At 71.9% G+C, this 228,192-nt stretch carries 217 protein-coding genes, 3 tRNA genes, 1 pseudogene and 2 riboswitches; of the genes and pseudogenes, 109 read left to right on the forward strand and 112 right to left on the reverse strand.

All coding sequences use genetic code 11. From position 1 onward, the window contains the following. Positions 1-413 precede the first annotated feature (413 nt). From fdh to BMY89_RS04830, 8 genes are all read left to right on the forward strand, one after another. Entirely contained in the window at positions 414-3,704 is a 3,291-nt protein-coding gene (gene fdh, locus BMY89_RS04795) for a formate dehydrogenase (RefSeq protein ID WP_269766844.1), read from the forward strand. Between the two features lie 116 nt (positions 3,705-3,820). Further along, positions 3,821-4,663: a 4Fe-4S dicluster domain-containing protein gene (locus BMY89_RS04800; RefSeq protein WP_092377352.1), complete on the forward strand. Its 843-nt coding sequence runs from the start codon at positions 3,821-3,823 to the stop codon at positions 4,661-4,663. 167 nt (positions 4,664-4,830) lie between these two features. Then, a complete protein-coding gene (gene nrfD, locus BMY89_RS04805; protein WP_372433264.1) occupies positions 4,831-5,775 on the forward strand; it encodes an NrfD/PsrC family molybdoenzyme membrane anchor subunit in 945 nt (314 codons plus the stop codon). Between the two features lie 75 nt (positions 5,776-5,850). Continuing rightward, positions 5,851-5,946: transfer RNA gene (locus BMY89_RS04810), tRNA-Sec, on the forward strand. 20 nt (positions 5,947-5,966) lie between these two features. Next, positions 5,967-7,268, forward strand: coding sequence for an L-seryl-tRNA(Sec) selenium transferase (selA, locus tag BMY89_RS04815; RefSeq protein WP_092375638.1), 1,302 nt, complete (start codon positions 5,967-5,969; stop codon positions 7,266-7,268). 2 nt (positions 7,269-7,270) lie between these two features. Then, the gene (selB, locus tag BMY89_RS04820; RefSeq protein ID WP_092375641.1) at positions 7,271-9,028 is read left to right on the forward strand and encodes a selenocysteine-specific translation elongation factor; all 1,758 of its coding nucleotides are present in this window, start codon (positions 7,271-7,273) and stop codon (positions 9,026-9,028) included. 91 nt (positions 9,029-9,119) lie between these two features. Then, positions 9,120-9,317, forward strand: coding sequence for a hypothetical protein (locus BMY89_RS04825; protein ID WP_092377355.1), 198 nt, complete (start codon positions 9,120-9,122; stop codon positions 9,315-9,317). Between the two features lie 71 nt (positions 9,318-9,388). Next, positions 9,389-9,577: a hypothetical protein gene (locus BMY89_RS04830; protein WP_092375644.1), complete on the forward strand. Its 189-nt coding sequence runs from the start codon at positions 9,389-9,391 to the stop codon at positions 9,575-9,577. A 6-nt stretch (positions 9,578-9,583) separates the two neighbouring features. Here BMY89_RS04830 and BMY89_RS04835 read toward each other — a convergent pair whose 3' ends face one another. Next, complete coding sequence (locus BMY89_RS04835) at positions 9,584-10,231, reverse strand: hypothetical protein (protein WP_092375646.1); 648 nt, start codon at positions 10,229-10,231, stop codon at positions 9,584-9,586. 126 nt (positions 10,232-10,357) lie between these two features. On the opposite strand from BMY89_RS04835, the gene BMY89_RS04840 reads away from it, so the two are divergent. After that, positions 10,358-10,564 (forward strand): hypothetical protein, encoded by a 207-nt coding sequence (locus BMY89_RS04840; RefSeq protein WP_092375649.1) that lies wholly within the window; start codon positions 10,358-10,360, stop codon positions 10,562-10,564. 3 nt (positions 10,565-10,567) lie between these two features. Here the strand turns inward: BMY89_RS04840 and BMY89_RS04845 are convergent, their stop codons facing one another. Genes BMY89_RS04845 through BMY89_RS04855 form a run of 3 tightly spaced genes read right to left on the reverse strand, consistent with a single transcriptional unit; the run spans position 10,568 to position 12,216 of the window. Continuing rightward, positions 10,568-11,044 carry a hypothetical protein gene (locus BMY89_RS04845; RefSeq protein WP_092375652.1) on the reverse strand — a complete coding sequence of 159 codons (477 nt, stop codon included), beginning with the start codon at positions 11,042-11,044 and terminating at the stop codon, positions 10,568-10,570. After that, the gene (locus BMY89_RS04850; RefSeq protein WP_092375655.1) at positions 11,041-11,256 is read right to left on the reverse strand and encodes a phosphatidylethanolamine-binding protein; all 216 of its coding nucleotides are present in this window, start codon (positions 11,254-11,256) and stop codon (positions 11,041-11,043) included. Before BMY89_RS04850 ends, BMY89_RS04845 begins: the two co-directional genes overlap by 4 nt. Positions 11,257-11,298: 42 nt before the next feature. Beyond that, positions 11,299-12,216, reverse strand: a complete 918-nt coding sequence (locus tag BMY89_RS04855) for a universal stress protein (RefSeq protein ID WP_092375658.1) — start codon at positions 12,214-12,216, stop codon at positions 11,299-11,301. Between the two features lie 136 nt (positions 12,217-12,352). Between BMY89_RS04855 and BMY89_RS04860 the strand changes: the two genes are divergently transcribed. The 17 genes from BMY89_RS04860 (at position 12,353) to gcvP (ending at position 28,067) form a co-directional block, all read left to right on the forward strand. After that, a complete protein-coding gene (locus BMY89_RS04860) occupies positions 12,353-13,099 on the forward strand; it encodes an SAM-dependent methyltransferase (protein ID WP_092377358.1) in 747 nt (248 codons plus the stop codon). 62 nt (positions 13,100-13,161) lie between these two features. After that, positions 13,162-14,340 carry a PP2C family protein-serine/threonine phosphatase gene (locus BMY89_RS04865; RefSeq protein WP_092377361.1) on the forward strand — a complete coding sequence of 393 codons (1,179 nt, stop codon included), beginning with the start codon at positions 13,162-13,164 and terminating at the stop codon, positions 14,338-14,340. A 56-nt stretch (positions 14,341-14,396) separates the two neighbouring features. Beyond that, positions 14,397-14,855 (forward strand): MarR family winged helix-turn-helix transcriptional regulator, encoded by a 459-nt coding sequence (locus BMY89_RS04870; RefSeq protein WP_092375661.1) that lies wholly within the window; start codon positions 14,397-14,399, stop codon positions 14,853-14,855. 324 nt (positions 14,856-15,179) lie between these two features. Then, positions 15,180-15,773, forward strand: a complete 594-nt coding sequence (locus BMY89_RS04875; RefSeq protein WP_092375664.1) for a cardiolipin synthase ClsA — start codon at positions 15,180-15,182, stop codon at positions 15,771-15,773. Further along, positions 15,770-16,687 carry a DUF881 domain-containing protein gene (locus BMY89_RS04880; protein WP_092375667.1) on the forward strand — a complete coding sequence of 306 codons (918 nt, stop codon included), beginning with the start codon at positions 15,770-15,772 and terminating at the stop codon, positions 16,685-16,687. The genes BMY89_RS04875 and BMY89_RS04880 overlap by 4 nt, the downstream gene beginning before the upstream one ends. Further along, positions 16,687-17,019, forward strand: coding sequence for a small basic family protein (locus BMY89_RS04885; protein ID WP_092375669.1), 333 nt, complete (start codon positions 16,687-16,689; stop codon positions 17,017-17,019). Before BMY89_RS04880 ends, BMY89_RS04885 begins: the two co-directional genes overlap by 1 nt. A 9-nt stretch (positions 17,020-17,028) precedes the next feature. Beyond that, a complete protein-coding gene (locus BMY89_RS04890; protein ID WP_092375672.1) occupies positions 17,029-17,979 on the forward strand; it encodes a DUF881 domain-containing protein in 951 nt (316 codons plus the stop codon). 56 nt (positions 17,980-18,035) lie between these two features. After that, entirely contained in the window at positions 18,036-18,416 is a 381-nt protein-coding gene (gcvH, locus tag BMY89_RS04895) for a glycine cleavage system protein GcvH (RefSeq protein WP_092377364.1), read from the forward strand. Between the two features lie 218 nt (positions 18,417-18,634). Beyond that, on the forward strand, positions 18,635-19,087 hold the full coding sequence (gene odhI / locus BMY89_RS04900; protein WP_013733916.1) for an oxoglutarate dehydrogenase inhibitor Odhl: 453 nt from the start codon (positions 18,635-18,637) through the stop codon (positions 19,085-19,087). A gap of 50 nt (positions 19,088-19,137) precedes the next feature. Further along, positions 19,138-19,836 carry a transcriptional regulator FtsR gene (gene ftsR / locus BMY89_RS04905; RefSeq protein ID WP_175510299.1) on the forward strand — a complete coding sequence of 233 codons (699 nt, stop codon included), beginning with the start codon at positions 19,138-19,140 and terminating at the stop codon, positions 19,834-19,836. Positions 19,837-20,012: 176 nt separating this feature from the next. Next, positions 20,013-20,477, forward strand: coding sequence for a bifunctional nuclease family protein (locus BMY89_RS04910; protein ID WP_092375678.1), 465 nt, complete (start codon positions 20,013-20,015; stop codon positions 20,475-20,477). 177 nt (positions 20,478-20,654) lie between these two features. Next, positions 20,655-21,239: a MerR family transcriptional regulator gene (locus tag BMY89_RS04915; RefSeq protein ID WP_092375680.1), complete on the forward strand. Its 585-nt coding sequence runs from the start codon at positions 20,655-20,657 to the stop codon at positions 21,237-21,239. 427 nt (positions 21,240-21,666) lie between these two features. Next, positions 21,667-22,065 carry a group I truncated hemoglobin gene (locus BMY89_RS04920; protein WP_092375683.1) on the forward strand — a complete coding sequence of 133 codons (399 nt, stop codon included), beginning with the start codon at positions 21,667-21,669 and terminating at the stop codon, positions 22,063-22,065. A gap of 2 nt (positions 22,066-22,067) precedes the next feature. Continuing rightward, the gene (locus BMY89_RS04925) at positions 22,068-23,246 is read left to right on the forward strand and encodes a globin domain-containing protein (protein WP_092375686.1); all 1,179 of its coding nucleotides are present in this window, start codon (positions 22,068-22,070) and stop codon (positions 23,244-23,246) included. Then, positions 23,243-23,968 (forward strand): DivIVA domain-containing protein, encoded by a 726-nt coding sequence (locus BMY89_RS04930; RefSeq protein ID WP_232521071.1) that lies wholly within the window; start codon positions 23,243-23,245, stop codon positions 23,966-23,968. The genes BMY89_RS04925 and BMY89_RS04930 overlap by 4 nt, the downstream gene beginning before the upstream one ends. A 125-nt stretch (positions 23,969-24,093) precedes the next feature. After that, on the forward strand, positions 24,094-25,008 hold the full coding sequence (locus BMY89_RS04935) for an NAD-dependent protein deacetylase (protein WP_092375689.1): 915 nt from the start codon (positions 24,094-24,096) through the stop codon (positions 25,006-25,008). 62 nt (positions 25,009-25,070) lie between these two features. Then, positions 25,071-25,168, forward strand: a riboswitch (glycine riboswitch). A gap of 76 nt (positions 25,169-25,244) precedes the next feature. Next, positions 25,245-28,067 carry an aminomethyl-transferring glycine dehydrogenase gene (gcvP, locus tag BMY89_RS04940; RefSeq protein WP_092375691.1) on the forward strand — a complete coding sequence of 941 codons (2,823 nt, stop codon included), beginning with the start codon at positions 25,245-25,247 and terminating at the stop codon, positions 28,065-28,067. Between the two features lie 117 nt (positions 28,068-28,184). Here the strand turns inward: gcvP and BMY89_RS04945 are convergent, their stop codons facing one another. Then, entirely contained in the window at positions 28,185-28,385 is a 201-nt protein-coding gene (locus BMY89_RS04945) for a DUF5999 family protein (protein ID WP_092375694.1), read from the reverse strand. Positions 28,386-28,507: 122 nt separating this feature from the next. On the opposite strand from BMY89_RS04945, the gene BMY89_RS04950 reads away from it, so the two are divergent. Beyond that, a complete protein-coding gene (locus tag BMY89_RS04950) occupies positions 28,508-29,749 on the forward strand; it encodes a chorismate-binding protein (protein WP_092375697.1) in 1,242 nt (413 codons plus the stop codon). Beyond that, a complete protein-coding gene (gene def, locus BMY89_RS04955) occupies positions 29,746-30,252 on the forward strand; it encodes a peptide deformylase (RefSeq protein WP_092375699.1) in 507 nt (168 codons plus the stop codon). Before BMY89_RS04950 ends, def begins: the two co-directional genes overlap by 4 nt. A 127-nt stretch (positions 30,253-30,379) precedes the next feature. Here def and BMY89_RS04960 read toward each other — a convergent pair whose 3' ends face one another. Next, the gene (locus tag BMY89_RS04960; protein WP_092375701.1) at positions 30,380-31,156 is read right to left on the reverse strand and encodes a GNAT family N-acetyltransferase; all 777 of its coding nucleotides are present in this window, start codon (positions 31,154-31,156) and stop codon (positions 30,380-30,382) included. 33 nt (positions 31,157-31,189) lie between these two features. Continuing rightward, positions 31,190-31,969, reverse strand: a complete 780-nt coding sequence (locus tag BMY89_RS04965) for a TSUP family transporter (protein WP_198413961.1) — start codon at positions 31,967-31,969, stop codon at positions 31,190-31,192. A 177-nt stretch (positions 31,970-32,146) separates the two neighbouring features. Here BMY89_RS04965 and BMY89_RS04970 point away from each other — a divergent pair, with 177 nt between their 5' ends. Continuing rightward, positions 32,147-32,926: an endonuclease/exonuclease/phosphatase family protein gene (locus tag BMY89_RS04970; RefSeq protein WP_092375703.1), complete on the forward strand. Its 780-nt coding sequence runs from the start codon at positions 32,147-32,149 to the stop codon at positions 32,924-32,926. 28 nt (positions 32,927-32,954) lie between these two features. Here BMY89_RS04970 and BMY89_RS04975 read toward each other — a convergent pair whose 3' ends face one another. Genes BMY89_RS04975 through BMY89_RS04985 form a run of 3 tightly spaced genes read right to left on the reverse strand, consistent with a single transcriptional unit; the run spans position 32,955 to position 35,571 of the window. Then, complete coding sequence (locus BMY89_RS04975; protein ID WP_092375705.1) at positions 32,955-33,776, reverse strand: ABC transporter permease; 822 nt, start codon at positions 33,774-33,776, stop codon at positions 32,955-32,957. Beyond that, positions 33,773-34,777, reverse strand: a complete 1,005-nt coding sequence (locus tag BMY89_RS04980) for an ABC transporter ATP-binding protein (protein WP_092375707.1) — start codon at positions 34,775-34,777, stop codon at positions 33,773-33,775. The genes BMY89_RS04975 and BMY89_RS04980 overlap by 4 nt, the downstream gene beginning before the upstream one ends. Continuing rightward, entirely contained in the window at positions 34,774-35,571 is a 798-nt protein-coding gene (locus BMY89_RS04985) for an ABC transporter permease (RefSeq protein ID WP_092375709.1), read from the reverse strand. Before BMY89_RS04985 ends, BMY89_RS04980 begins: the two co-directional genes overlap by 4 nt. Before the next feature lie 100 nt (positions 35,572-35,671). On the opposite strand from BMY89_RS04985, the gene BMY89_RS04990 reads away from it, so the two are divergent. Further along, positions 35,672-36,547 (forward strand): winged helix-turn-helix transcriptional regulator, encoded by an 876-nt coding sequence (locus BMY89_RS04990; protein WP_092375712.1) that lies wholly within the window; start codon positions 35,672-35,674, stop codon positions 36,545-36,547. On the opposite strand, the gene BMY89_RS04995 is transcribed toward BMY89_RS04990, so the two are convergent. Further along, positions 36,518-37,399: a bifunctional 5,10-methylenetetrahydrofolate dehydrogenase/5,10-methenyltetrahydrofolate cyclohydrolase gene (locus BMY89_RS04995; protein ID WP_175510320.1), complete on the reverse strand. Its 882-nt coding sequence runs from the start codon at positions 37,397-37,399 to the stop codon at positions 36,518-36,520. The two genes, BMY89_RS04990 and BMY89_RS04995, sit on opposite strands and share 30 nt — an antisense overlap. A gap of 19 nt (positions 37,400-37,418) precedes the next feature. After that, a riboswitch (ZMP/ZTP riboswitch) is annotated at positions 37,419-37,504 on the reverse strand. Between the two features lie 113 nt (positions 37,505-37,617). On the opposite strand from BMY89_RS04995, the gene BMY89_RS05000 reads away from it, so the two are divergent. Further along, positions 37,618-38,073: a DUF1801 domain-containing protein gene (locus tag BMY89_RS05000; protein ID WP_092375714.1), complete on the forward strand. Its 456-nt coding sequence runs from the start codon at positions 37,618-37,620 to the stop codon at positions 38,071-38,073. A 10-nt stretch (positions 38,074-38,083) separates the two neighbouring features. On the opposite strand, the gene BMY89_RS05005 is transcribed toward BMY89_RS05000, so the two are convergent. Beyond that, the gene (locus BMY89_RS05005) at positions 38,084-39,145 is read right to left on the reverse strand and encodes an FAD-dependent monooxygenase (RefSeq protein ID WP_092375716.1); all 1,062 of its coding nucleotides are present in this window, start codon (positions 39,143-39,145) and stop codon (positions 38,084-38,086) included. A 55-nt stretch (positions 39,146-39,200) separates the two neighbouring features. Here BMY89_RS05005 and BMY89_RS05010 point away from each other — a divergent pair, with 55 nt between their 5' ends. Further along, on the forward strand, positions 39,201-39,767 hold the full coding sequence (locus tag BMY89_RS05010; protein ID WP_092375719.1) for a TetR/AcrR family transcriptional regulator: 567 nt from the start codon (positions 39,201-39,203) through the stop codon (positions 39,765-39,767). Here BMY89_RS05010 and BMY89_RS05015 read toward each other — a convergent pair. The 5 genes from BMY89_RS05015 to BMY89_RS05035 form a co-directional block, all read right to left on the reverse strand. Beyond that, positions 39,755-40,735, reverse strand: coding sequence for a tyrosine-type recombinase/integrase (locus BMY89_RS05015; protein WP_372433263.1), 981 nt, complete (start codon positions 40,733-40,735; stop codon positions 39,755-39,757). The two genes, BMY89_RS05010 and BMY89_RS05015, sit on opposite strands and share 13 nt — an antisense overlap. Positions 40,736-41,065: 330 nt before the next feature. After that, entirely contained in the window at positions 41,066-41,845 is a 780-nt protein-coding gene (locus tag BMY89_RS05020) for an SDR family NAD(P)-dependent oxidoreductase (protein ID WP_092375725.1), read from the reverse strand. Beyond that, positions 41,842-43,692, reverse strand: coding sequence for a glycoside hydrolase family 15 protein (locus BMY89_RS05025; protein WP_092375728.1), 1,851 nt, complete (start codon positions 43,690-43,692; stop codon positions 41,842-41,844). Before BMY89_RS05025 ends, BMY89_RS05020 begins: the two co-directional genes overlap by 4 nt. A gap of 53 nt (positions 43,693-43,745) precedes the next feature. Further along, on the reverse strand, positions 43,746-44,342 hold the full coding sequence (locus tag BMY89_RS05030) for a TetR/AcrR family transcriptional regulator (RefSeq protein WP_092375730.1): 597 nt from the start codon (positions 44,340-44,342) through the stop codon (positions 43,746-43,748). Between the two features lie 13 nt (positions 44,343-44,355). After that, the gene (locus tag BMY89_RS05035; RefSeq protein ID WP_092375732.1) at positions 44,356-46,815 is read right to left on the reverse strand and encodes a PEP/pyruvate-binding domain-containing protein; all 2,460 of its coding nucleotides are present in this window, start codon (positions 46,813-46,815) and stop codon (positions 44,356-44,358) included. Between the two features lie 136 nt (positions 46,816-46,951). Between BMY89_RS05035 and BMY89_RS05040 the strand changes: the two genes are divergently transcribed. Next, positions 46,952-47,911, forward strand: a complete 960-nt coding sequence (locus tag BMY89_RS05040; RefSeq protein ID WP_170147659.1) for an ADP-ribosylglycohydrolase family protein — start codon at positions 46,952-46,954, stop codon at positions 47,909-47,911. Between the two features lie 44 nt (positions 47,912-47,955). On the opposite strand, the gene BMY89_RS05045 is transcribed toward BMY89_RS05040, so the two are convergent. Both BMY89_RS05045 and BMY89_RS05050 read right to left on the reverse strand, forming a co-directional pair. Beyond that, positions 47,956-48,384 (reverse strand): GNAT family N-acetyltransferase, encoded by a 429-nt coding sequence (locus BMY89_RS05045; protein ID WP_092375737.1) that lies wholly within the window; start codon positions 48,382-48,384, stop codon positions 47,956-47,958. Positions 48,385-48,402: 18 nt separating this feature from the next. Beyond that, positions 48,403-49,131 carry an SDR family NAD(P)-dependent oxidoreductase gene (locus tag BMY89_RS05050; RefSeq protein WP_092375740.1) on the reverse strand — a complete coding sequence of 243 codons (729 nt, stop codon included), beginning with the start codon at positions 49,129-49,131 and terminating at the stop codon, positions 48,403-48,405. Between the two features lie 146 nt (positions 49,132-49,277). Between BMY89_RS05050 and BMY89_RS05055 the strand changes: the two genes are divergently transcribed. Together BMY89_RS05055 and BMY89_RS05060 are read left to right on the forward strand one after the other, a co-directional pair. Further along, positions 49,278-49,739: a peroxiredoxin gene (locus BMY89_RS05055; protein ID WP_092377375.1), complete on the forward strand. Its 462-nt coding sequence runs from the start codon at positions 49,278-49,280 to the stop codon at positions 49,737-49,739. 72 nt (positions 49,740-49,811) lie between these two features. Further along, the gene (locus BMY89_RS05060; protein ID WP_092375742.1) at positions 49,812-50,513 is read left to right on the forward strand and encodes a hypothetical protein; all 702 of its coding nucleotides are present in this window, start codon (positions 49,812-49,814) and stop codon (positions 50,511-50,513) included. 65 nt (positions 50,514-50,578) lie between these two features. Here BMY89_RS05060 and BMY89_RS05065 read toward each other — a convergent pair whose 3' ends face one another. The 3 genes from BMY89_RS05065 to BMY89_RS05075 are packed head-to-tail and all read right to left on the reverse strand — an operon-like array spanning position 50,579 to position 52,730. Continuing rightward, positions 50,579-51,745: a GNAT family N-acetyltransferase gene (locus BMY89_RS05065; protein ID WP_092375745.1), complete on the reverse strand. Its 1,167-nt coding sequence runs from the start codon at positions 51,743-51,745 to the stop codon at positions 50,579-50,581. 54 nt (positions 51,746-51,799) lie between these two features. Further along, entirely contained in the window at positions 51,800-52,267 is a 468-nt protein-coding gene (locus BMY89_RS05070) for an OsmC family protein (protein WP_092375747.1), read from the reverse strand. Positions 52,268-52,271: 4 nt separating this feature from the next. Next, positions 52,272-52,730 (reverse strand): MarR family winged helix-turn-helix transcriptional regulator, encoded by a 459-nt coding sequence (locus BMY89_RS05075; protein ID WP_092375749.1) that lies wholly within the window; start codon positions 52,728-52,730, stop codon positions 52,272-52,274. A gap of 92 nt (positions 52,731-52,822) precedes the next feature. On the opposite strand from BMY89_RS05075, the gene BMY89_RS05080 reads away from it, so the two are divergent. After that, positions 52,823-53,263 carry a hypothetical protein gene (locus tag BMY89_RS05080; protein WP_092375750.1) on the forward strand — a complete coding sequence of 147 codons (441 nt, stop codon included), beginning with the start codon at positions 52,823-52,825 and terminating at the stop codon, positions 53,261-53,263. A 33-nt stretch (positions 53,264-53,296) separates the two neighbouring features. Here the strand turns inward: BMY89_RS05080 and cydB are convergent, their stop codons facing one another. Together cydB and BMY89_RS05090 are read right to left on the reverse strand one after the other, a co-directional pair. Continuing rightward, positions 53,297-54,295: a cytochrome d ubiquinol oxidase subunit II gene (cydB, locus tag BMY89_RS05085; RefSeq protein WP_092375752.1), complete on the reverse strand. Its 999-nt coding sequence runs from the start codon at positions 54,293-54,295 to the stop codon at positions 53,297-53,299. Positions 54,296-54,310: 15 nt separating this feature from the next. Continuing rightward, positions 54,311-55,723, reverse strand: coding sequence for a cytochrome ubiquinol oxidase subunit I (locus BMY89_RS05090; RefSeq protein ID WP_175510300.1), 1,413 nt, complete (start codon positions 55,721-55,723; stop codon positions 54,311-54,313). Between the two features lie 176 nt (positions 55,724-55,899). Here BMY89_RS05090 and BMY89_RS05095 point away from each other — a divergent pair, with 176 nt between their 5' ends. Then, positions 55,900-56,679 (forward strand): lysophospholipid acyltransferase family protein, encoded by a 780-nt coding sequence (locus BMY89_RS05095; RefSeq protein WP_092375757.1) that lies wholly within the window; start codon positions 55,900-55,902, stop codon positions 56,677-56,679. Between the two features lie 15 nt (positions 56,680-56,694). On the opposite strand, the gene BMY89_RS05100 is transcribed toward BMY89_RS05095, so the two are convergent. From BMY89_RS05100 to BMY89_RS05110, 3 genes are read right to left on the reverse strand one after another with little or no spacing between them, the layout of a single operon-like run. After that, positions 56,695-57,054: a hypothetical protein gene (locus tag BMY89_RS05100; protein WP_092375758.1), complete on the reverse strand. Its 360-nt coding sequence runs from the start codon at positions 57,052-57,054 to the stop codon at positions 56,695-56,697. Positions 57,055-57,072: 18 nt separating this feature from the next. Next, the gene (locus BMY89_RS05105; RefSeq protein ID WP_139217902.1) at positions 57,073-58,740 is read right to left on the reverse strand and encodes a hypothetical protein; all 1,668 of its coding nucleotides are present in this window, start codon (positions 58,738-58,740) and stop codon (positions 57,073-57,075) included. Further along, positions 58,737-59,420, reverse strand: coding sequence for a hypothetical protein (locus tag BMY89_RS05110; protein ID WP_139217903.1), 684 nt, complete (start codon positions 59,418-59,420; stop codon positions 58,737-58,739). The genes BMY89_RS05105 and BMY89_RS05110 overlap by 4 nt, the downstream gene beginning before the upstream one ends. Before the next feature lie 138 nt (positions 59,421-59,558). Here BMY89_RS05110 and BMY89_RS05115 point away from each other — a divergent pair, with 138 nt between their 5' ends. From BMY89_RS05115 to BMY89_RS05145, 7 genes are all read left to right on the forward strand, one after another. Next, positions 59,559-60,329 carry a glycerophosphodiester phosphodiesterase family protein gene (locus BMY89_RS05115; RefSeq protein WP_232521072.1) on the forward strand — a complete coding sequence of 257 codons (771 nt, stop codon included), beginning with the start codon at positions 59,559-59,561 and terminating at the stop codon, positions 60,327-60,329. 24 nt (positions 60,330-60,353) lie between these two features. Next, positions 60,354-61,748, forward strand: coding sequence for an MFS transporter (locus BMY89_RS05120; RefSeq protein WP_092375767.1), 1,395 nt, complete (start codon positions 60,354-60,356; stop codon positions 61,746-61,748). 124 nt (positions 61,749-61,872) lie between these two features. Next, positions 61,873-62,583, forward strand: coding sequence for a thymidine kinase (locus BMY89_RS05125; protein ID WP_372433267.1), 711 nt, complete (start codon positions 61,873-61,875; stop codon positions 62,581-62,583). Positions 62,584-62,714: 131 nt separating this feature from the next. After that, on the forward strand, positions 62,715-65,936 hold the full coding sequence (locus BMY89_RS05130) for an ABC transporter permease (RefSeq protein ID WP_092375772.1): 3,222 nt from the start codon (positions 62,715-62,717) through the stop codon (positions 65,934-65,936). 52 nt (positions 65,937-65,988) lie between these two features. Then, the gene (locus BMY89_RS05135) at positions 65,989-68,667 is read left to right on the forward strand and encodes an FtsX-like permease family protein (RefSeq protein ID WP_139217904.1); all 2,679 of its coding nucleotides are present in this window, start codon (positions 65,989-65,991) and stop codon (positions 68,665-68,667) included. Between the two features lie 22 nt (positions 68,668-68,689). Beyond that, positions 68,690-69,655: an ABC transporter ATP-binding protein gene (locus BMY89_RS05140; protein WP_092375778.1), complete on the forward strand. Its 966-nt coding sequence runs from the start codon at positions 68,690-68,692 to the stop codon at positions 69,653-69,655. Then, the gene (locus BMY89_RS05145) at positions 69,652-70,347 is read left to right on the forward strand and encodes an ABC transporter ATP-binding protein (protein ID WP_092375781.1); all 696 of its coding nucleotides are present in this window, start codon (positions 69,652-69,654) and stop codon (positions 70,345-70,347) included. The genes BMY89_RS05140 and BMY89_RS05145 overlap by 4 nt, the downstream gene beginning before the upstream one ends. Here the strand turns inward: BMY89_RS05145 and BMY89_RS05150 are convergent, their stop codons facing one another. From BMY89_RS05150 to BMY89_RS05160, 3 genes are all read right to left on the reverse strand, one after another. Further along, positions 70,348-70,806, reverse strand: coding sequence for an Rv0361 family membrane protein (locus BMY89_RS05150; protein WP_092375785.1), 459 nt, complete (start codon positions 70,804-70,806; stop codon positions 70,348-70,350). Positions 70,807-70,914: 108 nt separating this feature from the next. Next, positions 70,915-71,331 carry a DUF6069 family protein gene (locus BMY89_RS05155; protein ID WP_139217905.1) on the reverse strand — a complete coding sequence of 139 codons (417 nt, stop codon included), beginning with the start codon at positions 71,329-71,331 and terminating at the stop codon, positions 70,915-70,917. 108 nt (positions 71,332-71,439) lie between these two features. Next, positions 71,440-71,910, reverse strand: a complete 471-nt coding sequence (locus BMY89_RS05160; RefSeq protein ID WP_111313811.1) for a MarR family winged helix-turn-helix transcriptional regulator — start codon at positions 71,908-71,910, stop codon at positions 71,440-71,442. Positions 71,911-72,073: 163 nt separating this feature from the next. On the opposite strand from BMY89_RS05160, the gene BMY89_RS05165 reads away from it, so the two are divergent. Next, entirely contained in the window at positions 72,074-72,853 is a 780-nt protein-coding gene (locus tag BMY89_RS05165; RefSeq protein WP_092375791.1) for an FkbM family methyltransferase, read from the forward strand. Between the two features lie 41 nt (positions 72,854-72,894). On the opposite strand, the gene BMY89_RS05170 is transcribed toward BMY89_RS05165, so the two are convergent. Together BMY89_RS05170 and BMY89_RS05175 are read right to left on the reverse strand one after the other, a co-directional pair. Then, positions 72,895-73,320 carry an Hsp20/alpha crystallin family protein gene (locus tag BMY89_RS05170; protein ID WP_092375793.1) on the reverse strand — a complete coding sequence of 142 codons (426 nt, stop codon included), beginning with the start codon at positions 73,318-73,320 and terminating at the stop codon, positions 72,895-72,897. Positions 73,321-73,487: 167 nt separating this feature from the next. Further along, a complete protein-coding gene (locus tag BMY89_RS05175; protein ID WP_092375796.1) occupies positions 73,488-74,486 on the reverse strand; it encodes a tyrosine-type recombinase/integrase in 999 nt (332 codons plus the stop codon). Positions 74,487-74,577: 91 nt separating this feature from the next. Here BMY89_RS05175 and BMY89_RS05180 point away from each other — a divergent pair, with 91 nt between their 5' ends. Together BMY89_RS05180 and BMY89_RS05185 are read left to right on the forward strand one after the other, a co-directional pair. Continuing rightward, positions 74,578-75,432, forward strand: a complete 855-nt coding sequence (locus BMY89_RS05180) for an alpha/beta fold hydrolase (RefSeq protein ID WP_092377379.1) — start codon at positions 74,578-74,580, stop codon at positions 75,430-75,432. Positions 75,433-75,436: 4 nt separating this feature from the next. Further along, entirely contained in the window at positions 75,437-75,904 is a 468-nt protein-coding gene (locus BMY89_RS05185; protein WP_092375798.1) for an HNH endonuclease, read from the forward strand. 273 nt (positions 75,905-76,177) lie between these two features. On the opposite strand, the gene BMY89_RS05190 is transcribed toward BMY89_RS05185, so the two are convergent. Continuing rightward, on the reverse strand, positions 76,178-78,985 hold the full coding sequence (locus BMY89_RS05190; protein ID WP_092375801.1) for an AfsR/SARP family transcriptional regulator: 2,808 nt from the start codon (positions 78,983-78,985) through the stop codon (positions 76,178-76,180). Positions 78,986-79,633: 648 nt separating this feature from the next. On the opposite strand from BMY89_RS05190, the gene BMY89_RS05195 reads away from it, so the two are divergent. Further along, positions 79,634-80,386, forward strand: a complete 753-nt coding sequence (locus BMY89_RS05195; protein WP_170147660.1) for a right-handed parallel beta-helix repeat-containing protein — start codon at positions 79,634-79,636, stop codon at positions 80,384-80,386. Between the two features lie 129 nt (positions 80,387-80,515). On the opposite strand, the gene BMY89_RS05200 is transcribed toward BMY89_RS05195, so the two are convergent. Continuing rightward, positions 80,516-81,355, reverse strand: coding sequence for an NAD(P)H-binding protein (locus tag BMY89_RS05200; RefSeq protein WP_092375807.1), 840 nt, complete (start codon positions 81,353-81,355; stop codon positions 80,516-80,518). A gap of 210 nt (positions 81,356-81,565) precedes the next feature. On the opposite strand from BMY89_RS05200, the gene BMY89_RS05205 reads away from it, so the two are divergent. Beyond that, positions 81,566-81,934, forward strand: a complete 369-nt coding sequence (locus BMY89_RS05205) for a winged helix-turn-helix transcriptional regulator (RefSeq protein ID WP_232521073.1) — start codon at positions 81,566-81,568, stop codon at positions 81,932-81,934. A gap of 180 nt (positions 81,935-82,114) precedes the next feature. Here the strand turns inward: BMY89_RS05205 and BMY89_RS05210 are convergent, their stop codons facing one another. Both BMY89_RS05210 and BMY89_RS05215 read right to left on the reverse strand, forming a co-directional pair. Then, positions 82,115-83,155: a nitroreductase/quinone reductase family protein gene (locus BMY89_RS05210; RefSeq protein ID WP_198413963.1), complete on the reverse strand. Its 1,041-nt coding sequence runs from the start codon at positions 83,153-83,155 to the stop codon at positions 82,115-82,117. 93 nt (positions 83,156-83,248) lie between these two features. Next, positions 83,249-83,725, reverse strand: coding sequence for a DnaJ family domain-containing protein (locus BMY89_RS05215; RefSeq protein WP_092375816.1), 477 nt, complete (start codon positions 83,723-83,725; stop codon positions 83,249-83,251). A 124-nt stretch (positions 83,726-83,849) separates the two neighbouring features. On the opposite strand from BMY89_RS05215, the gene BMY89_RS05220 reads away from it, so the two are divergent. Continuing rightward, the gene (locus tag BMY89_RS05220) at positions 83,850-84,500 is read left to right on the forward strand and encodes a LysE family translocator (protein WP_092375818.1); all 651 of its coding nucleotides are present in this window, start codon (positions 83,850-83,852) and stop codon (positions 84,498-84,500) included. A gap of 9 nt (positions 84,501-84,509) precedes the next feature. On the opposite strand, the gene BMY89_RS05225 is transcribed toward BMY89_RS05220, so the two are convergent. Beyond that, the gene (locus BMY89_RS05225; RefSeq protein WP_092377383.1) at positions 84,510-86,543 is read right to left on the reverse strand and encodes a beta-galactosidase; all 2,034 of its coding nucleotides are present in this window, start codon (positions 86,541-86,543) and stop codon (positions 84,510-84,512) included. A 163-nt stretch (positions 86,544-86,706) separates the two neighbouring features. Here BMY89_RS05225 and BMY89_RS05230 point away from each other — a divergent pair, with 163 nt between their 5' ends. Beyond that, positions 86,707-89,055, forward strand: a complete 2,349-nt coding sequence (locus tag BMY89_RS05230) for a TIM-barrel domain-containing protein (RefSeq protein ID WP_092375821.1) — start codon at positions 86,707-86,709, stop codon at positions 89,053-89,055. Between the two features lie 62 nt (positions 89,056-89,117). On the opposite strand, the gene BMY89_RS05235 is transcribed toward BMY89_RS05230, so the two are convergent. From BMY89_RS05235 to BMY89_RS05245, 3 genes are read right to left on the reverse strand one after another with little or no spacing between them, the layout of a single operon-like run. Then, positions 89,118-90,101, reverse strand: coding sequence for a carbohydrate ABC transporter permease (locus BMY89_RS05235; protein ID WP_092375824.1), 984 nt, complete (start codon positions 90,099-90,101; stop codon positions 89,118-89,120). Next, positions 90,098-91,108, reverse strand: a complete 1,011-nt coding sequence (locus BMY89_RS05240) for an ABC transporter permease (protein ID WP_092375827.1) — start codon at positions 91,106-91,108, stop codon at positions 90,098-90,100. Before BMY89_RS05240 ends, BMY89_RS05235 begins: the two co-directional genes overlap by 4 nt. Before the next feature lie 31 nt (positions 91,109-91,139). Continuing rightward, positions 91,140-92,807: an extracellular solute-binding protein gene (locus BMY89_RS05245; RefSeq protein WP_175510301.1), complete on the reverse strand. Its 1,668-nt coding sequence runs from the start codon at positions 92,805-92,807 to the stop codon at positions 91,140-91,142. 194 nt (positions 92,808-93,001) lie between these two features. Between BMY89_RS05245 and BMY89_RS05250 the strand changes: the two genes are divergently transcribed. From BMY89_RS05250 to BMY89_RS05285, 8 genes are all read left to right on the forward strand, one after another. Next, positions 93,002-94,219, forward strand: a complete 1,218-nt coding sequence (locus BMY89_RS05250; protein WP_092377384.1) for an ROK family transcriptional regulator — start codon at positions 93,002-93,004, stop codon at positions 94,217-94,219. Between the two features lie 242 nt (positions 94,220-94,461). Further along, on the forward strand, positions 94,462-96,909 hold the full coding sequence (locus BMY89_RS05255) for a beta-glucosidase family protein (RefSeq protein ID WP_092375835.1): 2,448 nt from the start codon (positions 94,462-94,464) through the stop codon (positions 96,907-96,909). 14 nt (positions 96,910-96,923) lie between these two features. After that, a complete protein-coding gene (locus BMY89_RS05260) occupies positions 96,924-98,009 on the forward strand; it encodes a LacI family DNA-binding transcriptional regulator (RefSeq protein ID WP_092375838.1) in 1,086 nt (361 codons plus the stop codon). Next, positions 98,006-100,261 carry a glycosyl hydrolase family 95 catalytic domain-containing protein gene (locus BMY89_RS05265; protein ID WP_092375841.1) on the forward strand — a complete coding sequence of 752 codons (2,256 nt, stop codon included), beginning with the start codon at positions 98,006-98,008 and terminating at the stop codon, positions 100,259-100,261. Before BMY89_RS05260 ends, BMY89_RS05265 begins: the two co-directional genes overlap by 4 nt. Before the next feature lie 12 nt (positions 100,262-100,273). Continuing rightward, positions 100,274-101,431, forward strand: a complete 1,158-nt coding sequence (locus tag BMY89_RS05270; protein WP_092375844.1) for a coiled-coil domain-containing protein — start codon at positions 100,274-100,276, stop codon at positions 101,429-101,431. Between the two features lie 128 nt (positions 101,432-101,559). Continuing rightward, positions 101,560-102,834 (forward strand): sensor histidine kinase, encoded by a 1,275-nt coding sequence (locus tag BMY89_RS05275; RefSeq protein WP_092375847.1) that lies wholly within the window; start codon positions 101,560-101,562, stop codon positions 102,832-102,834. After that, positions 102,831-103,502 (forward strand): response regulator, encoded by a 672-nt coding sequence (locus BMY89_RS05280; RefSeq protein WP_232521074.1) that lies wholly within the window; start codon positions 102,831-102,833, stop codon positions 103,500-103,502. Before BMY89_RS05275 ends, BMY89_RS05280 begins: the two co-directional genes overlap by 4 nt. Positions 103,503-103,762: 260 nt before the next feature. Further along, complete coding sequence (locus BMY89_RS05285; RefSeq protein ID WP_092375853.1) at positions 103,763-104,104, forward strand: RNA polymerase-binding protein RbpA; 342 nt, start codon at positions 103,763-103,765, stop codon at positions 104,102-104,104. A gap of 66 nt (positions 104,105-104,170) precedes the next feature. On the opposite strand, the gene BMY89_RS05290 is transcribed toward BMY89_RS05285, so the two are convergent. The 4 genes from BMY89_RS05290 to BMY89_RS05305 all read right to left on the reverse strand — a co-directional run bounded on the left by BMY89_RS05290 (position 104,171) and on the right by BMY89_RS05305 (position 108,949). Further along, the gene (locus BMY89_RS05290; protein WP_092375856.1) at positions 104,171-104,737 is read right to left on the reverse strand and encodes an FxsA family protein; all 567 of its coding nucleotides are present in this window, start codon (positions 104,735-104,737) and stop codon (positions 104,171-104,173) included. Between the two features lie 88 nt (positions 104,738-104,825). Next, positions 104,826-105,635, reverse strand: a complete 810-nt coding sequence (locus tag BMY89_RS05295) for a polyprenol monophosphomannose synthase (RefSeq protein WP_232521075.1) — start codon at positions 105,633-105,635, stop codon at positions 104,826-104,828. Positions 105,636-105,645: 10 nt separating this feature from the next. Beyond that, complete coding sequence (lnt, locus tag BMY89_RS05300) at positions 105,646-107,271, reverse strand: apolipoprotein N-acyltransferase (protein ID WP_372433266.1); 1,626 nt, start codon at positions 107,269-107,271, stop codon at positions 105,646-105,648. Positions 107,272-107,368: 97 nt separating this feature from the next. Next, entirely contained in the window at positions 107,369-108,949 is a 1,581-nt protein-coding gene (locus BMY89_RS05305; RefSeq protein WP_092375859.1) for an FAD-dependent oxidoreductase, read from the reverse strand. Positions 108,950-109,022: 73 nt separating this feature from the next. Between BMY89_RS05305 and BMY89_RS05310 the strand changes: the two genes are divergently transcribed. After that, positions 109,023-109,616, forward strand: coding sequence for a helix-turn-helix domain-containing protein (locus tag BMY89_RS05310; RefSeq protein WP_092375861.1), 594 nt, complete (start codon positions 109,023-109,025; stop codon positions 109,614-109,616). Positions 109,617-110,028: 412 nt separating this feature from the next. Here BMY89_RS05310 and BMY89_RS05315 read toward each other — a convergent pair whose 3' ends face one another. The 6 genes from BMY89_RS05315 to kdd all read right to left on the reverse strand — a co-directional run bounded on the left by BMY89_RS05315 (position 110,029) and on the right by kdd (position 116,759). Next, on the reverse strand, positions 110,029-111,360 hold the full coding sequence (locus tag BMY89_RS05315; protein ID WP_092375864.1) for a glutamate mutase L: 1,332 nt from the start codon (positions 111,358-111,360) through the stop codon (positions 110,029-110,031). Then, positions 111,357-111,752, reverse strand: coding sequence for a 3-aminobutyryl-CoA ammonia lyase (kal, locus tag BMY89_RS05320; protein ID WP_092375869.1), 396 nt, complete (start codon positions 111,750-111,752; stop codon positions 111,357-111,359). Before kal ends, BMY89_RS05315 begins: the two co-directional genes overlap by 4 nt. Beyond that, positions 111,749-112,498, reverse strand: a complete 750-nt coding sequence (gene kamE / locus BMY89_RS05325; protein ID WP_092375873.1) for a lysine 5,6-aminomutase subunit beta — start codon at positions 112,496-112,498, stop codon at positions 111,749-111,751. Before kamE ends, kal begins: the two co-directional genes overlap by 4 nt. Then, a complete protein-coding gene (kamD, locus tag BMY89_RS05330; protein WP_092375876.1) occupies positions 112,495-114,054 on the reverse strand; it encodes a lysine 5,6-aminomutase subunit alpha in 1,560 nt (519 codons plus the stop codon). The genes kamE and kamD overlap by 4 nt, the downstream gene beginning before the upstream one ends. A 70-nt stretch (positions 114,055-114,124) precedes the next feature. Further along, positions 114,125-115,693 (reverse strand): amidohydrolase, encoded by a 1,569-nt coding sequence (locus BMY89_RS05335; RefSeq protein WP_092377392.1) that lies wholly within the window; start codon positions 115,691-115,693, stop codon positions 114,125-114,127. Between the two features lie 4 nt (positions 115,694-115,697). Next, positions 115,698-116,759, reverse strand: coding sequence for an L-erythro-3,5-diaminohexanoate dehydrogenase (gene kdd, locus BMY89_RS05340; protein ID WP_092375879.1), 1,062 nt, complete (start codon positions 116,757-116,759; stop codon positions 115,698-115,700). A 142-nt stretch (positions 116,760-116,901) separates the two neighbouring features. Here kdd and BMY89_RS05345 point away from each other — a divergent pair, with 142 nt between their 5' ends. Then, positions 116,902-118,308 (forward strand): KamA family radical SAM protein, encoded by a 1,407-nt coding sequence (locus tag BMY89_RS05345; protein ID WP_092375882.1) that lies wholly within the window; start codon positions 116,902-116,904, stop codon positions 118,306-118,308. Between the two features lie 62 nt (positions 118,309-118,370). Here the strand turns inward: BMY89_RS05345 and BMY89_RS05350 are convergent, their stop codons facing one another. Next, positions 118,371-118,565 (reverse strand): CsbD family protein, encoded by a 195-nt coding sequence (locus tag BMY89_RS05350; RefSeq protein ID WP_092375886.1) that lies wholly within the window; start codon positions 118,563-118,565, stop codon positions 118,371-118,373. Positions 118,566-118,767: 202 nt separating this feature from the next. Between BMY89_RS05350 and BMY89_RS31275 the strand changes: the two genes are divergently transcribed. Together BMY89_RS31275 and BMY89_RS05360 are read left to right on the forward strand one after the other, a co-directional pair. Next, positions 118,768-119,538, forward strand: a complete 771-nt coding sequence (locus BMY89_RS31275) for an arsenate reductase/protein-tyrosine-phosphatase family protein (RefSeq protein ID WP_092375889.1) — start codon at positions 118,768-118,770, stop codon at positions 119,536-119,538. Beyond that, positions 119,535-119,939, forward strand: a complete 405-nt coding sequence (locus tag BMY89_RS05360; protein ID WP_092375893.1) for a VOC family protein — start codon at positions 119,535-119,537, stop codon at positions 119,937-119,939. The genes BMY89_RS31275 and BMY89_RS05360 overlap by 4 nt, the downstream gene beginning before the upstream one ends. Positions 119,940-120,035: 96 nt before the next feature. On the opposite strand, the gene BMY89_RS05365 is transcribed toward BMY89_RS05360, so the two are convergent. Further along, positions 120,036-121,670, reverse strand: coding sequence for an ABC-F family ATP-binding cassette domain-containing protein (locus tag BMY89_RS05365; RefSeq protein WP_232521076.1), 1,635 nt, complete (start codon positions 121,668-121,670; stop codon positions 120,036-120,038). Between the two features lie 385 nt (positions 121,671-122,055). Between BMY89_RS05365 and BMY89_RS05370 the strand changes: the two genes are divergently transcribed. Beyond that, complete coding sequence (locus tag BMY89_RS05370; protein WP_092375898.1) at positions 122,056-122,682, forward strand: histidine phosphatase family protein; 627 nt, start codon at positions 122,056-122,058, stop codon at positions 122,680-122,682. Between the two features lie 117 nt (positions 122,683-122,799). Here BMY89_RS05370 and BMY89_RS05375 read toward each other — a convergent pair whose 3' ends face one another. The 5 genes from BMY89_RS05375 to BMY89_RS05395 form a co-directional block, all read right to left on the reverse strand. Beyond that, on the reverse strand, positions 122,800-124,503 hold the full coding sequence (locus tag BMY89_RS05375) for a CDP-glycerol glycerophosphotransferase family protein (protein ID WP_092375901.1): 1,704 nt from the start codon (positions 124,501-124,503) through the stop codon (positions 122,800-122,802). A gap of 2 nt (positions 124,504-124,505) precedes the next feature. Beyond that, entirely contained in the window at positions 124,506-125,960 is a 1,455-nt protein-coding gene (locus BMY89_RS05380) for a polysaccharide pyruvyl transferase family protein (RefSeq protein ID WP_092375904.1), read from the reverse strand. Between the two features lie 213 nt (positions 125,961-126,173). Next, positions 126,174-126,683, reverse strand: a complete 510-nt coding sequence (locus tag BMY89_RS05385) for an Lrp/AsnC family transcriptional regulator (RefSeq protein ID WP_092375908.1) — start codon at positions 126,681-126,683, stop codon at positions 126,174-126,176. An 86-nt stretch (positions 126,684-126,769) separates the two neighbouring features. After that, entirely contained in the window at positions 126,770-127,912 is a 1,143-nt protein-coding gene (locus BMY89_RS05390) for an acyl-CoA dehydrogenase family protein (protein ID WP_092375911.1), read from the reverse strand. Next, positions 127,909-129,024 (reverse strand): M24 family metallopeptidase, encoded by a 1,116-nt coding sequence (locus BMY89_RS05395; RefSeq protein ID WP_092375916.1) that lies wholly within the window; start codon positions 129,022-129,024, stop codon positions 127,909-127,911. The genes BMY89_RS05390 and BMY89_RS05395 overlap by 4 nt, the downstream gene beginning before the upstream one ends. A gap of 92 nt (positions 129,025-129,116) precedes the next feature. On the opposite strand from BMY89_RS05395, the gene BMY89_RS05400 reads away from it, so the two are divergent. The 5 genes from BMY89_RS05400 (at position 129,117) to BMY89_RS31280 (ending at position 132,066) form a co-directional block, all read left to right on the forward strand. Next, positions 129,117-129,722 carry a helix-turn-helix domain-containing protein gene (locus BMY89_RS05400; RefSeq protein ID WP_092375922.1) on the forward strand — a complete coding sequence of 202 codons (606 nt, stop codon included), beginning with the start codon at positions 129,117-129,119 and terminating at the stop codon, positions 129,720-129,722. A gap of 3 nt (positions 129,723-129,725) precedes the next feature. Next, positions 129,726-130,097 (forward strand): hypothetical protein, encoded by a 372-nt coding sequence (locus BMY89_RS05405; protein ID WP_092375925.1) that lies wholly within the window; start codon positions 129,726-129,728, stop codon positions 130,095-130,097. Beyond that, positions 130,094-131,032, forward strand: a complete 939-nt coding sequence (locus BMY89_RS05410; RefSeq protein WP_092375928.1) for an ABC transporter ATP-binding protein — start codon at positions 130,094-130,096, stop codon at positions 131,030-131,032. The genes BMY89_RS05405 and BMY89_RS05410 overlap by 4 nt, the downstream gene beginning before the upstream one ends. An 8-nt stretch (positions 131,033-131,040) precedes the next feature. Continuing rightward, positions 131,041-131,826 (forward strand): ABC transporter permease, encoded by a 786-nt coding sequence (locus tag BMY89_RS05415; RefSeq protein WP_232521077.1) that lies wholly within the window; start codon positions 131,041-131,043, stop codon positions 131,824-131,826. A 108-nt stretch (positions 131,827-131,934) separates the two neighbouring features. Next, positions 131,935-132,066: a hypothetical protein gene (locus BMY89_RS31280; RefSeq protein ID WP_269766845.1), complete on the forward strand. Its 132-nt coding sequence runs from the start codon at positions 131,935-131,937 to the stop codon at positions 132,064-132,066. 13 nt (positions 132,067-132,079) lie between these two features. Here the strand turns inward: BMY89_RS31280 and BMY89_RS05420 are convergent, their stop codons facing one another. Beyond that, entirely contained in the window at positions 132,080-132,460 is a 381-nt protein-coding gene (locus BMY89_RS05420; protein ID WP_092375934.1) for a VOC family protein, read from the reverse strand. A gap of 109 nt (positions 132,461-132,569) precedes the next feature. On the opposite strand from BMY89_RS05420, the gene BMY89_RS05425 reads away from it, so the two are divergent. Next, the gene (locus BMY89_RS05425; RefSeq protein ID WP_092377396.1) at positions 132,570-133,466 is read left to right on the forward strand and encodes a 5'-3' exonuclease; all 897 of its coding nucleotides are present in this window, start codon (positions 132,570-132,572) and stop codon (positions 133,464-133,466) included. Between the two features lie 75 nt (positions 133,467-133,541). On the opposite strand, the gene BMY89_RS05430 is transcribed toward BMY89_RS05425, so the two are convergent. The 3 genes from BMY89_RS05430 to BMY89_RS05440 are packed head-to-tail and all read right to left on the reverse strand — an operon-like array spanning position 133,542 to position 136,659. Beyond that, positions 133,542-134,360 carry a sugar phosphate isomerase/epimerase family protein gene (locus BMY89_RS05430; protein ID WP_092375937.1) on the reverse strand — a complete coding sequence of 273 codons (819 nt, stop codon included), beginning with the start codon at positions 134,358-134,360 and terminating at the stop codon, positions 133,542-133,544. Beyond that, complete coding sequence (locus BMY89_RS05435) at positions 134,357-135,511, reverse strand: dihydrodipicolinate synthase family protein (protein WP_092375939.1); 1,155 nt, start codon at positions 135,509-135,511, stop codon at positions 134,357-134,359. The genes BMY89_RS05430 and BMY89_RS05435 overlap by 4 nt, the downstream gene beginning before the upstream one ends. Then, positions 135,508-136,659 (reverse strand): Gfo/Idh/MocA family protein, encoded by a 1,152-nt coding sequence (locus tag BMY89_RS05440; RefSeq protein WP_092375942.1) that lies wholly within the window; start codon positions 136,657-136,659, stop codon positions 135,508-135,510. The genes BMY89_RS05435 and BMY89_RS05440 overlap by 4 nt, the downstream gene beginning before the upstream one ends. A 285-nt stretch (positions 136,660-136,944) precedes the next feature. Between BMY89_RS05440 and BMY89_RS05445 the strand changes: the two genes are divergently transcribed. Together BMY89_RS05445 and BMY89_RS05450 are read left to right on the forward strand one after the other, a co-directional pair. Then, the gene (locus tag BMY89_RS05445; RefSeq protein WP_092375945.1) at positions 136,945-137,961 is read left to right on the forward strand and encodes a LacI family DNA-binding transcriptional regulator; all 1,017 of its coding nucleotides are present in this window, start codon (positions 136,945-136,947) and stop codon (positions 137,959-137,961) included. A gap of 92 nt (positions 137,962-138,053) precedes the next feature. Continuing rightward, positions 138,054-140,756, forward strand: coding sequence for a hypothetical protein (locus BMY89_RS05450; protein ID WP_092375948.1), 2,703 nt, complete (start codon positions 138,054-138,056; stop codon positions 140,754-140,756). A 48-nt stretch (positions 140,757-140,804) separates the two neighbouring features. On the opposite strand, the gene BMY89_RS05455 is transcribed toward BMY89_RS05450, so the two are convergent. Next, the gene (locus BMY89_RS05455; RefSeq protein WP_092375950.1) at positions 140,805-141,239 is read right to left on the reverse strand and encodes a VOC family protein; all 435 of its coding nucleotides are present in this window, start codon (positions 141,237-141,239) and stop codon (positions 140,805-140,807) included. Positions 141,240-141,388: 149 nt separating this feature from the next. Here BMY89_RS05455 and arfA point away from each other — a divergent pair, with 149 nt between their 5' ends. The 3 genes from arfA to BMY89_RS05465 all read left to right on the forward strand — a co-directional run bounded on the left by arfA (position 141,389) and on the right by BMY89_RS05465 (position 144,851). Further along, positions 141,389-142,915 (forward strand): arabinosylfuranosidase ArfA, encoded by a 1,527-nt coding sequence (arfA, locus tag BMY89_RS05460; protein WP_092375953.1) that lies wholly within the window; start codon positions 141,389-141,391, stop codon positions 142,913-142,915. Between the two features lie 34 nt (positions 142,916-142,949). After that, a complete protein-coding gene (locus tag BMY89_RS31285) occupies positions 142,950-143,078 on the forward strand; it encodes a hypothetical protein (RefSeq protein WP_269766846.1) in 129 nt (42 codons plus the stop codon). Positions 143,079-143,195: 117 nt separating this feature from the next. Then, complete coding sequence (locus tag BMY89_RS05465; protein WP_408631990.1) at positions 143,196-144,851, forward strand: aminoglycoside phosphotransferase family protein; 1,656 nt, start codon at positions 143,196-143,198, stop codon at positions 144,849-144,851. A 158-nt stretch (positions 144,852-145,009) separates the two neighbouring features. Here BMY89_RS05465 and BMY89_RS30240 read toward each other — a convergent pair whose 3' ends face one another. From BMY89_RS30240 to BMY89_RS05490, 6 genes are all read right to left on the reverse strand, one after another. Beyond that, the gene (locus BMY89_RS30240) at positions 145,010-145,165 is read right to left on the reverse strand and encodes a hypothetical protein (protein WP_170147661.1); all 156 of its coding nucleotides are present in this window, start codon (positions 145,163-145,165) and stop codon (positions 145,010-145,012) included. An 80-nt stretch (positions 145,166-145,245) separates the two neighbouring features. Continuing rightward, positions 145,246-147,045: an IucA/IucC family protein gene (locus BMY89_RS05470; RefSeq protein WP_092375958.1), complete on the reverse strand. Its 1,800-nt coding sequence runs from the start codon at positions 147,043-147,045 to the stop codon at positions 145,246-145,248. Next, positions 147,032-147,631: a GNAT family N-acetyltransferase gene (locus BMY89_RS05475; RefSeq protein WP_092375961.1), complete on the reverse strand. Its 600-nt coding sequence runs from the start codon at positions 147,629-147,631 to the stop codon at positions 147,032-147,034. The genes BMY89_RS05470 and BMY89_RS05475 overlap by 14 nt, the downstream gene beginning before the upstream one ends. Then, positions 147,628-148,908: a lysine N(6)-hydroxylase/L-ornithine N(5)-oxygenase family protein gene (locus BMY89_RS05480; protein WP_092377399.1), complete on the reverse strand. Its 1,281-nt coding sequence runs from the start codon at positions 148,906-148,908 to the stop codon at positions 147,628-147,630. Before BMY89_RS05480 ends, BMY89_RS05475 begins: the two co-directional genes overlap by 4 nt. Before the next feature lie 35 nt (positions 148,909-148,943). Continuing rightward, the gene (locus tag BMY89_RS05485) at positions 148,944-150,494 is read right to left on the reverse strand and encodes a pyridoxal phosphate-dependent decarboxylase family protein (RefSeq protein ID WP_092375964.1); all 1,551 of its coding nucleotides are present in this window, start codon (positions 150,492-150,494) and stop codon (positions 148,944-148,946) included. A 143-nt stretch (positions 150,495-150,637) separates the two neighbouring features. Further along, complete coding sequence (locus BMY89_RS05490; RefSeq protein ID WP_092375967.1) at positions 150,638-151,669, reverse strand: ABC transporter substrate-binding protein; 1,032 nt, start codon at positions 151,667-151,669, stop codon at positions 150,638-150,640. Positions 151,670-151,889: 220 nt separating this feature from the next. On the opposite strand from BMY89_RS05490, the gene BMY89_RS05495 reads away from it, so the two are divergent. The 5 genes from BMY89_RS05495 to BMY89_RS05515 all read left to right on the forward strand — a co-directional run bounded on the left by BMY89_RS05495 (position 151,890) and on the right by BMY89_RS05515 (position 157,364). Next, entirely contained in the window at positions 151,890-152,837 is a 948-nt protein-coding gene (locus BMY89_RS05495) for a FecCD family ABC transporter permease (protein WP_372433265.1), read from the forward strand. Then, positions 152,834-153,856 (forward strand): FecCD family ABC transporter permease, encoded by a 1,023-nt coding sequence (locus tag BMY89_RS05500; RefSeq protein WP_092375973.1) that lies wholly within the window; start codon positions 152,834-152,836, stop codon positions 153,854-153,856. Before BMY89_RS05495 ends, BMY89_RS05500 begins: the two co-directional genes overlap by 4 nt. Positions 153,857-153,947: 91 nt before the next feature. Continuing rightward, positions 153,948-154,757, forward strand: coding sequence for an ABC transporter ATP-binding protein (locus tag BMY89_RS05505; RefSeq protein WP_092375975.1), 810 nt, complete (start codon positions 153,948-153,950; stop codon positions 154,755-154,757). Then, positions 154,754-156,796 (forward strand): penicillin acylase family protein, encoded by a 2,043-nt coding sequence (locus BMY89_RS05510; protein ID WP_092375978.1) that lies wholly within the window; start codon positions 154,754-154,756, stop codon positions 156,794-156,796. The genes BMY89_RS05505 and BMY89_RS05510 overlap by 4 nt, the downstream gene beginning before the upstream one ends. Continuing rightward, a complete protein-coding gene (locus tag BMY89_RS05515) occupies positions 156,789-157,364 on the forward strand; it encodes a GNAT family N-acetyltransferase (RefSeq protein ID WP_092375981.1) in 576 nt (191 codons plus the stop codon). The genes BMY89_RS05510 and BMY89_RS05515 overlap by 8 nt, the downstream gene beginning before the upstream one ends. On the opposite strand, the gene BMY89_RS05520 is transcribed toward BMY89_RS05515, so the two are convergent. From BMY89_RS05520 to BMY89_RS05550, 7 genes are all read right to left on the reverse strand, one after another. Continuing rightward, entirely contained in the window at positions 157,331-158,038 is a 708-nt protein-coding gene (locus BMY89_RS05520; RefSeq protein ID WP_092375984.1) for a RibD family protein, read from the reverse strand. The two genes, BMY89_RS05515 and BMY89_RS05520, sit on opposite strands and share 34 nt — an antisense overlap. Next, positions 158,035-158,679: a GTP cyclohydrolase II gene (locus BMY89_RS05525; RefSeq protein ID WP_092375986.1), complete on the reverse strand. Its 645-nt coding sequence runs from the start codon at positions 158,677-158,679 to the stop codon at positions 158,035-158,037. The genes BMY89_RS05520 and BMY89_RS05525 overlap by 4 nt, the downstream gene beginning before the upstream one ends. 11 nt (positions 158,680-158,690) lie before the next feature. Further along, the gene (locus BMY89_RS05530) at positions 158,691-159,653 is read right to left on the reverse strand and encodes a lysylphosphatidylglycerol synthase domain-containing protein (RefSeq protein ID WP_092375989.1); all 963 of its coding nucleotides are present in this window, start codon (positions 159,651-159,653) and stop codon (positions 158,691-158,693) included. A 62-nt stretch (positions 159,654-159,715) separates the two neighbouring features. Continuing rightward, positions 159,716-160,540 (reverse strand): class I SAM-dependent methyltransferase, encoded by an 825-nt coding sequence (locus tag BMY89_RS05535; protein ID WP_092375992.1) that lies wholly within the window; start codon positions 160,538-160,540, stop codon positions 159,716-159,718. Next, positions 160,537-161,589 (reverse strand): glycosyltransferase family 4 protein, encoded by a 1,053-nt coding sequence (locus BMY89_RS05540; RefSeq protein WP_092375996.1) that lies wholly within the window; start codon positions 161,587-161,589, stop codon positions 160,537-160,539. The genes BMY89_RS05535 and BMY89_RS05540 overlap by 4 nt, the downstream gene beginning before the upstream one ends. Further along, positions 161,573-162,001 (reverse strand): 6-pyruvoyl trahydropterin synthase family protein, encoded by a 429-nt coding sequence (locus BMY89_RS05545; RefSeq protein WP_092375999.1) that lies wholly within the window; start codon positions 161,999-162,001, stop codon positions 161,573-161,575. Before BMY89_RS05545 ends, BMY89_RS05540 begins: the two co-directional genes overlap by 17 nt. Positions 162,002-162,004: 3 nt before the next feature. Continuing rightward, positions 162,005-162,985 carry a zinc-dependent alcohol dehydrogenase gene (locus BMY89_RS05550; RefSeq protein WP_092376002.1) on the reverse strand — a complete coding sequence of 327 codons (981 nt, stop codon included), beginning with the start codon at positions 162,983-162,985 and terminating at the stop codon, positions 162,005-162,007. 95 nt (positions 162,986-163,080) lie between these two features. Between BMY89_RS05550 and BMY89_RS05555 the strand changes: the two are divergent. Further along, positions 163,081-163,791 (forward strand): annotated as a pseudogene (locus tag BMY89_RS05555) (CDP-alcohol phosphatidyltransferase family protein); the annotation flags it as partial. Between the two features lie 113 nt (positions 163,792-163,904). Next, positions 163,905-165,752, forward strand: a complete 1,848-nt coding sequence (locus BMY89_RS05560; protein ID WP_092376007.1) for a sulfatase-like hydrolase/transferase — start codon at positions 163,905-163,907, stop codon at positions 165,750-165,752. 96 nt (positions 165,753-165,848) lie between these two features. On the opposite strand, the gene BMY89_RS05565 is transcribed toward BMY89_RS05560, so the two are convergent. Further along, complete coding sequence (locus BMY89_RS05565; RefSeq protein ID WP_092377401.1) at positions 165,849-166,892, reverse strand: TRM11 family SAM-dependent methyltransferase; 1,044 nt, start codon at positions 166,890-166,892, stop codon at positions 165,849-165,851. A 127-nt stretch (positions 166,893-167,019) separates the two neighbouring features. Here BMY89_RS05565 and BMY89_RS30245 point away from each other — a divergent pair. After that, positions 167,020-167,082, forward strand: a tRNA-OTHER gene (locus tag BMY89_RS30245). Positions 167,083-167,344: 262 nt separating this feature from the next. Continuing rightward, positions 167,345-168,895 (forward strand): TROVE domain-containing protein, encoded by a 1,551-nt coding sequence (locus BMY89_RS05570; protein WP_092376010.1) that lies wholly within the window; start codon positions 167,345-167,347, stop codon positions 168,893-168,895. Between the two features lie 116 nt (positions 168,896-169,011). Here BMY89_RS05570 and BMY89_RS05575 read toward each other — a convergent pair whose 3' ends face one another. Further along, positions 169,012-170,199, reverse strand: coding sequence for a snapalysin family zinc-dependent metalloprotease (locus BMY89_RS05575; RefSeq protein WP_092376013.1), 1,188 nt, complete (start codon positions 170,197-170,199; stop codon positions 169,012-169,014). A gap of 228 nt (positions 170,200-170,427) precedes the next feature. On the opposite strand from BMY89_RS05575, the gene BMY89_RS30250 reads away from it, so the two are divergent. The 4 genes from BMY89_RS30250 (at position 170,428) to BMY89_RS05595 (ending at position 174,101) form a co-directional block, all read left to right on the forward strand. Then, positions 170,428-171,018: an AMIN-like domain-containing (lipo)protein gene (locus tag BMY89_RS30250; protein WP_092376015.1), complete on the forward strand. Its 591-nt coding sequence runs from the start codon at positions 170,428-170,430 to the stop codon at positions 171,016-171,018. Positions 171,019-171,110: 92 nt separating this feature from the next. Continuing rightward, positions 171,111-171,791 carry a response regulator transcription factor gene (locus BMY89_RS05585; protein WP_092376018.1) on the forward strand — a complete coding sequence of 227 codons (681 nt, stop codon included), beginning with the start codon at positions 171,111-171,113 and terminating at the stop codon, positions 171,789-171,791. A 13-nt stretch (positions 171,792-171,804) separates the two neighbouring features. Continuing rightward, on the forward strand, positions 171,805-173,226 hold the full coding sequence (locus tag BMY89_RS05590) for a sensor histidine kinase (RefSeq protein ID WP_092376021.1): 1,422 nt from the start codon (positions 171,805-171,807) through the stop codon (positions 173,224-173,226). After that, positions 173,223-174,101 (forward strand): Gmad2 immunoglobulin-like domain-containing protein, encoded by an 879-nt coding sequence (locus tag BMY89_RS05595; RefSeq protein WP_092376024.1) that lies wholly within the window; start codon positions 173,223-173,225, stop codon positions 174,099-174,101. Before BMY89_RS05590 ends, BMY89_RS05595 begins: the two co-directional genes overlap by 4 nt. A gap of 11 nt (positions 174,102-174,112) precedes the next feature. Here the strand turns inward: BMY89_RS05595 and BMY89_RS05600 are convergent, their stop codons facing one another. After that, on the reverse strand, positions 174,113-175,018 hold the full coding sequence (locus BMY89_RS05600; protein WP_092376027.1) for an alpha/beta fold hydrolase: 906 nt from the start codon (positions 175,016-175,018) through the stop codon (positions 174,113-174,115). 266 nt (positions 175,019-175,284) lie between these two features. Between BMY89_RS05600 and BMY89_RS05605 the strand changes: the two genes are divergently transcribed. Further along, positions 175,285-176,127 (forward strand): NPP1 family protein, encoded by an 843-nt coding sequence (locus BMY89_RS05605; protein ID WP_092376030.1) that lies wholly within the window; start codon positions 175,285-175,287, stop codon positions 176,125-176,127. Positions 176,128-176,168: 41 nt separating this feature from the next. Here BMY89_RS05605 and BMY89_RS05610 read toward each other — a convergent pair. The 9 genes from BMY89_RS05610 to BMY89_RS05650 form a co-directional block, all read right to left on the reverse strand. Then, positions 176,169-176,241 (reverse strand) — tRNA-Arg (locus BMY89_RS05610). Between the two features lie 43 nt (positions 176,242-176,284). Continuing rightward, positions 176,285-177,484: an RtcB family protein gene (locus BMY89_RS05615; protein ID WP_092376033.1), complete on the reverse strand. Its 1,200-nt coding sequence runs from the start codon at positions 177,482-177,484 to the stop codon at positions 176,285-176,287. Positions 177,485-177,899: 415 nt separating this feature from the next. Next, the gene (mnhG, locus tag BMY89_RS05620; protein ID WP_092376036.1) at positions 177,900-178,277 is read right to left on the reverse strand and encodes a monovalent cation/H(+) antiporter subunit G; all 378 of its coding nucleotides are present in this window, start codon (positions 178,275-178,277) and stop codon (positions 177,900-177,902) included. Then, positions 178,274-178,537 carry a monovalent cation/H+ antiporter complex subunit F gene (locus BMY89_RS05625; RefSeq protein WP_092376038.1) on the reverse strand — a complete coding sequence of 88 codons (264 nt, stop codon included), beginning with the start codon at positions 178,535-178,537 and terminating at the stop codon, positions 178,274-178,276. The genes mnhG and BMY89_RS05625 overlap by 4 nt, the downstream gene beginning before the upstream one ends. Further along, a complete protein-coding gene (locus BMY89_RS05630; RefSeq protein ID WP_232521078.1) occupies positions 178,534-179,163 on the reverse strand; it encodes a Na+/H+ antiporter subunit E in 630 nt (209 codons plus the stop codon). The genes BMY89_RS05625 and BMY89_RS05630 overlap by 4 nt, the downstream gene beginning before the upstream one ends. Further along, positions 179,160-180,734 carry a Na+/H+ antiporter subunit D gene (locus tag BMY89_RS05635; protein ID WP_092376041.1) on the reverse strand — a complete coding sequence of 525 codons (1,575 nt, stop codon included), beginning with the start codon at positions 180,732-180,734 and terminating at the stop codon, positions 179,160-179,162. The genes BMY89_RS05630 and BMY89_RS05635 overlap by 4 nt, the downstream gene beginning before the upstream one ends. After that, positions 180,731-181,201: a Na(+)/H(+) antiporter subunit C gene (locus BMY89_RS05640; RefSeq protein WP_092376046.1), complete on the reverse strand. Its 471-nt coding sequence runs from the start codon at positions 181,199-181,201 to the stop codon at positions 180,731-180,733. Before BMY89_RS05640 ends, BMY89_RS05635 begins: the two co-directional genes overlap by 4 nt. Continuing rightward, entirely contained in the window at positions 181,198-184,023 is a 2,826-nt protein-coding gene (locus tag BMY89_RS05645; RefSeq protein ID WP_092376049.1) for a Na+/H+ antiporter subunit A, read from the reverse strand. The genes BMY89_RS05640 and BMY89_RS05645 overlap by 4 nt, the downstream gene beginning before the upstream one ends. A gap of 132 nt (positions 184,024-184,155) precedes the next feature. Then, complete coding sequence (locus BMY89_RS05650; RefSeq protein ID WP_232521079.1) at positions 184,156-185,133, reverse strand: ion transporter; 978 nt, start codon at positions 185,131-185,133, stop codon at positions 184,156-184,158. Between the two features lie 135 nt (positions 185,134-185,268). Between BMY89_RS05650 and BMY89_RS05655 the strand changes: the two genes are divergently transcribed. Beyond that, positions 185,269-185,640 (forward strand): hypothetical protein, encoded by a 372-nt coding sequence (locus BMY89_RS05655; protein ID WP_175510304.1) that lies wholly within the window; start codon positions 185,269-185,271, stop codon positions 185,638-185,640. A gap of 26 nt (positions 185,641-185,666) precedes the next feature. On the opposite strand, the gene BMY89_RS05660 is transcribed toward BMY89_RS05655, so the two are convergent. The 3 genes from BMY89_RS05660 to BMY89_RS05670 form a co-directional block, all read right to left on the reverse strand. Continuing rightward, on the reverse strand, positions 185,667-186,464 hold the full coding sequence (locus tag BMY89_RS05660; protein ID WP_232521080.1) for a M15 family metallopeptidase: 798 nt from the start codon (positions 186,462-186,464) through the stop codon (positions 185,667-185,669). A 41-nt stretch (positions 186,465-186,505) separates the two neighbouring features. Continuing rightward, complete coding sequence (locus tag BMY89_RS05665; protein WP_092377416.1) at positions 186,506-187,747, reverse strand: D-alanyl-D-alanine carboxypeptidase family protein; 1,242 nt, start codon at positions 187,745-187,747, stop codon at positions 186,506-186,508. 69 nt (positions 187,748-187,816) lie between these two features. Further along, positions 187,817-189,061: a D-alanyl-D-alanine carboxypeptidase family protein gene (locus tag BMY89_RS05670; RefSeq protein WP_092377418.1), complete on the reverse strand. Its 1,245-nt coding sequence runs from the start codon at positions 189,059-189,061 to the stop codon at positions 187,817-187,819. A gap of 320 nt (positions 189,062-189,381) precedes the next feature. Here BMY89_RS05670 and BMY89_RS05675 point away from each other — a divergent pair, with 320 nt between their 5' ends. Further along, positions 189,382-190,314 carry a hypothetical protein gene (locus BMY89_RS05675; RefSeq protein WP_092376051.1) on the forward strand — a complete coding sequence of 311 codons (933 nt, stop codon included), beginning with the start codon at positions 189,382-189,384 and terminating at the stop codon, positions 190,312-190,314. Between the two features lie 156 nt (positions 190,315-190,470). Next, positions 190,471-191,199 (forward strand): class I SAM-dependent methyltransferase, encoded by a 729-nt coding sequence (locus tag BMY89_RS05680; protein WP_092377421.1) that lies wholly within the window; start codon positions 190,471-190,473, stop codon positions 191,197-191,199. Between the two features lie 47 nt (positions 191,200-191,246). Here BMY89_RS05680 and BMY89_RS05685 read toward each other — a convergent pair whose 3' ends face one another. After that, a complete protein-coding gene (locus BMY89_RS05685) occupies positions 191,247-191,969 on the reverse strand; it encodes a MerR family transcriptional regulator (RefSeq protein ID WP_092376054.1) in 723 nt (240 codons plus the stop codon). 176 nt (positions 191,970-192,145) lie between these two features. Here BMY89_RS05685 and BMY89_RS05690 point away from each other — a divergent pair, with 176 nt between their 5' ends. Further along, positions 192,146-194,419 carry an ATP-binding cassette domain-containing protein gene (locus BMY89_RS05690; RefSeq protein ID WP_092376057.1) on the forward strand — a complete coding sequence of 758 codons (2,274 nt, stop codon included), beginning with the start codon at positions 192,146-192,148 and terminating at the stop codon, positions 194,417-194,419. 13 nt (positions 194,420-194,432) lie between these two features. On the opposite strand, the gene BMY89_RS05695 is transcribed toward BMY89_RS05690, so the two are convergent. Both BMY89_RS05695 and BMY89_RS05700 read right to left on the reverse strand, forming a co-directional pair. Further along, positions 194,433-194,852 (reverse strand): protein-tyrosine phosphatase family protein, encoded by a 420-nt coding sequence (locus BMY89_RS05695; RefSeq protein ID WP_092377424.1) that lies wholly within the window; start codon positions 194,850-194,852, stop codon positions 194,433-194,435. 82 nt (positions 194,853-194,934) lie between these two features. Further along, positions 194,935-195,732, reverse strand: a complete 798-nt coding sequence (locus tag BMY89_RS05700) for a DedA family protein (protein WP_092376059.1) — start codon at positions 195,730-195,732, stop codon at positions 194,935-194,937. Between the two features lie 108 nt (positions 195,733-195,840). Between BMY89_RS05700 and BMY89_RS05705 the strand changes: the two genes are divergently transcribed. Beyond that, entirely contained in the window at positions 195,841-196,557 is a 717-nt protein-coding gene (locus tag BMY89_RS05705) for a carbon-nitrogen hydrolase family protein (RefSeq protein ID WP_232521081.1), read from the forward strand. Positions 196,558-196,598: 41 nt separating this feature from the next. Here the strand turns inward: BMY89_RS05705 and BMY89_RS05710 are convergent, their stop codons facing one another. From BMY89_RS05710 to BMY89_RS05730, 5 genes are all read right to left on the reverse strand, one after another. Next, positions 196,599-198,131 carry a serine/threonine-protein kinase gene (locus BMY89_RS05710; protein ID WP_092376062.1) on the reverse strand — a complete coding sequence of 511 codons (1,533 nt, stop codon included), beginning with the start codon at positions 198,129-198,131 and terminating at the stop codon, positions 196,599-196,601. A gap of 78 nt (positions 198,132-198,209) precedes the next feature. Further along, positions 198,210-198,416, reverse strand: a complete 207-nt coding sequence (locus BMY89_RS05715; RefSeq protein WP_092376065.1) for a hypothetical protein — start codon at positions 198,414-198,416, stop codon at positions 198,210-198,212. A 2-nt stretch (positions 198,417-198,418) separates the two neighbouring features. Then, entirely contained in the window at positions 198,419-199,474 is a 1,056-nt protein-coding gene (locus BMY89_RS05720) for a LacI family DNA-binding transcriptional regulator (protein ID WP_092376068.1), read from the reverse strand. A 133-nt stretch (positions 199,475-199,607) separates the two neighbouring features. Continuing rightward, positions 199,608-200,495, reverse strand: a complete 888-nt coding sequence (locus tag BMY89_RS05725; protein WP_372433260.1) for a helix-turn-helix domain-containing protein — start codon at positions 200,493-200,495, stop codon at positions 199,608-199,610. 131 nt (positions 200,496-200,626) lie between these two features. Continuing rightward, positions 200,627-200,872, reverse strand: a complete 246-nt coding sequence (locus tag BMY89_RS05730; protein ID WP_092376070.1) for a DUF397 domain-containing protein — start codon at positions 200,870-200,872, stop codon at positions 200,627-200,629. A 253-nt stretch (positions 200,873-201,125) separates the two neighbouring features. Here BMY89_RS05730 and BMY89_RS05735 point away from each other — a divergent pair, with 253 nt between their 5' ends. Next, positions 201,126-201,773, forward strand: coding sequence for a GGDEF domain-containing protein (locus BMY89_RS05735; RefSeq protein ID WP_092377433.1), 648 nt, complete (start codon positions 201,126-201,128; stop codon positions 201,771-201,773). Positions 201,774-201,792: 19 nt separating this feature from the next. On the opposite strand, the gene BMY89_RS05740 is transcribed toward BMY89_RS05735, so the two are convergent. Together BMY89_RS05740 and BMY89_RS05745 are read right to left on the reverse strand one after the other, a co-directional pair. After that, the gene (locus BMY89_RS05740; protein ID WP_092376073.1) at positions 201,793-202,275 is read right to left on the reverse strand and encodes a type II toxin-antitoxin system PemK/MazF family toxin; all 483 of its coding nucleotides are present in this window, start codon (positions 202,273-202,275) and stop codon (positions 201,793-201,795) included. Positions 202,276-202,348: 73 nt separating this feature from the next. Beyond that, positions 202,349-202,735: a DUF2267 domain-containing protein gene (locus BMY89_RS05745; RefSeq protein WP_092376076.1), complete on the reverse strand. Its 387-nt coding sequence runs from the start codon at positions 202,733-202,735 to the stop codon at positions 202,349-202,351. Between the two features lie 245 nt (positions 202,736-202,980). On the opposite strand from BMY89_RS05745, the gene BMY89_RS05750 reads away from it, so the two are divergent. Then, on the forward strand, positions 202,981-203,583 hold the full coding sequence (locus BMY89_RS05750; protein WP_092376079.1) for a phosphatase PAP2 family protein: 603 nt from the start codon (positions 202,981-202,983) through the stop codon (positions 203,581-203,583). On the opposite strand, the gene BMY89_RS05755 is transcribed toward BMY89_RS05750, so the two are convergent. The 8 genes from BMY89_RS05755 to BMY89_RS05790 all read right to left on the reverse strand — a co-directional run bounded on the left by BMY89_RS05755 (position 203,485) and on the right by BMY89_RS05790 (position 211,199). Continuing rightward, on the reverse strand, positions 203,485-204,159 hold the full coding sequence (locus BMY89_RS05755; RefSeq protein ID WP_175510305.1) for a hypothetical protein: 675 nt from the start codon (positions 204,157-204,159) through the stop codon (positions 203,485-203,487). The genes BMY89_RS05750 and BMY89_RS05755 overlap by 99 nt on opposite strands. Next, positions 204,156-204,905 (reverse strand): response regulator transcription factor, encoded by a 750-nt coding sequence (locus tag BMY89_RS05760; protein WP_092376081.1) that lies wholly within the window; start codon positions 204,903-204,905, stop codon positions 204,156-204,158. Before BMY89_RS05760 ends, BMY89_RS05755 begins: the two co-directional genes overlap by 4 nt. A 78-nt stretch (positions 204,906-204,983) precedes the next feature. Next, entirely contained in the window at positions 204,984-205,847 is an 864-nt protein-coding gene (gene pstB / locus BMY89_RS05765) for a phosphate ABC transporter ATP-binding protein PstB (RefSeq protein WP_092376083.1), read from the reverse strand. A gap of 1 nt (position 205,848) precedes the next feature. Next, positions 205,849-206,763: a phosphate ABC transporter permease PstA gene (gene pstA / locus BMY89_RS05770; RefSeq protein WP_092376086.1), complete on the reverse strand. Its 915-nt coding sequence runs from the start codon at positions 206,761-206,763 to the stop codon at positions 205,849-205,851. Next, positions 206,760-207,752, reverse strand: coding sequence for a phosphate ABC transporter permease subunit PstC (gene pstC / locus BMY89_RS05775; RefSeq protein WP_232521082.1), 993 nt, complete (start codon positions 207,750-207,752; stop codon positions 206,760-206,762). Before pstC ends, pstA begins: the two co-directional genes overlap by 4 nt. An 85-nt stretch (positions 207,753-207,837) precedes the next feature. Continuing rightward, positions 207,838-208,914: a phosphate ABC transporter substrate-binding protein PstS gene (gene pstS, locus BMY89_RS05780; RefSeq protein ID WP_092376092.1), complete on the reverse strand. Its 1,077-nt coding sequence runs from the start codon at positions 208,912-208,914 to the stop codon at positions 207,838-207,840. Between the two features lie 212 nt (positions 208,915-209,126). Beyond that, positions 209,127-209,771 (reverse strand): phosphate signaling complex PhoU family protein, encoded by a 645-nt coding sequence (locus BMY89_RS05785; protein WP_092376095.1) that lies wholly within the window; start codon positions 209,769-209,771, stop codon positions 209,127-209,129. Between the two features lie 57 nt (positions 209,772-209,828). Next, entirely contained in the window at positions 209,829-211,199 is a 1,371-nt protein-coding gene (locus BMY89_RS05790; RefSeq protein ID WP_232521083.1) for an MGH1-like glycoside hydrolase domain-containing protein, read from the reverse strand. Between the two features lie 114 nt (positions 211,200-211,313). Between BMY89_RS05790 and BMY89_RS05795 the strand changes: the two genes are divergently transcribed. From BMY89_RS05795 to BMY89_RS05840, 10 genes are all read left to right on the forward strand, one after another. Beyond that, positions 211,314-211,925 carry a class I SAM-dependent methyltransferase gene (locus BMY89_RS05795; RefSeq protein ID WP_092376098.1) on the forward strand — a complete coding sequence of 204 codons (612 nt, stop codon included), beginning with the start codon at positions 211,314-211,316 and terminating at the stop codon, positions 211,923-211,925. Positions 211,926-211,948: 23 nt separating this feature from the next. Continuing rightward, entirely contained in the window at positions 211,949-212,548 is a 600-nt protein-coding gene (locus BMY89_RS05800; RefSeq protein ID WP_092376101.1) for a class I SAM-dependent methyltransferase, read from the forward strand. 16 nt (positions 212,549-212,564) lie between these two features. Further along, a complete protein-coding gene (locus tag BMY89_RS05805; protein WP_092376106.1) occupies positions 212,565-214,316 on the forward strand; it encodes an ABC transporter ATP-binding protein in 1,752 nt (583 codons plus the stop codon). Continuing rightward, on the forward strand, positions 214,313-216,076 hold the full coding sequence (locus BMY89_RS05810; protein ID WP_092376109.1) for an ABC transporter ATP-binding protein: 1,764 nt from the start codon (positions 214,313-214,315) through the stop codon (positions 216,074-216,076). Before BMY89_RS05805 ends, BMY89_RS05810 begins: the two co-directional genes overlap by 4 nt. Positions 216,077-216,319: 243 nt before the next feature. Further along, positions 216,320-216,583, forward strand: coding sequence for a hypothetical protein (locus tag BMY89_RS05815; RefSeq protein ID WP_092377439.1), 264 nt, complete (start codon positions 216,320-216,322; stop codon positions 216,581-216,583). Positions 216,584-216,586: 3 nt separating this feature from the next. Further along, positions 216,587-216,847, forward strand: coding sequence for a hypothetical protein (locus BMY89_RS05820; protein ID WP_092376112.1), 261 nt, complete (start codon positions 216,587-216,589; stop codon positions 216,845-216,847). Then, the gene (locus BMY89_RS05825; protein ID WP_092376115.1) at positions 216,844-217,500 is read left to right on the forward strand and encodes a hypothetical protein; all 657 of its coding nucleotides are present in this window, start codon (positions 216,844-216,846) and stop codon (positions 217,498-217,500) included. Before BMY89_RS05820 ends, BMY89_RS05825 begins: the two co-directional genes overlap by 4 nt. Beyond that, the gene (locus BMY89_RS05830; protein WP_092376118.1) at positions 217,497-217,925 is read left to right on the forward strand and encodes a hypothetical protein; all 429 of its coding nucleotides are present in this window, start codon (positions 217,497-217,499) and stop codon (positions 217,923-217,925) included. Before BMY89_RS05825 ends, BMY89_RS05830 begins: the two co-directional genes overlap by 4 nt. Before the next feature lie 210 nt (positions 217,926-218,135). After that, a complete protein-coding gene (locus BMY89_RS05835; RefSeq protein ID WP_139217908.1) occupies positions 218,136-218,948 on the forward strand; it encodes a GntR family transcriptional regulator in 813 nt (270 codons plus the stop codon). 213 nt (positions 218,949-219,161) lie between these two features. Beyond that, entirely contained in the window at positions 219,162-220,313 is a 1,152-nt protein-coding gene (locus BMY89_RS05840) for a helix-turn-helix domain-containing protein (RefSeq protein WP_232521084.1), read from the forward strand. Between the two features lie 5 nt (positions 220,314-220,318). Here the strand turns inward: BMY89_RS05840 and eccB are convergent, their stop codons facing one another. Beyond that, a complete protein-coding gene (gene eccB, locus BMY89_RS05845; protein WP_092376124.1) occupies positions 220,319-221,704 on the reverse strand; it encodes a type VII secretion protein EccB in 1,386 nt (461 codons plus the stop codon). Between the two features lie 111 nt (positions 221,705-221,815). Between eccB and BMY89_RS05850 the strand changes: the two genes are divergently transcribed. Both BMY89_RS05850 and BMY89_RS30255 read left to right on the forward strand, forming a co-directional pair. After that, positions 221,816-222,535 carry a polyamine aminopropyltransferase gene (locus BMY89_RS05850; RefSeq protein ID WP_092377445.1) on the forward strand — a complete coding sequence of 240 codons (720 nt, stop codon included), beginning with the start codon at positions 221,816-221,818 and terminating at the stop codon, positions 222,533-222,535. Positions 222,536-222,634: 99 nt separating this feature from the next. Then, positions 222,635-222,811, forward strand: a complete 177-nt coding sequence (locus tag BMY89_RS30255) for a hypothetical protein (protein ID WP_170147662.1) — start codon at positions 222,635-222,637, stop codon at positions 222,809-222,811. A 39-nt stretch (positions 222,812-222,850) separates the two neighbouring features. On the opposite strand, the gene BMY89_RS05860 is transcribed toward BMY89_RS30255, so the two are convergent. Both BMY89_RS05860 and BMY89_RS05865 read right to left on the reverse strand, forming a co-directional pair. Next, complete coding sequence (locus BMY89_RS05860; protein WP_092376130.1) at positions 222,851-224,014, reverse strand: fatty acid desaturase family protein; 1,164 nt, start codon at positions 224,012-224,014, stop codon at positions 222,851-222,853. Between the two features lie 15 nt (positions 224,015-224,029). Next, positions 224,030-225,121, reverse strand: coding sequence for a ferredoxin reductase (locus BMY89_RS05865; RefSeq protein WP_092376133.1), 1,092 nt, complete (start codon positions 225,119-225,121; stop codon positions 224,030-224,032). An 84-nt stretch (positions 225,122-225,205) separates the two neighbouring features. On the opposite strand from BMY89_RS05865, the gene BMY89_RS05870 reads away from it, so the two are divergent. Next, on the forward strand, positions 225,206-226,468 hold the full coding sequence (locus tag BMY89_RS05870) for a PucR family transcriptional regulator (protein ID WP_092376137.1): 1,263 nt from the start codon (positions 225,206-225,208) through the stop codon (positions 226,466-226,468). A 113-nt stretch (positions 226,469-226,581) separates the two neighbouring features. Here BMY89_RS05870 and BMY89_RS05875 read toward each other — a convergent pair whose 3' ends face one another. Continuing rightward, entirely contained in the window at positions 226,582-228,153 is a 1,572-nt protein-coding gene (locus BMY89_RS05875) for a Na+/H+ antiporter (RefSeq protein ID WP_175510306.1), read from the reverse strand. Positions 228,154-228,192: the final 39 nt, after the last annotated feature.

The raw sequence follows: 228,192 nt of genomic DNA on the forward strand, positions 1-228,192 counted from the left end.
CCGGCCAGCGGCGTCTCCCCGTACACCAGGATGCTCGACCAGCGGCGGCCGTAGCTGGCTGGCCTTGTTAAGAGGGGGCCCTTCCTATACACCAGACGTTAACAAGGGGCCCCTCCTTACACCTGAGCCGTGTGACGGCGATCACCGCAGGGGTAGGAAGAGACGAACCGGGTAACCTGTTGACTCGGATGTCGGTGTGATCCAGTGTCCCCGGGCCTCACCTAAATTGCCGTCGCGGAATACCGTCCGGCTGGAGCCGCGTCGCGCCACTCGCCGAGAGGCGACCTGCGCACCGACATCCACCGTCGCCCCCGGCCCGATTCGGGCCGGGGGCGACGTCTTGTGCAGGTTCGACCGAGGTGGGTCGCCGACCGGGTCCGACTGTCCTAAGGTCGAGACCGGAGGTGTCGAGCGTGGGGCTGCGGGATGTGTTGCTGGGCTGGCCGGTCTACCGGCAGCTCACCGGCGGCGACCCGCTGGGCCGGGGCGCGGCGGCGCAGTCCGCCCGCACGGCGGGGCTCACCGCCCGTACCGAGGATGCCGACCGGGTGGCCCGTTCGGTCTGCCCGTACTGTGCCGTCGGCTGCGGTCAGCGGGTTTTCGTAACCGACAACCAGGTCACCCAGATCGAGGGCGACCCGGACAGTCCGATCTCCCGGGGCCGGCTCTGCCCGAAGGGGTCGGCCAGCAAGAGCCTGGTCACCAGCCCGTTGCGGCAGACCACGGTGCGCTACCGGCGGCCGTACGGCACCGAGTGGGAGGACCTGGATCTCGACACCGCGCTCGACATGATCGCCGACCGGGTGCTGGCCGCACGGGCGCAGACCTGGGAGGACGTCGACGCGCAGGGGCGGCCGCTCAACCGGACGATGGGCATCTCCAGTCTGGGCGGGGCCACGTTGGACAACGAGGAGAATTACCTCATCAAGAAGTTGTTCACCGCGATGGGGGCGCTCCAGATCGAGAACCAGGCCCGTATTTGACACTCCGCCACCGTCCCCGGTCTGGGGGCCAGCTTCGGTCGCGGTGGCGCGACGGACTTCCAGCAGGACGTGGCGAACGCCGACGTCATCGTCATCCAGGGCTCGAACATGGCCGAGGCCCATCCGGTGGGCTTCGGCTGGGTGATGGAGGCGAAGCGGCGGGGGGCCAAGGTCTTCCACGTCGACCCGCGGTTCACCCGCACCAGCGCGGTGGCTGACGCGTACCTGCCGATTCGCGCGGGCACCGACATCGCGCTGCTCGGCGGGGTGGTGAACCACATCCTCGCCAACGAGTTGGACTTCCGGGAGTACGTGCTGGCGTACACCAACGCGGCCACGATCGTCAGCGACGATTTCGTCGACGCCGAGGACGCCGATGGTCTCTTCTCCGGGTTCGACGCGGCGACCGGCAGCTACGTGCAGGACAGCTGGCAGTACGCCGGCCACGAGCGGGATTCCGGCAGCGGTCACACGGCCGACGAGCGGGACACCGCCGCCGGACTGCGCCACGAGTCGCACGGTGCGCCGGTGGCCGGCCAGACGGACCGGGACGAGACTCTGCGGCATCCGCGCTGCGTCTACCAGATCCTCAAGCGGCACTTCGCCCGCTACACCCCGGAGATGGTGGAACGGGTCTGTGGGCTGCCGCGGGAGAAGTTCCTGGAGCTGGCCCGGGCCTGGACGGAGAACTCCGGCCGGGAGCGCACCGGCTGCCTGATCTACTCGGTGGGCTGGACGCAGCACACGGTCGGGGTGCAGTACATCCGAACCGGGGCGATCATCCAGCTGCTGCTGGGCAACGTGGGTCGGCCGGGTGGTGGGGTGCTGGCGTTGCGCGGACACGCCAGCATCCAGGGGTCGACGGACATCCCGACCCTGTTCAACCTGCTGCCCGGCTACCTGCCGATGCCGCATCACGCCCAGCATCCCGACTTCGACGCCTGGGTGGACAGCATCCGGCACCCGGGCCAGAAGGGCTTCTGGGGCAATGCCCGCGCCTACGCCGTGAGCCTGCTGAAGGCGTACTGGGGGGATGCGGCCACGCCGGACAACGATTTCTGCTACGGCTATCTGCCCCGGCTCACCGGCGATCACGGTACCTACCAGCAGGTCCTCGACATGATCGACGGCAAGATCAAGGGCTATTTCCTGCTCGGCCAGAATCCGGCGGTCGGTTCGGCCCACGGTCGCGCGCAGCGGCTGGGCATGGCCAACCTGGACTGGTTGGTGGTCCGCGACCTTTTCATGATCGAGAGCGCGACGTTCTGGCAGCGTGGCCCCGAGGTGGCCACCGGTGAGATCGTCCCGGAGCAGTGCCGCACCGAGATCTTCTTCCTGCCGGCCGCGTCCCACGTGGAGAAGGAGGGCACGTTCACCCAGACCCAGCGGCTGTTGCAGTGGCGTGAGAAGGCGGTCGACCCGCCCGGCGACGCCCGCTCCGAGCTGTGGTTCTTCTACCACCTGGGGCACAGGCTGCGGGAGAAGCTGGCCGGCTCGGCGCTGCGCCGCGACCGGGCGCTGCTGGAGCTGACCTGGGACTACCCCACGCACGGTCCGCACGCCGAGCCGGACGCCGAGGCGGTGCTGCGTGAGATCAACGGGTACGACACCAGCACCGGCCGCCCGCTGTCCGCGTTCACCGAGGCCCGTGACGACGGTACGACCGCCGTGGGCTGCTGGATCTACACCGGCGTGTACGCCGACGGGGTCAACCAGGCGGCCCGGCGTCGACCCGGGCACGAGCAGGACTGGGTGGCCGCCGAGTGGGGCTGGGCGTGGCCGGCGAACCGCCGCCTGCTCTACAACCGCGCCTCCGCCGACCCGCAGGGCCGCCCGTGGAGCGAGCGCAAGCGTTACGTGTGGTGGGACGAGCAGGCCGGGCGGTGGACCGGTCACGACGTGCCGGACTTCGAGGTGACGAAACCGCCGTCGTACCGGCCTGCGGCGGGCGCGACGGGCCCGGCCGCGCTGGCCGGTGACGACCCGTTCATCATGCAGTCCGACGGCAAGGGCTGGCTGTACGCGCCCAGCGGCGTGCTGGACGGACCGCTGCCCACCCACTACGAGCCGGCCGAGTCACCGGTACGCAATCCGCTCTACGGTCAGCAGGCCAACCCGACCCGCAAGATGTACCCGCACCCGGTGAACTCGACGAACCCGAGTCCGCCGCAGGAGAACAGTCAGGTCTTCCCGTACGTGTTCACGGTCAGCCGGCTCACCGAGCACCACACCGCCGGCGGGATGAGCCGGACGGTGGCCCCGTTGGCGGAGCTGCAACCGGAGATGTTCGTCGAGGTGTCCCCGGAGTTGGCCGCGCTGGCCGGGTTGACCCAGTTGGGCTGGGCGCACCTGGTCAGCGCCCGAGCGGTGATCGAGGCGAGGGTGCTGGTCACCGACCGGCTCACGCCGCTGCGGGTGGACGGGCGGGTGATCCACCAGCTGTGGCTGCCGTACCACTTCGGGTTCGAGGGGCTGGTCACCGGCGACTCGGCCAACGACCTGTTCGGCATCACCCTCGACCCGAACGTGCTGATCCAGGAAAGCAAGATCGGCACCTGTGACGTCCGGCCGGGTCGCCGGCCCACCGGCGGCGCCCTGCGCGATCTGGTGGAGGATTACCGCACCCGGGCCGGCGTCGTGCCCGGCACCACGCCGCCGGCGGTCACTCCCGGTGGGCCGGAGGCTGCCGCCGAACCCGGCGACGGAGAGGGGAACCGGTGACGGTCGATCCGCAGGACCGCGTGACGCCGGCGTCCACCGCCCCGGCCGGGAGTGCTGACCGGGCATCAGGGGGCGACCCGGTGTCGGCCGCCGGCTGGGTCGACGCGCCGCCGAGGATGGGCTTCTTCACCGACACCAGCGTCTGCATCGGCTGCAAGGCGTGCGAGGTGGCCTGCAAGGAGTGGAACGGGGTGCCCACCTCCGGCCTGGACCTGCTCGGCATGTCGTACGACAACACCGGTGCGCTGACCGCGGACTCCTGGCGGCACGTCGCGTTCGTCGAGCAGCCCCGCCCCGCCGGCCAGCATCCGGCGTCCGCTGGCTCGGCGGAGTTCCTCGGCATGCCGGCGGCCGGACCGCCCGGGCGCACCGGCAGCGCGCAGGGCCGCAGCGACTTCCGCTGGCTGATGATGTCCGACGTGTGCAAGCACTGCACCCGAGCCGGCTGCCTCGACGTCTGCCCGACGGGCGCGTTGTTCCGCACCGAGTTCGGCACCGTCGTGGTGCAGGAGGACATCTGCAACGGCTGCGGCTACTGCGTGTCGGCCTGCCCGTACGGGGTGATCGACCGGCGGGCCGGTGACGGGCGGGTGTGGAAGTGCACGCTCTGCTACGACCGCATCGGCGCCGGAGGCACCCCGGCGTGCGCGCAGGCCTGCCCGACCGAGTCCATCCAGTACGGTCCGCTGGACGAGTTGCGGGAACGGGCCGCCACCCGGGTCGCCACGCTGCATGAGCGGGGGGAGTCACAGGCGCGGCTCTACGGCCACGATCCGGACGACGGCGTCGGTGGTGACGGCGCGTTCTTCCTGCTCCTCGACGAGCCCGAGGTGTACGGCCTGCCACCGGATCCGCAGGTCAGCACCCGCGATCTGCCGAGAATGTGGCGACGTGCCGGGCTGGCCGCGCTGGCCATGACGGCCGCGGCCGTCGGCGCCTTCCTCGGCGGCCGGCGGTGAACCCGGATCGGCCGGCCGTCGGCGACCAGTTCCGCCGATTCCGTGACCGCCTGCGGGCCGCCGGGACGACCTCACCGGCTGGGCTGGGCGCAGCGTCGCGTCCCGGCGGGGCGACGACACCGACGGTCCGGCGTGGGCGCGGTGGGAGTGGCGGCGAGGAGTTGGCGGTGCCTCGGGCGGAGTTCTCCTCCTACTACGGCCGGCCCATCCTCAAGCCGCCGGTGTGGACCTGGGAGATCGCCGCGTACCTGTTCACCGGTGGACTCGCCGCCGGCTCGTCGCTGCTCGCGGCGGGTGGGCAGCTCACCGGGCGACCCGAGGTACGCCGCGCAGGTCGGGTGGTCGCGCTGGCCGCCGTCACCGCCAGCGCCGCGCTGCTGGTGAAGGACCTGGGTCGGCCGGAGCGGTTCCACCACATGCTGCGGGTGGCGAAGCCGACGTCGCCGATGTCGGTGGGCACCTGGATTCTCGGCGCCTACGGGCCGGCCGCCGGGCTCGCCGCCGTCGCCGAGGTGGCACCGCTGCTGCCCGATCGGGGTCCACTCGGGCTGGCTCGCCGGGTGTTGCCGCCGGTGGGGCGGGCCGCCGGGTTGGCCGCCGCGGCGAGCGCACCGGCGCTAGGCACCTACACGGCGGTGCTGCTGGCGGACACGGCCGTGCCGTCGTGGCACGAGGCGTACCCCCACCTGCCGTTCGTCTTCGCGGGCAGCGCCCTGGCCAGCGGCGCGGGGGTGGGGCTGCTGGCCGTGCCGCCGGCGCAGGCCGGCCCGGCCCGCCGGATGGCGGTCCTCGGCGCCGGCCTGGAGCTGTTCGGCGCGCATCGGGTGGAGACTCGCCTGGGCCTGCTCGGTGAGCCGTACCGGATCGGTCGGCCCGGCCGCCTGCTGCGCGCCGGCCGGGCGCTGACCGTCGCCGGGGTGGCCGGCGCTGTGCTGGGCGGGCGCAGCCGGGTCGTCTCGGCGCTCTCCGGTGTCGCGTTGCTGGCCGCGTCGGTGGCTACCCGGTTCGGTGTCTTCCAGGCCGGCGTCGCCTCGGCGCGGGACCCGAAGTACACGGTGCTGCCGCAGCGGGAACGTCTCGACCGGCGGCGGGCGGCCGAAGGGGACCGGTAGGCGCGATCCGACGACGGGTAGGCGCGATCCGACTCGGCCGCGCAGCCGCCGCCGAGCTGTGATCCAATGCTCGGTGGAGGCGTTCAGGCGGCTGGTGCCCCTCCCGGTCTTCAAAACCGGTGTGGCCCGGGACCCGGGCCAGGCGGGTTCGATTCCCGTCCGTCTCCGCCAGGCTGCGAGGAGATGACGCGATGAGCGACGGCGTCGACCCGCGGCGTCGGGTGCCGCGTACCGACGCGCTGTTGGCGCAGCCGCGGCTGGTCGCCGCCGCCGCCAACCTGGGCCGCGACCTCGTCAAGACCGCCGTTCGGCAGGCCCAGGACCGGGCCCGCCGTGGTGAGATCACCCCCGACGAGGTACCCGACGTGGCGTTGGCCGCGCTGCCGTCGACCGGGCCGCGGGCCGTGCTCAACGCCACCGGCGTGGTGCTGCACACGAATCTCGGCCGGGCCGCGCTCTCCGACGCGGCGATGGTGGCGATGACCGCCGCCGCCGGGCACACCGACGTCGAACTGGACCTGAGCACCGGGCGGCGGGCCCGACGCGGTCGGGACACCATGGCCGCCCTCGCCGCCGCCGTACCGGCCGCCGAGGCGGTGCACGTGGTCAACAACGGTGCCGCCGCCCTGGTCCTCGCGGCCACCGCGCTCGCCGCCGACGCGGAGATCGTGGTCAGTCGGGGTGAGCTGGTGGAGATCGGCGACGGTTTCCGGCTGCCCGATCTGCTGACCAGCACCGGCGCGCGGCTGCGGGAGGTCGGTACCACCAACCGGACCACCGTGGCCGACTACGCCGCCGCCGTCGGTCCCCGCACCGGTTTCGTCCTCAAGGTGCACCCGTCCAACTTCCGGGTCACCGGGTTCACCTCCGCGGTGCCGGTGCGGCGGCTCGCCGCCCTCGGTGTGCCGGTGGTCGCCGACATCGGCTCCGGGCTGCTCGCCCCCGACCCGCTGCTGCCCGACGAGCCGGACGCCGCGAGCACCCTGCGCGACGGGGCGGCCCTGGTCACCGCCAGCGGCGACAAGCTGCTCGGCGGTCCGCAGGCCGGGTTGCTGCTGGGCACCGCCGAGATGGTCGAGCGGCTGCGCCGGCATCCGCTGGCCCGGGCGTTGCGGGTGGACAAGCTGACCCTGGCCGCCCTGGCCGGCACCCTCGGCGACCGGGCCACCCCGACCCGCGGCGCCCTGCACGCCGACGCGGCGGCGCTGCGCGAGCGCACCGAACGGCTGCGCGACGCGCTCGCCGGCGACGGTCGAAAGGTCGAGGTGGTGCCGTCCGTCGCGGTGGTCGGTGGCGGCGGTGCCCCCGGCGTCGAGCTGGACTCGTGGGCGTTGAGCCTGCCCGAGCGGTACGCCGCGCCGCTGCGTACGGGAGATCCGCCGGTGCTCGGCAGGGTGGCTCGTGGTCGCCTGTTGCTGGACCTGCGCTGCGTGCCCGAGCACGCCGACGCAGGTGTGCGCGCCGCCGTGCTGGCCGTGCCGGGAGACGACTGAGGATGCTGGTGGTGGCGACCGCCGGGCATGTCGACCACGGCAAGTCCACGCTGGTGCGGGCGCTGACCGGGATGGAACCGGACCGGTGGGCGGAGGAACGGCGTCGGGGCATGACCATCGACCTGGGGTTCGCCTGGACGGTGCTGCCCTCGGGTGGCACCGTGGCGTTCGTCGACGTGCCGGGGCACGAGCGGTTCGTGCCGAACATGCTCGCCGGCGTGGGTCCGGTGCCCGCCGCCGTGGTGGTGGTGGCGGCCGACGAGGGGTGGATGCCGCAGTCGGCCGAGCACGTGGCGGCGTTGGACGCGCTCGGCGTCGGGTACGGACTGCTGGTGGTGACCCGCGCGGACCTGGCCGATCCGGGGCCGGCGCTGGCCCGGGCCCGGGCGGAGCTCGCGGTGACCTCGCTGGGCACGGTGGAGGCCGTCGCGGTCAGCGCGGTCACCGGCGTCGGCCTGCCCGAGCTGCGCGACGCGCTCGACCGGCTGGCCGTCCGGCTGCCGGCGCCGGCTCTCGACGGGCCGGTCCGGCTCTGGGTCGACCGCAGCTTCACCGTTCGCGGCAGCGGCACGGTGGTCACCGGCACCCTGGGCGCCGGTCGGCTGCGGGTCGGTGACGAGCTGGAGCTGGCCGGCACCGGCGAACCGGTCCGGGTGCGGGGCCTGCATCGGCTCGGTGCGCCCTGCGCCGAGGCTGGGCCGGTCGCCCGGGTGGCGGTCAACCTGCGCGGCGTGCCCCGCGATCGGTTCGCCCGCGGCGACGCACTGCTGAGCCCCGGCCGGTTCCGCGCGACCGACCTGGTCGACGTGCGCCTGGCCGGCGACCCGGTGGCCGACCTGCCGGCGACGCTCACCCTGCACGTGGGCTCCGCCGCCGTGTCGGCCCGGGTACGTCCGCTGGGCGGGGACACCGCCCGACTGCGCCTCGGTCGCCCGCTGCCGCTGCTGGTGGGGGATCGGGCGCTGCTGCGTGACCCGGGTCGCCGTCATGTCGTCGGCGGGATCACCGTGTTGGACGTGCTGCCGCCGCCGCTGGGCAGGCGGGGCGCCGCGGCGGCCCGGGCGAGGGTCCTGGCCGGCCTGGACGGCCGCCCCGACCTGAGCGGCGAGCTGCGCCGCCGGGGCCTGGTCCGGGCCGGTGACCTGGTTCGCGCCGGCGTGCCGGTGACCCTCGCTCCGGTGGTGGGGGACTGGCTGGCGGATCCGGGGCACTGGCGGATGCTGGCCGACCGGCTCGCCGCCACCGTCGCCGACCATGCCCGCCGGCATCCGCTGGAACCGGGCATCCCGGTCGAGGTGCTGCGCCAGCACCTGGACCTGCCCGCGCGGGCACTGGTCGAGGCGCTGGTGCGGCCGCCGCTGCGGCTGGTCTCCGGTCGGGTGGTGGCCCCCGGGTCGGATCCCTTGCCCGAGCCGGTGATCCGCGCGCTCGCCCTGGTCGGTGAGGACTACGCGGCACACCCGTTCCGTGCCCCGGACACCGACCGGCTCACCGCCGTCGGGTTGGGTACCCGGGAGATCGGTGCGGCGGTACGCGCCGGTGTGCTGTTGCGGCTGACCGGCAACGTGCTGCTGCTGCCCGGCGCACCGCGGCAGGCGGCGCGGGTGCTGGCCGATCTGCCGCAACCGTTCACGCTCAGCGCCGCGCGGCAGGCCCTGGACACCACCCGCCGGGTGGCGGTTCCGCTGTTGGAGCTGCTGGACCGGCAGGGGCTGACCCGCCGGCTGCCCGACGACGCCCGGGTGGTGGTCACGGATTGAGCGCGTCCGGGAGGAGCGCGTCCGGGAGGAGCGCGTCCCGGATTGAGCACATCGCAGGTGGGGATCGGGGGTGGACGCCTACCGTGACCTGATGGACCCTTCCGCCGTCTGGCGGGACAAGCAGCACCGATGGCGGATCGAGGCGTACCGGGCGCCGGACCTGCGGTTCGCCATCTTCGCCACCAACGGCACCACCGAGTCGGTGCCGCTGTGGCTGTTCGGCATGTCGGCGTTGGCCCGCTGGCTGATGAGCCACAAGATCTCGCTGGACGACCTGGAGGTCGACTGAGGTGTCGCCCGGACGGGGGACATTCCCGCTGGTAGCCGACATGACGGCGCTGCCGCCCTACGGTACGAGCTGTGAAGGACCAAGGCATCCGGAAATTCGTCGCGGTGCTGGCCGGCCTCGCCGTGATCTACTTCGGCACCACCGGCCGCTCGCCGGAAGAAGAGGGCAGCGGAATCTCCGGCGGGCTGGTGGTGTTGGCGCTGCTCGCCGCCCTGCTGGTCTGGCACCTGACCAGGCCGGGTGGCAACGCGGCCAAGTGACGACGTTCAGCGGGCCGTCCCGGCGCGGCTGAGCTGCCCCGCCGACTCCTCGCCGAGCGCCACCCGGACCAGCGCCGAGGCGAGCCGACCGAAGTCGACCTCGTCGACCAGTCCGGCCAGCCGGTCGGTGGCGGCGGGCAGGCCCAGCCGCTTGGCCCCGGCGACCGCCCGCCGGTCCACGTACGGGCGCAGTTGCGGCCAGACCGTCTGCACCTCGCGCAGGAAGATGTCCGCGCCGGTGGGCCCGATGCCGGGGAACTCCGTCAGCAGGCGACGCAGCATCGGCGGCTGCCCCCCTGCCTCCCGGTGCAGCCGTCGCAGGTCACCTCGCCAGCGGTCCAGGCACAGCCGGGCACCGGTGCCGAGCATCGTGGCGGTCCGCTCGTCGTAGCGGCGGTAGTGTCCGCGCCCCAGCGCGTCGACCCGCTCCTGCCAACTCGCCGCCTCCATGGCCTGCGGGGTGCGGTAGCCGGCCGCGAAGAGTTCCCGCGCCGCCGCCACCCCCACCTGCGCCCGGATCCGGGTGCTGAGCAGGGTGACGAGGACCAGCAGCTGGTACAGCGGTGCGGGCCGGTCGGCGAGCGCGATGCCCGCCTCCTCGGCGTACGTGGGGCGGGTGAGCAGAGTTCGCGCCACCGCCTGTTGGTCGCCCATCCTGGGGGTGTACCCGCACCGGGCCCAGCTATGACCGTCGCCGCGGAATGCCACCGTCGGCGGCGGGTAAGCCGCCGGTGGACGCGGCAGGCGCCGCGTCGCCGTACCCCGCGAAGGGAGACGACCGTGACGAACCCGCAGCAGCAGGAGCTTCGGCGCAACGCCCTGGGCGCCACGAGCCAGGACAGCAAGGGGCCCGGGCCCACGGGCCATCCCCGCAACCGCGGTACCTCGTCCGGGGACACCGGTCGCCCGGTACCCCGCGGGCAGGTGTCGCCGTTCGGCCCGGCTGCCCCGCAGGTGGCCGAGGACGACAGCGAGCGCCGCCGCTAGTCCCTAGTGACGTGTCGTCCCTGACGGCCGCAGCCGGTTCCAGGTGGCTGCGGCCGTCAGGCCGTACGCGAGGTGCGGGACCAGGTCGGCGACCCAGTCGATCCGCCGCCACGTCCGGGGGTCGGCGACACCGAGCAGCGCCAGCGAGCCGTCGGTCATGGTCATCACGCCGCCGCCGAGCAGTGCGGCGGCCCGCAGCAGCGGCTGCCGCCGGCCCCGGGCCAGCATCGCGAAACCGACCGTCGCGGCCATGCCCAGGCCGTAGCCCAGCAGGGCGCCGAGGCCGGAACGACGGTTGGCCGCCTGTTCCTTCGACCCCAGGTTCAGGTGTGCCGCGCCGGCCAGCTTGCCGGCACTCTCGTCCGGGGTCTGGCTGGCCGGCCGCGCCCGGGCCGTCATGTCGAGGTAGGTCACGATGTTGAGGGCCGTGGTGCCCACCGCCCCGGCGATCAGGCTGTCGGCCAGGTCGGTGCCTTTCACTTCTTCGGATCTCCCGGTTCGCGGTTGCCCTTGGGGCCGTAGGTGCGCTCACCTCGCACGATGCCGCGCTGCCCCCGATCTCCCTGCAGGATCCGGTTGGCGGCCTCGTCGGCCTTCTGGTCCGGCATGCGCCGACCGGAGCCGTCGATCGCGTTGCGGAGTCGGGCCCGCTGCTTGTCGTAGGCGTTGCTGCCCGGCCGAGGTCCTGGCATCGCTGTCTCCCCTGGTCGTCGCCGGTATCGTCCGCGGCCCGTCTACCCGCCTGCGCCGTCGCCAACCCCGCCGGCCGCCGCGCGAGGTGGGCGCACCACCGCGACCGGACAGCGGCTGTGGTGCAGCAACGACTGGCTCACCGACCCCAGCAGCAAACCGGTCAGCTCGCCGCGCCCCTGACCCCCCACCACCAGCAGTTGCGCCCGCTGGGATGCCTCGGTGAGCACCTTCGCGGCGCGACCGCGCACCGACTGCCGGGTGATCGGCACCTCCGGGTACCGTTCGGTCAGCCCGGCGATGGCCTCGGCTACCGTCCGGTCCTCCTCGGCCCGCAGCTCCGACTCGTCGTACACCAGCGGCTGCATGTCGCCCGGTCCGTTGGAGACCGGATGCCGGTAGGCGTGCAGCGCGGTCACCCCGGCACCGCGCAGGGCCGCGGTCCGCACGGCGAACTCGACGGCGTGCCGGGACAGCTCGGAACCGTCCACACCGACCACGACCGGGCCGTCGGGTCGCTGCGCGCCGCGGGCCACCAGCACCGGGCAGTCGGCGTACGCGGCCAGCTTCACCGCGACCGAGCCGACCACCAGCGCGGTGAATCCGCCCAGACCGCGATCACCGATCACGATCAACTCCGCGCTGGGCGCCTCGTCGAGCAGGAGCGCGGTGGGTTCACCGTCGATGATCTCGCCGGTGACCCGCAGCCCCGGCGCGATCGTCTCGGCCTCGTCCACCGCGTCGGCGACCAGCTGTTCGGCCTGCGTGCGCAGCCCGCCGCCGGGTGCGCCCTCGGTGGTCGGCCGGATCGGCGAGTGCACCAGGGGCCAGATGAACGCGTGCACCACGCGCAGCGGCCGTTGCCGCCGGGCCGCTTCCGCGGCGGCGAGCCGGACCGCGGCGAGCGCCGGCTCGGAGCCGTCCACGCCGACCACCACCGCTGTGCCGCTGGCCGAGTTCACCGCCACCTCCCGCTGTGGGCCGACGTCGAGACCGGTTTGGGCCAGTATCGCGGCCGGTCGTGGTCAGCGGGGCGATACCGGCAACCGGCGCGATGTCGGTACGCTGGCGGCGACCGCCTGGGAGGGAGCGTCGTCGATGGTGGAGCCCGACCAGCCGAGTACCGCCCGGATGATCGATTTCTGGCTCGGTGGGGCGCACCACTACCCGGTCGACGTGGCCGCCGCCCGCGCCTTCGAGCAGGCGTACGGGCCGTGTGCCCCGGTCTTCCGGGCGCTGCGCGCCTTCCTGCGCCGCGCGGTGCGCGCGATAGCCGCCACCGGGGTGGACAGTTTCCTGGTCTTCGGTGCCGGGGTGCCGACCATGGGCAATGTGCACGAGGCGGCGCCGGACGCGACGGTGCTCTACTCCGACGTGGACCCGGTCACCATCCGTCTCGGGCAACGTGTCCTGGCCGGCAGCGACCGGGCGGGCTACGGCTTCGGGGACGCCACGGACATCGGCACCGTCGACCCGGTGCTGCTGCACCGGTTCGTGCCGGGTTGGGGCCGGCGCCCGGTGGGGGTGGTGTTCCTCGGGCTCGCCGCCTTCCTCGACGACGAGACGCTGGCGCGCACCCTCGACGAGCTGTACGTGGCGGCGGCGCCGGGCAGTCAGCTGGCGATCGACTTCGACACCGAGGAGCTTGCCGGCCACCCCGAGGCGCTGGCCCTGATGGGGCCGGAGTTCCGGATGCGCCCACCGGCCGCGTTCGGCCCGTTGCTGGGCCGTTGGGAGCCGACCGCGGACGGCATCGTGCCGATCTCCCGATGGCGGCCGGAGGGTGGTGCGGAGGACGTGCCGGAAGCCTTCTACGGCGCTGTGGCGGTGCGGTCGGCCGGGTGACCATGGGCGGTAGCGCCTCCGTATGATGCTTGCCCCAGGGCAAGTATTTTCGGAGGATGGTCATGGCGGATGCGCCCACCGGGGTTTCCCGCGCCTTGCGCGAGGCCCCGCCCGACCGTGTGGTCGAGGCCGCCGACCTGGCCATCCGGTCGATCCTCGGTGCGTCGGGCACCGCCGTGTTCATCGCCGACTATCGGATCAGCGGGCTGTGGCCGGTGCTCGACTCGCGACAGCCGGGCATGGCCGGGCAGGCGCTCCAGGGTACGGTGCAGCGCTGCTTCAGCAGCCAGCAGCCGGTTCGCACGGCCGGCGACGACGGCCGGAGCCGGCTCTACGTCCCCCTGTCGGTGTGGGGCGAACGACTGGGTGTGCTCATGGTCGAGCTGCCCGGGGAGCCGCCGGAGACGGTGGTGCGCCGGGCGGTGGACATCGCCGGCGAGGTGGCACTGGCGCTGCGTGCGGCGGACCGCAAGACCGACCGTTATCGGCGGGCCTGCCGGCAGGAGCGGCTGAGCATGGCCGCCGAGCTGCAGTGGGAGCTGCTGCCCGGGCGTAGCGTGAGCCACGGCTCGTTTCACCTGGCGGGGCAGCTCGAACCGGCGTACACGGTCGGCGGCGATCACTTCGACTGGTCGCTGGACGACGGGCGGCTCACCGTCACCGTGCTCAACGGTGACGGCATCGGGCTCACCGCGACCCTGCTGACCGTGGTGACGGTCAACGCGATGCGCAACGCCCGCCGCTCCGGTGGCGGTCTGGTGGAGCAGGCCGAGCTGGCCTCCGACACGGTCTTCTACCAGCACCAGGGTCACCGGCACGTGGCCACCGTGCTGCTCGAACTGGACAGTGCGACCGGACGGGTACGGGCGGTGGACGCCGGCTCTCCGCACCTGCTGCGGTTACGGGGCGGCAGCGTCTCGCGGGTCGCGTTGGAGCAGCAACTGCCGCTCGGCATGTTCGCCGAGACCCGCTACGACCTGCAGGAGTTCGATCTCGACCCGGGCGACCGGCTGTTCGTCGTCTCCGACGGGGTGTGGGCAGCCGATCCGAGCGGCCGGGAGACGTACGGCGAGCGGGCGATGGCCCGGTCGATGCGGGCCACACGGTTGCAGCCGCCGACCGACGCGGTTGGTACGGTGATGCGCGAGTTGCAGGCCTTTCACGCGGAGGCCGATCTGCGTGACGACGCGGTCGTCGTCTGTCTGGACTGGCGGGGTCTCGCCGGCCGGGAGCACGGTTGACGAGCGGCGTCGGAGCGGTCGGACAGGACCAGCGGGACAATCGCAGGGGACATCGGGTGGAGCGACCGGATCTGGCCGCGTCGATCGACGCGGCCGCCGAGGTGCTGGTGGGTGTACTCGACACCGCTGTCTCCCGGCACCGGCTCTCGGTTTCGCCGACCCAGCTCCGGGTGTTGTCTCTGCTCAGCGACCGGCCGGAGATCAACGTCAATGGACTGGCGGAGCTGCTGGACGTGGTCCCCTCCTCGGCCAGCCGGCTGTGTGACCGCCTGGAGGCGATCGGTCTGGTGCGCCGGATGGCCGACCCGAGGGATCGCCGGGAGGTGCGTCTGATTCCGACCGCGGCGGCGGAGTCGCTGCTGGGGGAGGTGCGGTCGCGCCGGCACGAGGCGGTGCAGGCCGTGTTGGACCGAATGCCGGCGCGCATGCAGCAGGACCTGCTTCGGGCGTTGCTGGCGTTCGCGCAGGCGTCGGCGAGCACCGGAGCCCCGGACGCCTCGGCCCGGAGCGCCTGAGATCCTCCGTCCACTAGTGTCCTAGGATGCCGTACGGGCCGTGAAGCCCGTCACACCAGCCAGCCGGACAACCCGGCACGAACTCGCTGGGCACCAGAAACACGGACGCGGCCCGTATAGTGGCAGCGCATCCGGCGGCCCCGAGATCATCGACGGTGGACGGCGGGCCGGGGGAGGTCCCAGACCGGGATCGGGGGTTGTCGGCGTCAGCCGGCTGGACAGCGCGTACGACGCTCCATGGCGGACCAGGGCCGCGGTGGCCGAGCGTGTCGCGGAGGAGGTTCGGTGTCGCGTCGGGCGGAGCAACCGCAGGCCCGTGACGGCATGGCACAGCAGCCCGATGACCGGGTGCTCACCTGGCCCAATCTGATCAGCTTTCTCCGCCTGCTGGGCGTACCGCTCTTCCTCTACCTGTTCCTGGTGGCACGCGCCGACGTGGCCGCGGTGGTGGTGTTGGCCGTCGGTGGCACCAGCGACTGGGTGGACGGCTGGATCGCCCGCCGGCTGCGACAGGTCAGCCGCCTCGGCGAGCTGCTCGACCCGCTCGCTGACCGGCTCTACATCCTAGCCACCCTGATCGCGTTCACCGCCCGTGAGGTGGTGCCCTGGCAGTTCACCGCCGTGCTGCTGGCGCGGGAGCTGCTGTTGCTCGGATCGCTGGCCGTGCTGCGGCGGCACGGCTACGGGCCGCCGCCGGTGCACTACGTCGGTAAGACCGCCACGTTCCTGTTGCTGGCCGCGTTTCCGCTCCTGCTGCTCGCCGCTGCGGTGCCCGCCGCGGAGGCGGCCGCTGAGGCGGTGGGCTGGGCGCTGGCGTGGTGGGGTCTGGTGCTCTACTGGGTCGCCGGGGCGCTCTATGTGATCCAGGCGCGTCAGCTGGTGCGGGCGGTACGCGGTGGGGAAGGAGGCCCGGCATGAGTGACGGTTCGGGCGAGGGCCGGCGCTCCGCGCGGGCATTCACCCCCGATTTCCTCACCGAGTTGTTCCGTAACCCGTTGGATCCGGGCTACGCCGACGCCGCGGCCCAACGCGCGAAGACCGGGCGGCCGGCGCGGCCGGGCTGGTCGGTCGGTCCGGTCGGCCTCGCCGTGATCGTGCTGCTCGGTTTCCTGTGCGCGGTGGCCTACCGGCAGACGATGGCCGAGGAGCCGGGGCGTGCGCAGGCGCGCTCCGGTCTGGTGGCCCAGATCAAGCAGCGGCAGGACGAGACGGACGTGTTGTCGGCGCGCGCCGACGAGTTGCGAGCCGAGGTCAACCGGCAGCGGGAGGCGGCCCTGGGTGGTTCCCAGGCGGCGCGGCTGCGGGACCTGGAGGCGAGCACGGGTCTGGGGCGGGTGCGGGGCGACGGCGTGGTGGTGCGCCTGGCGGACGCCCCGAAGGGCCAGGATGTCATCAGTGGCGCCAACGTCGGTCCGCCGCAGGTGCTCTACCTCGATCTGCAGGCGGTGGCCAACGACCTGTGGAGTGTCGGAGCGGAGGCGATCGCGATCAACGGGCAGCGGCTGACGGCGACCTCGACGATCCGTAACGCCGGCGAGGCGATCCTGGTGGACTTCCGGCCGGTGACCGGGCCGTACGAGGTGTCGGCGATCGGCCCGGGTTCGATGCGCGAGCGGTTCGACACCAGCAACAGTGCGTTGACGATGCGCAAGGTTGCCCAGAACACCGGGATCTCGTTCGATGTGCGGGACGCCGACGACCTCACTCTGCCGGCGGCTCCGGAGCCGCGGCTACGCTACGCGGAGCCTGCGGTGAGTCCGAGTCTGTCGCCGTCGGCTGAAGTCGAGCCGTCCGGCTCGGGAACGTCTCCCAGCCCCTCCGGAGGTGGTTGATGATCGCGGTGCTGGCTCTGCTGGCCGGTGTGGCGCTCGGGCTGTGGCTTGATCCCACGGTGCCGGCGGCGTTGCAGCCGTACCTGCCGATCGCGGTGGTGGCCGCCCTGGACGCGGTCTTCGGTGGGGTTCGGGCGAAGCTGGACCGGATCTTCGACGACAAGCAGTTCGTGGTGTCGTTCATCTCGAACGTGCTGGTCGCGGCGCTGATCGTGTATCTGGGTGACCAGTTGGGAGTGGGCGGGCAGTTGTCCACCGGTGTGGTGGTCGTGCTGGGAGTTCGTATCTTCGGCAATGTGGCGGCGATCCGCCGGCACCTGTTCCGGGCGTAGGTTTGTGGCGTGAGTGACGAGCACACGGAGACGGGCACGGGGTGGCCGCAGCCGGCGGGACCGGATCGGCCGGATGGCCCGGCGGGGGAGCCGGATCCGCGTCCGGACGCGCCGGATCCGGACGAGTTGAGTCCGTTGTCGCCGCAGGAACGGCCGGCGGACGGCGACGGCGACGGGCCGTCGACCGGGCGCGGCGAGGGCGTACCGGCGTCGCCTGCCGATGGTGTGGCGGCGGTGCTCGGTGCGGCGGGGGCGCGGTTGCGGCGGTTCAGTTCGGCGGCGGTGATGATTGCCGTGTTGCTGGTGCTGTTGGGTTTCACCCTGGCGGTGCAGTTGAAGACGACATCGACGGATTCGGCGTTGGCGGCGGCGCGGCAGGAGGATCTGGTCCGGATCCTGTACGACCTGGAGGCGCGGGAGTTCCGGCTGAGGCAGGACATCGCCGCGTTGGAGGAGAGCCAGCGGCAGTTGCGTTCGGGTGAGCAGGGGCGTCAGGCGGCGCTGGAGGAGGCGACCCGGCGGGCGGACGAGTTGGGGATCCTGGCGGGTTCGTTGCCGGCGCGGGGGCCGGGTCTGGCGGTGCGGTTCCAGGCAGGTGCGGCCAAGCCGATCTCGGCGGTTCGGGTGCTCGACGCGGTGCAGGAGTTGCGGGGCGCTGGTGCGGAGGCGATGCAGATCTCCGGTGGTGACCGTGCGTCGGTGCGGATCGTGGCGTCGACGTTCTTCCTGAACGGGGAGAGCGGGTCGTTGATCGTGGACGGGCGGCGGTTGACGGGGCCGTTCGTGATCACGGTGATCGGGGATGCGTCGACGATGCGTACGGCGCTCAACATTCCTGGTGGGGTGGTCGCGCAGGTGGCGGGCGACGGCGGTAACGTGACCGTTGAGGATCGTGAGGTTGCTGAGGTTTCGGCGCTGCACGTGCCCCGCCCGCTGGAACACGCCCGTCCGGTCGCTTGAGGCCGGCGGGGCCGGCACCGGTCGGTCCGGTGTCGCGATGGATGAGGACGCTGCTGGTGATTCCTGAGGATCTGCGTTACACCGCCGAGCACGAGTGGGTGGCTGCCGCCGATGGCGGGGCCGTACGGGTCGGCATCACCCATTTCGCGCAGGATGCTCTTGGCGACATCGTGTATGTGCAGTTGCCGGAGGCCGGTGTGGTGGTGGCGGCCGGTGAGTCGTTGGGCGAGATCGAGTCGACCAAGAGTGTGTCGGAGATCTACGCCCCGCTGGCCGGTACGGTGTCGGGGCGCAACGAGGCGCTGGTCGACACGCCGGAGCTGATCAACTCGGATCCGTACCGTGCGGGTTGGTTGGTGGAGATCACTCCGGCGGACCCGGCGGTGGTTGACGGGCTGTTGAGCGCGGATGCGTATCGCGAGTTGACCGAGAGCTGAGCGTTTCCTCTGCCGGCGGGTCGGTATCTGTGCCGCGCGTCCGGTTGCCCTGATTTTCGGCGCTGGCTAGGCTCGCCCAGTCGACCGAGAACCCATTAGTTGAGCGTCGCGGACAGCCTTTCGGGGCATGGAGAGCCAGCCGCCGGGTGGATAAGAGCCCGGCGGCCAGACCCGCCGTCGTCCGACGCCGACCGAAACAGATCCGTGAGGTGGTCCCCATGACTCGCCCAGGCGACGAGTTCCCCCCGCTCGACGTCACGTCGACGCTCAATCTCGGTTCGCTCGAGGAAGCGCTGGAGGGGCCGGACACTGATGTGGTGCCGAGCCGGATGTCCGGTTCGTTGCCGCCGGGGATGGCGCTGCTGGTGGTCCGGCGTGGTCCGAATGCGGGCGCACGGTTCCTGTTGGATCATGATGTGACGACCAGCGGGCGGCATCCGGACAGTGACATTTTTCTCGATGATGTGACGGTGTCGCGTCGGCATGCGGAGTTCCACCGGGATGGTGGGACGTTCACGGTGCGGGACGTGGGCAGTTTGAACGGCACGTACGTGAACCGGGAGCGGGTCGAGGCGGCGACCTTGACCAACGGTGACGAGGTGCAGATCGGCAAGTTCCGGGTGGTGTTCATCGCCGGTCCGCGCCCGGAGGGGGAGGCCGGCCGGGGGTGAACGAGCCTGCGGCCTTCAGGTCGTCCGGGGTGGGTCGCGCTGAGTCGTTGATGAGCATCGGCGAGGTGTTGGCCCAGTTGCGGGCGGATTTTCCGGACGTGACGATTTCGAAGCTGCGGTTTCTTGAGGCTGAGGGTCTGGTGGAGCCGCAGCGGACGGCGGCGGGTTACCGGAAGTACGGCTGGGATGATGTGGCGCGGCTGCGGTTCGTGTTGACCGCGCAGCGCGATCAGTATCTGCCGTTGCGGGTGATCCGGGAGCAGTTGGCGCAGTGGGATGCCGATGGTGCGGCGGCGGAGCGGTCGCGGCCGGCGTTGGTCGCGGTGGGTCCCGATGGTGAGGTGCCGGGTCGTGCGGCTCAGCCGGTGGAGTCGGCGCAGGTGCGGCTGGACCGGACGGAGCTGGTGGCGCGCAGTGGGCTCGACGAGTCGACGTTGGGCGAGTTGGAGCGGCTCGGGCTGGTGGTGTCGGATCCGCCGGGTTGGTACGACGCTGACGCGTTGATCATCGCGGAGGCGGTGGCGGGTCTGGCGGCGTACGGGTTCCAGCCTCGGCATCTGCGTGGTTTTCGGACGGCGGCCGATCGTGAGGTCGGGTTGTTCGCGCAGTTGGTGGCGCCGTTGGCGCGGCAGAGTGATCCGGCGGCGCGGGCGCGGGCGGCGGAGACGGCGCGGGAGTTGGTGGCCCTGTCGCAGCAGTTGCATGCGGCGCTGGTTCGGGTGGGGTTGCGTTCGACGCTGGGGCGTTGAGGTGTGCGTGTGCGGTACCGGTGGTGGTGTCGGGGCGTGGCGTAGGCTTGCCGGGGTAACCCCTCTTCTGGCACGGACGTGGTGCGGGCAGCGCGTGGGATGGCCTTGTCGCGGTCCGTGTACCGTGCAGGGAAGGGCGCGGTGCGGGCGTAGGTGACAACGACACGGAGGCGGCGGTGCGCGAGCTGAGCGTGGTCGGGGTTCGGGTGGAGTTGCCCAGTAACCAGCCGATCGTCCTGCTCAGGGAGGTCGAGGGGGACCGCTATCTGCCGATCTGGATCGGCGCGGTCGAGGCGACGGCGATCGCTTACGAGCAGCAGGGTGTCAAGCCGGCGCGTCCGTTGACCCATGATCTTCTGCGGGATGTGTTGGCGGCGTTGAAGGCGCCGTTGCAGGCGGTGGAGATCACCGAGCTGAAAGAGAACGTGTTCTTCGCTGATCTGTTGATCGGTGACGGGGTGCGGGTGTCGGCTCGCCCGAGTGATTCGATCGCTCTGGCGTTGCGGGTCGGTGCGCCGATTCGTTGTGCGGAGCAGGTCCTCAGTGAGGCGGGGATCGTGATTCCCGACGAGCAGGAGGACGAGGTGGAGAAGTTCCGGGAGTTCCTGGAGCAGGTGCGTCCGGAGGACTTCGCGGGCTGAGTCTGGTCCCCGCCGGCGGCGTGACTGTCGGTGATGGTGATGGTCATCGCTGTCTATGCGCGGCGTGTCGCGTCGGTTTCTCCGTGGTAACCCCTGGCGGTCGCTATAGGGTTGCCGTGTCGAGGGGTGCGCGTCCCGGAAACGACGTGGCACCGCACTGACGGGGAGGTTGTCCGGATGCACGAGCCGCGAGATTCCGATCCGGGAACGGGACTGGACGAGCCGGGTGGGACGCCTGGTTCGGCAACTGACGGTGACGGTGCGGTGGGGTACCGGGGTGTGACGGCGTGCCAGGCGGTGGGGATCAGCTACCGCCAGTTGGACTACTGGGCGCGTACGTCGTTGGTGGTGCCGAGCGTGCGGGACGCGTCGGGTTCGGGTACGCAGCGGTTGTACTCGTTCCGCGACCTGGTGGTGTTGAAGGTCGTGAAGCGTCTGTTGGACGCCGGGGTGTCGTTGCAGAACATCCGTAAGGCGATCGATGCGTTGCGGTCGCGTGGGGTGGAGGATCTGGCGGGCATCACGTTGATCTCTGATGGGACGACGGTGTACGAGTGTCGTTCTCCGGAGGAGGTGGTCGATCTGTTGCAGGGCGGCCAAGGGGTGTTCGGCATCGCGATCGGTGGTGCCTTCAAGGAGATCCAGGGTTCGTTGTCGCATCTTCCGGCGGAGCCCGCGGCGGTGTCCGCGGTGCAGGAGCCGGAGGCGGCGCCCGTGGGCGACGAGTTGGCGGCGCGTCGGGCGCGGCGTCGGGCTGGCTGAGGCGTCTCGGGTTCACCGACGCGCCCGGGTGGGTGCGGGCCAGGTGGATCGTTCGGGCGGTGCTGTTGATGACGCAGCGTCTCGGGGTGCGGGTGGATTCCGGTGGGCGGTAGGTCCGTCGTGTGTGGCCGGTCGATGGTTGTCGGTGCTGGTTGGGTGGCGTGCGGGTTGCTGGGTGCCCGGTCGCGGTGACCGCAGCGCGTGACTGTCTGTTGGCGCTGAGCGAGGGTCGGGCCCGGTTTCGGTCACTGTTCGTGGTCGGTCGTTGTCGGGAACCTGATAGGTCGGCGGTGACGGGTCCGACGCGGCACGCTATCGTCCGACACGGTCTGCTGGTGTCGCTGCCGTCGCGCGGTCACCGGTGTGCCAGCGGTTCGTCGCTCTGCGCGCCGATGCCGCGTGTCCCCTCACGACGGAAGGAACGACCGTGACGGTTACCGAAGAGACCGCCCCTGCGTCGCATTACGAACGCATCGGTGGCGCCAGCTCGGTCAAGGCCGCGGTGGAGCTGTTCTACGAGCGGGTCCTCGCCGACCCGGAGCTTGCCGGCTACTTCGCCGATGTGGACATGGCTGGTCAGCGTCGGCATCTGGCGCTCATGCTGACGGTGGTGCTGGGCGGCCCGAACGAGTACACCGGCCGTGATCTGGCCTCGGCGCATCAGCCGTTGAACATTCCGGTGGCGCACTACGTCAAGGTCGGTGAGCACTTGACGGCGACGTTGGTGCAGCTGGGGGTGCCGGGCGACATCATCACCGACGTGCAGGCGGTGCTGGCGCAGGTGCAGGACCAGGTGGTGGCTTCCGGGGACCCGGCGGGCGCCTGAGCGTGGACGTCTCTCGTCTCAAGCAGAGCTGGTCCCTGGTCGCCGCGAACGGTGACCAGGTGCCGCTCTACTTCTACTCGACGCTGTTTCTGGCGTATCCGGAGACCCGGCAGATGTTCCCGACCAACATGGCGGGGCAGCGGGATCGGTTGGTCAACGCGCTCGGTCACATCGTGTCCCAGGTGGACCAGGTGGATCGGCTGGTCGGTTTTCTGCAGGATCTCGGCGCCGACCACCGCAAGTTCGCGGTGCGGGCGGAGCATTACCCGGCGGTGGGGGAGGCGTTGCTGGCGACGCTGCGGCATTTCCTCGGTGACCAGTGGACGGACGAGCTGGCGCAGGACTGGGCGGCGGCGTACGGGTTGGTGGCGAAGGTGATGACCGAGGCGGCGCAGGCCGCTGAGGCGACGAATCCACCGTGGTGGGTGGCGGAGATCGTCGGGCATGAGCGGCGGGCGTTCGACGTGGCTGTGTTGACGTTGCGCCCGCAGTATCTGTTGCCGTTCAACCCGGGCCAGTCGATCGGGGTGTCCCATCCGGCGGTGCGGTCGTGGCGGTACTACTCGCCGGCGAACGCGCCGCGTCCGGACGGCACGGTGGAGTTGCACGTGCGGGCGGCGCCTGGTGGTGCGGTGTCCTCGCGGTTGGTGTACGGGTGCGCGGTCGGTGACCAGCTGCATCTGGCCGCTCCGGTGGGGGATGGGTTGACGTTGCGGTCGGCCGGGTCGGACGATCTGCTGCTGTTGGCCGGTGGTACCGGTTGGGCGCCGTTGAAGGCGTTGGTGGAGCAGGTGGCCGCGGAGGGGTCCCGGCGCCGGGTCGATCTGTACGTGGGGGCCCGCTCGCGCAGCGAGTTCTACGACGCTGACGCCCTCGACAAGTTGACCGCCTCCTGTCCCTGGTTGACGGTGACGCAGGTGGTGGGGTTGGACCTGAACCGGCCGGGGGAGTTCGTGTATCCGGTGGACCGGGCGTTGGCCGACGGTGACTGGCGGTCCCGGCATGTGTACGTGTGTGGTTCCGACGACATGGTGTCGCAGGCGGTGGCCACTTTGATGCGGTCCGGGTTCCACGCCGGGCAGGTGCATCACGAGGGTCTGGGTCGGAACTGGTACGGCTCTGCGTGGCGGACGGCGATGCACCGTCCCGCCACTCCTGACGATTCCGGAGGTCCCCGGTGAGTGAGCCCCGCAGCCGCGAATGGCAGGCCGGTACGGTGAGCGCACCTGCGGTCGGCAGGTACGACGGCGCGCAGGTCGCCGGTGGTGTGCAGGTGCGGTTGACCGCCGACCGGGTGCGGCGGTGGGAGTTCGGGTCGTCGTCGTTCGGTCGGCGCGGCTATGACCACACCGACGTGGACCGGTTCCGGATGCAGGTGGCCGATGAGCTGGATCTGCTGTCGACGCAGGTGGCGAATCTGCGGGCGGAGAACGAGCGGCTCAATGATCACGTGGAGTTGCATCGGCACGGGGTGATCCCGAGTTCCGGTCCGGCACCGAAGGCACCGGCGGCCAAGGAGGTGAATCTGCTTTCGGCGGCGCAGCGGGAGGCCGAGCAGATCATCGCGCAGGCGCACGACTATGCCCGGCGGGTCGCCGAGTACGCCCGTACCCAGTACGAAAGCTATGTGCGGGCGGCGGTGGAGGAGGCCCGACAGGAGGCGGAGCGGGCGGTGCAGGACTACCACGTGGCGGCCGGGCCGACGTTCGACGACGGGGTGGCCGCTCGGGAGGCGCTGCGGATCTACGGCGAGATGATGATCTCGCACATGCAGGCGGCGGCGCGGCATCTCGACGACGGTAGCGAGCAGTTGGCCCGCACGATGGAGCGCATCGGGCAGCCCCAGTCGCCGGCGGTCGCCGCCGGTTCGGCGCGGTCCTTGCCGCGCCACCAGCAGCGCTGACGCGGTCGTGGTCGGCGTTGGCGGCAGCGCGGACGTGGTCTGCGGGTGGGCCGGCGCGGTGGGTGTCCGGCGGGGCGCGGTCGGTGCGAACCGGTGGTGGCGGGCCGCCGGCTGGTTCGTCGGGAATGCCCTGGCTGGGGCAACATGGTCGGGTGGACGATGTGATCGAGCCGGTGGCGGGTCTGGTGGCCGGCGGTCAGGTGGTGGTGCTCAGCGGGGCCGGCTTGTCCACCGACTCGGGCATTCCCGACTATCGGGGGCCCAGTGGCGTTTCCCGCCGGCACACCCCGATGACGTATCAGACGTTCACGGGGGACGCGGCGGCGCGGCGCCGGTACTGGGCCCGTAGTCATCTGGGGTGGCAGCTGATCGCGCGGGCGGCACCGAACGACGGGCATCGCGCGGTGGCCCGTCTGCAGCGCGGTGGCCTGGTGACGGGGATCATCACGCAGAACGTCGACGGCCTGCACACGGCCGCCGGCAGCCGTGACGTGCTGGAGTTGCACGGCCGGTTGGACGAGGTGATCTGTCTGGGCTGTGGGCAGGGTACGGCGCGGCTGGACCTGGATCGGCGGTTGCGGCTGGCCAACCCGGAGTTCGTGGCGCAGGCCGCCGCGATCAATCCCGATGGTGACGTGGATCTCGACGACGCCCAGGTGGCGCGGTTCCGTACGGTCGACTGCCTGAGCTGTGGTGGGTTGCTCAAGCCCGACGTGGTCTTCTTCGGTGAGACGGTGCCCGCCGTGCGGGTGCAGCGGTGTTTCGCGATGGTGGAGCGGGCACGGCTGCTGCTGGTGCTGGGTTCGTCGCTGACGGTGATGTCGGGCCGTCGGTTCGTGCTGCGGGCGGCGCAGCGGGGCGTGCCGGTGGTGATCGTCAACCAGGGGCCGACGCGCGGTGACGGGCACGCCGTGCTGCGGGTGGACGCGCCGCTGGGTCGGCTGCTGCCGGGGTTGGCCGATCGGCTGCTCGGCGGCGGGTCGCCGGTCGGCCCGAGCGCCACCACCGCGCCGGTGGCGCCGGCCTCCGTCGGGCTCTAGGCGGCGGGCCGGGGGGTTCGCTGCGGGCCAGCGGGCCCGCTGGTAGCGTTGATCGCGCCGGTAGCACCGACGCGGGAGAGACCGCCTGGCGGCAGCCGGGCGGCGCCGAAGGGGCAAATCCTCCCCGGAACCTCTCAGGCAGAAGGACCGCGTCGCGTCAGGCACTGTGGAGCGCCCGTGGGTGTGACAGAGGGGGAGGGCCGACCCGTCGACCCCCGCCCGCAGGAGCGCCGCCCATGACCGCAGAGCAGTTCGCCGACCGTCACATCGGTCCGGGCCCCGACGACGAGCGCCGGATGTTGGACGCCGTCGGGTACGCCTCGATCGACGAGCTGATGGACGCGGCGATTCCCGAGGTGATCCGCTGGCACGGCCGGCTGGACCTGCCGGAGCCGGCCAGCGAGCACGAGGCCCTGGCCGAGTTGCGGGAGTTGGCGGGCCGCAACACGGTCGCCGTGTCGATGATCGGGTTGGGGTATCACGGCACCCACACGCCGGCGGTGATCCGCCGTAACGTGCTGGAGAACCCGGCCTGGTACACGGCGTACACGCCGTATCAGCCGGAGATCAGCCAGGGCCGGCTGGAGGCGTTGCTGAACTTCCAGACGATGGTGTCCGACCTGACCGGGCTGGCGACGGCGAACGCGTCGATGCTCGACGAGGGCACGGCGGCGGCGGAGGCGATGACGCTGGCGCGGCGGGCGTCGAAGAGCCCGAGCCGGGTGTACGTGGTCGACGCGGACACCCTGCCGCAGACCATCGCGGTGATCGTCGGCCGGGCCGAGCCGCTCGGTATCGACGTGCGGGTGCTCGACCTGGACGTCGAGGTGCTGCCGGCGGAGTTCTTCGGTGTGCACCTGCAGTACCCGGGCGCGTCCGGGGCGGTGCGTGATCATTCCCCGCTGGTCGAGGCCGCGCACGCGGTCGGGGCGTTGGTGACGGTGGCGGCGGACCTGCTGGCTCTGACGCTGCTGCGCGCGCCGGGGGAGATCGAGGCCGACATCGCGGCCGGCACCACGCAGCGTTTCGGGGTGCCGATGGGCTTCGGTGGGCCGCACGCCGGCTACCTGGCGGTACGCGCCGGGTTGGAGCGGATGTTGCCGGGGCGGCTGGTCGGGGTGTCTCGTGACAGTGCCGGTGATCCGGCGTACCGGTTGGCGTTGCAGACCCGTGAGCAGCACATCCGCCGGGAGAAGGCGACCAGCAACATCTGCACCGCGCAGGTGCTGCTGGCGGTGATGGCCGGCATGTATGCGGTGTACCACGGCCCGGATGGGCTGCGGGCCATCGCGACGGGTACCCACGAGATGGCGGCCCGGCTGGCGGCGGGGCTGCGCGCCGGTGGCGTGGACGTCGCCGACGTGGCGTTCTTCGACACGGTGACGGCGACCGTGCCGGGGCGGGCCGCCGAGGTGGTCGCCGCGGCCGCGCTGGGTGGGGTGAACCTGCGGCTGGTCGACGCCGACCGGGTCGGGATCTCCTGCGACGAGACCACCACGATCGGGCACCTGGCGGCGGTGTGGGCGGCGTTCGACGTCGAGCCGGTCACCGGTGAGGTGGCTGCCGGGCTGCCGGCGGGGCTGGCCCGGACCAGTGACTTCCTCACCCATCCGGTGTTTCGTTCCCACCGGTCGGAGACGGCGATGTTGCGGTACCTGCGGCGGCTGGCCGATTTCGACTACGCGTTGGACCGGGGCATGATTCCGCTTGGTTCGTGCACGATGAAGCTCAACGCCACCACTGAGATGGAGCCGGTGAGCTGGGCCGAGTTCGCCCACCTGCACCCGTTCGCCCCGGCCGGGCAGACCGCCGGCTACCGGGAGCTGATCGGTCAGTTGGAGCGGTGGTTGGCGGAGGTGACCGGTTACGACGCCGTCAGCGTGCAGCCCAACGCCGGCTCGCAGGGTGAGCTGGCCGGGCTGCTGGCGATCCGCGCGTACCACCGTAGCCGCGGTGAGCTGCACCGTACCGTGTGCCTGATCCCGTCGTCGGCGCACGGCACGAACGCCGCCAGCGCGGTGATGGCCGGGATGCGGGTGGTGGTGGTCGGCTGCGACGACGACGGCAACGTCGACATGGTCGATCTCGACGCGAAGATCGCCGCCAACCGGGACAACCTGGCGGCGATCATGGTGACGTATCCGTCGACGCACGGCGTGTACGAGACGGGCATCGCGTCGCTGTGCGCGAAGGTCCACGACGCCGGTGGGCAGGTGTACGTGGACGGGGCGAACCTCAACGCGCTGGTCGGGTTCGCCAAGCCGGGGCAGTTCGGCGCGGACGTGTCGCACCTGAACCTGCACAAGACGTTCTGCATTCCCCACGGTGGTGGCGGGCCCGGTGTGGGTCCGGTGGCGGTGCGGGCGCACCTGGCGCCGTTCCTGCCGGGCGACCCGGCCGGTGCGCCGGTCGACGGTCGGCCGGCGATCTCGGCGGCCCGGTACGGGTCGGCGGGGATCCTGCCGATTCCGTGGGCGTACCTGCGGATGATGGGCGCCGACGGGCTGGCCCGGGCGACGGGGGTGGCGGTGCTGGCGGCCAACTATGTGGCGGCGCGGCTGCGTGGGCACTTCCCGGTGCTGTACGCGGGTAACAAGGGGCTCGTCGCCCACGAGTGCATCCTGGATCTGCGGCCGTTGACGAAGGCGACCGGGGTGAGCGTCGACGATGTGGCGAAGCGGCTGATCGACTACGGGTTCCACGCGCCGACGATGTCGTTCCCGGTGGCGGGGACGCTGATGGTGGAGCCGACCGAGAGTGAGGACCTGGCCGAGTTGGACCGGTTCTGTGACGCGATGATCGCGATCCGGGCGGAGATCGACAAGGTCGGTTCGGGTGAGTGGCCGGCCGGTGACAATCCGCTCGCCAACGCGCCGCACACGGCGACGATGCTCGCCGGGGACGAGTGGCCGCACCCGTACCCGAGGTCGGTGGGTGGCTGGCCGGCGGGGGTGGATCGGCTGGCGAAGTACTGGCCGCCGGTGCGCCGGGTCGACGGTGGCTACGGTGACCGGAACCTGGTCTGCTCGTGTCCGGCTCCGCAGGCGTACGAGGACTGACCGGCGGCCGGGGCGCTGCACGGCCGCCCCGGCACCGCGCCGACCTGGTCGTGGTGGTCCCTGACCGGGGGACTAGCCTGGGTCGGCGCGGGAGAGTGGCGTGACGGATCGTGATTGTCAGGCGGCGAGCGCGTGTCGGGCGGGGCCGCGGTGCGGAGCGATGCTGCTGCCGTCGGGAAGCAGTTCGCCGGTGTCCTCGAAAATGATGACGCCGTTGCAGAGCAGGCTCCAGCCCTGCTCACGGAAGCAGGCGATGACCTTGGCGGCTTCCCGGTCGGTGGCGTCGGCGGAGGGGCAGGTGGGTTGGTGCTGGCACATCGGGTTCTCCGGACTGTGGGGGCACTGTGTCATGGTTCACATGACCAGTGACGCACAGTACCAAGCGAAAGCACGCCACATCGAGCAGATGTGTGCGTGGTGCGCGGGAATCCGCTGAACGGATGACCAACAATCGTCCGGACGTCGTGGAAGCGCTCCCACTCATGGTTGCCGATCCGCCCGCGGTTCCCGAGGCGTGCCGGGGACGGCTCGTCGAACGCGCCCGCTGGCAGTGGCATCCGGCCGACGGCGGCGACCCGGCCGCGCGTACCGAGGATTTCCTCGCCGCCCACGGTCTGCGCCTGCACGACCTGGCCCGCCCGGCGACCCGCCACGACCCGGACGGCGTCTGCGGCGCCGCGCTCTACGTCTCCGCCGCCGCCGGCGCCCTGCTCGCCGGCGGCGCCCCCGGCGCGGCCAACCCGGCCGACCTGCCCGAGGTGGTGGCGGTGGTCTACGGCCACACCGCCGCCGCCCCGGCCCGCCCGTACCCGCCCGCACCCTGGTGGCGCGGCACCTGGACCGAGAGCTGGCAGCCCCGCCAGCACGCCGCCGCCGTCACCGCCGTCCGCGAGGCCATCGGCCGGGGCGAGGTCTACCAGGTCAACCTGGTCGGCCACGCCGCCGCCACCTACACCGGCGACCCACTGCCGGCCCTGGCCCGCCTCGGCCAGCTGCCCGGCGCCCGCTACGGCGGCGTGCTCACCGGCCCGGGCTGGGCCATCGGCTGCGCCAGCCCCGAAACCCTGATCGAGGTCCGCCACGGCACCCTGACCACCCGACCCATCAAAGGCACCCGCCCGGCCACCGTCGCCGGCCGCGTCGACCTGCTCGCCTCGGCCAAGGAACGCGCCGAACACATCATGATCGTCGACCTGGAACGCAACGACCTGGCCCGCGTCGCCCGCACCGGCAGCGTCCGCGTCGACGACCTGTTCGCGGTACGCCGCTGGTGCGACCTGTGGCAGGCGGAGTCGACCGTACGCGCCGACGTCGCCGACGGGCTCGGCCTGGCCGACCTGCTGCGCGCCGTCTGCCCCGGCGGCTCGGTCACCGGCGCGCCGAAGCTGGCCGCCCTGGACCGCATCGCCGACCTGGAGCCCGTCGGCCGTGGCGCCAGCATGGGCGCCCTCGGCTGGGTCGGCCACGACCACCTCGACCTGGGACTGACCATCCGCACGGCCGCCGTGGACGGCGACGCGGTGCACGTGTGGGCCGGCGGCGGCATCACCTGGGACAGCGACCCCGACGCCGAGGTCGCCGAGGCGGCGGCGAAAACCGCCCCGGTACGCGCCACCCTGGGCGGGGACCACGGCCGCCGGGACGCCGGACACCACCGACGACCGATAATCTTGCCCACATGACGATGCGCGACATCCGAATCATCGGCGACCCGGTGCTGCGCACCCCCAGCGAGCCGGTGACCCGCTTCGACGCCGAGCTGCGCACCCTGGTCACCGACCTGATGGACACGCTGCTCGGCGCGCCCGGCCGCGCCGGCGTCGCCGCACCGCAGATCGGCGTCAACGTCCAGGTCTTCGTTTACGACGCCGACGGACACCGCGGCCACATGATCAACCCGACCCTGGAGCTGTCCGAGGAGCTCCAGGACGACGACGAGGGCTGCCTGTCCATCCCCGGGCTCTACTTCCCGACCCCCCGCGCGCTGCACGCCACCGCGCACGGCCTGGACCAGCACGGCGAACCGTTGACCATCGCCGGCAGCGGCTTCCTCGCCCGCGCCCTGCAACACGAGACCGACCACCTCGCCGGCCGCCTCTACGTGGACACCCTGCGCGGCGACACCCGCCGTCGTGCCCTGCGGGAGATCCGCGCCGGCCGCTTCGACTCGTCCCGTCGCGGCTGAACCCGCCGACCACCGACCCCGGGTGATCTCGTACTCCACCTCACCCGGTGTCGACCGCCGTCGTCTCGGCGAAGATCCGCCGCAGCCCGAGGCCGGCGAAGCCGTGCCGGTGGTGTCGGCTGCCCGCTCAGCGACCTGTGGCGACGAGACCGACCTCGACGAAGTCGGCGACCCGGGTGAACCCCAGCCGCTCGTAGAGCCGCACCGCCGCCGTGTTGTCGGCCTTCACGTTCAACGTCACGTGGTCGATGTCGGCGGCCAGCAGCCCACACAGCCGGGCCACCGCCGCCGCTGCCAACCCACGCCCGCGCCAGCGCGGATGCGTGGTCACGTTGCCCAACGCCGCCACCCGGTAGGTGGGGGAGAAGACGTGCACGCCGGCCACCGCCACCAGCTGCCCGCCGTCACGGATGCCCACGTACCGGCCGGTGTCCACCATCCGCGGGTCGAACCAGTTACCCGGGTAGGCGGCGGCGTACAGCTCGTGCAGACCGGGCAGGTCCGCCCGGTCCAGCAGCACCCCGCCCGGCGCGACGGTCGTCAACCGCGACGGGTCCGTCAACGCCATCCGGTGGTGCGGCCCGTTCGACGTGACCCGGAAGGTGTCGCCCAGCGCCACCGCCAGGCCGGGGGACAGGTGCGCGTCCAACCGGGCGGGCAGCACCGGCGCCAGCTCACCCAACAGGGCGGCCAACTCGACCGCGCCCGCCGGCCGCGCCAACGCCAGTAGCGTCGGTGGCCGGGCGCCGTGGTACAGCAACGCGACTGCGTCCCCACGCCGATACCACGACGTGTACGGCCAGAAGAAGTCGTCCAGGTCGCCCAACTGGTAGGCGTTCAGCTCCGGGTCCCGGCTCAGCAGCCCCGCCAGGGCGACCCGGTCGTGTTCCGCGCGTACCGGCATCCGCCGATGATCACACGCGCGGCGCGGTGCCGGTCACCCGGCCAGCCACTGGTCATAGCCGAGCTTCGCCACCAGGGCGAGCACCACCACCAGCAGCACCACCCGCACGAACCCCGACCCGCGCCGCAACGCCATCCGCGCACCCACCGCCGCCCCGGCGATGTTGCACACCGCCATCGCCGCGCCCAGCAGCCACCACACGTGCCCGGTCGCCGCGAACACCACCAGCGCGCCGGCGTTGGTGCCCGCGTTGACCACCTTCGCCATCGCCGAGCCGTGCAGGAAGTCCGCACCCACCAGCACGGTGAACGCCACCACCAGGAACGTGCCGGTGCCCGGACCGATCAACCCGTCGTAGGTGGCGATACCCACCCCCGCCACCAGCACCGCCGCGACCACCCGCACCCGGGTCCGCCGCTGCGGCACCGCCCGCACCCCCAGCCGGGGGCGCAGCACCACGAACAACGCCACCGACACCAGCACCACCAGCACCACCGGCCGGTACGCCGACGGCGGCACCGCACCGGCCAACGCCGCGCCCAGCCCGGCGCAGAGCACCGCCAGTGCCGCCGCCGGCCCCGCCACCCGCCAGTCGATCGTGGTGCGGCGGGCGAACGTCACCGCCGCCGTCGACGTTCCCGCGATCGCCGCCAACTTGTTGGTGCCCAACGCGGTGGCCGGCGGCATCCCCGGCGCGGCCACCAGCAGCGCCGGCAACAACAGCAACCCGCCACCGCCGACCACGGCGTCCACCCAACCGGCCAGCGCGGCAACGGTCAGCAGCGTCGCGATCGTCCACGGCTCCAACTCCACGAGCCGCCATTCTTCCCACCAGGGCGTACGCCGCGCCGCCGGTTGTGGTCAGCCTCACCGGTCACGGCGGCGCCGCAACCAGATCCCCATCGCTGCGACGGCCACGAACACCAGCATCGAACAGAACAACGCCCGCACCATCGGGCAACTGTGCCACGGCGTCGCTAAGGTGACACGGTGCGCCTGGCCACGTTCAACCTGCTGCACGGCCGGTCCCTGCACGACGGCCTGGTCGACCCGGCCCGACTGGCCACCGCTGTCGCCGCCCTCGACGCCGACGTCCTCGCCCTGCAGGAAGTCGACCGCGACCAGTCCCGCAGCAATCATCTCGACCTGACCGCCGTCGCCGCGCAGGCCCTCGGCGCGGCCGAGCACCGGTTCGCCGCCGCCGTGGTCGGCACCCCCGGCGTGGCGTTTCGCCCCCTGACCCACGACGACGACGGCCACGGCGAACCCTGCTACGGCGTCGGCCTGGTCTCCCGCCATCCGGTCGTCAGCTGGCGGGTGACCCGGCTGCGCCCCGCGCCCGTACGCTCCCCGGTGTACGTGCCCGGCCCCGGCGGCGGACTGATCCTGCTGCACGACGAGCCCCGGGTGGTGCTCGCCGCCGTGCTGGACACCGCGCACGGCCCGCTCACCGTCGCCGCCACCCACCTGTCCTTCGTACCCGGCTGGAACGCCCGCCAGCTGCGCCAGGTCGTCCGGGCGCTCCGCGCCCTGCCCGCACCACGGATCCTGCTCGGCGACCTGAACATGCCCGCCTGGGCCGTCCGCGCCGTCTCCGGCTGGCACCTGCTGGGCCGCCGCCCCACCTACCCGGCCGGACAGCCGCGCGTCCAACTCGACCACGCCCTCGCCGACCGGCAGGGCTTCGACCAACTGCCACCGGTCACCGCCGTGCGGACCCCGTCGTCGACCATCTCCGACCACCGCCCCCTGCTGGTCGACCTCGGCTAGGCCAGACCGCCCGGTTGCCGGTACTGGCCTAGAACACCTGGAGTCCGCCGGTGCGCTGGGCCCGTGCCTCGCCCAGGCGCAGCAGCGCCGAGGCCGCGGCGAACAGGCCGACGGTCAGCGCCGCCAGCCACCCCAGCGGGGCCGCCAGGTCACCGAGGTCCGCGCGGTCCAGCAGCGCCCCACGCAGCACCACCAGGCTGCTGGTCAGCGGGAAAGCCAAGCCGACCGCCTTGACCCACACCGGCAGGGCGAACAGTGGCAGCCGCACCCCGGCGACGAACCACAGCGGGTCGTCCAGCAGCGTGTACAGGAACGCCGAGTCCCGAGAGAAGATCAACATGCTGTTGAGGAACGCGCCCCAGGCCACCGCGGGCACCAGCAGCGCCAGCGCGGCCACCGCGTACATGCCGGGGTGGGCGACGTGCAGCACGTCGGCGGCGGTCGCCGCGGCCACCGCGAAGCAGCCGAACAGCCAGGCGTTCTGCGTCAGCGCCGCAGCGCCGTTGCCGATCACCAACGCCATCCGGCTGGCGGGGGAGAGGAACAGCGCCTCCAGGGTGCCGCTGACCCGCTCGAAGGAGAAGTGCCAGGCCGACTGGACCAGGGAGAAGAAGAACGTGTACGCCAGCGCGCCGGCGGCGAGGAACGACAGCAGCCGGCGCGGGTCGCCGGCCACCGGCCACCGCTGCGGTGCCACCGCGGACTCCATCACCGGCAGCACGGTGTAGTACGTGGCGGCCAGCGTGAGCAGTGGCCACAGCAGCATGGAGAACAGCACCAGCGGCTGCCCGAACAGCCGCCGGTGCTGCTTGAGGGCCTCGGCCGCGACGACCCGCAGGGCGTGGCTCACCGCACCGCCACCGCCTGCGCGTCGGTGAGGGTGAGGATCGCGTCCTCCAGGGTCGGTGGGGTGACGGTCAGCCCGGCGACCGCCCCGCCCGCCTGGACCACCGCCGTGACCACCGCCCCCACCAGGTCCTGCGGGTGGCGCAGGGTGAACCGTGGCCGACCCTCGTCGTCCACGTCGACGGTCAGCTCCGCTCCGTGCCGCTCGGCCAACGCACGCAGCACCGCGGTGACCGCCGGGTCGGCCACGGCGAGCACGAGCCGCACGGTGTGCCGGCGCACCGTCTGGCCCGCCAACTGTGCCGGGCTGCCCTGGGCCACCAGTGACCCCCGGGCGATGAGGTACACGTGCCGACACAGCTGTTCCACCTCGGCCAGGTAGTGAGAGGTCAGCAGCACCCCGACGCCGTCGGCGGCCAGCTGGGCGATCAGGGCCCGCAGCTGGTGGGCGATCGGCGCGTCCAGACCGAGCGTCGGCTCGTCCAGCAGCAGGTACGCCGGATCGTTGATCAGGCCCCGGGCGATGACCAGCCGCTGGCGCATGCCCCGCGAAAATCTCTCCACCGGCACCTGCGCCGCCTCGGTCAGGCCCACGAGGTCGAGCAGTTCGTCGATGCGGGCACGCAACCGGGCGCGGGGAACGTCGTACAGCTGCCCGAAGTACCACAGGTTCTCCCGGGCGGTCAGCCGGTCGTACACCATCCGCTCACCACCGGAGATCACGTTGATTCGCCGGCGTACCTCGCGGGCATGCTCGACCACGTCCAACCCGTCCACGCTCACCGTGCCGCCGGTGGGACGCAGCAGGGTGGACAGGATCCGGATGGTGGTGGTCTTACCGGCGCCGTTGAGGCCCAGCAGTCCGGTGACCTGGCCGGGCGGGATGCGCAGCGACAGCCCGTCGACGGCCGCCACCGGCGCGGCGGCCGGCCGGCGGCGCCAGCCCTGCCAGCGGCGAACCGGGAACGTCTTGCGCAGGTCGGTGGTGACGATGCCAGTGCTCATGCACGCGCGCTCCGATGCAGGGCCCGCCGTTCGGCGGGATCGAGGATGGACAGTCCCAACAGCAGGTACGCCCCGCCCAGCACGACACAGACGGCGAACGCGGGCCAGGGATCGACGTCGGTGCCGGGCAGGGTGGCCGCCCGTAGCACCCGCAGCGCCCAGGTGACCGGCAACGCCTCGCCGAGCCAGCGCGCCGCGTCCGGCAGGTAGCTGGTGGGGAAGGTGAACCCGCACAGCAGCGCCATCGCGGTGAACAGGGTGTTCTGGGTGATGTGGGCTTCACCGGCGGCCAGCATGAGCGCGCTCAGCGGCACCGACATGCCCACCACCGCCACGGTCGCCGCCACCGTCGCGGCGAGCAGGGTCAGCGGGTCGGCCACGGTCAGCCGCACCCCCAGCGCGGTGGCCACGGCGACCAACACGGTGATCTCCACCGCGGTGGTGCTCAACGCCTGCGCGGTCACCCCCAACAGGTACGGCAGGCGCCGCGCCGGGGTGAGCAGCTGGCTCTCCAGGGTGCCCTCGCGGTACTCGGTGATCTGCGCCTTGGCCACCCACAGCACCATCCGGGTGGTGAAGGTCAGCGCGGCGGCGCCGACGGTGACGTAGCCGAGGTAGTCGGCGCTGCCGGTGGCGGCGGTGAAGCTCGCCCCGACCCGACCGCCCCCGATGGCCCGGTACGCCAGCATCGACACCCCGATGGTCAGCACGCCGGTGGCCAGGGTGCCGACGAAGTACGTCCACGGGTAGGCGCGCAACGTGATCCGCCAGTTGCGCACGAAGGTGGCCGCCATGACCGACACCGCCACACCTCCCGGTGAGTTCCCAAAGGGAACTTACTGTAGGAGTGTGGCCCCGTACACCCCCCGCCCACCACTACGGCAGGATCCGACCATGACCAACCGCCGCCGCGCCGACGACACCTGCGGCATCGCCCAGGCCGCCGCCGTGCTCGGCGACTGGTGGAACCTGCTCCTGCTGCGCGAGATCGCCCGCGGCCACCACCGCTTCGACGCCCTCGTCACCGAACTCGGCGTCTCCCGCAAAGTGCTCACCCAACGCCTGCACGACCTGGTCGACCACGACGTCCTCGCCCGCCGCCCCTACCAGCAGCACCCACCCCGCCACGAATACGTGCTCACCGACCGCGGCCACGCACTGCTGCCCACCCTCGTCGCCATGCAGGACTGGGCCGACCGATGGGTGCTCGGCGACGGCAACCTCACCGCCACCACCAACCCCGACGGCGCCGAGGCCACCCGCGTACAGACCCTCGTCGGCACCCGCATACCGGCCGACATCACCCTCACCGCCACCGACAGCACCCCCACCGACCCGGTCGCGGCCACCCCCACCACCGTGCTGTTCACCTATCCCGGCACCGGCGCACCAACCCCGCTGCCACCACAGTGGAAGGACATCCCCGGCGCCGCCGGATGCACCCTGGAAAACCGCCTCTTCCGCCAGCAGTGGGACGACTTCACCGCCGCCGGCGCCACCGTCCACGGCGTCAGCACCCAACGCCCCGACGAACAGGCCACCTTCGCCGCCGCCGAGACAATCCCGTTCGACCTGCTCTCGGACACCGACCTGCGGCTGACCGCCGCACTGCGCCTACCCACCTTCCGCGCCGGCCAGCAGACCCGCCTCAAACGGCTCATCCTCGTCGTCGACCACACCCGGACGATCACCGCCGCGATCTACCCGGTCACCGACATCCCCGCCGCCGTCACCGACGCCCTACACCTGGTCCGCCAGACCAACCACTGACCGCGCCGCCCGCAACGCGTTACGGAACAACATCGCCACCGTCACCGGACCCACCCCACCGACCCGCGGCGTGATCGCCCCCGCCACCCGCTCACACGACGGATCCACATCCGGCAACAACCGCCGCCCCGCGTACCGCACACCACCACCGACCACCACCGCACCCCGGCGCACATGCTCCGGCCGCACGATCCCCGGCACCCCGGCCGCCGCCACCAGGATCTCCGCCCGACGGGTGTACCGGGCCCAGTCCGCCACCCCGGTGTGCACCACCGTCACCGCCGCGTTCGCCGTCGGCCGCTTCTGCGCCAGCAGCATCGCCAACGGACGACCCAACGTCGCCCCACGCCCCAGCACCACCACCTCACGGCCCGCCACCGGCACACCGTGGTACGCCAACAACGCCTCGATCGCCGCCGGCGTACACGGCAACGCACCCGGCAACCCCAGCGCCAGCCGCCCCATGTTCACCGGATGCATCCCGTCGACGTCCGAATCCGGATCCAGGGTCTGCAACGCCCGGTCGTAGTCCAGGCCCCCGGGAATCGGATACTGCAGCAGCACACCGTGCACACCCGGATCCGCGTTGAAGTCAGCCAGCACCGCATGCAGATCGGCCTGCGACGCCGAGGCCGGCAACCGCACGTGCGGCGAGGCGAAACCCAACTCCGCCGCCTGCCGCTGCTTGATCCGGATGTAACCGGCACTGGCCTCGTCGTCACCCACCAGCACCGTCGCCAGCGCCGGAGTCACCCCCGCCGCCCGCAACCCCGCCACACCCTCGGCCACCTCGGCCAGAATCGCCTCCGCCACCGGCCCACCGGGCAGCAGCCGCGCCGTGCTCATCACCATCGACATGGTCCACCCCGCCCGTGCAGGCCCAGGCGGACGACCTCCACGACGAAAGCTCCCCGATGGTCCAACCCATCCCCGACGCCGCCAGTCGCATCACCGCCAGTCTGCGGGTCAGCAGGACCGGCGGGCAAGCATCGATCAGGAATCGAGAAGATCGAGGTCGCTGCGCACGTTAGCGTCAGCAGCAGCCCGATCACGACCAGGAGAGTGCAGCGATGAGCGCGACGAAGCGTGCGAAGAGCACCGACGGCTTCTCCGAGCAGGAACGTGCCGCCATGCAGCAACGTGCCGCCGAGTTGAAGAAGGAGACGAACCGCGGGCGTGGCAACAAGGCCGCCGCCGACGAACTCGACGTGCTGTCCAAGATCGCGGCGATGGAGACACCGGACCGCGCGATCGCCGAACGCATCCACGCCATCGTCACCACCAACGCCCCAGAGCTGTCGCCGAAGCTGTGGTACGGACAACCGGCCTACGCCAGGAAGGCGAAGGTGGTGTGCTTCTTCCGTAGCGGGCACGCCGACAAGGAGCGCTACTCGACCTTCGGCTTCACCACCGAAGCCCACCTCGACGAGGGCAGCGGCCTCTGGCCCACCTCATACGCCGTCACCGAGCTGACCGACGAGGCCGAACAGACGATCACCGCCCTGGTCCGGAAGGCAATCAGCTGACCGGCCACCGTCAGCCCGGCGGGCCGAACGCCAACGCCAACCGCAGCGCCGTGTCCCGCACCCCGACGAACCGCCGCACCTGCGCCAACCGACCCGCCCGCGTCGCCATCGCCGCCATCCGCTGCGTCGGCCCCCGCCGCAACCCGTCGTACCGCGCCAACGCCGAAGGCACATCCGGCGCCGCCGCCAACGCCTGCGACAACGCCACCGCGTCGATCAACGCCTGACAGGCACCCTGCCCCAGGTCAGGCGTCATCGCATGCGCGGCGTCACCCACCAACACCCAGCGCCCCCGCACGTACGACGGCAACGCCGGCAGGAAATGCACATCGTGGTGCAGCAACCCCGCCGGATCGATACGCCCCAGCACCGCCGGCACCGGATCGTGCCAATCACCGAACCACCGCCGCAACGCCGCCAGATCACCCTCCGAGGGCCGGTACCCCTGCGGCGCGGCCACCGCCGCGTACCAGTTCGTCACCCCCGGCGCCTGCGGCGTCATCCCGAACTTGCGACCCCGCCCCCACGTCTCACCGCCCGCCGGCACCTCCAACGACACCGTGCCCCGCCACGCCGTCATCCCCGAATAGCGCAACGGATAGCGATCACCGAACATCGCCGCCCGCGTCGCGCTGCGGATCCCATCCGCACCCACCACCACGTCGTACCCGTCGGCCAGCACCGCCGGATCCTCCACCGGCGAACCGAAACGCACCGTACCCGCCGGCAACGCCTCCGCCAGCAGCCCCAACAGCGCCGGCCGAGACAACAGCAGCACCCCCTCGCCGTGCCGCCGCCGGATCCGCCCCACGTCCAACGCGGCGATCAGCGAACCATCCGGCCGAAGCATCGCCCCATCTGGCTGCGCCCGCCCCCGCTCGCGCGCCACCGGACCCACCCCCAGGTCATCCAGCGCCCGCAACGCCGACGGCCAGATCCCCAGCCCCGTGCCGACATCGGGCAACCCATCGGCCCGCTCGAACACCGTCACCGTCCACCCGGCCCGCAGCAACCCGCCGGCCACCGCCAACCCGCCGACGCCGCCTCCGATGACAGCCGCTGAACCTCGCATCAACCGACCGTACTACAGATGTAGTTGTAGGCACTACTGCTGTAGTTTGGTCCTCGTGGACGCCCGCCAACAACAACTCCTCGACGCCGCCATCACCGTCCTCGGCACCCGCGGCGCCCGCCACCTCACCCACCGCGCCGTCGACGACCAGGCGGGCCTACCCACCGGCTCCACCTCCAACCGCTACCGCACCCGCGAAGCCCTCCTCGCCGGCGTCCTCACCCGCATCCTCCAACTCGAAACCGCCGGCTGGAACCACTTCGCCGGCACCCTCGCCCCCATCGCCCCCGACAGCTTCGCCACCCAACTCGGCACCCTCGTCCATCACCTCGCCACCACCGGCCGCGCCCTCACCCTCGCCCGACTCGCCATCTTCGCCGAGGCCGCCCACCAGCCAGCCCTGCAACAACAGATCGCCCGCGGCCGACACGACCTCGCCGCCTGGGCCACCCCACTACTGGCCGCCCTCGGCGCCGACCACCCGGCCACCGCCCTGCGCCTCCTGCTCGCCCTCGTCGACGGCCTGCTCAACAACCAACTCGCCAGCCCCGACCCGGCCTTCGACCCCACCGCCGCGGTCACCGCCCTCCTGCCGGCGATCCTCACCGCTCAACCGGCCTGAGGCCGCACCAACCCCACCAACGCCCGGTTCGTGCGATTCGCCCGCGCCGCCTCCCGCTGCTGACCCGCGGTCACCTCGATGTACGTCTGCGACGACGCCAACGACGCATGCCCCAACAACCGCATGATCTCCGCCGCACCCGCCCCGTCCTCCGCCAGCCGCGTCGCGAACGTGTGCCGCAACGCGTGCAACCGCGCCCCGCGCGGCACCCGGTCACCGATGCCGGCCCGCCGGAAGCAGGACTCCACCAGATACTGCAACCCACCCCGACGCAGCGGCTCACCCCGCCGATCCACCAGCAGCGGCGAATCCGGCCGCACCGTACGCGAACCGAACCGGCGCATCCGACTGTCCAGATAGCCCGCCAGCACCGCATCCAGGCCCGGCTCCACCGGCACCATCCGAGGCCGCCCGCCCTTACCGGACACCTCCAGCCGACGCTCGCCGGCCCGCCCGCCGAGCGAACCGACCCGCAACGCCAGCAACTCCGACAACCGCAACCCCGCACACAGCGCCACAGCCAGCACCGCCACGTCCCGTTCCGGCCACGGGTCACGCTGCCGGCCCTCGGCCTGCGCGGCCGAGGCGAGCAGGTGCTCCGGAGTGTCCTCGCCGCGCAACGGCTTGGGTTGGGGGAGCGGGGCCCGAGGACGCCCCACCGCCGGCATCGGATTGCCCGGCACCACCTGCTCGGCCACCAGGAAGGAGAAGAAACCGTTCCAGGTCGACCAGGCCCGCCCGACCGAGGTGGCGGCCCGGTCGGCGGCGAACCGGGCGAACGCGGCCCGGATGAGCCTGGGGGAGAGCGCGTCGACACCCAGGTGATCAAGGGGGAGGGGAGGGGTGGCGAGCTCCGCCGCGAGCACGGCCACGCTGGTCAGGTCGCGCCGGTACGCGTCCTGAGTGTGGGGGGAGGGCTTACGGGTGGCCCGCGCGGTCAGAAACTCCTCGATCAGCGTGACAACCATTTTATCCGTTTTGTCATGCATAACGCATATTATGCAGCTTTTTCGGATTGCATGGCAACAGAGGGGAGTGGCGGACACGTGCGCACGTCCACCCACCCACGACCCAATCGCGGGCCCACGCCCACCCCGCGCCGTAGCAGCGTGCAGAAGGTGTGCATCCCGGCGGCGCGTCCCGAGCTCGACGGTGTCCGCGGCGATCGGTGCTGTGCGGGCCCCGACGAGGCGTACCGCGAAGCGTGTGGTGAAGGGCTCCTGGACGGCTACCGCCGCTCGGGGCGGTAGCCGGAGCGTCTACTTTACATAATGTAGATTATCGAATCACGTCTGCGGTCAGGCGCCCTGGCCCTGGTTCTGCATCAGGCCGCCATCCACAAAGTACGTCGAACCCGTCACGTAGTCGGCATCGGCGCTGGCCAGGAAGACCGCCACCTTGGCGACCTCCACCGGCTCCGCCGCTCGCTTCCACGGGATGCTCTGCACCTGTTCCTCCAGGTACTTCGGATCATCGATCGCCCGCTGGTTGAACGGCGTGAGCACCATCCCCGGACCGACGTTGTTGACGTTCATGTGCATCGGGGCGACCTCCAGGGCGAGGCTCTTGGCGAACTCCAGCAACGCGCCCTTGGTGGTGTCGTAGTCCGCGCCGCCGGCCCGGGCGACCTCCTGGTGGATCGAGGTCGTGTTAATGATCTTTCCGTGTCCGCCCTGGTCGCGACGGTGCCGTACGAAGCGCCGGGAGCAGAAGAACGCGCCGTAGACGTTGATCCGCATGGCCCGGTCGAACGTCTCGGTGTCCAGGTCGGCGACCGGAATGCCGGAGGCGTCCACCCCGGCGTTGTTCATCAGGATGTCCAGCGTGCCGAACTCCGCGAGAGCCTCGTCGAACATCGCCTCCACCTGGTGCTCGACGCTGATGTCGCCCTGCACCACGACGGCCCGCCGGCCGGCCGCTTCAACCTCGGCCTTCGTGTGCTTGGCGCCGGCGTGGTCGTGCAGGTAGTGCACCACCACGTCGGCACCCTCCCGGCCGAACTCGATCGCCGTCGCCTGCCCGATCCCGGAGTCAGAGCCGGTGATCAGGGCGGTCTTTCCGTCCAGGCGTCCAGTCATCTGGGTGCTCCTTCCGTGCCTCCCGTGCCGGCCGGCACGGGGTGTCGTGGCTTGTCCGCGGCGTCGCGCCGATACACGGCCTCGGAGAGTCGGCCGGCGGCGTTGATCAGCCCGATGTGCGAGAAGGCCTGCGGAAAGTTGCCGAGATGCGCCCCGGTGGCAGGGTCGATCTGCTCCGCGAAGAGCCCCAGGTCGTTGGCCCGGCCGGCGAGTTGCCGGAACAAGCGCTCGGCGCGCTCCACCTCGCCGGCCAGGGCCAGGCAGGTGACCAGCCAGAAGGAGCAGATGACGAAGCCGGCCGGGTCGCCGTCCCACCGGCGTAGCAGCCCCTTGTGGGAGAGCTCGCGTTCGACCACCCGTACCGTGGACCGCATCCTCGGGTCGTCGGCCGGTAGGAAGCCGACCAGCGGCATGATCAGCACCGAGGCGTCCAGGTGGTCGGAGTCGAAGGCTCCGGTGAATGTGCCGAGTCGGTCGTTCCAGCCCCGGGTGAGTACGGCGTTGCGGATGTCGTCCCGGGCGGCGGCCCAGCGGGCCACATCGGACTGGTCGCCGAGCCGGCGACCGAAGCGGACCGCCCGGTCGAGCGCCGTCCAGCACTGCACCTTGGAGGAGACGTAGTGCCGCTCGGTGTCCCGGGACTCCCACATGCCGGAGTCGGGTCGGTGCCAGTCCAGCACGGCCTGGTCGGCGAGGTCGTGCAGCAGCTGCCGGACGTCGGGCGTCATCGGGTCGAGGTAGTGGCGCATCAGCCAGGCCGCGTCGAGGACCTCGCCGAGTACGTCGCTCTGCCGTTGCTTCCAGGCGTCGTTGCCGACGGTGACCGGCTGGCTGTGGGCGTACCCGGTGAGGTGGTCGAGGTGGTGCTCGGTGAGGTCCCGCTCCCCCTGCACGCCGTACATGATCGGTACCGGCGCGTCGCTGATGCGTCCGGTGGCGTGTGCGACCCAGGCGAAGTGCCGGTCGACCTCGTCGGGACAGGCGGCCCGCCAGAGCGCCTGGAGGGTGAGGCTGAAGTCGCGTAGCCAGACGAAGCGGTAGTCGTAGTTGCGGGCGCCTCCCGGTTGCTCGGGCAGTGAGGTGGTCGCCGCCGCGATGATCGCGCCGCTGGGTTGGTAGGTCATGCCCTGCAGGACGATGGCGCTGTGCCGCACCTGGTCGCCGAAGAGGCCGTCGTACTGGTCGTGGTGCAGGTCGGCCCAGGATCTCCAGCCGGCGACGGCGTTGGTGATCACCTGGTCCGCGTCCGGCAGGGCGGGTGGGCCGGAGTCGTAGGTCGGCGCGTGCCCGAGCGTGAAGCGGTAGGTCTCCCCCGCGCGGACGGTGAAGTTGGCGGTGGCGTCGCCCTGGTGGCAGCTCAGCGGGACGTCGCCGCGCAGGCTCAGCCGACAGGCACCGGCGCTCGCGTCGATGATGCCGTTGTGGTCGTTCAGGTAGGCGGTCACCCGCCCGTATTCGAACCGCGGTCGGTAGTGCAGGCGTACCGGCACTTCGCCGGCGAGGCCCTCGACGAACCGGGCCAGTACGTGTGGTGAGCGCAGGCCGATGTCGTGGCCGCGGGCGCCGGGTTCCAGGGCGAGGGCGTCGGTCAGTGCCATCCGTCCGTGCCCGGTGGCGAAGACGGTACGCAGCACGAGCGTGCCTTCGACGTAGGACCGTTCGGTGGTGAAGTGGCCGGCTGGTCGGATCGACCAGTGGCCGGCGTCGTCGTCGAGGAGCCGTGCGAAGACGGATGGCCCGTCGAAGCGTTGTGGGCACCACCAGTTCACTGAACCGGCGCGGTCCACCAGGACAGCGCTGCGCCCGTTGGCGAGGAAGCCGTGTTCACCGATGCGTCCGCTGTCCACGACGGTGGCTACCCGGCGGGATGGGGTGGCATGCCTGCGCTCGTTGGCTCCTTCTACGGACCCTGCTCTCCTGGGTAGCCGGACGGGGCGAAGATCAGGTCAAGGTGGTGGTCCAACGCGCGCAGTGCCCGTTCCGGCGGGTAGTGGCCGCCGAGGAGGTGGATGCCCAGACCTTCCATGAGCGCCAGGAGACCGGTGGCGGCGTCGTCGCCGTGTGGGCCGGGTAGAAGGCTGGTGATGTGGGCCGTCAGCTGTGTGGTGTCGTCGCGCAGGGCGGTGGCGGCTGCTGGCCGTACGGCGGTGTAGGCGAGGAACGCGAGTGCTACCCGTGCGTCGTCGCGGGACTGCTCATCCAGTGGCAGCAGTGCGGCGATCATGGTGCGGAGCAGTTGCCGCGGCGAGGGCTCCGTGCCGAGCGCGGTGACGGCGTCGGTGATGCGGGCCTGGGTGCGGTCGCGGACCACGGCCAGGGCGAAGGTCATCATCTCGTCCTTGGTGCGGAAGTAGTGCTGCACCATTCCGGCCGAGACACCGGCCGCCGTCGCGACGTGGCGCAGGCTGACGGCTTCCAGGCCCTGATCGGCAGCTACCCGCATGAGTGCGTCGGCGATGAGTGCGCGTCGCTGGCGGGGGTCCACCTTCTTGGGCATGGAGTCGATGCTTTCACAGTGCGGTCGTATCGCCGATGTCGGTACGCTGCGCCCTTTCCGCCTCCGTGCGGTGAGGGTCGTTAACCACGGTGACGGTGCCTGCGGCGCCGTCCACGGTGATGAGCTGTCCGGTGGTGATCGTGCTGGCGGCGGCGGGAACGCAGATGACGGCCGGGATGCCGTATTCGCGAGCCACGGTGGGGCCGTGGGCCATGACCGCGCCGGTTTCGGTGACCAGTCCACCGGCGGTGAGAAAGAGCGGGGTCCAGCCGGGGTCGGTGGTGGGTGCGACGATGATGTCGCCAGGGTCGATGCGGGCGGTGGCGGGGTCGTGGACGATCCGGGCGGGGCCGGTGATCCGACCGGGGGCGGCGCCGACGCCACGAAGTTGGCCGTCGGTGATGGGTGCGGCCGGCAGGATGGTCTCCAGGTCGGTGCCGTCGGAGAGCAGGGCAACCGGTACGGTCCGGCGGCGCAGCTCCTGCTGGTGGGTGGCCCGGCGCGAGGTGACCGTGGCGCGGTGGTCGGTGTGTTGATGTACGGCGGCGTGGACCTCGTCGAGGGTGAGGAACATGATGTCGTCGGGTTGGTTCAGCAGGGTTGCGGTGGCCAGGTCGGTGCCGATGAGCAACAGTTGCCGTCGCATCTCCCGCAGGCGGTAGAGGCCGGCGAATTTACCGGCCTCGCGGAGGCCGGCGAGGGCCCGGGCCCGGTGCAGCAGGAATATCGCGATCCGGCCGCGGATGGGCCGGCGGCGGGCGCGGATGGTGAGGTCGCGGAGGGTGGTTTCGGCGGTGGCGGCTGCGCGGGCGAACCGTCGGTCGGGTGCCTGGTCGGCGTCGGTGACTCGCAGGTAGTTGGCGATCATGGTGAAAACCGGGGTGGGGTCTTCCTCCCAGCGGGGTATGCCGAGGTCGACCTCTGCGGCTCCGCGGTGGCCGTAGGTGTCGAGGAACGCGGCCAGGCCGATGTCGGGCAGGGTGCCCTGCCGGTAGCGGGCCGCGAGTTCGGATGCGGGTGTGTCGAGAAGCAGTTGGCGGTGGTCGGTGGCGCGTTCGGTGAGTCGCCACAGCGCGAGATCCATTTCGATGGTGACGTTGTGCGGCATGCCGCCGAGGACGGTCTGGATCTCGTGTTGTTCGGCGATTCCCTTGAGTAGGTGTGGGGGTATCGCGGCGGCGAGCATGCCGGCGGCGATGGGCCAGGTGATCTCGTCGTAGCTTCCGGTCGTGTCCTGGTCGCGTACGAAGCGGAGCCGGTCGGCGGGGGTTTTCAGCTCGGCGGGCGCGGCGCAGGTGCGGCGGATTCGGTCGATGGCGTGGTGCAGGCGCGCGCGAGCGTGGTCGGGTCGGGCGAGGGCCCGCAGGATTGCGGTACCGGCGCGGCCTGCGGTGCGCAGGATGGTGCCGTCGGTCGCCCGGGTGCGCGGTGTGGTTCGGCGTTGCGGGGCGAAGCGGGGGTCGGCGAGGACGTGTCTCATCACCGCCTGGGCGCGGGGACCGAAGTCGACGGCCATGAGCTTGACGAGACGTTCGCGGGTGGCGGGATCGCGGGCGAGGTCGGTCAGGTCGCCGTAGAGGCGTCCGCCGATGTCGATGACGTCGGCTCGTACGCGCAGTGCGGCGAGCATTGCGGTGACGAGCGCGGCCAGGGAGGACATGCCCATCGGGGTGACTGGCTGGAGCATGCCTTGGACGTGGCCGAACTCGAGGTAGACGCGGGGCTGTGGTTTGTCGGTGGGTGGTGGAAGGGGGAACAGGGTGGTGATCGGCCGGGCCTGCAGCACCCAGAGAGTGCCGTCGTGGTCGATTGCCCATTCGATGTCCTGAGGACTGCCAAGGTGTTTCTGCAGGCGGGTGCCGAGGGTGTGCAGGTCGGCGAGTTGCGCCGGGGTGAGGTGGTCGGTGGCGGGGTGTACGGGGCCGTCCAGGAGACACTGATCTGTGTTGGTGACGCCGTCGACGAGGACGTCGCCGAGGCCCGGGACGGCCTCGACCATCATCTGGGTGCGTCGGCCGGTGACCGGATTGGCGGTGAAGAGCACGCCGGCGACCGCGGGTGTGACCATTCGTTGAATGACGACGGCCATCCGTACGTTGTCGTGTTCGATGTGGTGGGCGTCGCGGTATGCGGTCGCGCGGGGGCTGTGCAGGGAGGCTCGGCAGGCCGCGACGGCGGTGAGAAGGTCGGCGGTGCCGGTGACGTTGAGGATGGTGTCCTGTTGTCCGGCGAAGCTGGCGTCGGGTAGGTCTTCGGCGGTGGCGCTGGACCGCACGGCGACAGGGCCGCCGAGTTGTTGGTAAGCGTTGACGATCTCCGCGACCGGGAGTGCGTGGCCGTGGGTCTGCGTGGTGATGCAGAAGCCGGGTGGGACACGTTCGCCGTGCCTGATGAGCGCTGCCAGGCCGGCTGCCTTGCCCCCGACAGCGTCGGTCATGTCGGCAGTGATGCGGTCCAGCGGGATGACCTGCACGGGAACCCTCTTTGCAATTCGACTGCATTGTGTCCGACCGTACCCGGTTTGCAATGCAGTCGCAATGCTGTCAGTGGCTGGCGGGGAGGCTGACGCCTGCCTACGGCCTGTCCGGTCCGTCATTAGGCTGATGGTCGTGTGGACGCCTGGCGCCGAGGACATGCTGACGACGGTTGATCGGGTGGCCGGCGCGTTGATCGCCTACGCCTGTGGTGACGCGTTGGGTGTGCCGTACGAGGGTCGGCCGGCGACCGGTGATGGTGACGAGGAGATCGAGAGGCCGCGGGCCAGTGCACGGTGGGCGGCCGGTGCGACCTCCGACGACACGGCGTTGACCTTGCTGGCCGCGCGTTGCCTGGTGGATTCGGGTGGCAGCGCCGATGCGGCGATGTTCCTGTCCCGGTTGGTGGCCCACGATCCTCCGGTGCCGGGTATCGGCCCGTCGACGCGGGCGGCGTTGGCCTGCTTTCGGCGGACCGGCGAGGTGCCCGGCGATCGGGAGGGTGGCACGAACGGTGCGCCGATGCGGGCGTTGCCGGTGGGCTGGTCGGTGCCGCCTTCGCGGCCGGAGTTGCTGGTGGCCCGGACGGTCGAGTCGACCCGGGCGACGCACCGGGCGCCCGAGGCGTTGGTGGCGGCGTGTGTGATGGCGGCCTGCGCGTCCTGGTCGGTGGCGGGGGCGTCGGCGGCGGTGCTGCTCGACGTGGCGGTCGAGATGGTGGGGCCCGCGCAGCGGGTGTGCGGACAGGCGCCGCGGTTGACGGGGGTGCTGGCCGAGCTGCGCGCGGGCGGGTGGCGGCCGTCGGTGGCGGGGGTGGGCCTTGATCCCGGTGAGACGGTGGCCGCGGTGCTGCACTGCGTCCGGCAGGCGGAGTCGTTGCGGGGTGGCCTGCTGGCGGCGGTCCGGTTGGGTGGGGACGTCGATACGGTGGCGGCGCTGGTGGGTGGTCTGCTCGGTGCGCGGTTGACGGCGGCGCAGGTGCGGGCGCAGTTGCCGTGGAGTTCGCTGGTGGCGTTGCCGGACGCGGCGCAGGTGCGGCGGCTGGCGGCGGGGCTGGTCGACTTGCGGTTCTCGGCGGGTCGTGCGGTGGTCTGATCCGGTGGCGGGTGTGGGTGTGGCGGATCTGGCTGGGCGGTGGTTCAGGTGGGTGAGATCGGCGGGTCGGTGTCGAACGACCAGGTGGTGAGGGCGATGAGGGCGCGGGGTGCGACGTGGCGGCCCCGGGCGTGCGGTAGTACCCAGTAGGAGACCTCGGCGATGCCGTCGGTGAGGTCGAGTCGACGGGGGCTGATCTGACCGAGGACGCCGGTGGCGTCGGTGATGGCCCAGCCGGCGCCGGTCTCGGCCTGCCAGCGTTGTGGCCAGGAGGTGAGCCAGGCGTGGGCCTCGTCGTCGGTCATCGTGCGGCAGTGCCAGCGTTGGACGGCGGGGTCGGCGTAGCCGGCAAGGACGGCGGGTCGGTCGGCCGGCCGCCAGGGGCGCAGCTGCAGGCCGGGGGCGTCGAGCGCGGGTTGGGGGTGGCGGTTGAGGCTGCCCGGTGGCAGGGCTGGGGACGCGAGCAGCGGCATGGCGGCGGGGTCCTGTGGTCAGAGACCGCCGCCGACGCGGAGGATGGCGCCGGTGGTGTAGGAGGCGTCCGGGCCGAGTAGCCAGGCGACGGCGGCGGCGACCTCGTCGGGTTCGCCGGGTCGGCCGAGCGGGATACGGCTGGCGGCGCGTTCGGGTCGGTCGGGTTGGCCGGACAGGGCGTGGATCTCGGTGCGGATGATGCCGGGGGCGACGGCGTTGACCCGGATGCCGTGGGGGGCGAGCTCCTTGGCCAGGCCGATGGTGAGGGCGTCGGTGGCGGCTTTGACGGCGGCGTAGTGGATGTACTCCCCTGGGCCGCCGAGGGTGGCGGCGACGGAGGAGATGTTGACGATGGCGGCGCCGTCGGTCATCCGGTGGGCGGCCTGTTGGGCGCAGAGGATGTAGCCGACGAGGTTGACGTCGACTACGTCGCGCAGGTCGGCCAGGCGCAGCTCGGTGAAGGGTCCGATCTGGCTGGTGATGCCGGCGTTGTTGACCAGGCCGCTGATCGGGCCGAGTTCGGTGGCGGCGTCGAAGAGGGCGGCGACCTGGTCGGGGTCGCGGGTGTCGGCGGGTACGGCGATGGCGCGTACGCCGGTGGCGCGTAGCTCGGTCACGACGGTGTCGGCGGCGGCGTGGTCGCGGCGGTAGCCCAGTGCGATGTGATGGCCGGTGTGGGCGAGGCGGCGGGCGGTGGCGGCGCCGATGCCGCGGCTGCCGCCGGTGATGACGGTGACGGGTGTCATTGTCCTCCCCTGCCCGACTGGTGTCGGGGACGTTACCGTGGCGGTCGCGTGGCTGGGCGCAGGGTGTGGTCGAGCACACGGGTGGCGTGGTGCGCGATGGTGATCGGCTTCTGCGTGTTCGTGACGGTGTCGAGCGAGGAGTGTGCGTGGCGGGTGTGGGTGTCGGTGACCTGGTCGAGGACTTCGAGTTGCCGGATGAGACGGGTCGCCTCCGGCGATTGTCGGAGTTGCTGGTGGCGGGGCCGGTGGTGGTGTTCTTCTATCCGGCGGCGATGACGCGGGGATGCACGGCGCAGAGTTGCCATTTTCGGGACCTGGCGGCGGAGTTCGCGGCGGTCGGGGCCCAGCGGGTGGGGATCAGCCGGGATTCGGTGCAGCGTCAGGCGGAGTTCTCGCGGCTGCACGGGTTCGACTATCCGTTGCTGTCGGATCCCGACGGTGCGGTGGCGGACCGGTTCGGTGTGCGGCGGCGGCTGCCGTTGGGGCCGTTGAGTACGCGGCGGATGACCTTCGTGATCGGGGTCGATCGGCGGATCGTCGAGGTGGTGCACAGCGAGTTGGGTATGAACGAGCACGCGGACCGGGCGTTGCGGGCGTTGGGGGGCTGATCTTCGAGTTGTCGCCGGCGGCTGGTATCAAGGCAGGCGGCTGAACATGTGTACGAGGGAAGAGGTTGTGTGATGGGTGCCGCTGGCCAGGGTTTGTCCGATGACGAGGTACGCGGCATCCGGGAGGCGTTGAGCGCGGGCCGTAAGCCGAAGGTGGTGTTCACGGCTGCGGCCGGTCAGATCGCCGGCCAGCTGGGTCAGGTGGTGGAGTTGACCGATCCGGCGGTGTCCGACGAGTTCGTGGTGGTGCGGTTCGGGCGTGACGAGTTGCCGTTCTCCCCTGCCGATGTGGCGGTGGCACCGCGGGGTGCGGGGCGTCGACCGGTCGAGCCGAAGGTCGAGCCGAGGGTCGAGCCGGCGGTGGTGGAGCCGGAGTTCGTGTTGGATCGGGTGCCGCAGCCGCGCTGGGAGGAGCCGAAGGTGGAGGTAGTGGAGGCGAAGGTGGAGGCGGTGGAGTCGAAGCCGCCGGCGAGGCGGGCGGTGAAGGCGGCCAAGCCGAAGGGTCCGGCGGGGCTGACGGTGACGTTGGCGTACGCCGAGGGCGAGTGGACGGTCGCGGCGCAGCAGGGTGGGAAGGTGCTGGCCAAGCCGTACGTGTTGAAGCCGGCGGAGGCGCTGCGGATGGTGGCGTTGGTGGACGTGCCGGGGGTTCACGAGGCGGTCGAGCAGATCCTGTCCGCCGAGCGGTCGGAGGCGGAGCGGCAGGCGGAGAAGCTGCGGGCGGAGCTGGCGGAGATCGAGGCCCGGTTGGCGGAGTTGCGCGAGGCGAGCTGAGCGACCGCGGTGTTGGTGTGCCGAAGGCCCGGCTGTGGACGGTTCGCGGCCGGGTCTTCGGCTGGTCAGAAGTAGTCGATGAGCTGGGCGGGTGGGCCGGCGGCCAGTAGGTCCAGGGCGCTGGGGTCTGGTGTGGTGTGGCGCAGCAGCCCGTTTTCGGCGAGGGTGCGCGCGGTGGCGGTGCCGGTGTAGAGCAGAGCGAAGCCGCGTACGGTCAGGTGCAGGTCGGCGGCGGTGGTGACGCGGCGCAGTTCGGCGTCGCCGTCGGCGACGGCGAGGTGCCAGGTGCCGGTGTTCCAGTCGGCCAGGTCGTCGGTGAGGGTGAAGGTGACCTGGCCTCGGGTGTGGTTGGGCCAGCCGCGGGTCTGTACGGCGCGGACGACGTCGACGGGCCGGTGCATCCAGGGGTCGCGTTCGTGTTCGCGGGCGTATTCGAGGGGCAGTTGGGCGCTGACGGCGTCGCCGGGCAGCGGGGTCACCCGTAGCTTCGGGGTGACGCTGTGCCAGCTGGCCAGGACGCCGACGAGAGCGCGGGCGGCCTCGGCGGTGGTGGCCAGGATGTCCTGCACGGTGAGGATGGCGCCGGGGCCGTAGCCGCGGCCACGGTCCCAGCCGGCGTAGCCGACCAGGTCGTCGTCGTGCTCGACGAGGGTGAGTCCGTCGTAGGGCAGTTCGTCGCCGGGGGTGAACCGGGGGTGGGTTCGGGTGAGCAGGCCGTTGCGGTGCCGGGCGACGCGTCGGTAGAGGTCGGCGGCGGCGGTCAGGTCGGCGGGGGTGCCGGCGCGGACGGTCAGCGGCGCTTCGGGGCGGTGTCGGGGCAGCGCGGCGGTGGGTAGGTCGAGGGTGCGTAGCTGGCCGGTGATGTCCCAGCCGCAGGCCCGGTAGGGGGCGGGGGTGGTGGGATACAGCGCGCTGACGGCGGCGCCGCGGTCGTTGGCGCCGCGTAGCAGGGCCCGGAGCAGGGCTCGGGCGACTCCGGTGCCGCGGGCTTCGGCGGCGACGGCGACGCCGGCCACGTCGGCGGCGGGCACGGTGCGGGTGGTCCACCACTGCTCGTCGTGCAGGTCGACGGCTTTGCCGACGAGGCGGCCGGCGTGGTCGAAGGCGCCGTAGGTGGTGCGGGAGGTGGGCGCGGGGAGCGGTGGGGGTTGTGGGTCGGCGCCGAAGGCGAGTCGGCCGAGCTGCCAGGCGTCGGCCATTTCGTCGATGGTGAGTTCGCGGACGTCGGGCATTCGGTCGACGATAGCCGTCGTGGCGGTGGTGTCGAGTGGTTTGGGTCGCCGCGGTCAGGTGGCGGTGGTGGGTTCGTGGCGTACCGGGAAGTTGACGGAGTTGGCGATGAAGCAGGCGTGGTGGGCGTCGGCGTGCAGGGCGGTGGCGGTCTCGACGGTGTCGGGGTCGGCGACGGTGACCCGGGGATGCAGGACGACCTCGGTGAAGTGGCCGTTGCCGGCACGGTCGGTGGTCATGGTGCCGGTGGCGTGGTCGACGTAGTCGGTGACGGTGACGCCGTTGACGGCGCACAGGTGCAGGTAGGCGAGCATGTGGCATTGGGACAGCGCGGCGAGTAGCAGCTGTTCGGGGTTCCAGCGGGTGGGGTCGCCGCGGAAGGTGGGGTCGGAGCTGCCGGCGATCGGTGGGCGGCCGTCGGTGGTGACGTCGTGGTCGCGGCGGTAGTCGCGGTAGCCGCTGGTGCCGGTGCCGAGGTTGCCGGTCCAGGTGACGGTGGTGGCGTACTGGTGTGCGCGGGTCATCTGGTCAGCCCTTCGGTGCTTTGTGGTGGGTGAGGAGGATACCGAGCAGGCGGACGAGTTCGTGGCGTTGGGCGGTGTCGAGGGGGGCGAGCAGGGCTTCCTGGGCGGTGTCGAGGGCCTGTTGCAGGTGGGTGAGTTCGCGGCGGCCGGCGGTGGTGATGCTGACGAGGTTGCGGCGCCGGTCGTCGGGGTCGGGGTCGCGGCGGACGAGGTGGCGGTCGGCGAGGTCGTTGAGGGTGCTGACGATGTCGCTGCGGTCGATGCCGCTGTGCCGGCCGAGGTCGGCCTGGCTGGCGGGTCCGGTGTCGTCGAGGGCGGCGAGTAGCCGGTAGTGGTAGCCGCGGGCGTGGTGGCGGTCGAGTGCCGCGCTGACCAGGCGTCCGGCGTGGGCGGCGGTCTGGGTGAGCAGCCAGCTGGGGGTGCTGCGGAGGCGGTGGGGTTCGCTCGTGCCGGTGGGCTGCATGCTTCGGACTCTACGCCTCACTGTTGGTCGCACCCACAATCGGTGATACGTTGGTCGGGCCAACATTGGTGTAACCAACGGATGGAGTTCTGATGTCCGCCACCCTCAACGGGCAGCTGCTCGGTCGGACCCACTACGCCACCCGGGCCGTGCTGGAACGGGAGCTGACCCGCCTCGGACTCACTTTCGGCCAGTCACTGCTGCTCAACGTCCTGGCCGCCGCCGACGGTCCGCTCCCCCGCGTCGAGGCGGCCAGGAAGCTGACCGAAGCGCTGAAGCTCAGCGCGGAGGCCGCCCACGCCACCCTCGCCGAGCTGGTCGCGGCGACGCTGGTGGCGCCGCTGGCCGAGGACGCCTCCCAGGTCACGGTGACACCGGCCGGACGGCAGACGCAGCGACTGGTCGCCGCCGCGAGCGGTGAGATCGGTGAGCGGCTCTGGGCGGGCCTCCCGGCCGACGATCTGGCCGCCGCCGCGCGGGTGCTGGAAGTGGTGCGGCGCCGGGCCGAGGCCAGCCTGGCCTCGGCCGCCTGAGCGGTCCGGGCCGGCCCGCCGGCCCGGACCGGCTCAGTGCTGCGGGATGTGGGCCACCCCGATGCGCTTGCGGAACACCCAGTACGTCCAGCCCTGGTAGGCCAGCACGATCGGGGTGAAGAAGACCGCCACCCACGTCATGATCGTCAAGGTGTACGGGGTGGAGGCGGCGTTGGTGGCGGTCAGCGTACCGGCCGGGTCCAGCGTGGAGGGCAGCACGTTCGGGAACAACGCGGCGAACAGGGTCGCCACGGCCAGGGCGATCGCCACTGCCGTGCCGGTGAAGGCCCAGCCCTCCCGGCGTACCGCGGCGGCGGCGAGACCACCGAGCAGCGCGAGTGCGGCGCCGACGGCGAGCACGACGGCGGCGGCGCTGGACCGGATGGTCAGCGTCCAGCTCAGGAACGCCACCGCGAGGACGGCGGCGGCGACGCCGAGGCGGACCGCGAGGGCGGCGGCCCGGTCCCGGATGTCGCCGACGGTCTTGAGGGCGATGAAGACGGCGCCGTGGGTGAGGAACAGCGCCGCGGTGGTCGCGCCGCCGAGCAGGGCGTAGGGGTTCAGCAGGTTGAGCAGGCCGCCGACGTACTCGTGGTCGACGTCCAGCGGTACGCCGCGCAGGATGTTGGCGAAGGCCACGCCCCACAGCACTGCCGGGACCAGCGAGCCGAAGAAGATCGCGGCGTCCCAGCGGCGTTTCCAGGACGCCTCGGGCCGCTTGTGGCGGTACTCGAAGGCGACACCGCGGGCGATCAGGGCCAGCAGGATCAGCAGCAGGGGCAGGTAGAAGCCGGAGAAGAGGGTGGCGTACCACTCCGGGAAGGCGGCGAACATGGCACCGCCGGCGGTGATCAACCAGACTTCGTTGCCGTCCCAGACCGGCCCGATGGTGTTGATCATTACGCGGCGTTCCCGGTCGTCGCGGCCGAGCACGGGCAGCAGCATGCCGACGCCGAAGTCGAAACCCTCGAGGATGAAGTAGCCGGTGAAGAGCACGGCGACGAGGAGAAACCAGATGGTGGTCAGTTCCACGATGGGGCTCCGGAGTCAGTAGGCGAAGGCGAGCGGGCGGTCGGCGTCGTCGGTGTCGTCGGGTTCCGGGTCGGGTGTCACCTCGGGTACGCCGGCCCTGGCGTAGCGGACCAGCAACTTCACCTCGATGACGGCGAGGGTGGCGTAGATGAGGGTGAAGGCGGTGAAGCTGGTGAGCACCTCGGCGAGGGAGACGCTGCGGGAGACGCCGTCGCGGGTGAGCATCTCGCCGAAGACGATCCACGGCTGGCGGCCCATCTCGGTGAAGATCCAGCCGAAGGAGTTGGCCAGCAGCGGCAGGATCGGCATGGCCAGGCCGGCGCGCAGCAGCCACCTGCTGCTCGGGGTACGGCCCCGACGCTGGCTCCAGAGCACCAGTAGGGCGATGGCGGCGGCGGCGAGTCCAAATCCGATCATCAAGCGGAAGCTCCAGTAGGTGACCGGGATGATCGGGGTGTAGCTGCCCGGGCCGTACTGGGCGGTGTACGCGGCCTGCAGGTCGTTGATGCCCTGCACGGTGCCGTTGGGGTCGCCGGTGCCCAGGTAGGACAGCAGGTACGGGATCTTGATGGCGAACAGTTCCCGGGTGCCGTCGAGGCTGCCGACGGTCAGTACGGAGAACGACGCGGGGCTCTCGGTGTCGTAGAGGCCCTCGGCGGCGGCCATCTTCATCGGCTGCACCTGGGTCATGATCTTCCCCTGGATGTCGCCGGTGATCACGACGGCGGCGGCGGAGACCAGGGTGACCCAGGAGCCGAAGCGGGCCGCGAAGCGGTACGCCGGGGTGTCGGCGCTGTCGGGGTTGCGGATCAGGTGCCACAGGGCGACGGCCACCAGCAGCGACCCGGCGACCAGGAAGGCGCCGGCGATGGTGTGCGGGAAGGTGATCAGGGCGACCTTGTTGGTGAGCACCGCGACGAAGTCGGTGAGTTCGGCTCGACCGCTGTCCGGGTTGATCCGGTAGCCCACGGGGTTCTGCATGAACGAGTTCGCGGCGAGGATGAAGTACGCCGACAGGTTGGTGCCGATGGCCGCGGCCCAGATGCTGGCCAGGTGCAGGCGTGCGGGCAGCCGGTCCCAGCCGAAGATCCACAGGCCGATGAAGGTGGATTCGAGGAAGAAGGCGACCAGGGCCTCGATGGCCAGGGGCGCGCCGAAGATGTCGCCGACGAAGCGGGAGTAGTCACTCCAGTTCATGCCGAACTGGAATTCCTGCACGATGCCGGTGACCACGCCCATGGCGAAGTTGATCAGGAACAGCTTGCCGTAGAACTTGGTGAGCTTGAGGTACTTCTCGTCTCCGGTGCGGTGCCAGAGTGTCTGCAGGATGGCGACCAGGACGGAGAGTCCGATGGTCAGCGGCACGAAGAGAAAGTGGTAGACGGTGGTGACACCGAACTGCCAGCGGGCGACGTCCAACGCGTCCACCTGCAACCCCCAGCTGTTAATACTACGAGACGTAGTAAATACTACAACCCGTCGTAAGGCGATCGGCAGAGGCAGGCGGCCCGAACCGGGTCGGGACCAATGACCCTGCTCACCTCGGCCGTACGGCCCGCCCTGGACGTCGGCGCGGCCAGCCGCCGTGCGACCATTTCCTGCTGATGGACACGGCCCACTCCCCCTGGCAGCCGCCGCTGATCTGGCGTACCGCGCTGCTGCTCGCCCGCGTCCTCGTCGGGCTGCTGGCCCGGCTGGAGGTCACCGGAGACATCCCCGCCCGGCTGCGCGGCGGGCCACTCATCCTGGCCGCCAACCACATCAGCCCCTTCGACCCGGTCGTGCTCGCCGCCGCCTGCCGGGCCCGCCGGGTCGCGCCGCGAATCATGGCCACCGGCGGGCTGTTCCGCGCCCCGGTCATCGGCGCCGCGATGCGCAGCGCCGGGCACATCCGCGTGGACCGGGGCACCAGCGGCGTACACCAGGCACTGGACGACGCCGCCAGCGCGGTCGGTGCCGGCGCACCGATCCTGGTCTACCCGGAGGGGCGCATCGGTCTGGACCCTGGCATGTGGCCCGAACGCGGCAAGACCGGCGCCGCCCGGCTCGCCCTGACCTGCGGCGCTCCCGTCATTCCGGTGGCACAGTGGGGATCCCATGAGGTACTGCCCTACCAGGCCCCCAAAGGTCTGCTGCGCGGCGTCGCCCGCGCGCTGGTACGCCGCCCGACCGTACGGGTGCACTTCGGTGACCCGGTGGACCTCGACGACCTGACCCCCGGCGCGCCGGGCGCCGCCCGGCGCGCCACCGACCGGATCATCGACGCCCTGACCGACACCCTCGCCCCGCTACGGCCGGACGAACCCGACCGGCCACGGCACGTCGACCCCGGTCGGCCGGTCGACACCAGCCGCGCCCACCGGCGCCGCCCAGCCGCAGGCTGAGCCACCCCGCCCGGCTCAGGTCGCCTGCTGCACCGCCCGCAGCACCTCGGTCACGGCCGAGGCCACCGGCGCCACCGGCGCGGCCAACTCCGCCAGACGCCGCAGCAACGCCGTCACCCGCGCCGGTTCGGGATCCGGCCGGGCCAGCTGGGCACGCAGCTCCGCCGCCACCGCTCGAGCCTGCTCCGGCAGCTCGTCGCGGTGCTGATCGAGCGCCTCGACCAACTGGGCGACCAGGGCCGGCACGTCCACCCCCGGCGCGGTGGCCGACAACGCGCCGCCGACCGCGACCGCCCCGGGACCGACCGCCTGATTGCCGACCTGGCTCACCCCGCCGGACTGCTGGATGCCGTAGTTGATCGACGGCTCGGACATGTACTCCTCCTCCTGCTCTCACGCCGGTCGTGGTCTGTCGCCCGCCGGTGCCGGCGGCCCGTGCTGCTCGGCCCGGGCACCGGCGCCCACCGCCTGGTTGCCGACCACACTGAGCCCGCCGGTCTGGATGACTCCCTGGTTGAGGATCATCATCTGCCGGTTGCGAAACTCCGCGGTGTCGACGCCGCGGTCGTCGAGGAACTCCACGATCGCCGCGAGCACGTGCCGTTCCACCACCTTCAGGTGCTTCGCGGCGTCCAGCACCTGGAAATAGTTGTGGTAGTCCGAACTGGTCGCCATCTCCCGGGCCCCGGCGCGGGCACCGTAGTCGTAGCCGAGGTCCTCGCCGGCCAGCCGGCGCAGCCGCGCCTGCCGCCGCCGATGGCGCAGCGTGTGCACCAGTTCGTCGAGGAGCCGTCCCACCGCGGTGGCCGCCGTGTTGAGCAGGGCGTGGGAACCGGCGGCGAGCAACTGCACCAGCTGGCTCGCCGGCAGCCATTCGGTCAACCGGTCGACGTCGTGGTAGGCCAGCCGTGGGGGTTGCAGCACGGTCCGGGCGCACTCCAGGTAGAGCAGCCGGCCGTCGGTGGAGAAGTGCAGGAAGGTGCTGGCCACCACCTCACCACCCCAGGACGGCACCATGGCGCACAGGTAGTGCCGCACGGCGCCTTGCGGGTGGGCGGCGACCTGCCGCACCTGCTCGCTCGTCCAGTGCTGCCGCGGTAAACGGTTCCGCAGCGGAAGCAGCCGGTCGTCGTCGGTCAGCAGCCGGCCGACGACGAAGATGCGGTCCTGGAGTACCAGCCCCGACAGCCGATCCGTGCTCGGGTCGCTGTCCAACACCGCCAGCCGCTCCCGCACGTGGTCGATGAGCTGGTCGACGGTGAAGGGCGTCGGCACCTGGTCACCGGCGGCGGCGCGTCCACCGATGACGTGCTCCGCCGGCCGGATCGGCAGGGCGAACGACCAACCCGCCACCGGGGTACCGTGCCCGACGAAGGGGAGGTACCCGCTGTAGACGGTGGCGTTGCCCCGTTGCGCCTTGTCGACGGCGGCCAGCCGGGCGGCGTACCGGGACGGCACCGGGGCGTCGTCCGTCGCCGCTGCCGAAAACCGGTCACGGCGCAGCCGGGTCACGAGCAGCCACCGGGTGCCGTGCAGGTGGACCACGAGCGCCAGGAACGCGGCAATACCCGCCGGCAACGCCAACCACGGCCGGCCGATGAGCCAGTTGGTCCCCTCTTCGGCGGTCGTGGCGGTCAGCTGGACCAGCAGCACCATGGCCGCCAATGCGATCGAGACCATCCCCAGCAGCGGCCCGATCTGACTCTGCCGGGTCGGCCGAAACGGGGCCAGCGAGGTGCCGGCACGCATCGCCACGGCCACCGTCACCGTCCACAGCGGGGCGAGCAGCACGGCCAGAGCGCCGAAGAGGAGCAGCAGCAGATCGCGGCGGCGGCGTCGACGGCGGGCCGCCAGGCAGTGCCGCAGCACGGGCGAGAGATCGAAGTCCACGGACGGCGCGACGGCCCGCAGTTCGTCGCCGAACACCTCGTCGAGCAGCCGGTCGGCGAACCTCTCGTCGAGGTGCGCGGCGACGCAGAGGTACCGGGTGGCCTCGGTGTCGGCCAGAGGTTGCGGCGGCCGCTGCGGCGGCACCCTCGGAGTGCTGGATCGTGAGGTCAACTCAGCCACCCTCGTCGGGGACGATCGGCCGCGGCGGGCAGCGTCACGAGCCAGGCAAGCAGCAGGCCGTAGACCAGGCCGCCGGCGAGCGCACCCCAGGTGGCCATCTCCGTGTCGCTCCACGGGCTGCGGCGACCCCCCGGATCGCCGAGAAATCCGACGGACCTGATGAATGCGACACAGGCGATGGCGCCGAGGCCGGCCACCACGGCGCTGACCATCGTCGCTCCCAACACCGCCAGCGCCCGGTAGGCCCGGGCCGGCGAGGGCAGAGCGTTCAGTCGGCTCAGCAGCCACAGCGTGAGCACGACGAACAGCAGAGTGCGAAAGTCGTTCCACAGCCAGGACGAGGACGTCCGCGGGGTGTCCGGTGGCAGCTCCCACTGCGGCCACATCAATCCGGTCAGCACGAACCTGGCCAGCTGCACTCCCATGGCGGCGATCCCGTCGGCGCGGGGCAGGTCGCGGCTCATCCCGCTGAGCAGGTCGTGTCCCGACGGGCTGCCGGCGACCAGCACCAGCGGAACGAACACCCAGGTGCCCGCCGTCAGTCGCCGCACCGGTTGCGGCGGGGCGGGCGGCGTGAGCCGGGGTGGCAGCGGATCCACCGGCTGCGCGGTCAGCGCGCCCTGCGGCGCGGACGACTTTCCAGGCGGTTCCGACGACGGCCATGGCATCACTTCCACATGGTGCCGGCCACGGCGGGGATGGTGATCGTCACTGTCCGATATTCAGCAGTTGGTGCCGACCGACGGGTGGCTGCCCCCCGTCGCCGGCCGGTCGCCCGCAGGTCACCGGCGCCCGGCATACTGCCCGGCGTGGCACCGACCGCGCACCCGTACCTCGACGCTCCCGCTCCGCTGGCCTTCGCCCACCGCGGCGGCGCCGCCGACGGCGACGAGAACACCACCGCCGCCTTCGCCCGGGCGATCGACCTCGGCTACCGGTACGTGGAGACAGATGTGCACGGCACCGCCGACGGGGTGGCCGTGGTGTTCCACGACGACACCCTGGAACGGGTCACCGGGCAGCGCGGTCGGGTGGGCGGGCTGCGCTGGGTCGACCTGGCGTCGGTGCGGGTCGGTGGCTCTGCCGTGGTTCCCCGCCTCGACGAGGTGCTGGACGCGTGGCCGCAGGTGCGGTTCAACATCGACGTGAAGTCCGACCGGGGGGTGGCCCCGACGGTGGCCACGGTCGCCCGGGCCGGCGCCGGTGAGCGGGTGTTGCTGGCCTCGTTCAGTGACAAGCGGCTGGCCCGGATGCGGGCCCTCACCCACGGGCGGGTGGCCACCAGCCTCGGGGTCCGTGGGGTGGCCCGGCTGCGGTGGGCCTCGCTGACCGGCCGGCCGGTGCGGCTGCCGCCGTCGGTGGTGGCCGCCCAGGTGCCGGTGCGCTACGGCCGGGTGCCGCTGGTCGACCGCCGGTTCCTGCAGATGGCCCACCGGCTGGGGTTGCAGGTGCACGTCTGGACGATCGACGAACCTACCGAGATGCACGAGTTACTTGATCTTGGTGTTGATGGCATCATGACCGACCACGTCGGCGTGCTGCGCGACGTCTACCGCAGCCGCGGCCACTGGGCCGCCTGAACGACTGGGCAAAGGACCCCCACCATGGCCGAGACGGCGACGCCTACCGCGCAGGACAACCCGCCACCGATGAGCACCCGCCGGGAACGCACCGGCTGGTACTTCTACGACTGGGCCAACTCGGCCTTCCAGACCACCGTCATCACGGTCTTCCTCGGGCCGTTCCTGACCAGCGTGGCCAAGGTCGCCGCCGGGTGCGAACTCGGCGCGGACGAGTGCGTCGGGTACGTCTACCCGCTGGGCATCAAGGTGGCCGCCGGCTCCTACTACCCGTACCTGATCTCGCTGTCGGTGCTGCTGACGGTCTTCGTGCTGCCGGTGATCGGCGCCATCGCCGACCGGTCACTGCACAAGAAGCGGCTCCTGGCCGCCACGGCGTTCACGGGCGCCGCCGCGACCATCGGAATGCTCTTCGTCACCGGCGACCGGTACCTGCTCGGTGGCGCGCTGTTCATGATCGCCAACATCAGCTTCGGGGCGGCGATCGTGGTCTACAACTCGTTCCTGCCGCAACTCGGCGGGCCGGACGAACGCGACGCCATCTCCAGCCGCGGCTGGGCGCTGGGATACCTCGGTGGCGGCCTGCTGCTGGCGCTGAACCTCGTCGCGGTGCAGTCGTTCGACAACGGTACCGCCGAGCGGACCCTCGACCTGGCCCGCTGGTCCATCGTCTCGGCCGGCCTGTGGTGGGCGGCGTTCACCCTGGTGCCGCTGCGGTGGCTGCGCGAGCATCCGACCGCCGCCGCGCTCGCCGCCGGCGGTCGTGGCAACGTGCTCACCGACGGGTTCCGGCAGCTCGGCCGCACCCTGCGCGAGATCAAGGCGTACCCGCTGACGCTCTTCTTCCTGCTGGCGTTCCTGGTCTACAACGACGGCATCCAGACCGTCATCACGCTGGCCAGCCAGTACGGCACCGAGGAGCTGCGGCTGGACCAGAGCACCCTGATCGTGACGATCCTGCTGGTGCAGTTCCTGGCCTTCGGCGGCGCCCTGGGCCTGGGTGCACTGGCCGGGCGGATCGGGGCATGGAAGACCGTCCTACTGAGCCTGGTGCTGTGGACCGCGGTGATCATCGCCGCGTTCCGGCTGCCCGCCGAGGCGCCGCTGCCGTTCATGGTGCTCGGCGCGGGCATCGGTCTGGTCCTCGGTGGCAGCCAGGCGTTGAGCCGGTCCCTGTTCAGTCAGCTGATCCCCGCTGGCAAGGAGGGCGAGTACTACGGCTTCTACGAGATCAGCGACAAGGGCACCAGTTGGCTCGGGCCGCTCGCCTTCGGCCTGGTGTTCCAGCTGACCAACTCCTACCGGGTGGGTCTGGTCTCCCTGCTGATCTTCTTCGTGGTCGGTTTCCTGCTGCTGCTGGCTGTGCCGATCCGTCGGGCGATCGTCGCCGCCGGCAACACCCCACCCCGGGTGCTCTGAGCGGGCCGGTCCCGGCCGCCGGTGGTGCGATGATCGACACCACCGGCCGGCCACCCGCGCGAGACCGGTGCTCCTCGCACTAGGCTGCCGGTCCGTGACGACCGACGAGCCCGTACCGACCTGTCTGGCCCGGCCCGCGCTGCCCGGCGCGGGCGACAACCCGGCCGGGTGCCTCGCCGCCCGCGGTGTCAACGGGCGGCCGGCGCACGCCGCCGCGCTGCGGTTCTACTGGGGGCCGATGGACTGTGGCAAGTCCACGATGGCGTTGCAGATGAACTACAACCATTCCCGGCAGGGGCGCCGGGGCCTGGTAACCACCCGCATCGACCGCTCGCTGGGCCCGCAGGTCACCACCCGCATCGGCCTGGCCCACGAGGCGGTCGAGGTCACCGACTCGCTCGACCTGCGCACTCTGGTCCGCGACGCGTGGGCCGACGGGGTACGCGTGGACTACCTGATCTGCGACGAGGCCAGCTTCTACTCGGTCGAACACGTGGAGCAGATGGCCGAGCTGGTCGACAGCTACGACGTCGACGTGTACGCCTTCGGCCTGGCCACCGACTTCCGCTCCTGCCTGTTCCCGGCCGCCCAGCGGCTGTTCGAACTCGCCGACTCGGTGGCCCGCATCCAGGTCGAGGTGCTCTGCTGGTGTGGCCGCGAGGGCCTGCTCAACGCCCGGGTCGCCAACGGGCGGGTGGTCCGCGAGGGCGAGCAGGTCGTCATCGGTGACACCGCGGACACCGTGGGAACCGCCGATCTGCGCTACCAGGTGCTCTGCCGGCGGCACCACCGCGTTGGCGACCTCGGCCCCCGGGGCGGCACGCCCGCCGCCTGAGCGGCCCCCAACACCCCGGGATAACAAAACGATCACCGCTGCGAACCTTTTCCGGGGGCCCGCCCCTTCTGGTGTTGACGAGAAGGCAACCACGGGCCGCACCGGCCCGCGAACCGGCGGGGGTACACCGAATGAGGCTCGCGTTACGGCGTGCCCGTGCCACGAGGGGACTGCTGCTGGCCGCGGCCGGGGCGGCGCTGGTAGCGACCGTCGCGCTCACCGGACTGGCCGCGTACAACCGGGACGTCGTCGACTCCGGCACCCGCAACGTGCTCAGCGAGGCGACCGCCGGGGAACGCTCGATCCTGGTGCGCGCCGCCGCCGGACGCACCGGTGAGGCGTTGCGGGAACGCGACACCGCGCTACGCGAACGGGTCTCCGCCGACCTGGGCGGTCTACCCGCCCAGGTCACCACCGCCGGGTACGCGGCGGGCCGGCAGCTGCGCGGCGACACCGGCGACGCCGTCCCCGACCGCACCGGGACCACGTACGCGTCGGTGATGTTCCTCGACGACCTGCCCGAGCACGCTTCGCTGACCTCGGGCTCCTGGCCCGAGGCCGGGGCGAGCCCGGCGCAGACAGCCGTCGCCGAAGCGGCCGCGACGGTGCTGCGGGTGGGCGTCGGTGACCGCATCCCGATCACCGACGGGCTCAGCGGGCGAGTCACCGAGGTCACGGTGACAGGCCTGTTCACCCCCGTCGACCCCGACGGCACCTACTGGCGGCTCGCACCGGAGGCGGCGACCGGGTCGCAGCCGCAGACCGCCACCTACGGCCCACTGACGGTGCAGCGGGAGGACTTCGTCACCCACTTCCTGGCCAACGCCTCCGCCGGCTGGCTGGTCGAGCCCGACCTCGCCGGGGTCAGCAGCCCGGCCCTGGACCAGTTGGCCGACGCCGCGGCCCGGATCACCACCAGCACCCCCGCCGAGGCCGGACTCGGTGATTCCGCGGTGGCCACCAGCGACCTCGTCGCCCTGGTGCACCGGCTGCAGCAGGCCACCCTCGTCGGCCGCTCCGCACTGGTCACCCCGATGCTGCTGGTGGTGGTCCTCGGCGGGTACGCGCTGCTGCTCGTCGCGGTGCTGCTCACCGAGCACCGGCGCGGTGAGACCGGGCTGCTGCGGGCCCGGGGCGCGGCCCGCTGGCAGTTGGCCGGGCTGACCGCCCGCGAGGCCACCCTGGTCGTCCTGCCCGCCGCGCTGCTCGCCCCACCACTCGTCGCCGAACTGATGAAAGTCGCCGGCCGGCTACCCGGACTCGCCGCCGTCTCGCTGCATTCGAACGCCTCACCCGAGGCGATGCTGTGGCTGGTCGCCGCGGTGGCGGCGGCCGGTTGCGCGCTGGCGATGATCGGGCCGAGCCTGCGCCGGGGCGACAGCTACGTCGCGGACCTGGCCAGCCGCTCCCGCCCGAGCCGGCGGGGCATGGTGCAGCGGGCCGGGCTGGACGTCCTGCTGGTCGGTCTGGCCCTGATCAGCTGGTACCAGCTCAGCCGGTACTCGTCGCCGCTGTCCCGCTCGCGTGGCGGCGAGTTGGGCATCGACCCGATGTTGGCCGCCGCGCCCACGCTCGGCGTACTGGCCGGAGCGGTGCTCGCCCTGCGGCTGCTGCCCCCGCTGATCCGGCTCGCGGAACGCTGGCTGGACCGCAAACCGTGGACCGCCACCATCCTCGGCACCTGGCAGGCCGGCCGCCGCCCGCACGCCGGGCCGGTCCTGCTGCTCGCCCTCGCCGTGGCGGTCGGCACCCTCGCCTGGTCGCTGGCTGGCACCTCCCAACGTTCCCTGAACGATCAGGCTGCCCACCGGGTCGGCGCGGACCTGCGGCTGACCGAGACCAACGGCTCCGCCCCCGCGAACCGGGTCGACGAACTCGCCGACCTGCCGGGCACCGAGGCCGTGCTGGCGGCCTGGCGGGACAGTATGCGACTCGGGCCGGCCGCCGAGCCGGCCACCATGCTGGCGGTCGACGCCGATGTCGCCGGCCAGGTGGTACAGCTGCGTTCCGACCTGGCCGGCGGATCCACCGACCACCTGCTCGGCTCCCTGGCCGGCAAGCGGGTCGAGGCACCGGACACCCTGCTGCCGGCGGGCACCCGGCGGCTGACCGGCCAGCTACGCACCCAGATCAACGACGTGGGCACCGGCACCGGCACCGGCGCGACCATCAGCCACCACGCGGTGCTCGCCGACCCGCGAGGCGGCTACCGGCGGGTCGCGCTCGGCGCCACCAGCCGGGACGACGCACCGCTGCGGTTCTCCGTGGAGCTGCCGGCCGGCGACGGGCCGTGGCGGCTGGCCGGCTTCACCACCGACACCATCGGCGCGCCGAGCCTGACCTTCGACTGGCGGCTCTCCGGCCTGCGGGCCAGCCCGGACAGCTCCCCTGGTACGCCGGTCGACCTGGCCGGGGACGGGCCGTGGCAGCTGGTCGACCGCGCCGGCGAGGCCACCGCCTCGACCGCGGCCGGGGCCTCCCTGACCGCGCACTACAAACGTGACCTCCCGGGCGGCTGGTTCGCCCGCGGCACGCCCCTGCAACTGGCCGTGTCGCGGCCGGCAAGCGCGACGCGGGTGCCGGTGGTGGCGACCCCGCAGGCGCTCGACGCGCTGCACGTGGACGTCGGTGCGCAGACCCGGCTGTTCCTGGGCGGGGCCGAGGTCGACGTCCACGTCGTCCACGGTGTGGCGGCGCTGCCCGGCGACACCGAGGGCGCGGCGTTGCTGGTCGACCTGCCGTCGTTGAGCACCCGGCTCTTCCACGACCACGGCATCGTCCGTGCACCGCAGGAGTGGTGGCTGGCCGCCCGACCCGGCGAGGCGGACCAGGCGGCCACGGCGGCCGCCGCCCTCGCTGGACTGACCGTGTTGAGCCGCGCGGACGTCGCCGCCGACCTGGCCCGAGATCCGTTCGGGGTGGGCGCCCGGGGTGCGCTCTTCGCCGCCGCTCTCGCCGCGGTGCTGCTGGCCGCCGTGGGGGTGGCCGTGGACGTCAGCGCGACGGCGCGACGGCGGGCCACCGAGCTGGCCGTGCTGCACACCCTCGGCGCGGGGCATCGCCTGGTGGCCCGGTCGCTGCTGGCCGAGCAGTCGTTCCTCGCCGGCATGGGCGTGCTGGTCGGGCTGATCGTCGGGGTAGGCGTCGCCGCGACGATGGCACCCCTGGTCATCCTGACCCCGTCGGCGGACCGGCCCGATCCACCGCCGCTGCTGATCGTCGACTGGCCACCAGTGGTGGCCACCGGCGTGGGACTGCTGGCGCTGGCGTTGGCGTTCAGCGCGGCCGTGTCGGCGACCACGCGTCGGCGACTGACCACCACGCAACTCCGCGCCGAAGGGGTGGACCGGTGAGTGCGAGGAGTGAGCTCGCGAGCCCCGCAGTCACGAACGGAAGGGCGAACCGGTGAGCGCTAGGCGGATCAGGGCGTACGGCGCCCATGTGGCGCTGCTGGCGGCGCTGGGGTTGGTGGCGGCCCTGCTGGTGACCGCCGCGCCGCGGCTGTCCAACGGGTACGCCGACCGGGGGCTGCGCGCCGACGTGGCCCAGTTGCCGCACCTGGTGCGTGACGTGTCCCTCGCCGTCGAGCGGCCCGCGCCGGCCGCGGCCGGGCAGGCCGATCTGGACCGGTACGCCGCCGAGCTGCCGCAGCCGCTGCCCGGGCTGGTGGATCGCCGGTGGTACGCCGCCTCGCTGGACGAGCAGCGGCTGGTCGCCATCGGCGACGACCCGCCGATGGACGGTGGCGCCCGCAAGGAGTTCGGTCTGCGCGCGCAGACGGGCGTCCAGGACGCCGCGGAGCTGACCGCCGGGCGGTGGCCGCGTACCGGGGCGGACGGTCCGGCGGAGGTGACGGTGTCGGCGACGGTGGCCGAGACGCTGTCCCTGCGTCCCGGCCAGTCACTGCGGTTCATCGGCCAGGACGGTACGGCGCAGGCGCTCCTCGTCGGGGTGTTCGAGCCACGCGACGCCGCCGACCCGGTCTGGGACGACCTTCAGCAGGCCTTGAACCCGATCTTCCCGCTGCTGGACGGCGACCCGTACATCGTGGTGGGGATCACCGACTGGGCCGGGGTGGACGCCGTCTCGGCCGCCAGCGGCGTGCCGGCGGTGAGCGGTTGGCGGTATCGCCTCGGCGAGCAGCGGCTGGACACCGGGACGTTGCCGGCGGTCACCGCGGCGGTCGCCGAGACCCGCCGCATGCAGTGGGCGGGGGCGACGGTCCAGACGTCGCTGGACACCGCGCTGGCCCGCTTCGCCGAGCAGTTGTACGCCGTGCAGGCGCTGCTGGCGGTCGTGCAGGCGGGCCTGATCGCCAGCCTGCTCGGGTTGATCCTGCTGGCCGCGCGGCTGGCGGTGCTGCGCCGCCGCGACGAGTTCGCGCTGCTGCGGGCCCGAGGCGCGTCGCTGTCCGCGATCGGCTTGCGTACCCTCGCCGAGGCCGCGCCCGTGCAGCCGCTGGCGGTGCTGGTCGGCTGGCTGGCCGGCACCCGGGTGCCGGGCCGGGCCGACGGGGTGCCCTGGCTGGTGCTGCTGCTGGCGGTGCTCACCACCGCCGTGGTTCCGGTGCTGGCCATGCTCTCGCAGCGGCAGGTGGCGATGGTCGCCGGGCGGGCGGATGTGGCCCGGCAACGTCCGTCGGTGCGGCGACTCACCGTCGAGGCGGGCGTGCTGGTCCTGGCGGTTCTGGGTGTGGTGCTGCTGCGTCGCCGGGGACTCGATCCGGCCGAGGGCGTCGACGCGTATCTCAGCTCGGTGCCCGTGCTGGTCGCGGTCGCCGCCGCGCTGGTGGCGATGCGGTTGTTGCCGTGGCCGCTGCGACTGGCCGGCCGGCTGGCCGTGCGGGCCCGGGGGGCGTTGCTGTTCCTCGGTGTCGCCCGCGCCGGGCGGGGGGCGCCGGTGGCGCTGGGTCCGCTGGCGGTGCTGATCGTCGCGGTCAGCACGGGCGTCTTCGGTGGGGTGGTCGCGACCACCGTCAGCGCGGCCCGGGACCGGGCCGCGACCCTGACCGTGCCGGCCGATGCGTGGCTGACCGGGTACACCTTCTCCCCCGACGCCGCCGACGCGCTGACTCAGGTGCCCGGGGTGCAGGCGGTGGCCCGGGTGTGGGTGGACTCCAACCGGCGACTGCTGCCGGAGACCGGGGCGCCGGCGCGGCAGATCGGCACGGCCCGGGTCCTGGTGGTGGACGCGCCGGCCTTCGCCGAGGTGGTGGCGCGCAGCGGCGTCGAGGTGGATGTGCCGGCCGCGTTGCGTGCCGCCGCGCGGGGCGACGGGCCGGTGCCGGCGGTGGTGTCCCCGAAGGTGGCGACGGATGTCGGCGACCGGGCCGCGGTCGACGTGCAGGGCCGGCTGTACGAGTTCCAGGTCGCCGAGGTGGCCGACGCCTTCCCCGGGGTGGGGTTGGGCACGGAACGGTTCGTGGTGCTGCCGTGGCAGGCGATGCCCGAGTACGAGTACACGCCGATCATCCCGAACCGGTATCTGCTCGCCGGCGAGGACATCGACGAGGGGCGGTTGCTCGGGGTCGCTGACGAGACGCAGCGGCAGCGGCAGTCCGCCGTGCTCGGTGTGGCGGTGACCCGCACGCAGCAGCCGGCGGAGCTGCAGAGCCGGCAGGCGTACCGGGAGGGGTTGGATCGCACCGGAGCCAACGACGTGCTGACTCTGGCGTTCACCGCCGGTGCGGCCGGGGGCGCCGCGCTGGCGGTGCTGGCCGTCGGCTTCGCGGTGGTCGCCGACGCCGCCGGGCGGGGCCGGATGCTGTCCCGGCTGCGCACGCTGGGTCTGTCCGCCGGCAGTGGCCGGCGGCTGCTGGTGTACGAGCTGGTACCGCTGGTGGTGGTCGCGGCGGTGACCGGCGCGGTGGTGGGGGCGGCCCTGCCCCGGGTGCTGGGACCCACCCTGGGACTGTCCGCGTTCGTGCCCGACGTGCCGCTCGGCTATCACCTGAATCCGCTGGTCGCGGGCTCGGTGCTGGGGCTGGTGGTGCTTGGTCTGGCGACGGGCCTGGCGGTGGAGAACCTGTCGAACCGGCGGATGCGCCTCGGTGAGGTGCTGCGTCTGGGAGAGGAGAACGCATGACCGAGCGAAGCGGAGTGCCGTCATGACCGTCGTACAGGACGTACCGGACCTCGCGACGCTGCAACGGCGCGCGGCGGAACGGGCCGCCGCCCGCGCCGGTGGCGCCGACCGGCTGCGCGGGCACATCGTCTGCGACGGACTGGTCCGCATCTTCACCACCGAGGGCGTGGAGGTCGTCGCGTTGCAGGGCCTCGACCTGGTCGTCGACCGGGGTGAACTGCTGGCGATCGTGGGCGCGTCCGGGTCCGGCAAGTCCACCGTGCTGAACATCCTGTCCGGGCTGGACACCCCGACCGCGGGGATCGCCCGGGTGGCCGGCTACGACCTGCTGACCATGTCGGCGCGCAAGCGGCTGCGGTACCGGCGGCACACCGTCGGTTTCGTCTGGCAGCAGACCGGACGCAACCTGCTGCCGTACCTGTCCGCGCGGGAGAACGTAGAGCTGCCGATGCGGCTGTCTCGCCGGGGCCGGGCGGGCCGGCGGCGGGCGATGGAGCTGTTGGAAATGGTCGGCGTGGGCTACTGCGCGGACCGCCGGCCGGGGCAGATGAGCGGTGGCGAGCAGCAGCGGTGCGCCGTCGCGGTGGCGGTGGCCAACGACCCGGAGGTGCTCTTCGCCGACGAGCCGACCGGCGAGCTGGACGAGGCCACGGCCGCGGAGGTCTTCGCCGCGCTGCGCACCATCAATGCCGAGCTGGGGGTGACCGTCGTGGTGGTCACCCACGATTCGCAGGTGGCGTCCCAGGTCCGGCGGACGGTCGCGATCCGGGACGGCCGCACCGCCTCGGAGGTGCACCGCACCGCACGGGTCGGTGCCGACGGCGTCGAGGAGTTGGTCACCGAGGAGTACGCGGTGCTGGACCGGGCCGGGCGGATGCAGCTGCCGGCCGGTTTCGTCGACGCGCTGGCCCTGCGGGATCGGGTGAAGCTGACCCTGGAGCCGGACCACGTGCAGGTCCGCTCCGGCGACGAGGGGGGTACGCGGTGAGTGATCTGATCCGGGTCGAAGGGCTCAGCCGTGACTACGGCAGCGGTGACCGGGTGGTCCACGCGGTACGGGACGTGTCGTTGCGGGCCGGGCGGGGTGAGCTGGTCGCGGTGCGGGGCCGCTCCGGCGCGGGCAAGACCACCCTGCTCAACCTCGTCGGTGGTCTGGACCGGCCCACCTCCGGACGGGTGTGGGTGGCCGGCCACGAGGTGACCGCGGCCGGCGAGGGGGACCTGCTGCGGCTGCGTCGGGACACCATCGGGTTCGTGTTCCAGTCCTTCGGGCTGATCCCGATCCTGTCCGCGGCGGAGAACGTCGGGGTGCCGATGCGGCTGGCGAAGGTGCCGGCCGGGCAGCGCGAGGAGCGGGTGTCGGTGCTGCTGGAGATGGTCGGGCTGGGTGCTCACGCCGCGCAGCGGCCGTACGAGATGTCCGGTGGGCAGCAGCAGCGGGTGGCGATCGCGCGGGCGCTGGCCAACGATCCGGCGCTGCTGATCGCCGACGAGCCGACCGGCCAGCTGGATTCGGAGACCGGCCGCGCGGTGATGGACCTGCTGCGGGCGCTGGTGCACGCGCGGGGCATGACCGCCCTGGTGGCGACGCACGACCCGACGCTTGTCGAGTTGGCCGACCGGGTGCTGGTGCTGCGCGACGGCCGGCTGGTGGAGTCCACCGAGGCGGTCCCGGTGTGATCAGTACGGGTCGCCGCAGACCCGCCAGCCGGCATCTTCCCGCACCACCGACAGGTCGCGCTGCTCGGTGTCGCCGGTCTCGCGGGTCAGCCGTACTGTGACCGTGCCGTGCGGCCGGCCGCCGGTGGTGGCCACCGACACGTCCACGATCTCGTAGTCGCGCACCACCGGCGGGGTGCGTACCCAACTGGTGAAGCCGAGCTCGCTCCACCGGGTACGCGAATCGGCGCAGAGCCGCTCGTACGCGCCGTCGGTGTCGCCCGCGGTGACCTCTCGCAGGAATCCTTCTGCGGTCTCCCGGATCGGGCCGGCGGCCTGGGTGACGAGCTGCACGTTCCAGGCACCCAGCCCGGCGACCCCGATGCAGCACAGCGCCACCCCGGCCCCGGCGAAGACGAGCCCGGCGCGCACCGGGTGGCGTCGCCGGGCCGGTCTGCTCCACGACTGCGCAGCGCCCACACCACTCGACGGTAGAGAATCGGCCGCCCCGGCGGGGGTGAAAGCCGGACCGCCCGGCGCGACGAGGCCACGGCCGGGCGGTCCGGCTGGGCCAGCCGGGCGGCCGGGTCAGTCGCCGCGCCTGGGTAGCAGGGCGATCAGGGCGGCCGGCACCACCAGGTGCATCACGCCCAACGCGACCTTGGCTCCAACTGTGGCCTCGACCTGCAGAAGTGGCACGAACGACAGCAGCGTCACGGCCACCACGAGGCTGAGCCAGATGACGGTGGCCCGACGGCCGGCGATCCGTTCCAGGACGGCCAGTGTCGCCCAGCCCAACAGCGCAGCGCCGAGGGAGACCACGATCACCGGGATGAGGTTGACGACGGTTTCGGGCTCCCCTGGACTGAGCACCGCGTAGTTGACGCCGACCAGGGCGCCGACGAGCCAGGTCGCGACGCTGCCGGCGACGGCTGCGAGGACGCCGAGGGCGCGGCGACGCAGGGAACCGTTGGTGCTGACGGGGTTCAGGGTGGTGCCGGTCATGGCGCGCTCCTCCATCGGGGAAATCGACAACCACGACCGTATCAGATAGTCCCGAACAAAACCATCTTGCACGGGACGTCTTCCGGGCATATCTCCCGTCGAATCCGGCTAGTAGACCGAGCCGGGCGCCCCGCACGCACCGGCACCTGAGAGGCGCTCGTCGACGAGGCGCCGGATCGCCCGCAGGAACACCTCGCGTTCCTCGTCGGGCAGGGCGGCGAGCACGTTCTGATCGACGCGGGCGGAGATCTCCTGAGCCTGGCCGAGCACCTGCTCCCCCGCTGCGGTGACCTCGACCAGTCGGGCCCGCCGGTCGGTCGGTGACGGCACGCGTCGAGCCAACCCCGTGGCCTCCAACTGATCCAGGGTCACCACCATGGTGGTCTTGTCCACCCCGCACAGTTCGCCGATCTGTCGCTGGGTCAGTCCGCCGCCGCGGGCCCGTGCCAGCACGCAGTGCGCCCTGGGTGAGATGCCCAGCTCGGCCAGGTTGGCGGCATGCTCGGCGCGGAGCGCGTGGCTGGCCCAACTGAGCAGGAACATCAGGTCCGACGGGCGACCCGGCAACGGGATGGTCATGTAACGAGGCTAACAAGATGTTCCGGCCTGGGATCGTTGCCCGGTCAGCTAACAGCTGCGCTGCTGCTGGGTCGACGTCCGGCACGCCGAGCGCGTCACGCCGGGTGACCGGGGTACCCGGGGAACGCCACGGTCGCCGAACCGGGCGGGCTAAGGTGCTGCGATGGGTACCCACTCCGCCGCGGTCGAGGCACTCAAGGCCGACCCCGCCACCGCCTCGCTACGTCGGTCGCTGGAGGTGTACTACGGCGATCCCGGACGCGATGCGGCGATGGACGCCTTCTACTCCCGCTTCGTGCGCCCCGGTGACCTGGTCTTCGACATCGGCTCGCACGTGGGTGACCACATCGGCAGCTTCCGCCGGCTCGGCGCGCGGGTCGTCGCCGTGGAACCGCAACCGCTGTGCCTACGCGCGTTGCGGGCCATCTACGCCGAGGACGACCAGGTCACCCTGGTCGAGGCGGCCTGTGGCGCGCAGCCCGGCCGGATCGGGTTCCTGGTGAACTCCGCCAATCCGACCGTCTCCACCGCCTCGACCGACTTCGTGGCGGCGGCCGCCGGTGCCGGCGGCTGGGAGGGGCAGGTCTGGGACGGCCAGATCGAGGTGCCGGTCACCACCGTGGACACGCTGATCGCCGAGCACGGCCCGCCCGCCTTCGTCAAAATCGACGTCGAGGGCTTCGAGGACGCCGTGCTCGCCGGCCTCAGTGGGCCGGTGCCCGCGCTGTCGTTCGAGTTCACCACGATCGAGCGGGCGGTGGCGTTGCGGTGCCTGCGCCGGCTCGCCACGCTCGGCTTCGGCGGATTCGACGTGGCGCTCGGCGACCACAAGGCGTTGACCCTCGGGCGGTGGGTCTGCGCCGACGAGATGGCCGCCCACCTGCTCGACCTGCCGCACGAGGCCAACTCCGGCGACGTGTACTGCGTCAGCCCGCCCTCTTGACCCGGCCGGGCGGGACGCGCGTCCCGCCCGGCCGTGGCCGGTCAGCCCTTGATCTGCCTGGGGCCGTTGCCGGCGGCGCTGATGGTGACCCGGCGCGGCTTGGCACGTTCGGCGACCGGGATACGCAGCGTCAGCACCCCGTTGTCGTAGCCCGCTTCGAGCTTGTCGGTGTCGAGCGTGTCGCCGAGGAAGAGCTGCCGACTGAACACGCCCATCGGGCGCTCGGCGGCGACTAGCTCGACGGTGTCGCCGGCGGGCCGACGACGTTCGGCGCGGACGGTCAACACGTTGCGCTGCACCGTGCAGTCGATGCTGTCCGGGTCGACGCCGGGCAGATCGAAGGCGGCGTAGAAGTGGTCGCCGTCGCGGTAGGCGTCCATGTGCATGACCGCTGGGCGGCTGCTCGTGCCGAAGAACTGCTCGGTGAGCCGGTCGATCTCGCGGAAGGGGTCGGTACGCATCAGCATGGTGTGCCTCCTCGGTTCCTCTGGCCGAAGGTCTCCTCAAGTTGAGCCTTGCTGACTCAACTCTCACTACCTTATTTAGCGCGTCAGCGTCCGGTCGTCAACTCGGCAGGTCAACCGGACCGGCGGCACCGACTCGGCGCGGAGGCGATCGTGAGCCCTGGGCCGGGTCAGCTCCGGCGGCGGGCCCGGGCAGCCCAGATCGCGTACGCCGGGTCGCGGTCGAGGTTGTGTCGGTCCCGGTCGTACCGGCGGGTGGTGCGCGGGTCGGCGTGCCCCATCGCGTCCTGCACGTCCTCCAGCGGCACCCCCTCGGTGCGGGCCGTGGTGGCGAAGGCATGTCGCAGCGAGTGCGGTGACAACCGAGCCCACGCGGGTATCCCGGCGCTTCGCGCAAGCCGCCGGACCAATCGGAACACCGAGTGCCGGTCGAGGCGGGTACCGCTGGCGGTGACCAGCAGTGGCCCGGTGAGCTCGTGGACCGCCACGCCCTGCCCGGCGGCCCGCTCGGCCAGGTACGCGTCCACCGCGTACGCCGTGCCGGGAGTCAGCGCCCGGCGGCGCGGCCTGCCGCCCTTGCCGACGAAGCGCACGCTGCGGTGTCCCCGCTCCGCTCCGAGGTCGGTGACGTCCAGTGAGACCAACTCCCCGACCCGCAGACCGAGATCGGCCAGCAGGGTGACGGTGGCGCGGTTGCGCGCCGCGGTCGGCCCGGTCTCGGCATCGGCGGCGGCGAGCAGCGCGTCCACCTCGTCGGGGGCCAGGCCGACGGTGGCCGAGTGGTCGCGGTCGATCCGGGGCCGGTCGGCGTCGCCGACCGGGTTGGAGTCGACCGCCCGCAGTTTGACCAGAAAGTCGTACCAACTGGACAGCGCGGACAGCTTCCGGGCTACGGTCGCCGGGGTCATTGGCCGGCCGGTACGGGCGACCAGGGTGCTTTCCAGCGCCCGCCCGTACTCGTTGACGTGCAGGAAGTTCGCCCGCAGCGGGTCGAGTTGGCGGGCATCGCACCAGGTCAGCCAGGTGGCGACATCGCGGCGGTACGCGTCGCGGGTGTGCTCACTCAACCGTCGGTTGCGCAACCACGCGTCGGTGACGGCCATCGGCCCGTCGGGCAGGGCCGGGTGGGCCGGCGGGCGATACAGCACCGGAGTGTCGTGCGGACGCATGCGAAAAATGTTCTCAGTCCTACTTCGGGTTGCCGATCAGGCGCGCCGACGCATCATGATCGTGTTGCGGTGCCTGGCAGACTCGGTTGGCATGCAACGCTTTCCTTCCTGGGACGGCACGGTACTGGCCTATCGGCTGGTCGGCTCTGGCCCGCCGCTGGTCTGCGTTCCCGGCGGGCCAGGCCAGGCCGCCGAATACCTCGGTGAGCTGGGCGGTCTCAGCGACCATCGGACGTTGATCCTGTTGGAGAACCGCGGAACCGGCGTATCGCAGGTCCCGCAGGACCCTGCCACCTACCGGGTGGATCGGCTCGTGCAGGACGTCGAGGCGCTGCGCCGGCACCTCGGGCTGGAGCGGATGGACCTGCTCGGACACTCCGCCAGCGGCGGGACCTGTCTGCTGTACGCGGCCGAGCATCCGCACCGGCTCGACCACCTCGTCCTGGTGGACCCGTCCCTGCGCGTCACCGGCATCCCGTCCGACCTCGCCGTGGACGAGGTGCTGGCTCAGCGGGCACAGGAGCCCTGGTACGCCGACGCGGTCACCGCCCTGCGTGCCGAGGCCACGTCGCCGCAGGAGCTGGAGCGCTACCGCTGGCTGTCGGCCCCGCTGCTGTACGGACAGTGGAATGCCGCAGCCCAGGTGCAAGCAGCCGCCGAGCCCGCGCAGTTCGTCGCACAGGCGACGGACGGCTTCTACGCCGGCTTCGAACCAGACCCGCAACTGCCCAACCGGCTCGCGGCGCTCACTGCGCCGGTGCTGCTGGTGGTCGGTGAGTACGACATCTGGCCCACCCGCGCCGCCGTACGCGAGCTGGCGACCCTGCTCAACAACGCCGACCTGGCGGTGCTGCCGCGCGCCGGGCACTTCCCCTGGGTGGACACCCCAGCCGCCTTCACCGCCAGCGTGCAGGCATTTCTTGCCTCGCACCCGGCCGTACCCTGACGCGGTGCTGTCCCAGATCAACGGTCTGTCCCGACACTTCACCGAGGACACGCTCCGGGCGTACCTGCTGAGCCGCTCGGAGCGTGTCGACAGCGGATGCCTGATAGTGCGCGGCTACGGCCGCCAGCGTGGCGTCCACCAGAAGCTGGCCGGCCGGGCGTGGGCGCACATCGCGGCGTACGTGGTCTTCGTCGGCGGCTACGACCCTGCTCTCGAGATCCACCACGACTGTGGAGTGCCGGACTGCATCGAACCGGCCCATCTACGCCAGCTCAGCCACGCGGACAACTGCCGTGGACGGACCCAGCGTCCGCGTTGCCGTAACGGGCACGACCGGGAGTTCGAGCCGGCGACCGGCCGCCTCCGGAGGGTCTGCCGAATCTGCAACCGCGAGGCGCAGCAGCGCTGGCGCCAGCGTCAGGCCGCAGAGGTCGCCGAAGCACGGGCGGCGTACGGGCGGATGCCTTCCTGAGCACTGACCAGCTTGGGGTTCGGCCCGCATCGGTGAAGGCATACACCAACGCAAGTCCTTACGCACAATAACAGTCATTATGATGTACCTGTGATTTGTCCGGTTTGCCGGCTTAATTATTTGAATTGCGTAACCGGTAATTCGTTAATTGGCTCGGCCGAGGCAGCAAGGAGACGCCGGCGGCGATCGGCTACCGGAGCAGCGCGGGGGTGAGCATCTGTCCGGCCGCCGCCGCAGGCGATGCGCTGCCGTGCCCGCTGCTACTGGCTCGGGTCACGGTGCGGCAACGTGGCTCGCGGCCAGATCGTCCCGGAGCTGCTCGACCTCCGGATGCCCCACCTCCACGAGGATCTCCAGGGCACGCAGCCAGCAGTCGCGGGCGGCATCCAGATCGCCGAGGGCCTGCTGGGTGTCGCCGAGATGTCGGAGCGCCTGCGCCTCGTTGTAGCGGTGCCCGAGCTCACGGCTGAGGCTGAGCGCCTGCCGGTAGCAGCGGGCCGCCCGTCGGAAGTGACCAAGATGGTGGTGCGCGTAGCCGAGCGTGTCCCAACTGTTCGCCTCGCCGACGCGGTCGCCGAGCCGACGTTGCAGGGCTACTGCCCGCTGGCAGTAGGGAATCGTCTCCGCGTGCTCGCCGAGCATGGCATGGTCCCAGCCGACCGCGTTGAGTGCGCGGGCCTCCCCCGCCTGGTGTCCGTTGTCCCGGAACAGCCGTAGCGACCGCTCGTCGTGGCGTAACGCGGCGACCTGGTCGCCCTCTCGCTCGCTCAACCAGCTCAGCGTCAGCAGGGTGTGCGCCTGACCAACCTGGTCGTCAAGCTCGTCCAACAGCACCAGCGCCTGCTCAAGGTGGCCACGGGCCAACTCGAACCGGCCCGTCTCGCAATAGGCGGGAACGACGTCGCGGTGCGCCTGCGCCCGCGCCGCCCGGTCGCTGTGCCGCTCGGTGGCGGCCAACGCGTGGCGCTGCACGACGATCAGGTCCTCCCAGTGGCTGCGGCGGCTCAGGAAGGTGGTCAGCGTCCAGGCCAGCTGCCAGACGTGCTGGCCGAGTCCGTGTCGGGCGGCCAACTCGACCACCCGCATGAGCACCGCGTGCTCCTCGCCGAACCAGGCCAAAGCCTGCGCGTTGTCCGCTGGCTCCTCCGGCGCCACGCCCGCCTGGGCCGGTGGCGGCACGATCGGATCCCGCAGTGGCGACAGCCGCCCGTCGGCGCATCGGGCGCTTCGCAGATAGTGGTCCACGATCCGGTGCAGGGCGGCTCGGCGTAGCTCTGCCGGCTCCGACTCGACCATCTCCGCCGCGTACGCCCGCAGCAGGTCGTGGCAGGTATACCTGCCTGGCGCCCGCTCCACCAACAGCTGCGCCCGGCTCAGTTCGCTCAGAACGGGGCGCACCTGCCGGCCGGACAGCGCGGCGAGGCTGGCGGCGGCCGGCACCGAGATGTCCGGCCCCGGATGCAGCCCCAGTAGTCGGAACAGCCGGGCCGCCGGCTCGCCGAGCGCCCGGCAGGACCAGGAGAAGACCGACCGCAGGTCGGTGGCGGTGTCCCCGCTGCCCGCGAAGCCGTCGAGGCTGTCCTTCATCTGGGCCAGTTCCTGGTCCAACGCGGCGAGCGGGAATCCGGGGTGGGCCGCCGCGCGGGCCGCCACGATCGCCAGCGCCAGCGGCAGCCCGGAACACCGCTCGACGATCCCCTCCACCGCCCTCGGCTCGGCCGCCACCCGGTCGCCACCGAGTCGGCTCGCCAGCAACTCACGGGCCTCGGCCGCGGTGAGCAGGTCGAGGGTGACCGGGTCGGCACCCTCGGCCGCGACCAGACCGGACAGCTGTTGTCGGCTGGTCACCAGCACCGCGCATCCGGGGATGCCGGGCAGCAGCGGACGCACCTGCTCGGCATCGCGGGCGTTGTCGAGCACGATCAGCATCCGTCGGCCGGAGACTGTGCTGCGGTACAGGCCGATCTGCGCGTCCAGATCCAGCGGCACCGATCCGGGCGGCACACCGAGGGCATCGAGGAAACCTCGTAGCGCCATCTCCGGCGGCATTGCCGCCACCGAGGGCTCGAAGCCGCGCAGGTTGACGTACAGCTGTCCGTCGGGAAACCGGTCCAGGTTGTCGTGAGCCCACCGGAGTGCGAGCCAGGTCTTTCCGATCCCACCCATCCCCCCGACGGCCGAGATGGCGACCCCGCTGCCCGTGTCGGCCTGTCGGTCGACGGCGGCGGTCAGTGCCGCCAACTCCCGGACACGGCCGGCGAAGTTCGCTGGCGGCGGCGGTAGCTGCCGCGGTGTACCGGCAGCGGCCGGACCGGTGGGTGTCGACGTCACGGCCGAGGCGGCGACCTCGCGATCGCCATGGAGAATCCGCAGGTGCAGCTCCTGCAGGTCGGTTCCGGGGTCGACACCCAACTCGTCGGCCAGGCGGTGCCGGATCCGCTGATACCGGTCGAGGGCCTCGGCTTGCCTACCCGAGCGGGACAGCGCCAACATCAGTTGGCCGGCAAGACGCTCGTCCAACGGCTGTTCGGCAACACCGCGCGACAGCTCGGACAGCAGCGTCGAGTGCTGACCGCGGCGCAGTGCGATGTCGGTGCGGTCGCGCTCGGCCGTGAGCCTGGCCTGATGTAGCTCGGTGCGCAGGATGTTGAACCAGGGCGTGTCCAGGCGCGCGAATGGCTCGCCCCGCCACAGGTCGATCGCCTCATCGAAGTGCCGCAGCGCGTGCTCGTCGTCGGTGGTACGCCGGGCGCGCGACACCAACTCCTTGAAGCGATGCAGATCCACCGCCATGGGATCGACGTTCAGCAGGTAGCCGCCCTGCCGTCGGACGATGTCGACGTCCTCGGCACCGCTCAGACAGCGTCGCAGCCGAGACAGGTAGCTGTAGAGCGCACTGTGCGCCCGCTGCGGCGGCCCGTTCACCCACACGCGGTCGAGCAACTGGTCAACGTGCACGATCTTGTTCGCGTCGACCAGCAGCACCGCCAGCACGCATCGTTGGCGGACGTGACCGAGGTCAACCGCATTGCCGTCGACGAACGCCTCGACATCGCCCAGCAGCCTGAACACCGCAACCATGAGCCCTCGCTGTCCCCCGCCGCCAGCAGCGGATTCAAGTTTTCCACAAGGTCTCTTCCAGGGGTGCCCGGTAGCGACCCGTCCGCCACGGACCGGCGTATTCCGCATGGTCCGGCAGCTGTTTTCTGCACCCGCGCTGGTCTGGGAATTCAAGGTCTACCCAAGCTTCCCGAATGACCGGCCCCAGATGCTGATTTCACCGGGGCGAGACGAGCGCCCAGGAACAACCAGCTAGAGGAGAGTCATGTTGAGGACCACTCGTAACGCATCGACGGCAGCGACTGGTGTCGCGCTACTGGTCGGCGGCCTGCTTGCTCTGGTCGGCGGCCCTGCGGTGGCGTCTCCGCCCGCTGTCTCGGCCGCTTCTTCGGTAGCTGCGGCGGCGTGCACGGACTGGACGGACCGCGCCGGCAGTGGGGGTGCGGAACGCTACCACGTCCAGTGCCCGGGGTATTACGTGACGACGTGGGTCACCTGCACTTCGGGGTCACCCATCAACGGACCGAAGCGGTGGCAGTACCAGAAGGCAGAATGCCGAAACGGTGCCCGGATCACCAGTGGCGGCTTCCACGCCACCCGCACGTGATCGACCGCCAGGCCGTCCACATCCCGACTCGCCAACCAGGATCTCCTATGCTCATGCGTGGAATGACCGTGCTGGCCAGCAGCATCGCACTCGTCCTCGGACTCGCCGCGCCGGGGCAGGCCAGCGGCACACAGGCCCAGGCGCCGCCCAGCCTGGGCGTCGTCCCGTCGGGTTGGGTGACTGCCGCGAAATACCCCGGGCAGGTCAAGTGCCCAAAGGGTGACTATCAGCTCTGCATTGACGGCGGGCCGGGCGGGTTCACCATCAGTGGCAAGAAGTTCTCTGGCCACGCCAACGCCATTCTGCTCAGGAATGTCAAGAACATCACGATCAGCGGGAACGATTTCAGGAATCTCAGCGGTTCCACGGGATACGCCGCGATCCACGTCAAGAACTCGTCCCGAATCGTGATCAAGAAGAACACCTTCTCCCGGCTGAGGAACGGCGGGATGATGCACGGGGTCTACCTTGTCAAGACCTCGGGCAGCAGCATCACCGGGAACAAGTTCTCGTCGATCACCGGCGATCCCGTGCGGATCAGGGACGGGAGCAGCAACAACGTGGTGAGCGGGAACACCTTCACGAAATCCGGCCGGTACGCCATGTTCAGCGAGTGGGGCCGGCTGGAGCAGGGGGAAACCTGCGGACGAGGCAACACCTTCAAGAGCAACAGGTACGGTACCGGCTACTCCGGCAAGAAGATCTCGCTGATCAAGTGGGGTGGCCGTGGGGGCGGCAGCACCGGCCTTCCGCTCACCTGGGGCAAATGCAACAAGGCGAGCATCGTCAACCGGGGCGGCAACACCAGGATCTAGCCTGTGGCAGCCGTTCTCGATGACTTCGTCAGGCAATCCCGTTGACCCCAGCGGCGCTGCCGTCCGATGGCCGCGCAGCACACATCGACGAGGGCCTCGCCTCGCCACTCGGCGAGGCGGGGCCGGTGCTCACCGGAACGCGTGGATGTGGCGCAGTGCCCAGTCGTCGAAGGTGCGCGGGGTTCGGCCCAGGACCTGTGCTGTGTGCGCGCTGATCCGCTGCTCTGCCGGGGTGGGTGCGCCGAGGATGGCAAGCGTCCCGTCGACCACCGGTTCGGGCATGAACCGCATCATCTGCGCGCGGGCCTGCTCACGCGTCTGCTCGACGAACCGGACCGGCTGGCCCAGCGCCTCGCCGATGATCCGGGTCCGCTGTCGCGGTGTGGTCAGGGCCGGCCCAGTCAGTTCGTATGTCCGACCGGCGTGCTCACCCTCCCGTAGGACGGTAGCGGCGACCTCGGCGATGTCGGCGGGATCGACGACCGGCAAGCCGACGTCGCCGAACGGTGCGGCCACCGTCCGCTGGGTCCGCACCGACTCCGTCCAGGCGTAGGCGTTGGACGCGAAACCACCCGGTCGCAGGATCGTCCAGGCCATACCGGACTGTTGCACGACACCCTCGATGCCGCGTAACGGTGCATGCGAGACCGACTGCGGGCGTGTTCCGGCGGCTTGCGAGGAGAGCAGGACGACATGCTGGACGCCACCGGCTTTCGCCACGTCGAGGATGTCGCTCGGATTCAGATGTGCACCGGCACCCGAGACCAGCAGGAACAATGCGCGAGCGCCGTCGACCGCCGGCCGCAGGGTCTCCGGTTCCGCCAGATCAGCCTGCTGATACCGCACCCCGTCCGTCAGGGACACCGGCGACGTTCCTCGTGATACCGCGATCACCTGCTCGCCGGCCGCGGCCAGCACCTCCACCAGTACGCGACCGACATTGCCGGTGGCCCCCGTAATAACGATCATGAAACGCTCCTCCTGGTTTCGACATCCACCCATGTCCTGATGGGCACGACCACCGCCGGTCTCGATGTCCCGGCGGCGACCCGGAGAAGCTAACATCGCCGATATAGTAGGTACCTACAGGAAAGTGACTATGCCAAAGGGGTGCGCGTGCGGGACGACCGAGCTACCTGGACACCCTCGACGGCGGTCGATCCAGAGCAGGCATGCCCCGTGGCACCGGTTGTGGACATCGTCTTCAGCCGGTGGACGACCCCGATCCTGTGGACGCTGAACTACCACGGCCGGCAACGCTTCATTGAGCTGCAGCGACGCATCACCACCATCACGCCGAAGGTCCTGACCCAACGACTCCGGCAACTGGAACGCGACGGGCTCGTCGTGCGCACCTATCACCCCGAGGTTCCACCGCGAGTCGAGTACGAGATCAGCGCGCTCGGCCGCAGCCTCGCCCCGCTCTTCGCCCACCTCGCCGAATGGGCCACGACTTACCTCGGCGAGGTGGAGCAGGCGCGACGCACCTACGACGCGAACGCGGCAGTGCCACCCCTCCCGGCACCACCCACGCCAGTGCAGCAATGATCGGACGAACCGCCAACCGTCGATCTCTGATTGGAAGCTGCAGCCGGGGACATGTCGGGCGGCCGGTGGGGGTGGCGCGGCATGACAGCACGGACGGTTCAGCTCGACAGCGACCGAGGACCCCAGGTCAATAGGGTCCGCGCGGATCGCGTGTCACGCCGTGTGCGTCAGCCCGGCCAGTCAGCCGACGCCGTCGAGGACCGGGATGAGCTGTTCCTCCTCGTACGCCAGGTGCGCCTCCAACTCGGCGACGAGCCGGCCGACCTGCTCGCGGACCTGCTCGCGGACCTGCTCGCGGTCGGCGCCGTCGGCGGTGAGCGTCTGCTGCAACTCCCCCAGCAGCTCGGCCACCCGCTGGTGCTCCTCGCGAAGCCGGTCCAGTACGGGGGCCAGGTCGGGGCGTTGTGCGCCGATGCCGGCGAACATGCCCGCGTCCTCGTTGGAGTGGTGGCCGTGCAGACCGGCGCAGACCGTGAGGCAGTTCACCCGCAGTTGGGCGCCGAGCGCCGGCCCGGAGCGGTCCACCTCGGCACGGATCAGCGCCAGCTCCCGTCGGAACGCGTCATGGATCATTTTCAGGGCCGCGCCCCACGACGGCGCGTCCGGCGGCCCGCCGGCCTGCTCGTAGAGGGCCACCACCGGGATCACCCGGGACGTCTTCGCCTGGTAGTCGGCCCAACCGGGGTCGTCCTGCGCTGCTCTGCCGAAGAGGCGGTCCCGCTCGTCGCCGGTGAGCACCTCGGCGCGCGCCGAGTAGGTGAATGTCCCGTCCTCGACGGTGACCTGCGGGTCGGCGACCAGATTGCGGTACCACTGCGGATGCCGTTCGGCGCCCGCGGCGGAGGCGATCACGAGGATCCGTTGCCCGCCGTCGGGCAGGTAGGCGACCGGGGTGGTGTGTCCGGCGCCGGTGCGTGCTCCGGTGGTGGTGAGCAGGATCAGTCGGGCGCCCTCGAACGGGCCGCCCACCCGGCCGGCGTTGGCCCGGAACTCGTCGATGATCTGCTGGTTGAAGTCGTTCGGCATGCTCAGCCTTCTGCGGTGACAGGAGTCGGCCACGTCGGAGACGCCGGTGGCCACGGCGAGGATCGCGCCGTCAGCGGCGCGGCGTGAAACAGTGGGCGCCTCGAAGCGGGCGCAGCGGGGTGCCTGGAGGGCGGCGGGCCTCGGGCCCGCACCCGCCTCACCGGCGGACCGGGTACCCCGTCCGCTCGTGGCCAATGGCCGACCCGGCAGTCACGCGAGCGACCCTAGTCGACACCCCTCGTGCCGGCAAACGGCCCGCAACGGGATCGGGCGAGCCGCGCGGCGAAGTCAGGCGGTGCGGCGGCGGAACGGAAACCACGCCCGCCGGGGCGCGGGCGACGCCGGGCGGCCGGCGGGAGCCGGTGGGCCGGCAGCGGCGGCGCGACGGTCGGCCCGCCAGCGCGCCACGACGGCGTCGGCGTTGACCGGACGCACCACGACCTTCGGGCCGGAGGGATTGCGCAGCCAGGCCATCACCTCGGCGTTGAGGTCGGCGACGCACGCCCGCACAGCCTGCTCGGTGGGTAGCTCGCGGACCTCGTCGGGTAGGCGTTCGATCCGGCGACGCAGCAGCAGCGGGGCGGGCAACAGCAGGTCTGTGGGTAGCTGTTCGCGTTCCAGAAAGCTCTTGATCCACCAGGACTCGTCATAGGGCAGCCCCCGGCCGGGGATGGGTTTGCCCGCACCGGGCAGGTGGTCGAACTCTCCGCGCTCCTGCGCCGACCGGATCTGAGCCTCGACCGAGGCCTCCCACGCCTTGTCCAAGGATCGCCACCTCCCAGGGCAACCGTAACGTGACTGCGATCTCCCTGATGAGCAGCGTCGCCACCCCCGCCGGCATTCCCCGGTCGCCTAGGCTCAGGAACCGACGTGGGACGGGGGGCAGGCAATGGTGAGTACGGCGGGGGTTGTCGGGATCGCGCTGGTCGCCCTGGGGCTGGTGCTGACGCCGGGGCCGAACATGGTCTACCTGGTGTCCCGGTCGGTGACGCAGGGTCGGCGGGCCGGGTTGATCTCGTTGCTGGGGGTCGCCGCCGGTTTCGGTGTCTACCTCGGTGCGGCGGTGGCCGGCATCGCCACCGTCTTCGTGCTGGTGCCCGCGCTCTACACGGTGGTCAAGCTGGCCGGCGCGGCGTACCTGCTGTGGCTGGCGTGGCAGGCGGTGCGTCCGGGCGGGCACTCGCCGTTCACTCCGGCGCCGCTGCCACCGGACCCGACCCGGCGGCTGTTCACCATGGGCCTGGTCACCAACCTGCTCAACCCGAAGATCGCCATCCTGTACGTCTCGCTGCTGCCGCAGTTCATCGACCCTGCCCGCGGGAACGTGGCGGCGCAGAGCCTGCTGCTCGGGCTGACCCAGATCACCGTGGCGTTGACGGTGAACGCGCTGATCGTGCTGACCGCCGGTGGTATCGCCGGTTTCCTCAGCCGCAGACCGCTGTGGCTGCGGGTACAGCGGCTGCTGATGGGCACGGTGCTGGCCGCCATGGCGGTGCGGATCGCCGCCGACCGCTCCCGCGCCGCCGTCGCCACGCCCTGACCGGCACGGTCAGCCCCGTTCGCGGAGCACCGCGACGCCGCCGGGCGGCAGCGTCACCGCCGTCTCGACCGGGGTCGCGGAGAGCAACTCCACGCCCCGTGCCGGCACGCGCTGCTGCCGGTCGGTGTGGTTGAACAGGAAGAGCCAGCTCGCGTCCGCGTGCCGGCGGCGTACCGCTTCGACACCGTCGGGCGCGGCGGGGCAGACCGGGACGACGCCGGCCGCCTGCGCGGCGGTGTCGGCGAGTCGACGGTAGGTGGCGTCGTCGGGCCGGGTGGAGACATACCAGGCGGTTCCGGCGCCGGTGCGATGACGGGTGACGGCGGGCATCGCGTCCAGCACCCCACCGTCGTACGAGCTGACCACCTCCGCTCCGGCCAGGCGCAGCGTCTCGGTCCAGATCCGTGCGGTCCCGCCGTCGCAGAGGCGGACGTGGTCGTCGTCGGCGAGCGGGTGGAACTCCTCGGCCCGGACACCGAGCAGGTCCCGCAGGGCACCCGGGTAGCCGCCGAGCCGCACCCGGGCGTGCTCGTCGGCGGTGCCGCTGAGGTACGTCGCCAGCAGGTGACCGCCGCCGTGGAGGTACTCACGCAACCAGCCGGTGGTGGCGTCGTCGACCAGGTACAGGGCGGGCAGGACGAGTAGCCGGTAACCGTCGAGAGGGTCGCCGGGGCTGACGGTGGCGCAGGCGTACCCGGCACGCCAGAAGGCCCGGTGGGCGGCGGTCACCTCCGCGTGGTGGTCCAGGCGGCTCGACGGGAGGCCCGGGTGGCGCAGCGCCCAGCCGCTGGCCGCGTCGACGGTGAGCGCCACGCTGGCCTCTACGTCGCCGCGTACCTCGGTGAGCCGTTCCAGCGCGCCGCCGAGCTCGACGGCCTCGCGGAACACCCGGCTGTCCGGTCCGGCGTGCGGCACCAGGGCGGAGTGGAAGCGCTCGGCTCCGCCGGTGGGGGCCCGCCATTGGAAGAACATCGCGCCGTGGGAGCCGCGGGCGACGTGGGCGAGGCTGTGCCGCAGCATCCGCCCGGGCTCCTTGGTGTGCATCCGACCGGCGGTGTGGATCTGGTTGGGCGCGCTCTCCATCAGCAGCCATGCCGGTGCGGGGTCGGGTGGGGTGGCGGTGTCCGACGGCACGGTGACCGGCCGGCGGGTGGTGGCGTGCCGGGCCCAGCCGCGGGCCAGGTCGGCGGCGAGCGCGGTCTGCTCCTCGGCGCCGCCGTCGACGGCTGACGGGTAGTGGTCGATGGCGACCAGGTCCACCTCGCTGGCCCAGCGGGCATGGTCGACCGGCACCCAGTCGCCGAGGACGTAGTTGGTGGTGATCGGGATCGCCGGGTTCGCGGCGCGCAGCAGGTCGCGTTGTTCGGTGTACGCGGCGAGCAGGGTGTCCGACCAGAAGCGGCGGAAGTCCAGCAGGTGGCCCGGGTTGGCCAGGTACTGGGTGGCCCGGGGGGTGCTGATCTGCGCCCAGTCGGAGTAGTGCTGGCCCCAGAAGCTGGTTGCCCAGGCGTCGTTGAGGCTGGCCAGGTCGCCGTGGCGGGCGCTGAGCCAGCGGCGGAACGCCCGGGCGGTCTGCTCGCAGTGACAGATGGTGCCGTACTCGTTGTGTACGTGCCACAGCGCGAGGGCCGGATGGTGGGCGTACCGGTCGGCGAGGGCGGCGGCGACGCGACGTGCGGCGTCCCGGTAGGCGGGGGCGGCGGCGCAGTAGGTGTCCCGGCTGCCGTGGTGCAGGCGTACCCCGTCGGCGGTGACCGGCAGCGCGCCCGGGTGGGACAGGGAGAACCACGGCGGCGGCGAGGCCGTGGGGGTGGCCAGGGCGACCCGGATGCCGCCGTCGTGCAACAGGTCGAGCACCTCATCGAGCCAGTCGAAGGTGTACCGGCCGGGGGCCGGTTCCAGCCGCGACCAGGCGAACACGCCGACGGTGACCAGGTTGACCTTCGCCTGGCGCATCAGCGTGACGTCCTCGGCCCAGACCTGCGCCGGCCACTGCTCCGGGTTGTAGTCACCGCCGTAGCAGAGCCGGCCGTCGGTCCACATCGCCACCACCCCGCCAATTTAGTTGAGGAAGCACCCAAACTATTGACCAGCTTTCCCCATGTCAACGCCGTGGATGCTTCCGGGATCGGCGATCGTCGTTGACATTTCGTTGGGAAGTTAAAGAAACTGTCGGCACCGCTCGAACGTCATCGAGGAGACGCTGATGCCGTACCGACCGCCGTTGGTGCCGTACGAGACCTTCGTCGCCGACCCGCCCGACCTGCCGGTGCGCGCGCCCGGCCAGGACGGCCCGGCCGTGCTGGGTCGGGCCGAGGTCGCCGGCACCGATCCGCACGGCGCGACCTTCAAGGCCGCGCTGACCGACGGCGTGACGACGGTGGTACGCGTCGACGCGGCCGGCGACGGCGTGATCCGGGTACGCCTGGCCGAAGACCCGCAGGCGCGCAGCCGCTCCGCCCGCCTCATGCCGCTGGTGCATCCAGGCACCCCGGCGGCGACGGTCATCGTCGAGGACCGGTACGTCCGCGTCGACGCCGGCGCGGTCGTCGCCGAGATCCGGCTCGACCCGTGGCGGATCCGGTTCCTGCGTCCCGACGGCTCGCTGCTGCTCGAACAGGATCCGGGCACGGTCGACATCAGCGGCCGGCGGCGTACCCTCCCGTTCGGACACTCCACGGCCGACGGGGTGCGGGTCGCCTGGCACGAGAGCTTCGTCGCGCCGGGCGACGAGCGGTTCGTCGGGTTCGGTGAGAAGTTCACCCCACTGGACAAACGCGGCCAGCGGGCCCTGATGTGGAACTTCGACGCCTTCGGCGGCGAGTCCGACCGCGCGCACAAGAACGTGCCGTTCTACCTCTCCAACCGGGGTTACGGGGTGCTGGTGGACAGCGGCATGCCGGTGCAGTTCGACGTCTGCCAGTCCACCCACAGCGCCGTGCAGATCCTGGTCCCCGACGACCTGCTCGACTACTACGTGCTGGCCGGACCGACCCCCGCCGAGGTGCTGGACCGCCTGGACCAGCTGACCGGCCGGCCGTACCTGCCGCCACGGTGGGCCTTCGGCACCTGGATCTCCTCGGGCTTCTACCCGGACAGCCAGCAGCGGGTGCTGGACCGGGCGACCCGCATCCGCGAGCGGGGCATCCCGTGTGACGTGCTGCACCTGGACTGCTACTGGCAGGTCGCCGGCAGCTGGTCGGACCTGCGCTGGGACGACGAGGCGTTCCCCGACCCGGCGGGCATGCTGCGTACCCTCACCGAGCAGGGTTTCCGGGTCTGTCTCTGGATGAACCCGTACCTGATGACGGAGAGCCCCCGCTACGCCGAAGCCGACCGGGCCGGCTATTTCCTGCGCCGGCCGGACGGGCGCACGTACGTCGCCGACGTGTGGCACGGCAGCTACCCGCCCTGCGCCATCGTGGACCTCACCAACCCGGCGGCGGTCGAGTGGTTCACCGGGCTGCTGCGTCCGCTGCTGGAGCAGGGCGTGGCGGTGTTCAAGACCGACTTCGCCGAGGGCGTACCGGCCGACGCGGTGGCGCACAACGGGATGACCGGGGTCGAGCTGCACAACGTGTACGCGCTGCTCTTCAACGACGTGGTCGCCGAGGTCACCGAGCAGGTCGCCGGCCACCGGGCGGTGTGGGCCCGCTCGTCGTACCTCGGCGGGCAGCGGCACAGCGCGCAGTGGAGCGGCGATTCCAACGCCACCTGGCCGGCGCTGGCCAGCACGTTGCGTGGCGGGCTGTCCCACGGTCTGTCCGGAGTGCCGTTCTGGAGCCACGACACCGGCGGGTTCCACGGCGTCCCCGAGCCGGACCTCTATGTCCGCTGGTCGCAGTTTGGTGCGCTGTCGCCGCTGGTCCGACTGCACGGCACCAGCAGCCGGCTGCCCTGGGAGTTCCCGGCCGAGGCGGAACGGCTCGCGGTGTCCGCGCTGCGGTTGCGCTACCGGCTGATGCCGTACCTCTGGTCGGCCGCGGTGCAGGCGGCCGCCACCGGCGTACCGATGATGCGGGCCCTGCTGGTCGACACCCCGGACGACCCGACGGCCTGGACCACCGACCTGCAGTACCGCCTCGGTGAGGACCTGCTCGTCGCGCCGGTCATCGACCGGTCCGGCCGGCGTGACGTCTACCTTCCCGTCGGCGACGACTGGATCGACGCCGGCACCGGCGAGCGGCATCGGGGTGGCCAGCACCTGCGGGTGAGCGCGCCCCTGGCCCGGATGCCGCTGTATGTGCGCCGGGGCACGCTGCTGCCGCTGGTCGAGCCGCAGGCCACCGTCGGTGACGGCCCGTTCCAGGAGGTCACCGTGGTCAGTTGGGGCGCGGTGGACGGCCGGACGGTGGTGCACGACGTCGACGGCGACACGATCATCGAGGCGGTCCGCGACGGCGACGAGTTGCGGATTCGGACGTGGGGGCCGCTGCGGGTGGGGCAGCTGGCCTTCGCCGGGGTCGGCGAGGCCGACCAGCCGGCCCGGTCACTGCTCAACGGTGCGGTGGTGACCGTCGTGCCCTTCGCGGGGCTGTTTCCCGCACCGGGCTGACCGTCCCCGCGCGGCGCCCGATCGGACGGAGCCGGGCGCCGCGCGGGGACGGGGCCGTCCGGTCAGCCCTTCACCGCTCCGGTGATCATGCCCTTGGTGAAGTGCCGCTGCACGAAGGGGTAGATGATCACGGCGGGGATGACGGTCACCACCACCACCGCCATCTTGACGGCCAGGGTCGGCGGATACGCGGTCACTCCGGGCAGGCTCACCGCCGTGCCGGAGACGTTCGGCGACTGCCCGGCCAGGATGTAGCTCTGCAGCACCCGCTGGATGGGGAACTTGTCGTTCGAGTCGATGTAGAGCACCGCGTTGAAGTACGCGTTCCAGTAGCCGACGGCGTAGAAGAGGCCCACCACGGCGATCACCGCCCGGGACAGCGGCAGCACGATCCGGGTGAGGATGCGCAGCTCGCCGGCGCCGTCGATGCGGGCGCTGTCCAGCAGCTCGGCCGGCACGTTCATGAAGAACGCCCGGATCACCACCAGGTTGAACACGCTGATCGCGCTGGGCAGGATCAGCGACCAGATGTTGTCCTTGAGGCCCAGCCCGGTGACCACCAGGTAGCTCGGCACCAGCCCCGGGAAGATCAGGAAGGTGAGCAGGAAGTAGAAGAGCAGACCGCGGTGGGCCACCGAGCCGGGCCGGGACAGGCCGTACGCGGCCAGTACGGTGAGCACCAGGCTGAGCGTGGTGCCGAGCACGGTGACCAGGGTGCTGATCCACACTGCCCGGGTGACGTCGCCGCCGCTGAAGATGGTGATGTACGCCGACGGGTCGATCTCCCGTGGCACCATCACCATGCCGCCCGCGTCGTCGATCGTGCCACGGGAGGCCAGGCTGGTGACCAGCACCGCCCACAGTGGCACCAGCACCGCCGCCACCAGCAGGGTGAGCGCGACCGCCTTGGCGAGGGTGCCGGGCACCGAGGGCGGGCCTTCCCAGACCGGCCGGCCTGAGCGCCGCCGTGGACGAGGCGGTGGTGGCGGTCCCGCCGTCACCGGCGCCGCCGGCACCGGGCCGACACCACTGAGCTGGGCAGTCATGATTTGGAGTACACCCCCTGCTCGCCGAGCCGGTGCGCGATCTTGTTCGCGGTGAGGATCAGGGCCAACCCGACCACCGCCTTGAACAGGCCCGCCGCCGCCCCGAGTCCCCACTGCTGAGTGCTGATGGCCTGGTAGTAGACGAAGGTGTCGAGCACCTCGGCGGCCTCCCGGCCGACCGCCTCGCGTTGCAGGATGAACTGCTCGAAGCCGACCGACAGCGCGTCGCCGAGCCGCATGATGAGCAGCAGCACGATGACCGGACGCAGACCGGGCAGGGTGATGTGCCACAACCGGCGCCACCGCCCCGCGCCGTCGGCGGCCGCCGCCTCGTACAGGTTCGGGTCGATCGCCGACAGCGCCGCCAGGAAGACGATCGCGCCCCAGCCGAGGTCCTTCCACACCGACTCGGCGGTGACCAGCACGATGAACGTGTCCGGGTTGGTCATGATCTCCCAGGGCTCCAGGCCGGCCTGGCGCATCTCCTGGGCCAGCAGCCCGGCCCCGCCGAACATCTGCACGAAGAACGTCACCACCAGCACCCAGCTGAAGAAGTGCGGCAGGTAGACCACGCTCTGCACGAAACCGCGTACCCGGCCGGAGACGATGCTGTTGAGCAGGATCGCCAGCATGATCGGCAGCGGGAAGAAGAAGACCAGCTGGAAGGCGGTGATGGTCAGCGTGTTGCGCACCGCGTCCCAGAACGCCGGGTCGCGGAAGAGCGCCTCGAAGTTGCCGAAGCCGATCCACTCGCTGTTCAGGAACGCGTCGAGGGGATCGTCGCCGACGAACGGGTTGTAGTCCTGGAAGGCGATGATGTTGCCGAGGGTGGGCAGGTAGTGGAAGACCAGCAGCAGCGCCGCCGCGGGCGCGGCCATCGCCAGCAGCGGCCAGTCGCGGCGCAGCCGGGCGCGCAGCGTACGCCGGTTGCGTCGCGGGCGGCGGGGCGGCGGACGCCCGGCCGGTGTCTCCCGGCCGGGCGTCGGTGTGACGGAGGGCGCGCTCATGTGGGGCTGCCCCTGCGCCGCGTACGCATGCTCATCGGCCGTTGTCTGCGAGGGCCTTCTCGTGGAACGCGCGTCCCTCCTCGCCGCCGGTGTCCATGAACTCCTTGCGCACCTGCTCGATGTCGCCGACGGGGCGGCGGCCCCGCACGATGTCGCGGATCTTGTCGTCGGTCGGCTGGAGGTTCTTCGACCAGTTCGCCGGCAGCTCCAGCTTGATGCCGGCGAACAGGTCCTTCTCCATCGTCGCGATGTGCTTGCGGTAGTAGCCGATGTAGTCCTGCACGTACTCCGGGGTGTCGCCGCTGCGCACCTTGACCGGCACCCGGCCACCGATGTGGGTGTACTGGGCGCCGAGTTCCTTGCGACCCAGCTCGGTCGGGGTCGGTGTGCCGTCGGCGCCCCGGCTGAAGTGCTGCCCCTCCGCGCCGAACTCGCGCAGTTCGAACTCCCGGCTACCGAAGGGCGCGGCGCACCAGTTGAGCACCCCCAGCAGCTCGTCGACCCGCTCGGGGGCGAGATCCTTCTTGAGGAAGGTCCAGAAGACCGGCTTCTCGCTGCCCCAGATGACCGGCTGACCGCCGCTGGCGCCGAAGACCGGCAGCGGCTGCATGTCGAAGGTGGACAGCTCCTTGACCCGCTCGCTCTGCATGCCCTGCCAGGCGCCGAGCCCGTCCTGGTACATCAGGATCTTTCCGGCCTTGAACAGCTGTTTCTCGTCGGCGCCCCGGCTGGCCGCGGTGTCCGGGTGCACCAGGCCCTCGGCGAACAACCGGGCGGTGAACTCCAACGCGGCGGCGAAGGCCGGGTTCTCGTACTTGTGCTCCAGGCCGCCGTCGGGCTTCTTGCGCCAGGTCTGTTGGCAGCCGAAGAACTGCTGGACCATCTCGAAGACGCTGCCGAAGGCCCACACCCCCTTGGCCGGGTCGGTGGCCTTCTTGCCGAACTCGTACAGCTCCTCCGGGGTCGTCGGTGCGGCCAGGCCGGCGGGGTCCAGCAGGTCCCGGCGGTGGAACAGGGCGTAGGCGAACGGCCCGTCGGTGGGGAACGGCACCGCGTACAGTCGCCCGCCCCAGACGGAGTACTCCCAGGCGCCGCTCGGCAGCGAGGCCAGGTAGGGGTACTTCGCGGCGGCGTCGCCCTTGAGATGGTCGGTCAGGTCGGTGAACAGCGCCTTGACCGCGTCGGAGAACCGGGCGACCTTGTCGACCTCCCAGTTCGGCGCGCACAGCAGGTCGGGCACGTCGCGGGCGCCCAGCATGGCGTTGAGCTTGTCGGCGTAGGTGTTGCCGTCCTGCAGGCTCGGGTCGACCTCGACGCCGAGCTTGCCGTTGACCGCCGCCAGGTACGCGTTGCGGCCCAGCGGTGGCGGGGCCGGCCCCCACCAGGGGCTCATCGTCTTGATCGGTGGGCCGCCCCGGCCCGGCGCCTCGGTGACCGCGTCGACGAGTTGGCTCGGGTAGCTGAGGTATCCGTCGGGGATCGGCCCCTCGCCGGCGATGTCCGGCTTGAGCAGCTCGACCCGCTGGTAGGTGGGCAGTACGGCCTTGATGGCGTCGGCGCTGGTGGCGCTGCCCTGACTGCCGGCCTCCTTGCTGCACCCGGCCAGGGCGGTGCCGCCCACGGTAGCGGCTGCGCCGAGGCCGAGCAGCCGCAGCATGGTCCGGCGGTCGGTGGATGCGCCTGGCAGGGAAGGCTTCACGGCGCACTCCCTTCGTTATCGGTAACGGTTTGCGGAGCCGATCGCTCCGGCTAAGATTAGTTGGGGTTCTAGCCGAACAAACTAATCGACGGTGATCCGTCCCACAAGACAGGCGGGCGGCCTGGTCGGTCCCGCCAGCGCGGTACGCGATGATGGGCGCGCACCGTGACACCGGCGCAGGGAGCGGGCAGATCGTGATCAGCATCCACAACGAACCGCAGCCGACGGACCTCGGCGACGTGCGGGTCGCCAACCGGGCCGTCGTCCTGCGGCACGTACGCCTGCACGCCCCCTGCTCCCGGGCCGACATCGCCGCGCGAACCGGGCTCAACAAGGCCACCGTCTCCAGCCTGGTGGCCGAGCTGATCACACAGCGGCTGGTCCGCGAGACCGGGCTCACCGAGAACCGGGTCGGCCGACCGGCGACGATGCTGGTGCTCGACGGCGAGCCCTACGCCGCCCTGGGCCTACAGATCGGCGCCGACGAGTTGGTGGCCGTCGCCATCGACCTGGGCGGCAACCGGCTGCTCACCTGGCGGCGGGCCTTCGCCACGACCACCGTGTCCCCCACCGAGACGCTGCGCGCGCTGACCGCGCTCACCCGTCGGGCCATCGGGCGGGTCACCGCCACGGGCCGCACCGTCCAGGGCCTCACCGTCGGCGTGCCGGGGCTGGTCGACCCCGCCGGCGCGGTGCCGTTGGCCACCGCCCTGGGCTGGCGGGACGTGCCGGTCGCGGCCGAGCTGCGCGCCGCCCTGCGGGATCCGGGCTTCGCCGTCGGCGTCGACAGCGTCGCCAACCTCGCCGCCCTGGCCGAACAGCGGCACGGTGCGTACGCGGGCATCACCGACCTGGTGCACCTCACCGGCGGGCTCACCGTCGGCGCGGGCATCGTCGCCGCCGGCCGGTTGCTGCGGGGTGGCCGGGGCTTCGCCGGCGAGATCGGGCACCTGCCGATCGACCCGGCCGGTCCGCCGTGCGCCTGCGGAGCCCGTGGCTGCCTGACCGCCCTGGTCGGGCTGCCCGCCGTGGTACGTCGGCTGCTGCCCGATGCCGAGGCTGACGGCCCGGTCGTGGACTACCTGCCGGAGCTGGCGCGGATCGTCGCGCTGGCCCGCCACGACGACCCCACCGTGCTCAGCGGGCTGGCCGAGACCGGGCGGCAGCTCGGGCGCGGCGTGGCGGTCCTGACCGACCTGCTCAACCCGGAGGCGGTGGTGGTGGGCGACCACTTCGCGGCGCTGGCACCCTGGCTGCTGCCGGCGGCCCGATCGGAGCTGGCCGCGCGGGCCCACGTGCCGGGCGCCGGTGGTTGCCGGTTGGAGGCCTCCACGCTGGACGCCGCGGCAGCCCTCGGCGGTGCGACCGCCGCGCTGGCCACCGTCGAAGCGGGACGGTTGCCCGTCCGCTGATCCCGGCCGCGCCGGCGTACCGCCGGCGCCGAGTCTTGACCCGATCGCCTCGGGGGTGCCAACCTCGAAGTCAGCCGCTCCGTTCGGGCATCCGGGGCGGCTTGCTTCGCACGGTTGTCGAAGCGCTTCGCCAGCGTCCGGGCCGACGACCGTCCTCCCACCATGACCTGCGATGCCGCTCGGCCATCCGCCGTCGAAGCGCTTCGACAACCGGCGTGCCGGGCACTGGAAGGCGATGCACCATGACCGACCGCACCACGCCCTCAGCCCGTGATCGGATCGACGACCTGCTGGCCCGGCTCACCCTGGCGGAGAAGATCGGCCTGCTGCACCAGTGGCAGGCGGCCGTGCCCCGGCTCGACCTGCCGGCCTTCCGGACCGGCACCGAGGCGCTGCACGGCGTCGCCTGGCTCGGCCCGGCCACCGTATTTCCCCAGGCCATCGGCCTGGCCAGCAGCTGGAACCCCGACCTGGTACGCGCCGTCGGCGTCGCCGTGGGCAGCGAGGTACGCGCCATGCACCACGCCGACCCCGGCCGGGTCGGCCTCAACGTGTGGGCGCCGGTGGTCAACCCGCTGCGCGACCCACGCTGGGGACGCAACGAGGAAGGCTGGTCCGAGGACCCGTGGCTGACCGGCCGGCTCGCCACCGCCTACGCCGAGGGCCTGCGCGGCGACCATCCCGAGCGGCTGCGTACCGCCCCCACCATCAAGCACTTCCTCGGCTACAACAACGAGACCGACCGGGCCACCACCTCCAGCGACCTGCCACCCCGGGTGCTGCACGAGTACGAGCTACCGGCGTTCCGCGCCCCCATCGCGGCCGGCGCGGCGGTCGCCGCGATGGCCTCCTACAACCTGGTCGACGGGGTGCCGGCCCACCTGAGCCCGCTGATCAACGGCGAGCTGCGCCGCTGGGCGCCCGACGAGGTGATGGTCGTCGGCGACGCCGGCGCGGTGACCAACATCGCCGGGGTGCAGGGCCACCTGGCCGACCACGTCAGCGGGTACGCCGCCGCGCTGCGCGCCGGGATCGACAGCTTCACCGAGGACGACGCCGACAGCGCACCCACCCGCGAACGGCTGACCGAGGCGCTGCGGCGGGGCCTGCTCGCCCCCGCCGACGTGGATCGGGCGGTCCGCCGCATCCTCTCCGTGCGGCTGCGTCTGGGCGACCTCGACCCGCCGCACACCGATCCGTACGCCGACACCGGCACCGAGGTCGTCGACTGCCCGGCCCACCGGGACCTCGCCCGGGAGGCCGCCCGCCAGTCGATCGTGTTGCTGCGCAACACCGGGCTGCTGCCGCTGGCCGCCGGGCTGCGGATCGCGGTGCTCGGCCCGCTGGCCGACGTCGTCCACGAGGACTGGTACAGCGGCACCCTGCCGTACGCGGTGACCGCGTACCGAGGGCTGGCCGGGCGGCTGCCGGAGGTCACCACCCATCCGGGCACCGACCGCATCGCCCTGCGGGTCGGTGACCGTTACGTGCGGTGCCCCGAGGGCACCGCAGGTGGCCCGCTGACCGTCGGCACCGACGCCACCTGGTTCGACGTGTTCGACTGGGGACGCGACACCGTGGCGCTGCGGGCCGTCGGCAACGGCCGACACGTCGGCGCCGACGACGAGGGCGCCCTCGTCAACGACCGTCCCGGGCCGGGTGGCTGGGTGGTCCGGGAGACCTTCCAGTTCGACCCGCTGCCCGACGGCACGGTGCTGCTGCGTCATCTGGGCACCGACCGGTACGTCACCGTCGACGACGAGGGACGGCTACGGGTCGACGGCGACGACACCTGCGCCGGTACCCCCTTCGGTATCGACCTGGTCGCCGACGGTGCGGCGGAGGCCGCCGCGCTGGCCGCCGACGCCGACGTGGCGGTGGTGACGGTCGGCAACCACCCGATGATCAACGGACGGGAGACCGAGGACCGCGTCGACCTGGCCCTGCCGGCCCGGCAGGAGGCGATGCTGCGGGCCGTGCACGCCGCGAACCCGCGCACGGTGCTGGTGGTGACCAGCAGTTATCCGTACGCCCTCGGTTGGGCGCAGCAGCATCTGCCGGCGCTGCTCTGGTCCTCGCACGGCGGGCAGGAGCACGGCACCGCGCTGGCCGACGTGCTGCTCGGCGACGCCGAGCCCGGCGGCCGGCTCACCCAGACCTGGTACGCCGACGTCGCCGACCTGCCGGACCTGCTCGACTACGACGTGATCGGCGCCGACTCCACCTACCTGTACTTCCGGGGTGAACCGCTGTACCCGTTCGGGCACGGGCACTCCTACACCAGCTTCGACTACGGCGACCTGCGGCTGAGCGCGGCGACGGTGAGCGCCGGCGAGGAGGTCGAGGTCAGTGTGGAGGTCACCAACACCGGCGAGCGCGCCGGCGAGGAGGTGGTGCAGCTGTACACCCGGCAGCGGCGCTCCCGGGTCAAGCAGCCGCTGCGGCAGCTGCGGGACTTCGCCCGACTCGTCCTCGCTCCCGGCGAGCGGCGCACCGTCACCCTGCGGCTGCGCACCGGCGAGTTGGGGTGGTGGGACGCCGACCGGGACGCCCAGGTGGTGGAGGACGCCACCCACACCGTGCTGGTCGGGCGCTCCGCGACCGACGTGCGGCTGGTGGGCACCGTCGCGGTGCGCGGCGAGCCGGTCGGGCAGGCGCCCCGGCTGCCCAGCGCGAGCGGGGCCCGGTGAGCGGGCGCGGACGCGTGGCGTCCGGTCAGCCCACCATCGCCGATGTGGCCCGGCACGCCGGTGTCGCGGTGAGCACCGTGTCGTACGTGCTCAGCGGCAAGCGGGCCATCTCCGAACTCACCCGCAACCGGGTGCTGGCCAGCATCCGGCTGCTCGGCTACCACCCGAACGCCGGGGCGCGGGCGCTGGCCAGCCGACGCGCCAACGTGATCGCGTTGGTGCTGCCGCTGCGTTCGGGCATCCAGGTGCCGGTGGTGATGCAGTTCGCCACGGCCGTGGTGACCTCCGCCCGCCGCCACGACCACGACGTGCTGCTGCTCACCTCCGACGAGGGCCCGGAGGGGCTGCGCCGGATCGCCGCCGGCGCCCTCGTCGACGGGGTCCTGGTGATGGACGTCGAACTGCACGACGCGCGGGTGCCGTTGCTGCGGGAGTTGGGCCGCCCCAGCGTGCTGATCGGTCTGCCCGCCGACACCGGCGGTCTGACCTGTGTGGATCTGGACTTCCACCGCGCCGGCCAGGTGTGCGTGGAGCACCTGGCCGGACTCGGGCACCGGCGGATCGCGCTGCTCGGCGCGCCGAGCGCCGTCTACGACCGGGAGACCGGGTTCGCGCATCGGACCCGGGCCGGGGTGGTGGAGGCGGCGGACCGGCACGGCGTCGAGGCGGTCACCGAGCCCTGCGAGGAGAACGCCGCCGACGTGCACGCTCGGGTGGTCGAGTTGTTCACCCGGCATCCCGAGCTGTCCGGGCTGGTGGTGCAGAACGAGGCGGCGGTCGGGCCGGTGCAGGCGGCGCTGGTCGGGCTGGGGCGACGGGTGCCGTACGACGTGTCGGTGGTCGCGGTCTGCCCGGACCAGTTCGCCGAACACGCGAGCCCGCGCCTGACCTCGGTGCCGGTGCCCGCCGAGGAGATCGGCCGGCAGGCCGTGTCGCTGCTGATGCGCAAACTGCACGAGGAGCCGGTGCCGGAGGTGACCCTGCTGGAACCCCGGTTGACCGTCCGGGACAGCACCGCCACGGCGACCGCCGAGCCGGTCCCGGCGGGCGACGGCACGGCGGCGGCCCGGTTCTGCGACGGCACGGCGGCGGCCCGGTGACCGGGCCGGTCCACCGGATCTGGGACACCGTGCCGGCGGACGGCTGGGAGGACGCGTTCCTCGCCGGCAACGGCGAGTACGGGATCATGGTGCACGGTCAGCCCCACTCGGAACGCATCGTGGTCAACCACCACCGGTTCGTGCTGCCCAACGGCACCCGGCACGCCCGCCCACCACGGCTGGCCGCCCTGCTGCCCCGGATCCGGGAGTTGATCCTCGCCGGTCGACGGGCCGAGGCCAGCCGGCTGTTGGCCGGCGACGGGGTGCTGCGCTGGACGCAGTCGTTCCATCCGGGTTTCGCCCTCACCATCGACGCGGCCGGCGAACCGATCGGCGGGCCCGGCGGGTCGGTCGACGCGGCCGGTGTGCCGGCGGCACCCGACTACCGCCGGCACACCGACTTCGACACCGGCGAGGTGGTGGTGCAGTGGGCCGGTGGGCAGCGGCGCTCGTTCGTCTCCCGGGCCGATCGGCTGATCGTCACGCACCTGGACATGGCTGACTGCCGGGTCGGCGCCACCGGCGAGCTGCCCGGACGGCCCGCCGGGGTGCGGTACGCGGTGTCGGCGTACCGGCGTGACGGGCTGGTCTTCCTGCGGGTACGGGGCCGCTACCCGCGTGCCGGCGGTGCGTACGGCTTCGAGGGGTTGACGCTGCTGCGCGGCGAGGTGACCGTCGACGCCGACGGTGTGCTGGTGCACGGACCGGCCCTGCTGCTGACGGTGCTCGACCGTCCGGAGCACCGGTGGCACAGCGCAGCGCTGGCGCGTCGGCTGGCCGGCCACCGCGACGCCCGCTACGGCGCCCTGCTGGCCCGGCACACGGCGCGGCACGCACCGGCGTACCGGCGGGTGAGCCTGGATCTGGACGTGCCGGCGGCGCAGCGCGCGTTGCCGGTGGGTGAACTGCTGGCCCGGCAGGCCGCTGACCCGCACACCCCGGATACGGCCCTGCTGGAGCGGCTGTTCCACGCCGGACGGTACCTGCTGCTGAGCGCCAGCGGTGTGCTGCCGCCCCGGCTGACCGGCCTGTGGCTCGGCTCGTGGGACGCCGCCTGGGCGGGTGACTTCACCACCGACGCCAACCTGAACCTGCAGTTGGCCACGGCGACCGTCGGCGCCCTGCCGGAGGTCACCGCCGCCCACGCCCGGCTGGTCGGCGACCAGGTCGACGACTGGCGGCGCAACGCCCGCGCCGTGTACGGCGCCCGTGGTCTGCTGGCTCCCAGCCGCACCGACGGCGAGCACGGCCACCTGTTCCACCTGCACCCGGACTGGCCGTTCGCGGCGTGGCTGCCGGGCGCACACTGGCTGCTGCTGCCGCTGTACGAGCAGCATCTGGTGACCGGGGAGCCGCTGGGCGAGGTGGCCGGCTGGCTGGTGGAGGTGGCCGAACTCCTCGCCGACGTGCTGACCGCCACCGACAGCGACGGGACGCTGGGGTTCGTGCCGTCGTACTCGGCGGAGACCGGGCCGCTGGACGCGACGGGTGTCCCGGTGCACGTGGCGGTGAACGCGACGATGGACATCGCCGCGGCGCGGCACGCGTTCACCGTGGCCGCCACGCTGACCGGCGACGACCGGTGGGTACGCCTGGCGGCGCGGCTGCCCGCGTACCGGGTCGAGCAGGACGGGGCGCTGGCGGAGTGGGCCTGGCCCGGCTACCGCGCCGACGAGAACCACCGGCACGTCAGCCACCTGTATCCGGTGTGGCCGCTGGGTGAGATCACCCCCGAGGACACCCCGGAGCTGGCGGCGGCGGCGCATCGGGCGTTGCGGCGGCGCGGTGACGAGAACCTGTCCGCCCACGGCAGCCTGCACCGGGCACTGGCCGCCGCCCGGCTGCACGACGGGCCGCTGGTCCAGGCGAACCTCCTGAAGATCATCGGCCGGGACATGTTCTTCCGGTCGCTGATGAGCGCACACAACCCCGGGCGGGTCACCTACAACGCCGACGCCGCCCACACCCTGCCGGCCGTGCTGATCGAGTCGCTGGTGCAGGGCCGGCCCGGCCGGCTGCGGCTCCTACCGGCCCCACTGCCCGGACTGACCGGGGGCACCCTGCGTGGGGTCACCTGCCCGGGGCGGATCACGGTGGCGGAGCTGGCCTGGCAACCCGGCACCGTACGCGCCCGACTGGTCTCCAAGGCGACGCAGCGGCTACGGGTGCGCAGCCCGTACGGCGAGACGGTGGTGCGGCTGGCCGCCGACGAGGCGACCGAGGTGGCGTTCACCGCGCAGGCCGCCCACTAGACTGCCCGTTCGATGGACGCCCAGCCCACCCCCGAGTACCGCCCCTGCGCCCACTGCGGACGCGACGTGCCGCAGCGCGCCGGCGCGGGCCGCCCGTTCCGGTACTGCCGGGACAACGACGGCGCCTGCCAGCGTGCCTCCCGCAACAGCCGGATGCGGCACCGCAACGCCCCCGGCCTGCCCGGTCAGGTGGCCCGCACCTGGGAGGCCGTGGATCGGCTCGACCAGATCGTGGAGACCCTCACCGAGGCGCTGCACGCCGAGCTGTCCCCGGCCGGGGTGCAGCGGCAGGTGGCGCAGGTCCGCGCGGAGACGGCCGGTGAGGTCGCGGCGGCGCAGACCGAACGCGACGAGGCGCTGCGGGCGGCCGAGGACGCTGCCGCCCGCGCCGAACTGGACCGCCGGCAGGCGCGGGCCGCGACGGCACAACGCGACGCCGCCCAGGCCGACGCCGCCCAGGCCGGCGAGTTGGCGGCGGCGGCCGTCGACCGGGCCGAGCGGGCCGAGGCGGCCCGCGACGAGGCCGGCCGGGCGTCGGCGGCCGCGCAGGCGTTACGGGCGCAGGCCGAGTCCGACCGGGACAGCGTCCGCGCCCAACTGGCATCGCTGCTCGCCGACCTGGAGGCGCAGCGGCGCCGGTCGGCCGAGCTGACCGCCGAACGGGACGCCGGTCGCGCCGACGCCGAGCGCGCCGGCCGGGCCGCCGCCGAGGCGATCGCGCAGGCCGAGCTGCTGCGGGCCGACGTCGCGGAGCTGCGGATCGAGGCCGACCGCGCCCGCGCCGACACAGAGCTGGCCCGGGCGGCTGCCGCGCAGGCCCGCACCGCTGCCGAATCGGCGTCCGCGCAGGCCGCCGAGGCCTGCGCCGATGCCGAACGGGCGCAGGCGGCCCGCGCGCAGGCCGACGCCGACCGCGACCGGGCGCAGCAGGCGGCCCGGCAGTCCGGCGAGGAACTGGCCGCCGCCACCGCCCGGATCGGCACGCTGAGCGCCGAGCTGGGGACCGTCCGGACGGCCGTCAGCACCGCCGAGGCCCAGGTGGCCGAGCTGACGGTACGCCTACGCGAGACCGAGGCCGACCGCGACGAGGCCCGGCAGCGGATGGCTCAGCTCGCCGGCCAGGTCGGTGACCTCGCCGCCGCCCTGGCCCGCCTTACCCCGACCCGCTGACCCCCACCCGCCCGCGCCCCCGCCGCCCCGGTCGGCGCGGGTGGGGGCAGGATTTTGGTCGACTGGTTGGGGGCGAACTGGTCGATGGATAGCGGTAGCCGATGCCGGGCGTTGCCTAGGCTCGTCAGATGAGCGAACGCAGTCCGGCAGCGCCCCGGTCGGGCACCAGGGCGCCGCGCTGGTTGCTGCCGGCGGAGTTGGCCGAATCAGATCCGACCCGACCGCGACCGCGCCGAACGCTGCGCGACTGGGCGGTGGACCTCCTGCTGTTCACCGGCGCCGTGCTGGTCGGCCTGGACGAGTGGGCACGACAGCCGGCCTACTACGCGCAGGCGGTACCGCAGTGGATGCTCACGGTCGATCCGTGGGTGGGTGCCGTGGCCTGTCTGGCCCTGTGGTGGCGGCGGCGGTTTCCGCTGGCGCTGGCGATCGCTCTGGTCCCGGCGCTGCTGGTGGCCGGGACGGCGACCGGTGCGTCGATGGTGGCGGTGTTCACCGCCGCGATCCGCCGCGACTGGCTGCCGGCGTCGCTGGTAACGCTGGCGTACCTGGTGCCGACGCTGCACTTCGCGGCGCAGTATCCGCCGCCGGGTATGAGCACGTCGGGGGCGCTGACGGTGGTCGCCATGATGTTCCTCGCGCCGCTGGGCTGGGGGATGGCCACCCGGGCCCGCCGGCAGCTCATCCTCGGGCTGCGTCGTGATGCGCAACGGCAGCGGCAGGAGCACCGGCGGCGGCTGGCCGACACCCGCCGCGCCGAGCGGGAACGCATCGCCCGGGAGATGCACGACGTGCTCGCCCACCGGATATCCCTGCTGTCCGTGCACGCCGGTGGGCTGGCGTACCGCACGGCGCAGGCGCAGGCCGGCACCGGGCAGCCCCTGACGCCCGACGAACTGCGGGCGGCGACGGAGGTGATCCGCGACACCGCCGCGCAGGCGTTGGACGAGTTGGGCGAGGTCCTCGCCGTGCTGCGCGCCGCAGGCCCGCAGGACGTCGCGGCGGCGCCACAGCCACGGCTGTCCGACATCGGTCGGTTGGTCGCCGAGGCGCGGGCCGCCGACCAGCGGGTGAACCTTGAGATGGTCTGTGCCCCGGGCACCGCCGAGGCGCTGCGTCCGGCCACCCAACGCACCGTCTACCGCACCGTCCAGGAGGGATTGACCAATGCCCGTAAGCATGCGCCGGGCACACCCGTCGCGGTACGTGTCGAGGCGGCCCCCGGGCCGGGGGTGGCGGTGACGGTCAGCAACCCGATGCCGCCCGGCGCCGGTGGCGGACCGGGGGCCGGCACCGGACTGATCGGCCTGGCCGAGCGGGTGGCCCTCGACGGCGGAACCCTGGAGCACGCGGTCGCCGACGAATCGTTCCGGCTGACCGTGCGGCTGTCGTGGCCGGCGTGACGGCGGGCGGACGGATCCGGGTGCTGCTCGTCGACGACGACGCGCTGGTGCGTACCGGGCTGCGGCTGATGCTCGGTGGCGCGCCGGACCTGGAGGTCGTCGGCGACACCGCCGACGGGGTGGACGTCGCCGACGCGGTCACCCGGTTGCGTCCCGACGTCGTGCTGATGGATGTGCGGATGCCGCTGTTGGACGGCATCGCGGCGACCCGGGGCATCCGCAGCCGGGCCGGGCACCGGCCGGTGGTGATCGTGTTGACCACCTTCGACGCCGACGCCACGGTGGTCGAGGCGTTGCGGGCGGGTGCGGCCGGCTTCCTGCTCAAACACACCCCACCGGAACGGATCGTCGACGCGGTCCGGCGGGCCGCCGCCGGGGAGCCGGTGCTCTCCCCCAGCGTCGCCCGGACCCTCATCGAGCGGGTCGCCGGCGGTGGCGGGCCGACCGAGGACCGCCGCCAGCAGGCCCGAAAACGGTTCGCGCTGCTCACCGAGCGGGAGCGGGAGGTCGCCCGGGCGGTCGCCGCCGGGCTGTCCAACGCCGACATCGCCGCCCGGCTGTACCTGTCCGTGGGCACGGTGAAGGCGTACGTGTCCAGCGCGCTGGCCCGGCTGGAGCTGACCAACCGCATCCAGTTGGCCCTGCTCACCCACGACGCCGAGGACTGAACGCAGCGGGCGACGTCCGGCGCGCCACCGGCGCTGACGCCACGCCGGCTGCCCGGGCCGGTTACCATTCCCGCTGGCGGCGCGGTCCGCCGAGACGACCCGGCCGGGGACGACCCCGTCGGGCGTACGTCATGGCCGGTTACCCTTGACTCCGCACCCTCGTCGGGTGCGGGCCGTCGGGGCGTGGCCGTGGGAATGGCCCGGCGGAGACGGACCGTTACACCGATAGGACCTGCACCACCGAAGAGGGGAAGTCGATCATGGGCGATCGTATGCTGCGCGGTAGCCGGCTGGGCGCGGTCAGCTATGAATCCGACCGCAACACCGAGCTCGCGCCGCGGCAGACCCGCGAGTACCTGTGCGCCAAGGGTCACCAGTTCGAGGTGCCGTTCGCCGTCGACGCCGAGGTGCCAACCACCTGGGAGTGCAAGTTCGACGGCAGCGTGGCCCGGCTGGTCGACGGCAACGAGCCCGAGCAGAAGAAGGCCAAGCCGCCGCGTACCCACTGGGACATGCTGCTGGAGCGGCGGTCGATCGCGGAGTTGGAGGACATCCTCGCCGAACGGCTGCAGGAGGTCCGCACCCGCCGCGGCCGCGCCTGACCCGGCACCGACACGGCGCCCCCGGGAGATCATCTCCCGGGGGCGCCGTCGTCGTGCGTGCGTGTGTCAGCCGTTGCGCGGCTCCACGATCTCACCCTCGATGGCGGTCCCGTCTCCCACCACCGGCTGCCCCGGCCCGGCTGCGGGCTGCTGCTGCGGCCCCGGACCGCCCGGGGGCTGCGGACGGTCCGTCGACTGCTGGCCTCCGCCCTGGTACACCCGTACCCGGCGCGGCCCGAACAGGTCACCGGCGGCCATCGACGACACCCGCCGCTCGGCAGTCCGCTGCATCCCACCGCGGGCCAACCGCCGCACCGGCGGCACCAGCAACACCAACCCCACCAGGCCACTGACCAACCCTGGCGTCGCCAGCAGCAACGCGCCCAGCAGCCCCACCAACCCGTCGGTCACCTGCCGGCCCGGCGGCCGGCCGGACTGCGCCGCCTCCCGGAACCCTCGCCACGCCCGGATGCCTTCCCGGCGCAGCAGCACCAGCCCCAACAGCGAGGCCGCGAACACCAGCAGCGTCGCCGCGCCGAAGCCGATCGCGCGGCCCACCACCACGAACACGGCCACTTCCGCGGCCACGGACACCAGCAGGGCCAACGGTACGAACCTCAGTGCTCGGCGCATATCACCCCATCCGCCTCACGGCGCCTCGTCGTCACCGCCCCGCCGGCGGGCGTAGGCGTCCCGTCCATCCAGCATGACACGCCCCCGCTCAGGGCCACCGAGCCTGCCCCGCCGTGGCGGCCCGCAGGCCGCGCCGCACCGCCGTACGCCGGTCGGACACCGCCCAGCCGGTGATCCGCCACAGCGCCTCGACCACGATCAGCGGGCTCATCTTGCTGGCGCCGCGTTCCCGCTCGGCGAACGTGATCGGCACCTCCACGATCCGCGCACCGGCCCGGTGCGCCAACCGGGACAGCTCCACCTGGAACGAGTACCCCTGCGAGCACACCGATTCCAGGTCCAGGGCGTCCAGCACGCTGGCCCGGTACACCCGGTAGCCGCCGGTGGCGTCGGCCAGCGGCATGCCCAACGCCAGCCGCGCGTACATGTTGCCGCACCGCGACAGCAGCAGCCGCCGCCACGGCCAGTTGAGCACCCGGGCGCCCCTGGTCCACCGGGATCCGATCACCACGTCCGCGTCGCGGGCCGCGGCCAGCAACGCCGGCAGGTCCTCCGGGGCGTGCGAGCCGTCGGCGTCCATCTCCACCACGGCGTCGAAACCACGCCGCCGCGCCCACGCGAACCCCGCCAGGTACGCCGCGCCGAGCCCCTGCTTGCCCTCCCGGTGCAGCACGTGCACCCGCTGATCGGCGCGGGCGATGCCCTCGGCGATCTCGCCGGTGCCGTCCGGGCTGTTGTCGTCGGCGACCAGGATCTCCACCTGCGGCGCGGCCTCACGGACCCGCCGCACGATCGCCGTGACGTTGTCGGCCTCGTTGTAGGTCGGAATGACCACCAGCACCCGACCCACTGCGGGCACCCCGGTCACCACCGGACGGATGTCGGTCCTGTGCACCACCGCTGCCCCCTCACCCCGGGCTGCCGGCCGCCTGTCCCTCTCGACCGGCCCACCGGCGCCGCAGCACCGCCGCGCCGGCCAACGCGGCCACCGCCAGCCCGGCCAGCACCACCTCCGGCAACACCCCCACCCGGGTGGCCAGCGTGCGCCCGTCGGTCAGCCGCAGCTGCCGCACCACCACCGCACGGGTGTTGAACCCAGTGGCATCGCTTACCCGGCCGTCCGGGGTCACGAACCCGGACACCCCGACCGTCGAGGCCATCAACGCCGGCCGGCCGTGCTCCACCGCCCGAAGCCGCACCATGGCCAACTGCTGGCGCGCCTCGGCCACGTCGAACGTGGCGTTGTTGGTCTGCACCACCAGCAGCTGCGCCCCGCCGACGACGGTGTCCCGGACCAGCCCGTCGTAGGCGACCTCGAAACAGATGACGTCGCCGAGCACCGTCGACCCAGTGTTGATCACCCCTGGCTCGGTGCCGGCCACGAAGTCGGCCCGTACCCGGTCGACCTGGTCACTGACCATGCGGGCGATCCGGCGCAGCGGCACGTACTCGGCGAACGGCACCGGGTGCCGCTTGATGTACAGCTGCTCCAGGTCGGGTCCGCTGCCCGGACGCCACAACAGCCCCGCGTTGCGCACCTGTCCCTGCTCCGGCCCGAACAGCACGGCGCCGACCAGGATCGGCACGCCGATGGCGTCGGCGGCTGCGGAGATCCGCGCCCCGGCGGCCGGGTTGCGCAGCGGGTCGATGTCGCTGGAGTTCTCCGGCCACACGACCAGGTCCGGGCGCGGCGTACCGCCGGCGGCGACCTCACCGGCAAGGTCGATGGTGGCGTCGACGTGGTTGTCGAGGACCGCCTGCCGCTGCGCGTTGAAGTCCAGGCCGAGCCGGGGCACGTTGCCCTGCACGATGGCCACCGTGACCGCCGCACCCGGACGGGTCGTCGCGACCGGCACCAGCAGCCCACCGGCGAGCACCAGCACCACCGCGGCGGCACACCCGGCCGCCGGCGCCCACCACCCGCCGCTGGCCGCTCGACGCGCCCGCAGCAGCCACCAGAGCCCGACCACGAGCAGACCACCGGTCAGCGCCACCGCAAAGGTCACCAGCGGCGCGCCACCCAGCGCGGCCAGCCGCAGCAGCGGCGAGCCGTCCTGACCGAACGCCAGCCGCCCCCACGGGAACCCGCCGAACGGGGTCCGGTCACGCAGCGCCTCCTGCCCCACCCACAGCACCCCGGTCAGCGCCGGCCACCCCGCCGGGAACCGGTCGGCCAGCGGCGACACCCACGCGGTGGCCGCACCCAGCAGCGCCAGGTAGCCGGCCTGCAGCAGCGACAGCAGCACCCACGGCAGGTAGCCGGTGTGCAGGTTTGTCCAGGCCAGCAGCGGCGCGAACAGGGCCAGACCGGTCAGGAAGCCCAGTCCGGCGCCGGCACGCAACCGCCGCCGGTGGGTCGCGGCGGCCAGCAGCGCCACACCGACCGGCGCCAGCGGCCACCACCCGTACGGGGGAAACGCCACCAGCAGCGCCAACCCGGCGGCCACCGCCATCGCCACCGCCACCGGCAGGCGCACCGGGCGAGCCGGGCGCCTCGGCGGGCTGGACGCGGCGGCACGGTCCACGGTCGTCACGGGCGAGTCGGGCGCGATCACGCGCCGAAGGCTACCCGGGCGATCCGGTGATCCGCGCCGCCGCCCACCGAAGCCACCCACCGAACCGGCACGAGCGCTACCGGCGGCGGGCGAGCAGCACGGCGTCGTGGATGACGATGTCCCGCCCGTCAGGATCCACCGCCGGGCGCGGCCGGGTCTGGGCCGCCAGCACCTCGAAACGGGCCGGGTCCAGCTCCTCGGCGACCTGCTCGGCGGTGTACATCATCTCCGGGTAGTGCATCCGGTGGGCCGTGGTCCGCAGGTCCCGCGGATGGTGCCCGACGATCAGCAGCCGGCCGCCGGGGGCCACCGCGTCGGCCAGCCGGGCGAACAGCTCCCTGCGGTTCTCCGGCGGCAGATGCATGAACTGCGCCGACACCAGGTCGTACGCGCTCGACGCCGGTGACCAGCGCAGCAGGTCGGCGTGGGTCCACTCGATGCGCTCGGCGACCTGCCCGGCGGCGGCCTTCGCGTGCTCGGCGGCCCGGGCCAGCGCGACGGTGGAGATGTCCACGGCCGTGACCTGCCAGCCCCGCTCGGCCAGCCACACCGCGTCGGCGCCCTCACCGCTGCCCACATCCAGGGCACGGCCCGGGGCAAGTCCCTGCACCTCGGCGACCAGCTGCGGGTTCGGTCGGCCGCTCCACACCGCCGGGCGCGACCGGTAGCGCTCCTCCCAGGCGGCCTCGGTGAACATCACCTCCCGCTGCCGTCGGTGCTCCGCCACCGCCGCCCGGGTGTCCTCCTCCATCAGATCCATGTTGATCATCGCGCCGGCGGTCAGGCCGGCTCCGGCGGCACGGATCACCTGGGCGGACACCTCGCTCACGTTGCCCGCCACCCACACACCCGGCACCGCCGTGGCGCCGGTCGCGTCCGCGGGGATCTGCCGGCCGACGACGTGACCGGCGTTCTCCACGTCGACCGCGGTCAACCCGAGTGACTCCAGCAACGCCGACCGGGCGGTCATTTGCGCCGCGACCACCACCGCGTCAAGCTCGACGACCTCACCGGAGGCCAGCCGCACCCCGGTCAGCCGGTCCTCGACCACCTCCAGCGCGGCAACCCGACCGGGTACCACCGTGACGCCCCGGGCGGCCAGCCGCTCGGTCTCCTCGGGCCCCGGCTCCGGGCTCTCGTGCAGCAGCAGCCGCACATGCGGGCTCCACTGCCGCCACAGCTGCGCCTGGTGCACGGCGAGCGGCCCACTGGCCAACACCCCGATCCGCTGGTCGCGGACCTCCCACCCGTGGCAGTACGGGCAGTGCAGCACGTCCCGACCCCACCGCTGCGTCAACCCGGGCACCTCGGGCAGCTCGTCGACCAGCCCCGTGGCGACCAGCAGCCGCCGCGCCCGCACCGTACGCGCGCCGTCGATCAGAACGACGAATTCCGCCTCGTCGCGGGTCACCCCGTCGACCCGGCCGGCCACCACCTGCCCGCCGTAGCCGGTGACCTCGTCGCGGCCGACAGCCAGCAGCTGCGCCGGCGGCGTACCCTCCCGCCCCAGGTAGTTGTGCACCCCGCTGGCGGGCGCGTTACGCGGCTCACCCGCGTCCACCACCAGCACGCTGCGTCGCGCCCTGGCCAGCGTCAGCGCGCCGGCCAGGCCGGCGGCCCCACCGCCCACCACCACCACGTCGTATCTGTCGTCCATACCCCGCTCCTTCGTCACCAGTCGACCCCCACCCTGCATCCGACCAGGAACGAAGACAAGTAATGTTGCTGTTATGGCAAACGAGGAGGCGGCGGTGCTGGCGGCGGTCGGCCCCCGACTGCGGGCCCTACGCAAACACCGCGGCACCACCCTGAGCGAACTCGCCGACACCACCGGAATCTCGGTGAGCACCCTGTCCCGACTCGAATCGGGACACCGCCGCCCCACCCTGGAACTACTGCTACCGCTGGCCCGCGCACACCAGGTGCCACTGGACGAACTGGTCGGCGCGCCGACCGTCGGCGACCCACGGGTACGGGCCCGCCCCATCGTCCGCCACGGCATGACATTCCTGCCGCTGACCCGCCGCCCCGGCGGCCTTCAGGCCTTCAAACAGATCCTGCCCCCACACACCCCCGCCGACCCGCAACCCCAGTCCCACGAGGGCTACGAATGGCTGTACGTGCTCTCCGGACGGCTACGGCTGCGCCTCGGCGACCACGACCTCACGCTCGCACCCGGCGAGGTCGCCGAATTCGACACCCGGGTCCCGCACTGCGTCGCCAACCCCGGCCCCGAACCCACCGAAGTGCTCAACCTGTTCGGCCCACAGGGCGAACGCCTGCACGTACGGGCCCGCCCCACCACCGGCCCGACCACCACCTGAACCCAGGCCCGGCGGGAAAACGAAGTCGGGGCGCGGCCTACGCCGCGCCCCGATGCTCCCAGGCCCCTCCCGGCCGATGCGGCCGAATGCGGCACGCCGACCTTCGGACCGACCGGACGGCGACTGGCTGTCTCCGTCGGGCCGTTGTCTACTGGCCGTGCACCACACCCTGCCAAACACCGGTAACCGCGGCCGGTTCGCGCCGCCCCGCCGACCCCCGCCCGCTGGACCTGGCCGCCGCGACTTTGACGTGCACCGTGTCGCTCGGCCAGCGGACGAAGGGACGAAGCGAACAACAGCCACTTCCCGTGGTAGGACTCAAAGACGGTACGTGGCACACCCCCGGCCTTGTCAACCCACCCCCGACGAGTCGCTGCCACCACCCCGGCGTGTCGCCCCGACCAACCCCTGCTCAGCCGAGCAGGGGACGCAGCAACGCCCGCGCCGCCACCGGATGATCCGCCGCGAGCAGCCCCGCCGCGGCCAACACATAGTCGGTGTCCACCACCGACCGCGCCGACCGGGGCAACGCCCACCCACCGGCATGATCGCCCAGCACCGCACCCAACACCCCCACCGCCTCGTCGCCCCGGGCATGCCGCAGCACACCACCCGAACCGACCAGCAGCCGCACATCCCGCAGATCCCGCCCCGCCCGCTCCCCGGTACCCACCCCCCGGGCATGCCGACGCACCGCCACCGTCGCCGCCAACGCCGCGATCCGCGCGTCAACGGCCCACCCCGCCCCATCAGCCGGCAGGAACCCCGGCTCAGCGGCGCGGACCACCGCCTCAGCAGCCAAACCGTCATGCTCGGCCCCCGCCACCAGACGTTCCTCGACAGCGGCGCGCACCACCCCCGGGGCGCTCCACCGCATCCCCAGATCCCCCTCGACGGTCCGGGCCCGCCACAACGCACCAGCCACCTCCCGACCCGGCCCACCGGCCCGCTCGTCGGGAGTCAGCACCGAATACACGTCCGTGGTGGCCCCACCCACGTCCACCACCACCAGGTCGCCACCCACCACATCGGCGAGAGCCTCCACCCCGGTCAACACCGCATCCGGCGTGGCCGCCCGCACCAACCGGGCAAACCGGCCACCCCGCGACAACCGCTTACCGCCGATGACATGCCGCAGGAACACCCGCCGGATCGCCGCACGCGCCGACAACGGCGCCAGCACCCCGATCCGCGGCAGCACATTGTCCGCCACCGTCACCGGCACCCCCGCACCGACCAGCACGGCGTGCAACTCCGCACGAACATCGACATTGCCGGCGAGCACCACCGGCACCCGCCACCGAGCCCGCGCCAACCGGCCCGCATTGTGCCGCAACGTGTCGGCATCCCCACCGTCGGTGCCACCCACCAGCAACACCACGTCCGGACGGGCCGCCCGCAACGCCGACAACTCCACCCGACCCAACCGACCGGCGGCCACGTGCACCACGTCCGCCCCCGCCGACAGACCCACCCGCCGGCCCGCCTGCGCGGTCACCAGGGGCTCATAACCGACCACCGCCAACCGCAGCCCACCACCGGCCGACGAACACACATACCACGGCACGTCACCGCAGCCCAGACCGACGGTGGCGGCCGCAACCGCAGCATCCAGACCGTGCAGCACATCCGAGCCCACCGTGGTCGGCGCCGCCGCCGCCGACACCAGCCCACCGCCGTCGAGGTCCACCACCGCGACCTTCGTGTACGTCGAGCCGACGTCGGCGCAGACCGCGACCCTCACGCCGCCGGCACGACCACGGTGCCGGTGGCGGTGACCGCCACCACCGGCACATCGAGCACCTCCGCGGCCGACCCACCCCGGTCCGGGCGGCCCCGACAGACCACCACACAACTCAACTCCACCGTGCGGCTACGGGTACCCACCCGGCTGACCTGACCGGTCACCTCCACCACGTCACCGGCCCGCACCGGCGCAAGGAACCGCACGTCCGAATACCCCGCGAACAGCCCCTCGTCGCCGTCGGTACGGATGCACACCTCCGTGGCCACATCCCCGAACAGACCCAACGCGTACGCCCCGTCGACCAGGTTCCCCGCATAGTGCGCGTGCGCGTACGGCACATACCGCCGATGCGTCACCGTCAACCCCAGCCGAGAGTCCCGCTCGCTCATGCCACCTTCACCCTCCTGCTCACCAACGCATGCACCAGGTAGGACGCCACCTCACCCGGAGTGGTACCCCGACCGAAAATCCGATCCACCCCCAACTCGGCCGCCTGCGACTCGTCGAACCGCGGCCCACCCACGATCAGCAACGGCCGCCGACCCGCCGGCATCGCCTCCCGGAACGCCGCCGACATCTCCCTCGTGTTGTGCAGATGCGCGTCGCGCTGAGTCACCACCTGCGACACCAACACCGCATCGGCCCTCGCCACCCGCGCCGCCTCGACCAACTCCGGCACACTGACCTGCGCACCCAGGTTCGTCACCGACAACTCCCGGTAGTACTCCAGGCCCTTCTCCCCCGCGACGCCCTTCACATTGAGGATCGCGTCGATACCCACCGTGTGCGCGTCCGTGCCGATACACGCCCCCACCACCGACAACTTGCGACGCAGCCGCCGCTTCACGACCGCGTTGACCTCCTTGGCGCTCAGCAACGGAAAATCCCGCTCCACCACCCGCACCGCCGACAGATCCACCAGATGGTTCACCCGCCCGTACACCACGAAGAACGTGAACCCGTCACCCATCTGCTTCGCGTGCACCAACATCGCCGGATCGATGCCCATCCGGTTCGCCAACTGGACCGCCGCACCCTCGCCCCGCTTGTCATGCGGCACCGGCAACGTGAACGACACCTGCACCATGCCGTCCCCGGTGGTGTCCCCGTACGGCCGCACAACCGCCCCACTCATACCGGCCGCTCCAGAATCTCGGTGGCCGGGTTGTAGTAGTCGGCCTCATGCCGCGCCACCCCGGCCAAACCCTTACCCCGATCCGCCGGCCGCTTCATGATCCCGAACGTGCCCTCGGCGATCGCGGTCAACAGCGACTGCTCACCAATCCGCTCCAACAACCGCACCGCCTCACCCAGCACCCGATGCGCCCGCTGCTGGATGAACCCGCCCGGCGCCGGCACGAAATCCTCATGCAAACCGCCCGCCGCACCCAGCACGTACCGCACGTTCTGCAGCGCGATGTCCCGATCCGACAACCACGGCGTCACCACCGCCTCGGTCATCATCCCCACCAACAGAATCCCCTGCCCGGTCATCGCACCCACCAGGTTGAAGAACCCGTCCAGCAGGTTGCCCCGGAACACATCACCGGTCATGTGCTTCGTCGGCGGCATCCACTTCAACGGCGCATCCGGAAACAGCTCCCGAGCCAGCAACGCATGCGCCAACTCCAACCGGAACGACTCCGGCACATCCGGATTGATCTCGAACGCGTGCCCCAGACCCAACTGCCGATCCGCCAACCCCGCCTCATGCGCGAAATACTCGTTGAGCAACTGCGACACCGTCACCGTGTGCGCCTCCTCCACCGCGTCGGCGGTGGTGAGATAATTGTCCTCACCGGTGTTGATGACGATCCCCGCCCGCGCATGCACCTTCCGGGAGAACCGCTGGTCCACGAACGTACGGACCGGGTTGATGTCCCGAAACAAAATCCCGTACATCGAGTCGTTGAGCATCATGTCCAGACGCTCGAGACCCGCCAACGTCGCCATCTCCGGCATGCACAACCCCGACGCGTAATTCGTCAACCGCACATACCGGCCCAGCTCCTTCGACGACGAATCCAACGCCGCCCGCATCAACCGGAAGTTCTCCTGCGTGGCATACGTACCCGCGAACCCCTCCCGGGTCGCCCCCTCCGGCACATAGTCCAACAACGACTGCCCCGTCGACCGGATCACCGCGATCACGTCCGCCCCCGCCCGCGCCGCCGCCTGCGCCTGCGGAATGTCCTCGTAAATGTCCCCCGTCGCCACGATCAGATAAATCCACGGCCGCTGCCGCGGATCCCCGTACCGCCGCACCAGCCGATCCCGCTCCACCCGACGCCGGTCAATCTGCCGAATCCCCACCGCCACCGCCCGGCGAGCAGCCCGACGCGCCGCCGTCGCCGCCCTGCCCGACGGCACCACGAACCGCACCGATCCCGCCGCCGCCTTCTGCGCCAGCAACGTCACATCGGTGAGCTGCTCCCGCACGAGCGCGTCGAACACCGGCAACGCCACCCCGTGCCCCAACCCGACGTCCGCGACCACCGCATCCACCAGCCGGTTCACCCACGGAATCCCGTCCGGATCAGCACCGGCCACCCCGGCCAACCGCAGCACCGCCCGCTCCACCGACACCGTCGTGTGGCTGCGCGCCAACTCCACCACCGGCTGCCCCGCCCGCCGCGCCAACTCCCGCGCCCGCGCCACCAGCACCGGATCCAGACCCAGCTTGCCCGTCACACCGCCACCCCACTGTGCCCGGCACCAGACCGACGAACACCCACGCCGGCGACCCACCCGCCCCGCTCGCTCACGAAGCCCCTTCCTCATAGATCACCGCACCACGCAGCACCGTGGCCCGACACACCGGCAACGGCGTCGGATCATCCACACCCCGCGCCTGAAGATCCTCGGCCTGCAACACCGGCAGCCCCCGCTCCACCCCCGCCGGCGTCGACCACACCGCGAACGTCGCCGGCGCCCCCAACGCCAACACACCCTCGCTGTCCAGGTGCACCGCCCGCCACCCGCCCCGGGTGTGCGCCGCGAACGCCGCCCGCACACTCATCCGCTGCACCGGGTTGTGATGCGCCACCGCCGCCCGCACCGACCCCCACGGATCCAACGGCGTCACCGGCGAATCCGAACCGAACGCCAACGCCACCCCGACTGCGTGCATCGCCCCCATCGGATTCGACGCCAACGACCGCGCCAACCCCAGCCGCGTCTCGTACATCCGGCCCGCGCCACCCCACAACCGGTCGAACGCCGGCTGCATCGACGCCATCACCCCGAACTCCACGAACCCGGCGATCAACCGCCGATCCATGACCTCCGCGTGCTCCACCCGATGCCGAGCCGCCCGCACCCGCTCCGTGCCCAACCGCTGCGCCGCCGCCGCGAACCCCTCCAGCACCGTCGAGATCGCCGCGTCCCCGATCGCATGGAACCCGCCCTGCATGCCATACACCGCACAGTCCAGCAGATGATCACGAACCTGCTGCGCGCTCAGATAACCGTGACCACAACCCTCACCATCGGCGTACGCCCGCGACAGATGCGCCGTACCCGACCCCAACGCCCCGTCGGCGAACAGATCCCCACCAGCACCGACCGCCCCCAACTCCCGCGCCCGCGCCGCACCACCCAACTCCCCCCAGTACCCGTACACCTCCGGCAACCCCGCCCCGGAAACCGCCAACAGCCCGGTGAAATCCTCCTCGTCGGAGATCTCCGGCCCACCACACTCATGCACCGCCGCGATCCCCAACGACGCCGCATGCCGCAACGCCACCCGCTGCGCCACCACCCGCTGCGACCGCGTCACCGACGCCCGCGCCGCCGCCCGCACCACATGATGCGCGTCACGCCGCAGCCACCCCGACTCGTCGTACCCGGGCACCGCCACCGCCTCCGGACACGCCGCCAGCAACGCCGACGACACCAGAGCCGAATGAATCGAGGCCTGCGACAGATACACCCGCCGCCCCCCAGCCGCCCGCCCCAACTCGACCGCCCCCGGCGGCTGCGGCACCGACCACGTCGACTCGTCCCAGCCGTGCCCCAACACCACCGCCTCCGCCGGCAGACCCGCCGCGAACACCGACACCGCGTCCAGCAACTCACCAGCCGACCGCACCGCGGACAGATCCAGCCCCGACAACGCCAACCCGGTGTCGCTGACATGCACGTGCGCATCCACGAACGCCGGCGTCACCAGCGCACCATCCAGATCCACCACCCGGTCCGCCGCCGGCGCATCCGCATCCGCACCCAACCAGGCGATCCGCCCGTCACGGACCAGCAGCGCCGTCGCGGACGGGTCCGCCGGGCAGTGCAGCACACCGGCGCGGTACAACGTCGAGGGGTTGTTCGTCATGGCCTCAGTCTGCCGCCAGCCGGGCCTCGAAGAGCCCACGCACCCCCGGCACGCCGCGCAGCAGACCCAACGCCAGCTCCGCATGCCCCGGCACGTACCCGTTGCCGACCAGCATCGTCACGTCCGCCGCCAGTCCCTCCGCACCCAGGGCCGCCGCCGCGAAGCTCGTCGCCATCGAGAAAAAGATCACCGTGCCGCCGTCCGCGGTCGCCAACACCGCACCGTGCTCGCAGCCCGGCACATCCACACAGACAACCGTCACATCCGCCGGCACCCCCAGCGCCGACGTCACCGCCGTCGACAACGCCACCGGATCCCGGGCGTCGGCCAACGCCACCACGTCGGCCAGCCCCGCCGCCTCCAGCGCGGCGCGCTCCGCCGCCACCGGCACCACGCCGACCGTACGGGAGGCGCCGGCCCGCCGCGCCGCCGCCAACGACAGCGAGCCGCTCTTGCCCGCACCGCCGACCACCGCCACCGACACCGGCCGGGCATCCCCCTCAATCGCCCGCTCGGCCACGTACCGCGACACCACCCGGGCGGTCAACGCCGGCGCACCACACACGTCCAACACCGCCAGGGACAGCTGCGGAGCCAGGTCCTCCGGCAGCACCGCCGCGATCGACCGGGCGAACAGGATCGCGTACCCGTCGCAGGGGACCTGCTCGCTGCGCCCGTCCCAGCGGGCCAGCCCGTCGGTCACCACCAACGGCGTCAGGGTCAGCGACACCAGCGTGGCCACCCGCTCGCCGGGCTTGAGCCCCAGCGGCGAACGCCGCCCGGACTCCTCGACCGTGCCGATCAGCATGCCACCCGAACCGGTCACCGGGTTCTGCATCTTGCCCCGAGTCGAGATGATGTCGAGGACCTCGGCGCGGACCGCGTCACCGTTCCCGCCGTGCTTGCCGGACAGCTGCCGAAAACTCGCCGCGTCCAGGTTGAGCCGCTCGACTCTGATCCGCACCTCGTTCGGTGCGATCTCCGGCCGTACGTCCAGCCGCCAGGCGGCCTGCGGCAGTACCCCCGCCGGTTCCACCACGCGATGCAGACCCACCGGTGACGTCACGCTGACCTCCCCTGTCCAGCCGCCTGAAGCCCGGACCTGGACTCGCACGACGGGAAAACTTCCGGCAGAATAATTTCTCCGCCGGATATTTTCCAGTAGCCTTCGTTTCGCTGATCACCAACGCAAGCCAAGAGGAGGGGCCGTGACCCAGACCCGACCGCCGGTGCAGACCATCCCGGCACCCGAGCCGGCCCCCGCCACCACGCTCACCGGCCAGCCCTACGAATACCGCCGCAACCCCCTGATCGAACCCGACTGGACCCGCTTCCCCGGCTGGCGCGCGGTCACCCGCGACCAGTGGGAAAGCGCCCAGTGGCAGCGCGTCAACTGCGTCAAGAACATCAAGCAGCTGCGTGCCCTGCTCGGCGACACCATCGACGAGACCTTCTACGCCGACCTCGACGCCGACCAGCGCGCCCTGGCCACCATGTCCATGCTGGTCACCCCACAGATGATCAACACCATGGTGCCGTTCGCACCGCTGACCACCGAGGCGTTCCTCGCCGACCCGATCCGGCGATACATGATCCCGGTCGCCTCCGATCGGCGCACCGACTGGCCGTCGCACCCGTACGCCACCCGCGACTCACTGCACGAACACGACATGTGGGTCGCCGAGGGACTGACCCACCGCTACCCCACCAAGGTCCTCGCCGAACTGCTCTCCACCTGCCCGCAGTACTGCGGGCACTGCACCCGCATGGACCTGGTCGGCAACTCCACCCCCGCCGTCGACAAGCTCAAGCTCACCCTCAAACCCGTCGACCGCTACGACGCGCACATCAGCTACCTGAAGGGCCACCCCGGCGTCCGCGACGTCGTCGTCTCCGGCGGAGACGTCGCCAACGTCCCGTGGCGCAACCTCGAGGCGTACCTGATGCGGCTGCTGGAGATCGAGACCATCCGCGACATCCGGCTCGCCACCAAGGCCCTCATGGGCCTGCCGCAGCACTGGCTGCAGCCCGACGTGGTCGAGGGCCTGGAGCGGGTCGGCCGCACCGCCGCCCGCCGTGGCGTCAACCTGGCCATCCACACCCACGTCAACCACGCCCAGTCGCTCACCCCACTGGTCGCCAAGGCCGCCCAGACCGCCCTCGACGTCGGCGTCCGCGACGTACGAAACCAGGGCGTCCTGATGCGCGGGGTGAACGCCACCGGCACCGACCTGCTCGATCTCTGCTTCGCACTACAGGGCGAGGCCGGCATCCTGCCCTACTACTTCTACATGTGCGACATGATCCCCAATGCCGAGCACTGGCGGGTCCCCGTCTGGCACGCCCAGCAGCTCCAGCACGACATCATGGGCTACCTACCGGGCTACGCCACTCCTCGGATCGTCTGTGACGTGCCCTTCGTCGGCAAGCGCTGGGTCCACATGATCACCGAGTACGACCGTGAGCGCGGCATCTCCTACTGGACGAAGAACTACCGCACCTCCATCGAGTCCGCCGACCTGGAGGCGCTCAGCAAGCGGTACGCCTACTACGACCCGATCGACACCCTGCCCGAGGCTGGGCAACGCTGGTGGCAGACCCACCGCGACGACTGAGCCTCGCTACGCGAATCGGAAGGGGCCGCCGGTGATCCGGCGGCCCCTTCCGATGCACCCGGTTACCGGCCGAAGGCGTCCTTCGCGTTGCGTCCCGCGTCCTTGACGTTCTCGCCGGCCTTGCGGGCGCGGGCCTCGCTCTGCTCCGAGGCGCCCTCGGCGCGCATGCGCTCGTTGTCGGTCATGTCGCCGATGCGCTCCTTGGCGGTTCGGCTCAGCTCCTCGACCTTGTTCTTCGCCTTGTCGGTGAAGCTCATGTCGCCTCCCTGCGTACCTCGGCGGGTTCGCGGAGCGCAACGCTCCGCTCTCCTGTGGTGTCCCCTGCTGTCGTTGACTGAAACGGCAGTTCACAGTGGGTGTGGCACACAACTGCTAACGCATCCTAGGACACTAGGTGCGACTCGAACCGACGGCACGACACCCAGACCAATCAATTCCGTTTGATGTACTCTCCGAATCGTGGTCCTACCGAGTCGCACCGCTCCGGCGTTCCTGCGGTTGGCCGGCCACCCGCTGCGTTGGCAGTTGCTGGCTGCGCTCGCTCAGAGCGATCTCCGGGTCCGCGAGCTGGTCGCCCTGGTTGGTCAGCCGCAGAACCTGGTCTCCTACCACCTGCGGCTGCTGCGCGACGGCGGCCTGGTCACCGCCACCCGCAGCAGCTTCGATGGCCGCGACAGCTACTACCACCTGGACCTGGACCGCTGCGCCCGCGCGCTGGCCGACAGTGGCGCCGCACTGCACCCCGCCCTGCGCGGGGACACGCCCCCACCGGGACGGCTGCCCCACCTCTCGGTGTTGTTCGTGTGCACGGGCAACAGCGCCCGCTCACCGATCGCCGAAGCCCTGCTTCGACGACAGGCAGCCGGGCAGGTGCAGGTGACCAGCGCGGGGAGCCATCCCGCACCGCGGCTGCATCGCCACACCGTGCGGGTGCTGGCCGACCATTTCGGCGTCGATGTCGCCGCCCAGCGTCCCCGGCACTTGGACACGCTCACGGGCCACCGGTTCGACTACGTGATCACCCTGTGCGACAAGGCCCGCGAAGTCGGCCCGGGCGCCAGTGACCGTACCCGCCTGCTGCACTGGAGCGTGCCCGACCCGGCAACGGTGAGCGACAGCGCGGCGGCCGGCTACCGCACCTTCATTCGGACCGCAGCCGACATCGACACCCGCATCCGGTATCTGCTGCCGGTTCTCGCCGTCACCTACCCGAGGAAGGTTCAGCCGTGACCCAACCCGACCAGTACGTCAGCGTCCGTTACCTCGTCGATGACGTACCAGCCGCCGTCGACTTCTACACCACCCACCTCGGTTTCCGCCTCAACACCAACGCCGCGCCCGCCTTCGCCGACGTGGTGCGCGGCCCGCTGCGGCTGCTCCTGTCCGGACCCACCAGTTCCGGCGCCCGCGCCACGCCCGAGGACGCCACCGGCCCGGGACACAACCGCATCCACCTCGTCGTCGACAACCTCAACGCCGACATCGACCGTCTCCGCGGCGCGGGCCTCTCGTTTCGTAGCGAGCCGGTCTTCGGGCCCGGCGGGCGCCAGATCCTGCTCGCCGACCCGGCCGGCAACCTGATCGAGCTGTTCCAACCCGCCTTGGAGTCCAAAGCCACGCCCACCCCCTGACCACGCGGTCCAGAGGTCCTGCTGGACGCCACGGCCGGGCTGACCTCCCCGACACCGAGGGGCCGTCGAGGTGCTCCACACATCCGCCAGGGCATCCTAGGACCCTAGCTCCCACTGGGACGCGCCGGCACCCGTGCTGGCACCACCGTCAGGACGGGTGCCGGCAGGCATGGCCAGCGACAGGGTGGGCCATGCCCCGAGATCGCCGAGCATCTGACGGTCGTGGGTGGCGACGACAACGGCTGCCGGGGTCTCCAGCAGGGCCGCGGTCAGATCATCGACCAGGGGGGCCGACAGGTGGTTGGTGGGCTCGTCGAGGATGAGCAGATCGGGTCGCTCAGCGAGCCGCAACGCAAGGCTCAGCCTGCGTTGCTGGCCCTGAGACATCCGCACCACGGGGGTGCGGAAGGCCTCCCGGTCGAGCAGGTTGGTCGCCGTCAAGGGCAGGCGGTCGGTGTCAACGAGGTGTCCCCGGGACTGGAGTTGGCCGAGGTGCTGGTCGTACAGTTCGTGCGCGAGCACGCCCGCAGGCCAGGCCGGCACCTCCTGCCCGAGGTACCCGACGCGAGCCCGGGTGAGGTGACGAACCTCCCCCGTCGACGGTTCGAGCTGCTTCGCGAGCAGCGTCGACTTGCCCACCCCGTTGGGGCCGGCCACCAGCAGTCGGTCACCGCCGTCAAGGGCGAGGCTGACCGGTTGGTGCAGCCGACCGGTCACGGTGACGTCGTGGCAGCGCAGAACGGGCGACCCGAACCGGGAGCCAAGGTCCGGCCACCGCAGCCGACGCGGCGGTTCGGGCACGGTTACCTGGTGCGCGTCCAGGTCCTCCTGTCGGCGTCGAAGTGCCTGGACGACACCGGGGGCACGGGACTGACGCTGGTGTTTGCCATGTCCCTTGTCCGGACGCCAGCCGGTGCTGAGTCGCTGCTGCGCCTCGTTGACCGCGTCGGCCAACCGCTGGTGTTCGGCTTGTTGCGTCTCGAAGTCGCGTACCCAGCGCTCGCGCTCCCGCCGGCGTCCGTCCTGCCAGCCGGCGTAACCCCCCGCGAAGAGGCGCGGTCGCCCGTCCTCGCTGGGATCGAGGTCCAGGAACTCCGCGGCCACGTCCCTGAGCAGCGCACGGTCGTGCGTCACGACCACCACCCCGCCGGGGTGCTGACGCAGCCGCGCGGTGAGAAATGCCAGGCCGTCGGCGTCGAGATGGTTGGTCGGCTCGTCGAGCATCAGCAGGTCGTAACGCGCACCCAGCAGGCACGCCAGGCGAACCCGGTAGCGTTGACCGACCGACAACGTCGACAGCGGACGTTCCCGGTCGGTACAGGCGTCGAGCCCGGCCAACGCCACGTCGACACGGCGCTGGGCGTCCCAGGCGTCCAGCCGGGTAGCCGCATCGAGGGCGTCCGCGTACGCCGTATCCGCGCCGTGTCCGCCCTCGGCCAGCGCCGTCGCCGCGCGGTCGAGCGCCCGCAACGCGCGGTGGGACTCCCGCATCGCCGCCATGACGAGGGTCCCCACCGTCTCGCCGCCCCGCGCTTCCAGCGCCTGCCGGGCGACGCCGAACGTGCCGATCCGTTCCACCGTGCCCTGGTCAGGCGAGATCACGCCGGTCAACACGCGCAACAGCGTCGTCTTACCACGGCCGTTCTCGCCGACGATGGCCAGCCGTGAGCGAGCGGAGACGGTCACGCTGACGTCGGACAGCACGACGTGCCCGCCCAGCACGACCCGCACGCCGTCAGCTCGAACGTGCGCCCGGTCACCTGCGGGGAGGCCGCCCCAGTCGAGGTCGGGCTCCACCGTCAGGTCTTGTGGTGCACTTTTTCCAGAATTTGTCATTGTGTGCTCTTCAGCTCGTCGTGGAGCCGGACAGCACAAACACACCGCCCGGCAGGAACGCCAGGACGGCGGAACAGAGCTGGATCAGAGAAAGCCGGTCAACCCTGCCGCCGTCAGCGGCGGGACCACAGCTTCATCGAGGCGACGCCTGAGTGCATGCGCCAATCGTACCCGCCCCTCGGACGAGCCGACGGGGCTGCCGGCGATCCCGTCGCCGCCCGGCATCGAGCACGCCGTCCTGGTTGACTGGACCCATGACCGAGCGAAGCGGAGCACCGCAATGAGCGAGATCCTGCTCGTCCGGCACGGTGAGACCACCTGGAGCGCCAGCCGCCGTCACACGTCGTACACCGACTTGGAGTTGACCCCCGACGGCGAGCGGCAGGCCCGCGCGCTCGGATCCGCCCTCGCCGGCCGGCGGTTCGTCGCGGTCCTGACCAGCCCGCGAACGCGGGCGCTCCGCACCGCACAACTTGCCGGGCTGACCGTCACGAAATCCGACGAGGACCTGGCCGAATGGAACTACGGCGAGTACGAGGGGCGAACCACCGCCGAGATCCACGACGAGCACCCCGGTTGGAGCGTCTGGTCCGACGGGTGCCCCGGCGGGGAGTCACCCAGTGAGGTCGGTGAGCGCCTGGACCGGATGCTCGCCAAGCTGCGTCCCCTGCTCGACCGGGGCCCCGTCGCCGTGGTCGGACACGCACACTCACTGCGCGTCCTCGGGGCTCGGTGGGTCGGCCTGCCACCGTCGGCCGGCGGGCTGCTCCGCCTCGACACCGCCGCCCTCAGTCTGCTCGGGCACGAACACGGCCGCCGGGTGATCCTCCGGTGGAACCAACCGCCTCCCCCACCGGCCGGAAACGCAGCGACCGGGATGGCAGCGGAGTCGACGGCCCGGCACTGATCAACCGGCCGCCGGGCGGTCGCCGACGCCCGGCGGAGCCAGGTCACCAGGGCGGCCCATGACAGATCGGCTCCGGCCCAGCGTTGACGCTGGGCCGGAGCCGATCTGCTCGCCGAATCAGAGGTAGCGCGACGCCTCGTCGAGGAAGCGCTGGGCGTACCGCTCCCCCGGGATGTCACCGAGGTAGTACTTCTTGAGCTCCTGTCGGGTGGCGGCGAGGGGATCGCTGCCGAGCAGGTCGTCGAGGGCCGCGTCGAGTCCCTGGATCCGGCCGCCGTGCGCGTCGATCACGTAGCTCACCCGCGCGAGCGGGAAGTGGTCGGTGAACGTGGTCGCCGGCGTCGAGACGGCAACCATCGCGAAGGGCTTCTCCGAGTACAGGTAGTCGGCCACCACACTCGACACGTCCGACACCAGCACGTCGGAGGCGTTGAAGCAGTCCGTCACCGACATCTTCGCCTCGGCCTGGTTGCCGAAGACGTGCGGTCGCCCGTTGACCCTGCGGTCCTCGGCCAGCAGCGCCTGGATCCGGTCGCACTCGCGGTTCAGCACCGGTGACCGTCGGCTGTACGGGTGCGGTCGGAAGACGATGCTGCAACCACGCGCGACCAACGCCTTGATGATGTCGTAGCCGAACGGCAGCGACGAATAGTTGGAGTCGGCGTAGAAACCGGCCCAGGTCGGGGCGTAGAGGACCCGGGGGTTGGCGATCGAGGCGATCGGCTTGGCGGCCACCGCGACGTTCTCCACCTGGGGACGTCCGACGACGGTGAACATCTCCACCGGCATGCTCACGCCGTTGGCCGCGAACCGGTCGATCGCCGCCTGGCCGGCGACGAAGTTCTTGTCGTAGATGCGGAAGGCCGGGTTGTGGCTCGGCACCTTGTCGCTGTCGCCGTGGTTGAGCTGGATGTGCGTCAGGTTCGTGTACCGGATGAGGTGGTTGTTCTTCGTCGCCGTGTTGACGTAGAAGGCCGCCCGCATGGACGGGGTGACCACGTCGTCCATGTCCTCCAGCCGCGACCGGAACACCACCGGCGCCTTGGTGAGCGCCACCGCCTCGTTGAAGTTGGCCTCGCCGCGTACCAGCACGAAGAACTTCCGGTCGAGGCGCTCCAGGTAGGGCAGCCACATCGCGATCTGGTAGGCGGTGCCCGCCGGTGCGGTCCAGTGCAGGACGAAGGCCGGCTCGTAGGCGGTCAGTGCGGCGGACAGGTTCGCCTCGCTGGTGCGCCGCGCCCGGGCCCGGGTCAGCGCCTGGAACACGGTGAACAACGACAGGGCGAGCGCCGCGACCGCCACCACCGCCGCGATCACCCCGAGGGCGTCGGTGAACGCGCAGACGAGCGCCACCAGGACCGCGGCGCCGTTGACCAGGACGACCCGGCTCGTGTTCGGACGCCGGTAGGGCCGCGCGCCGATCCCGGGCAGGTTCGCCGTGACAGGGTAGGCGGCCCGCGCGATCATCCCCAGCGGCGCCTCGCTGAGCACCGCGAGGCCGGCGACGGCGATGCCGACGGCCAGTGCGGGATCGACGCCGCCGTGCACCGTGCCGAGCAGGTACGCGCCGGCGAGCAGCAGTACCCGCGGCACGACCGCCTTACCGACGGCCACCGGGCCGCCGCGCAACGCGCCGCGCCAGGTCCAGGCCAGCAGACCGGCCGCGAGCGCGGCCGGGGCGAGCGCCCAGAGGCGGGAGCTTGCCACCGCCGCCAGGAGCAGGGCGGCCAGGGCCGCCACCTCGATCGTCGAGGAGACCAGCCGCGCTCCCGGCGCCGAGGCCAGGAACGCACTCAATCCGGACTTGTCCGGACCCTCCATCGTCACCGCCGGCCCCCCGTGGACAGCGGGTTGATCCGCAGCACCCGTCCCATCCGGCCCCGCCAGGTGGCCATAGATTCCTGCTGCAACTTCAGTTCCTTCTCCAACTGAGTTACCCGCTCCTCAAGCGACTTCGTTCCGCGCGGTTCGCGGAAGGGTGGTTTGAAGGCGTAGGCAGGGCGTTTGAGATCGCCGTCATGTCCCTGCCGCAGCCAGCGCAGGCGCGACATGACCTGCCGCCGCCCGACGGTGTCCGAGGCCATCAGCGTGTGCACCGGCCCGGGGAAGTTGGCGGCCGCGAGCGCCTTGTCGTAGGCGGGGTTCGCCTTGCCCGGTTGGAACACGTGCTCCAGATCGTTGTGCTCGAGGAACCGCACGTACGTGTCGAAGGTCTCGGCCTGGCGCCGTCCGAAGGTGTCGAAGTCGGCCTCGGCGTAGAGCTGCTGCGCGTCGACGTCCGCCGGCAGGTCGGCGTAGAGGCGGTACGGGATGCCGTGGTACTCGGCCAGCTCGACGGTGCGGGAGTCGTGGGCCAGCACCACCGCCGGGGTGCCCGCCAGCACGCCCGCGACGTTGCCGTGGATGCGGGTGCCGAACGTGAAGTGCTGCTGGGCCATGAATTCGACCCAGGTCGACGTGTCCACGAAGAAGCGCATCCGGTCGTTCTCGTAGAGCGGATGGTCGGTGTGGATGGGCATCCGCTTGTTGGGGATGCTGGCCGGGTTCTCGCCCCAGAGCATGAGGGCCAGCCGCTGGTGCTGCTGGGGCACGATGACGCTGTTGGGGTACCGGTTGGTGTTGGCCTCGACCAGCAGGTCGACGCCCTTGACCTTCGGGGTGTACGAGATGGCCATCGGGCTGTCGTAGGAGAGCCGGTCGACCTTGCGCACCAGCGGCCCCAGCGGCCCGTTGCCGAACATCGACGGGCAGCCGATCACCCGCACGTGCTCGTCGCCGAAGCCCAGGTACTTCAGCATGCGCGCCGTGTACTCGCCCCGGACGCCGATGGAGGCGGACCGGTTGAGAACGGCCCGGGTGAACCGGGTGACGATCTTCTTGTAGTCGTCGGGCAGCGAGTCGAAGTCCGTGCCGTACGGCAGTTGGGCGCCGATGCCCACGACCGTGACAGGAATCTTAAGCCGCTCGATGACCTTGGCGAGGCGCTCCAGGTGCGGGAGGAAGGTGTCCCGGTAGGAGTTCGCCATCGGCAGCACGAACCGGTCGAACTCCTCGTTCGTCCGGCGGACGTAGGTGCTGAGATTCACCGGACGTTCATGCACGTAGGAGTTCGCGACCACCTCGGCATCGGGCACACTCAGCACCCGGAACACCGCACTGTAGAAGAGCATGTTGCCGGAGTTGGAGCCGAAGATGCCCAGCCTGGAGGAGGCGAGGCTCTGCTCGTGAGACAGCACTTGCAGCGGACTCTTGCCAGCGCGGATGAGGATACGTGTCATGAGCGGACTCCGGCCATCGTCTGGCGCAACCGCGCTCGCATCGATCCGTACATCTCGCCCTCCCCTAGAAAAAACCCGGCATCGACCCCTTCGCCTGGGCGGCGCTAGCCGCCGTCCCGGCGGCCGGTCATGATCCGGGTCTCACTTGCGCAGAATCAGGGATGGATACTAGCCGCGCCCCCTGCGAGTTGACGCCATGGGGGGTTGACCGGGTCAACCCGGTTGTGAGCCCGCCGACTCGGCCGAAGCCCCCCGGACACGGTGCGGGCCCGCGGGATCGAGGGCGACCTTCGGCGGGCGGTGCTCGTACGGCGTGGAGAGCACGACGGTGGTCCGGGTGGTGACGTTGGCCGAGGTTCGGATCTCCTGCAACACCCGTTCCAGGTCGAGCGGGCCGGCCACCCGCACCAGCAGCAGGTAGAAGTCCTCTCCCGCCACCGAATAGCACGAGTCGATCTCCGGCAGGTGCGCCAGCCGCACGGGCGCGTCGTCCGGCTGCGACGGATCGAACGGCCGGATCGCCACGAACGCGGTCAGCGGCAGGTCGAGCGCCTCGAAGGAGACCCGGGCGGTGTAGCCGTTGATCACACCGCGCTGTTCCAATCGCCGCACCCGCTGGTGCACGGCGGAGACCGAAAGGCCCACCTTCTCCGCGAGATCCGTGTACGACAGCCGGCCGTCCGCGGTCAACGCGGCGACAATGGCCCGGTCGATCTCCTCCACGGCGTGCAACCTACCGGGAAAGCCGCGCAAACGCGACGACAGGGCCGGTCGAGCGGCGCGCTCGGCGGACGGACGGTCGCGCTCGGTCAGCCCCTGGCCAACGCCCGGGAGATCACCAGCCGCTGGATCTGGTTGGTGCCCTCCACGATCTGGAGCACCTTGGCCTCCCGCAGGTAGCGCTCCACCGGGTGGTCGGCCACGTAACCCGCGCCGCCGAGCACCTGCACCGCGTCCGTGGTCACCCGCATCGCCATGTCGGTGGCGAACAACTTCGCCTTGGCCGCCTCGATCGAGTACGGCCGGCCGGCGTCGCGCAGCCGGGCCGCGGCGAGCGTCAGCGCCCGGGCGGCGGAGATCTGGGTGGCCAGATCGGCGAGGGTGAAACCGAGGCCCTGGAAATCGATGATGGAGCGGCCGAACTGCTGACGCTGCCGGGCGTATCCCACCGCGTAGTCCAGTGCCGCCTGGGCCAGTCCCACCGCGCAGGCGGCGATGCCCAGTCGGCCGGAGTCCAGGGCTGACATGGCGATGGTGAAGCCGGCCCCCTCGCCGCCGATCAGCCGGTCCGCCGGCACCCGGGCGTCGTCGAAGGCGATCTGCGCCACCGGCGAGGAGCGCAGTCCCATGGTGCGCTCGGTCGCCTGCGGGTGGATACCGGCCGTGGCGCGGTCGGCGAGCAGGCAGGAGATGCCGCGCGAGCCGGGGCCACCGGTGCGGCAGAAGATGTTGTAGAAGTCGGCCACCTGGGCGTGGGTGATCCACGCCTTGGTACCGGACACCACGTAGCCGTCGCCGTCGCGAACCGCCCTGGTGGTCAGCGAGGCGGCGTCCGAGCCACCCTGCGGCTCCGACAGGCAGTACGCGCCCAGCAGCTCGCCGCCGATCATGTCGGGCAGCAGTTTACGCTGCTCGTCGGTGCCGAACGCGGCGACCGGGTGGCAGGACAGGGTGTGCACGCTGACCGCCTCGGCGACGGCCAGCCAGCGGCCGGCCAGGATCTCCAGCACCTGCAGGTACACCTCGTACGGCTGGGCGGCCCCGCCGTGCTCCTCCGGGTACGGCAGGCCGAGCAGCCCGGCCCGGCCCAGCGTGCGCAGCACCTCCCGGGGGAACTCGGCGCGCTGCTCGTACTCGTCCACCCTCGGGGCGAGTTCCCGGTCGGCGAGTTCGGTGGCCAGCTCCAGCAGGTCGTGAGCCTCGTCGGTGGGCAGGATCCGGTCGACTGTCATAGCGCGATGAGCTCCGTGGGGGTGGTGTTGAGCCGTCGTACGCCGTCCGTCGTGCAGACGACGATGTCCTCGATCCGGGCGCCGTGCCGCCCGGCCAGGTAGATGCCCGGTTCGACGGAGAAGGCCATCCCCGCCGCCAGCGGGCGGTCGTTGCCCGCCACCACGTACGGGTCCTCGTGGCCGTCCAGCCCGATGCCGTGGCCGGTGCGGTGCAGGAAGGCGTCGCCGTACCCGGCGGCGGCGATCGGCTTCCGGGCGGCGGCGTCGACAGCCTCGGCGCTCACCCCGGGGCGGACCGCCGCAACGGCGGCGCGCTGCGCGTCATGCAGCACCGCGTAGTAGTCGCTGAACTCGGCCGGTGGCCGGCCGCCGGCGACGTACGTGCGGGTGCAGTCGGAGCGGTAGCCCGAGGGCATGGTGCCGCCGATGTCGACCACCACCGGCTCACCGGCTCCGATCGGCCGGTCGGCGGTGCCGTGGTGCGGGCTGGCACCGTTCGGACCGGCCGCGACGATCACGAAGTCGACCGTGACGTGACCGGCCGCGCGGATCGCCGCCGCGATGTCGGCGGCCACCTCGACCTCGGTACGCCCCGGCCGCAGCCACTGGCCCATCCGGGCGTGCACCGCGTCGATCGCCGCGCCGGCCTCGGCGAGCGCCGCGATCTCCGCCGGCGACTTGTGGATCCGTAGCTCCCGCAGCACCTCGGAGGCGAGCCGTTGTCCGGCGGCGGGCAGCGTGGCGCGCAGCGCGAGCACCTGCTCGGCCCACATGCGGTCGGCCAGCCCCACCGCGCCGACCGGCCCGCCGAGGGCAGCGGCGACCAGCGGGTACGGGTCGGTGCCGTCGGCGTGGTCGATGATGCGTACGCCGGTGCCCGGCGCCGGGGATGCCTCGGCCGCCGGCCGCTCCAGGGTCGGCACGATCAGCGTCGGATCGCCCTCGGCGGGCAGCACCAGCAGGGTCAGCCGCTCACCGGCGTGCGCCTCGTAGCCGGTCAGGTAGCGCAGGTCGGAGCCGGGGCCGAGCAGCAACGCGTCGAGCCCGGCGGCGGCGGTGGCGCGCTGCGCGGCGATCAGACGTCGCGGCGGATACAGCTCCTCGATCCCCACCCCACCAGCTTAACGGTCGTTTGGGGCCGGAGTGCGGACGGTGCTCGGCACACCGATCCGTTATCGTTCTCGATAGTGATATCGTTGGTGACGTGGAGAAGTCGAGGGAGCGCTGGGCCGAACTGGCGCTGCATCCGGTCCGGATCCGGATCCTGCGGGCCGTCGCGGGGGCCGAGCTGACCACGCGCGACCTTGTCGAGCGGCTGCCGGACATTCCGCAGGCCACCCTGTACCGACATCTGGCGGCGCTGGTCAAGGCCGGGCTGCTGGAGGTGGTGACGGAACGCCGGATCCGCGGTGCGACCGAGCGGGTGTACGCGTTACCAGGGCACGGCGCGACGCTGGACCCGGCGGCCCTGGCTACGGCCACGCCCGAGGAGCATGCGCGCTACTTCACGGCGTTCGTTTCCAGCCTGCTGTCGGAGTTCTCCCGATACCTGGCACGGGAGCGGATCGACTTCGTCGCCGACGGCGTGGGATACCACCAGCTCGTACTGCACCTCACCGACGCCGAGCTGGGCGAGTTCGCCACTGGATTCAACGCGATCGTCGGCCCGCTGCTCGGCAACGAGCCGGGCAACGGGCGAACACCGCGGTTGCTGGCCACCATCCTGATGCCGGCCGACCAGCCGACACCCACCGGCGACAAGCAGACACCGGAGCCCGCAGGGGACACCGGTCCGACGAGAGGGGAATGACTGATGGCATCCGTCACGCTGTCCAGCGACATGATCGACATACGGTTCACCGGATGGGAGCGGCTCTGGACCGGGCGGGAGCGGCTGGCGGTGGCCATCAGGGCGGTGCGGCACGTCGCCCAGGTGGACAGTCCGCTGCGGCTGGCCCGCGGCGCCCGGAGCGGGTACGTCGTGTCCGGCTTCGTCAAGATCGGTGTTTGGGGTCTGTTCGGTGGTCCCCGGCAACTCGTGGCCGCCCGCCGCGGTGAGCCCGGGCTGCACCTGGTGCTGGACCGCGCGGGCGCCGGCGGCGAGTTCGACGAGGTCGTGCTGTCCGGCCCGGACGCGCCCGGTCTCGCGGAGGCGATCGGCCGCGCGATGGCGGCCCGCGCATGAGCACCGACGGGCTCACTGTCGAGGTCTCGCACCTGACCAAGCGGTACGGCGAGATCACCGCCGTCCGTGACCTGAGCTTCACCGTGGAACCGGGTGTCATCACCGGCTTCCTCGGCCCAAACGGCGCCGGCAAGACCACCACGATGCGGATGCTGACCGGCCTGGTGTCGCCCACGTCGGGCACCGCCACGATCGGCGGAAAGCCGTACAAGCGGCTGGCCCGGCCGTCGGGCACCGTCGGGGCGATGTTCGACGCCAACGCGTTCCACCCCGGCCACACTGCCCGCGACCACCTGCGCGTGTACGCCGCAATGGGCGGCCATCCCGACAGTCGGGTCACCGAACTGCTGCACCAGCTCGGCCTCGCCGAGGCCGCCGACCGCCGAACCCGCGGGTTCTCCACCGGCATGCGCCAACGGCTCAACCTCGCGACCGCGCTGCTCGGCGACCCTCGCGTACTGCTGCTCGACGAACCCGGCAACGGCCTGGATCCGGAAGGCATGGCATGGCTGCGCGGCGTGCTGCGCGGGCTCGCCGCGGACGGACGCACCGTCCTGATCTCCAGCCACGTGCTCAGTGAGGTACAGCAACTCGTCGACGACGTGGTGGTGATCCGGCGCGGCGAACTCGTCGCCGCCGGACCGTGGTCGCGGCTGGCCGGACCGCCAGCCGTGCTGGTCACCTCACCCGACGCCGAGACCCTCGCCGCGACCCTGGCGACCAGTCATGCCAACGCCGGCACCGTGCTACGCGTTGACACCGTCGGACCGGGCCTACTGCGGGTACACGGTCTGGATGCACCAGGCGTCGCCGACCTCGCTGCCGCGCACCGCCTGCGCGTACACGAACTGGTCACCGAGAACACCAGCCTCGAACAACTCTTTCTCGATCTGACCACCGGCACGCTTACCAACGACAGGGCAGCCACATCATGACCCACCTGATGAGAGCGGAGTTCCGCCGACTGCTGGCCACCCGGATGTGGGTTGGTCTCCTGATCGCCGCCGCCGTGCTCGGCGGCGGCATGATCGGCGCCATGGCGCTGGTCGGCCCGGAGAACTTCGACCCACCCCTGCCCGGACTGGACACCGAGACCGGTGTCCGCTCGCTCCTCGGCATTCTCGGCTACACCGCGTTCGTCCCGGCCGCAGCCGGCACCGTCGCGGTCACCGCCGAGTACCGGCACCGCACCGCCGCTGTCACGTTCCTGTTCGCGCCGCGCCGCTGGCAGGTACTCGCGGCCAAACTCGCCACCTACGCGGTCCTCGGTCTCGCCTACGGCCTCGTCCTCGCCAGCACCGCCGCCGCGGCCCTGCTCACCGTGGCCGCCGCCCGCGGCGTCACCCTGGGCCTGCCCGCCCACACCGTGCTGGCGCTGCTCGGACGCATCAGTGTCGCGATGGTGGTGTACCTGCTCATCGGCGTCGGCATGGGCGCCCTCATCCGCAACCAGGTTGCCGCCCTCTGCGTCGTGATCGGCTACCTGTACATGGGCGAAACGCTGCTCATGATGATCCCCGGCGTCAACATGCTCTACCCGGTCCTGCCCGGCGGCGCGACCGCCGCCCTCACCGACTTCACCTATGTCGCCGACGCCATGTCCGAACAGCTCGGCAGCGCCACCATCCAGCTCCTTCCACCTGCCGCCGGTGCCCTCGTCCTCGGCATGTACGCGCTGACCGCCGCTGCCATCGGCCTCGTCCTTCCCATGCGCCGTGACATCACCTGACCAGGCATCCTGCGGGTGGGTGCAACGGCCAACGGCGCCGGAGCGAGCTGGCGGGCGATGCCAGGGTCCCCCCACAAGATCGCACCAGGACGGATAACGCTGGTAGCGGTGACCGCGAACCCGGTGGCTCGCGCGCGTTCGGTGCCGGTGAGCGCCGTCACCGGGCTCGGTACGGGTACCGTGCTGCTGCTCGCCGCGCTGTGCTCCCTGGCCCTCGCCCCGACCACCGCCGCCGGCTGACCGGAGGGTCGGATCAGCCGGTCAGCCAGAGGCAGAACGGGTGCCCGTCCGGGTCCAGGCAGACCCGTACGTCGTCCTGCGGTTGAAACTCGGCCAGGGTGGCACCACAGGCCAGCGCGTGGTCCAGGGCGGCGACCAGATCCTCGACACCGATCTCGAGGTGCATCATCATCTGCTGCCGGCCGGGCTCGGCGGGCCAGGTCGGGCGCGCGTACGCCCGCTCCCGCTGAAAGGACAGCCCCACCCCGCCGTCGGGGCCACGCAGGATGACGTCGTCGGCCTCCTCGACCTCGATGTCCCAGCCGAGCAGACGCGCGTAGAAGCGGGCCAGCGCGGCCGGGTCTGGCGTGTCCAGGTTGACCGTGGTCAGCGCCAGTCGGGTCGGTACGGTCATCGGGCGTCCTCCTTCATCGCGCCGCCGGATCGCGTCATCGACGTGCCGTCCGCCGTGAACGTCGGTGGGGTGTGCCAGGCTGTCGGGCGTGGCACAGCAGACCCCGATCATGCTCGTCGACGCGCCCAGTCTCTACTTCCGGGCCTACTTCGGCATTCCCGAGTCAGCCGCGAAGACCGCCGACGGTCAGCCGGTCAACGCCGTGCGGGGCTTCCTCGACATGCTCGCCCACCTGGTCCGCACCCGCCGGCCGGGCCGGATGGTGTGCGCGATGGACCACGACTGGCGGCCGGACTGGCGGGTGGCGCTGCTCCCGTCGTACAAGGCGCACCGGGTGGCCCCCGAGGGCGGCGAGGTGGTGCCGGACACCCTCACCCCGCAGGTGCCGATGATCCTCGACGTGCTCGACGCACTGGGCGTCACCGTGGTCGGCGCGGCCGGCTACGAGGCCGACGACGTGCTCGGCACGCTGTCGGTCACCGAGCCCGGGCCGGTGGAGGTGGTCTCCGGCGACCGTGACCTGTTCCAGCTCATCGACGACGCCCGCGGGGTGCGGCTGCTCTACATCGGGCGGGGCGTGACCAAGCTGGAGGACTGCGACGACGCCGCGGTGCGCGCCCGCTACGGCGTGCCGGCCAACCGGTACGCCGAGTTCGCCGCGCTGCGCGGCGACCCCAGCGACGGACTGCCCGGGGTGGCCGGGGTCGGCGAGAAGACCGCCGCCCGGCTGGTCGACCGGTACGGCGACATCGCCGGCATCCTCGCTGCCCTGGACGAACCGGCCGCCGGCTTCGCGCCCGGGCTACGCACCAAGCTCGACGCCGCGCGGGACTACCTCGCGGTGGCGCCGAAGGTGGTCCGGGTCGCCCTGGACGTGCCGCTGCCGCCGCTGCTCACCGAACTGCCGGTGGCACCGGCCGACCCGGACCGGCTGCTCGAGCTGGCCCAGCGGTGGAACCTGGCCGGCTCCACCCGACGCCTGGTCGACGCCCTCGCCACCCGCTAGCGCCGCTGCACCGCCGCGAGGTCAGTAAGGGCCCTTCTACTGCACCAGGCGTTGAAAAAGGGGCCTTCCTTCACCTCAGGCGACCTCGCGGAGGTAGCCGTCGATGGCGGCGGCCAGCACCTGGTCGCCGGGGCGGGCCCACACCTCGGCGTTGAAGACCTCCACCTCGATCGGGCCGGTGTAGCCGGCCGCGTCGACAGCCTCACGTAGCCGGCGCAGCTCGATGCAGCCGTCGCCGGGCAGCGCCCGGCCGAGCAGCACTCCCTCGGGCAGCGGTGTGATCCAGTCGCAGACCTGAAAGGAGGCGATCCACTCGCCCGCCCGGGCGATCTGGTGGTAGACGGTGTCGTCCCACCACACGTGGTACGCGTCGACCACCACCCCGACGACGCTCGGGTCGAAGCGCTCGGCGATGTCCAGCGCCTGCCCGAGGGTGGCGATGACGCAGCGGTCGGCGCTGAACATCGGGTGCAGCGGTTCGATGGCGATCGTCACCCCGGCCGCGTCGGCGTGCGGGGCCAGCTCGGCGATCGCGTCGGCGACCCGGGCCCGGGCGCCGTCGATGTCCTTGCTGCCGGCCGGCAGGCCACCGGAGACCAGCACCAGCACGGGCGCGCCGAGCGTGGCCGCCTCGTCGATGGCGCGCAGGTTCTGCTCCCGCCAGTCCTCGGCGGTGAAGAACCCGCCCCGACACAGCGTGGTCACCGCAAGCCCGGCATCGCGTACCAGTTTGGCGGAGCGGGTCAGGCCGTACTCGGCGACCGGCTCCCGCCACAGGCCGATGCCCGGCACCCCGGCGGCGACGCAGCCGGCGACCACCTCGGGCAACGCCCAGTGCTGGGCGGTGGCCTGGTTGAACGAGAACCGGCGCAGCGCGGTGCGGTCGGCGGTCACTGGACCACCCCGGCCACTGTGAAGAAGGCCCGGGCCCGGGCTGCGGCCAGCTCGGCGTCGGGCAGCAGGCCGGCTGCGTCGGCGAGGGTGAGCAGGGTGGCCAGGTGTTCCGGCGACCGGCCGGACTGCAGTCCCCCGACCATGGTGAAGTGCTCCTGGTGGCCGGCCAGCCAGGCGAGGAAGACGATGCCGGTCTTGTAGTACCAGGTGGGCGCGGCGAACAGGTGCCGGGCCAGTGGCACGGTCGGTGCGAAGATCTCGTCGTAGGCGGCCAGGTCACCCCGGTCTAGGGCGGCCAGCGCGGCGGCCGCGGCCGGGGCGATGGCGGCGAAGACCCCCAGCAGCGCGTCGGAGTGGCCGGCGTCGTCGCCCCGGATCAGCTCCGGGTAGTGGAAGTCGTCACCGGTGTAGAGGCGAACCCCGGCCGGCATTCGGCGGCGCAGCGCCACCTCCCGGCCGGCGTCGAGCAGGGAGACCTTGATCCCGTCCACCCGGGCGGCATGGGCCTTGAGCAGCTCGACGACGGTATCGGCGGCCAGGTCCAGGTCGGTGGTGCCCCAGTAGCCGGACAACGCCGGGTCGAACATCGGCCCGAGCCAGTGCAGCACCACCGGCCCGTCCGCGGCGTGCAGGAGTTCGTCGTACACCCGCAGGTAGTCCTCGGGACCACGGGCGGCGGCGGCCAACTGGCGGCTGCACATCAGCACCGGTACGGCTCCGGCGGTCTGCACGTCGTCGAGCTGCTCACGGTAGGCGGCGGTGACCTCGGTGAGGGTGGCCGGGCCGGCCGGAAGCTGGTCGGTGACGACGCCGGCGACGATCCGGCCGCCGACGGCCCGGGCCTGCGCCGCGCTCCGCCGGATCAACTCCCGGGTCGTCGGGTAGTCCAGGCCCATGCCGCGCTGCGCGGTGTCCATCGCCTCGGCGACCCCGAGGCCGTACGACCAGAGGTGCCGACGGAAGGCCAGCGTGCGGTCCCAGTCGAGCACGGCCGGGGTACCCGGGGTGTTGTCGGCGGCCGGATCGGCCACCACGTGCGCGGCGGCGTACGCGATGCGGCTGTTCGGTGGCCCGTCGGGACGCGGGTGGCCGGCACCACCGGCCAGCCGCAGTCGCCGGCCGCCGGGCAGGGTCACCTCGGCCGGGTTCACAGCGTCAGCTCCGGCACCTCGACACGGCGGCCCTCACGGGCGGAGAGCAGGCCCAGTTCGGCCAGCTGCACGCCGCGCGCGCCGGCCAGGAAGTCCCACGGGAACGGCTCGCCGGTGGCGACGTGCCGCAGGAACGCCTCCCACTGCACCTTGAAGCCGTTGTCGAAGTCCTCGTTGTCCGGCACCTCGGTCCACTGCGACCGGAAGTCCTCGGTCGCCGGCAGATCCGGATTCCAGACCGGCTTGGGGGTGACCGCCCGGTGCTGTACCCGGCAGCGACGCAGCCCGGCCACCGCGCTGCCCTCGGTGCCGTCGACCTGGAACTCGACCAGTTCGTCGCGGTGCACCCGCACACACCAGGACGAGTTGAGCTGGGCGATGATGCCGCCCGCCAGTTCGAAGGTGCCGTAGGCGGCGTCGTCGGCGGTGGCCTGGTAGGGCTGGCCGGTTTCGTCGACGCGGCGCGGAATGTGGGTGGCGACGGTGGCGGAGACCGCACGCACCTCGCCGAACAGCTCCGCCAGCACGTAGTGCCAGTGCGGGAACATGTCCACCACGATGCCGCCGCCGTCGGACGCCCGGTAGTTCCACGAGGGCCGTTGCGCCGGCTGCCAGTCGCCCTCGAAGACCCAGTAGCCGAACTCGCCGCGCACCGACAGCACCTGGCCGAAGAAGCCGCCGTCGAGCAGCCGCTTGAGCTTGCGCAGGCCCGGCAGGAAGAGCTTGTCCTGCACCACGCCGGTGCGTACGCCGGCGGCGCGGGCCGCCCGGGCCAGATCCAGGGCGGCGGCGGTCTCCTCCGCCAGTGGCTTCTCCGTGTAGATGTGCTTTCCGGCGTCGATGGCCTGCCGGATTGCCTTCTCCCGCTGCTGGGTGACCTGGGCGTCGAAGTAGATCTCGATGTCGTCGCGGGCCAGGGCGGTGCTCAGGTCGGTGGTCCAGTCGTCGAGGCCGTGCCGCTCGGCGATCTCGCGCAGCTTGGCCTCGCTGCGACCGACCAGGACGAGGTGCGGCCAGGCAGTGGTGCCGTCAGCCAGCGGCACACCACCGGCGGAGCGGATGGCCAGCAGGGAGCGCACCAGATGCTGCCGGTAGCCCATCCGGCCGGTGACGCCGTTCAGGATGATGCCGATCGACCTGCGGGTCATGGAGGTCCTTCCGTCGAACAGGTGCCAGGTAAGCGCTTTCCCGCCCAGACTAGGTGCCCCTCCACCGCCGGGGCAAGGGCTTTCCCCGGCCGGTAGTTTCGGCCACCACCACCGCCGAACGCCAGCTGCCACCTGCCCGTCACGCAGGACCGCAGGTCACCCGCCCCGCGTCGAAACGATAGGCCGTGACCTGCTCGAACCAGGGATCCGGAAGGTTGCCCACACTGCGGTACGGTGACGCTGGCCGCCACGCGTGCGGCACGCGGAGGCGTGAGGGGGCGGTACGTGGCGACTCTGTCCGATGTGGCCCGGCGAGCCGGTGTCTCACCCGCCACGGCATCCCGGGTGATCAATGGCAGCAGCAAGCCGGTCACCGACGAACTGCGCGAGCGGGTGCTCCAGGCCGTCGCCGAGCTGCAGTACGTGCCCAACGCCCACGCCCAGTTGCTGGCCCGCTCGCACCGGGGTCCCGTCGGCGTCATCGTGCACGACGTCTCCGACCCGTACTTCTCCGAGATCACCCGCGGTCTGCAGCGGGTCGCCACCGACCAGGGCCGGCTGCTGATGATCTGCAACAGCTACCGTGACCCGGACCGCGAGCTGGAGTACGTCGAGCTGCTGCGAGGGCACCAGGTGGCCGCGATCATCCTGGCCGGCTCCGGCTATCACGACGCCGAGTTCATCCGACTGCTCAACGGCAAGCTGGCGGCGTACGAGGCCACCGGTGGACGGGTCGCGGTGATCGGCCGCCACGAACACTCCGGCGACGCGGTGATGCCGGACAACCGCAGGGGCGCCTGGCTGCTCGGCCAGGAGATGTGCCGCCTCGGGCACGAACGGATCGGGGTGGTGGCCGGCCCACGGGTGCTGACCACCACCACCGACCGGTTGACCGGGCTGCGCGAGGCGCTCGCCGAGCACGGTCGGCGCCTGCCCGCAGACCGCGTCCGGTACGCCGAGTTCGACCGGGACAGCGGCGCCGCCGCCACCGCCGCGCTGCTCGACGCCGAACCCGGGCTGACCGCGATCGCGGCGCTCAACGACTCGATGGCCATCGGTGCGCTGTCCCTGCTGCGCTCCCGCGCGGTCTCGGTGCCGGAGCAGGTCAGCGTCTTCGGCTTCGACGACATGCCGCTGGCCCGCGACGTCACCCCGACGCTGACCACCATCCGACTGCCCCTGGTCGAGATGGGTGCCCGGGCGATGGCGCTGGCCCTGGACGCCGGCGACGGCAGCCCCCGGGTCGAATCGCTCGCCGCCGAACTCGTCCGCCGCGACAGCTCCGGCCCCCCACCCGGGTGAAAGGAAGGGCCCCCTGTTAACGCCTGAGGTAGTAAAGGGGTCCCTTCTTAACCTCCGGCACGAGGTTGCACACCTGGGATAGACAGTGCCCCATGCGTAGATTCCTGATGTCTGCCGTGCTCGTCGTGGCAGTGGTCACGGGGGCGGCCGGACAGGCGACCGCCGATCCATCCGGGAGCCCTCCCGCCCCGCCGGCAGCCGCCGGCTGGTCGGTCACCGACGGCGAGCTGACCTGGCGCGCCGGCCAGCGGGTGCCGATGGGTGACGCCGCCGTCGAGTTCTGGTCGGGCGACAAGCGACTCGGCCGCGCCCGGCCGCACCCGGACGGTCGGACCTTCAGCCTCGGGCTGGCCGGCCCCGCCCGGCTCGACGACCTGACGGTGCGTGCCGGCGGCAGACGACTCGACCAGGCGCCACCGCGCGGCGCCCGCCGCGCGGCGCCAGTCCCCGCCGCGCCGGCCGCACCGCCGGCCGGCGCCGTCGATCCCGGCATCGCCGGGCCCTACCGGCACATCACCGGAGAGTACGACCTGCCCGCCGTCAAGCTGCCCGACTTCCCGGAGCGGGTCGAGATGCGGGCGGTCGTGGTCGCGCCACAGGGCGCCACCGGCGCCCGGCCCCTCGCCGTGTTCCTGCACGGCCGGCACGCCGTGTGTTACCGCGGGGACGAGGCGGTGCCCCAGCAGTGGCCGTGCCCGGTCGGCACCGACCCGATCCCGAGCCACCGTGGCTACCTGCAGGCCCAGCAACTGCTCGCCTCGCAGGGGTACGTGACCGTATCCATCTCGGCGAACGGGATCAACGGCCAGGACTGGGAGCCCGAGGACGGCGGCGCGCAGGCCCGCTCGTCACTTGTGCGACTGCACCTGGCGAAGTGGGCCGACTGGGCTGCTGCCGGCCGCGCCGGAGCGCCGGCGATCGTACGCGCCGCGCCGCGCGCCGACCTGTCCCGGATGCTGCTGGTCGGTCACTCCCGCGGTGGCGAGGGCGTCAGCCGGGCGGCGATGGACTCGCTCACCCCACCGCCGGCCGCAGTCGATGGATATCACGGCAAGGTCCGTTGGACGGTACGCGGCATGCTGCTGATCGGTCCCACCATCTTCGGCCAGAACCCGGTGCCGGACGTCCCGTCGGTGACCATCCTGCCGGGCTGCGACGGTGACGTGCTGGACCTGCAGGGCCAGCTGTTCGTGGACGAGACCCGGGGCATCAGCAGCAGCCGGGCGCTGCGCAGCGCGCTGTACGTGCTCGGGGCCAACCACAACTTCTTCAACACCGAGTGGACACCCGGGCAGTCGGTGGCACCGTCCATCGACGACTTCTCCTCCGGTGGTGAGCCGGACCCGGTGTGCTCCCCCGGCGCCGCGACCCGGCTTACCGCGACGCAGCAGCAGACCGCCGGCGCGACCTACATCGCCGCCGCCGCGCGGCTCTTCGTCGGCGGCGACGACCGGATCCGACCGCTGCTCGACGGCAGCGGCCTGCGGGCGCCCTCGGCCGACCCGGCCCGGGTGCTCAGCCACGCGCTCGGCGGCAACCGTACGCCGCTGATCACCGTCGACCCGTCGACGAGGGTGTCCGGTGGGGCACGGATCTGTGACCAGGTCACCGACGACGCGCAGCGGTCCTGCCTGGACCCGGCCGACCGCAACGCCCTCATGGCGCACTTCACGCCGTTCCTCTGGACCGTTCCCGAGCCCGGCCGGTACGCGGCGGCGCTGAGCTGGTCCACCGCCGGCAGCCCGATCCGGCTGGCCCCGGCCCGGCCCGTCACCGTCACCGGTGCCCGCGACCTGGCGCTGCGCCTCATCGTCCCGCCGAACACGACCGGGACCCGGCTCGACGTGGCCGTCGTCGGCACGGACGGCCGCCGCAGCCGGCTGGGCGAGGTCCGGCTCGACGGCCTGCCCGGCACCGACAACACGACCTCGTACTGGGCGCAGGAGGTGCGGGTGCCGCTCAAGGGCGCACCCGCACGGGTCGCCGCCATCGAACTCACCCCGCGCACCGCGGGTGGCCGTGCCTGGCTGCTCGACGCCTGGGGCTGGCAGCCGGGCACCCCCGAGCCGGGCGCCGATCGCCTGCCCCGGCTGGACATCGGCACCCTGCAGGTGCAGGAGGGCGATGCCGGTACGACGACGCACGTGGTCCCGGTGTCCACCACCGGAACCGGCGGCGGTGTGGTGCGGCTGTTCTTCTCCACCGACGACATGTTCACCAGCCGCTCCTGGCTGGTCACCATCCGGCCCGGTCAGCGCACCATCCGGGTGCCGGTCGAGGTGGTCGGCGACCCGCTGTGGAACTACACCGAGCGGCACACCCTGGCCGCCAAGGCGGAACGGGGCTTCGTCATCGGCAGCTACAGCGGTGGGCTCGCGGTCCTCAACGACGACCCGGATCCGGGCATCTCCTTCGAGTCCACCTCCGTCCGGGTCGCCGAGGGCGAGACGTTGACCTGGCGCTTCACCACGAACGCGCCGACCGAGGCGGGCATCTTCGCGTTCGCCCTGCCGCAGGCACCCCTCGACGGGGTGGAGCTGTCCAGCACGGACGTCGATCCGGACTGGTTCGTCGACCAGGCATGGGAGCCAGTGGAGCCGTCCCGGCCACTGTCGCAGACCTGGCTGGCGGTGTACCTGGCCATCCCCCCGGACGCGACCAGCGGTGAGCTGACCGTACCGACGATCAGCGACTCGATCGTCGAACCGGACGAAAAGGTCGAGCTGTACTTCTACCCCACAGCGGATGGGCCGGTGCTGGACGACGTGTTGACCGGCGTGGTCAGCAACGGCTGACCAGCAGGTTCGGGGCCGCGCCGGCGGCGCGGCCCCGAACCTGCGCCCTCAGTCGAGACAGAACTCGTTGCCCTCGACGTCCTGCATCACGAGGCACGACTCGTTCACACCGTCGGCACGCAGCAGCCGCACGCGTACCGCGCCGAGCGCGACCAGCCGGGCGCATTCGGCCTCAAGCGCGGCAAGGCGCTCCTCACCCACCAGGCCGGTGCCGACCCGCACGTCGAGATGCAGCCGATTCTTCACGACCTTGCTCTCGGGAACCCGCTGGAAGAACAGGCGCGGGCCTACGCCTGAGGGATCAACGCACGCGAAGGCGGACCCCTGCTGCTCGGGCGGCAACGCGCGGTCGAAGTCGCCCCAGGTGGCAAACCCCTCCGGTGGCGGCGGCACGACGTACCCCAACACCTCGCACCAGAAACGGGCGACGCGCTCGGGCTGCGCACAGTCGAACGTGACCTGGACCTGTTTGACCGCTGCCATCGGTACACCATAGCTGCGGGGTCGATCAGCCAGGCGAGGTGTGATCGAATCAAGCCTGGTCCGCCACCGGGCTGGCGGGCAGGGATCACACCTGGCCAGTTGACCTGCTGGACCTATGGCCCACTGAACAACCAGGCGGAGGCATCCTCGTGGCCCACGCACACCTCACCATCAACCCGGCCTTCACCGTCGGACCGGTCCGTCGACGGCTCTTCGGTGGTTTCGTCGAACACCTCGGTCGCCACATCTATGACGGCATCCACGAGCCCGGGCATCCGAGCGCCGGTCCGGACGGTTTCCGCCGCGACGTCATCGACCTGGTCAAGGAGCTCGGGATCAGCACGGTCCGGTACCCGGGCGGCAACTTCGTCTCCGGCTACAACTGGGAGGACGGCGTCGGGCCGGTGGCCGAGCGTCCGCGCCGGCTCGATCTCGCCTGGCACTCCACCGAGACCAACCAGGTCGGCCTGCACGAATTCCAGCACTGGCTCGACCTGGTTGGCGGCGAGTTGATGCTGGCCGTCAACCTCGGCACCCGAGGCCCGAAGGAGGCCGCCGAGCTGCTGGAGTACACGAACGTCCCCGGCGGGACCGCGCGGGCCGCGCAGCGGGCCGCCAACGGCCGGCAGGAACCGTTCGGGATCGCCATGTGGTGCCTCGGCAACGAGATGGACGGTCCCTGGCAGCTCGGGCACCGCGACGCCGAGGACTACGGCAAGCTCGCGGCGATGACGGCGAAGGCGATGCGGCAGGTGGACCCGGACCTGAAGCTGGTCGCCTGCGGATCGTCCGGCCGGGGCATGCCGACCTTCGGTGAGTGGGAACGTGTGGTGCTGACCCACGCGTACGACGACGTCGACTACATCTCCTGCCATGCCTACTACCAGGAGCACGACGGTGACCTGGGCAGCTTCCTGGCCTCCGGGGTCGACATGGACAGCTACATCGAGTCGGTGGTCGCCACCGTCGACCACGTACGCACGGTCAAACGGTCGTCCAAGCGGGTCGATCTCGCGTTCGACGAGTGGAACATCTGGTACATGAGCCGGTGGCAGGAGCAGGCCCGCACCTTCACCATCGACGAGTGGCCGGTGGCGCCCCGCCTGCTGGAGGACCGGTACACCGTCGCGGACGCCGTCGTCCTCGGCGGTCTGCTGATCTCTCTGCTCAACCACGCCGACCGGGTCACCTCGGCGAACCTCGCGCAGCTCGTCAACGTGATCGCGCCGATCATGACCGAGCCCGGCGGCCCGGCCTGGCGGCAGACGACCTTCTTCCCGTTCTCGGTCACCTCGCAGGCCGCCCGGGGCGACGCGCTGCGGGTGCTGGTCGACGCCGACGAGACGACCACCGCGACCTTCGGCGCGGTGCCGGTGGTGGCCGCCGCCGCGACCAGCGACGGGCCAACCCTGTCGGTCTTCCTCCAGAATCGGCATCTCAGCGAGGCGACGACGGTGACGATCGACCTGCGCGCATCCCAGCCCACCGGTGCGGTCTCGGCCCGGGGAATCTGGGACACCGACGTACGCGCCGCCAACGACCTGCGCGACACGCAGCGGGTGGGGTTGCGCACCAACGACACCGCGCGGCTCTCCGACGGCCTGCTGACCGTCGAACTACCGCCCGTGTCGTGGACGGCGCTGACGGTCGCCCGCACCGCTTCCGACGAGGTCTGACCGGTCCTGACGGCCGGCTCGTATCCTTTCCGCCGTGACGTCTGCGCTCGACAGCCTGACGCCGCAGCAGCGGACGCTGCTTAGGCGGTGGCTGCCAGGCGCGACCGTGGAGGCGGACCGCAGCTGGGGGTTGGTGGCCACCACCGTCCTGGAGGTGACCTAGGCCGGTTCGCGGTTCATCGTCAAGGCTGGCGGCGACGAGGACCACGGCATCCGGCGCGAACTGGACGCCCATGCCGCCTGGCTGCGTCCGTGGACCGAACGGGGGTGTGCGCCGGCTCTGCTGCACGGCGACGCGGACGCCAAGCTCCTCGTCATCCGTTACCTGCCTGCTGAGCTGGTGCTCGGCACCGAGCACGCCGATGATCCCCACGTCTACCGGCAGGCCGGTGAGCTGCTGGCGCTGTTGCACGCCCAAGACGTCGTCACCGACGACGACTACGAGCGACGCGAGAACGAGAAGTCGCTGGCGTGGCTGGGCCGCCCGCACCGGATCGCCGCGCACACCGTTCGGCGGCTACGGGCTGAGATCACCGGCTGGCCGACCCCGTCGGCGTCCGTCGTCCCCACCCACGGGGACTGGCAGCCCCGCAACTGGCTCGTCCACGACGGCGTGGTCAGCGTCATCGACTTCGGCCGGGCGGCGATGCGTCCCGCGTTCACGGATCTCAACCGGCTGGCCGATCTCCAAGGTCGGTGGCATCGCGATGCGATCATCAGGGCCATGCGCAAGATTGCCACGACGATGGCCGCTGTTCTGCTGGCATCGGGGTGCACCGGCGGATCGGTCGGCACGAGCACCTCGGTCCCCTCCGACGGAACACCCGAAGCCGTCGTCACCGATGCGCCGACACCGGGCTGGCGGCTGGCCGCGCTGCCGGAGTTGGCCGGACCCACAAGCGTGCTGTGGGACGTGGTGTCGGTGGACGCCACGCACGCGTGGGCCGTCGGTAGCGAGGCCTACTCGCCCGCAGAGCCGAACGACACCGGCACCCCGTTGATCCTTCAGTGGGACGGCACGAACTGGGCGCGAGCAGCACTGCCGGCGATCTCGTGGCGCGGCCGTCTCGACCTCGTGGCCGCCGACTCGGCCCGGAATGTCTGGGCGGTCGGCAGCACGGCCGCCGCCACCCCGGAGGATCAGGTGACGCATGTCCTGCACTACGACGGGAGCGCCTGGCGCGAGGTGCCGTTCGCGCGGGGCGACGGCGAGAACCACGCACTGATCACCGGACTCACGGTCCTCGGCGGACACGCCTGGTTGGTGGGCAATGACCGCAACGATGTGATCATCGAGCAGTGGGACGGACGATCCTGGCGGTCGCACCAGCCGCCCGCCGAATGCCGCACCGGCGGCACGTCCTTCGGTGGGATGCCGAACTTCTGCACCCTCACCGCGATCAAGGCCTTCGGGCCGGACGACGTCTGGGCCGCCGGCAACGGCGCGTGGAAGGGATTCACGGGCCCGTTGCTCTTTCACTGGAACGGCACGGGCTGGCGCACGGTCCAGGTGGGTATCAACGAGGACGAGTCCTCGTTCGAAGCGCTCGCGGGTCCCTCGTCGAGCGAGCTGTGGGCGGTCGGCGACGGTGGGCTGGCCGTGCGCGGGAGCGGGGGATCGTTCGAACTGCACAGGTACACGCAGGGCGGCGCACTGCCCGACGTGGTCACCGACCTGGCCGGACAGCCGTGGCTGATCGACAACTCGCCGGCGCCGAGCGCCTCGCTCGTCACGTACGGCAGCGGCACGTGGGCCGGCGTCCCCGCGCCGCAGCCGTCGGACGCGACCGGCATGAGCCTGCACGGGCTCGCCAGCATCCCGGACAGCCCGCTGATGTTCGCGGTGGGAGCGGCAGATCTCCCCACCACCCCGCGCTACCTGACGGCGGTCGTGCTTGAGTACGCTCCGGCCCCGTCGACCGAATCACGCCACTGACCGTCTTCGAGGGGGGGGCGCTGCCCGTGCCGCCTCGGAGGTTACCCGCACTGGTAGCCCGGCACAGCGAGTTGCTCGACCGCGACGTGGTCGAGCTGGCCGCGCAGTGAGCACCGCGCCGACCAGTCGCCGGGCGCGGCGGACAGCGCACTGCCCGTTCAGGGTCGGCGGCCGCTCCCCTTTCCCTTTGCGATGAGCCGCCGGAGCTTCTCCTGGTTGCCGGGTTTCGCCAACTCGCGCCGTCCCCGATCAACAACCTGGCGGCCCTTGGGGCTGTTGAGGAAGGACATGATTCGCTGCACGATGGATGCCATTTCGCCAGCCTAGCTCGATCTTGACGTCGGTCGACGCGGGTCGTGATGCGGTGCCTCGTTCGCGGCCACTCGGTCGAGGGTCAGGACGGCGCGAAGCGGGCCAGCGGATTGGTCAGGGCGCCGACCAGTTGCAGGGCGGCCGACGGGTCCGCCAAGTCGACCATTTGCTGGTTGTCGCGCAGTTGCAGCCGGTTGAGGCAGGAGAGCGCGAACTCCGGGGCGAACAGGTCGTAGCGGGCGAGCCGGTCGGCCAGGTGGGGCACCTGGCCGGCGTACTCGGTGGCGCAGTCGGCGACCGCACGCCAGAAGGTCTCCTCATCGAGGACGCCCTGATCGACCAGCACCGCGCCGAGGAAGCGGAAGAAGCAGTCGAACACGTCGGTGAAGATCGACAGCAGCTTCATGTCCTCCGGGATGTCGGCCCGGATCCGCTCGACCGCGGGCGGGAGCGCCGCATCGGAGCCCATCACCACGATCTCCTCGGCGATGTCCTTGAAGATCACCCGATCGACCGCGCCGTCCCGCAGCACCATGATGACGTTCTCGCCGTGCGGCATGAAGGCCAGGTCGTAGGCGTAGAAGGCGTGCAGCAGCGGGGTCAGATAGGCGGTGAGGTAGCGGCGCAGCCACTGGGTCGGGGCCAGGCCGGAGGCGGCGATCAGCTCGGCGGCGAAGGACCGGCCGTCGGCGTCGACGTGCAGCAGCGAGGCCATGGTGGCCAGCCGCTGGCCGGGGGCCAGGTCGGGCACCGGGCTCTCCCGCCAGAGCGCGGCGAGCATCTTGCGGTACGGCGAGTAGCGGTCGGTGGCGGCCTCGTACTGCCGGTGCCGGTAGCCGACGGCGGCCCGCTCCCGAATGATCGTCAGCCCGGTGGCCCGGAACACCTCGTCGGCGGCGATCAGGTCGGCCAGCCAGTCGTTGATCGCCGGGGTGGCCTCCATGTACGCCGCCGACAGGCCCCGCATGAAGCCCATGTTCAGCACCGACAACGCGGTCTTGACGTAGTGCCGTTCCGGGTGGCTGACGTTGAAGAAGGTGCGGATGGACTGCTGGGCGAGGTATTCGTCGGGCCCCTCGCCGAGGTAGACCAGTCGCTGTCGGGCCACCTCGCCGGCGAAGGTGACGGACAGCTTGTTCCACCACTGCCAGGGGTGCACCGGGATGAGGTGATAGTCGGCCAGGTCGAGGCCGAGCCCGGCCAGGGTTTCGCCGAATCCGGCGAGGGTGGTCTCGCCCAGCTCCGCACGCAGCAGCGTGTCGTGGTCGAGGTCGGCGGAGCTGGTGAAGGTGGCGTGGTCGCGGTGGGCGGCCAGCCAGATCAGCCGCACCGGGCGGGCGGCCTCCGGGGCGTAGCGGTGGTACTCGTCGACGCCGAAGCCGAGCCGGCCGTTGTTGGCCACGAAACAGGGATGTCCCTCGGTCATCGACGTCTCGATGGTCTGGAACTCGGCCTCGACCAGTTTCGCCGCGCTCGGCAGCGCCCGATCCAGCTTGTACGCGATGCCGGCCAGGGTGGAGCTGATCTCCTCCAGATAGACCGGCAGGATCCGGTCGCTGAGGCCCAGCGCGCCGCGTAGGTCGAGACAGAGGTCAACCGCGTCCGGCGGCAGCGTCTCGTCGCCCCGCTGCCGGGTGATGCTGTCCGGGTCGATGTCCCAGTGCTCCAGGGTCAGCACCCGGGCGGCGAACCGGTAGCGCACCGCGCCGGAGTCGCCGGTCACCGCGTACCAGCGACGGCCGTCGTCGGCCGGCGGCCCGTCCGGCTCCGGAGTGAGCAGCCGCTCGTGGGTGAACTCGGCCAGCGCCTTGCGCACCAGCAGCCGGTTGGCCCGCTCCCAGGTTTCCGGACGCAGGTGGGCGACCAGGTCACGAGTGGTCAAGGTGATGCTCCTTCGCTTCGGTGGCACCCGATACCGCGATCCGGAACCGTTCCCGGGTGCAGATGCTCAACAGGGCCGTCTTCTCCGGCTTGGCGATCGGGCCGACCACCTCGAAGCCGACCGCCGTGTTGAGCACGTGCACGGCGGTGTTGCGGACGTCCGGCTCGACCACCACCCGGCGGGTGCCGGGGTCGGCGAAGAGCCAGGCCATCACGGTGGTGATGACGGCCCGGGTGAAGCCGTGCACCGGGGTCTCGGCCGGTGCGCAGAGGAAGTGCATGCCGACGTCACCGGGCTGCGCGTCGTGCAGCCCCACCAACTCGACCTGTGCCGGGTCGTACCGTTCGGCGAGGAACGCCGGCTCGCCTCGCCACAGCCCGAGGAACGCCTCGTGGTACGGGTGGGCGGCGATACGCCGGTACTCGGCGGCCACGGCGTCGACGTCGGCGTCCTGCATCAGCCAGAAGGCCGCCCGGGGGTGGGTCACCCAGCGGTGCAGCAGCGCGGCGTCGGCGTCCACATCCAGCGTACGCAGGGCGAACTCGCCGAGCCGCCGATCGTGTCGGGTGTAGACGAGCGCGGTCACGCCGTCACCCCGAACTCCTGGAAGGTGATCGACTTCTCGATCGGGTACGGCTCCCGGCCGAGCAGTTCCCGGATGATCCAGGCGTTGCGGTACGGCCCCATCCCGAGGTCCGGCGAGGTGATGCTGTGCGTGTGGGTGCCGCCGTTCTGCAGGAACACGCCGCGTCCGGTCGCATCGACGCTGTAGTTGCGGGCGACGTCGAGTCGACCCTGGCCGTCGAAGCGCAGCCGGTGCCGGATCGGCTCCAGGAAGGCCGGCACCTGGTAGCGGTAGCCGGTGGCAAGCACCAGCCCCTCGGTGTCCAGGGTGAAGTCGCGGCCCTGCTCGGCGTGCCGCAGCCCGAGCGTGTGCACGCCGGTGTTCGCGTCGTACGCCGCGCTGGTCAGTTCGGTGTTGGTCAGCAGGCGGGTGTTCACCGGGCCGTGGACGCTGCGTGCGTAGAGCAGGTCGTAGATGTCGTTGACCAGGTCGGCGGAGATCCCCTTGAACAGCCCCTTCTGCTCGGCCTCCAGGCGGTAGCGGGCCGGCTCGGGCAGGGCGTGGAAGTAGTCCACGTAGTCCGGTGAGGTCATCTCCAGGGTGAGCTTGGTGTACTCCAGCGGGAAGAAGCGCGGTGAGCGGGTCACCCAGTTCAGCTGGTAGCCGTGGGCGTCGATGTCGCCGAGCAGGTCGTGGTAGATCTCGGCGGCGCTCTGCCCGCTGCCCACGATGGTGATGCTGCGCTTGGCCGTCAACTCGTCGCGGTGTGCCAGGTAGCGCGAGTTGTGCACCGCGTCGGAGGTCAGCTCGGCGCAGGCGGCGGGCAGGTGTGGCGGGGTGCCGGTGCCGAGCACCAGGTGCCGGGCCCGGTGGGTGACGGTGCGGTCGTCGACGGTGGCGGTCACCAGGTAGCACTGGTCCGCCGGGTCGTACTCGACGGCGGTCACCTGGTGACCGAAGCGCAGGTTGGGCAGCTTCCCGGCCGCCCAGCGGCAGTACGCGTCGTACTCCACCCGCAGCGGGAAGAAGCTCTCCCGGATGTAGAAGGGGTAGAGCCGGCCGATCTCCTTGAGGTAGTTGAGGAAGGAGAAGGGCGAGGTGGGGTCGGCCAGGGTGACCAGGTCGGCCAGGAACGGGGTCTGCAGCCGCGACGACTCCAGCAGCATGCCGGGATGCCAGGAGACGTCGGAGCGGGCCTCCAGGAACAGCCCGTCCAGGTCGGCGAGCGGCGCGGTCAGGCAGGCCAGGCCGAGGTTGTACGGGCCGAGGCCGATCCCGATGAAGTGGTAGCTTTCCATCCGACCCTCCAGGCTCGGGTTCGCAGGCGGCATGCTCAGCCGACCGGGCAGGTCAGGTCGGCGGCGGGCGAGTCGGCGTGCTCGTGCACGTACCGGCCGGCGTGCTCGGCGATCAGGTCGAGCACGTAGGCGATGTCCTCGGCGGTGGTGGCCGGGTTCAGCACGGTGAACTTGAGGTACTGCCGGCCGTCGACCTTGGTGCCGGCGACCACGGCGAGGCCGGAGGCGGCCAGCGCCTCCCGGGCCCGCAGGTTGGCCGGGTCGGCGAGTTCCCGGCCCGGACCGGTGGGCCGCCACCGGAACACCACCGTGCTCAGCTGGGAACGGGTGAGCACCTCGAACCGGGGGTCGGCGGCGACCAGTTCCCAGGCCTGCGCGGCCAGGTCGCAGACCTCGTCGAAGAGTTCGCCGACGGCGTCCGGACCCATCACCCGCAGGGTCAGCCAGAGCTTGAGGGCGTCGAAGCGGCGGGTGGTCTGCAAGCTCTTGTCGACCTGGTTGGGGATGCGCTGGGCGACCATCCGGGCCGGGTTGAGGTAGTCGGCGTGCCAGGTGGCGTGTCGCAACGTCCGCCGGTCCCGGACCACCAGGGCGCTGGAGCTGACCGGCTGGAAGAAGGACTTGTGGTAGTCGACGGTCACCGAGTCGGCCCGTTCGATGCCGTCCAACAGGTGCCGGCGGGTGGGCGAGACCAGCAGACCGCAGCCGTACGCGGCGTCCACGTGCAGCCACACCCCGGCCGTGGCGCACACCTCGGCGATCTCGTCCAGCGGGTCGATGGTGCCGAAGTCGGTGGTGCCGGCGGTGGCCACCACGGCCATCACGGTCAGGCCGGCGCGGCGGCAGCGGGCGATCTCGTGCCGCACGGCACCGGGACGCATCCGGCGGTCGGGGCCGGTCTCCACGACCACCACCGCGTCCGGGGCGAGGCCGAGCAGCTTGGCCGCCTTCTGCACGCTGAAGTGGCCCGCCGCCGAGGCGATGATCCGCAGTTGGGGCAGCAGGACCCGCCGGTCGGTGGGGCCGGCCCCGGCCAGCGCCTCCTCCCGGGCCAGCAACAGGGCGTGCAGGTTCGACTGGGTTCCACCGCTGGTGAACACCCCGTCGGCGGCCGGACCGAGGCCGATCCGGTCGGTCGTCCACTCGATCAGCCGCCGCTCGATGAGCGTGCCGCCGGCGCTCTGGTCCCAGGTGTCCATCGAGGAGTTGACCGCGCTGAGCACCGCCTCACCGAGCAGCGCCGGGATCACCACCGGGCAGTTGAGGTGGGCCAGGTAGCGGGGGTGGTGGAACCAGACCGCGTCGCGCAGGTAGACCTCCTCCAGCTCGTCCAGCGCGGCGGTGGTGTCCCCCAGCGGCCGGTCCAGGTCGATCGACTCCACCAGCGGCGCCAACTCGTCCGGGCGTACGCCGGTGAACGGTCCGGTCACCTCGGCCATCCGCCGGGCCACCCGGTCGGTGCCGGCGGCGACCGCCTGGCGGTACTGCGCGACCGTGTCGTCGCTCAGCAGGTGGGCCCGGGCAGGTGTGGGGCCGGGCGGCTGGTGGGTCGGCGTTGCCTCGGCGGTGTGCACCGGCAGGGTCATGGATGTCCTCCACGCTCGGCGGTTCGGTATTCGGGCAGCCGGAACCCGCCGCACGACGGGTGGGCGGCGGGTGTTTGGGGTCCTGGGAGGGTGGTGCAGGGGCAGCCGGCGGGGTGGTCCACCGCGCCGGCCGCCCGGCGGCGTCAGGTCAGCTTCTTCGCGCCCTGGATCGCCTTGGCGAGGTTCTCCAGCAGCGGAGCCGAGCCGGCGTACGAGAAGCGGGGCACCGCGTCCCATCCAGTGACCTGTCCGGCCTGCACGGCGGGCAGTTGCTTCCAGGTGGGCTTGGCGGCCAGGTCGGTGGGTTGCAGCGCGGTGCCGCGGTTGTCGAGCAGGATCAGGTCGGCCGGGAACTTGCCGGCGTTCTCCCAGCTGAGCGCCTCGAAGTAGTCACCGGCCGCCAACTCGGTCGGCACCACGATGTCGACACCGAGTTCGGCGAAGTACATCAGGTCGGTGCTGACCTTGGGGTTGGAGACGTAGAACAGGTCGGGGCTGCCGGAGGCCGCCATCACCTTGATGCCGGGGTTGGCCCTGACCGCCTGGCGTACCGCCTCGGCGGCGGCCTCGAACCGCGCCTTCGCGTCGGTGACCTTCGCCGCCGACAGGTCTGCCCCGAGGGACTCGGCGAGCTTCGCGTACCGCTCGATCGGTGCGGTCATCGGCACCCGGGCGGTGGTGATGGTCACCACCGGCGCGAGCGGCAGGATCTTGTCCTTGCTCTCGTCCGGCACGTACCAGTACGCACCCGGGTCGTACATGTGGGTGACCAGCAGCTCCGGGCGGAGCGCGGCGTACTTCTCGACGCTGAACTCGCCCCAGACGTTGCCGAGGATCTCCACGCTCTCCACGTCCAGGTCACCGGCCTGCGGCTCGACGGTGCCGTCCGTCTTCTTCGTCTCGCCGAAGACACCGACGACCTCGCGACCGAGTCCGAAATCGACCAGCGCGGCGGCGGACCCGGTGAAGGCGACCACCCGGCCCGGTCGGGCCTGCGCGGTGACCGTCTCAGGACGGTCGTCGGTGAACGACCAGGGTCCGGAAGTGTTGTCGGAACCGGGCGTTGCGGCCTCGTCCCGACCGCAGCCGGCGAGCACGGCGGCCATTGCGGCGGCGCCGCCGATGGCGAACAGACCCCGACGGGAGAGGCGATGGGCGGAGACGGGATCAGACATGGTGTTGTCGTCTTTCGATCAAGGGTCGGGGGGCAATGGACAGCCGCGGTTAGGCTAACCTAACCTAACCTCCTGTCAAGTCCGGCCGGCGTTTCGCACCACACTGGAGCTCACCCTGTCCGTCATCGAGTCGCCGCCCCACGAAGCGCCGGTGCAGGCCACACCGCCACCGAAGCACCGCCGCGCGGCACTGCGAGCCGGTGGACTCGCCGTCGCCGCGCTGGCGCTGCTCGCGGTCACGGTGCTCAGCATCACCGTCGGCGCCAAGCCGATCCCGCTCGCCGACGTGTGGCAGGCCCTGACCGACCGCGACGCCGCCGAGTACGCGGTCGTCCGGCAGCTGCGCGTGCCGCGTACCCTGCTCGGCCTGCTCGCCGGCACCGCGCTCGGCGTGGCCGGCGCGGCGATGCAGGCGTTGACCCGCAATCCGCTCGCCGACCCCGGTCTGCTCGGCATCAACGCCGGTGCCGCCGCCGCGATCGCCACCGCCGCGGCCCTGTTCGGTGTCGGCGGTGGCACCGGTCAGGTGTGGTTCGCGCTGCTCGGCGCCGCCGCGGTCACCGTCGGCGTGTACGCCATCGGTGGCGGCCGCTCGGCCACCCCGGCGCGGCTGGCCCTGGCCGGCGCGGCCATCAACGCGGCCCTCTACTCGTACGTCAGCGCCGTGATGCTGCTCGACGCGGCCGGCCTGGAGCGGCTGCGGTTCTGGACCGTCGGGTCGCTGGCCGACGCCGACGCCGGCACCGTGCGGCGGGTGCTGCCGTTCATCGCGGTCGGGCTGCTGGTGGCCCTCGCCGCGGCCCGACCGCTCAACGCGCTCGCCCTCGGCGACGACGCCGCCCAGGCGCTCGGCGCCCGCCCGGCCCTGGCCCGAGCCGTGGTGATCGTCGCCATCACCCTGCTCTGCGGCGCCGCCACGGCCGCCTGCGGCCCGATCGTCTTCGTCGGCCTGCTGGTGCCGCACCTGGTCCGCGTCCTAACCGGGCCGGACCTGCGCTGGCTGCTGCCCTACTGCGCGCTGCTCGCCCCGGTGCTGCTGCTCGGCGCCGACGTGCTCGGCCGGGTGCTCGGCCGCCCCGGCGAACTCCAGGTCGGGCTGGTCACCGCCGTGCTCGGCGGCCCGCTCTTCCTGTCACTGGTGACGCGGACGAGGACGACCCGGCCATGATCGTGATTCGGACCGCCCGACGACTCTCGCTGCGGCTGCACCCCCGCGCCCTCGCCGTCGGCACCGCCGGCCTGCTGCTCGCCCTCGCCGCCGGGGTACTGGCCATCGGCCACGGCGACTACCCGATGTCCCCGGCCGACGTGCTGCGTACCCTCACCGGGGGCGGCAGCCCCGCCGAGGAGTTCATCGTCACCGAGCTGCGGCTGCCCCGGCTGGTCACCGCGCTGGCCGTCGGCGCCGCGCTCGGACTGGCCGGAGCGGTGTTCCAGTCGCTGGTACGCAACCCGCTGGGCAGCCCGGACGTGCTCGGCTTCACCCAGGGCGCGGCGACCGGCGCGCTCGTCGTGGTGGCCGTCGGCGGCAGCAGCGCCGCTCTCGCCGGCTCCGCGGCCCTCGGCGGCATCGTCACCGGCGTGCTCATCTACCTGGTCGCCTGGCGCCGCGGCGTGCACGGCTACCGACTGGTCCTGGTCGGTATCGGCATGTCGGCCATCCTCACCGGCGTCAACGGCTACCTGATGACCCGGGTACCGCTGATGAGCGCCTCCCGGGCGATGCTCTGGCTCACCGGCAGCCTGGACGGTCGCGGCTGGTCCGACGCCGCGCCGCTGCTGGCCGCGCTGGCGGTGCTGGTGCCGGTGCTGCTCGCCTGCGCTCCGGCGCTGCGGATGACCGAGCTGGGCGACGACGCCGCCAGCGGGCTGGGCGTGAACGTGCACCGACTGCGGATGCTGCTGCTCGCCGCGGCGGTACTGCTGGTCGCCCTCGCGGCGGCCGCCGCCGGACCGGTCTCGTTCGTCGCGCTCACCGCACCGCACCTGGCCCGACGGCTGACCAGGGCGCCCGGGGTCAACCTGCTGCCGGCGGCGGTGATCGGTGCGCTGATCATCGTCCTGGCCGACCAGGTGACGCTGCGCGTCCTCCCCGGCCAACTCCCGGTCGGTGTGGTCACCGGCGTGATCGGCGGCGGCTACCTGGCCTGGCTGCTGGCCACCGAACGCCGGGCCGGCCGGCTGTGACGACCACCAGGGCCGGCCGACCGGCGTTGACGACCCCCAGGCCGGCAGGCCGGCGGTGACGACCTCCCCCAACGAGAACGGAGCAACCAGCATGCCGACCTCCCGGCTGGGTGGCAGCGGGCTGCGGCTCGCCTACGACCGGCGGATCGTCGCCGAGGACCTGACCGTCGCCGTGCCCGACCGCTCGTTCACGGTCGTCATCGGCCCCAACGCGTGCGGCAAGTCCACCCTGCTGCGCGCGCTGTCCCGGCTGCTCAAGCCCGCCGCCGGGTCGGTGCTGCTCGACGGCGAGGACATCCACCGGCGGCCCGCCCGCGCCGTGGCCCGTACGCTGGGGCTGCTCCCGCAGTCGCCGACCGCCCCCGACGGCATCGGCGTCGCCGAACTGGTGGCCCGGGGTCGCTATCCGCACCAGGGACTGCTGCGGCAGTGGTCCCGCGACGACGAGCGGGTGGTGGCCGAGTCGATGGCCGCCACCGGCGTCGACGACCTGGCCGACCGGCTGGTCGACGAGCTCTCCGGCGGCCAACGGCAGCGGGTCTGGCTGGCCATGGCGCTAGCCCAGCAGACCCCGCTGCTGCTGCTGGACGAGCCGACCACCTACCTCGACATCGCCCACCAGGTCGAGGTGCTCGACCTCTGCGCGCGGCTGCACGAGGAGCAGGGCCGCACCCTGGTCGCGGTGCTGCACGACCTCAACCACGCCGCCCGGTACGCCACCCACCTGATCGCCATGCGCGACGGGCGGGTGGTCGCCGCCGGTGAGCCCCGGCAGATCGTCACCGCCGATCTGGTCAAGGAGGTCTTCGGGCTGCCCTGTCGGGTCATCGACGACCCGGAGACCGGCACCCCGCTGGTGGTCCCGGCGGCCCGTGCCCGAGTCGGTACGGTGGCGCCGTGACCGAGCGGCGTTACCGCGACGCGTACGGCATCCCGCACCTGCACGCCGACGACCACGCGTCGCTGGCCTTCGCCCAGGGCCGGGTCACCGCGCTGGACCGGGCCTGGCAGATCGAGGTGGAACGGCACCGGTCCCAGGGCACCTCCACCTCGTTCCTCGGCGCCGAGGCGGTGGCCTGGGACACCTTCGCCCGCCGGGCCCGGCTCGACGACACCGCGCGACGCTGCCACGCCGCCCTCGACCCGGCCACCGCGCAGTGGGTGGGTCGCTACGTGGACGGGGTCAACGCCGCGCTGGCCGCCGGTGCGGCGCGGGCGCCGGAGTTCGCCGCCACCGGCCTGCGACCGGGCCGCTGGCAGCCGTGGACGCCGCTCGCGCTCTGGCTCACCCACCACGTGCTGTTCGCCGGGTTCGGCACCAAACTCTGGCGCGACCACGTGGCCCGCCGGCTCGGCCCGCAGGCGACCGGCCTGTTCGCCGTCGACAGTCACGTCACCTCGGGCAGCAACGGCTGGCTGCTCGCCGCCGAACGCACCGCCACGGGCGCCGCCCTGATCGCCGGTGACCCGCACCGGTTCATCGAGGCGCCCGGCATCTACCAGCAGATCCGCCTGGCCTGCCCGGAGTACGACGTGCTCGGCTTCGCCGTACCCGGCATCCCGGGCATCCCGCACTTCGGCCACGCCGGCGAGGTCGCCTGGGCCATCACCAACGCGATGGCCGACTACCAGGACGGCTACGCCGAACGGCTGCGCCGCCAGGGCGACCGGGTCGAGGCGTACGGGCCCGACGGGTGGCGGCCCGCGCACCGGCACGTCGAGACGATCGAGGTGGCCGGCGCCGAACCGGTCGAGGTCGAGGTGATCGAGACCGAGCGGGGACCGCTGGTGTCCGGCGGGCCGGACGACGACCCGGCGCTCACGGTCAGCCTGCGGTACCCGCCCCGGGTCCTCGGTGAGCTGGGCTTCGGCGTACTGCCGGCGCTGCTGCGGGCGCGTACCGTCGGCGACGTCGACGCGGCGCTGGACGGCTGGGTCGAGCCGGTCAACGTGGTCCTCGCGGCCGACACCGCCGGCGGGCTGCTGCACCGGGTGGCCGGCCGGGTGCCCCGGCGCCACCCGGACAACGGGCTGCGGGTGGTGCCCGGCTGGGAGGCGAGCCACGCCTGGCAGGGCTGGCACCCGATGCCGAAGGCACCGGTCGACCAGGTGGCGGTGATGGCCAACGACCGTGGCGTCGCCGCCGCCTTCGGCGTGGAGTTCGCGCCGCCGTACCGGGCCGACCGGATCCGCCAACTGCTGGACACCGCCGGCGACTGGCGCGCCGAACAGTTGGCGGCCGTGCACACCGACACCTACCTGGCCGCCGCCGGGCCGCTGCTGGAGCTGCTCGCCGCGACCGACGGGCTCGGTCCGGCCGCCGCCGGGCTACGGGAACGCCTGCTGGCGTGGGACCGGCGGATGGCCGCCGACAGCGTCGACGCCGCGTCCTTCGCCGACCTGCGGGCGGCCGTGACCCGCCGGCTCGCCACCCATCCCGCGCTGGCGGCGCTGGTCGAACCACCCGCCTACCCGGAGGTGTTCCGGCCGTGGCTGGCCCTGCTGCCCCGGGTCGGGTACGCGCTGGTCCCGCTGCTGCACGCCGACCTGCCCGAGGTGGACCGCGCCGACCTGCTGCGCGCGGCCCTGGCGGAGGTGGCCGCCGCCGCCGACACCCGCCGCTGGGGTGAGCGACACCGGCTCGTGCCGTGGCAGGCGCTGCCCGACCCGGCCGCGCCGCCGGGGCCGCAACTCTCCGGTGACCACGACTGCGTACTGGCCACCTCCAGCGTTCCCGGCGTCACCGACCTGTGCCTGCGCGGGCCGGCCGCCCGCTACGTGTGGGACCTGGCCGAGCGCGCGGACAGCCGCTGGGTGGTGCCGCTGGGCGCCACCGGCGCCGGCCCGCACCGCGACGACCAGCTGCCGCTGTGGGTACGCGGTGACCTGATCCAGGCGACCTGCGACTGGGACCGACTGACCGAGGAGCACGATGACTGACCGCCACCACTACGAACGGCACGTGCCCCGATTCGGTGTGGTCACCTTCCGGCCGGTCGACCCGGACGCCGACGCCGACGTGATCCACTCCTGGGTCAGCCAGGACCGGGCCCGGTTCTGGGGGATGCGTGACGCCGACCGGGACCGGGTCGCCGAGATCTACCGGTACGTGGACTCGCTGCCCACCCATCACGCGTTCCTCACCCTGCGCGACGGGGAGCCGGTGGCGTTGTTCCAGACCTACGAGCCGGAGCACGACCCGGTCGGCGAGTGCTACCCGGTACGCCCCGGCGACCACGGCGGCCACCTGCTGATCGGCACACCGGTACGGTCCGAGCCGGGATTCACCGGCACCCTGCTGGACGAGTTCATCGCCTTCGTCTTCACCGACCGTCGCCGGCTGCGGCTGGTGATGGAGCCGGACGCCCGCAACGACAAGGCGATCGCCCGGCTGCGCCGGGCCGGCTTCGTCGAGGGTCCGCTGATCGACCTGCCCGACAAGCAGGCCCGGCTGATGTTCCTCGACCGTCCCGCTCAGCCCGGCTCGCAGCGTTCGGACAGGGCGTAGCGGGTCAGCACCACGTCACCGATCTGGCGCGCCTCCAGCACCCTGGCCCGCCGCCCCGGATGCCACGGGAAGCTGCCCTCACCGACGAACCTCGGCGCCCGCCGGTCCCCGACGAAGAACGGGGCCACCACCAGGTGCAGCTCGTCGGCCAGGCCCGCCGCGAGGAACTGGCCGTGCATCACCGCGCCGCCCTCCACCAGCAGCCGGCGTACGCCCCGGTCGGCGAGATCGGCCAGCATGCGCACCAGGTCGAGCGGGTCACCGGCGTCGATCACCGTGGCCAGCTCACCCAGCCGGTGTCGGGTCTTCTCCACCCCGCCGCTGGCGCTGTAGACGATCCGCTCGGTGTCACCGACGGTGAAGAACCGGGCAGCGGGGTCCAGGTCGCCGCAGCCGGTCACGGTCACCCGGATCGGCGAGGCCGGCAGCCCACGGGCGAGACGTTCGGCCCGACGTCGGTCACACCGCACCAGCAGCCGGGGATCGTCGCGGCGGACGGTGCCGGCGCCGACCAGGATCGCGTCGCAGTCGGCCCGGACCGCGTCGACCCGGTCGAGGTCCGCGTCGTTGGACAGCAGCAGCCGCTCGTCGGTGGCGTCGTCGATGTAACCGTCGATCGAGGTGGCGCAGCTGAGCAGCACGTACGGCCGGGGCGCCGTGGGCGGGCCGGTCATCGGACGAACGGCAGGTCGGCGGCGCGGGCGGCGCGGCTGGCCTTGGCCGCGAGATAGTCGGCGTTGGCCGGGGAGAGGAAGACGCCGGTGGGCACCTGCTCGGTGACCCTCACCCCGAGCCGACCCAACTGCTCGGTCTTCTCCGGGTTGTTGCTCAGCACGGCGATCGGTCCGACGCCGAGCGCGGCCAGCATCTGGGCGGCCACCGTGTAGTCGCGCTCGTCCTCGTCGTGGCCGAGCGCCACGTTGGCCTCGTAGGTGTCCAGCCCCGCGTCCTGCAACGCGTACGCGTCGAGCTTGGCGTACAGGCCGATGCCCCGGCCCTCCTGCCGCAGGTAGAGCAGGTAGCCGCCGACGTCGGCGATCCGCTGCACCGCCTCCCGTAGCTGTGGGCCGCAGTCACACCGTTGGCTGCCGAACACGTCACCGGTGAGGCACTCGCTGTGCGGGCGGACCAGCGGCACCCGCGCGGCCCGCTCCCCCGCGCCGGTGACGTCACCGAGGGCGAAGGCGAGGTGTTCCCGACCGTCGACGAGCCCGTCGAAGGTGAACAGCCGGGCCGTGGTGGCGTAGCCGTCGGAGAACCGCAGCGGCACGGTGACCTGCGTCCGGACGGTGGCGGCAGGCAGTGATTCGGACATGGTTCTCCTCGTCAGACGGTGGCGGGTACACGGACACGTCGGGCCAGTAGCACGGCGGCTCCGGGCAGGCTCGCGACGAGCACGAGAGCGCCGTACACCGTCGCGGTGGCCACCCCCTCGGCGGCGGTCAGGCCGGCGGCGGCGAACGCCCACGCGGCCACCCCCTCGCGGGGACCGAACCCGGCGACGTTGGCCGGTACCCCCATCGCGAGCAGGGCCAGCAGGGTCAGCGGCAGCAGCAGGCTCAGCGGTGCGGTGGACCCCGCGGTCCGCGCCGCCACCAGGAACGTCGCGAGGTGTCCGGCGATCGCGAGCGCGGAGGCGAGCAGCACACCGAACCAGGTACGCCGGGCCAGCAGCCCGCTGCGTACGTCGGACACGGCGGTGCCCACCGTGCGGGTGAAGCGGGAGGCACCGGAGTGCGGCAGCAGCCGGGCGGCCAGCAGGACGGCGACCAGCACCGCCACCACCACGGCCGTCGCCACCGGCAGGAACGGCCGCACCGGCGACGGGAAGGCGAACAGCAGCACCACGGCGACGGCGACCAGCACCACCTGCCCGGCGATCCGCTCCCACACGACCGCCCGGATGCCGCGGCCGACGTCACCGACGTCCCGGCCGTGACGTACCGCGCGGTGCACGTCACCGAGAATCCCGCCGGGCAGGGTCGCGTTGAGGAACACCGCCCGGTAACAGTGGGCCACCGCGTCCCGCAGTGGGAGCCCGACGCCGAGACCACCGGCGACGAGGCTCCACCGCCAGGCGGCGCAGACCGTGGTGAGCACGCCGATGGCGAGCGCGGCGGCCAGCGCGGGCGCGTCGATCAGTCGCAGCCCCGCCAGGAACGGGCCGGTGCCCAGCCAGCACAGCAACCCCACGAGCACGGAGAGCCCCGCCGCCAGTCGCGCCCATCCCCAGAACGACCGGCCTGCCGGGGCGGCCGTGGGCACGGCGCCACCAGCTTCATCCCCCACTCGTGCCTCCCCGACATGACGATCTTCCCTGACTGTAGGCACGTAGCTGGTCGCCCGCCGGTTCAACCGCGCACGGCCAGCAGGTCAGCATGGTCGACCATTACCCCGAGCCGACCGTTTTCAGCCTCGGTCAACCGACGTCGCGCGTACTCGCGGGTGCGGTCGGTCAGCTCGGGCCGTTGCGCGCGGGCGGCGTCGAGCCAACCGGTGAACCACTGGGCCGCCAGGGCGGCCTGGTCCGGGCCGAGCCGCCAGGGGCTGGGGCGTACGTCGGCCGCCACCCCGTGCCGGGCGAAGGCGGCGGCGCAGTGCTCGGCGGCGTCCGGCCCGAGCAGCCGACGGCCGTTGACGGTACGGCGCTGGTGGGCGTTGAACGCCGCAGCGACCTCGGCGTCCAACGGATCGGCCGGAGTCAGCCGCACGGTGCCGGTCACCGAGATCAGGAACAGCGTCGGGCAGCCGGCCTTCGCGCAGGCGGCGACCAGTTGGTCGACCTCCTCGGCGGTCAGCATGTCGAGCAGCGCCGAGGCGGTGACCAGGGCCGCGTCGGCCAACTCGGTGGCGGTCAGCCGGGTCAGGTCGCCCTGGCGTGTCTCGACCGTCACTGGCGCGCCGTCGGCGGCGGTGACCGGCATGCCGGCGCGTGCCCGGTTCAGCAGGCCCAGGTCCTGGTCGTAGAGGATCCAGTGCTGCGGCCCCGGCAGCAGGGGGGCCAGCCAGCGGCCCAGCGAGCCGGTGCCGGCACCGAGGTCGTGCACGACGAACGGTCGGCCACCGGTCAGCGCCGCGCGGACCGTGTCGACCAGCTCCGTCGACCGGGCCGCCACGTCGGCGGGTTCCCGCAGCGCGAGCCACTGCGCGAAGTCGGGTGGGAGATCGATGCTCATGTCGACGCCTCCTTGAGAGCCGTGGTGATCAGGGCGACGGTGCTCGTCCAGTCATGGAGGGTGCTCCGCCGCTGGCGGGCGGCCTGCCGAAGGGCCGTGCGCAGGGCCGCGTCGTCGAGCCACCGGCGTAGCGCCGCGGCCAGGGCCGACGGATCGTCGGGTGGCACCAGCAGGCCGGGGCGTTCTCCGGCGGCCGTGTGCCCGAGGGTGTCGGGCAGCCCGCCGACGGTCGTGGCGAGCACCGGGACGCCGCGGGCCAACGCCTCGGTGACGACCATCCCGTACGTCTCGCCACGTGAGGGGTGCACCAGCAGGTCGGCGGCGGCGTACGCGGCGTCGAGCCCGGCACCGGTCAGCGGGCCGGTCAGCCGGACCCGGTCGCCGAGCCGGTGGGTGGCGATCCGGTCACGCAGCCGTTCGACGAACTCCGGTTCCCGGTGCAGCGGTCCGACACAGGTCAGCGTGAAGGATCGGTCGGCGACCGCGGCGAGCGCCTCGACCAGCACGTCGTGCCCCTTGTGCGCGGCGACCGCCGCGACGCAGAGCAGCGCCGAACCGGTCGGTGAGCCCGGCGCGGGTGGCGCCGGGTCCACCCCGGGTGCGGCGACGTGCACCCGGTGGGCGGGCAGCGCGTACCGCCGCAGCAGCGCATCGCGGGTCCAGGTGCTGGTCGCGACGACGGCGGTGGCGGCGTCCAGCGCGCTGGCCTCGCTGTCGTCGTCGCGTGGCAGGTGCACCAGCGCGACCAGGCGCAGCCGTCGGGAGTGTGCGGTGAGGGCGTCCGGCACCACCGAGGCGACCAGGCCGTCGATGAGCACGAGCGCGGCGTCCGGCAGCCCGGCCAGCACCTGGGCCAAGGCGGTCCGCTCCGCCGGGGTCGGGTCGGGCCAGGCACCGGGTACGCCGTGTTCTCGCACGGACCAGCCGGCCTCGGCGAGCCCGGCGCAGATCCGTCGGTCGTAGCCGTTGCCACCGCTGGGTGACGCCGGGTCGTCGATGTCGCCCGGCAGGATCACGTGCAGGATCGGCACGTCAGGCGGTGCCCTCATCGGCGACGGCGGCCGGCAGTGACCGTTCGTAGCTGGCCCAGGCGACGTGCGACTCGTGCAGGGTGACCGTGAGCCCGGTCAGCCCGTGGGCTCCGACGCCGAGGTCACCGGCGTGCACCCGGTCGGCGAGCCGGTCTGCGATGGTGCGGGCCAGCACCTCGGTGGTGGTGTTCGTGCCGGCGAAGGCGGGCTCCTCGTCGAGGTTGCGGTAGTTCAGCTCGCCGAGCACCGCCTTGAGCTGGTCGGTGGCCAACCCGATGTCGACCACGATGCCGTCGTCGTCGAGGTCGGGGCGACGGAAGGTGGCGTCCACGACGAAGGTCGCGCCGTGCAGCCGTTGGGCTGGGCCGAAGACGTCCCCGCGGAAGCTGTGGGCGATCATGATGTGGTCACGGACGGTCACGCTGAACATGGGTCACTCCCCGTCGTAGGTGATGAGGTGGCACAGGGCGGGCAGGGTACCCCCGCTGAGCCGGGCGAGCACGTCGGGTAGCTCCGCGAACGGCGACCGCCCGGTGAGCAGCGCGTCGAACGCCGGATCGGTGAGCAGGTCCAGGGCGAGCGCCATCCGGTCGGCGTAACTGCGGCTGCCGCGCCGCGCGGGGGCGACCATGCCGACCTGGCTGCTGCGGATCGTCAGCCGTCCGGAATGGAACGCGCCACCGAGCGCGAGCTGCACCGGTCGGTCGCCGTACCAGCTCAGTTCGAGCAGGGTGCCCTCCGGCGCGAGCAGGTCCAGGCCGCGTTGCAACCCGGCGGCGGTGGCGCTGGCGTGCACCACGAGATCACGCCCGCCGGTGGCGGTTTCTCCGGTGGCGAAGTCGACGCCGAGGGCGGCGGCGACCTCGGCGCGGGTCGGGTCGGTGTCGACCAGTTCCACCCGGACGCCGGGGAAGCGGGCCAGCAGGGCGGCCACCGCGCAGCCGACCATGCCGCCACCGACGACGCTGACCCGGTCACCGATCAGCGGCGCGGCGTCCCACAGGGCGTTGACGGCGGTCTCCACGGTGCCGGCGAGCACCGCGCGGGCCGCCGGCACCGCGTCCGGTACGACGGTGACCGCGTCCGCCGGCACCACGTAGGCGCTCTGGTGCGGGTGCAGGCAGAACACCGTCCGTCCACGCAGGTGCGCCGGCCCCTGTTCGACCTCGCCGACGCTGAGGTAGCCGTACTTGACCGGGGCCGGGAAGTCGCCCTCCTGGAACGGCGCGCGCATGGTGGCGTACTGGCTGGCGGGTACGGCACCGGCGAAGACCAGCGTCTCGGTGCCCCGGCTGACCCCGGAGTAACGGCTGCGGACGAGGACCTCGTCGGCACCCGGCTCGGTCAGCGTCACCGGACGGATCTCACCCTCGCCCGGGGCACGCAGCCAGAAGGCGTGGGCGGTTCGCGTCACGGTTTTTTCTCCTTAACTGCGTCCGGACCGAACCGATCCGTCGTATTTTCCGTAGTTCCCTGACAGGGGTCGTCGATCATAAACACGGAGGCACGGTGTCCACAGTTCGAACCGGTCCGCAAATCGGGCTGATCGTCCAGATTGTCCTACTGGCGGGGCTCGCCACGACGGTCGGTCTCGGCGTCGCGGGCTGGCTGGCGGGCTTGGCGTACGGTGCCGTGACCTGCCTGGCCCTGGTACGTGGCCTGCGTCACGCCGGCTCGGACCGGCTTGGTCCGGCCGACTGGGTGACGATGGGACGCGGACTGCTGGTCGGCGGGGTGACCGCGCTGATCGCCGACGCGCTGATCGGTGGTCGTCCGGCACCCGTGGCGGTGCTGGTGGCGATGACGACGGTGGCGCTGGCGCTCGACGCCGTCGACGGCAAGGTGGCGCGCCGCACGAAGACGGTCAGCGCCCTGGGCGCCCGCTTCGACATGGAGGTCGACTCGTTCCTGGTGCTGATGCTGAGCCTCTACGTCGCCCCGTCGGTCGGGGTCTGGGTGCTCGCCATCGGCGTGATGCGGTACGCGTTCCTCGCCGCCAGCTGGGCGCTGCCCTGGATGGACCTGCAGCTGCCGCCCCGGTACTGGCGTAAGGTGGTCGCCGCGGTTCAGGGGATCATGCTCGCGGTCGCCGCCTCCCAGGTGTTGCCAGGGCTGGTGACCACCATCGTGCTGGTGACGGCGCTCGGCCTGCTGGTCGAGTCGTTCGGGCGGGACGTCACCTGGCTGTGGCGGCAGCGGACGACGACGGTCCGGCCGGTGCCGGCCCTGCTGGTGCCGACGGTGCCGATCGGCGTTCGCCGGGTCGAGCGGGCAGAGGACCGCGACCTGTCCACCGCGCCCGTCCTGTCGCTGCGCTGACCCGGGAGACCCAGTTGTCGATCTCCGACCCGCCATCCGCACCCGGCACCGACCCCACCAGCGCTGGCACCGACCCCACCACCAGGGCCGCCACCGCGCGGCACGACGCCGAGCTGGGCGCGGCCGACAGCGACGGGTCGCGCGCGGCGGACAGCGACGGGTCGCGCGGAGCCGACGACGCCGGGTCCCCCGGCCTCGATGCCGCCGGTGTCGGCCTGGCCGAGCCGGGTAACCGTGCGCCGCTCACCCGCCGGCGCCGGATCGCCGCCCGGGTGGTGACGGTGCTGGCCGCACTGCTGGTGCTGGGCGCGCTGACCCTGCCCAACCGGCCGTGGCAGCTGGAGCCCGGCGCGTTCCTGCGCATCCCGCTGGAGGCGTTGCTGCTGGCCGCCCTGCTGCTCGCGCTGCCCGGCCGACCCCGCCGGGTGGTGGCGGCAGCAGCCGGCGTACTGCTCGGACTGATCGCCGTGGTGAAGGTCGGCGACCTGGGCTTCTACTCGTCGCTGGGCCGCCCGTTCGACCTGGTGCTGGACTGGTCGCTGCTCGACGAGGCGTTCAGCTTCGTGGCGGAGTCGATCGGCCGGCCCGGCGCGATCGGCATCGCGCTCGGAGTCGGGCTGCTGCTGCTGGCCGTGCCGGTGCTGACCGCCCTGTCCGCCGTGCGGCTCTCCGGCCTGCTGGTCCGACACCGGACCGGCACCACCCGGGCCGTCGCGACACTGGTCGTGGTGTGGGCGGTGGTGGCCGCCTTCGGGATACGCATCCTGCCCGCCATGCCGGTGGCCGACAGCAACGCCACCACCCTCGTCTACGAGCACGCCGCCGAGGTACGCGACCGGCTCTACGACCGCCAGAAGTTCGCCAACGAGGTCGGCGTGGACCCGTTCCGCGACATGCCCGGCGACCAACTGCTGACCGGGCTGCGCGACAAGGATGTGCTGATCGCCTTCGTGGAGAGCTACGGCCGGGACGCGGTCATCGATTCCGAGTTCGCGTCCATCCAGCGGGTGCTCGACGACGGCGCTGGCCGGCTGCAAGCGGCCGGTTTCGCCTCCCGCAGCGGCTTCCTCACCTCACCGACCATCGGCGGGGCGAGCTGGCTGGCCCACGCCACCCTGCTGTCCGGGCTGTGGGTCGACAACAACCAGCGGCACCGCAACCTGCTCGCCACCGATCGGTTCACCCTGGGCGACGCGTTCCAGCGCGCCGCCTGGCGGACGGTCGGGGTGATGCCGGCAGTGAACCAGGCGTGGCCGGAGGGGGCCTTCTACGGTTACGAACAGTTCTACGGCGGGCCGGACCTGGGCTATCAGGGCCCCAAGTTCGCCTTCGCCCCGATGCCCGACCAGTTCGCCGTGCACACGTTCCACCAGCGGGAGCTCGCCGGTGAGCGGGACCGTCCGGTGATGGCCGAACTGGCCCTGGTCTCCAGCCACTCGCCGTGGACCAAGGTGCCGTCGCTGGTGAACTGGGACGACATCGACGACGGGGAGGTGTTCCGCCAGGGCATCATCGGCACCCCGACCGCGCAGGCCAGGACGGGCTACCGGCACTCGATCAGCTACACGCTGCGTACCCTGATCTCCTACCTGGAGACGTACGGCGACGACGACACGGTGCTGGTCTTCCTGGGCGACCACCAGCCGGCGCCGGTGGTGACGGGCGACAACCCGAGCCCGGACGTACCGATCCACATCGTGGCCAAGGACCCGGCGGTACTGGAGCGGATCGATGACTGGGGTTGGCAGGAGGGCCTGACCCCCGACGCGAGCGCCCCGGTCTGGCGGATGGACGCCTTCCGCGACCGCTTCCTCACCGCCTTCGGCCCCACCAACGCCCGCCCCCAGGCCCGACCCCGCTGACCCCGGCCTCGCCGATCTAGGGGTAATCGTCGTCGCAGGAGATCAACTAGCAGCGATTGTCCCTAGATCAGGCGAGGTGGCTGGGGTGCCGGGTGGTCAGGCGCGTTTGTGGGCTACCAGGATGTCGCGGACGATGGCCTGGTCGACGCGGTGGCTCAGCGCCTGCCAGGGGCCGTGGTCGAGGACGGTGAGGCCGGCGGCGGTCAACTGTTCGGCGGCGGCCTCGCGCCGGGCCACGTTGGTGTTCCAGGAGATGCCGAGGGCGCCACCGGGGCGCAGTAGCCGTACCCAGCCCGGCACGGCGGCAGCGAGCAACGCGAGGGGGTCGCGGGCCAGCCCGGTCTCGGCGGTCCGGCTGCCGTGCTGTACCCCGTACGGCGCATCGGCGACCACCAGGTCGACGCTCTCCGGACGGAAGAACTCGCCGACCCGGGTGGTGTCGGCGTTGACCACGTCCACCGACTGCACGTCGCCGGCCTTCTGCGCCTCCTTCGAGGCGGCGACCTCCATCCGCAGCCGCCGGCCGACGACCTTGCGTTCCCGGCGTATCGGCCCGGACTCCAGCACCCGGTGCTTGATCCGCTTGCGCTTGAGCCAGGTGGTGAGGAACGCCTGGTACGCCTCGAAGTCCTTGCTGTCCCGGTCCAGGCCGGCGGCGTCGAAGCCGTACATCATCGCCTGGTTGACGGTGGTGCCCCGGCCGCAGAGCGGGTCGAGCACCCGGAACCGCCGGGTCAGCAGGTCACCGGCCCAGTCCGAGGCGAGCATCGTCACGTTGAGCAGCAGCTTGGTGAACTGCTCGTTGGTCTTGCCCTGGTACTTCTGAATGGTGATCAGGTCGTCGTCGAAGCGGTCCAGCCGGCTCAACGGCACCGGGCGCAGCAGGTCACCGACGAACTCGAAGAGCGCGTACACGCTGGAGAGGTTGCCGAGCAGCGCCGCGTCCCGCTCGCTCAGCCCGCCCTCCACGTCGAACGTGACGTAGCGCGCCCCGCCGACGGTCGCCGTCTCCACCGCACCGATCCGCCCGCCGAGCACCGAGTCGCCGAAGATCTCCAGCTCCGCCCGCGTCAAGTCGACGGCAGCGCCCGCGTACACCCGGTTGCTCGCGGGCAGAATCAACACCCCATACCTGTTCACGACCAGCAACTATCCCACCCTCCGCTGCCCGCTCGCCCACCCACCCCGACGCCCGCCTCGCCGAGGGCGAACGGATTTCGCTTGCTGTTCCTGGACAAGATCCCCTACCGTGCCCTCGGCACCTCCCGGTGCGCAGGCAACGGCTACTTCCGCTTCCAACGGGGAGACGCGGGTTCGAATCCCGCCGCCGCCTCTGGCGGTGTCGACCAGCGGCCCAGGTCACCTTGGCCCGCAAGGGCCAGTCGCCGTCGCCGCTCTTGGTCTCGGGAGGCGTCACCACACCGCATACCCGGTGCGCAGGCAACGGTTACTTCAGGGATCCGCGGGTTGGGGGTTCGAGCCCCCCGAGACCTTCGGGTCGATAGCTCAACGGAAGAGCAGCGGACATAGTCCGTCGCCGACTCCTGATCTCGGGTATGCGGTGTGGTGGCGTCTCCCCGTCGTCGATTGGCATGGGGGACGTTGTGGCGAAGTTCAACACCAGGCCGCGTCAGAACCGGCACGAGGCCGAGGGAATCGTGACCGGTGAGGGCGCGCCGGGCTTCATCCGCGAGCCGCGCGCCGAACTGTTCCTGCTGGCCGTGTCGAACATGGTCGGCGAGGACACCTTCTACGAGGGCGCAGCCGACCGGGACGCCCGGTTCCGTGAGTTGATCGCCACCGTCGCGGTCACCGACCCCGAGTGGTTTGGCCGGTTCGTGCCGTGGCTGCGTACCGGCGCGATGCTGCGTTCGGCGACGGTGGTGGCGGCGCTGGAGGGTGCCCGCGCACAGGTCGCGGCGGGTGTTCCGGGTTCACGGGCAATCGTGGACGCGGCGTTGCAGCGTGCCGACGAGCCGGGTGAGGCGCTGGCGTACTGGCTGGGGCGTCATGGCCGGGCGCTGCCGAAGCCGGTCAAGCGGGGCATCGCAGATGCCGTCGCGCGCCTTTACCACGAGCGCAGCCTGCTCAAGTACGACTCCGAGGGCAGCGCGGTGCGCTTCGGTGATGTCATCGACCTGACCCACCCGAGGGCGAAGGACGAACGGCAGGGTGACCTGTTCAGGCACGCACTGGACCGGCGCCACAAGCGCGACAATCCGCCACCGGCATCGCTGACGGTGCTGGCGGCCCGGGTCGAGCTGATGGCGTTGCCGATCGAGCAGCGCCGGGAGGTCAACGACCCGGCGGTGCTCGGCGCGGCCGGTATGACCTGGGAGGCCCTCGCCGGCTGGCGGCAGACCAGCATGGACGCCGCCGCGTGGGAAGCGATCATCCCGACCATGGGCTATCTGGCACTGCTGCGCAACCTGCGCAACTTCGACCAGGCCGGGGTCAGCGACGCCGTCGCCGAGAGGGTGGCCGCGAAGCTGTCCGACCCGGGCGAGGTCGCGAGATCACGGGTACTGCCGATGCGTTTCCTGTCGGCGTACAACGCGGCACCGAGCCTGCGGTGGGCGTACCCGCTGGAGAGGGCGTTGCAGCAGGCGCTGACGAACGTGCCCGCCCTGGACGCGCGGACCCTGATCCTGATCGACACGTCAGGATCGATGAACAGCGCGTTCAGCAAGGACGGCACGCTGCGCTGCTGGGACGCGGCCACCGTGTTCGGCCTCGCGCTGGCCGCCCGCGCACACGACCCGACCGTGGTGTCGTTCTCCAACGCCACCGCGGTCTTCCCGGCCGTGGCGGGCGAGTCGGTGCTGGCGGCGGTACGCCGGTTCAAGGACGGCGGCTACTTCTACGGCGGCGGGACCGAAACCGAGGAGGCGGTACGGGCGCACTACGACGGTCACGACCGGGTGGTCATCCTCACCGACGAGCAGGCGCACCGGCACGGGTCGGTGGACGTGGCGGCTGCGGTGCCCGCACAGGTTCCGGTGTACACCTGGAACCTGGCCGGCTACCGCGTCGGCCACACGCCGACGGTCGGCAACCGGCACACCTTCGGCGGTCTGTCCGACGCCGCGTTCGCGATGATCCCCCTCATCGAGGCCACATCCCACCACCACTGGCCATTCTGACCCCCACCCCCCACCCCCACCCCCCCACTCCCCCGCCGATCATGCAGTTGTGGCACCTGGATTGCCCCGGTTCGAGGCATTCACCAGGTGCCACAACTGCATGATCGAGAAGATCGTCAGGCGGGGAGGCCGCCTACCTGGGTGTTGATCCAGGAGCGGATGGAGGAGAGGTCACCGTAGATGGACGGGCCGGTGGCGCAGGTGGCGTTGTTGTTGCCGGAGCGGCTGGTCGCGCCGATCACCTGCCACACGCCGTTGACCCGGCGCACCTGCGGGCCGCCGGAGTCGCCGTAGCAGGCACCGGAGCTGTTGGGGTTGTTGGTGCAGATCTCGTAGGTGGCGTTGATGCCGCTGCACCGGCTGTCCGACACGATCGAGGTGTCCAACTCGTACGCGGTCGTCGGCGCCGAGCCGCAGCCGCGTACCGGGCAGGTCAGGCCCCAGCCGATGATCCGGGTCGCGGTGCCGACCGCACCGGAGGTGGTCGGGATCCGCGCCGGGGCGTAACCGACCGAGCCGGAGAGCTGGAACAGCTTCACGTCGATGCTCGGGTGGTTGACCGCCCGGCTCACGCCGACCACCGTGCCGCCGCTGCTGCGGTTGGTGCTGCCCACCCGGACCGACGACGGGGTCGGGCAGTGCTTCGCGGTGACCACCCAGTTGGCCTTGATCAGCGTGCCGGTGCAGCCGGAGGTGTAGACCAGCCAGGGGTAGTTCTCGGTGGCCGGCCGGCCACCGACCACGAACGTGCCGAAGTCCGCGTCGACCTCCTGCGTCCAGGTGTACGTGCCGGCGGCCTCCGACGCGCTCCGGCTGCCGGCGAAGAGCTGGTTGACCCGGCTCGCCTCGGCGGCGCTCGGGTTCGCGTTGGTGCAGGAGACCGGGGCGCTGCTGCCGGACATCAGGTCGGAGCAGAGCCCGGTACGCCGGTCGGGCAGGCCAAGGATGTGGCCGAACTCGTGGGTGGCGATCCGGGTACGGTGATAGCCCTGGTTGACCGCCTGCCAGCCCATCCAGATCCGACCGGAACCGAGCCCGGTGACCTGCGCCCGAGGCCAGCCGCTGTCGACCAGGATGGTGACGTTGGCGGGTGTGCCCGGCACCAGCCGGACGTTGCTGACCCGGCTGTTCCAGATCTGCGCGGCCTGGTCGAAGTTGGTCCGGAACTCGCCGGCCCGACTGGCGTCGTAGTAGACGGTCCGGGCGGCCGAGGCACCGGTGGCGGTGGCCACCTGCACTCCGGTCGCCGCCAGCACCGCCGCCAGCGCGGCGGTAGCCGCGCGCAGCAGTTGTCGTCGGATCATCAAACACTCCCCTGCGGACTACGCGGCGCGCCGATACGCCGCGATCGATGTTTATGAATATTAGTGGTCACCGTTCGGCGGTTGTCATCGCGAAAGCGTCATACCGCCCACCCCTGTTACCCGACGGTTACGCCACGGTGAAGCCACGGTGGCCAGCCGCCGCGACGGTGGATCCGACCAGCCCAGTGCCCGCGGTACCACCCGACGGGCGGCCCGGAGGAGACGAAGATGCGGATCAGAAGGACCATCACGGCGCTGGCCGTGACGCTCACCGCCCTGCTCGCCGCGACTGCGGCGGCCCAGCCCACCACGGCCGCGCCCACCACGGCCGCGCTTGCCACGGCCGCGCCCTACTGCGGGATCACCTGGGGCAGCGGCGACAAGACGGCCGGCACCCTCAGCGGGGCACCGCTGGTCGAGGTACGGACCGGCCGGCACGACTGCTACGACCGGGTGGTGTTCGAATTCGACGGTCCGGTCACCGGCTACTCCGTCGGCTACGGCGAGACGTACACCGACGGCGAGGGGTTGGCGCTGTCGCCGTACACCGCCGGTGGCGCTCTGCTGCGGGTCTCGCTGCGCGCCCCGGCGTACGACGACGAGCACGCCGCCACCGTGCCGTACCGCACCGGCGAGCACGTCGCCAACGTGCTGCGCTACCGGACACTGCGCGACGTGGTCTTCGGGGGCAGCTTCGAGGGCTACAGCACGTTCGCGGTCGGCGTCCGGGCCACACTGCCGGTTCGGGTGTTCGTCCTGGCCGGCCCCGGTACGCACAGCCGGATCGTGCTCGACGTGGCGCACCAGTGGCAGGAGTGACCGAGCGTGGGTGCGGGGGGCCGGCCGGCCCCCCGCACCCGACCGTCACGCCGAGCGACACCCCGGCGTCCCCGGACTACGCTGGGTGCATCATGGACGGCCGCGTGCTGGTGGTCGAGGACGACGCCTCCATCCGGGAGGTCACCGCCCTCGGACTGCGCCGCGCCGGTTTCCGGGTGGACACCGCCGCCGACGGCCGGCAGGCACTGGCCGCCTGGCGGGCCCGGCCGCTCGACCTGATAGTGCTGGACGTCATGTTGCCCGGGCTCGACGGCCTGCAGGTGTGCCGGGAGATCCGCCGCAGCAGCGCGGTGCCGATCCTCATGCTGACCGCCCGCACCGACACCATCGACGTGGTGGTCGGCCTGGAATGCGGTGCCGACGACTACCTGCGCAAACCCTTCGACCTGCCCGAGCTGGTGGCCCGGGTCCGTTCGGTGCTGCGCCGCGCGGTTGCCCCACCCGAGCCAGGCCCGCTGCGGGTCGGCGTACTGGAGATCGACCCGGGTGCGTTCGTGGCCCGCCGGGACGGCCAGGAGCTACCGCTGACCACCACCGAGTTCCGGCTGCTGCTGGAGTTGGCCCGCCGTCCCGGTCAGGTCTTCACCCGCGAGCTGCTGCTGGACCGCGTCTGGGAGCAGAGTTATCTCGGCGACAGCCGGCTGGTCGACGTGGCGGTGCAGCGGCTGCGCGCCAAGGTCGAGTCGGACCCGACCCACCCCCGACTGATCCGTACCGTGCGTGGCGCCGGTTACAAGCTCGTCGCCGGATGAGCAGGCGTCGGCGATGGGCAGGCAGACCGTGCGACCCGGCCGGCTGCGCCGCCGGCTGACCATCGCGTTCGTGCTGGTCGCCGGCATCTCCGCCGGGGTTCTGGCCGGCGGGTCGTACCTGCTGCTGCGGCAGGCCCGCTACGAGGCGTCGTTGCACGCCGCCGCTGCGGACGCCCGCTACCGCCTCGTGCTGGCCGGGCAGTTCCTGCCGCTGACCGAGCAGCGCCGTGCCGAGTTGCTGACCAGCTTCGAGAGCAGCGGCCGGCACGTGGTGCTGGTCAGCGACCAGACCTGGCCGTCGAACCCGGGCTACGCTCCCCCGCTGAGTGACCGGCTGACGACGACCGTCGCGGCCGGACAGGTCGGGTACGAACGGATCGACGGGTCGGCGCGGCTGCTGGTGGTGGGCGGCCGGATCCCCGGCTCCACCGCCGAGCTGTACGTGATCACCGTCGAGAACGACGTCGCCACCGGCCTGGAGCAGCTGCGCAACGCGCTCACCGCCGGCTGGGTCCTGGTGCTGGTGCTGGCTGCCACGGTCGGGCACACCCTCGCCCGGCGCACCCTGGAACCGGTGGGTCGGGCCAGCCGGGCCGCCCGGGCGATCACCGAAGGGCTGCTCGCCACCCGGCTGCCGGTGCATGGCCGCGACGAGTTCAGCAACTGGGCGGCATCGTTCAACGAGATGGCCGAAGCGCTCGAGGCGAAGATCGCGGCGCTGCACCGGGCGCAGGAGCGGGAGCGGCGGTTCACCGCCGACGTGGCGCACGAGCTGCGTACCCCGGTCACCGCCCTGGCTGCCGCGGCCTCGCTGCTCGGCGAACACCTGGACCAGCTGCCCGGCGACTCGCGGCGGGCCGGCGAGCTGCTGGTCACCGACGTGGTCCGGCTGCGTCGCCTGGTGGAGGACCTGATGGAGATCTCCCGGCTGGACGCCGGGCAGGAGGCCGTCGCCGTCGCCGAGGTGGACGCGCCGGCTCTGCTGCGCGCGATCGTCGCGGCCCGGGGCTGGCGGGACCGGGTCGAGGTCGGCGGCGAACCGCTCCGGTTGCGTACCGACCCGCGCCGGCTGGAACGGGTGCTGGGCAACCTGATCGCCAACGCGGTTCGCCACGGCGGCGGCGAGGTCCGGGTCCGGGTCGCCCGCGCCGGTGACCGGGTGCTCTTCGACGTCGACGATCAGGGGCCCGGCATCCCGGCCGAGCACCTGCCGCGCCTGTTCGACCGCTTCCACAAGGTCGACCCGGCACGCTCGGGCGGCGGCAGCGGGCTCGGCCTGGCCATCGCCCAGGAGAACGCCCGGCTGCTCGGTGGCCGGCTGACCGTGCACAGCTCCCCCGGCACGGGCACCCGATTCCGCCTCGACCTGCCCTACGACGGCCCGCACAGGGCCGAGCCGGACCTGCCCGACGACGGCGTGGGTGGATCCGGATGAGCCGTCGCCGGGCCGCGACGGCGGTCGTCCTGCTGCTGGTCGCCGGGTGCGCGCCGGCGCGGTCCGGTTCGCTCGGCCCGGCGCCTGTCGCGCCCACCCCGACCACGGCCGGCCCCACCGTCCTCGCCCCGCCGGTCAGCACCGCGCCGCCGCCGACCACCGGCTCCCCGGCGCCCGCGCCGCCGACCACCGGCGCCGCCGGCACCAGCCGGCCCGCGACCCTCACCCTGGAGCTGTGGTACGTCCGCGACGGGCGGCTCGTGCCGACCCGGCGCGTCCGCCCGGCCACGGTGGCCACGTCCCGCCTCGCGCTGAGCGAACTGGCCGTCGGGCCGACCTCGACAGAGACCGCCGCTGGCCTGGTCACCCTGCTGCCCGACGGCGTGCAGGTGAGCCGGATCGACTCCGGTGTCGCCACCGTCCGGATGTCCACCACGCCGGAACAGGCCACCGGCCGGCTGCGCGAGGCCCAGGTGGTCTACACGCTCACCCAGTTCCCCACCGTCCGGCAGGTCGCCTTCGGCGCCGACGCGCCGGCCGACCGCGCCGACTACGCCGACCTGCTGCCCGCGATCGTGGTCACCGACCCGACCATCGGTGGCCGGGTGTCCAGCCCGGTCACCGTCACCGGGACCGCGGACGTGTTCGAGGCGACCGTCAGCGTCCGGGTGCTCGACTCCGCCGGCCGCCCGATCGCCACCGCCTTCACCACCGCCACCTGCGGCACCGGCTGCCGGGGCGGCTACCGGATCGCCGTCGCGTACCGGCTGGCCCGCGACCAGCCCGGCACCATCGAGGTGTACGAGGTGTCCGCCGCCGACGGCTCCCGCACCAACCTGGCCACCGTGCCGGTGACTCTCACCGCCGCCGGATGACGGCCGCCCGATCAGCCACGCTCGGCGGCATCGCCCGGGCCGGCGGCATCGCCCGGGCGGGCCGCGGTCAGGAACGCGCGGATCGTGTCGCAGACCGCTGGCCAGTCCTCGCCGAACTCAAGGAAGTGACTGTCGGATCGACTCTCGACCAGCTCGGCCCGCCGGATCGTGCCGGCCAGGTACTCGGCGTGCCCGAAGGGGACGCTGCCGTCCCGACGGCTGGCGAGCACCAGCGTCGGCTGCCCGATCTCCGCGGTGACGTCGACGCCGCGGCGCAGATCGTTGCGGAACCCCTCGCCGGAGCGCATCTGGCAGAGCAACGAGATCAGCATCGCGCGGTGCTCGGGTCGCAGCTGCGCCACCGCCCGCCGGGCCGGCACGGTGGACAGGTCGCGAAGCAGCATCCGTAGGCCGACGTCCGGCGAACGGCGCAGCAGTCCGCGAACTCCGCCCCAGGTGAGACGCTCGGTGGCGGGCGAGAAGATGAGGCCCGCGAGCAACCGCGTACCGCGCCCGGGCCAGGTCAGCGGCGCCTGGGCGCTCTGCAGGATCAGCCGCTCGACCAGATCCGGATGGCGGGCGGCCAGGGCCATCGCGGTCGGTCCACCGGCGGAGATGCCGACCACGGCCGCGACCCTGTCGATGCCGAGGTGTCGACAGACGTCGGCGGTGACGTCGGCGAACCCTGCCGCGGTCGTGCCGGTCGAGAGGGGGGTCCGGCCGTAGCCGGGACGTGAGGGGGCCAGCACGGTGAGCCCCGCGTCGGCGAACACGTCCTCGTCCAGCGTCAGACCGGCCCGCAGATGCCCGCCGTGCATGATCACGACGGCCGCGTCCCCGCGTCGCTCCAGTCGGTACTCCACCACGCCGCCGGTGAGATGCTGCACCGTCGTCGGCCGCTCGGCAACTGAGGTCACCGGTCCGACAGTAGGCCACGCCGCCGACGACCGGCGGACCGGTCAACCGGCGTGGGCCGCCCCGACCAGGTCCTGTTGATCTAGTCCCTCGCTCCATCGGCCCCGCCGAACGCCGAGGGCGGTGCGAGCGTGCCACGTCCGCACCCCAACCGTTAATGAGCCATCCTCGCGTTTGGTGTTGACCTTCGCGCCGAACACGTGAGATATAGATGGTCACGCATTGACAGGGCGCGTGGACGATGCGCGCCCACCAAGGAGGGCGCGGAATGGAACACCCGTCATCGCCGTCGTCTGCCCCACCGGAGCCCGCCGCGCCCCGGTCGGCCGGCAGGCCGCCCGGGCGGCACCGGCGACCGCTGGCGCGGCTCGCCGCCGGGCTGGCCGCGCTCGCGATCCTCGTCCCCGCCACACCGGCCTACGCGGACTCGCTACCCAACCTCCCGCACAACGCCGGCGGCTACGAGTCGTCGTTCTCACCCGCCTACGACTACGACACCGACGGCTGCTACGCGGTCTCGGCCATCGCCCCGGACGGCACGGTCAACGGTGGACTGCGCACCACCGGCGCCATCAACGGCAACTGCCGTGACCGCTCCGACCTGGACATGTCGCAGACGTACGCCCGGTCGAAGTGCAACAACGGCTGGTGCGGAATCGTCTACGCCAGCTACTTCGAGAAGGACCAGGCCGTGCACGGCAGCGGCCTGGGTGGGCACCGGCACGACTGGGAGCACGTCATCTCCTGGGTCAACCAGGCCGCCAACCGGGTCGAGTACGTGAGCACCACCCAGCACAGCAGCCAGCGCACCTACCCGCGCTCGCAGGTGCGCTTCGACGGCACCCACCCCAAGATCGTCTACCACAAGGACGGCGCGTCGACGCACTTCTTCCGGCTCGCCAACAACAACGACGAGCCGCCGGAGAACCACTACGGCACCTGGCACTACCCGCCGCTGGTGGACTGGAACGGCTGGCCCAACGTCGAACTGCGCAACCGGCTGATGGACGCAAACTTCGGCGCCGCCACCATCAAGATCAAGGACGGGTCGTTCGAGTACCTGCTCAACGTCGCCAAGCCCGCCGGGATCCCCTTCAACCCGTACGGCTGAGCGGGCAGCCGAGGCCGGGCGGCCAGCGTGCCCGTCGAGGGTGCCCCGACCAGGATTCGAACCTGGGGTCTCCGGCTTCGTAGACCGGCGCTCTCTCCGCTGAGCCATCGGGGCGTACGACCGGCGCCCGCCCCCCGACGGGCGCCGGTCTGGTCCATCAACCCTTTACGCAGACCACCTGCTTGAGGTAAGCGACCACCTCCACCAGGTCCTGCTGCTGTGCCATCACCTCGTTGATGTCCTTGTACGCGCCGGGGATCTCGTCGACCACCCCGGCATCCTTACGGCACTGGACCCCCGACGTCTGCGCCGCCAGGTCCTCGGTGCTGTACGTCCGCTTCGCCTGCGCCCGGGACATCCGCCGTCCCGCCCCGTGCGAGGCGGAGCAGTACGCCCACTCGTGGCCGGTGCCCCGCACGATGTACGAGCCGGTACCCATCGACCCGGGGATGATGCCCAGGTCACCACGGCCCGCCCGGATCGCGCCCTTGCGCGTCACCAACACGTCCACCCCCTCGTAGTGCTCCTCGGATACGTAGTTGTGGTGGCAGCTGATCGGCTCGTCGTAACCGACCTGCGGGAACCGGTCCCGCACCAGGTTCATCAGCACGGCGAGCATCACCGCGCGGTTACGGCGCGCGTACTCCTGCGCCCACCACAGGTCCCGGCGGTAGGCGTCCATCTCCGGCGTGCCGGCGAGGAAGACCGCCAGGTCCCGGTCGGGCAGGTCGGCGTTGTGCGGCAGCCGGCGGGCCACCGCGATGTGCCGCTCGGCCAGTTCCTTGCCGATGTTGCGGGACCCGGAGTGCAGCATCAGCCAGACCCGGCCGTCGTCGACGCCGCCCTGCTCCAGGCAGACCTCGATGAAGTGGTTCCCACCGCCGAGCGTGCCCAGCTGGCGCCGGGCCCGCGTCTCCAGCTGCGCCACCCGCCGGTCGAGGTCGGTGAAGCGCCGCCAGAAGTCGTCCCAGCCGCGCTGCTCCAGGCCCCGGACCCGGCGCGGATTCACCGGCTCGTCGCGCTGGGCGAAGCCGACCGGAATGGCGTCCTCGATCGCCCGACGCAGTCCGGCGAGGTCGTCGGGCAGGTCGGCGGCGGTCAGCGAGGTGCGTACCGCCGACATGCCGCAGCCGATGTCGACGCCGACGGCGGCCGGCGAGACGGCCTGTCGCATGGCGATGACCGAGCCCACGGTGGCGCCCTTGCCGAAGTGCACGTCCGGCATGACCGCGACGCCCTGCACCCACGGCAGCGCGCCGATGTTGCGCAGCTGCTTCGCGGCCTGCGGCTCGATGGCGTACGGGTCGGTCCATACCCGTACCGGCGCCCGCGTCCCCGCGAGCAGGCTGAAGCCCATGGTGTCTCTCCTGAAGTCCGAGGTGAAACCCGTCGATCTTGCACCTTGGTCGCCGAGACATGACTTTTGCACCCTTTGGACGGGGCAGCATGTGCATGCTCGACGCCGGGTTGGCGGGTGTGGGCGCGCGAGGGCGCGGCGAGGGCGCCGGAGGCGGTGGGGTGGGGCTGGCTTGCCGGGCGTCGAGGCGCGCTGACTAGCTGCGGTGTTCCGATCGCCGGGGCAAGCTGGTCAGGCCCGAGAAGGTGGCCGATCTGCCGGCGGGCACGACGGCGCGACACGGCAGGAGCCATAGGGCCCGGCTGCGGTTCTGTTCTCGCACGGCATGCTCCTTCCCGGTTCCCGTCGTGATCGACTTGATGCCGAGAAGACTATGGACGGCCGGGCGAGAGCGCAATGGATATTGAGTCGGCGGTCAGGCTCGGACCTCGTCGTCCCGGGCCCCGGCGATCCGATCCAGGTGGGCGGCGAGTTCGTCGGTGACCAGCAGGTCGGTGCGGATGTCGTCGTGCGGGTACGCGGCCCGACCGACCATGTGCGCGGCCACCGGGGCGGTGGCCAGTTGGAAGATGCCGACCAGTACCAGCGTGGTGATGTCGACCCCGGTCCGCAGCCGCAGCGCGCAGCCGATCAGCACCAGCAGCAGCCCGAGGACCTGCGGCTTCGCCGCGGCGTGCATCCGGGTGAGCAGGTCGGGGAAGCGCAGCAGGGCCACCCCGGCCGCGAGGCTGAGCAGCGCGCCGGCGACCAGGAACACGGCGGCGGCGATGTCGAGCACGGCGTCGAGGCTCATTTGGTGTTTCTCCGCGCGGCGAAGCGGGCGACGCTGACCGACCCGACGAATCCGAGGACTGCGAGGACCACCAGCACCGGCAGGGCGGTGGCGTCGCGGCTGTAGGCGGCCTCGGTGGCGATCGCGGCGACGATGATCGCCAAGAGCACGTCGGTGGCCACGGCCCGATCGAGGATCGACGGGCCACGGATGATTCGCATCAGGGTGAGCCCGCCGGCCACGGCGAGCAGCACGGTCACGGTCACGGCGACGGCGGTCATGTCGGCACCCCTTCCAGGTCGGCCGGTGGCGGTGGGTGAGCGACCTCGCGGACGCGGCGCTGCTCGTCCGAGGAGCCGATGGCGGCGATGATGCGGGCCTCGAGTTCCAGCACACCGCGCCGGAACCGCTCGACCTCGTCCCGGCTGTTCACCCCGATGACGTGGACGAACAGGGTGCCGGTGCTGCGGTCCGCCTCCAGGATCAGGCTGCCCGGCACCAGGGACAGCGCCTCGGCGGTGAGGGTGAGGTTGAGGTCGGTGTTCACCCGCAGCCGGACCGCGATGATGGCGCTGCGCGGGGTGTGCCCGGGGCGCAGCGCCATCCAGGCGATCTGGACGGAGGCGACCACGAGGTCCCGCAGGAAACGGAGCCAGAAGCGCAGCATCGGCAGCGGGTGGATCCGACCCGCGAACGTCACCGGAGGCAGTGGGAAGACCGCCAGCAGGACGGTGGCCACCACCAGACCACCGATCACGTTGGCCCAGGTGAAGGTGCCCCACAACAGAATCCAGACGGCGACCAGGCCGGTCACCGCGATGATCCGGTTACGGCGCAAGGCCGCCCGGCTCAGCGGCCGGCGCGGCGGATCGGTCGGCTCCGCCGGGGTCATCTGGTCGGGCTTCACGGCGCACCTCCCGGGAAGACGGCGTCGACGTACGGAGTCCGGCGCAGTAGGTCGTCGGCGGCGTCGGTGCTCAGCTCGAACAGCGGACCCGCGACCACGGTCAGCGCCAGCCCGAAGGCGACCAGCGCGATCGTCGGCGCGATCATCAGCTTGGGCAGCACGGCGCCCGACTGCCCGGCGGTGCCCTCGTCGGGCTCGACCGCGCCGTCGGTGCGGGCCGCCTGCTCCGCGTCGTCACCGGCCGGCATGTCCGGATGCGGTGCCCGCCAGAAGGCGAGATTCCACACCCGGGCGACGGCGTACAGGGTGAGCAGGCTGGTGAGCAGCCCACCGACGACGAGGATCCAGGCCAGCGGGCCGCCGTCGTCGATACCGGCCTGGACCAGACCCAGCTTGCCGAGGAACCCGGAGAACGGTGGGATGCCGGCGAGGTTCAGCGCGGGTACGAAGAACAGCACGGCCAACAGCGGCGAGAGCCGGGCCAGCCCGCCCAGGCGGTCCATGGCGGTGCTGCCGCCGCGACGTTCGACCAGACCGGCGGCGAGGAACAGGGTGGTCTGGATGGTGATGTGGTGCACCACGTAGAAGATCGCGGCGGAGAGGCCGAGCGACGAGGTGAGCCCCACACCGAAGAGCATGTAGCCGATGTGGCTGATCAGTGTGAATGACAGCAACCGTTTTATGTCCGACTGGGCGACCGCGCCGAGGATGCCGACCACCATGGTCAGCACCGCCGTCACCAGCAGCAGGGTGGCCGTCCGGCCGCCCGGGAAGAGCAGCGTCTCGGTCCGGATGATGGCGTACACGCCGACTTTGGTGAGCAGGCCGGCGAAGACGGCGGTGACCGGGGCGGGCGCGGTCGGATAGCTGTCCGGTAGCCACGCGGACAGCGGGAAGACCGCCGCCTTGATGCCGAAGGCCAGCAGCAGCATGCCCTGCAGCAGCAGCCGCAGATCGTCCGGCAGGGCGTCCAACCGGTCCACCAGCTGGGCGAGGTTGAGCGTCCCGGTCGAGGCGTACACCAGACCGATGGCGATCAGGAAGATCACCGACGAGAGCAGGCTTACCACCACGTAGGTGGTGCCGGCCCGGATCCGGGTCTCGGTGCTGCCCAGGGTCAGCAGCACGTAGCTGGCGACCAGCAGGATCTCGAAGCCGACGTAGAGGTTGAACAGGTCGCCGGAGAGGAACGCGTTGCACACCCCGGCGGTCAGCACCAGGTAGGTGGGGTGGTAGACCGACAGCGGCGTCTCCTCGCTGCCGTCGGCCATGCCCTGCCCGATCGAGTAGACCAGCACGCAGAGCGTCACCGAGGCGGAGACCACCAGCATCAGCGCGGCGAGCTGGTCGGCGACGAGCACGATGCCCAGCGGTGCGACCCAGCCGCCGACCTCCACCACGAGCGGGCCGTCCATGCTGGAGCGGACCAGCAGCGTCGCGGCTACCGCGACGGTGGCGGTGAGCACGGTGAGGCTGACCCACCGCTGGGCGCGTGGGCGGCCGAGCAGCAGCAGCGTCAGGGCGGCGCCGAGCAGCGGCATCACCACCGGCAGCGGGACGAGGTACGTCATCCGGTCCTCCCCGCGTCCGCCGTCGTGGCCACCGGCCGGTTGCCCCCGGTCGGGTCGTCGTCATCGTCGTCGTCCCCGCTGCCGGCGTCGGCGTCGCCGGGGCCCTCGTCGCGCTCCGCCAGATCCATGATCCGGCGGTCCTCGACGTCGTCCTGCACCTCGTCATGCCCGTTGAGATGCCAACTGCGGTAGGCCAGCGCGAGCAGGAACGCGGTCATGCCGAGCGTGATGACGATGGCGGTGAGGATCATCGCCTGCGGCAGCGGGTCGCTCATCTCCTCCTGCGGCGTGGTGCCGACGATCGGCGGTCCACCGGCCTGCCCGCCGGTCAGCAGCAGCAGGTTGGCGCCGTTGCCGAGCAGGATGACGCCCATCAGCACCCGGGTGAGGCTGCGTTCCAGCAGCAACGTCACGCCGGCGGCGACGAGCACGCCGATGACGATGACGTAGGTGAGGTTGGGTGTCACACCAGCTCCTTTTCCCGTACCTCGGCGCCGCCCTCGGTCTCCTGTTGACGGTCCATCTCGGCGCCGAGGCTGCGCAGGATGTCCAGCACCAGACCGACGACTATCAGGTAGACGCCGACGTCGAAGAAGACCGACGTCACGAAGTGGATGTGCCCCAGCACCGGCAGGTGGAAGTCGAGCAGCGCGCTCTGCAGGAACTCGCCACCGAGCAGCATCGCGGCCACCCCCGTGCCGACGGCGACGAACAGCCCGGCGCCGAGCACCACACCCGCGTCGACGGGGGCGGCGCCGTTGAGTTCGGTACGCCCACCGGCCAGATACCGCACGGCCAGGGCGAGCCCGGCGACCAGGCCCGCGGCGAAGCCGCCACCGGGGGCATTGTGGCCACTGAACAGCAGGTAGATCGAGAAGAGCACGATGGCGTGGAACAGCAGCCGGGTCACCACCTGGAGGATGACCGACTGGGCGCGGGCGGTGGCACCGGTGGTCAGCCAGCGCGGTCGGGCGGTCTCCGTCCGGCCGCCGCCGGGGATGTCGCCGCGCCGGTCGAGGTCACGGGCACGGCGGAAGATCAGGCTGGCCACGCCGGTGGCGGCCACCACGAGCACGGCGATCTCGCCCATGGTGTCCCAGGCCCGGATGTCGACCAGGGTCACGTTGACCACGTTCTTGCCGCCGCCGTAGGAGACGGCCTCGTCGGGAAAGCCGACGGAGACCGGTTCGGCGACCCGGGCGCCCGCCGCGACGTACGCCATGCCGGCGGTGACCGCGCCGACGGCGACGCCGATGGCGACCCGACCGCGACGGCTGGCGCGGATCGGCCGCTCGGAGAACTTCACCGGCAGCCGGCGCAGCACCAGCACGAACATGACGATGGTGACGGTCTCGACCAGGAACTGCGTCAGTGCCAGGTCGGGCGCGCCGTGCAGGATGAACATCAGCGCGATGCCGTAGCCGGCGACGCCGACCAGGATCATCGCGGTGAGCCGGCGCAGCGCGCAGGCGGCCATCACCGCGGCGACGACCACCACGGCACCGGCCACCGCCTGCAACGGGGTGTCCCAGAGGTGGAAGCCCCCCGACCAGGGAGCGCCGGCCAGCAGCGCGCCGCCCGGCAGCAGGACCAGGACCACCAGGATCACGCCGAGGTAGAACGGCAGCGAGCCACGCTGGGTGGCACCGGTCAGCTCCACCGCCAGCCGGTCGACGCCAGCAATCAACTTCTGGTACCCGGCGGCACCGTCGAAGGGCAGTCGCAGGGAGGCCCGGACCGTCTCGCGGCGCAGCAGGTGGAACAGCCCGAGACCGCCGGCCACCGCCAGCGCCGACAGGCCCAGCGCCGGAGTGAGCCCGTGCCACAGCGCCAGGTGGTAGCCGGGTTCGGCCGAGGGATAGAGGTCGGCGTACGGGGTGAGCAGGCGGTCCACCGCCGGGGCGAGCAACCCGACGGCGACGCCCGCCAGGGCCAGCACGGCCGTCGGCGCGAGGAAGGGCCAGGACAACGGCTTTGCCTCGGTGGCCTCGATGCCGGGCTTGTCGGCGAAAGCACCCCAGAGGAAGCGCAGCGTGTACGCGACGGTCAGCACCGAGCCGAGCAGCACCCCGGCGAGCACCACCAGGTCGACGACGCCGCCGTGCAGCAGCGCCTCGACGGCGGCCTCCTTGGCGACGAACCCGGCCATCGGCGGCAGACCGGCCATCGAGGCGGCGGCGAGCCCGGCCACCACGGCCAGGGCGGGTGCCCGGCGTCCCAGCCCACTGAGTTCGCGCAGGTCCCGGGTACCCGCGGTGTGGTCGATGACGCCGACGGTGAGGAAGAGGGTGGCCTTGAACAGGGCGTGGGCCAGCACCATCGCCGCGCCGGCGAGCGCGGTGTCCCGGGTGCCCGCGCCGAGGATCACCATCAGCAGTCCGAGCTGGCTGACCGTGCCGTACGCCAGCAGCAGCTTCAGGTCGACCTGACGCAGCGCGGCCCAGCCGCCGAGGAACATGGTGAGCAGGCCGGTGGCCAGCAGCACCGGCCGCCACGGGGCAGCGGCGGCGAGAGCGGGGCCGAGCAGCGCGACCAGGAACACGCCGGCCTTGACCATCGCCGCGGCGTGCAGGTACGCGCTGACCGGCGTGGGCGCTGCCATCGCTCCCGGCAGCCAGAAGCTGAACGGGAAGATGGCCGACTTGCTCAGCGCACCCAGCAGGATCAGCAGTGCGGCGACCGTGAGGTAGCCGCCGCCAGGCAGGTTTCCGGCGATCTCGGACCAGCGGTAGGTGCCGGCGTGCTGGCCGAGCATGACGAACCCGGCGAGCATCGCCAGACCGCCCAGCGTGGTGACCAGCAGCGCCTGCATGGCGGCCCGTCGGCTGGCCCGCTTCGCCGGGTCGCTGCCGATCAGCAGGTAGGAGAAGACGGTGGTCAGTTCCCAGAACACGTAGAGCAGCAGCAGGTCGTCGGAGACGGCCAGGCCGAGCATCGCGCCGGCGAAGGCGACGAAGACGGCGGCGAACCGACCCAGGCCGGGGTCGTCGTTGCGGAAGTACCGGGCGCTGTACGCGAGCACCAGCGCGCCGACGCCGCCGACCAGGACGACCATCAGCCAGGACAGCGTGCCCATCCGCAGGGCGAGTTCCAGCCCGAGCTGCGGCACCCAGGGCACCGTCTCGACCACCGGGTCGCCGGAGCGGACGCCGGCGGTGTGGGTGAGCGCCCAGACCAGGGTCGCGCCGGGCACCAGTGCCACCAGGTAGAGGGCGTTACGTCCCCAGAGCCGCACCAGCGCCGGGGCGATCACGGCTGTCAGCGCATGGACCGCCACCAGTGCCAGCACACACCCTCCCCAGAGATCATCGGCCGGTGTAACGACCCTATCCGGTGTCGGCCGTTATCCGCATCCGCCGTGATTCTGATCAAATGCGGACGCACCGATGGAGCGGAGCTGGTGGTGTGCGGGTTAGCTTGGTCAGTCCTTTCCGGTTCGACGCAGCCGCCCGTCATCGCGGTCGATGCGTAGTTCCCGTTCGAGTTCCACGATGAGGGTACGCAGGTCGTCCAGCCGTTGGCTGATGGCGATCCGGTCCACCTCGTCGGGCGTCCCGTCACCGTCGGAGTCGTAGCCGGGCGCCAGCCCCTCGGTCATCTCCAGCCGGCGCGCCTCCTCCATCGAGTTGACGAAGACCGCGACGAGGATGTTGAGCAGCAGATTGACGGTGATCACCACGAAGCTGCCGTAGTACAGCACGGTCCACGGGGAGACTTCCATGCCCTGCTCGATGAGGTCCGGCAGCGTCTCCAGCGACAGCAGCACGAACAGCGTCAGCAGGGATCGCCCGATGTCGCCGTACTCCTCGGGATACACCTCGCCGAAGATCAGCCAGCCGGCCATGCCGTAGACGTAGAGCGTCACCACGGCCAGGGCGAAGAAGCCGCCGATACCCGGCAGGCTGCGCCACAGCGCCGAGACGATCATCCGCAGGCCGGGCGAGAACCGGACCAGTCGGATCATCCGGAGCACCCGGACCACCCGCAGCAGCGCCGAGTCGCCGTGCAGGCCGGGGAGGAAGATCGCGGCGATCACCAGGAAATCGAAGACGTTCCACCCGTGCCGGAAGAAGTCCTGCGGACGGCGGCCATAGGCCAGCAGCCGGATGACGATCTCGACGACGAAGATCGTCCGGAAGCCCCATTCCAGCGCGTGCAGCGCGGTGCCAGCCGGGCCCAGGTCGGGATAGGTCTCCAGGCCGAGGACCACGCCGTTGGCGAGGATGACCACGATGATGGCGATCTCGAACGAACGAGACGCGGAGAGCCGGGCGCAGCACTCGACCAGCCGCTGACCACGGGCGGAGCGGGCCGGTCCACCCCGCTGGACCGGCACTGACGTCGGGCTCACCGTGCCGCCGGCACCGGTGCTGGCAGCGGGGCCGGTATCGCCACCCACCGTGCGTCGTTCGGGCGCTGACGGACGGCAATCATGGGCGACAGCCTACGGGGCGGCCGTACCGGGCATCAGCTGCCCAGCCGGCGTCTGATCACGCTTGCATCCGGTACCCGGGTACAGGGTTACCGTCGATGCATGACCGAGAAGAAGGCGCTGGTTGACCGTTCGTGGGTGCCGCCGACGTGCACGTTGCCGACCGTGGAGCAGCCACTGCGGCTGGCCGAGTTCGACGATCTCTTCGCCTCGGCCGTAATCGGGGTGCAGCGGGTTGACCGGATGCGGTTGCGGCTGGAGTTGCGGCCCGAGCCGGGGGGCGCCGGGCGGGCGGCGGAGTTGATGGTGCGGGAGACCGGCTGCTGCTCGTTCTTCACCTTCACCCTGACCGCGACCGGTGGACAGCTCGCCCTGGAGGTGGCCGTGTCGGCGGAACAGGTCGGTGTGCTCGATGCTCTCGCCGCCCGCGCCGAGGGGGTGGCCTCACCCCGGGGCCGCCCCCTCGGCGGTTGAGGTCGTCCCGGCGGGCGTCGTCGCGGTCAGTCGGCCGAGGCGCGGGCGACCGGCAGGTCGAAGTAGGAGTCCGGCCAGGGTTCCTCGCGGTACCGGAAGTGCCACCACTCCCGGTCGTAGCCGGCGAACCCGCCGTCAGTCATCAGCTGCCGCAGCAACCGCCGGTTCTCCCGTGCCGTGGCGTCGACCCGGGCCGAATCGACGTGCGCCAACGGGTCGAAGCAGTCGAAGCCGGTACCCATGTCGACGCTGTTGTCGGCGAAGCGCTGAGCACGCCCGGCGGTGCAGGCGACGAGCGGCTGGCCCGGGACGTACCGGGGCTGCTCCGGTGCCGGCACGTCGACCAGCGTGACGTCGACGGTGCTGCCCCGGCTGTGGGCGCTGGGTGAACCGAGGTACCCCAGATCGAACAGCTCCGACTTCGCCACCCCGGGGTAGAACTCGGCCTTCATCGCGTCCTGCCCCGGCTGGCCGGCCCAGCGGACGAAGTCGTCGGTGGCCCGCGCAGGGCGGTAGCAGTCGTACACCTTGAGGCTGCGGCCGATGGCCAGCGCGGCATCCTGCACCCCGCGCAACGCCTCGGCGGCCCGGCTGGTGAGCAGGCACAGTGCTTCGGGGTAGCCGTCCACGGGCCGGCCGAGGAAGTTGTGCGCCGTGGCGTACCTGATCTCGGAGAGAATGCGCCGATCCACGTCGGAGAGCACCACGAAGCCGGGGCGCGGCGACGCCGGCGACGGCTGGGGCGACGGTGGCGGCTCCGGCGTTGCCCGCCCACACCCGGCCACCACCAGCGCCACCGCGACGCCAGCGCCCAGCCTCTCCACCCACCTCCGCCCCACCGACGGCGGGCGGGCCGCCTGTGCGGTCACTCCGGGCGGGACGGGTTTCCCGTCCCGGCGGTGCGCACCCGCCGGCGGCGGCCGAGCAGACCGACCACGAGCAGGGTCAGGCCGACGGCGAGGCCGATCAGGGAGGCCGATCGGAGCTGTCCGGCGAAGGCGAGTTGGTCGGACGGCTCGGCACCGGACGCGCCTCCGGGCAGCGCCTGCGGCGGTGGCGAGGCAGGCGGTGGCGAAGCGTTGGCGGCGCCGGGGCTCACCAGCACACCGACGGAGGCGTCCCGGGGCAGCGCGAACCCCCAGTCGAGCAGCGCGGCACCCTGCTGCCAGCCCCGCTTGTCGGTCACGTCCGCGCCGAGCAGGGTGACTACGAGTCGGCGCCCGCCACGCTCGGCGGCACCGACATAGGTGTGCCGGGCCAGGTCCGTGTATCCGGTCTTGCCGCCCAGCGCGCCGGGATAGTGGTAGAGCAGCTGGTTGTCGTTGTCGATGGTGAAGCTCTTGGCACGTTGCCTCGGCTGGGCCGGGATGACCGCCTCCCGGGCGGCGACGTAGCGGCGGAAGTCGGCGTCGGCGAAGCAGGCCCGGGCGATCAGCGCGAGGTCGTACGCGCTGGTGAACTGTCCGGGACCGTCGAGGCCGGAGGGGGTCGCGGCATGGGTCTGGTACGCGCCGAGCAGCCGGGCCTGCTCGTTCATCGCCCGCAGCCCTCCGGCCATGCCGTCCGCGCCGCCGCCGAGGCGCGCCAGCGCGTTCGCCACCTCGTTGCCCGAGCGCAGCAACAGCCCCAGCCAGAGGGTGTCGACCCGGTACCGGCCACCGTCGACCAGCCCCACGGCCGAGCTGCCCGGCTCGATGTCGAGGTCACCGGCGGTGATGGTGACGACGTCGGCTGGGTCCAGTCGGGACAGCATGGTCGCGGCCAGCAGCAGCTTCTGCACGCTGGCCGGGGTCGCGTACTCGTGCGGGCCGCAGCCACCCAGCACCTCGCCGCTGTCCAGGTCGGCCACCAGCCACGAGGTGGCGGCCACCTTGGGTGGTGCCGGCACTCCCGGTGGGACCACCAGGCCGGACGTCGCCAGCCTGGCTCCGCCGACGGCCCGCTGCACCGGGTCCGGCGACGGCGTCACCGGGGGTGTGGGACCGGGAGCGGGTGGCGCCGGACGCGGGCACGGCAGCGGTGCCGCCGCGGCGGCGCTGGCGGCCGGGACGAGTGGCGACGCCACGAGCGCGGCGGTCAGCGCGACTGCCAGGCCGGAGACTCTCACAGTCAGCGACACTATCGGGTGAATTCCGGCGAGTCCGGCAAATCGATCAGCACGGAAGCCGAGCCGGGGTCAGCCGCCGGGCGGACGGCCGGCGGCACGTGACCGGCGGGCGGCGATGACCGCCAGGGCGATCGCGACCGCACCGACGGCCAGCGCCACGAACATCCCGGCGCCCGGCCCGTCGGCGACGGTGGCCGAGGCGGTGGCGGCCAGCGGCGGCGCGGCGGTCGGTTCGGGCGCGGACGGCGACGGCCCGGCGTCCAGCTCCCCCGGCTCCACCAGCCGGCCGACGCCTGCCTGCCGAGGCAGCGCGAACCCCCAGTCGAGCAGCGCGGCACCCTGCTCCCAGCCGCGCAGCGGACGCGGCTCGGCGCCGAGCAGCGTCACGACCAGTCGCCGCCCGTCCCGCTCGGCGGCGCCGACGTAGGTGTGCCGGGCGTAGTCCGTGAAGCCGGTCTTCCCGCCCAGCGCGCCGGAATAGCGATAGATCAGCTGGTTCTCGTTCTGGATCTCGAAACCCTTGCCGCGCAGCGCCTTCTGCGCCGGTATCCGGGTCCGCTCGGTCAGCGCGTACCGGCGGAAGGTCGGGTGATCGAAGCAGGCCCGCGCGATGAGGGCCAGGTCGTACGCGCTGGTGAACTGCCCGGGAGCGTCCAACCCGGACGGGGTGACCGCGTTGGTCTGCCGGGCACCGAGCCGACGGGCCTGCTCGTTCATCAGCCGTACCCCACCGGCCGCTCCGTCCGCTCCGCCACCAAGGCGGGCCAGCACGTTCGCCACCTCATTGCCGGACTGCATCAACAGCCCCAACCAGAGCGTCTCCACCCGGTACCGGCCGCCGGGCAGCAACCCGACGGCCGAGCTGCCCGGTGCGATGTCCAGGTCCGCTCTGGTCACGGTGACGACCTTCGCGGGGTCGAGCAGTGGCAGCATGGTCGCGGCCAGCAGCAACTTCTGCACGCTGGCCGGGGTCGCGTACTCGTGCGGGCCGCAGCCACCCAGCACCTCGCCGCTGTCCAGGTCGGCCACCAGCCACGAGGTCGCGGTGACCTTCGGCGGCGCAGGCGCCCCCGGCGGCACGACCAACCCCGTGGTGGCGAGCGCCTCTCCCCCGACGACCCGATGCTCCGCAACGGACGGCGGCGGAGTTGGCCGGGGCGACCGGACCACCTTCGGCGCCACCGCCTTCGGACAGGGCACCGTAGCGGGTGACGTCCGGGCAGCGCCCACAGTGACCGCGTCAGCACCTGCAGTCGCGGGGATCGCCGACACGGCGCTGACGACGTATACGGCGGCCAGAGCCCGAAGTCTCATGAACACGCAGACTAACGGCCAGATCGGCGGCTGACGCAGCGGCCGACGGTCGATCCGTCAGCCGTGCCGTCGGTGGTCGTCACGAAAAATCGTTGAACCGATCGCTCGCACCCGCCGTATCCACGACCGAACACACAAACCCCCCGGACCTGCGGCGGGAGCGCTCCCGCAGCTCGGTCCAACATGACCCCGGAGACGGTCGTCGGCAGGCGGGACGGCCGGCCGCAGCCGTCGAACTGTCATCCGGGCATCCACTGCGCATCAGCCGACGGGCACCCGAGGAGTCGGCCCGTCCGGCGGTCAATCATGAGGAGAGACGCATGGTCAGGCGTATCCACAAACCCCAGAAGCACGCCGCCCTGAAGCTTGGCGGGGTCGGTGTCCTGGCGGTGGCGCTCCTGGGGGCCGGCCTGACGCTGGCCTCCGCCGACGACGGCGCTGGCGCTGGCGCCGGCACCAGCGGGGCGCAGACGGCGAACTGCCCCACGGTCCGGGACAAGCTCTCCAACGTGCCGGCCGCCGCCGTCGCCGGCGTCGAGCAGGAGTTGGCCAACCTCGACAAGCAGATCGCGGAAGCCAATGCCCGCCTCGCCCAGCAGGCCGCCAACCCACAGGGCGGTCCCAACTTCATCCAGAACGCCATCCTCGGCCCCCTGGCCAGCAAGCGCACCGCCGCCCTCGACCGCATCGGCATCAACATCAATCGGGCCGGCGGCCAACGACCCGACCTCGCCAGCCTCGCCACCTGTGGCCTCAACGCCGCCGGCAATCCCAGCGCCGTCAACGGCAACGCGGGCAACGGCAACGCCGGCAACGCGGGCAACGGCAACGCGGGCAACGGCAACGCCGGAAACGGGAACGCCGGAAACGGCAACGCGGGCAACGGCAACGCCGGGAACGGGAACGCCGGAAACGGCAACGCGGGCAACGGCAACGCCGGTGCCGGTGTCGCCCAGACGGTGAGCTGCCCGACGGTCGCCGACCGGCTGCCGACCGTACCCGCCCAGGCCCTGGCGGAGGTGCAGCGCGAACTGGCCAACCTGGACAACCAGATCGCCGACGCCAACGCCCGCCTCGCCCAGCAGGCCGCCAACCCACAGGGTGGCGCGAACTTCGTCCGCAACGCCATCGTCGGCCCGCTGGAGGACCGGCGCGTGGCCGCCATCAACCGGATCGCCACGGCGATCGGCCGGGTGGACGGCAACCGTCCCGCCGAGTTGGTCAACCTGGCGGCACCCTGCACGGTGAGCTGACCGGGTAGCCCCACGACGGTGGGCGGCGGCATACCGGCCGCCGCCCACCTACATCTGCGCATTTGATCACAAATAGTTGACCGGCGGGTCACCCTCCGACTACAACCTCAGCAACGCTCGTCCGGACCCGCCGGCGGCGGTCGCGAGGTGGTGGCCGTGGCTCTGATCTCCTACGACGACACCGAGGCCGCCGCGTTCGCCGCCAGCCGGGAGCTGGCGCACGGCGGCCTGCACCGCTGGCGGTACGCCGTCCAGCAGCATCTCCGCCCCCGGGCCGGGTCGACCCTGCTGGACCTGGGCGCCGGCACCGGCGCATGGGCCGGCGCGTTCGCGCAGTGGTACGGCGTACGGGTGCTCGCGGTGGAACCGGCGCCGGCGATGCGCGACCGGTGCGCGCACCGGCCGTTGCTGGCCGGGGACGCCACCGCCCTGCCGCTGGCGACCTCCGGTGTCGACGGCGCCTGGCTGTCGACCATGATCCACCACGTCGCCGATCTGGACGCGATGGCACGCGAGCTGCGCCGGGTGCTGCGGCCCGGCGCCCCGGTGCTCATCCGTTCCCCATTCCCCGGGCGGCACCAGCGCATCGGGCTGTTCCACTGGTTCCCCGAGGCGGTCCGGGTCCTGGACGCCTATCCCAATCTGGCCCGGGTACGTGCCGCGTTCGCCCGGGCCGGCTTCCCGGTGAGCACGGTGGAGCCGGTCGCGCAGACCACCGCCGAGTCGCTGGCCGAGTACGCCGACCGGATGGACCGGCGGGCGCACACCCCACTACAGCTGATCAACGACGCCGAGTACGCGGCCGGCATGACGCGGTTGCGGGCGGCGGCCGGCACCCAGACCGGACCGGTCGTCGACCACCTGGATCTGCTGGTGCTGCGCTGAGACCCCACCGGCGTCCCGCTGCACACCGGTGCGCCCCGCCCGCACGGTCACGCCGACCCTAGATACCGCAGGTAGTCGTAGAGCGCCGCCGAGGCGGCCAGCCGTCGCAGGCTGCGCCGGTGCAGGTCCTGTTCCCGCCGGGCCAGCTCCGCGCGGACCCGCTGCGGGCTGCTGGTGCTCCGCATCTCGTCGAGCACGGCCATGATGATGTCGAACGGATAGGCACCCCGACGCAGCAGCGCGACGACCTGGGCCGCGCGCACCTCGGCCTCGTCGTACACCCGGTATCCGGTCCCCCGCTCGCGGACCGGCCGCAGCAGGCCGCGGGCCTCCCAGGAACGCAGTTGTGAGGTACGGACCCCGACCAGGTCGGCCACCGCACCCACCCGTACCGTCCGGCGCGGCACCGCGACCCGTGGGCTGGTCACCACCGTCTCGAACGCGCCGAGCACCCGGCGGATCTCCGCGCGCTCGCGGTCCAGCTCGGCGTGGCCCGCGTCGAGCGCCGCCAGCGCCGCCGGCGGGTCGGCTCCGTTCACCGCCAGCATGATTTCCCGGGTACGCGTCCAGCCGTGCCCGTCGGCCATCGTCCGGGCCACCGCGAGCGCCCGAGCGTGCGCCTCGGTGAAGATCCGGTAGCCGCTCGGGGTGCGCTCGACCGACGGCAGCACACCCAGATCGACGTAGTTGCGAACCTGCTGCACGGAGATGCCGGCCGTCGCGGCGAGATCGACCGCCCGCAGCCGGCGTTCGTCCCCGCCACCCGTCACCCGGGCACCCTACCCCTCCCACGTCGTTTGAGACTTTCGGTGCTATCTCGCCTCGGTGCGCTCTGGGAATGCGCATAAAGTCGCTACATGTAGGTGAATGAGACAATTTAATCCGGCCAGGCCACAGGAAGCCAGTTCCGGGCGGGAGTCCGTCCACGATCTCGCAGAGGGTTCGCATGCAGCTGCCAGCAGGGTCCGCCGCCGACAGTCACGACCTGATCGAGGTACGCGGCGCGCGGGAGAACAACCTCGCCGCCGTCTCGGTCGACATTCCCAAGCGCCGGTTGACCGTCTTCACCGGGGTCTCCGGATCGGGTAAGTCCTCGCTGGTCTTCGGCACCATCGCCGCCGAATCCCAGCGGCTGATCAACGAGACCTACAGCGCCTTCCTGCAGTCGTTCATGCCCAACCTCTCCTGGCCCGACGTGGACTCGCTGCGCAACCTCACCCCGGCGATCGTGGTCGACCAGGAGCGGATGGGCGCCAACTCCCGCTCCACCGTCGGCACCGCCACCGACGCGTACGCGATGCTGCGCATCGTGTTCAGCCGGCTCGGCAACCCGTCCGTCGGTGGGGCCGGCGCGTTCAGCTTCAATCTGGCCGAGGGCATGTGCCCCGCCTGCGAGGGCCTGGGCCGGGTCTCCGACCTCGACGTCAACGAGCTGGTCGACGTGGAGAAGTCACTCAACGGCGGCGCGATCACCGTGCCGAACTTCGCCGTCGACACGTGGTACTGGCAGAGCATCGTCGGCTCCGGCCTGTTCGACCCGGACGTCAAGCTCCAGGACTTCACCCCCGCCCAGTGGGAGGACTTCCTGCACAAGCCCGCCACGAAGATCAAGGTGGGCAGCAACAACATCACCTACGAGGGCCTGATCGTCAAGGTCCGCCGCCTCTACCTGGCCAAGGACCGCGACTCGATGCAGCCGCACATCCGGGCCTTCATCGACCGGGCGGTCACCTTCACCACCTGCGCCGAGTGCGACGGCACCCGACTCAACCCCGCCGCGCTCTCCTCGCGCATCGCCGGGCGCAACATCGCCGAGTGCGCCGCCATGCAGATCAGCGACCTGGCCGAGTTCATCCGGGACATCGGCGACGCGTCGGTCGCCCCGTTGACCGGTAACCTGCGGGACCTGTTGGACTCGCTGGTCGAGATCGGTCTCGGGTACCTCAGCCTCGACCGCGAGTCGGCCACCCTCTCCGGCGGCGAGGCGCAGCGGGTCAAGATGGTCCGGCACCTAGGCTCCAGTCTCTCCGACATCACGTACGTCTTCGACGAACCCACCGTCGGCCTGCACCCGCACGACATCGCCCGGATGAACGACCTGCTGCTGCGCCTGCGGGACAAGGGCAACACGGTGCTCGTCGTCGAGCACAAGCCGGAGACCATCGCGGTGGCCGACCACGTGATCGATCTCGGTCCCGGTGCCGGCGCCGCCGGCGGCCGGATCTGCTACACCGGCGACCTCGCCGGCCTGCGCCGTTCCGACACCCTCACCGGCCGGCATCTGGACCACCGGGTACGGCTGCGGGAGCGGACCCGCACCCCCACCGGCCAGTTGCCCATCCGGGGCGCCGACCTGCACAACCTGCGTGACGTCAGCGTCGACATCCCGCTCGGCGTGCTGACCGTGGTCACCGGGGTGGCCGGCTCCGGCAAGAGTTCCCTGGTGCACGGCTCGCTGCAGCGCCGCGACGGCGTGGTCGTGGTGGACCAGTCCCCGATCCGTGGCTCCCGACGCAGCAACCCGGCCACCTACACCGGCCTGCTCGACCCGGTACGCACCGCCTTCGCCAAGGCCAACGGGGTGAAGGCCGCCCTGTTCAGCGCCAACTCCGAGGGCGCCTGCCCCACCTGCAAAGGCATCGGGCTGGTCTACACCGACCTGGCGATGATGGCCGGCGTCGCATCGGTCTGCGAGCAGTGCGAGGGCCGCCGCTTCACCGACAAGGTGCTCACCTACCGGCTGCGCGGCAGGAACATCAGCGAGGTGCTCGGCATGTCCGTCGCACAGGCCCGGGACTTCTTCCCGAGCGGGCCGGCCCGGGTGATCCTGGACCGGATGGCCGACGTCGGGCTGAGCTACCTCACCCTCGGCCAACCGCTGACCACCCTCTCCGGCGGCGAGCGGCAGCGGCTCAAGCTCGCCATCCGGATGGCCGACAAGGCCAGCACCTACGTGCTGGACGAGCCGACCACCGGCCTGCACCTGGCCGACGTGGACCAACTGCTCGCGCTGCTCGACCGGCTCGTGGACGCCGGAAACACGGTCCTCGTCATCGAACACCACCAGGCGGTCATGGCGCACGCGGACTGGTTGATCGACCTCGGCCCGGGCGCGGGGCACGACGGCGGCCGGATCGTGTTCACCGGCACCCCCGCCGACCTGGTGGCAACCAGCGACACCCTCACCGCCCGCCACCTACGCGAATACATCACCCGCTGATCCGGCTGCGCCGTCAGGGCAGGCGGCGCAGCCAACGGCGCTGCCAGGGCGTCTCCACCGCACCGGGCCGGTAGACGGCACGCACCCAGTCCACCGCCCGCTCGGCCGGCAGCCCGTCGAGGATCGCGAGCGCCGCCAAGGCGGTGCCGGTCCGACCTGTGCCACCCCGGCAGGTCACCTCGACGCGTTCGCCCTGGTAGCCGCGCCGCAGCGCCTCGCGCAGCGCGTCCACCGCGTCGGCCCGGTCCACCGGTACCCAGAAATCCGGCCACCGGACCCGCCGGTACGCCCAGCTCGGCACCGGCCCCGGGGCAAGCAGAAGGCTGAAGTCGGCCGGCGAGACCGGATCCGCGATCCGCCGCCCGCGCACCCGAACGCCGCCGGGCAGTTCGACCACACCGACACCGTCCGCCCAGCCCGGTCCGTCATCCACCCGCACAGTCTCCCTCCCCACGCTCCCCTACCCACGCCGAGGTCAGCCACACCGTTCACGCCGGCCCGGGCCGGCGCGACGGTCAACGCCTCGGGCCCGGTTCCTGCGGGTCGTCGGCCCAGGCGCTGCGGTAGATGGTGCCGCGCCCGTCGGGATCCGGTACGCCGACCGACGCCGAGTCGGCCAGGCCGGCACCGCTGTCGTTCGACCGCAGGCCGCCGGCGCGCCGTGACCGGCGCAGTCGGGTGACGACGAACCAGGCCAGCCCGAGCACGCAGCCGACGATCACCAGGTTCTGCAGGATTCCGGCGTACCCCTCGACCAGGTGCCAGTTGTCGCCGAGCAGAAACCCGGCCAGCACGAAGGTGGTGTTCCAGATCAGGCTGCCCAGTGTGGTGTAGACGGCGAAGGTGAGCAGCGGCATGCGTTCCACCCCGGCCGGAATGGAGATCATGCTCCGGAAGATCGGAATCATCCGGCCGAAGAAGACCGCTTTGACCCCGTGCCGCAGGAACCACTCCTCGGTCCGGTCGATGTCGCTGAGCTTCACCAGGGGCAGCTTGGCGGCGATCGCCCGCGTCCGTTCCCGGCCCAGCGCGGCACCGATCCAGTAGAGCGCCAGCGCACCGACCAGCGAACCGAGAGTGGTCCAGAAGATCGCGCCGATCACACTCATCCGGCCCTGTGCCGCGACGAAGCCGGCGAGCGGCAGGATCACCTCGCTCGGAATCGGGGGGAAGAGGTTCTCCAGCGCCACCGCCAGCCCCGCCCCCGGGCCGCCGAGCCGCTCCACCAGGTCGGTGATGAAGCCGACCAGGCCGTCCTCGGGCGGTGCGGACTGGCCGAGGACGACTGCGGGAACGGACGGTGGGTGCGTCATGTCCTACACGCTACGAACTGTCCCTGTACGGCGTCACACCGGCCTGGGCCACCGGAACACACACCAGGCTGAGGACGGGGGCGAGGGCCGCCGCCTAGGGTTTGCGGGGTGACGGATGAGTCTGCACGCGGTCCACTGACGATCGCCGTCGCCCAGCCACGGTGTGTGGCGTACGACGTCGAGGCGAACGTGCTGGCGCACGCCGCGCTGGTTCGCGCCGCGACGTCCCGGGTGGTGGTCTTCCCGGAGCTCTCCCTGACCGGTTACGAACTCGACGCCGTGTCGGTCGACCCGTCGGATCCGCGGCTGGCGCCACTGGTCGAGTCGTGCGCCGAGGCGGGGACCCTGGCGTTGGTCGGCGCGCCGGTGACAGGGGAACACGGGGAGCACATCGCCGCCCTGGCCGTGGACGCCGCCGGGGCGCGGGTGGCGTACCGCAAGATGTGGCTCGGCCCGGTCGAGGCCCGCCGGTTCACGCCCGGCCCGACGCCGGCCGTGCTGGAGGTCGACGGTTGGCGGCTGGGCCTGGCGATCTGTAAGGACACCGGCATCGTGGAACATGCCGCGCGCACCTGCGCGCTGGGCGTCGACGTGTACGCGGCGGCCATCGTCGATTCGGTGGCCGAGGCGGCGGTGCCCGAGCAGCGGGCGTTGCGGATCGCGACCACGCACCGGGTGATCGTGGCGGTGGCCAGCTTCGCCGGTTCGACCGGCGGCGGCTACTCCGAGACGGCCGGACGATCGGCGATCTGGGCGCCGGACGGGTCGGTGCTCGCCCGGGCCGGGATCGCGCCGGGCGAGTTCGCCCGCACGACGCTGACCTGACACCGGCCGCTGCGGCGGAACAACGACCGGAGCCCGGTCAGTCAGTCGTCGGCGGGCAGCGTCGTCTCCAGCCGGTCGAGCAGGTCGTCCAGCCGATCGGCGAAGTCCTCCGGGAGCCGCCCCCGCTCCACCTCGTGGTCGAGGCGGTCCCGCAGGTTCTCGAGCTGCTTCTCGTGGTCCTTCGGCCTGCCCCCGACGAGCTCGCCGAGCTCCTTGCGCAGCCGGTCGGCGGCCTTGTTGTCGATCTCGCCGGTGAGCTGTGCCGCGGCGAGCAACGCGATGAGTTCGGCGGCCGCCTGCCGCAGGTTCACCGGCTCCGGCTCGAGAGTCGCCGGCGTCGCACTGGGCGTGGGGGCAGCGGGCGCGGTCGTGGTGGGCGGGGCGGCCGACGAGGTGCCGGGTGCGGCTGCCCGTGTCCCGTCATCGCGGTCGCCGAGGGCGAGTACCGCGGTCAGGCCGACGAGCAGCGCCAGCCCGGCCGCCACCAGGGCCCCCACGGGCGGACGGGCGCGCCGCGACGGGTGTGGCGGCCGTCCGGCCGCGTGCCCGGCGTGGGCCGTCGTCCGGCGCGGGCCACCGGCCCCGGCCGTGGCGGGCCAGGTGCCGGCGGCCTCCACCAGGGTCGGTGGATGACTCGGCACCGCACGGGTGTCGGAGTCGTCCGTCGCGTCGTGGCTGTTGGCGGTCGCCGTGCCGGACAGGAGTGGCAGCACGGCGGTGGACGGTCCCACCGTCCCGGCGGCAGCGGCGCGGAACCGGGCGGCCACCTGCCCGGCCGTGGGGCGCCGCCGCGGGTCGGCGTCGAGGCAGGCCCGCACCAGTTCGGCGAGTTCGGCCGGCAGGCCCGGCGCCCGCAGCCTCGGTACCGGTGGACGGCGCGCGTGTACCACGACCGCGTCCTCCCAGCTATGCACGGGCAGCGGGACCGCACCGGTGACGGCTCGGTGCAGCAGCACGCCGAGGGCATAGACGTCGCTGGCCGGGTGCGCCACGTCGACGCTCAGCCGCTCCGGCGCGGTGTACGCGGGCGTACCCATGATGATCCCGTCGGCGGGCCCGGAACCGGCGTGCTGCGGCCCGGTGGGCGCGGCGATGCCGAAGTCGAGCACCTTGGCACCGGTCTCGGTGAGCATGACGTTGCCGGGCTTGATGTCGCGGTGCACCACGCCGATGCGGTGCGCGGCGGCCAGGGCGGCGGCGATCTCGGCTGCCATCCGGAACGCCGGCTGCCAGTCCAGTGGTCCGGCGGCCAGGCGGTCGGCCAGGTTCTGCCCGTCGACCAGCTCCATCACCAGGTACGGCACGACCGCGCCGCCGGCCAGGGTCGCCTCGCCGTAGTCGTACACCTGGGTGACGTGCGGGTGAGTCAGGCGCGCCGCGGCGCGGGCCTCCCGCCGGATGGTGGCCCGCAGGTCCGGGTCCACGGCGTACGTGCCGGCGAGGACCTTCACCGCGACGGGTCGGCCCAGGACCTCGTCCTCGGCGCGCCACACCTCGGACATTCCGCCGAGGCCGATGCGGTCGTGCAGCACGTAGCGGTCGTGCAACCGCAGGCTGGGAGTGAACGGCGACATGGGCCTCCAGTCTGCCTGCTCCCCACCCGGTGCACCACCCGCCGTTCGAGGGCGACCGGCGGGCGGTGCCCGCGACCGCTACTGCGTGCAGGTGGTCCGGGCCGGCAGGGCGGTCGGCTGGATCTGGTCGGCCAGCCGGCGCAGAGCCCCGGCGGCGAGCCGGCGGGTGGCCAGCAGTCGCGCCGCGCGGGGCGGGTCGGGACGGACCGGCGCGTCCGGCCGGGCGGACATGACGTGACGCGTGACGGCGTCGACAGCGAAGATGAAGCCGGCGGGCTGTTCCATGGTCAACTCCTCGGTACGGGTCCGGAGCTGGTCCGGACAACGAGCGTGGTGGGCAGCAGGATCTGGCGCGTGGTGGCGTCCGGGGGCGGGTCCAGCAGCAGCGCGGCGGCACTGCGTCCCTTGTCCTCGCCCGATTGGCGCACGGTGGTCAACCCGGCCGGCGCGGCCTCGGCGATGTCGTCGAAGCCGGTCACCGACACCGGCCGAGGGTCCTGGCCGGCGCCGCGCAGCACCTCGAGTGCGCCGAGCGCGAGGACGTCGGAGCAGGCCAGCACTGCGGTGGGTGGCTCGACGCCGGCGGGCAGTTTCCGGACGGCTGCGGCACCGGCGACCCGGGTGTTGTCGGGGGCGGTGAGCACCGTCAGCTCGGGCCAGCGGATGCCGGCCGCCGCGAAGGCGTCGGCGAAGCCGGCCAGCCGGTCACGGGTGGTGGGATGCGGTACGTCGGCGACATCGGTCACCCGCAGCGGCCCGGTGGGGGCGTCGGGCAGGACATCGTGGCCGAGCAGGGCGACCCGTCGGTGACCGAGACCGGTCAGGTGCTCGGCGACGGATCGGGCCGCGGCCCGCTCGTCGATGCCGACCCACCGGTCGCCCTCACGGGGGCGGGCCGAGGTGGTCACGAAGGGCAACCCGCGGCCACGGATCGTGTCGAGAATGCCCTCCTCGTCACCGGCGCAGTAGACGCAGAACCCGTCGACGGCGGCGTTCTCCACCGCCTTGCGCGCGCCGGCCGGTTCACCGGGCAGCGGCACCAGCAGCAGGCTGCTCTCGTGCCGTTCGGCCGCCTCGGCCACCCCGGTGAGGAATCGCACCGCGAAGGGGTCGGTGAAGGCGTACGACAGTCGCGAGGTGAACAGCACCCCGATCGCGCCGACGAAGCCGCGCCGCAACGACCGGGCCGTCGGATCGGGCCCTGGATAACCCATCTGCCGTGCGGTGTCGAGGATGCGCTGCCGCAACTGCGGCGAGAGCTGATCGGGACGACCGTAGGCGTTGGAGACGGTGCTGCGCGAGACACCGACCGCCTCGGCGACGGCCCGCAACGTGGGCTTCACCGGCAACCCCTCTCTGGATCGATCCAGTCTGGATCGATCCAGAGATTAGTCGCACAGCCCGAGAGATGTCAATGCAGATGGATGTGGGGCCGATCCGCCGACCCCGCGCGGGTCGGTCAGCAGCGCCGGTCGGTCACCGGGGGCCGAGATCGGCGATGATGCCCTCGAGGATGGCCGACGTACGCTCCGGCGGCTCGGCCTCGACGCAGAGCCGTTCCATGGCCACCGCGTAGAAGTCGAGGTCCTCGCGCTTGTCCAGATAGATGGCGCTGGTCAGCTGCTCGATGTAGACGATGTCGGGCAGATCCTGGTCACCGAAGCGCAGGATGGTGAAGGCGCCCCCGGCGGCGGCGTGCCCGCCGGCGGCGAACGGGATCACCTGCAACCGGACGTTCGGCGTCCGGGTCGCCTCGAGCAGCGCCTCCAACTGGCCACGCATCACCTGGGGCCCACCGATCGGGCGGCGCAGCGCCGCCTCGTCGACCACCGCCCACAGGCGCGGTGGATGTGGCCGGTGCAGCAGTTCCTGGCGTCGCATCCGCAGATCCACCCGACGGTCGATCTCGGCCGGGCCGGCTCCGCCGTGGCCGAGCAGCACCACGGCCCGGGCGTACTCCCGGGTCTGCAACAGGCCCGGGACGAACTGCACCTCGTAGCTACGGATGAGCGCCGCCGCGGCCTCCAGGCCGAGGTACGACTGGAACCAGGCCGGGAGGACGTCGCCGTAGCGGTGCCACCAGCCCGGATTGTTCGCGTCCCGGGCCAGCTTGAGCAGCGCCGTACGTTCCTGCTCTGCGGTCACCCCGTACAGCGTGAGCAGGTCGGCGACGTCGCGCTCCTTGAACCCGACCCGCCCCAGCTCCATCCGGCTGATCTTCGATTCGGAGGATCGGATCTCCCAGCCGGCGCTCTCCCGGGTGACCCCACGCGATTCCCGCAGCCGCCGCAACTGGGCGCCCAGCAGCATCCGCAGAACAGTCGGTCCCACTGCCGGGCTCTCCTCGGCGGAAACCATGGTCACCTGCCGTCCTCCGCATGCTGTAGGCGGTCGAATCGGTGGACCGGCCCGACCGACGTGTAAGCATGCCATGAACTGTCGGTGAGGTGAACCTCCATCCCGGCGCGGCGAATCCCGCCGATGGGATGGAGGAATCAGCCGATCAGATGATCGAAGTCACCGTCCCGAGCGCCGAGCACGAACGCCGCGATCTCGTCCACGGTGTAGATCAGCGCGGGTCCGTCGGGGTGCCGGGAGTTGCGCATCGCGATGCCCCCTCCCCCCGGCAGCTCCGCCAACTCGACGCAGTTCCCACTGGGATTGCTGCGCCGGCTCTTCTGCCAGGCGAGGGGCGGCAACTGGTGGACGGGAACACCGTTGGGCGGCTGCGGCTGCTGCATGGTGGCGTCTGTTCTCTCCGATAGGCGCCGGTGCCGTGGGAGGAGCGGTAGCGGCAAGGGGGCGGCGTCGGCTCATTCTGCACGTGCATCTGCTATTGCATCTGCATTGGACAGCGAGCATGATAACGCATGTGCGCTGTGCGTACCTGCTCACGTTCTGTATCGCGAATCCGGCCGCCATCAGGGGAAACGAGGTGTCTGGCAGCACCTGTTCGCCGGTGCTGGGCCCGCTTCGCGGCGAAGGGAGATGTCGGTGCCGGATCCGGTTACCATCGCGTCCGGCATCTGCGCCGCAGGGGCACTGCTCTCTTCCTGGCAGCTGAGCCGTCGGGCCGTCCGGGCCGAGGCCGAGATCGGCCGCCTTCAGGCCGAACTCACCGCTGAACGACACGCCGCCAGCCACGACCCGCTGACCGGGCTACCCAACCGGCGCGCCTTCTACCGCCTCGCCGCCACGCTGCTCACCGACTGCTCCGGCCGACCACTTGTCGCGGTCGTGCTGGACCTCGACGACTTCAAGCAGGTGAACGACCGCTACGGGCACGCGGCCGGCGACCAGGTGCTGATCAGCGTCGCCGAACGGCTGGCCACCTTCGCCGGCGACAACCTGGTGGCCCGGCTCGGCGGTGACGAGTTCGCCGGGCTGCTGGCCAGCCCGACCCTGGACCGGCGGTGGATCGAGCACGCCACCCGACGGCTGTGCGACATGCTCGCCGCGCCGATCCCGCTGGGCACGACGACCCTCCAGGTGACCGCCTCGGTCGGTCTGGCGCCGGTGCACGGCAGTCAACTCACCGAAGCCCTCGACCGCGCCGACGCGGCGATGTACGAGGCCAAGGGGATCGGCGCCGGCCGCCGGGATCGGGCGCTGCGCGACACCGCGCACCTGGCCGAGTGCTGACAGCGGCGCACCCCCGCGATCAGTGCCAGCCGTACCCGGCGCGCAACGCCTGACCCACCCGGTCGAACCTGGCCCGGTCCAGCACCGCGCCCTCCCGACGGATGCTGTCCTCGCGCATGGTGAGCACCCGGTCCAGCCGTACCCAGCTCGGGCGGTTGTCCCGATCCCACTCGCCCGGCCCGAGCGCCAGCCAGTGCCGCTCCCCATCGCGATCGCGCTGGCTGGAGAGCATCAACCCGAACAGCGTGCGGCTGCGTCGGCCCACCACCAGCACCGGTCGGTCCTTGCCCTGCCGGGGATCGTCCTCGTAGGAGACCCAGGTCCAGACGATCTCGCCCGGATCGGCGTGCCCGTCGGGCTCCGGGGCGTACGACAACTCGCGGCGCTGCAACGCGGTGACCTGACGCGGTCGGGCGAGCTTCGCCGGGCTCGGCCCGGCCCGCCGCGGCGTCGGGATGACCGCGCCGACCCGAGCTGCCATGCTCCTCAACAGACCTGCCACGGCGGCAGCCTATCGGCCGGCACCGACCGCACCGACGGCAGGGACCGGCACCGGCGGACGGATCAGCCGCGCGTCACGGACGCGCCCGGCCCGGCCCGGGGGTCGCGTCGATCCCGCCGTCCGCGGCGGCACCGGGCAGCCGGGCCACCATCTCCCGGAACTCGTCGACGGTGACCGTCTCACGCAGCGTCGCGAAGACCGCTGCGGCTCCGAGGGCCGCGGTCTGCTCGTCGACCCCGGCCCGCCGGCCGACCCGGCGCAGGAAGTCGACAGGCCCGGACGCGGAGGTACCGTCGGCGTCGCTCAACTCAGCCGGCAGGTATCCGGTCGGGTCGGTCGTCGGGCCGTCGGCCATCCGCTCCACCACGGTCTGCAGGACCGCGCGCGCGACGGTCGCGGCGAGGTCGGGCGGCAGTCCGGAGCGACGCGACACCGCGGCGACGAATAGGGGAAACCGCACGGCGCCCTCCTGTCGTCAGCGCCGGGCAGGTTACCCCGGTCGGCGCCCGGCAAACAGGTCTGCGAGGCACCGAACGGGCCGGCGGTGGCTGAGCCCGGCCCGGCACCCGCCGGGAAATCGGCGGGAACCGGCCACCCGCGCCGGCCGTTCGCGCCACAGTTGACGAGTGGTGGCGATTCCGCCACTCTCGGGCGTCCGATCGCCACGGCACGCGCCGGGGCGCCGGAACGGCCGAGGGGAGGCTGATGCCACGTCACACCCGTTCCGTCGCACACCGGCTGGCCCGGGCCAGCACCGAGGTGTTCGCACCCGCGGTGTTCGCCGCGGTCATGCCCCTGGTCGTGGCCGTGCACAGCACCACACCGGCCGTGGCGGTCGGGCTCGGCTGGGGCCTGCTGGCCGTGCTGTTCTGCTCCGCCGTGCCGTACGGGATCATCTGGCTGGGCGTGCGACGTGGCGAGCTGACCGACCACCACATCGCGGTACGCAGCCAGCGCCGCCGTCCGCTGCTCCACGGCCTGCTCTCGGTGCTGGCCGGGCTGGCCGCCCTGGTGCTGCTCGGCGCGCCGCGTCCGCTGGTCGCCCTGGTCGTGGGCATGCTCGGCATCCTGGCCGCCATCCTCGCGGTCAACCAGGTCTGGAAGGTGAGCGCCCACGCGGCGATCAGCGCCGCGTCGGTCGCCGCCCTGATCTTCGTGTTCGGTCCGGCGGCGACCCCGCTGCTGGCCGTGGTCGGGGTGGTGGGCTGGTCACGGGTCAGGTTGGGCGACCACACGCTCGGCCAGGTGGTCGCCGGCACGGCGCTCGGCCCGCTCGTCGGCGCCCCGTTCTTCGTCGTGCTCGGCTGAGTCGGGCGGCAGCAGCGCGGCCGCGACCGCCGGGGACGCGCCGTCGGTGCGCGGCAGTCGAGCCTCCCGCCAGCGCTCGGCCCGCACCCGGTCCATCGTGTAGCACAGTTCCCGGGGGGCCTCCGGCCGGCCGGCCACCCGGACGAACGGCAGCCCTCGGCCGGCGTAGTCGTAGTGCGCCTTCAACAGCCGGGTCAGCCCTGCCATCGCCCCGACGATCTTCTTCCGAGGCCGTCCGGTCGCCTGGGCCAGGTCCCGCACCGTGAACAGCCGATCCGGCTCTGCGGCGAGCGCGTCGAGCACCGCGGTCACCGTCCGGTGAGTGGCGCTGCTCCCCTGGCTGAGCCGACGCAGGTCCTCGACCGCCCACTGGACCGCCGGCATCGGGTGACCGGCCGCCGGCGCCGATCGCCGGCGCGGCACCGGCCCGGCCCACTGCCGGGCGTCGAGGTCGGCCAGCAGGCGAGCCACCTGCGGGACGTACGCAAGCGGCACCGCCACCAGGACCATCCCCTCCGGCGACGCCCCGGCGGCACCCACCGACGGCGGGTACGGCGGCTGTGCCGGCACGTTCACGACGTCGACGGCGTTGCCGAGGCGGCAGCGGGCACGAACCGGTACCCGAGGCCGCGTACCGTCACGATCGTCGGGGCCTGCTCACCGTCGCGCGCGAGCCGGCGACGCAGCCGCTTGATGTGCACCGTGAGCGTGTTCGACGTGTCGTCGGAGATCCCACCCCACACGTTGGCGAGCAGTTGCTCGCGGGTGACGGTCCGCTCGGCGTGACTCATGAAGAAGTAGAGGAGCCGGAACTCCTTCAACGGCAGGGCCACCGCCCGGCCGTGCAGACTCACCTCGAATGTCGCCGGGTCGACCCGCAGTCCGCCGAGCTCGATCGGCGGATCCAGCGCACCTGCGGTCTCCGGGCGGATCGCCCGCAGGATCGGCAGCACCTCCTCGGGCCGGTACGGCCGCCGGACGCAGGCGGTGGCGCCGGCCTTGAGCGCGGCCACCGCGACCGCTCCGTCGTCGTCGCCCACCCCGACCACGGTGGCGATGCCGGCCCGGCGGGCGAGCAGTCGCACCAACTCGGTGCAGCTCATGGTGGCCAGTCCGGCGGCGACGACGGCCGCGTCCGGTTGCAGGGCGCCGGCCGCCAGCAGGGCCTCGGCGGCGTGCGGGAAGTGGTGTCCGCGTACCCGGTGGTCGGCCAGTTGGGCGACCAGCGCGGCGCCGACGCTCTCGTCGTCGTCCACCACGAGCAGCACGAAACGCCCGTCGGATCGATGGTCACCCCTGGTGACCTCGACGAGATTGTTCATCGCACACCGGCTCCGGTTCAGTTGAGGGTGGGGGTCGCCGCCAGGCACCGGCGACCCACCATCGACCGCCGCACGGCCTCAGCCGAAGCGACCGGTGATGTAGTCCTCCGTACGCTTGTCGGCGGGGTTGGTGAACAACTTGCCCGTCTGGCTGAACTCGACCAGCCGGCCGTGCCGCACCTGCTGGTCGTCGACCTCGGCGGTGAAGAACGCGGTGTAGTGGCTGACCCGGGCCGCCTGCTGCATGTTGTGCGTGACGATGACGATCGTGTAGTCGTTCGTCAGCTCGAACATCAGGTCCTCGATCTTCGCCGTGGCGATCGGGTCCAGCGCCGAACAGGGCTCGTCCATGAGGATGACCTGAGGCTTGACGGCGATCGTCCGGGCGATGCAGAGCCGCTGCTGCTGCCCACCCGAGAGCGCCAGGGCGCTCTTGCGGAGCTTGTCCTTGACCTCGTCCCAGAGCGCGGCCTTGGTCAGCGCCTCCTCGACGTGGTCGTCGAGCCGGCCCTTGATCCCGTTGATCCGCAGCCCGTACGCGACATTGTCGTAGATGGACTTGGGGAACGGATTCGGCTTCTGGAACACCATGCCGATCTGCCGCCGCACCTGGATCGGGTCGACGTCCTTGGCGTACAGGTCCTGACCGTGGAAGAGGACTTCGCCGCTCACCCGGGCACCCGGGATGGGGTCGTTCATCCGGTTGAGCGCCCGCAGCACCGTCGACTTGCCGCATCCCGACGGCCCGATCATCGCGGTGACCTGGTTCTGCTGGATCGGCATCGAGGTGCCGCGGACCGCTTCGTAATTGCCGTAGTAGACGCTCACGTCGCGCAGCTGCATCACCGACGCGCTGTCGGTCCCGACACCGGAGGCAGTGACGCCGGGAGTGTGTACCGCGACGGACGGTCGGGTGGACAGGTCGGTCTCGTTTCGGGCCATGTCAGCGCTCCTTGATGGCGAACCGGCTTGAGATGAGTCGCGCGATGATCGTGAAGCCGAGCACGATCACGATGAGCGTCAGTGCCGCTCCCCAGGCGCGGTCCTGGGCAGCCTCGAAGGGTTGGCTGGCGTTGCGGAAGATCTGCGCCGGCAACGCCGTGTTGAAGCCGTCGAAGAGGTTCACGTTGGGCGAGAAGACGATGCCGGTGACGATGATGATCGGTGCGGTCTCGCCGGCCGCGCGGGCGACGGCCAGCAGCGAACCGCTGGTGATCCCGGAGATCGCCGCCGGCAGGACCACGGTGAGCGTGGTCTTCCACTTGCGGGCACCCAGCGCCATGCTCGCCTGCCGCAGTTCGTCGGGGACCAGTCGCAGCATCTCCTCGCTACTGCGGATCACCACCGGCAGCATCAGGCAGGCCAGGGCCAGCGCTCCGGCGAAGCCGGTCTGCTGACCGACGAGCAGCACCCAGGAGATGTAGATGAACAGGCCCATCACGATCGACGGCACGCCGGTCATCACGTCGGCCATCAGCCGGATGACCCGGGCCAGTGGCCGCTGCTTGCCGTACTCGTTGAGGTAGATGGCACCGAAGACGCCGAGCGGGATGGCCATCAGGGCCGCCGCTCCGGTGATCAGCAGGGTGCCGACGATCGCCGGCGCCATGCCGCCGCCATCGCGGCGGTACGAGTTCGGGATGTCCTCGGTCAGGAAGGACATGTTCATCACCCCGCCGCCCTTGGCGACGACCTCGTAGATCACCAGGGCGAGCGGGACGACGGCGAGCAGCACCGCCAGCCAGATCGCGGCGGTGGCGAGGTGGTTGGTGAACCGGCGCCGGCCGGACAGGGCCGCCCTGGTCAGGTCGGGAGCGCCGGCGGCCGACCGGGTGGCGGGCGATGCGGTGGCGGTCACGCGACGCTTCCCTTCATCCGGGCCTCGGCCCGACGGACGATCACCTGGGCGAGCACGTTGATCAGCACCGTCATCGCGAAGAGCACGACGCCGAGCCCGATCAGCGCGGCGGTGAAGGTGCCGGTGGACTCACCGAACTGCTGCACGATGACGGCGGCCATCGAGTTGCCGGGCGCGAACAGGTTGGCCGTGATGTTGGTCGCCCCACCGATGACCAGGGCCACCGCGATCGTCTCGCCCATCGCCCGACCGAGGCCGAGCATCACCGCGCCGACGACGCCGCCGAAGCTGTGCGGGAAGACCGCGCCCCGGATCATCTCCCAGCGGGTCGCGCCGAGCGCGAGGGCGGCGTCCTTGTCGGCCCGCGGGACGGTGCTGAACACCTCACGGGTGATCGACGTGATGATCGGCGTCACCATGATCGCCAGGATCAGGCCGGCGGTCATGAAGTTCCGGCCGGTGGTCACCGGGCCGAAGAGGCTGCCCAGCACCGGAACGCCGCCGAAGACGTCGTGGATCCACTGGTACACCGGGACCAGGGCCGGGCCCACGACCAGGATGCCCCACAGGCCGAAGACCACCGACGGCACGGCCGCGAGCAGGTCGATCACGGTCACCGCCGGGCCACGCAGCCGGCGGGGTGCCAGTTCGGTGAGGAACAACGCGATGCCCACCGAGACCGGCACCGCGAACAGCAGGGCGATCAGCGACGAGATCGCCGTGCCGTACGCGAACGACAACGCCCCGAAGATGGCGTCGCCGGTCGCCGGGTTCGGGTCCCAGACGCGCTCGGTGATGAACCGGAAGCCCATCGCGTCGAACGCCGGCCAGGCCTCCCGGACGGTGGTGATGAGGATCAGCCCGAGGATCGCCAGCACCAGCAGACCGGTGCCGAGCGTCCACCAGGAGAAGACGCGGTCGCCGAGGGCGCTGCGGCCGCGCTGGGCCAGCGCCGACCGGGGGTCGGGGGACTTGTTCGTCAAGGTCATCTTCACTCCAGCTCAGGTACCCCTCTGGGGACGGGATCGACGTGATCCCGTCCCCAGCTGGAACGCCCTAGCGATCTTGATTTGATCAGCCCTGGATCTTGTCGACCTGGGCCAGTGCCTTCTCCTTGAGGGAGGCGGGCAGCGGCGCGAAGTCGACCTCTTCGGCCAGTTCCTGACCGTCGTTGAGCAGGTAGGTGAGGAAGCCCTTGACCAGTTCGGCCTTGGCTGCGTCACCGTAGGAGGTCTTGACGATGATGAAGGTCGGTGCGGTGATCGGGTACGCGTTGGCACCGGCGGCGTCGAGCGGGTTGTAGCTCAGGTCCTCGGCGATCTCGGCACCCTCCAGACCGGCGGTGGTGCCCTCCAGCGACGGCTCGACGAACTGGCCGTCCTTGTTCTTGATGGCGGCGAACTTCAGGCCGGTCGCCTTGGCGTCGCTCAGGTCGACGTAGCCCACCGCGCCGTTGGTCTGAGAGACGATCTGCGCGACACCGGTGTTCTTCTCGCCGCCCTGGGTGCTGGCCGGCCAGGCGACCGTGTCACCGCTGCCCAGCTTCCAGGTGTTGGGGGCGGCGGCGGCCAGGTACTTGGTGAAGTTGCTGGTGGTGCCGGAGCCGTCCGAACGGTGCGCGACGGTGATCGGCGTGCTGGGCAGCTCGACGCCCGGGTTGTCGGCCTTGATCGCCGCGTCGTCCCAGGTCTTGATGTCCGTCTGGAAGATCTTGGCGAGGGTGTCGGCGCTGAGCTGGAGCTTGTCGACGCCCTCCAGGTTGTAGGAGACCGTGATCGGCGCCGCCACCGTCGGGACGTAGAGGAACGAGCCGGCGGCCACACCGTCGGTGTCCTTGACCAGGCTGTCGGTGCCGGCGAAGTCGACCAGCCCCTCACCGAACTGCTTCTTGCCGGTGCCCGAACCGGTCGCGTTGTAGGTGACCGTCACGTCGGAGGCCTCGCCCTTGAAGGCTTCGACGACCTCTTGGTAATAAGCGTCCGGGAAGCTGGCGCCCGACGCCTTCAGCTCGCCGGACAGGTTCGCGTAGGCGCTGTCGCCGCCGCTTCCGCCCGGCTCCGAGCTGTTGTCGTTGCTGCCACAGCCCGTAAGCGCGAGCGCGGCAAGCGCGACGCCGGCGAGGACGCGCCGCGAAAGCACGTTGCGGTTCACCAGGTAAGCCTCTCTATCGGGGTGCATCAGCCCGTTCGGGCCGTACGCCAGTCAAGGTAGGAGGCGCAGGTAGCCGGACTCCCGGACCCAGGTGAACGAAAAGTGAACTTGCCGGCTCCGGCGGTGGCCGGACCGGTTCCGGGATGTGACCTTCGGACCACGACCGCACCGGATGCCCGAATTCGCCGATCGGTGGACCGGCCGCATCCCGCTCAGAGGCGGATCGTCCCGGTGACCAGGAAGACGACCTGACGGGCGACGTTGACCGCGTTGTCGGCGTACCGCTCGTAGTACCGGCCGAGCAGCGCCAGGTCGATCGCCGACTCCACCCCGTACGGCCAGCCGGAGACGAGCATCGACAGCAGGCGTTCCTGGGCGGCGTCGACCTCGTCGTCGTCCAGCCCGAGCTGCATCGCGTCGAGCCGGTCGCGGGTGGCCAGCACGATGGCCGTCTTGTCGGCGATCCGGGCCGCCGCGTCGGCCATGCCGGTGATGACCGGCAGCGCCGGCTCGGGCACCACTCCCACCGGATGCCGCATCAGGGCGATCTTCGCGATGTGCACCGCCAGATCGCCCATCCGCTCAAGGGCACTGGCGATCCGCAGCGCGCACACCACCAGGCGCAGGTCGTAGGCGACCGGCTGATGCCGGATCAGCACCTCGGGGATCATCGCCTCGACCTCGGCCCGCCGGAGGTCGAGCACGGCGTCGCCGGCCACCACCAGCTCGGCCGCGCCCCGGTCCACCTCGAGCAGGGCGGTGCTCGCGCCCCGGATCGCCACGCCGGCGTCCCGACTCATCACCGCCAGCACTCCGGTGAGCCGGTCGAGCTGTTGGTCGAAGTTGTCCCGACTCATCGCGCCCCCTCCGTCCGACCGCGCCAGCGCACGGCCACGCCCGTTGTGGGCATCCTGTCAGTCGGCCAGCACGTCCAGCAGCAGCGCCGCCGTCCAGCTGAAGGCCGGCGAGCCCAGGCCGACACCGGTGTCCGGATGGAAGTACTCGTGGCACCCGGCTGCCCCGACCAGCTCGATCATCGACGCGCGCAGCCCGGCGGCCAACCCCTCGCGCCCGTGCGTCAGCAGCCCGTGCCGCACCAGCCAGTTGATGTTCATCCAACTGGGGCCGCGCCAGTAACGCAGCGGCTCGAAGTCGGCTGCGGTGCGGTCGTGGCTCGGCAACGGCCGGGCCATCCGGGTGGCCAGCCCGAACCGACCCGACGTGGCCTCGGCGAGCACCGCCTCGACCTGCCGCGCCGGCAGGTCGGGCAGGATCAACGGGGTCAGGCCGAGCACCGTGCGGGCCGGGGTCAGCCGGTCGGTACGCAGGTCACGGGGTCGGAAGGTGCCGGTCTGCGGGTCGTACAGCCGGGCCAGGACCGCCTCGGTGATCCGGGCTGCCCGCTCCCGGTGCGGCCCCGGATCCGCACCGATCTCGCCGGCGATCCCGGCGAGCGCCTGCTCGGCGGCCCCCCGGGCGGCGTTGAACAACGGACACTCCACCAGGAACGGATGCCGGTCGATCAGGCCGTCGTCGCGGTAGCCGCCCGCGCGGTACGCGGTGACGATCGCGACGTACCGCGCGTAGTCCAGGTCGGTGGGTCGGTGCGCGGCAGCCGCGTGCACGGTGTCGCGTCGCCGGTACGCGCGCAGCAACGCCGGGTCGTCCGGCACCGCGGACATCGGGGCGTCCCAGGCGGGGCTGTTGTCCACTCCGGACTCCCACGGATGCACGATGCTGGCCAGCCCGGCGCCGCCGACGTCGCGATCGGTGGCGAGGTAGCGCTGCTGCGCCACCAGGCGCGGGTAGAGCCGGCGCAGCGCGGCGTGACCCTCCGCCGAGGGGGCGCGACGGTACGCGTGCCAGGCCGCCAGGGCGTGCACCGGCGGCTGGACCAGCCCCGAGGTGGCCATCGGCGGCGCCCCCTCGACCTCCGCCGAGGCCCAGAACCCCGACCCCGGGAAGTAGGCGCCGCCCGGCACCAGCGGGTTGAAGACGATGTGCGGCACCCGGCCGTCGCGCCACTGGGCGCGGAACAGGCTGGTCAACTCCGACCACGCACGCTCGGGACGCAGGTGGGACCAGCCGATCGCGATGAACGCCGAGTCCCAGCTCCACTGGTGGGGGTAGAGGGTGCGTGACGGGACCGTGTGATCGTGTTCCCAGTTGCCGTCGAGGGTGGCGTTGGCCAGTTGCCGCAGCGGGCCGTGCTCTCCGGCGTCGTCGCCGGCACCGCCGCCCGGCGCCGGGCCCGAGCTGACTGATGGAACAGTCCGGTTCACCATGCGTCACATCCTGGTAGCGCTGCGCTCCTCGCTAGGCTAGACGATCGTGGCAGGGGTCACGGCGCACGGGGGCACCGGAGCGCTCGACGGCACGAAAAGGCGGAGGAGCCCCGGATGAGGCAGGCAGGGCAAGGTCCCACCGGCACCGAGGGTGAGGATTACACCCAGCGGTTACGGCAGCTCGGCGGCGCGCCCTGGAAGCGTCTGCTGGACGTGCAGGCGCCGTACCGGTGGAACCTGCGGCGGTTGGGGCTGGGCCGGACCCTGGACGTCGGCTCGGGGCTCGGCCGCAACCTGGTCAACCTGGGCGAGGGCGCAGTCGGGGTGGATCACAACCCCACCTCGGTGGCGTACACCCGAGAACTCGGCCTGACGGCGTACACCACGGAGGAGTTTCTCCGCTCCGAGCACGCGCGCCCGGACGCGTTCGACTCGATGCTCGCCGCGCACCTGTTGGAACACATGCCGGCCGAGCAGGCCCGCGAGGTGATCGCGTCGTACCTGCCGTTCGTCCGCTCCGGCGGGCGGGCGGTCTTCATCACACCGCAGGAGCGCGGCTACCACAGCGACGCCTCCCATGTCCGGTTCGTCGGCTTCGACGAGGCGGCCGAAACCTGCCGGGAACTCGGCCTGACGGTGCTGCGCCAGTACTCCTTCCCCTTCCCCCGGGCCGCCGGCAGGCTATTCACCTACAACGAGTTCGTGACGGTCGCCCGGCTGTCCTGATCTCGGCCGGATACGGTGGGCGGATGGGCAACCCGACCCGCTGGGTCACCGACACCGGTCCCGAGCACTCGCAGTGGTACGTCGACCGGTTCCGGCAGCTGGCCGCCGAGGGTGCCGACCTGGCCGGCGAGGCACGGCTGCTCGACACGCTGGTGCCGCCGGGTTCGCGGATCCTCGACGCCGGCTGCGGCACCGGCCGGGTCGGCGCCGAGCTGGCCCGGCGCGGGCACACGGTGGTCGGGGTGGACGCCGACCCGGTCCTGATCGACGCTGCCCGGACCGACCACCCGGCGCCGCGCTGGCTGGTCGCCGACCTCGCCGAACTGGACCTCGCGGCGGCCGGCGAGAGTGCGCCCTTCGACGCGGCGGTGCTGGCCGGCAACGTGCTGGCCTTCGTCGCCGCCGGCACCGAACGCACGGTGCTGCGCCGCGTCGCCGCGCACCTGCGACCGGACGGGGTCGTCGCGGTCGGCTTCGGCACCGATCGGGGCTACCCGCTGACCGACTTCGACGCCGACGTGGTCGGTGCCGGGCTGCGCCTGGAGCACCGGTTCGCCACCTGGGACCTGCGTCCCTGGCGGGACGATGCCGACTTCGTGGTGGGCATCCTGCGCCGAGCGTGATCGGTAACCTGTACCGATGCCCCCACAGCTCCCTCATGCCGAGCCGGGCATGCCGGATACGAGGGGGCCGCTCTGGTACATCTGGTGGCTGGTCCGGTGCCAGCCGTGGCGGGTGCTGCGCGGCGGCCTGATCGGTACGGCCTGGATGCTCGGGTTGTCGATCCGGCCGTACCTCGTGGCCCGCGCCATCGACGACGGGCTACGTGCCGACGATTTCCGGGCATTGTCGTGGTGGGTGGCCGCGATCGTCGTCGCGGGGATCGGCCTGGCGTACCTGGGCATCATGCGGCACCGCACGATGACCTTCGTCCGGGAGGATGCCTCGGCCCGGTCCGCTGCCGTCCTGCTGCGTCACCTGTCCCGGATCGGTGCTGTGCTGCCACGCAGGCTCGCCGCCGGGGACGTCGCGACCGTCGGCGGTGCCGACATCACGCACACCTCGGCGGTGCTGACGATGACCGGGCCGGGCGTCGGAGCGGTGATCGCGTACGCGTTCGTCGCCGTCGTACTGTGGTCGGTCTCCCCGCTGCTCGCGCTGTTCGTGCTGATCGGCGTGCCCGCGGTGGTCCTGGTCATCGGACCGCTGCTGCGCCGCCTCGAACGGGCCGAGTCGGTCTACCGCCATCAGCAGGGCATCCTCACCACCCGCGCCGCGGACATCGTGGCCGGACTACGCGTGCTCGCCGGGGTCGGTGGGCGGGGACTGTTCGCCCGCCGGTACGCGGCCGGCTCGCAGCGGCTGCTGACCGAGGGGTACCGGGTCGGCGCCGTGAACAGCTGGATCGAGGCGCTGACGATCGTCATCCCGGGGCTCTTCCTGGCCGCCGTGGTGTGGCTGGCGGCGCGGATGGCCGCGGCCGGCGACATCACGATCGGGCAGATGGTCGCCGTCTACGGGTACGTGGCGGTCCTCGTCGTGCCGGTGTGGTTCCTGCTCGAAGGCGGCTACCAGGTGATCCGGGGGCGTGTCGCCGCCCGCCGGATCATCGCGCTGCTCGAACTGACCCCCGACGACGCCGCTCCGCCGTCGCGGGCCGGCGGGACGGACGCCCGGCCCGCGCCGGAGCGCACCGCCGAACTGCACGATCCCGCCACCGGGCTGACCGTACCCGCCGGGCGGCTGCTCGCCGTCGCCGCCGACGACCCGGCCGAGGCCATCGCGCTGGCCGACCGCCTCGGGCGGTTCGTCGCCAGCGACGTGACCTGGGGCGGCGTACCGCTGACCGGGATCGCACTCGACGAGGTACGGGCTCGGATCCTCGTCGCCGACCACGACTCCTACCTCTTCGCCGGGACGCTGCGCGAGATCCTGGGTACCCGGCCCGGCATCAGCGACGCCGACATGGGTGCGGCCCTGCGTACGGCGTCGGCGGAGGACGTGGTCGACGCCCACGCGGAGGGACTCGCCATGCCGATCGGCACCCGGGCCCGGACTCTCTCCGGCGGCCAGCGGCAACGCGTACGCCTTGCCCGGGCCCTGCTCGCCGAGCCCGACGTGCTGATCCTCGTCGACCCGACATCGGCCGTGGACGCGCACACCGAGGAGCGCGTCGCGCAGCGCCTGCGAGCGGCGCGGGCTGGGCGAACCACGATCATGCTGACCACGTCACCGCTGCTGCTCGGGCGCGCTGATCTGGTCGCGCACCTGCGCGAGGGCCGGATCGTGGCCGGCGGCAGCCACGTCGAGCTGCTCGAACAGGACCCGAGCTACCGGGCCCTGGTGTCCCGCGACGGCGAGTCCGCCGACGCCGACGGGTCGCTGCGGTGAGCGGGCTACCAGTCGCGGACGGGAAGGTCGTCCGTCGGTCCGCACTGGACCTCATCGCCGTGGACCGCCGCGCGGTCGCCGTCGTGCTGGTGCTGCACGGCGCTGCCGCTGTGGCCGGGCTCGCCGCGCCGTGGCTGTTGGGCAGGATCGTGGACGAGGTCGCCGCCGGTACCGGTGCCGCCGCCGTGGACCGCCTGGCGCTCGCGATCGGCGGCTGCGTGCTGGCCCAGGGGCTGCTCACCCGCTACGCCCAGTACGCCGGCCACCGCTTCGGCGAACGGGCCGTCGCCCGGCTGCGCGAGGGGTTCGTCTCACGGGCGCTCGACCTGCCCATCTCCGTCGTCGAGCGGGCCGGCACCGGCGAGCTTGCCACCCGCAGCTCGGTCGACGTGACGACCGTCGGGACCACCGTCCGTGAGGTGGTGCCCGTCATGGTCATCGCCTCGGCACAGCTGTCGCTCCTGTTCGGCGCGATCTTCCTGCTGCACCCGCTGCTCGGCCTGGTCGCGTTGACCGGGCTACCGACCATCTTCGCGGTCACCCGCTGGTACCTGCGTCGTGCCCGGCCGGCGTACCTCGCCGAGGGGGCCGCGACCGCCGAGTTGACCGACGCGCTGACCACGACCGCGGAGGGTGCCCGCACCGTCGAGGCGCTTCGCCTCGGCGCCGACCGCGTCGCGTACGGCAGGCAGCGCATCGCCCGGGTGTGGGCCACCCGCCGGGCGACCCTGGCGCTGCGGTCGGTCTTCTTCCCGGTGGTGGAGGCGAGCTACGCGCTCCCGATCGCCGTGGTGCTGCTGTTCGGTGGGTTCTACCTGAGCAGTGGGATGGTGACGCTCGGCGAGGTGGTCGCCGCCGCGCTCTACCTCCAGCAGGCGATCGAGCCCCTGGACCGGCTGTTGCAGTGGATGGAGCAGGCCCAACGCGGCCTCGCGTCGTTTGCCCGCGTGCTCGGTGTCGGGCAGCAGACCGGGTCCGGGTCTGCCACCCCGGTCGCCCCCGGAGCACCGCAACCGCGCGTCCCGGCGCCAGCCCGGTCCGGGCGGCTCGTCGTGCGCGGCGCACGATTCTCGTACGCCGATGGCCACGATGTGCTGCACGGCATCGACCTGGAGGTGCGCCCTGGCGAACGGCTCGCCATCGTCGGCCCGTCGGGCGCGGGGAAGTCCACCCTCGCCCGGCTGCTCGCCGGGATCGACGCGCCCCGCGAGGGCGTGGTGAGCCTCGACGGCCGCCCGGTCACCGACCTGGACCCGGCGGAGCGACGCCGCCAGATCGCGCTCGTCACCCAGGAGCACCACGTCTTCATCGGCTCGCTGCGCGACAACCTAGCCTTCGCCGCACCCGCCGCGTCCGACGAACAGATGCGCGCCGCCCTGGTCGCCGTGAGCGCCGACTGGTACGCCGACCTGCCCGACGGACTCGACACCCAGCTCGGTGACGGCGCCCGCGAACTCGGTGCCGCCGACGCCCAGCAGCTCGCGCTGGCCAGGCTCGTGCTGGCCGACCCGCACACCCTGATCCTCGACGAGGCGACCGCCGCGCTCGACCCGACCACCGCCCGACGCACCGAGCGGGCGCTCGCCGCCGTGGTCACCGGGCGTACCGTCATCGCCATCGCGCACCGGCTCAACACCGCGCACGACGCCGATCGGGTGGCGGTACTCGAAGACGGCCGGATCACCGAGCTCGGCAACCACGACGACCTCGTTCGCGCCGGTGGCGCCTACGCCGCCCTCTGGCACTCCTGGCACGGGTAGGCCGGCACCGGCGTGCCTCGTTGAGCAGCGCGACCGCCCCGGCTTGTCGCCGCTCACCTGAACGTCGTCGTCCCCGTTCGGCCTCGGGGTGGAGAAGCACTTCTGGTCACGAGCGACCCTCCGTCAGGTCTCCGAGCGCCCTACCGACAGGGGCTGCGGAAGGGTGTTCATGTTGGATAGTGTCTGCCTCGCCACGAAACGTAGCTGACGCCAGCGCCACGCACAGTGGACCGGAAGGACGGCATGGCCAGCATCGAGCAAGTCAAGGCCGAGCTTGCCCAGGCAGCCGAGCAGTGCAACGCGACGACGAACCAGATCCGAGCCGCCATCGAGGGCACCGAACAGGTGATCTCCCGGCTACGTGCGGTCGCGGCCGGCACCGGGCATCCCGCGATCTCCGAGGCCATCGCGCGGGCCGAGCAGAGCAAGCAGCGGCTGATCGAGGCGACGACCGTCCTCCAGGGCAGCACCCAGGCAGCCCGGCAGTACATCAGCATCCTTGGCTGACCCGTGAGCATCAGCGACGTCAAGGCGGCCCTCGGCGAAGCGGACCAACTCCTCGACCAGGGCAAGACCACGATCGAAGGCGTCGGCGCGGCCCTGGACGAGGTCTCCGGGCTCGTGCTCGCCACCCTGCACGACACCCGCCGAGCCGAGGCAGAACAGGCGCGCAAGGCCATCACCGACGCGATACGCGAGGTCGAGTTGACCCTGCGGACCATCGCTGCCGCACAGGACAACGGCAACGCGTACCGGCAAGTGCTGGGATGAGCAGCCTGCTCGCCCAGGTCGTTGCCCAACTCAAGTCCGCCGTGGACCAACTGGACAACCTCGCGGTACGCGCAACACGCGCCGCAAGCGACGTCGCCGAGGCGAACGCCCGCTACACGGACGTCGGCAGCGGCTCCAATCACCCGGCGCTCCGCGCGGCGGTGACCCACAGCCGCACCGGTGTCGACAAGGCACACCGGCTCGCCCGGCTCAACAGCGAAGCCGCCCGGAATGTCGCCGCCTACCTGAACGCCATCGCCCCCGGGTCGGTGCCGCAATCAGCCTCGCCGTCCGGGCCACCGTCCGGCGAAGAGTTGATGGCCGACAGCGACCGACGCAACCGCTCCCACACAAGGGTGGGCGGGTTCCTCAATCGCTCCCTTCGAAAGGCCGACGACGCGCAGGACCTGGCATCATCCGCAACCGAGGCGCTTCAGCAGGGGGCCAAGGCCCTGCGTGACATGAACGGCCCCTCCGGCACCCAATCAGCCGGCACCGCCACCCCAAGCGCCCCGGGACCTACGCCACGGCCGAAGATAGACGGGGCAGAGGCCGCAGGCAATCTGGTGGTGGTCGGCCTGCTGGTTGGCGTGGCAACGCATCGGGCCACCAGATTGATCCGCAGTTGGACAGCGAGGGGACGACAGAAATGAACGAAAAGCCGCTCCGCGACCTGATCCGGGCTCTGGCAAAGGCTGATTGGGATGCTGTCGATGCTCTGGTAGTCGAGATCGGTCAGCAGGGCCTGGCGAACGGCCTGCGGGTCATCGGGGCAGCCTTCGCCCTCGCAGTCAACCGACGCTTCGGCCCGGAGACCACCCCGACCGACGTGGCCCAGTGGGTCGCCGGAATCCGCGCGCAGTACCAAGGAAACGACCCCCTGCCCACTCTCGAAATGGAGGGCCTCATTCGAGCCGCTCTCGGCGAGCCGGAACTGGTCGACACGATCGCCCCGGAAACCGCGCTCGGAGCCGAGCTCCTCATGCTTGGTCAGATCATCCTGGAAGAGAATCTGAGCGCGACGGAGCTCGACGAGTTCGTGGCCGAGGCAGAGCAGCTCGCGGCGCAGCACCAGTAGACGCCAGGCAGCAGAGGTCGAAGCTCAGCCCCTCCGGCGAGAGCTTGGAGGCGAAGCAGGACGGCACCGACGTCATCCACCCGAGGACAAATTGTCAGTGGACAGTTAAGGCATACATGGTTAATCTATAAGATTTGCTTGACCCGGGGCCCGCTCCACCCCGCAACCGCGCCACAAGTAGCCTTCTGTCAGACGACAGTTGGAGATCCGGTGGACAACGCGAGCGACCAGACGAAGAAGCACAGCGCCGAATCCTTCGCCGCCGAACTCAGGCGCAGGATCAGGGAAGGCGTCAAGGGCTACGAGGCTGGCGCGAAACTCCCCACGCTGCGCGAGTTCGCCGCAGCGGAGATGGGCGTGGCGCGCGGCGTTGCTGAGAAGGCCATTGATCGGCTACGCGCTGAAGGGTTGATCGAGTCGCGCCGAGGTTCCGGCAGCTACGTCCGAGTTGGCCGAATCCCTCGCACCTCCCCCGGCCGACTGTCGCTGGAGCAATGGGGACGCGGGCTGTCGATCCAGGAGCACGACGCAGCGAACCCGCCGAAGGCAGTGGATGTTGAGGTGGGCAATGTGGTGCCGCCGTCGCATGTTGCCGAGGCGCTCGGCGTGCCGGCCGGCGGGCTGGTGCTGTCGAGGTATCGCCGGTATGTGCGGGACCGGCGCTCCATCCAGCTCGCCACCGCCTACCTTCCAACGGACTTGACCCGTGGGACTCGCATCGAACACACGGACACCGGACCGGGCGGGACGTTCGCCCGACTCGCCGAACTGGGATTCGGGCCCACGAGGTTCGTGGAGCGGGTCATCAGCCGCGCGCCCACCCCGGAGGAGATCGACGGGGCGGACGGCCGCGACGGGTTGGGTCTGCGTCGAGAGGGGAGCCTGGTCTTCGAAATCACCAGGTACGCCTACGCGGCCGACCGATGCGTTGAGGTTTCGCTGATGGTGCTCGATGCCGAGGCGTACGAATTGGTGTATGCCTTCTCGGCCGAGGGATTCCACCCGGAGAACACTGTCAGCTGAACACTTGATTGTCTGCTGACAATCCGTCACGCTTAGTCCTGTTGGGATAGCCCCACACCGGTCTGGGCTCGTGATTGTCGAGGTAGTGATGATGGTGCTAGGTGGTGTGTTGCTGGGGTTCCTGGCCGGGTTGTTCGCGTTCAGGGTGAAGTCGCGGTGGTGTCCGCGCTGCGGGGAGTCCACCGACGCCATGCCGCCGGTGCAGGGGGAACGGTGAACCGTCCCCACCGACGCGACCACAACTCGGTACCGCTGGGGCGGCGGGTGGCCGAGCTGCGGGCCCACCGGGGGATGAGCCAGCAGACCTTCGCCGATCGGCTCGGCAAGTCGAAGAGCTGGGTCGACAAGGTCGAACGCGGCGTACGAAAGCTCGACCGTTACTCGGTGATCCGGGAGATCGCCGATGTCCTACGTCTCGATCCGGAAGTCCTCCTCGGGTCGCGCCAACCGCCACCGACGGCACCAAGCCTGGACGGGGTCGACGCGGTCCGCGCCGCCCTCGCCTGCTACCAGCTTCGACCCCAACGAAGCGGCACAGCGGAGCAGGCCAGCAGGCAGGTCACGCACGCCTGGTTGACCTACCAGCACGCCCGCTACCCGCAACTCCTCAACGTTCTACCCGACCTGCTCGACGCGACCCACAGCACCCGCAGCCTGCTCGTGTCCAGCTACCGGATCACCGCCGCAGTGCTGGTCAAACTCGATCATGCGAACCTTGCCTGGCTCGCCGCCGATCGGGCCGTCACCGCCGCCGGGGGCGGCGCCACACTCACCGCGACCGCCACGATCGCCGTCGCCCAGGCCCTCCGGGCCCTCGGTCACCACCAGCTCGCGCTCACCGCCGCCCTGGCGGCGGCGGACACCGCAGACCACGACACCGTACGCGGAACTCTGTTCCTTCAGGCCGGACTCGCCGCCGCCGCCGACGGCGACCGCCGCAACACCCACGACCTGCTCGACCACGCCGCCACCCTCGCCGACCGCCGTACCAGTGAGCCCGACCCGCATTACACCGGCTTCGGGTCGGTCGCCGTCCAGCTGGCCCGGTCCCTCGCCGCTCACCTGCTCGGCGACGCCATCGAAGCCGTACAGCGGCACGAACACGCCGTCCGCAGCGACGGCTGGCGACGGCTGCCCCCCGAACACCGAGCCGCCCACCTCATCGGAGCCGCCCGCGCCTACCTCGACATCGGCGACCCCACCCGAGGCGGGCATGCGCTGCTCGACGCCGATCACACGGCCCCCGCCGAGGTCCGCAGCCGCCCGGTCGCCCGTACCCTCCTCGCCGAGATCATCCAACGCGGGCCGGCAGCGGCCGACGTGGCCCGACTGGCCACCATCGTCGGCCTGACCCGACAGCCCTGACCTACTCAGGCAGGCCCGGCCGCTTGTCTTGCTGCCTCCGGATCGAGGGTGGCCCCGGCGGGGATCAGGCTGACCAGGCCCGCCGGTAGCCGCAGCGGGCGTACCTCGGCGTAGCCGAGCATGCCGGTCACGTCGGTGCCGGCGAGCACGTACCGCCGGCCGAGGTCGGTCACCACGGAGACGGCACCGCCGGTGGCGCCGGGCGCGGCGACCGACTCGACCACCGCTCCCCTGCCCGGGTCCACCAGCACGTGGTCGGCGACCGTTGGGCCGTCGGCCCCGACGTTGCTGACCGGCACGGCGGCCAGGTCGGGCAGGTCCACGCCGAGCCGCAGCTCGACCGGGCCGGTGTCGTCGCCGACCCGGGCGCACACCGGCGAGTCGTCCACCGTGACCAGCCGGGGCGGCGTGCTCGGTGGCGCGCCGGGACCGGTGGGGGCGAGATCCGCCACCTGGGGCAGGGCGGCGAAACGCCCGAGGCTGACCTGCTCCGGCTCCCGCTGGCCGGTGCGCGCGAGAAGCAGGCTGGCCTGCAACTCGGTGATGCCGGCCAACCCGTCGCGCAGCACCACCGCGTACTGCCGGCCGCCGCCGGAGTTGCTCACCAGCAGCACGTCACCGATCCGGGACTCGGCGATCCGCGCGGACGGCCGGCCCAGGCCGGGCGGGTTCAGCGGGGCCAGGTCGGTGCCGACCGGCACCGTGTTGAGCAGGGCCGCGGCCACCGGCACGGCCCGGGACCGGGTGGTCGCCAGCGCCGCCAGCACCCGGTCGGTGTCGCGGATCAGGTACCGCCGCTGCTGCCAGAGGAGGTGCAGTCGGCCGTCCGGCGCGCGCAGCAGCAGCGCGTCCTCGCCGAGGGGTCGTCCACCGGTTCCGCCGGTGCCGACCATCAGCACCGAGCGCGGCTCGGGTCGGCCCTGCGGCGCGGCCACCGAGCAGACCGTCCACGCCGCGGTGGCGAGCCGACCCACGGCGGGCAGCGAGTCGGGTGCGTCGGCGATGCCGAGCGGCAGCCCGCGCGGCACCCCGTCGATCGACCGGCGTGACACCAGCACGGTCCTGGGCTGCTGCGCACCGATGATGAGCAGCGCGGACGCGTAGTTGAGCACCGGGTGCAGCTTCTCCTGCCGGTAGACGAACCGGGCACCGGACTCCTTCTCCACGATGACCGCGCCGCTGTCGCGCCACTTCGTGCCGCCACCGGCGAACAGCCCGTAGAGGGCGGCGGCACCCAGCCCGATGACCGCCACCAGCACGCTGGCCATCCCCGCGCCGGCGAGCCGGCGCAACGGTGACTGCGCCGGATCGGTCTCGCGCATCACCAGAGCGGCGACCGCCCGCTGGATGGTGAACTGGTACGAGTGCAGCTGGTCCTGCCGCGACGGCATGAAGTCCCCTCCGGCGAAACGGTCGGGGCACAGGATATGCGGTGCGTCGATGTTTCGAGGACCGTGCGTCACGACGCCGGTCCGCTTCCGTCCACCGGTAGCATTCCGGCGGTGAATGCACGTTTCGAGGAGTTGGCCTGGCGGGCGACGCCAATCGGCGAGATCAGTCTGCGCCGGCGCCGCGATCCCCGACTGGACCTCGAGGTGTACGAGGTCAAGCTCGACGACGAGTTCCTGATGTCGAGCCTGTTCACCGCCGGTGAGGTCGAGCTGGCCCGGCTGGGGCTGGCGTCGCTGGTCGGCGAGCGCCTCGACGTGGTCGTCGGCGGGCTGGGGCTCGGCTACACCGCTCGCACCGCGTTGCAGGACGACCGGGTCGCCTCGCTGCTGGTGGTGGAGGCCGTCGAGGACGTCATCGACTGGCACCGCCGGGGCCTGCTGCCCTTCGCCGACGGGCTGGCCACGGATCCGCGTACCCGGCTGGTGCGGGCCGACTTCTTCGCCCAGGTGGCCGGCCCGGACGGCCTCGACCCCGACGACGCCGGGCGCCGTTTCCACGCCGTGCTGCTGGACGTCGACCACTCCCCCCGGCATCCGCTGCACCCGAGCCACGCGGCCTTCTACCGGCCCGACGGGCTGCGCCGGCTGGCTCGGCTGCTGCACCCCGGCGGGGTCTTCGCTCTCTGGTCGGACGACCCACCGGATCCGGACTTCGAGGCCGCCCTCGCCGCCGTGTTCGCCAACCATCGCAGCCAGGTGGTGCGCTTCGCCAACCCGTTGACCGGAGGCGAGTCGACCAACACCGTCTATCTGGCGCAGACCCCGGCGTGACCCGCACCGGATCTGCGCACCCGGCATGATCCTGGCGTATTCGGGTAGCAGCGTCGGCAGGCCGCCCGGACCGACCGGACGGCGGTACGGGAGGTGGAGATGCGCGCCCTACTCTGGGTCGTCGGTGTGGTCGCCGGCGTACTGATCCTGCTCGGGCTGCTCCTTGAAGCGGTCCAGTGGCTGGTCATCATCGGCATCATCGCCCTCGTCGCGGTGATCGTGCTGGCCTTCGTCAAGGGTCGACAGTCGGCCCACAACCGCGCCGGCCGCCGCTAGGGCGACCGGCCGGGGCTGGACCATCCATTGGGTGTCCGGTCAGACGCCCGCGGTGGCGAGGGTCGGGACCGGACGGTCGACGGTGTCGTCGATCGGCGCGATGGGGGCCGCCGGCCGGCGCCGGTTGGGCAGGGCGAGCCGGAAGACCTTGCGCCAGGCCGAGAAGACCTGCCGGGGCATCGACCCGGTGGTGTACTTCAGCCCGTAGCGGTCGAAGAGCGCCCGGATTTCGGGGGCGATCTCCTGGTAGCGGTTGCTCGGCAGGTCGGGGAAGAGGTGGTGCTCGATCTGGAACGAGAGGTTCCCGGTCATGATGTGCAGCAGCCGGTTACCGCTGATGTTGGCCGAGCCGAGCATCTGCCGCACGTACCACTCGCCACGGGTCTCGCCCTCGATCGAGGTCTTCTCGAAGGTCTCCACGCCCTCCGGGAAGTGCCCACACATGATCACCGAGTGGCTCCACAGGTTGCGGATCAGGTTCGCGGTGAAGGTCGCGGCCATGGTGTGGAAGAACGACGGGCCGGACAGCAACGGGTGCACGACATAGTCCTTGAGGACCTGGCGACGGATCTTACGACCGACCGCGCGGACCCGGGCCCGGAACTCCGGGGTCTTGTGCCGCCCGTGCTTCAGGTTCTTGCCCAGCTCAAGGTCGTACGCCGCGATGCCGTACTCGAAGAAGCAGGCGTTGACGAAGTTGTAGAACGGCTGTCCCAGGTAGGCCGGGTGCCAGGGCTGGTCCTCGTCGACCCGCATGATGCCGTAGCCGAGGTCGTTGTCCTTGCCGATCACGTTGGTGAAGCGGTGGTGCAGCTCGTTGTGCGAGTGCTTCCACTGGTCGGCCGGAGAGACGTGGTCCCACTCCCAGCTGGTCGAATGGATCTTCGGGTCGCGCATCCAGTCCCACTGGCCGTGCAGGATGTTGTGCCCGATCTCCATGTTCTCCAGGATCTTGGCCACGGAGAGCCCGGCGGTGCCGACGATCCAGGCCGGCGGGAACAGCGAGAACAGCAGCACCACCCGGCTGCCGACCTCCAGCTTCCGCTGGGTCGAGATGACCTTACGGATGTACGCGGCGTCCCGCTCGCCCCGGGAGGCGATCACCCGCTCCCGGATGGCGTCGAGCTCCCTACCGAGGTTCTCGATGTCCTCGGCGCTCAGGTGGGCGATCGGGTTGTCGGCCTTCTTCTGGATGACAGTCACGTCGGCGGTCTCCGATCAGATTTCGAGTTCGCACGGGCCGGCGGCGGCAGACACGCAGGTCTGCACGCGTACGCCGTCGCCCGGCAGGGCGGTGGTGAGCTGGCCGTTGCGCAGGTCGCGGACCGCGCCCTGGCGCAGCGGCAGGACGCAGCCGAAGCAGATGCCCATCCGGCAGCCCGACGGCATCAGCACCCCGGCGTTCTCGCCGGCGTCGAGCAGCGGGGTGGCGCCGGGGGCCTCGACGGTCACCGACGAACGGGTGAAGGTGACCGTGCCGCCGTCACCGGCGGTGATCACGGTGGGCCGGAACCGCTCGGTGTGCAGCCGCTCGGCCTGGCCCCGGGCCGACCAGTGCGCCTCGGCGGCGTCGAGCAGCCCGAGCGGGCCGCAGGCCCAGGTCTGGCGCTCCAGATGGTCGGGCACCAGGGCGTCGAGCTCGGCCACGTCCAGCAGCCCGTCGACATCCGTGTGCCGCTCGACCAGCCGGACGGCGCCGCTCTCGGCGAGGGCACGCAACTCCCCGCCGAACACCACGTCGGCCGCGGCGGGCGCCGAATGGACCAGCACCACGTCGCTGCCGGCCAGCGCGCCCGAGCGCAGCATCCCGGCGACCGGGGTGATGCCGCTGCCGGCGGTGAGGAACAGCACCCGCGACGGCGCCGGCTCCGGCAGCACGAAATCGCCGCGGGCCTGGTCGAGCTGCACGATCGTGCCCGGCCGGACCCGGCGGACCAGGTGGTTGCTGACCACGCCGTCGGGGATCGCCTTGACCGTCACCGAGATCGGTTCGGTCCGGCGGCCCGGTACCGAGGTCACCGAGTAGGCCCGCCACTGCCGTACGCCGTCGACGTCGACACCGAGCCGGACGTACTGGCCCGGGACGTGTCCGCGCCAACTGCGCCCCGGCTGGATCACCAGGGTCGCCGCGTCCGGGGTCTCCGGGCGCACCGCGACGATCCGGCCGCGCAGATCGGCTCCGGCACGTAGCGGGGCAAACAGGTCGAGGTAGTCCGACGGCAGGACCGGAGTGGTCACCGTCTCGGCGAGCCGCCACAGGCGGCCCCGGAAGGATGTGCTCGCGTCCGGTCGCGGGATGGTGGCGGTCATAAGACGATGGTCGCGGCCCGCTGGCATAAACTCTTGGTCTGCGAAGGTAAAGCGATCCACCCCTTTTGTGCGGAGAGAACAACCGTGGCGGAAACCTCGGGTACCACCAATCGGGCTGCCCGCATCGAGCTGGACGAGCGGGTGGCCCACGAACTGCGTGACCTGCTGCCGCTGGTCGCCGGGCGCACCATCACCGCGATCACGGCCGAGGTGCCCAGCTACTCCGGCACCCTGACCGGCCAGATGCGGGACAAGATAGAGAACGCCGTGCAGATCGCCCTCGGCACCTTCCTGCAACTGGTCGAGCAGTCCCGGACGGCCGACCGACCCCAGGCCAGCGACCCCAGCACCCCGCTGGTCCCGGCGCTGGAGGCCGCGTACGCCCTGGGCAGCGGCGAGGCTCGCTCCGGTCGTAGCGTGGACGCGCTGCTGGCCGCGTACCGGGTCGGTGCCCGGGTCTCCTGGCGGGAGATGGCCGCGGCCACCGTGGCGATCGGGCTGCCCGCCGCCACGGTGGCCGAGTTCGCCGAGCTGATGTTCGCCTACATCGACGAACTCTCCGCGGCCAGCGTGGCCGGGCACGCCGACGAGTTGGCCAGCGTGGGCCGGGCGCGGCGGCGGAACCTGGAACGGCTCACCCAGCAACTGCTCCTCGGCGAGCCGGAGGAGGTCCTGCAACGCAGCGCGAAGCGGGCGGACTGGCCGGTGCCGCAGACCCTCACCGTCGCGCTGCTGCCGCAGGCGAAGCTGCGTGGCGCGCTCGCGCTGCTCGACGAGCACACCCTGGAGAGCAGCGAGGAGATGCCGGCGGGTGAGCCCGGTGAGGAGACGGCGGTGCTGCTCGTACCGGACATGCACGGCGACCGGCGGCGGCAGCTCGCCCGGGTGCTGCAGGGGCGCCGCGCGGTGCTGGGGCCGGCCCGCCCCTGGTCCCGGGCCTGTTCGTCCTACCGGCGGGTCGTCCGGGTGGTCGCCCTCGGCATCACCCGCCCCGCCGACGGTGAGCCGCTGGACACTGACCAGCACCTGTCCGAGCTGCTGCTCAGCGCGGACGTCGAGGCGCTCGCCGACCTGCGCACCCGGGTCCTGCAACCCCTCGCCGAACTGCCCGCGGCCACCGCCGAGCGGCTCACCGAGACGCTGCGCTCCTGGCTGCTGCACCAGGGGCGGCGTGACGACGTCGCCGCCGACCTGTTCGTCCATCCGCAGACCGTGCGCTACCGGATGGGTCAGCTGCGCCAGCTGTACGGCGAGCGACTCACCGATCCGCGTAGCCTGCTCGACCTCACGGTCGCCCTGGCGCTACCGGTCGGCATCCCGCCGGCCAGCATCGCCCCGGCCGGCTGACATCGGCCGGCTGACATCGGGCCGGCTGAATCGGACCGGGTGAGATCGGGCCGGGTGAGATCGGGCCGGGTGAGATCGGGCCGGCGGCCGGAGTGGGCGCGCGGCGTCTCGGGTCACTCGGAGGTCATCGGCCCCAGCAGGCGGATCTCCTCCGCGTCGAGGCTGGCCTGCAGCTCGCGCAGCACGGTGTCGTCGATCTCCCGACGGTCGCGCATCCGGATGATCTCGCGGCGCTTGTGTTCGAGCGCGGCCAGGCGCAGCCGGCGCTCCGTCTCGCGGGCCGCCGACGAGGCGTCCTCCGGCTCGGACCGCACGGCGCCCAGATGGCCCTCGTACTCGGCCTGGAGTCGCTGCACGGCCTCCGGGTGGGCGCCCACCCGCTCGGCGATGTCGGACAGGGCGGCGAGCGTGGACTGGGTGGCGTGCACCCGTGCCTGCCGCGTCTCCGCGACGCGTTCCGGGTCGCCGGTCAACCCGGCCCAGGTCATCAGGAACGGCAGGGTGGTGCCCTGGACCAGCATCGTCAACAGGATCACCGTGGCGACACAGAAAATGATCAGATCCCGCTCCGGCACCGGCTCGCCGTCATGTGCGGTCAGTGGCACGGCGAGCGCCGCCGCCAGCGATACCGCGCCCCGGAACCCGGCCCAGCCGGCTACCGTACGCACCCGCCAGTTCACTCGGCGGGCGAGCGTCGACTCGCGCCGGTCCAGCCGGGCGACGGCGGCGATCAGGTGCAGCCAGAGCATCCTGACCAGCACCAGCACGACGGCGACGACGACCGTGATCGTAATGGCGCGGGCCAGCGTGAGGCTGGTGACGTTGCGCACCGCCCGTGGGATCTGGAGGCCGACCAGCACGAAGAGTCCACCGTTGATGAGGAAGGTGGTCAGGTCCCAGAACGACAGCGCCAGCACGCGGGAGCGGGCCCGGATCACCCGCGGGCTGGCGAAGGAGACGATCAGGCCGGAGACCACCACCGCGAGCACCCCGCTCTCGTGGATGGCGTCGGCGAGGAAGAAGGCGGTGAACGGGGTGAGCACACTGAGCGCGCCCTCGCGCAGCGGGTCGTCGAGGCGCTTACGGATCAGGACCACCACGGTGCCGACCAGCAGGCCCGCTGCGATGCCACCGACGAACGACAGACCGACCCGCTCGACCAGTTCGAAGACGGTCGGAGCCGCACCCCCACCCAGCAGGCCCAGGGCGACGGCGAACAGCACCAGGGCGGTGCCGTCGTTGATCAGGCTCTCGGCGCGCAGGGTGGTCAGCAGGCGTCGGGGCATCCGCTTGGCCAGCCCGGCCACCGCCGCCGCGTCGGTCGGAGCGAGCACCGCGCCCAGCACCCAGGCCACCGCCGGGTCGACGCCGAACCGCTGCACCACCAGCGACACCGCCACCATCGTGACGCCGACCAGGCCGACCGCCAGCAACGTGATGATCCCGAGGTTCGCCCGGACCTCCCGCAGACTGGTCGCCAGGCTCTCCCGGTAGAGGATCGCCGGCAGGAACAGCAGCAGCACCACCTCGGGTGCGAGCGTCACCTCCGCGAACGGCGGCAGCAGCGCCAACAGGGCGCCCAGGCAGATGAGCAGCACCGGCGGAGCCACCCGGTAGCGTCCGCCGATCGTGGTGCCGACCAGCACGGTGACGCCCAGGGCGATGACCAGCAGCAGCTCGCGCACGTCGCCCCCCGTTCGTCGCCCCCCACATGGTGGTACGCC

The sequence above is a fragment of the Micromonospora phaseoli genome, from assembly GCF_900109115.1.
GTDB classification, from domain to species: Bacteria; Actinomycetota; Actinomycetes; order Mycobacteriales; family Micromonosporaceae; genus Micromonospora; species Micromonospora phaseoli.

Bases quoted from the DNA above. Each gene is read 5' to 3' on its own strand.
- BMY89_RS04800 (WP_092377352.1), top strand. From the start codon at position 3,821: ATGGGCTTCTTCACCGACACCAGCGTCTGCATCGGCTGCAAGGCGTGC.
- selA (WP_092375638.1), top strand. From the start codon at position 5,967: ATGAGCGACGGCGTCGACCCGCGGCGTCGGGTGCCGCGTACCGACGCG.
- selB (WP_092375641.1), top strand. From the start codon at position 7,271: ATGCTGGTGGTGGCGACCGCCGGGCATGTCGACCACGGCAAGTCCACG.
- BMY89_RS04825 (WP_092377355.1), top strand. From the start codon at position 9,120: ATGGACCCTTCCGCCGTCTGGCGGGACAAGCAGCACCGATGGCGGATC.
- BMY89_RS04835 (WP_092375646.1), bottom strand. From the start codon at position 10,231: ATGGGCGACCAACAGGCGGTGGCGCGAACTCTGCTCACCCGCCCCACG.
- BMY89_RS04850 (WP_092375655.1), bottom strand. From the start codon at position 11,256: ATGCCAGGACCTCGGCCGGGCAGCAACGCCTACGACAAGCAGCGGGCC.
- BMY89_RS04860 (WP_092377358.1), top strand. From the start codon at position 12,353: ATGGTGGAGCCCGACCAGCCGAGTACCGCCCGGATGATCGATTTCTGG.
- BMY89_RS04865 (WP_092377361.1), top strand. From the start codon at position 13,162: ATGGCGGATGCGCCCACCGGGGTTTCCCGCGCCTTGCGCGAGGCCCCG.
- BMY89_RS04875 (WP_092375664.1), top strand. From the start codon at position 15,180: ATGGCACAGCAGCCCGATGACCGGGTGCTCACCTGGCCCAATCTGATC.
- BMY89_RS04880 (WP_092375667.1), top strand. From the start codon at position 15,770: ATGAGTGACGGTTCGGGCGAGGGCCGGCGCTCCGCGCGGGCATTCACC.
- BMY89_RS04885 (WP_092375669.1), top strand. From the start codon at position 16,687: ATGATCGCGGTGCTGGCTCTGCTGGCCGGTGTGGCGCTCGGGCTGTGG.
- odhI (WP_013733916.1), top strand. From the start codon at position 18,635: ATGACTCGCCCAGGCGACGAGTTCCCCCCGCTCGACGTCACGTCGACG.
- ftsR (WP_175510299.1), top strand. From the start codon at position 19,138: ATGAGCATCGGCGAGGTGTTGGCCCAGTTGCGGGCGGATTTTCCGGAC.
- BMY89_RS04915 (WP_092375680.1), top strand. From the start codon at position 20,655: ATGCACGAGCCGCGAGATTCCGATCCGGGAACGGGACTGGACGAGCCG.
- BMY89_RS04935 (WP_092375689.1), top strand. From the start codon at position 24,094: ATGCCCTGGCTGGGGCAACATGGTCGGGTGGACGATGTGATCGAGCCG.
- gcvP (WP_092375691.1), top strand. From the start codon at position 25,245: ATGACCGCAGAGCAGTTCGCCGACCGTCACATCGGTCCGGGCCCCGAC.
- BMY89_RS04945 (WP_092375694.1), bottom strand. From the start codon at position 28,385: ATGTGCCAGCACCAACCCACCTGCCCCTCCGCCGACGCCACCGACCGG.
- BMY89_RS04950 (WP_092375697.1), top strand. From the start codon at position 28,508: ATGACCAACAATCGTCCGGACGTCGTGGAAGCGCTCCCACTCATGGTT.
- def (WP_092375699.1), top strand. From the start codon at position 29,746: ATGACGATGCGCGACATCCGAATCATCGGCGACCCGGTGCTGCGCACC.
- BMY89_RS04960 (WP_092375701.1), bottom strand. From the start codon at position 31,156: ATGCCGGTACGCGCGGAACACGACCGGGTCGCCCTGGCGGGGCTGCTG.
- BMY89_RS04980 (WP_092375707.1), bottom strand. From the start codon at position 34,777: ATGAGCACTGGCATCGTCACCACCGACCTGCGCAAGACGTTCCCGGTT.
- BMY89_RS04985 (WP_092375709.1), bottom strand. From the start codon at position 35,571: ATGGCGGCCACCTTCGTGCGCAACTGGCGGATCACGTTGCGCGCCTAC.
- BMY89_RS04990 (WP_092375712.1), top strand. From the start codon at position 35,672: ATGACCAACCGCCGCCGCGCCGACGACACCTGCGGCATCGCCCAGGCC.
- BMY89_RS04995 (WP_175510320.1), bottom strand. From the start codon at position 37,399: ATGGTGATGAGCACGGCGCGGCTGCTGCCCGGTGGGCCGGTGGCGGAG.
- BMY89_RS05000 (WP_092375714.1), top strand. From the start codon at position 37,618: ATGAGCGCGACGAAGCGTGCGAAGAGCACCGACGGCTTCTCCGAGCAG.
- BMY89_RS05005 (WP_092375716.1), bottom strand. From the start codon at position 39,145: ATGCGAGGTTCAGCGGCTGTCATCGGAGGCGGCGTCGGCGGGTTGGCG.
- BMY89_RS05015 (WP_372433263.1), bottom strand. From the start codon at position 40,735: ATGGTTGTCACGCTGATCGAGGAGTTTCTGACCGCGCGGGCCACCCGT.
- BMY89_RS05020 (WP_092375725.1), bottom strand. From the start codon at position 41,845: ATGACTGGACGCCTGGACGGAAAGACCGCCCTGATCACCGGCTCTGAC.
- BMY89_RS05030 (WP_092375730.1), bottom strand. From the start codon at position 44,342: ATGCCCAAGAAGGTGGACCCCCGCCAGCGACGCGCACTCATCGCCGAC.
- BMY89_RS05045 (WP_092375737.1), bottom strand. From the start codon at position 48,384: ATGCCGCTGCTCGCGTCCCCAGCCCTGCCACCGGGCAGCCTCAACCGC.
- BMY89_RS05050 (WP_092375740.1), bottom strand. From the start codon at position 49,131: ATGACACCCGTCACCGTCATCACCGGCGGCAGCCGCGGCATCGGCGCC.
- BMY89_RS05060 (WP_092375742.1), top strand. From the start codon at position 49,812: ATGGGTGCCGCTGGCCAGGGTTTGTCCGATGACGAGGTACGCGGCATC.
- BMY89_RS05065 (WP_092375745.1), bottom strand. From the start codon at position 51,745: ATGCCCGACGTCCGCGAACTCACCATCGACGAAATGGCCGACGCCTGG.
- BMY89_RS05070 (WP_092375747.1), bottom strand. From the start codon at position 52,267: ATGACCCGCGCACACCAGTACGCCACCACCGTCACCTGGACCGGCAAC.
- BMY89_RS05075 (WP_092375749.1), bottom strand. From the start codon at position 52,730: ATGCAGCCCACCGGCACGAGCGAACCCCACCGCCTCCGCAGCACCCCC.
- BMY89_RS05080 (WP_092375750.1), top strand. From the start codon at position 52,823: ATGTCCGCCACCCTCAACGGGCAGCTGCTCGGTCGGACCCACTACGCC.
- BMY89_RS05095 (WP_092375757.1), top strand. From the start codon at position 55,900: ATGGACACGGCCCACTCCCCCTGGCAGCCGCCGCTGATCTGGCGTACC.
- BMY89_RS05100 (WP_092375758.1), bottom strand. From the start codon at position 57,054: ATGTCCGAGCCGTCGATCAACTACGGCATCCAGCAGTCCGGCGGGGTG.
- BMY89_RS05120 (WP_092375767.1), top strand. From the start codon at position 60,354: ATGGCCGAGACGGCGACGCCTACCGCGCAGGACAACCCGCCACCGATG.
- BMY89_RS05130 (WP_092375772.1), top strand. From the start codon at position 62,715: ATGAGGCTCGCGTTACGGCGTGCCCGTGCCACGAGGGGACTGCTGCTG.
- BMY89_RS05140 (WP_092375778.1), top strand. From the start codon at position 68,690: ATGACCGTCGTACAGGACGTACCGGACCTCGCGACGCTGCAACGGCGC.
- BMY89_RS05155 (WP_139217905.1), bottom strand. From the start codon at position 71,331: ATGACCGGCACCACCCTGAACCCCGTCAGCACCAACGGTTCCCTGCGT.
- BMY89_RS05160 (WP_111313811.1), bottom strand. From the start codon at position 71,910: ATGACCATCCCGTTGCCGGGTCGCCCGTCGGACCTGATGTTCCTGCTC.
- BMY89_RS05165 (WP_092375791.1), top strand. From the start codon at position 72,074: ATGGGTACCCACTCCGCCGCGGTCGAGGCACTCAAGGCCGACCCCGCC.
- BMY89_RS05170 (WP_092375793.1), bottom strand. From the start codon at position 73,320: ATGCTGATGCGTACCGACCCCTTCCGCGAGATCGACCGGCTCACCGAG.
- BMY89_RS05175 (WP_092375796.1), bottom strand. From the start codon at position 74,486: ATGCGTCCGCACGACACTCCGGTGCTGTATCGCCCGCCGGCCCACCCG.
- BMY89_RS05180 (WP_092377379.1), top strand. From the start codon at position 74,578: ATGCAACGCTTTCCTTCCTGGGACGGCACGGTACTGGCCTATCGGCTG.
- BMY89_RS05190 (WP_092375801.1), bottom strand. From the start codon at position 78,985: ATGGTTGCGGTGTTCAGGCTGCTGGGCGATGTCGAGGCGTTCGTCGAC.
- BMY89_RS05195 (WP_170147660.1), top strand. From the start codon at position 79,634: ATGACCGTGCTGGCCAGCAGCATCGCACTCGTCCTCGGACTCGCCGCG.
- BMY89_RS05200 (WP_092375807.1), bottom strand. From the start codon at position 81,355: ATGATCGTTATTACGGGGGCCACCGGCAATGTCGGTCGCGTACTGGTG.
- BMY89_RS05220 (WP_092375818.1), top strand. From the start codon at position 83,850: ATGGTGAGTACGGCGGGGGTTGTCGGGATCGCGCTGGTCGCCCTGGGG.
- BMY89_RS05225 (WP_092377383.1), bottom strand. From the start codon at position 86,543: ATGTGGACCGACGGCCGGCTCTGCTACGGCGGTGACTACAACCCGGAG.
- BMY89_RS05230 (WP_092375821.1), top strand. From the start codon at position 86,707: ATGCCGTACCGACCGCCGTTGGTGCCGTACGAGACCTTCGTCGCCGAC.
- BMY89_RS05235 (WP_092375824.1), bottom strand. From the start codon at position 90,101: ATGACTGCCCAGCTCAGTGGTGTCGGCCCGGTGCCGGCGGCGCCGGTG.
- BMY89_RS05240 (WP_092375827.1), bottom strand. From the start codon at position 91,108: ATGAGCGCGCCCTCCGTCACACCGACGCCCGGCCGGGAGACACCGGCC.
- BMY89_RS05255 (WP_092375835.1), top strand. From the start codon at position 94,462: ATGACCGACCGCACCACGCCCTCAGCCCGTGATCGGATCGACGACCTG.
- BMY89_RS05270 (WP_092375844.1), top strand. From the start codon at position 100,274: ATGGACGCCCAGCCCACCCCCGAGTACCGCCCCTGCGCCCACTGCGGA.
- BMY89_RS05275 (WP_092375847.1), top strand. From the start codon at position 101,560: ATGAGCGAACGCAGTCCGGCAGCGCCCCGGTCGGGCACCAGGGCGCCG.
- BMY89_RS05285 (WP_092375853.1), top strand. From the start codon at position 103,763: ATGGGCGATCGTATGCTGCGCGGTAGCCGGCTGGGCGCGGTCAGCTAT.
- BMY89_RS05290 (WP_092375856.1), bottom strand. From the start codon at position 104,737: ATGCGCCGAGCACTGAGGTTCGTACCGTTGGCCCTGCTGGTGTCCGTG.
- BMY89_RS05305 (WP_092375859.1), bottom strand. From the start codon at position 108,949: ATGGACGACAGATACGACGTGGTGGTGGTGGGCGGTGGGGCCGCCGGC.
- BMY89_RS05310 (WP_092375861.1), top strand. From the start codon at position 109,023: ATGGCAAACGAGGAGGCGGCGGTGCTGGCGGCGGTCGGCCCCCGACTG.
- kal (WP_092375869.1), bottom strand. From the start codon at position 111,752: ATGAGCGAGCGGGACTCTCGGCTGGGGTTGACGGTGACGCATCGGCGG.
- kamE (WP_092375873.1), bottom strand. From the start codon at position 112,498: ATGAGTGGGGCGGTTGTGCGGCCGTACGGGGACACCACCGGGGACGGC.
- BMY89_RS05335 (WP_092377392.1), bottom strand. From the start codon at position 115,693: ATGACGAACAACCCCTCGACGTTGTACCGCGCCGGTGTGCTGCACTGC.
- BMY89_RS05350 (WP_092375886.1), bottom strand. From the start codon at position 118,565: ATGAGCTTCACCGACAAGGCGAAGAACAAGGTCGAGGAGCTGAGCCGA.
- BMY89_RS05370 (WP_092375898.1), top strand. From the start codon at position 122,056: ATGAGCGAGATCCTGCTCGTCCGGCACGGTGAGACCACCTGGAGCGCC.
- BMY89_RS05375 (WP_092375901.1), bottom strand. From the start codon at position 124,503: ATGGAGGGTCCGGACAAGTCCGGATTGAGTGCGTTCCTGGCCTCGGCG.
- BMY89_RS05380 (WP_092375904.1), bottom strand. From the start codon at position 125,960: ATGACACGTATCCTCATCCGCGCTGGCAAGAGTCCGCTGCAAGTGCTG.
- BMY89_RS05390 (WP_092375911.1), bottom strand. From the start codon at position 127,912: ATGACAGTCGACCGGATCCTGCCCACCGACGAGGCTCACGACCTGCTG.
- BMY89_RS05405 (WP_092375925.1), top strand. From the start codon at position 129,726: ATGGCATCCGTCACGCTGTCCAGCGACATGATCGACATACGGTTCACC.
- BMY89_RS05410 (WP_092375928.1), top strand. From the start codon at position 130,094: ATGAGCACCGACGGGCTCACTGTCGAGGTCTCGCACCTGACCAAGCGG.
- BMY89_RS05415 (WP_232521077.1), top strand. From the start codon at position 131,041: ATGAGAGCGGAGTTCCGCCGACTGCTGGCCACCCGGATGTGGGTTGGT.
- BMY89_RS05420 (WP_092375934.1), bottom strand. From the start codon at position 132,460: ATGACCGTACCGACCCGACTGGCGCTGACCACGGTCAACCTGGACACG.
- BMY89_RS05425 (WP_092377396.1), top strand. From the start codon at position 132,570: ATGCTCGTCGACGCGCCCAGTCTCTACTTCCGGGCCTACTTCGGCATT.
- BMY89_RS05440 (WP_092375942.1), bottom strand. From the start codon at position 136,659: ATGACCCGCAGGTCGATCGGCATCATCCTGAACGGCGTCACCGGCCGG.
- BMY89_RS05450 (WP_092375948.1), top strand. From the start codon at position 138,054: ATGCGTAGATTCCTGATGTCTGCCGTGCTCGTCGTGGCAGTGGTCACG.
- BMY89_RS05455 (WP_092375950.1), bottom strand. From the start codon at position 141,239: ATGGCAGCGGTCAAACAGGTCCAGGTCACGTTCGACTGTGCGCAGCCC.
- BMY89_RS30240 (WP_170147661.1), bottom strand. From the start codon at position 145,165: ATGGCATCCATCGTGCAGCGAATCATGTCCTTCCTCAACAGCCCCAAG.
- BMY89_RS05480 (WP_092377399.1), bottom strand. From the start codon at position 148,908: ATGGAAAGCTACCACTTCATCGGGATCGGCCTCGGCCCGTACAACCTC.
- BMY89_RS05485 (WP_092375964.1), bottom strand. From the start codon at position 150,494: ATGACCCTGCCGGTGCACACCGCCGAGGCAACGCCGACCCACCAGCCG.
- BMY89_RS05490 (WP_092375967.1), bottom strand. From the start codon at position 151,669: ATGTCTGATCCCGTCTCCGCCCATCGCCTCTCCCGTCGGGGTCTGTTC.
- BMY89_RS05500 (WP_092375973.1), top strand. From the start codon at position 152,834: ATGATCGTGATTCGGACCGCCCGACGACTCTCGCTGCGGCTGCACCCC.
- BMY89_RS05505 (WP_092375975.1), top strand. From the start codon at position 153,948: ATGCCGACCTCCCGGCTGGGTGGCAGCGGGCTGCGGCTCGCCTACGAC.
- BMY89_RS05515 (WP_092375981.1), top strand. From the start codon at position 156,789: ATGACTGACCGCCACCACTACGAACGGCACGTGCCCCGATTCGGTGTG.
- BMY89_RS05520 (WP_092375984.1), bottom strand. From the start codon at position 158,038: ATGACCGGCCCGCCCACGGCGCCCCGGCCGTACGTGCTGCTCAGCTGC.
- BMY89_RS05525 (WP_092375986.1), bottom strand. From the start codon at position 158,679: ATGTCCGAATCACTGCCTGCCGCCACCGTCCGGACGCAGGTCACCGTG.
- BMY89_RS05535 (WP_092375992.1), bottom strand. From the start codon at position 160,540: ATGAGCATCGATCTCCCACCCGACTTCGCGCAGTGGCTCGCGCTGCGG.
- BMY89_RS05540 (WP_092375996.1), bottom strand. From the start codon at position 161,589: ATGAGGGCACCGCCTGACGTGCCGATCCTGCACGTGATCCTGCCGGGC.
- BMY89_RS05545 (WP_092375999.1), bottom strand. From the start codon at position 162,001: ATGTTCAGCGTGACCGTCCGTGACCACATCATGATCGCCCACAGCTTC.
- BMY89_RS05570 (WP_092376010.1), top strand. From the start codon at position 167,345: ATGGGGGACGTTGTGGCGAAGTTCAACACCAGGCCGCGTCAGAACCGG.
- BMY89_RS05575 (WP_092376013.1), bottom strand. From the start codon at position 170,199: ATGATCCGACGACAACTGCTGCGCGCGGCTACCGCCGCGCTGGCGGCG.
- BMY89_RS30250 (WP_092376015.1), top strand. From the start codon at position 170,428: ATGCGGATCAGAAGGACCATCACGGCGCTGGCCGTGACGCTCACCGCC.
- BMY89_RS05585 (WP_092376018.1), top strand. From the start codon at position 171,111: ATGGACGGCCGCGTGCTGGTGGTCGAGGACGACGCCTCCATCCGGGAG.
- BMY89_RS05590 (WP_092376021.1), top strand. From the start codon at position 171,805: ATGGGCAGGCAGACCGTGCGACCCGGCCGGCTGCGCCGCCGGCTGACC.
- BMY89_RS05595 (WP_092376024.1), top strand. From the start codon at position 173,223: ATGAGCCGTCGCCGGGCCGCGACGGCGGTCGTCCTGCTGCTGGTCGCC.
- BMY89_RS05605 (WP_092376030.1), top strand. From the start codon at position 175,285: ATGGAACACCCGTCATCGCCGTCGTCTGCCCCACCGGAGCCCGCCGCG.
- BMY89_RS05615 (WP_092376033.1), bottom strand. From the start codon at position 177,484: ATGGGCTTCAGCCTGCTCGCGGGGACGCGGGCGCCGGTACGGGTATGG.
- mnhG (WP_092376036.1), bottom strand. From the start codon at position 178,277: ATGAGCCTCGACGCCGTGCTCGACATCGCCGCCGCCGTGTTCCTGGTC.
- BMY89_RS05625 (WP_092376038.1), bottom strand. From the start codon at position 178,537: ATGACCGCCGTCGCCGTGACCGTGACCGTGCTGCTCGCCGTGGCCGGC.
- BMY89_RS05635 (WP_092376041.1), bottom strand. From the start codon at position 180,734: ATGACGTACCTCGTCCCGCTGCCGGTGGTGATGCCGCTGCTCGGCGCC.
- BMY89_RS05655 (WP_175510304.1), top strand. From the start codon at position 185,269: ATGACCGAGAAGAAGGCGCTGGTTGACCGTTCGTGGGTGCCGCCGACG.
- BMY89_RS05670 (WP_092377418.1), bottom strand. From the start codon at position 189,061: ATGAGACTTCGGGCTCTGGCCGCCGTATACGTCGTCAGCGCCGTGTCG.
- BMY89_RS05675 (WP_092376051.1), top strand. From the start codon at position 189,382: ATGGTCAGGCGTATCCACAAACCCCAGAAGCACGCCGCCCTGAAGCTT.
- BMY89_RS05690 (WP_092376057.1), top strand. From the start codon at position 192,146: ATGCAGCTGCCAGCAGGGTCCGCCGCCGACAGTCACGACCTGATCGAG.
- BMY89_RS05700 (WP_092376059.1), bottom strand. From the start codon at position 195,732: ATGACGCACCCACCGTCCGTTCCCGCAGTCGTCCTCGGCCAGTCCGCA.
- BMY89_RS05710 (WP_092376062.1), bottom strand. From the start codon at position 198,131: ATGTCGCCGTTCACTCCCAGCCTGCGGTTGCACGACCGCTACGTGCTG.
- BMY89_RS05715 (WP_092376065.1), bottom strand. From the start codon at position 198,416: ATGGAACAGCCCGCCGGCTTCATCTTCGCTGTCGACGCCGTCACGCGT.
- BMY89_RS05730 (WP_092376070.1), bottom strand. From the start codon at position 200,872: ATGCAGCAGCCGCAGCCGCCCAACGGTGTTCCCGTCCACCAGTTGCCG.
- BMY89_RS05750 (WP_092376079.1), top strand. From the start codon at position 202,981: ATGCCACGTCACACCCGTTCCGTCGCACACCGGCTGGCCCGGGCCAGC.
- BMY89_RS05760 (WP_092376081.1), bottom strand. From the start codon at position 204,905: ATGAACAATCTCGTCGAGGTCACCAGGGGTGACCATCGATCCGACGGG.
- pstB (WP_092376083.1), bottom strand. From the start codon at position 205,847: ATGGCCCGAAACGAGACCGACCTGTCCACCCGACCGTCCGTCGCGGTA.
- pstC (WP_232521082.1), bottom strand. From the start codon at position 207,752: ATGACCTTGACGAACAAGTCCCCCGACCCCCGGTCGGCGCTGGCCCAG.
- BMY89_RS05785 (WP_092376095.1), bottom strand. From the start codon at position 209,771: ATGAGTCGGGACAACTTCGACCAACAGCTCGACCGGCTCACCGGAGTG.
- BMY89_RS05790 (WP_232521083.1), bottom strand. From the start codon at position 211,199: ATGGTGAACCGGACTGTTCCATCAGTCAGCTCGGGCCCGGCGCCGGGC.
- BMY89_RS05795 (WP_092376098.1), top strand. From the start codon at position 211,314: ATGAGGCAGGCAGGGCAAGGTCCCACCGGCACCGAGGGTGAGGATTAC.
- BMY89_RS05800 (WP_092376101.1), top strand. From the start codon at position 211,949: ATGGGCAACCCGACCCGCTGGGTCACCGACACCGGTCCCGAGCACTCG.
- BMY89_RS05805 (WP_092376106.1), top strand. From the start codon at position 212,565: ATGCCCCCACAGCTCCCTCATGCCGAGCCGGGCATGCCGGATACGAGG.
- BMY89_RS05815 (WP_092377439.1), top strand. From the start codon at position 216,320: ATGGCCAGCATCGAGCAAGTCAAGGCCGAGCTTGCCCAGGCAGCCGAG.
- BMY89_RS05825 (WP_092376115.1), top strand. From the start codon at position 216,844: ATGAGCAGCCTGCTCGCCCAGGTCGTTGCCCAACTCAAGTCCGCCGTG.
- BMY89_RS05830 (WP_092376118.1), top strand. From the start codon at position 217,497: ATGAACGAAAAGCCGCTCCGCGACCTGATCCGGGCTCTGGCAAAGGCT.
- eccB (WP_092376124.1), bottom strand. From the start codon at position 221,704: ATGCCGTCGCGGCAGGACCAGCTGCACTCGTACCAGTTCACCATCCAG.
- BMY89_RS30255 (WP_170147662.1), top strand. From the start codon at position 222,635: ATGCGCGCCCTACTCTGGGTCGTCGGTGTGGTCGCCGGCGTACTGATC.
- BMY89_RS05865 (WP_092376133.1), bottom strand. From the start codon at position 225,121: ATGACCGCCACCATCCCGCGACCGGACGCGAGCACATCCTTCCGGGGC.